The sequence below is a fragment of the Cytobacillus sp. ABV4_503 genome, from assembly GCF_056158445.1.
Genome location: NZ_JBSWTH010000001.1, coordinates 1,896,707 through 2,127,392 on the forward strand (window position 1 = coordinate 1,896,707; position 230,686 = coordinate 2,127,392).

Here is a 230,686-nt window from a genome sequence, read left to right on the forward strand (position 1 = left end):
ATTGCAGATCAATATGAGATTGATCCGCGTAAATCAGCAAGTATTCTTGATATATTTGCCTGTTTTGTACAAGGGACTATCCCATATGGGGCTCAGATGCTGGCTGCTTCCGGGCTCGCTGCCATATCTCCTGTGAGCATCATGACATATTCCATTTATCCAATATTAATTGGCATTTGCGGCATTATTGCCATTTTGATCAACTTTCCTAACCTAAAAAAGCAATAGAAGAAAGAGCCTAGGTTGGCTCTTTTTCTTTTTGAACAATGCTATGTTTTGGAAAAAATTCCTGATATAATTAGAACGAATGTTCTAATAAATTTTGCTGAGCCTCTGCCGTTTTTTGATTTGGTATAATGGTAACATTGCAGAAAGAATCTCAGGCAAGGAAAAGAGGGTGTAAGATATGAAATTTATCCATACCGCTGATTGGCATTTGGGCAAGCTGGTCCATGGTGTATATATGACCGAAGATCAGCGTCATTTTTTGCATCAATTTATTGATGTGGTAGAGGAAGAAAAGCCGGATGCAGTCGTCATTGCAGGAGACTTATATGACCGGTCCGTACCTCCGACTGATGCTGTAGAATTGCTGAATGAAATTCTATTTAAAATAAATGCAGAGCTCAATACACCTGTTGTTGCCATAGGCGGAAACCATGACAGCGCTGAAAGACTGTCCTTTGGAAGCTCCTGGTATAAACAAAGCAAGTTCTACCTGTCTGGAAAACTGGTAAATGATTTTAAGCCCATACATATTAATGGTGTGAATTTTTATCTGGTTCCATATGCTGAACCTGGAATGGTAAGACATTTGCTTGATGATGACCGTGTGTACTCCCATGATGATGCAATGAAAGCGATTGTGAGCAGAATTGAAGAGAACCTGAACCCAAATGAACCGAACGTTCTTGTCGGACATGCTTTTGTACTGGGCGGTGCTACCAGTGATTCGGAGAGGACACTCTCTGTCGGAGGATCAGGCTGTGTCCATTCAAGCAGCTTTGATCCTTTCTCATATACCGCACTTGGACATTTGCATAGTCCTGATGCCATAAAGCATGACAAGATCCGCTATTCAGGCTCCCTATTAAAATATTCTTTCTCAGAAGCTAAACAGGAAAAATCCATTTCTATTATAGAAATGAAGGAAAATGGGGAATTTGACTTGCGTACCCGTTCATTAAAGCCCAAAAAAGACTTGAGAGAGATCGAAGGGCATCTGGATGAACTGATGGATCCGGCTTTCTATGAAAAACAGAACCTTGATGACTATCTGAAAATCACCCTTTTTGATGAAGGTGCATTGCTTGATCCAATTAATAAGCTGAGACAGGTCTACCCGAATGTTCTTCACCTTGAAAGAAGAATAGCCGTTACAGATATGAAGAAAAAAAGCTCCTTCCTATCGATGAAGGAAGAAAAAAAGTCGGAGAATGATCTGTTTAAACAATTCTATGAACAAATGACCACTTCCGAATTTACAGAAGATAAACAGCAGGTTATGACCGATGTGATCGAAAGAGTGCTGAGAGAGGAAGCGCTGAAATGAAGCCATTAAAATTAACGATGCAGGCGTTCGGCCCTTACGCAGACAGTGAAAGCATTGATTTCACCGAGCTCGGAAACCGAACCATGTTTGTCATCTCCGGAAAGACAGGTTCAGGAAAAACCACTATTTTTGACGGCATAAGCTATGCGATTTACGGAAAGGCAAGCGGGGAGGATCGAAATGGTCCAGAACTTCGAAGCCAGTTTGCGAAAAATAATACACTAACCGAGATTTCCCTCGAATTTATTTTAAGAAATAAAAGGTATTACATTGCAAGGTCTCCTCAGCAGGAAAAGAAAAAAGAGCGCGGCGATGGCACGACAACAGTAAGCGCCAAAGCAGAACTGTATATGTATGATGAAAATGGAGAGCAAAAGCTCCTGGCTTCAAATGTGAGGGATGTTGATGAAAAGATAAAAGAAATTATGATCATTGACAGCAATCAGTTCAGGCAAATTTTGATGATTCCCCAGGGAGAGTTCCGAAAGCTCCTTACTTCTGAAAGCAAGGATAAGGAAATCATTCTTCAGCGGTTATTTCATACTCAAATATACAAACGCATTGAAGAAAAACTAAAAGAAGATGCAACTGAATTAAAAAGAACGGTAGAGGAACAGGTAAAACTGAGAGATCAGTATTTTAATCAGGTGCAGGCTGTATATAGCGAGGAGCTGAAATCTTACCTCGAAGCAGGAAGTGTCAATGACACCCTGCTCCTGCCGCTTCTTGCAGAAGAAATCAAGGAGATGGCAAGTGGTCTTGATGAACTGACAGAAGAAGGAAAGAAGAAGAAGGAACAGAGAGATCATCTTCAGCAAAAGATCTATGAAGCTGAAATGGTGCTCAAACAGTTGAAGACGAAAGAAGAGTTAAAGAAAAGGAAAGAAGAGCTGGAAGGGCTAAGAGACCAATATACTGCAAAAGAGAATGCCATTGTACTTGCTCATAAAGCAGCCCTGCTCAATCAGCAGGAGCAACTCTGTCATGAATTGAAGAAAGATCTGAATGCAGCAAATGCCGACCTTCATGAGCTTCAGAAAAATATTGGCACTCTTGAAACCTTCCTAAAAGAAAAGCAAGTTAAATGGGAATCTGAAAAGAACCGCGAGGAAGAAAGAAAACAGGCTGCCGAACAGGTTAATCACCTGCAAAGTATGAAAGAGGACATTCATTCTTATGCAAAAGTGGAAAAGCAGGTCCGCTCTCTTGAAAAAAATCTTGAAAACCTCCGGCTTCAAAAAAAACAGAAAGATGAAGCCTATCAAAAAGCTGATCTGCAAATAAAAATACTGGCTGAAGAAAAGCAGGACATTGAAAAGAGTAAGCTTGCACAGATTGAGAATGAACGAAACCTGGAGAAACTGACAGACGAAATAGAACGGCTTCATAAATATGAAGAGCTGCATAAAGAGCATCAATTATTATTGGATGCATGCAGCAATAAGAAAAATTATTTTGAACAGACTTCATACAGGCTGAATGATGCCAAACTGCTTGTGGAGGAACTGGAGGGCAAGTGGCTTCACGGACAGGCATCAATCTTAGCAGACAGGCTCCAAAACGGGGAAGCATGCCCAGTCTGCGGCTCAGACCACCATCCAAATCCGGCTGTATCGCCACATGATATTCCGGATGAAAAAGACCTGAAGGAAGCAAAGAAACAGGCAGCCCAAATTGAAGCTGAGAAAGCAAAAGCTGAGTCGGCATTTTATGAAGCCCAGTCCCGCATGAATTCCAGCGAGAGTGGATTGGCTGAAATAAAAGCCCAAATACAAAAACAGCGTACTGATTTTAAACAGGAAAGTTTGCTTGTGCTGAAAAATACACTTGCCGATCAAAAAAAGGATCTTCTTACACGTCATGCTGAACTGAAGAAGAAATCTTCAAGGCTGGAAAACTGTACTGCTGAGTTAGAAAAAACACAGCAGATGAAAGAAGCTCTGGCTGCAGAAATAGACCGGCTGCAAGACCAAATTAGTGACGCAGCCATTATGCATGCGGAAAAGAAAAGCAACTTGGTGAGGATGACGGATGCAATTCCTGAAAACCTGAGGTCTATTGAAGCTTATGAGTCAAATTTGAATAATGCGGCTGAAAAAATTGAAACTATGCAAAGACAGCTGGAAACAGCCCAGCAGAATTATCAAGATGCAAAGTCGGCCCATATCGCAGAACAGGCAAAGCACGAGACACTCCAAAAGCAGGCTGTTAAAATCGAGCAAAAGCTTGCAGACGAAAGGCAGAATTTTGTGCAGCGCATGAAGGACCAGGGCTTTGAAGTCTACGGAGAATACCGTGATGCCAAAAAATCAGAAGATCAAATCAGGCATCTTGAAGGTGAAGTAAGGAAATATCGGGAAGAAGTCCGTTCTGTACAGGATCGATACGATGAGCTGATGCAGGTTTTAGAGGGGATTGAAAAACCTGATCTGGAAAGCTTGCAGGTATCATTACAAGAAACAGATGATCAATTGAAACTGATGCAGGATCAATATACAAATCTGTTTATGAAGAAGAAGCAAAACGAAGATACAATGCAAAAAATTACAGAAATAAATGAAAATATGAAAGCCCTTGAGGAAAGGTACAAAGTAATCGGGCACTTGTATGAAATTTCAAAAGGGCAGAACACTTATCGAATTACTTTTGAACGATTTGTCCTTGCGGCCTTTTTAGATGATATACTGAGGGAAGCCAACGGACGTTTATCAAAGATGACCAGCGGAAGATATATGCTGCTTCGAAAAACAGACCGGTCAAAGGGTAACGCACAAAGCGGCCTGGAATTGCTTGTGTTCGATCAATACACTGGACAGGAGAGGCATGTGAAAACTTTATCTGGCGGAGAAAGCTTTAAAGCCGCGCTCGCACTTGCTCTTGGCCTGGCAGACGTGGTGCAGCAATACGCAGGAGGGGTATCCCTTGAGACAATGTTCATTGATGAAGGATTTGGGACACTTGATCCCGAATCATTAGATCAGGCAATAGAAGCATTGATCGAAGTCCAAAGCAGCGGAAGGCTTGTAGGCATCATCTCTCATGTTCCTGAGCTGAAGGAAAGAATTGATGCACGTCTGGAAGTAACTGCAAGCCAGACAGGAAGCCGAACACAGTTTCAATTTTTAAATTAGGAATAAGGGGAAAAAGGATAGACCATCTTTCCTTTTTCCCATACTATTAAAGTTGGTGATGACTGTTGAAGAAGAAAGTCGTTTTATCTTGGAGCGGAGGCAAAGACAGCTGCCTGGCTCTGGATGTGCTGATAAAAAAGGGGTTTGAGGTTGCATGCCTTCTTACAACGGTTCCGCAGGAGATTGGCAGAACCTTCGGGCATGGTGAAAAAAAGGAATTAATTCAGCTTCAGGCAAAAAGCTTATCCATACCTGCAGAGTTTATTTATTGTACTTTTGAAGATTACTCAGAACGTTTCGTGAGTGATTTAAGAAAAATAAAAAACACATATGGGGTTACAGGCATTGCATATGGGGATCTTTACTTGGATGGACACCGCGAATGGGGAGAAAAAACAGCAGCTGATGCAGGATTGGATGCAGTATATCCTCTATGGATGGAGGAGAAAGATAGTCTTAAGGCATTAAAGGCATTTGTGGAATCAGGCTATAAAGCGAAAGTCATACGTGTCCGGGAAGATGTATTGGACAGCTCCTGGCTGGGCAAGGAACTTAATCAAGACTTTGTAAGCAAAATTGAAGCTAAACCTGTATGTCCAATGGGTGAATCAGGTGAGTATCATACGTTTGTTTATGACGGTCCGCTATTTTCTAATAGCATTCAGCTGGACTCTCCTGAAGTGATTCAGCTTGAAACCACAAATAAATTGGAATTTGTCGAGTTTAGGCTCGCTGAAAAATAAAACGTCATTGACGAGAATGTGCAGGTAACGAAATGATTGAAATTAAGACATCAGCAGTAAGCGATGGCGAACATAATAGAGGAGTCTTTGCTACTCGCGATATTAAAAAGGGTGAACTGATTCATGAGGCCCCGGTCCTTCCTTATCCAAACAAAGAGCATCAGCATATTGAAAAAACGGCTCTAGCTGATTATGCGTTTGAATACGGGAAAAATCACAGTGCTATCTTATTAGGCTATGGGATGCTTTTTAACCATTCCTACAAGCCAAATGCAGTATATGATATCAATTTTGACAACCATACCTTTGACTTTTTCGCCTATAGAGATATTAAAGCAGGTGAAGAGGTTCTGATTAATTATAATGGGGAAGCAGATAATGATGATCCCCTTTGGTTTAATAAATAATTTAATTGGAGACTGATTCTTTCCCTGGCCCGGAGAGCAGTCTCCAGCCCGGAAGGGAGAGAATAGTTTGTCCAGATTATTTTCTCATGATTATAAAGCCTTCCCTTTTATGGTTTTTTCCGCATCCTCATATTGCCATGATTGTCTTATTTGCCGCAGCAGCCGTACTTTTATTCATATTCAGAAAAGTTTTATACCGGCTTGATCAAGAATTCAGGCTGTATATGTTTCTATTGCTTTTTACTTTGGAACTCCTTTACCATTTCTGGCTTTATCATGGCGGGAGATGGGATATTTCCTTCACTCTGCCGCTTCAGCTTTGCTCCATAAGCTTAGTTCTTTGCTTGTTATTATTAGCATCGAAATCTAAGACTGTCTTCCAGATTGTCTATTACATTGGCGTCACAGGGGCATTAATGGCCATTCTGACTCTGAGCTGTTTCTAGGCTTTCCTCATTTTCGCTATTTTCAATTTTTATTACTCATAATCTAATCGTTTGTACCTGCCTTTATTTCGTGTTTGTTCATCAATTCAGGCCAACAGGAAAGGGTTTGTTCCAATCATTTACCTTCCTGAATTTCTGTGCAGCGGCGGCATTTTTCGCAAACAAGCTAACAGGAGGAAATTATATGTTCCTTTCCCGTAAGCCGGAAAATCCATCATTAATAGATTACTTTGGACCTTACCCTTATTACATAATAACACTGGAAATTGCGGCAATATTCCTGTTTTCATTATTGCTGCTGCCATTCAAAATGATTGGAAAAGATAAAGCTGGAAAGGCGGAATCTGCTTGAAACCTGCTAAAATAGGAATTGATGCTGGAGGTTCTCTGCTGAAAATGGCTTTTGATGAACATGGTCAAATTCATTACAAAAGATATTCAATTGATGAACTGGATAGTTCTCTGAAATGGCTGAGGATGATTGCTGGTGATGCGCCAATTGCCCTGACAGGCGGGAAGGCTGAATACCTTAAAAATGAGTTTTTTCAAAATGCCCGGATTGTTCCTGAATTTGAGTCTAGCGGTATAGGTGCATCCTATTTGATGAAGCAAGATGGTTTATCTTATGAAAAATTTCTCTTAATAAGTATAGGCACAGGAACTTCGATTTGCCTGAACAGCGGCGGGAGAATCTCAAGGGTGTCCGGGAGCGGAATCGGCGGTGGCACATTGATGGGCCTGGGGAGATTGCTGACAGGTGAAAAAGATTTTTCCGCGTTTGTTTCGCTGGCAGGCAGCGGGAAAGCAGAGAATGCAGATTTAATGGTTAAAGATATATACGCACCATTCAATTCACCGATAGATGGCAGCCTGACTGCCAGCAATTTTGGGAAATTTAAAGATGATCATGTAAGCAAGGAAGACAAAGCTGCCAGTTTAACAAACATGATTGCAGAAACAATTGTGCTCCTAAGCACTCAGGCAGCAGTTCAGCACCGGATTGGCGATATTATTTATATAGGAAGCACGGTTCAGCATAATGAACCGTTAAAGCACCTTTTAAAGAAATATACCGCCATGCTTGGCAAGAATCCTGTCTTTATTCAAAATGGGGCGTATTGTGGAGCTATAGGTGCGATGCTGTCTTTATAAAACCAGATGATTGAAAGATTCTTTTTTTCAGGATACAGTGGAAAAAGAATGCAAAAAGAAGCAGGTGGCAGATTTGATGAAAAGATACTTTACAATCGGTATGGCCGGCCATATCGATCATGGAAAAACTACATTGACAAAAGCATTAACAAATGTGGATACAGATAGGCTTAAAGAAGAAAAAGAAAGGCAAATATCCATAGAACTGGGATTTGCCCCTTTACATGAAGATGAGGAAATTCAAATTTCAGTAGTGGATGTACCGGGTCATGAGCGTTTTATCAGGCAAATGATTGCAGGTGTTGCAGGAATAGACTTAGTCATTCTGGCTGTCGCAGCAGATGAGGGTGTTATGCCGCAAACAAGAGAACATTTGGAAATTCTCGATTTTCTGGGGATCCGAAATGGCATTGTCGCCATAACAAAAATTGACCGTGTGGACGAAGAGTTCGCCAGCCTTGTTAAAGAGGAAATTCTTGAGGAACTGAAAGGCACTGTTTTTGAAGGTGTTCCATTTATTTTAACAGATAGCCTGTCAGGCAAAGGGATTGAAGAGTTAAAGGGTTTGATTATTCATACGCTGAAAGAACAGGACACACGGGATGCAAAAGGTGCATTCCGCCTTCCAATCGATCAGGTCTTTACGGTGAAAGGCCAGGGAACTGTAATCAGAGGCACTGTTTATGAAGGAAAAGTCGAAGAAGGACAGCTTCTGAAAATCATGCCAACTGGTATCGAGACCAGGGCACGCCAGCTGCAGGTACATCATCAGCCTGCAAAATCGGCATTTGCAGGGCAAAGGGCAGCCATTAACCTTTCGGGTGTTTCGAAGGAGGATATTGAGCGGGGCGAGGTCCTTGTATCGTCTGAGCATTTCAGCGTCACGAAAACCATTGATGTAGCTGTAAGGATGGTGGTAGATTTAGAGCATATCGTCAAACAGAGAATGCCGATCAAATGCCATATTGGTACAGCTGAGGTCATGGGTAAAATCGTCTTTTTTGACCGTAATGAATTATCCAATTCAGAAGGAGAAATTCTCTGCCAGCTGCGTTTAGAAGAGGAAGTCGTCGCCAAAAGGGGAGACAGGTTCATTTTAAGACGGCCGAGTCCCAGGAGACCATTGGCGGGGGCTGGGTGATTGATCCGAACGGTGAAAAATACCGGTTCGGCCAAAAAACCATTGAGGAATTAAGCAGGAAAAAAGAAGGGACACCGAACGATCGCATAAAAGCTGCGTTGTCAGAAAATAAGGTGCTTTCGCTTTCGGAGGTTACAGCAAAAACCTCGCTGGATGAATTGACGGTTAAGGAAATACTTCAAGAAGAAGATTTCCTGAGAATTAACAGTAAGGAATTCACTTTATTAGCCATCAAAGAGGCAATAGAAGAAGAAATAGCTGACCGCCTGAATGAGTTCCACCTGGAAAATCCAATGAAGCAAGGGGCCAATAAAGCAGAATTGCTGCAGGCAATGCAGAATAAATATCCTAAAATGCTGGTTGAATTTGTCTTAAATTCAGGGATTGAAAAAAGTGCATTTCAAAGAAAAGGACAGTTTTTACAGAATAATGGTTTTTATCCTCATGTACCGAAAAGCTGGCAAAAACGAACTGACAATCTTCTTGCTGAATTAAAAAAAGATGGCTATAAAGTAAAGCCTTTTGACGAGTATTATGCTTCCGCCGGGATTCCTGAGAATCTCAAAGGCGATTTAAAACGATATTTAGAAGACCAGGAAATCGTCGTACCGTTGGATGCACAAAACTATTGGCATGGTGATCATTTTAGAGGAGCGGTAGAAGAACTGAAAAAGAGCACAGATGCTGAATTTGAAGTGGGCCACGCAAAGGAAGTATTGGGCCTTTCCAGAAAGTATATGATTCCATTTCTTGAAAAGCTTGATTCTTTGGGTATTACACGCAGAGCAGAAAATAAGAGAATATGGATTTAAAGAGTTTTCTTTAAATAGATCAGCTTAAGAATGCTGATCTATTTTTGTTTAGAAAGAAAAAAGTTTAATTAGAATAATCTGAAATATGATGAAAAACGACCCGGTTTCTTCTGATAGTTTGGAAATTACCACCAATAAATGCAGGATAAATTTACTACAATTTAACCATTCGAGGCAAAACTATGAAAATATGGTTGATTATGCCTATTAGCCCATTATTTTCAGATAGGATTTTACTAGAATTATTACTAATATTAGGTTGTCAAAGAAATTTAAGGAGTGTACAACTTGAAGAAACAACTACTTACAATGGCTGCGACAGCTGGTTTTTTGATTACACCGTTCAATGGAGAAGCAAGTGCTCATGAAAATAAATATATAGTTCAGTCTGGCGACACCTTATGGGGAATCTCCCGCTCTAACAATCTTTCAATTGAAGAGTTAAAGACATGGAATCATATATCAGGATCGATAATTTACAAAGGACAAGCCCTGACTCTGCTCGCACCGCACAGCCATGACGCCTCAACAGGCGGGTCTTCTAGCAGTACTGTCAGCTACACAGTGAAATCAGGCGATACTTTATGGGGAATTGCAAGAACACATGGCCTTTCCGTCAGTACACTAAAAAGTTTAAACGGAATCAGCAGTGACACGATATATCCAGGTCAAAAGCTAAAAGTAAAAGGTTCGGTTAACACTGCTGCACCTTCTGCTCCTGCAAGCACTGGATCTTATACCATCAAAAGAGGCGACACTCTTTCAGGTATTGCATCTCGCCATAACTTATCGGTTTCACAACTAAAGGCAATGAACAGCCTTTCTTCTGACTTGATTTATGCCGGCCAGACTCTAAAAGTAACTGGTTCGGCATCAAGCAAGCCGGCAGAATCACAGGTAGCAGGGCAAACGACATCAAAGGTGAATGAACTAATCGATGAAGCAAAGAAATACATTGGTTCACCTTATGAATGGGCAGGAAGCTCACCTGCCGGATTCGACTGCAGCGGCTACCTGAATTACGTATACGGTAAAGCAGGAATCTCTATTCCACGTACTGTAGCATCCATTTGGAGCGCGACAAAACATGTATCAGCACCAAAAGTGGGCGATTTGGTTTTCTTTGAAACATACAAGTCCGGCCCATCACATGCGGGAATTTATCTTGGCAATTACAAATTCATTCATGCCGGTTCATCACGCGGTGTAGAAATCAGCGATATGAATAATTCATATTGGAAGCCTCGTTATTTAGGGGCGAAAACGACTTTTTAATTAATTAATCTGCTCATGGAAAAGTACTCAACGCAATAAAGCTGCGTTGAGTACTTTTATTAATCTCTGCGATCATTGAAAGTCTTCGACAGTGCTTCTTTTGCATCTCCCCATTTTTCCTGTGCCTGTCCTTTTAATTTATCCATATTGCCTTCAGCTTCTTTGGATTCATTATTGGTCAGCTTCCCGTATTGCTTTTTAAATTCACCTTTTAATTGATCAGCATTGCCGTTTGTTTGATCTTTGTTCATAAGTATTTCCTCCTCTGTTGACTTTCTATTTTGTATACCCAAAACCTATATTCCAAAACAAATAAATAAATTTTTTCTTTCTGGCAAAGGGATTTATTTCGCTTATCCAGCTGTAAGGATTGACTTCCTATTGTAAATGATGGAATTCAATCTCTTAAAAGGTGAAGTTTCGATAAAGTCTTGTTAAAATAAGAAGGATCTATCTGCGGAACCCTCAAAGAAAGGAAAATAAACCTTGCTTTTAAGACAATTAAGAAGACTTTTTGTTTTATTATTATTCATATCAACTATCGGACTTTTGTTCTATCAATATATTCATTTTATAGAAGAACCTGACTTAACAGAAGTTCCACCGCCAGCTGCTCTGCACCCTGCCGTTGCAGAAAAGAAAGAGGAACTTATTGCTCAGGCTGCTGACAAAGGCATTAACGTAGTCATCACCCAGGATTTCAGAAGTATAGAAGAACAGGATGCCCTATACGAAAAAGGGCGCTCAGTTGAGGGGAATATTGTTACGCATGCTAAAGGGGGAGAGTCTTACCATAATTTCGGTCTGGCGATTGATTTCGCCCTGATGTCGGTAGATGGCCAGGTTATCTGGGATATGCAGTATGACGGCAACGGCAACAGTAAGTCGGATTGGATGGAGGTCGTTGATATGGCAAAGGATCTTGGTTTTGAATGGGGCGGGGATTGGACACAATTCAAGGACTATCCTCATCTTCAAATGGACTTTGGGCTCTCCATCTGGGAGCTGCAAAGAGGCAAGAGGCCGCCTGGAACTGAATGATAATACAAAGAACCTGCACTCATGGGTGCAGGTTCTTCTTTCTTTCTTAAAGTACCATTTCTGACTGTACATAGTGATATAGCAGCTTAGCTGTATTTTCAATTGAATCCTCATGTGTACGCTCGAATGCATGGGAGGAATCAATCCCCGGTCCGATTAAGCCATGAACGATATCATGTCCGGCACGGATGGCTGCCGATGCATCAGATCCATAAAAAGGATAGATATCAAGCTTATACCCAATTCCGTTATCCTTGGCAAGCTGAACCAGACTCTTTCTTAGTTCATAGTGATAAGGACCGCTTGCATCCTTAACACAGATGGAAACGGTATACTCATCAGTCGATTGGCCATCACCCATAGCACCCATATCAACAGCCAGGTATTCCACAGTCTCCGGTGTAATATTGGAATTGCCGCCATAGCCGATTTCTTCATTATTTGAGATAAGGAAATGGGTCGTGTACGGCAGTTCAATGTTCTCAGACTTCAGCTGTTTAATCAGCTGAAGAAGGATTGCGACGCTTGCCTTATCGTCCAGATGGCGTGATTTAATGAATCCTGCCGGTGTCGTCTGCACCCGCGGATCAAAGGAAACAAAGTCCCCAACTTCAATGCCCAGTGCACGGACATCCTCTGCATTATGTACTTTTTCATCAATGCGGACTTCCATGTTGTCCTGGTTTCTTTCAGCTTTCCCGGCATCTTTATATACATGAACAGAAGTTTGATGCATCAGGATGGTGCCGGTAAACTTATTGCCTGAAGATGTTTCGATTTCGCAATATTCGCCTTCAATCGAGTTATATTTGAATCCCCCAATCAGGTCAATCTTCAGGCGGCCGCTAGGCTTAATTTCTTTCACAATCGCTCCAAGGGTATCAACATGGGCAGTCAGCATCCGGTGACGAGTTTGGTCTTTACCGGGAAGGGAAGCAATAAGCCCTCCTTTGCGGTTGCGATTTGTTTCAACATTAAGCTCATTAAAAAACTTTTCCACATATGTAATCACTTCATTTGTATTACCGGATGGGCTTGGAATAGAAACGATTTCTTTTAGTAAGTTAATGGTTTCTTTTGTATTTGGGTATGCCATATAAAAATCTCCTCTCGAATTATTCACGCGCAATTCTTATTATACTGTTATTTCTTGGGATAAGCATTCCTTATAAATAAAAAACTGCCAGAACGGCAGTCGGTCACTTATATTTCTTCTGAGAGCAAGCTTTTCCTTGTTCTTAAACGGTAAAATCTTCTAAAGTCTTTTACAAGTACCTTAACGACGGAATAGAACGGTATGGCAATGAGGATTCCGATAAAACCATAAATTGATCCTGCAGCCATTAAGATAATGATGACTGTAAGCGGATGGAGGTTAAGCCTTTTGCCCATCACATGAGGGGAAACGAGATTGCTTTCAAGCAGCTGAACAGCGATAAGCACTAATACTATTTTTAATACCATTCCGGGACCTTGCAGTAAACCGATGAAGATTGCGGGTATAATGCCAAGTACCGGGCCAAGAAATGGCACGACAGTAAGGAACATCGCAAAAAATGCTAATATTAATGCATATTCCAAACCTATTATCTTATAACCCAAATACATTAACACACCATCTACGACTGCCACTATAAACTGGCCGCTAACATAGGAAAACAAGGTCTTATCAATATCTCCGAGAATTTTATTGCCTTCTTCCTCGTGTTTATCAGGCAGGTATTTTAACAGAAAAGGCCGTAGCTTGTGGTCATCCTTAAGGAAGTAGAAAAGAATAAAGGGCACCACAACCAAGACAGTGACAATGCTTGTAATGGTAGAGAAGACCTTCATCACGTTCTCGCCAGCGCCTGATAAAATAGTCTCTAAAAAGTTCAAGGCTTTGTTTTTGACTTGGTCATAAGAAAACATGCCCATATTGTTATTTTCAACCACTTTCTCCGTTTCATCCGATAAATCTTCCATCTTTGCCGGCAGGTTTTCGCTTAGTTCAGTAACCTGGCTGCCAATCAAATTGCCGATTGCGTTAAATCCTAAATACCCTGCACTCAGCACCAAAGCAAAAATGACGATTATACTGGCTGTTTTGGGTAAAGACCTGGAAACCAGTCTAACCAGGGGCCTCAATATGTAGTAAAGAATACCGGCGATCAATACCGGAAAGAAAATGGTGGCAACCAAAGCTTTAATTGGCCATAGGAAGTAATCAATCTTACCAAGCAGAAAAATGATGATTAATACGGTAATAGTGCCTGCTGCATATTTAAAAAATGGTTTATTGATCCACATTCATATACCCCAACCTTATTATATGTATTTAGTAATCACCTTTCCTTTTTTCAAACAGTATTAAACACAGCCGTTTAAGAATCGATGTAAGAGGAATAGGTAAAACATTAAAAACACAATGGTGAAGGAGTATAAATATGCTGTTTATAAAAAATGTAACCATTAAGGAAGCAATGCTGTTTTTATTGTTTGCAGGAGTGATATTGGCTGCCAAATGGGCACTTAACTTACTCGTGAATAAGAGAAAGGGCAAGTCAGTACAAAACGACCGGATCATGCAGGGAATTTCTTCACTCGTGAACTGGGCAGCTTTTTATGGAATTATCATTCTATTTTTGTTTTATTTTTCAAGGGAGAAATGGCTTTTTTATACCTTATTCACAGCAGGGGAGGTAGATGTGACACTATATTTAATAATTGTAGCGTTTTTGACAGTCTCTCTTGCAAATCGGATCGTAAAAGTATTCACCAAATATGTATTAACATCTGTTTATGAATTCTATGGTGTTGACAGGGGGCTCGGCTATTCATTCAACAGAATGATCTATTATACCGTCATGATTGCAGCGCTCGCCTTCAGCCTGACAACGGTTGGGCTTGATTTGACTGCAGCTGCTGCCATACTGGGTGTTCTCGGCATTGGTATAGGGTTTGGCATGCGCAATATTGCCGGTAACTTTATTTCAGGCATCATCATCCTTTTCGAACGGCCGATTGAAATTGGTGAAGTGATCGAGATCAATAATAAGATTGGTAAAATAGAAAGCATTCGTCTCAGATCCACTATCGTCCGCACAGCTAAAGAGGGAACCCTCATCGTCCCGAACCAATACTTCATCGAACAGATCATTAAGAACCGGACAGGCTCTGAAATGCTTGCACAGGTTCTAATCAGCGTTGCGTATGGCACTGATACAGATAAAGTTGAAAAGCTTCTTAGAGAAGCAGTAAACGTGGAAATGCCTAAAACAGAAGGGGTTTTAAATGCACCTGCACCAGATATCCGTTTTGTGGATTTCCGCAATAAGGCCATGGACTTTTTAATTGAAGTGCCTGTTGCAAACTTTGATGCCAAACAGAAATTTGAAAGCCGGCTAAGACATGTAATTGCAGAGCATTTTTTAAAAAATGGGATCGAACTTGCCTCAGCACAGCTGCTGTCTGGTGAATGACGGGTTCAGTTAAAAGGAGGCAAAACGAAAACACCAGCCGCTCAGGGCTGGTATTTCCTAGGTGTAAACTATTTCCCTAACAAAGCTTTCACGCCAAGATAAAGGATGGCAAGACCAAAGATGATCATAGCCAGACTTCCGACAATGGTGAAAAAGCTGGCAATGCCTGAAGTAATAACTGCAGTAACAGGTACCATTGTCATGCCGTAGCCAGCAAGCATACAAGCAAGATATAATAATGCCAATTGATACATTATATATCCCTCCCTTCCAATACTATGGTATGAAAAAGGAGGAATCTTGCTTGGTCTAATATCCCAAATCTTTCGAATAAGACAAAAACAGTTCTTTAGAATTATTTAGTGCTAATGATTCCTTTTTACTTCCTGAATAGCAATGAGTTTTAAAGCAGTTAATTCTTCCTCTGATAACCTTTCAGTTAAAAGGCTGTATATTTCATTCTGCTCTTCAGCAGTCAGTCCGCCTTTTAATTTAGAGACACTCTGCTGGATTTCCTTCATCGAAAAGCTCTCTGAAATCTTCTTCACAGCCTCTTCTTTTGTCTTGATCGGCAATGATGTCTCTTCAAAATCTATAGCTTTTAAATCATCCTGGCTGCTTCCAAGGAGGGCCTCGACATTTGGATCATTGGCAAGCATCTCCAGATCATTCTCAGTGATGCTGCCGGCAACTTCTGTCATTACTTTATTTGATATCAAATCCATTGAAGCAAAATAGATGAGGAATCCCAATAAAATAAAAGACCCTCCAGTTATTGTCCAAAAAATAATTTTTTTCAACTTTTTGGGCTGCTCAAAAAACGAACAGAACCGCTCACTCTCCTCCCATTTTTTATCTCTTTAAATTGTAAATGGTCTTTTCCTGATTTTGCAAATCTTTCTCACTAATAGAACGTATGTGCTATAATGAGGGAATAATAAAGCAAGGAGCCGTTTCAATGCCTAATAAGATAAAAATATCGGTTAGATCGTTAGTTGAATATGTTTATAAAAGCGGCAGCATTGAAACAGGCTTCCGTTCTGCAGTTGCGCTTTCAGAAGGAACCAGGATTCATCAGAGAATCCAAAAACTTTATGGGGAAGAAGATCAAAAAGAAGTGTACCTGCACGCAGCCTTAACTTTCAATCACATCGACTTTCAGCTTGAGGGCAGGTGTGACGGGCTTTTCATCAGAAATGAAGAATGCATGATCGATGAAATTAAGTCTGTTTCCCTCCCGCTAACTGAAATTGATGAATTTGCTTATCCAGTCCATTGGGCTCAGGCTAAATGCTATGCTTTCATGTATGCAAAAGATCATTATCTTTCAGAAATGACGGTTCAATTAACCTATGTACAGTCTAAAACAAATGAAGTCAAGAGATTTCAGCAAAGCTATTCTTTTCGTGAACTTGAAGAATTTATACTTTACCTTCTGGAATCCTATTTTCCTTACGCCGATTTGAGGATTCAGCATCAGCAGGAATTAATAAGGAGCGTAAAAGAACTGGCTTTTCCTTTTCCTGCATACCGAAATGGCCAGAGAAAATTTGCCGTGGCAGTATACAAAACCATTGCTGAAGGGAAAAACTTATTTGCCAACGCACCTACAGGCATTGGCAAAACTATTTCTACACTTTTTCCGGCATTAAAAGCTATTGGGGAAGGACATATAAATAGGATCATTTATGCTACAGCCAAAACCATTACCCGTCAGGCTGCTGAAGGGGCCATTGCCATGTTGGAGGAAGATGGATTGAATCTAAAATCGGTCACAATCACGGCCAAGGAAAAAATTTGCTTTAAGGAAGAAACCAATTGTCAAAAAGACATCTGTGAGTTTGCCAATGGATATTACGACCGAATAAACCATGCCGTTCTTGACCTCCTGAAGAATGAGAACATGATAACAAGAACGACCATTGAAAAATATGCTATGAGGCATAAAGTCTGTCCTTTTGAATTTTCATTGGATGCTGCATACTCCGCCGACGCCATTATTGGTGATTATAACTATATTTTCGATCCGAGGGTCTCACTTAAGAGATTCCTGGATGAGGATAAAAAGAAAACGGCGCTCCTCATCGATGAAGCGCATAATCTTGTGGACCGTGGAAGGGAAATGTATTCAAGTTCCCTGGAGAAATCATCCTTTCTTCAATTGAGCAGGAGCTTTAAGGGGAAGGATGAAGGGATCCAAAAAAGCGCAAAACAGGTTAATGGAATTTTTATTGCATTAAAAAAGAAATGTGGTGAAAATCAGGAGATCGCAGAAAAAGATCCCCCTGAAGAACTTTTTGAAGTTCTTGAGGGATTTGTTCAATATGCGGAAAACTATCTGGGGCAAAATCGAAATAATTCAGATGAAGAATTGCTGGAAGTATTCCTTGCTGCCCAGAACTTCATCAGAATTGGGAAACTGTATGATGAAAGGTTTGTAACGTATATTCAAAAGCAAAGAAATGACCTGATCATCAAGTTATTTTGCCTGGATCCATCGAATCTTCTGCACAAGGCCAGAAAAGGATACAAATCGGCTATCTTTTTTTCCGCTACCTTAATGCCTCTCAATTATTATTTGGACATGCTTGGCTTTCGAGAAGAAGATTTTATTGTATCCATTCCTTCACCATTCTCAAAAGATCAGGCAAAGGTATACATACAGCCGCTTTCCACAAGATATCGTGACCGTGAAGGATCAATAGGACCAATCGTCAGCACCATTAAGGACATGCTTAAGGATCAAAAGGGAAATTACCTGATTTTCTTTCCATCATATCAATATATGGAGAATGTTTATGGAAGGTTCCTCGATGAGGAAATGCCAATGCAAACAATCATTCAAAAGTCGGGAATGGATGAAGGAGAAAGGGAAAAGTTTCTGGAGGCATTCCAGCCAAATGCTTCTGGAACTCTGTTAGGATTTGCAGTCATGGGCGGGATTTTCTCAGAAGGGATTGATTTACAGGGGGATAAACTGAATGGTGTATTTGTGGTGGGTGTGGGTCTTCCCCAGATCTGCTTTGAACGCAATATTATGAAAGCTTATTTCCATCAGCAAGGAAAAAACGGCTATGATTATGCCTATACTTATCCTGGAATGAACAAAGTTCTTCAGGCAGGAGGCAGACTTATTCGTTCTGAAAACGATACAGGCATGATTGTCTTAATGGATGACAGGTATGTACAGGAAGAGTATCAGGCATTGCTGCCAGAAGAATGGAAGGATTCTATTTTGTTTAAAAGTTAAAAATATCCTGCTCAGAAAGAGCAGGATGAGGGTGATCATTTGGTAATAAGCGGGCCTTTGGGTGCCTGCATTTTTTCAAGCGTTTTTTCAAAAATAGGGTAAAAGAATTGTACCACCAAACCAAGTGTTAATGTTACTACAATCGTGCCTACACCGATTGCGCCTTTGAATAAAAACGCAAGAAGCAGGGCGAAGCTTTCGCTGATGATCCTTGAATTTCTTAAATTCAATCCAAATCTTGTGTGAATGGCTACCATCAATGTATCCATCGGACTTGCCGGAAATTTGGCCTGAAGATAGATGGCAACTCCCATTCCCATCGAAAGAATGCCAAAAAGTAAAATGAATGATTGACCTGCTAATGTTTGCGGCGAAAGGTCACCAAAAATAACGAGAAGCCAAAAGTCAATTAGTGCGCCAATTATTAATATGGAAATGGCTGCGAGGACTTCAGGCTTTTTTTTCATTAAAAAAGCATTTATAAAAATAAGAGCGATTCCATTAATAAAAACAAAGGTGCCAACTGTTAAGTTAAACATTTGAGATTCACCAACAGCCAGGGCATCCCAGGCAGAAGCTCCAAGGTTTGACCTGATAATTAAGGCTACACCCATTGTCAGGATAAGCATCCCAATAATAAAAAATACGAAACGTTCCTTCATGAAGACTCTCCAATCAACTATGTTTAATATTTAGCTTGACCCTATTTAAAATCAATACTCCCTCAGCACTGAAATTATGAAGGGAAAATCCATTTTATCATCAGATTGCGTGGGTTAACAGAAAATTATTATTAAAAGTTGTTGGATTTTGCAGGAAAAAGGCGAAAGATCAGTTTTCATTCATTTGAAACTGTGCTATATTATTTTACATTCATTCACCATTTATTAATGCTGGCTTTACATATTTTTTACATATAAAAACTTAGCCGCTGCTAAGTTTTTCGCATGTTTACAATTTAAGAGGTGAAACCACACTTATGGGAAAGTTATTTAAATCACCTAGGAATTTGGCGAAAACCAGCCTAGCTGTGTTCTTTCTGTCTGTTATCCTTTTATGGCTAAAAACGTATATAGCCTACCGAATCGAATTTAATTTAGGGATCAACAATGACATACAGCGATTTCTGCTGTTTTTGAATCCATTAAGCTCTACACTGGTATTTCTGGGATTTGCTTTGTTTTTCAAAGGAAAATGGCAATCAGGCATGCTTATTGGCTTGAATTTATTTTTATCCTTCCTGCTTTATGCAAATGTCGTTTATTATAGATTCTTTAACGACTTTATTACAGTTCCCGTACTAATGCAGGCAAAAGTAAATGGGGGGCAGCTGGGGGATAGTGCTCTTTCTTTAATGTCTCCATGGGATATTTTTTACTTTACAGATACTCTGCTGCTCCTTTTCCTGGCAGTAAGGAAATGGTACAAACCAGGAAAGAAAATTAGCAGAAAACCCGCATTGGCTGTTATCGCTGCAGGTATCATTGTATTCTTCATTAATCTTGAAATTGCTGAGAATGACCGGCCTGAACTGCTTACACGTTCCTTCGACCGCAATTATTTGGTGAAATACCTTGGAGCATACAATTTCACTGTATATGACATTGTGCAAAATGCGAAGTCTGCCAGCCAAAGGGCACTGGCGGATAGTAATGATGTAACTGAAGTGGAGAACTATGTGAAAGCCAAGTATGCACCTCCGAACCCTAAATACTTCGGAATAGCTAAGGGCATGAATGTTATTTACGTATCCATGGAATCTCTTCAGACTTTTATCATTGACTACAAGCTGAATGGAAAAGAAGTTACTCCATTCCTGAACTCACTTGCACATAGCGGCAAGACGTTTTATTTTGATAATATTGTGAATCAAACAGGACAGGGAAAGACTTCCGATGCCGAGTTCATTATGGATACATCGCTATATCCAATGTCACAGGGAGCGGTTTATGTAACAAAAGCGCAAAATACCTTCCATGGCACACCTGCTATTTTAAAGTCACTAGGCTATACTTCAGCAGCTTTCCATGGAAACTACAAGACATTCTGGAACCGTAACGAAATGTATAAAACCATGGGTTATGACAAGTTTTTTGATGCTGAGTATTACAATATGAGCAATGAAAATACTAAAAACTATGGGTTGAAGGATAAGCCGTTTTTCAAGGAATCCATGCCGATGCTGACCAGTCTGCCAGAGCCATTTTATACAAAATTCATCACTCTTTCTAATCACTTCCCCTTTAAAATGGATGAGTGGGATACTGATTTTCCTTCTGGCGAAACGGATAATGATGTGGTTAACCACTATTTCCAGTCGGCGAATTATATGGATCAGTCACTCCAGCAGTTCTTTAATGATTTAAAGGAGTCCGGGCTGTATGACCATACAGTCGTGGTTCTGTATGGCGATCACTATGGAATTTCGGAAAACCACAATGAAGCTATGGCGGAAGTGACCGGAAAAGAGGTTACGCCATTTGAATATGCCAAGCTTCAAAGAGTGCCAGTATTCATCCATGTACCAGGAGTGGATGGCGGCATTGTTCATCATGCTGGCGGACAGGTGGATGTGCGTCCGACTTTACTTCACCTGCTGGGCATTGATACAAGAAATCACCTCGAAATGGGGTCAGATCTATTATCAGATAAGCACCGTGAAGTAGTCCCGTTTCGAAACGGCAACTTCATTTCCCCGGAATATACACAGATTGAAGAGACCTGTTATTTTACTAAAACTGGCGAAATAGCTGAAGCTAATGCCTGTAAGCCGTTTTCCGATCAGGGGAAAAAAGAGCTTGAAATGTCAGACAGCATTGTTTACAAGGACCTTCTGCGCTTTTATAAGCCGGAAGGATTTATTCCGGTCAACCGGAATGATTACTCATATGTAAAAAAAGAGGTGCCATTTATAGAGGAAAGAAATGGGCCGGGTATGCAGAAGTAATATTTGGGAGCAGAGAGATAATTCTCTGCTCTCTTTTTTTGCATCCGCAATCTATGCAGAAAATATGCAGTTTACTAAAAAAATGCACGGGTAGAGTAACTTTGTAAAGAAATAAAAGGAAGGATGATAGAATGTATAGCCAATCTTTTGAAGAATGCATCCAGGCTTGTTTAGAATGCATGGAGGCATGTAATGTTTGCTTTGATGCATGCTTAGGTGAAGAGGATGTTAAAATGATGGCGGATTGTATCCGCCTGGACAGGGAGTGTGCTGATATCTGTGCATTTGCAGCTAAGGCGATGCAGTCAAACAGCCCTTTTGCCAGGCAAATTTGCGCCCTATGTGCAGAAATTTGTGAAGCATGTGGAAACGAGTGCAAAAAACACGATCATGGCCATTGTCAGCGCTGTGCTGAAGCATGCTTTAAGTGTGCGGAAGAATGCCGTAAAATGGCTGCTTAATTTAAGTTAATATACAGACATCCAGCAGGGTGTCTGTTTTCAATGCTTTTTATATTCAATACTTGGCTCAGAAATGTACATATTTTCTATTAGTAAAGGGAATTAATTAGACTTTTTATATACCTGTTCCATAATTTCTGCACAATTTATTGCCATACTAACTTCATGAAGAAAAGGAGGAATAGATATGCTGACAAGTAAAAAATTCGCCATCTGGTTTGTTTCTCTGGCTGCAGCTTTAACTTTAACTGCCTGCGGCGGAAATGATGAGAATGCCGGACAGGAAGGTACCAGCAATGAAGAGAGCACAACGAATAATGAAAGCAGCGGCCATTCTGGAGACCATTCAGGCATGGACCATTCAGGCTCCGGAGAAGTCCCTGAAGGAATAAAGGAAGCTGAAAACCCAAAATATGAAGTTGGAAGCAAGGTCTTTATAACAGAAGGACATATGGAAGGGATGGAGGGAGCTGAAGCCACAATTACAGGCGCCTATGATACAACCGTATATACGGTCTCTTATACACCAACCACTGGCGGTAAAAAAGTTGAAAATCATAAATGGGTAGTTCATGAAGAGATTGCTGAAGCAGGAGAGGAACCATTTAAAGAAGGAGACGAGGTAAAAATAAATGCAAGCCACATGGAGGGAATGGAAGGAGCAGCAGCTGTAATCGATTCAGTGCAGAAAACAACTGTCTATACAGTTGACTTTACTACAGCTGACGGGCAGGAAGTAAAAAACCACATGTGGGTAACAGAAAACGAGCTTTCTCCATCTGAATAATATAAAAAGTTAAGGAGTTTATCTGCCGAAGATAAGCTCCTTAACTTAATTTATAATTTTTGCATAAATAATAAACCAAAAAGGAAAAAGCAGCTAAAAGGAATATGGTAATTTGCAGCTCCAATTTTAATTTTAATGCATGTGAAACCGCAAAGGCTTCAATAAACAAAGCAGGTATTTTACCGATGGTGCTGGCAATGCCAAAGGGCAGAAGCCTCATCTTGCTGAATGCTGCTGCCAGCGTGACTGCACCTGATGGGACAAAAGGCAGGACTCTCAGCAAAACAACCATGAAATAGGCATCTGGTCCTTCTGTATTCTGGAGCTTAGTAAATAATTTGTTATTCTTAAGCTGAGGAAAAGAGGAGGTTAGCTTAGTGATTCCTTTACGATAAAGAATAAAACTTATAATTGCTCCGGCAGCTTCTCCGATGATCAATAGGACTAGGCCCATTTTTAAATCAAAAGCGGCAACTGTTCCAGCAGTAATAAAGGCACTTGGGAGGAATCCCGTTATAGATGCAGCAATGTTCATGGATATGCTAAATATGGCTGCCAATATCGGTTCATCTGAAAACCATTTGATGATATCAGAAAACATCCATTAATCCTTTCCGGCCCATTTATAGCCCATACCCCAGACAGTCGTCAGATACTCATCTGCAGGAAACCCGGCTTTTCTTAATTTTTCCCGTAAATTTCTTACATGCGAATCGATGGTTCGGTCTTCGATTGACACTCCATAGCCCCATACAGAGCCTATTAAATGCTCACGTGAAAAAACTCTGTTCAGGTTTGAGAGGAATAGGCTTAACATGGAAAACTCTTTGGGAGTCAAAAGGATTTCCTTATTTTTATAGGATAGCTCAAAAGAATCTTCTTTAAGTTCCAGCCCTTTGAAAGTTTTGGTTTTTCCATCTTTTTTGCTTCTTCTCAGAACTGCTTCAATCCTAGCAGATAATTCTTCTTCATCGAATGGCTTTAAAATATAATCATCTGCTCCGATGTTCAATCCTTTTACAATGTCCGGCTTTTCGCTTTTGGCAGTAAGCATGATGATGGGAATATCCCAATACTTTTTTACCTCCTCGCATACCTTCCATCCATCCATTTCAGGCATCATAACATCCAAAAGGATGAGATCTGCAGAATGGGTTTCCAAGTAAATCAACGCATCTGAACCTGAAGCCAATTTAATGCAATTGTAGCCGCGTGGTGTTAAGTATAAAGAAATTAGATCAAGCATTCTAGTCTCGTCGTCAACCAAAAGTATTGTTTTCACATTCCGTTTCTCCCTTAAAAACAATTTCGAATTCAGTTCCGTCACCTTTTCTGCTGCAGACCGATATAGTCCCTCCATGTGCATGGACAAGTTCCTTAACAATGGCGAGTCCGAGACCTGTCCCTCCAAGAGCTCTAGCACGTGATTTATCCACTCGGTAAAACCGATTAAAGATAAAGGGCAGTTCCTCTTCAGAGATCCCTCTTCCGGTATCATTTATTCTGATGGTGACATGTTTTTTGGTCCTGCTTATATTAATTGTTGTTTTATCTCCAGCTGAAGAATACTTAATGGCGTTATCCAGAAGATTAAATATGATCTGTTCCAGCCTTGATGCATCCGCTGATATAGTGATTGATTCACGGCAAATAACAGACAGCAGCATGCCTTTTTCGGTGAAAGCCGGTGAGAATTTTGTTTCAATTTTTTTCATGAAATCCTTCAGATCAATAGGGCTTTTTTTTATGTCAAAGGTATTTTTATCGATCTTAGCCAGATCGAAAAGATTTTTAACCATATCTGAAAGCCGGTTGGTTTCCTCCAGGATAATTGATAAATACTGATTTCTTTCTTCCGGGCTCAGGTTCCGCTTCTGAACGATATCCGCATACCCCTTTATATAAGTGAGAGGAGTGCGAAGTTCATGCGATATGCTGGACAAAAATTCATTGCGTTCTTCTCTAAGATAATTCAGGTCACCCGCCAATAACTGAATGGACCGTGCTAAATCCCCAAGTTCATCGTTACCGGTTTTAGGAAGGGAAACTGAAAAATCACCGCTGCTTATTTGTGAGGTGGCTTCCTTCATTTTAATCAGTGGTTTTGCCAGTGCCTTTGATAAAAAGATGATGATAGTAATGGTAAAAATGACGGCAATGAACCCGGCGATTAAAAATTGTTCATTTAAGCGTGAAATTAACGACTGAATCCAGGCTGTATCCTGAAACATATATACATGGCCTATCAGCACTCCATCCTTTTCAATAGTGCTGACTGTTGAAATATAATCTTCTTCTTTCCAATTGTCCTCGATGGTCTTGCCTTCCCTTATAGAAGATGTAAGCGGCCTTTCTATGTACCTTTGGATCAAACTCCTATCAACAGAAGCACCAAGGATCTCTTTATTCGAATTTGTAATGACTACATCTGTATTTGCTTCGGATTCCATCAGAGCCACATGGGAAATCGTATTTTCATCAAAATGCTTTTCGAGTATAGCACGGTGTGAATTGCCGCGTGTCTGCAGAGCTATAAGCTCTTCCTCCACACGTGATTCAACAAGGGTACTATGTAAAAAGAAGAACATAATTGTTTCTAGCCCAAAAAGGATCAGAAAGAACAGCAGGCCCAGCTTCATGGAAAGTTTATTCAAAGATCTCACTCATTTCAAATCAATTACTTCTATTATAGTCGAAATGTTTGAAGAAACTATGCAGAAGAGGTATATGTTTTAATAGGACTGTAGAAGGTAAAATAGAATAATGATTTATCATAATGAAAAAAGCAAGTAACAGTCATAAAGGAGGTTTTTTTTATGAGTGAATGCAAATTGGATCACCCACCGGAAGATGTGCAAAATAAGTTTGAACAGCAAAAAGAATTTCTGCCGGACGATATGAGTTCTTTGTTTCAATCTTTTTTTCAGGAGGAACATACACAGGATATTTTAAATGAGGTATTTCATTTGCTGAAAAAATTTGATCTTGCTTCCGAGGAGGAACAAACCGAGAGAGTCAACAGGCTTTATCTTGTATTAAAAAATGTATAATATTATAATATTGAGTTGCCGCATCTGAATAATTGTTGCGGCAATTTTTTATGTATCTTACAATTTTTTTGTAGCTATTAAAATTTTATTTTAACAATGTATGTATTTATGTTAATATGAAATTATAGAGAAATATAGAGTAGTATAATAATGAAAGCGATTACACAAAAGGGAGTGACAAAGTTGAAGGAATGCCATAGACCTGTTTTTGACTTGGCGATCCGGACCGCAGATATGCTAGTTCGAATGTTTGGTTCCCGCTGTGAAGTGGCAGTGCACGATTTCAGCGACTTAAAAAAATCGCTTATTCATATTGCAGGAGATATAACGGACAGGAAAATCGGCTCACCCATCACAGATCTTGTATTGAATGAATTAGCCAAACATAAAAACGAAGTTAATGATATAGCCAATTATAAAACACAATCCAAAAAAGGAAATGTCATGAAATCATCCACGATTTTTCTCCGTGATGATGAAAATAAAGTAATTGGTGCATTGTGCCTTAATTATGATATTAGCCTGCTCATGCAATTTGGAGGAGAAATTGAAGAGTTTATCAGCTTTGATGAACATTCCTCTAAATCGGAGACCTTTTTTAATTCCGTCCAGGATGTTATTCACGAGATGGTGGATCAAGTACTTCAAGGCTTTAGGAAGGCACCTTCATTGATGACGCTCGAAGAAAAAGTTGAATGTGTCCGCCAGCTTGAAGATAAAGGGACATTCCTCATTAAAGGGGCAACTGATTATGTTGCATCTGTGCTTGGGGTTTCCAAATTCACCATTTATAATTACCTGCAGAAAATCAGAACGATTAATGAGCTCCAGCCGGAAGCTGTGGAGCATAAATAAAGACACGTTTTTAATTTTGAGGAAGAGCTAGCTGCTGTAATTTTATTGCAGCTATCTGAATTTAAAGACCTTAAAAGTAAAGGGGCATAAAAAATGAAATACAGATCTGCATTTGATATTATTGGACCGGTTATGATCGGACCTTCAAGTTCACATACAGCCGGAGCTGCACGCATTGGGCGTGTTGCCCGGACTCTTTTTGGAAAACAGCCGTCCAAAGCCGAGATTTCTTTATATGGTTCTTTTGCAAAAACCTATAAAGGACATGGTACGGATGTTGCCATTGTTGGCGGAATCCTCGACTTTGATACTTTTGATGAGCGAATTCCTTCTGCCCTTCAATTAGCTGAAAAAGCAGGGATTGAAGTCATTTTTACAGTTGAAGATACCGTTACAGACCATCCTAATACTGTAAGAGTCAAGCTTACCGAAGGAGATCGTGACATTGAACTTGTAGGAATATCCATCGGCGGCGGCACGATTGAAATAACCGAGCTGAACTCATTTGAGCTTAAGTTATCTGGTGAACATCCTGCCATTTTAGTTGTTCATAACGATCAGTTTGGAGTTATCTCCGCTGTTACGAATATTTTATCAAAGCACCAGATAAATATTGGACATATGGAAGTTTCACGCAAGGAAAAAGGAAAAATGGCAATTATGGTCATTGAAGTAGATCAGAAGATCGGCCATGATGTGATGACAGAGCTTGAAGGGCTTCCGAATATCACGCAAATCATCAGAATGGTTGACTAACAGTTAGCTGGTCATCAGGAGGGAAAGTCTAATGTTGTTTAGAAATATTGCTGAGCTTGTTGAGCTCGCTGAAAATAAAGGTGTAAAAATTGCTGAAGTCATGATTCAGCAGGAGATAGAAGTAACTGGTCTAACTCGTGAAGAAATTATCGCTAAAATGGACCGCAATCTGACTGTCATGGAACAGGCTGTTGAGAGGGGACTTAAAGGTGTCACGTCTGTTACAGGTCTGACTGGCGGTGATGCAGTCCTTCTGCAAAAGTACATTCAGAGCGGAAAGGCGTTATCAGGAAATATCCTATTGGATGCTGTCAGCAAAGCAGTTGCAACCAATGAAGTGAATGCGGCAATGGGTATAATCTGTGCCACCCCTACAGCAGGTTCGGCTGGCGTGGTGCCAGGTACACTGTTCGCTGTAAAAGAAGTTCTAAATCCAACACGAATGGAAATGATAGAATTTCTGTTTACTTCAGCGGCATTTGGCTTTGTGGTGGCAAACAATGCCTCCATATCCGGTGCAGCAGGAGGATGTCAGGCTGAGGTAGGATCTGCAAGCGGCATGGCTGCAGCATCCATTGTAGAAATGGCAGGCGGGACACCAAAACAGGCTGCTGAAGCGATGGCGATTACTCTTAAAAACATGCTGGGCCTTGTGTGTGATCCAGTTGCCGGCCTAGTAGAAGTCCCATGCGTAAAGCGAAATGCCATGGGAGCTTCCAACGCCATGACAGCAGCAGACATGGCCCTCGCCGGAATTACAAGCAGAATTCCATGTGATGAAGTCATCAACGCCATGTTCCTTATCGGGCAATCCATGCCTTCAGCACTCAGGGAAACAGCTGAGGGAGGACTGGCTGCAACGCCAACCGGAAGAAGACTGCAGGAAGAGATTTTTGGGAAAAAACAGTAAATTTAAATTGGCTGTTTTGTAAGATTGTTCCTATCTAACTTTCAACTAAGTTTAACAATTTGAGTTGATTGGAGCGGAGGGTACTTGACTCCTGCGGGAGGAGAGGGAGTGAGAGACCCCACAGGCATAGCCGAGGAGGCTCTCATTCCTCCCCGCGGAAAGCAAGTGCCCGCAGCGGAAATCAACGGCCGGGTTCATAAGCAAACAAAATTTGAGAAAAGAGCTTATGTTTAACACCAGTTCTTTAGTGAATTGGTGTTTATATCTGTATAGAAAAAAGTTATGCTTATTTAGGATAAATGTAAAAAGAGGAGAGAAAAAAGAGTTTGAAAGTTATAAGAGGGACTATTATCACTATTGTTATTGTGTTTATGCTGTTAATGGGAATTGCAGTTCCTGCCGCACTTATTGGGTTAGCTGTCTTTTTAATTGGATTATATTTGAATAATCAGTACCGGAAATATAAGATAAATTTTAAAAAATCTGGCTGGATTATGGCTGCTGGCTTTGTTTTATCCATTTTTTTAGCAACTGCAGATTCTAATGCAACAGAAACAGGAAGTGAGCCTGAGAAAGAACAAATAATGACAGATCAGGATGAAGCAGATAAGAAGGCTGAAGAAGAGAAGCTTGCTGAAGAGAAGGCTAAAGAAGAGGAAGCCAAGAAGCAGGCAGAGGAACAGGAAAGGCTGGAAGAAGAACAGGAAGAAAAACAGAAACAAGAAGAGGCTGAAAAGCAAAAACAGGTACAGGATCAAAAACAGGCTGCAGAGAGCTTAGGCCTCGAACTAGTTACTGTCGGCAGAGTAGTAGATGGTGACACAATAGAAACATCAGACGGGAGGAAGGTCCGCCTGATTGGAGTGAACACTCCCGAATCAACAACAAGAGTAGAAGAATACGGAATAGAAGCAAGTCAATTTACCGCATATGAGCTGACTGGCAAGAAAATCTGGATGCAAAAGGATGTCTCAGACACAGACCGGTATGGCCGCCTGCTGAGAATCATTTGGGTAGACATCCCCACTGATGATATGGACGAAAATGAAATACGTGAAAAAATGTTCAATGCCCATTTGGTTCTGAATGGTTATGCCGAGCCATCCACCTACAATCCGGATGTGAAATACAGTGATTACTTCAGAAAATTCGGAAGGGAAGCAAGAGAAGCCACTAAAGGATTATGGGCTCTCGGGGATGAGGGAACAACTAAAGGAGACCTGGATTCTGCAGCAGCAAGCGGTTCCTCTTCAGGTTCAGGAAATGCCGGCGGCAGCGGGTCGAATGACAGCAGTGGCACAGCCGCCAATTCGTCATCCGCAGAAGGCAGCACTGAGTCCTACCAAAACTGTACAGAGTTAAGAAAGGTTTATCCAAATGGTGTGCCGTCTACACATCCTGCCTATGACTCAAAACATGATAGAGACAAGGACAACTTTGCTTGCGAACGATGACATAAGGGCCGGCTCCAGATACAGAGCCGGCTTCTACCTTGTAAAGACCATTTAATAAAATAAATGAACACTGGCTTACTCTGCCAGTGTTCTATGATGTTCTTTTATGATGGTCATTCAATTTAATAAGGGAACCTCTTTTAATCCAATAATGAAAATTATCGGCCGGGAAAACCCCGCGTCCATTTGATCTGTCCATCTGGATGACAACACTGTTTGGAGTCACCTCCAGAATTCTAAGAGTTTCGGAACGGTAAAGATTCGGCGCGAAAGTACTTTTGATTTCAAATTGCATATCCTTATCAAGGTTCAATGATGACACCTCCTAATTAGTTAATTATGTTTAATGTCCCCATTCTTTGTTTTTCTATCCAATTATTGGCCAGTATATTTTTGTTTATTAACTTAATAGAGAAATTGCATCTTTAGAATTTTTTTAATAAACTGTATAATTCAATGGGGAACTATGAATTTTAACAAGCAGGTGAAGTGTGTTGAAGGAAAAAATTAAAGTTGGATTAATAGGAATGGGTGCTGTAGGGGAAAGGATACTGCGTCAATTTCGGCAGCATGAGGAGTTTGAGATTGCAGCGCTTTGTGATCGAAATGCCGAACGCTTAGATAAATTTAAGGCTGTGCTGCCAGATGCAGCATTACATACCAATCATTTGGAACTGCTTCAGGATGAAACCATCAAAATCATCTATTTAGGTGTTCCGCCAAAATTTCATTATTCAATTAGCATGGATATTATAAAGAGCCGCAAGCATCTTCTTTGTGAAAAACCTCTGGCCAATTCCATTGAAGAGGCGAAGGATATGTATGAAGCTGCCGAAAATGCAGGAATCATCCATGCCATGAATTTTCCGATGGCATACAGCCCGTCCTTTAAAGTGTTTAGGGAAAAGATACAGAATGGTGAACTGGGTGAGATTAAGAAGGTAGAACTGCACCTGCAATTTACACACTGGCCGCGTGAATGGCAAAAGAACGATTGGATTTCCAGCAGGGAACAAGGGGGCATTATCCGGGAAGTATCTCCTCACTTTATTCATATGATTCAGGATACCTTCGGAGAGCTGCTCCATGTCCGATCTTTTGTGGAATATCCGGATGATGAACGTTTATGTGAAACCAGCTTTACCACATCATTAAAGCTTCCTGGCGGTATTCCTGTTCTATTTAACGGAATTGCGGGAATTGGGCAAAAAGAACATCTGTCTTTTAAAGTTTTTGGTGATAAGGGTACTTTAGATATGCAGAATTGGAGTGTTCTTGTACAGAGTACGTCAGAAAACAGCGGAGAAATTTTAACGCTTGATGAGCCGGTATACAGTCTGCCTTCAGAACTCTTCAAAGCAATAAGAGGAGAACGTGCATTATTGGTTTCCTTTAAAGAAGGGTATCAGGTGCAGAAGGTGCTGGAAAAAATCCTATTAAGCTAATTAGAGGCACATTTGTGTCTCTTTTTTAATTATCAATACCCAGGCCAATCCCATGCATCTTCTTATGAAACAATACTCGAAAAAATCAGGTGTTTTAATGTATAATAATCAGGTGAGAGTTCTTCCAAAGAAAGAAGACTCTATTTCTAATCATAAATTTCATAGATCCAAAGTTGAAAGAGAGTGGGACATATGGGCCGTAAATGGAACAATATTAAAGAAAAGAAAGCATCCAAAGATGCAAATACGAGCCGTGTATATTCCAAGTTTGCACTTGAAATATACGTGGTTGCTAAGCAAGGTGAGCCTGATCCTGAAGCAAATCAGGCTTTAAAATTTGTGCTCGAACGTGCAAAAACATATAATGTGCCAAGAAATATCATTGATCGTGCAATTGAAAAAGCAAAAGGCGGAGCGGAAGAAAACTATGATGAGCTTCGCTACGAAGGATTCGGGCCTAGCGGATCCATGATTATAGTCGATGCATTAACTAATAACGTAAATCGCACAGCTTCAAATGTACGTGCTGCATTCGGTAAAAATGGCGGGAATATGGGTGTGAGCGGATCTGTTTCCTATATGTTCGACTCAACCGCTGTGATCGGCATTGAAGGCAAATCGGAGGAAGAAGTGCTGGAAATCCTGATGGAAGCAGACGTAGATGCACGTGATATTCTGGAAGAAGATGATACGGTAATCGTATATGCAGAACCTGATCAGTTTCATGCAGTTCAGGAAGCATTCAAGTCAGCGGGCATCAATGAGTTTGCTGTTGCTGAATTAACAATGCTCCCACAAAATGAAGTCACCCTTGATGCTGATGCACAGGCGCAATTTGAAAAGCTGATTGACGCCCTTGAAGACCTGGAAGATGTCCAGCGTGTTTATCACAATGCAGACCTGGGTGAATAACTGAGAAAAGGAGTCCACTTAATTGATGGACTCTTTTTTTGTAAAATAATTTTATTATGTTAACTATTTATGTTACCAGATTTATCATTTGGAAGAAAAGGAATTTTAGATATTCAAATGAATTTACTCTCATTTGAAAAACCGCTGAAATAAATGTGGCTTTATGGTGATATCAGCCGATATCTGTCGAATAGCATTTTGCTATCAAGTGCTACCTCCTCGCAAAATGTAATCATTGGCCTTAACTTCCGTCTAAAGATATATTGACTAAATGGAAAATAACTGCAATATAAATTTCTGCGTTTAAACTTTGTATGCACGGGAACATGAATGGTGAAAGGAGAGCTTAGCACACATGAATACGTTTAAGGTTATTTATACTTTTGAAAAAGGTGTTACCGTAACAGAAGAAGTTGAAGCAGAGAATAAATCTGAAGTAATTGGAAGCATTAAAGACCTGGAAGGATTTGTAGAACTAACATGCTCTGAAGGTCACTATCATCGATTTGATTTTGCAGATGTAAAGGTAGTCACAATTACAGAATAAAAGGAAGGCCAAAAATGGCCTCCCTCTAAAACCCGCTGGTTAGCGGGTTTTTATTTTCTTACAAGATCTCCAACAAGGATATACCTCTGCGGTGCATCGCCAATAAAGTCAAAAGGATAGCAGGTTGTGACAGTAAGGGTTGCTCTTTGCTTAGGTACAATTACAGTTCTGTCGTCTGCATCGACGATTCTTATTTTACGAACTTTATAGGTGAATTCTCCAGCAGAAGTGTTCACGACAAGGAAATCGCCAATCTTTACTTCTCCAAGTTTGCGAAAGACCGTATCCCGGTGGCCGGAAAGGACTGAATTGTCTTCTTCTCCTGGAAGGACGCTGCCTGCATAATGGCCAACTCCCTTTTCTAACTCATCTTCATCCGTACCATGGAAGATTGGAAGATGGGCCGATATATTAGGTATTGATAGAACGCCCATTTCTTCTCCCTTTTTAGGACGGACAGTATATAGGCTATGCTGTTCCTTTTTTTGTTCAGTCTTCACATCTGTACTACCAGTGCTGGAGGGGTCTATATGGGCTGAAGTTTTTTGACTATGCAAATATGGCAAGAGATTTGAAGCTGCAATCCAAATTCCGCCCAAAATAAAAGTTAGTCCAATTGCTCCTTTTAATGTGAGTTTCCTTTTCACGCAGCTTTCACTTTCCGCCTGTGTAAAATGGCAAATCCTAAAAGGATCAGACCAATGCCTGCAAATACTCCTTCAATATAATTGCCTGCTGTGTTTGGCAGTTTTCCGCCTTTTACAGTTTTTACGTGTTTGGAATCTGGTTTCACTTTAGCAGGCTCCTGTTTTTTGATTACAGTTTCCGCCTGATTCAAATCTGTCACTGTGTCTTCAATGAGCTCTGAACTGAACATCTCTGCTGTAATAATCATATCTGCCAGGAAATTGCCATGAGTATTATAAAGTTCAATAAGCAGGTCATAGCCATTTGTCTCTTCCAAAGCCACCATTTCATCTGTTGTTAAAAGGATTTTTTCGCCATCTTTTACAAGATAAAACTCGGCATCAAGCTGGAACAGATCCATCATTTCCTGCATAATGCTGATAAGTTCAGCTATTTCTGCTTCTGTTAAATCCCCGGCACTGTCAAACTCACCAAAGGCCATTAAACGGCTTTCAAGGTCCATCATTTTATCAAGCAATTCGGGATTCTCGAAATCCAAAGTCATAAAATGTGCAAATAATGCTTCAAGTTCTTCATCTGTCAGATCTATATCTGCGAATATTTGGTTTATTTCGTCTTCACCAGGCAATTCATCTCCACCCAGATAAATGGAAACCATGATATCAAGGTCCTCAATATATTCATAGTTTTCAAGGGAGTCATCGTTTTCCTCAAGCAGGGAGATGAGCTCCTCTTTTGTAAGTCCGTAATCATTTAATAGCTGCTGAAGTGTTTCATCGTTAATTTCAGTGCCTGTATAGGTTAAAAAAGAAACGGTAGAATCTAAAGCATCAATATATCGGAAAACATCCCGAACATTGTCAGTCGTTTCCATTTCTCCATTCTCCGCAAGCAGTGCAATTAACTCTTCCTCATTTTCAAAATCATAGTCAGCTAATAGCTGCTGCAGGTTTTCTTCAGTAATAGGCTCACCCAGATATTCAATCAATTCCTCCATTGTATCGAAATCTTCGATATTCATATCCCAAAAATATTCCAGATGGTCATTTAATCCTTCTTCAGACCAATTTGTTTCCTTCAGGAATTCAGCCACTTCATCATCGCTTGGTGCTGCAAGGCTGACAGCCGGAAACAAGCTCAACAATAGGATGGATGCAATAACAATACTTAGTCTTCTCAATGATATTTCCTCCATATAAGATAATAAATTCTAGAATAATATAATGGAAAAAATATTTTTCGGATAGAATTGTTATTTGAAAATTTATTAGATATAATATTTGGATTTTTTTGCAGCAGAAAGAGAGTGGGGAAATGCTGATTTATCAAGGGATAAAATATTAAGCTGAGAAGATTCGGTTAAAAAGAGCAATGGATAATTCCTTATTAATCCATTTTTTCCTCTAATTAAATAATTATTATATACCATACATGTGAAGTAAAAAATGCCAAATCAGGTATTGATTAATTATTTCAAAATGTGTAAAATTACACTAATCGAACCAAGCGAATATATAAATGAGGTGAATCCCTTGAACCCCGAAACAGAAAAATATCATCAAAATATATTTCAATTTGAACTCACGAAGTTGAAAGAGAAAGACTATATTTCAGCAGAACATTATGAAATCACCTTGAGCGCCCACCAACTGTACTATCAGGACCTGGAAGAGCTGAAGCAAGTGCAGGTTATGGCAGCAAAAGCTGCAGAAGAAATCAGGCAAATGCCAGTTCAACAGGCAAAAAAAACTGCGAAAAAGAAAATATCTCTGGAAGAAGTCCGTGAAAGAAACATTTCCTGGCTGCTGAATGTTGGAGTCATCCTGCTCCTTATCGGCGGGTTATTTGTTGCCACAAGCAACTGGGATACCATGTCTAATTTTATGAAAAGTGCATCCATTGCAGTGGTTTCGCTTCTTTTCTATTGTTTTGCTTTTATTTCCGGAAAAGTATTAAAAATTGAAAGAACATCGTTTGCTTTCATAGTTCTTGGGAGTTTATTTTTGCCTATATTTATTTTGTCTATCGGCTGGTTTGAATTGCTCGGCCCTTATTTTTCCTTTTATGGGGAAGGACGCTATATACTCGGAGCGGCTGGCAGTTTACTGGTCGTTCCAGTATACAGTATATTTGCACAGAAGCTGGGTTCACGTCTTTTTGTATGGTTTGCTTATATTGCCCTGTCTGCCGGGGCTGGTTATACCCTGGCAGCATTGAAGCTTGAAAATGACAGTTTCTTTCTTGGATTGATGATTTTCAATGCTCTGCTGTCAGCAGCTTATCACCGCCTGAAAAAACAGGCTTCCCTTAAACTGTTTTCGGGAGAATTGATTTACTTTGCTCAAATCAATTTAGTGATCTCTACATTATTAATGCTTTTATTTTTTAATAGCCACGTTTTATATAGTGTGAATATTATGATAACGGCAGCCGTTTACTTATCAATGGTGTATGTAACAGGCAGGAAGGAGTTTCATTTCGTTTTCAGTTTACTGATTGTCTATGGTGCCTATCAGCTGATTGAAAATACAATTTTAAATTCGGCAGGACCTGTTTTATTTGCACTTGTAGGGATTGGTTTTCTGTTTGTTCCTAGAGTTATGGATAAGCACTATTCCTGGGATAAGGTATTTAGACTGACCAGTGCAGCGGTTTCCATACTTGCTTTTCTCTATATTTCAGTTGAAGGTATCCTGTTAATGGCCGGCGAACCCTCTGCAGCACTGCTGCTGGCTTACATTATTCTTGCCGTGCAGTTTATATATTTGGCAAATGTTATGGGAAACGGGCTATTTGCTTACCTGGCACCCGTGTTTTTAGCCTCTGCTCTATTTGAAACAGTATTAATGCTGGATAAAGCCGCCCCGTTCAATAATCTATCTTTCCCTGTTTTCTTTATTGGCTTTGTGCTTTTTATAAGTCTCGGGTATTTGCTAAAGTACCCGCTCTTAAAAGTGGTGGAATCAAGCTCACGGGATGTGGCTGTTAGTATTATGTTATTTTCAGTTGTGACTGCAGCAGGATTTCTTGATTGGCTTGCTGCTGGCTCCATGCTATTAATCTTTAGCTTTGTCATGTACCTCATGAATAAGGCTGAAAATAGGATATTTTATTTAGAAGCGATTCCCTGGGCCATCCCTTTGTCAATCGGGTTTGCCTTTATGTTTTATGGTGAACATCTGCGAAGCTGCTCAAGCTTTTATCAGAATCAGTTAGGTATGGCCATGAATACCATAATGGCAAGTATTGCCCTGCTTATACTTTATGGCGTTCTGTCTAAGAAAGGGCACAAAAATCAAGCCGGAAACGTGTTTTTAATCTCATTGGGATTTTATACAATCTCACTATTTACAGCAGCTGCTTTGTCAATCAATGAAGTCTGGATGAGACCGGCAGTATTTATTGGGGGCATTATTATGTATCTTGCCTTGTATCGATTCCATAAACAAAGCTGGATTCCGTTTGTATCTGGAGCGATTTCACTTTTTGCTTATTTTATGATCTTGATTGGTTTGCCATTTAACTTTACATTTTTTAATTGGGTGCAATTTCCGCTGGGGGCATGGATCCTGCTTTGTGCGGCTTTCTATATTTCTAATAAGGACCTTGTCCTAGCCAGAGGGTTCAGCTGGATTGGCCATATTTACATGCCGTTTGCCATGATCCTGACATTTTTTATCTATAGGGAAAATAGTATTTGGCCCTTCCTGGTCACCCTTGCGGTCTATTGGGTCAGTTTCAGGTTATCTGTTAAAGAGTGGAAGGTAAAGATATTCCTTTACAGCTCATTCTTAACTTTATTCATGGTAATCTTGACGGGAATGGATCATATATTGGAAGAGAACTTCAGTGAGTATGCCGTTCTTTTAGTCAGCTGTGCCGTATTCTTATTCTGGCTAACCGGAAAAACTCAAGATAAAATGAGAAGTGTTTACTTTCTCATACCCTGGTCTGTGATTGGGATCCTGGCATTTTTAACTTCATATCCCTTTGGTTATGTGCCGTTTTTCGTTTCTATTATCTATTCTGCAGGATTGATCGTATATTTGCATAGAACTAAACTTGATATATTGGCTGCTGTTCCATTGGTATTACTATATGCGGCAGTACTCAAATTCCTGTTCATAAACGGAATCGCTCCAGATATGAAAATTCTGGTTGTGGCTGGTTTCGGCCTGGCATCGGCAATAATCGGCAAAATGGTATATGCCAAAATTTTAATGAATAAAAAAGCTGATAGCTACACTATAATCTCGCTGTTATTTTTCCTTGCCGCCTATCTTTTTCCGGCAGTTTCCCTATGGGCGGAAGTTCTCCCTGGACTCCTGATCAGCACACTTTTATTTTTACAGAGGGGCAGAATGGCATCAAAATACTTATGGCTGCCTGGATTGCTGTCGGGAGCAGTATTGCTCGAGCCTTATTATAGTTTATTAAAGAATATTGAGCTGTCTGACCTTTTCATAAGGGAGGCATACGTGCTTCCATGGATCATCCTGATTATTTTTGTCCGAAAAGTGCTGAAAGGGCAATACGCAGCACAAACAAACAAAATTCAGTGGGCAGTCCTAATAACGGTTTCCCTGCTGCTTGTACAGGATGGCCTTGCAAGCAATACGGTTTATGATGCGCTCATAGTTGGCACGCTCTCCCTGATTTCGATGCTTTCTGGAACCTTCTGGAGAATAAAATCCTACTTCTTTGTTGGCTCCGGGGTACTGCTCCTGAATGTGCTGCTACAAACAAGACCTTATTGGGGAAATCTTCCTTGGTGGGCGTATCTTTTAATTGCAGGCTCTATTCTCATTTCTGCAGCAAGCTATCATGAATGGCAGAAGCAAAAAACAGCAAAAGGCGAGAAGCCTTTAATATCTAAATGGAAAAATAGCATTATGAATAAATTAAAAGAATGGTCCTAAGAAAGTTAACCTAGCCCTCGGGCTAGGTCTTTTTATTATTTTCCAAACAAATGAGTAAATTTTCAGAAAATAAGTTGACTTTTTCCTGTTTACACGGTATCTTTGTGTTAAACATATAACACTTATTTCATCTAACGATATTTTAACGTTATATAGAATTATTATCTCAATATGATGAAAATCTGGGAGGTCATGTCTTGATTCTGCATGATATTGAAACGGAAAGCCGTGATTTTATAGAAGAATTACAGTTGAACCGGCTCAAGCAGACAGTGGAAAGAGTATTTAATCATGTGCCTTTTTATCGGAAAAAGTTTTTGGAAAGTAATTTTGCACCTGAAGTTGTTAACAGCCTGGATGATATTCAAAAGCTGCCCTTTACTGTTAAAGCAGATTTGCGGGAACATTACCCATTCGGGCTTTTTGCTGTGGATAAAAAAGAAATTGTCCGTCTGCACGCTTCTTCCGGAACGAGCGGAAAACCGACTGTAGTGGGCTACACACGAAATGACATCAAAATGTGGAGCAATCTGATAGCCAGGGCAATCTCAATCGGAGGAGGCAAACCTGGCCAGACATTGCATAATGCTTACGGATATGGTCTCTTTACAGGTGGATTGGGACTGCATTATGGCAGTGAACAGCTTGGCATGGCTACAGTACCTGTTTCCGGAGGAAATACTGACAGACAAATTATGCTGATTCAAGACTTTAAGCCAGAAGTTATTTGCGGAACTCCTTCCTACATTCTCCATTTAGCAGAGAAGATGGAAGAGAGGGGAATAGACCCGGCGGATACATCATTAAAGTTTGGGATTTTGGGTGCAGAGCCCTGGTCTGAAGAAATGAGGAAAACACTGGAAGCTAAGCTTGGGATTAAAGCATGCGATATTTATGGACTGAGTGAAGTTCTGGGACCGGGAGTAGCTATGGAATGCCATGAATCTCAGGACGGGCTGCACATTGCTGAGGATCATTTTTATGCAGAGGTCATCGATCCGATAAAAATGATACCGCTTCCATACGGGGAGGAAGGTGAGCTTGTTTTTACAAGTTTAACGAAGGAAGCTTTTCCGGTGATCCGCTACCGGACGGGTGATATCGCCTCCCTTTCTAAAGAGAAGTGTATTTGCGGGAGAACTACGATTCGCATGAGCCGTGTGAAAGGCCGTTTAGACGATATGCTTAATGTAAATGGTGTAAACGTCTTTCCATCCGAAATCGAACGGTGCATTCTTCAGATGCCTGAGCTTTCTCCCCACTACTATATCCAAGTGTATAACAAGGGAAGTTTAAAAGTTTTAGAGCTTCATGCTGAATGGAGCGAGGAGTTTTATAGAGATATGGGAGAAGCAGAGCATGTACAAAAGAAGATCAAGGAAGCAGTGAAGCAAAATTGCTTTATTAACATTGGCCTTGTTCTCCATCCGCCGAAAACGCTGCCAAGATCGGAAGGGAAAGCTGTCAGGATTGTAAATACGGCAGTGAAAAAAGCAGTAACCTGAATGAATGATTTTTTAACTTGATAGGGGTGAATCACGTGTCAGAAGCTCTTTTCTTTGAAGAGATGACGGAAGAACAAAAATACGAGCAGTTCATGAAACGCATAAATACAGGAGAAAAAATTGAAGCGGATGATTGGATGCCGGAAGATTACAGAATAACATTAATCAAATTGATTTCGATGCATGGAATCAGTGAGATTATGGGAGCACTTCCTGAAAAGGAGTGGGTGCCAAAAGCCCCTACATTAAAACGAAAGCTGGGAATTATGGCAAAGGTGCAGGATGAGATGGGACATGGACAGCTGCTGCTTCGTGTTGCAGAGGATTTAATGAAGCCTCTCGGGAAAACCCGCGAAGATATTATGCAGGATTTATTCAGCGGAAAACTGAAATTCCACAATGTTTTTCATATGGAGGCTCCAACATGGGGGGATGCCGGGCTGATCGGCTGGCTGGTTGACGGTGCTGCTATCATTACCCAGACCAATATGCTAAATGCTTCATATGGACCCTATGCAAGAGCACTTAAAAGGATTTGCGCGGAAGAAGTTTTTCATGCCCAGCATGGTGAAGCAATCATCATGGCGCTGGCTGAAGGAACCGAGGAGCAGAAAGCGATGGTACAGGATGCGGTTAACCGCTGGTGGGAAGCGCTGTTAATGTTCTTTGGCCCCGGTGATGCCTCTACTACCGGCACTTCCAAACAGGATATAACGATAAAATACAGAATCCGGACAAAGACGAACGAAGACTTAAGGCAGGACTTTTTTACAAAGTATATTCCCCGCGTTCTCTCGCTTGGCCTCAAACTGCCGGATGAGACAATGCATTTTGACAAGGATCAGGAGCATTGGATTTATAGACAGCCTGACTGGAATAAGTTCAAGGACATTATTAAAAATAATGGTCCAAAATCTCAGGAGCGACTCGGACTCCGCCGTACAGCTTATGAGACTAACAAATGGGTGCGTGAAGCTCTCAATCCTGCAAACTAAACTGTTCAGATGGGGGGGATCCCTTTGGGAAACGAAGGATTTTATCAGGAATTCGAAGTCTTTAGTCAAAGAACCGATACCTCGCCTCTGCAATATCAATTTTCCCTGCTGGCGCCAAATCGAGAGCTTGCACTGGTCATGGCACAGGAAAATTTTATGAGGAGAGAACCGGTTGCTGATATCTGGGTCGTCAAACGCTCTGATATCCGGAAGCTGACACCGGAAGAAAAGCAATCACTTCAGCGTCTGGACAACAAAGATTACCGCACGACAAAAGGATACGGATATTTGAAGAAAAAGTGGCGCCAATACGAGCAGGAAATGCTTGATGAAAAGGAAATTCTGTCATGGGGAGGGATGAAGAAAGGTGACTGAGCCAGTTAGTAAAATGCCAATCGATGCCAGGATTAAGCCGGCACTGACATCATTATTATATCAGCTTGCTGACGATGACTTCATACTTGCCTACCGGGGTTCAGAGTGGCTTGGCCTGGCACCTCATATAGAGGAGGATGTCGCCTTTTCATCCATCAGCCAGGATACCATGGGCCATGCGGCCATGTTTTATCAGCTGCTGGAGGATCTCGGAGAAGGCAATGTAGACAGACTTGCACATGCAAGAGGAGCTTCTGAAAGGAAAAATGCTGTCCTTTTGGAGGTGGTCAATGGACCAGGTCATTACTTGTCTTCAGCACAATATGACTGGGCATTCGCTGTAGTAAGAAATTATTTTTATATCCAAGCGAAAAAAATCAGATTGGACTCACTTAAAAATTCTTCCTATCGGCCTTTAGCCGAGGGGGCATTAAAGGTTAATATGGAGCTGTATTATCATCTCCTTCACTGGAAAACATGGTTTATCCAGCTGATGCAGGCTGGCGGGGAAGCCAGAACGAGGATGGAAGCAGCCACTGGGAAGGTTTTAGCTGATTTTGAAGGAGTCCTAACATTGGGAGCGCTGGCAAAAGATATGGCGGAACATGGTCTCATTGATAAGGAAGAAATATTAAAGCAGCGCTGGCTGCTTAACATGAAGCCTGTTTTTGAATCTATCAATCTGGCAGTCTCAGAAGCAGACCTTGCAATGAAAAATGGAAATGGCCGCATAGGAGAGCATACTGCCGACCTTGAGGCGGCTTTAACCACTTTGAGCGAGGTGTATAACATAAATCCAGCTGCAAGCTGGTAAGTTTTTTTAAGGGTGATGTAAATGGAGCAGGATCAAATGTTGATAAAAACCGCGTTAGAAGCGCTTCATAATGTTAAAGACCCTGAAATAGATACCATTTCTATTGTTGATTTAGGAATGCTGGAGCAAATTGAGGTGGAGGGCAATTCAGTATTGGTTAAACTCCTGCCTACTTTTATGGGATGCCCGGCACTGGATATCATTCGAAAAAACGTTGAAACCGAGATAGGCAAGGCAGGGATTTTTGAAAAAATAGATGTCCAGTTTATCTATCATCCGCCCTGGACGTCTGACCGGGTAACAGAAACAGGAAGGATAAAGCTAAAAGAATTTGGGATTGCGCCGCCTCCAAAATTAATAAGTGAAACAGGCGAATGGCATGTGGATTGTCCTTTTTGCGGGTCCACATATACGACGATGGAAAACCTTTTTGGCCCTACAGCCTGCCGCAGTATTTTATACTGCAAATCCTGCAAAAACCCCTTTGAAGCTATGAAGCCTGTATCAACGATGATGTAGCTATAAGGACTGTTATGAAAGCAGGTCAAATTTTTGTCTAATGCTATTTTTAAGATGCTTGTAAACTGTTAATCCTTCAATGATAAATTCCTGGAGACAGCACAAATAACATATGAATCCGGCTCCAGGAATACTATTAAATGAATCAAATCCACTAAACATGAAAGGAAGATGGCAAATGGTAAAATTAATCGCTCTTTATAAGCACCCTGAAAATAAGGAGGCATTTGATGACCATTATTTTAATAGGCACGCGCCGCTTACAGCCAAAATTCCGGGTCTCCGCAAAATGGAGGTTACAAAAATTGTCGGCAGCCCTATGGGGGGCGAAGGGAAGTACTATTTGATGTGCGAAATGTACTACGACAGCCATGAAGCTTTACAGGAGGCTATGAGAACAGATGAAGGCAAGGCATCAGGAAAAGACGCCATGAAATTTGCAGGTGATATTATCAGTCTTATGATTGGTGAGGAAGCAAAATGAGTAAAAGCTATGAAGCTATTGAAGTTTCACAGCTTGGGAAGCTTGGTTTAATTGCATTAAACCGGCCAAAAGTCTTAAATGCAATCAACCGCCCTATGGTTTCAGAGATTCTGGATGCGATGGAAGGGTTTGAGGCTGACAGCAGCATAAAGGCTATCGTATTAAGCGGCAATGGCAGAGCCTTTGCAGCCGGAGCAGATATTGATGAGATGGCAAACGACCAGGCAATAGATTTTGAGCTTCGCAATCAATTTAAGGATTGGGATCGCCTTGCCATGATCAAGAAACCGATTATCGGGGCGGTTCATGGTTTTGCCCTTGGCGGGGGCTTTGAGCTTGCTTTATGCTGTGATTTGCTTTATGCCGCTGATAACGCGGAATTTGGCTTTCCTGAGGTAAACCTGGGAGTAATGCCAGGTGCAGGCGGAACGCAGAGGCTTACTAAGCTTGTCGGAAAAACGAAAGCAATGGAATGGCTTTTTACCGGTAAAAGAATCACCGCCAAAGAAGCGCTTCAACATGGCATCGTAAACCAGCTTATATCAGAGGAGCTTCTTTTGGAAGAAACGATGAAGGCGGCTGAACAAATTGCCAATCAGGCGCCAATTGCCATACGCCTCATAAAGGAAGCAGTTCTTAAAGCTGTAGATACTTCTTTAAATGAGGGAATGGAATTTGAACGGAAGAATTTTTATTTATTATTTTCGACAGAAGATCAAAAAGAAGGAATGAATTCCTTTATTGAAAAACGTAAGCCGCAATTCAAAGGAAAGTAGAGGAGGTGTACATAGCAAATGTTTGAAACGGTGAAATATGAGGTCGCAAACGGTGTTGCTTGGATTTCATTAAACCGGCCGGATAAACTGAATGCATTCACAGAACAGCTTAATAAAGAGGTTCAGCAGTCCATAAAACAGGCAAGCCGGGATAAAGAAGTCAGATGCCTTGTTATCACAGGCGAAGGACGTGCATTTTGCTCTGGCCAGGACCTTCAGGGTGTAAATGAGGATATGGATCATGGCGAGGTACTCCGCCGGTTCTATAATCCAATGATAATGGAGCTTCATAAATGTAAAAAACCGGTTATCGCTGCAGTCAATGGGGTGGCAGCAGGGGCAGGCATGAGTCTCGCATTAGCATGCGATTTCAGGCTTCTTTCTGATAAAGCCAGCTTTTTAGAAGCTTTTATCCATGTTGGGCTGGTGCCTGATGCCGGGAATCTCTACTTTCTGCCAAAACTGATCGGTCATGCGAAAGCCATGGAGCTTGCAGTGCTCGGTGAAAAGGTTAATGCACAGGAAGCCAAAGAGCTTGGCCTGGCTACCAGGGTAATTCCTATGGAGAAATGGAAGGATGAAATAACAGCTTTTGCAGAAAGGCTGGCCGGCATGCCGACAGCGGCCATTGCGATAATTAAGAAGAACCTGAAAGCGAACTGGGAATCCACTTTAGAAGAATGTTTGGAGAGAGATGCACAGGGTCAGCGGCTAGCCGGCCTTACTCTTGACCATAAAGAGGGTGTAGCCGCATTTATGCAAAAGCGAAAGCCTGTGTTTCAAGGGAAATAGACTTTACTGGATGAAAGGACTTAGAATCCATTAAATTCTTTGCCCGTTTTTATGTTCTTCTTGCGAGCATCTCGTTTTGGGTGCTCGTCTTTTTTAAACTGAAAGGAGGATTACACCATGAAAAATATTGTCGTAATCGGTTCAGGCGTAATGGGGCGGGGGATTGCGTATGTCAGTGCAGTAGGGGGATTTCACACCACCCTTGTAGACATCAGCCAAGAACAATTAATCCGTGCGGAAAAAGAGATTGATAGCATCTTTGAAAAAGGACTCATCAGGAATAAAATAACAGCAGTTGATATGGAAGCAGGCAAAAATCGTCTTACCTATTCTGTAAGTCTTGCTCAGCATGTAAGTGCAGCTGATCTTGTTATTGAGGCTGTCCCTGAAGTGATGGATATTAAGAAGAATATTTTTGAGGTGATTGATCAGCACGCACCTGAGCACTGCTGTTTTGCAACAAACACCTCTACCATGAGTCCAACCGAAATTGGATCATTTACAAAACGTCCGGACAAAGTGATTGCCATGCATTTCTTTAATCCCGTCCCCAAAATGCCGCTTGTTGAAATTATTAAAGGGCTTGAAACAAGCGAAGAAACATCACAGTCAATTAAACGTGCTGCTGAGTTAATGGGGAAAGAAACAGTAGTCATTAATGAATTTCCAGGCTTCGTAACAAGCAGGATCAGTGCGCTCGTTGGAAATGAGGCATTTTATATGCTTCAGGAAGGTCTTGGCTCACCTGAAGAAATTGATAAGGCAATTAAGCTTGGGCTAAATTATCCGATGGGGCCATTCGAACTTGGCGACCTTGTCGGCCTTGATACGCGCCTGAATAATTTAAAATACCTTCACAGCAAGCTGGGTGAAAAATATCGGCCGGCACCGCTCCTTGAACAATATGTTAAAGCAGGAAGGCTAGGGCGCAAAACGGGCAGGGGTGTTTATGATTACACTGCCAGAGAGGAAGTTAAGCAATGAGAAAAGCAGTAATTGTGGATGCTGTCAGGACACCGATAGGAAGATATAAAGGTGTGTTAAAGGATATTCGCCCGGATGATTTAGGAGCCATCGTCATAAAGGCTCTGCTTGATAGAAACCCGATCGTGAATCCAGCAGAAATAGAAGAGGTCATACTGGGAAATGCCAATCAGGCAGGAGAAGATAATCGCAATGTGGCCAGGATGGCAGCTTTGCTTGCCGGATTGCCTGTCGAAGTGTCTGCTTCAACTGTTAACCGGCTTTGCGGGTCTGGTTTAGATGCTGTTAATTATGCTGCACGGGCCATTTTAGCCGGAGAAGGAGATATTTTTATTGCAGGCGGAACGGAGAGCATGACACGTGCCCCATTTGTAATGGCAAAGCCAAGCAGCGAGTTTCCAAGAGGGAATATGGAGATGTATGACACAACCATTGGATGGAGATTTACAAACAGCAGGCTTGAGAAAATGTACGGTGCTGAAAGCATGCCCAAGACAGCAGAAAATGTTGCAGAAAAATATGGCATATCGCGTGAAGAACAGGATCTATTTGCTTTTGAAAGCCAGAAGAGAGCAAAAGCAGCTATTGAAAAAGGCAAATTCGACGATGAAATCATTCCAGTTACATACATGGATAAAAAAGGGGATGAAATAACCATTTCACGTGATGAGCATCCCCGTCCGGAAACTACTTTTGAAAAGCTCGCAAGCTTAAAACCGATTTTTCAAGGCGGAACTGTAACGGCGGGCAATGCTTCAGGGGTTAACGACGGTGCGTCTGTATTGCTGATGATGTCAGAGGAAAAAGCGAGTGAACTTGGATTACAGCCCCTTGGAACTTATATTGTATCGGCAACAGCAGGGCTTGAGCCTTCTATTATGGGGGCAGGTCCTGTTTATTCCACCCAGAAAGCTTTGAAGAGGGCTGGTCTTATGATGACTGATATAGACTTAATCGAGTTAAATGAAGCTTTTGCTTCACAATCCATTGCCTGCATAAAAGAACTTGGCGCCGATTCGGAGCGGGTAAATGTAAATGGCGGAGCGATAGCATTGGGCCATCCGCTTGGAGCGAGCGGTGCCCGTATTCTGACGACTTTATTGCATGAAATGAAGCGCAGGAATTCAAAATACGGCCTGGCAACGATGTGTGTGGGAGTTGGCCAGGGGATTTCTACAATTGTTGAGCGCTGACCATAGAGCTTTTTCACTCTATGGTTTTTAGGGTTTATAAGGACTTTGGCGTGTGTATGATGGCAGAGACAGTTAAATTATTTAGTATGCCGAAAAAGTATTGTTCAAAACTATCTACTTTTAGTACAATTGTATATAACGAATTTTTTCCGTTCAACCCACAAGATGAAATGAGGATGAAAGCAAGTTGAATACAAGGTCAATGATTTTCACACTTTATGGCGATTATATTTCACATTATGGAAGCAAAATTTGGATTGGAAGCCTTATAAAGCTTTTAAGCGAATTTGGTCATAATGATCAGTCTGTAAGAGCAGCGATTTCAAGAATGAATAAGCAGGGATGGGTGAGCGCAGAAAAGATCGGCAATAAAAGCTATTACTCCTTAACGCCTAGAGGGCAGAAAAGAATTGAGGAAGCGGCTAAGCGAATTTTTAAATTAAAACCTGAAGAGTGGGATGGCAAGTGGCGCATACTCATGTATACTATTCCGGAGGAAATCCGCAATGTGCGGGATGAATTGCGGAAGGAACTTGTTTGGAGCGGTTTTGGCTCCATGTCCAGCAGCTGCTGGATCTCTGCTAATAATCTTGAGAAACAAGTATTTGATTTGATTGAGAAATATGAAATTGCCGACTATGTTGATTTCTTTATTGCCAGGTATGCAGGACCGCATAAGAATATCGAAATAGTTGAAAAAAGCTGGAACCTGACAGAGATAAATGATAGATACCAGGAATTTATCTCAGAATACAGCCAGAAATATATCATCGATAAAAATAAAATCCAGAAGGGGAATATGACTGATGCAGAATGTTTTGTGGAAAGAACAAAGCTTGTGCATGAATACCGGAAATTCCTCTTTGTGGATCCGGGGCTCCCGGAAGAACTTCTTCCAGATAAATGGCTGGGCAGCCATGCTGCTGCTTTATTCAGTGAATATTATAAAGAACTGGCAGAACCGGCATCAAGATTTTTTGAAAGTGTTTTTAAGGAAGGAAATGAACTTAAAAACAGAGATGCCGATTATGACGCATTAAATCATCCCTATATGGTGGAATAAGAAAGAGCCATCTTGCAGACGAGCAGGATGGCTCAATTTCTATTTTTATCAGTATATCTATTAAATCCTGCCGCAGTATCAATATAAAGATCTAACGTAAAAGATCTATCGGCATCTCAAACGTTTTCCATAAAAATAAAATCCAAAGGAACCCGATTCCCAATGCTGCCAGCGGCCGTTTATGATGAATTCTAAGAATAATAAACATGAAAAGATTAAAAAAGAACGACCATTGGATTGACCAGCCATTTGAATGCTCAATGAGGTCCAAATAGTAAAGATTGATAAATTCAATGGTGGTATATAGAAACACCCATAGTAGAATCCATCCTGCCTGCTTAAAGAATCCAGACGGATAGCGGCCGATGAAGATTAGAATTGTTACCGGATATACGATGGCCATAATCATGAGATTAATGACAGGGTGCCCAATAAGAATATTCTCAGCAAATATAGTCTCTTTATATTGCCACATTGGGTAATTGCGAAGAAGAAAGTTTTTTAACAAATCTCCTCCAATTAAAAAAAGGATGGTTGGGTAGTATACACGCCAGTTTCTCCAATCCCCCCATTTCAATCCCGCCAATAAAAAGAGCAAATTATAAAATAAGTGCATCAAATCCCTCTTTCAATACGAATCACAAAAATAAAACATCGCATTAATGAATAAATATATCATTCCTTAACAATATTACTTTTATGATTCTTTTCTTCATGAGAGCTTATTAATCCCGATAATCCATCAAAATAAGGTGATTTTATGGTTCTGCCTGCAGCACTTGTAATTGCATTTTATACACTAAGTTTCTTTTTCTTTATAGAAAAAAAGCTTTCCTTTTTGCAAAATTCTCTGGTTCTTATGTTAATTTCAATTGCAGCCCGAAATTACACAACCATACTTGCTCTTCAATTAAATTGGATTCATATTACAGAAGATTCTATTTTATTTATTGTGTTCTTGATTCATCGTGAAATTATTGGACCCTTTCTAGTTCTTATGTTTATAAATATTTATTGGAAAACTCAATCTCGCATAAAAAGGATAACTTTATTCGCCATATTCTTAATCTGTCTTCTTGGTATGGATCTTTTCAGCTTCACATCCGGAGTAATTACCTTTTTAGACTGGAATTTAATTAAAGCAGGCATAGGAAATTCGGCTTTTTTGATTGCCGGGCTCGGATTGTCCAGGGGGATAATGTATCTAAAGCAGGAGCCTACTAATTATGGAAAAGATATATGAAAAAGCTTTTGACGCAAATGAATGGTTTGTATTAGCAAATTTACTGCTATCCCTAATTCTTATATGGAAACTGCCCAAAAAACTATCTGGCTTGGAAACGGCAGTTCATCTCACCATCGGCGTATTTATAGGGATGTTCTTCGATCATACCATTAGTATCAGGCCGTGGGATTTTTATGATGTAAATGATACATCGAATTATCAAATCATTGATCTTGTGAGCTATATTATGTACGGGCCATACAGTTACTTTTTTATATATTTATATGTGAAATTAAATCTAAAAGGATATATGAATATCCTGTATGTCACCATCTGGTCTATTGTTGCTGTATTGATTGAATGGTTCTCTGTTAAGCTCGGCATATTTCATTATGAAAAGGGCTATCAGATGGCCTGGTCATTTCCTATTTATGCATTTGTTCAAACACTGCAAATCATGTTTTATAAAATTTCACTAAAAATGGAAAAGGGGACTGAATAGAGGCCTGTCTGCAAAACGGCGATGTGAATGAAAGGGTATTCTACCTGATGCATTGATTGCATCCTTCGATGTTTAGTATATGTGTTCCTAATTGTCAAACTATTAAAATTAGTATAACATTATTTTAACGGAGGAGGAATTTGATTGAATATATTAACGGACATTTTAAATATCAAATATCCAATTATTCAGGGCGGCATGGGGAATATTAGCAATGCCATTTTAACAGCGGCAGTTTCGGAAGCTGGAGGGCTGGGCACCATCGGAGCAGGAACAATGCCTCCTGAGGAAGTTGAGAAGATAATTGAGGAAACAAGAAGTTTAACAAATAAGCCATTTGCTGTTAACGTTGCATTAAGTGTCTCACCTTATGTAAAGGAAATCCTGTCCCTGGTAATTAAACATAAGGTTCCAGCAGTTTCCCTTTCGGCCGGAAACCCGGCTCCCTTTATCCCTAAGCTGCATGAAAATGGTGTGAAGGTCATAACCGTAGCAGCTTCGGTCAGACAGGCGCTGAAAGCAGAGGCAGCCGGTGCGGATATTATTGCAGCTGAAGGGTATGAGGCAGCAGGAATCAATAGTTCACTTGAAACTACTACACTCGTATTGATCCCTCAGATTACAGGCGAGGTTTCAGTTCCAGTCGTGGCTGCCGGGGGAATCGGTGATGGCAAAGGGCTTGCTGCCATGCTTGCACTGGGGGCAAGCGGTGTGCAAATGGGCACTAGATTCATAGCTACCAAGGAGGCACCATTCCACCCGCAGTATAAACAGAAAATTATTCAAGCATCCGATTATGAAACCGTTATTGTAGGGCGTTCAGTTGGCAGAATACGAAGACTGCTTTCCACAGGTTATGCCAAAAAATTGCTGGACTATGAAAAACATGGCATCAGTCTTGATGAGTTTAATAAACTCACTTCAGAAGACTATCATAAAATTGGAGCGATAAATGGGAACGGTGATGAAGGGTTTATGAACAGCGGACAGATAGCTGGCCTGATTGCTGATCTTCCAAGCGTAAAGGAGCTTTTGGATAATATGATAGAAGATGCTAACCTTCAGCTTCATAAGGCTAAAAAACTTTTACACTAGCAAGCAGGCAGTTTTATTCCTGCTTGCTTTTTTATGGAAATATATTTAATTTTTAGAATATTATTGACACTTCAGCGTTCTGGGTGGTAATATAACGTTGTATTTACGATATTAAAAGTAAATATCATATAAATGGTGAAAAACCATTTTGTGTACTATTTCCACCTTAAGATGTAAGCGTATACATAATAGGTTTAAACTACCAGGAAGCTGATAGTTAATAAATTTGAATAGGGGGTCATATAATGAAAAAATCGTTTAAAGCTCTTTCCTTAATTATGGCTGCAGGGCTGCTTGTTTTGAGCGGCTGCGGACAGGAAAAATCCAGCGGGTCTTCTTCAGAAGGTGATGAGAAGAAACAGTACACAATTGGCATCACACAATTTGTTGAACATCCATCCTTAGATGCTGCGACAGAGGGTTTTAAAAAAGCATTGGAGGATGAAGGCTTTAAAGAAGGCGATAATGTAAAATTCGATTTCCAAAATGCTCAGGCTGATATGAATAATACCCAGTCGATTGCAAATAATTTTGTCGGCGATAAAGTGGATATGATTTTTGCAAATGCTACTCCGAGTGCCGTGAGTGCTCTAAATGCGACGAAGGACATTCCAATTCTATTCACATCTGTTACAGACCCTGTTGGAGCCGGCCTTGTCCAATCCTTTGATCAGCCCGGAGACAATATCACAGGTACTACTGATAATCACCCGGAAGGAACTTCAAAAACAATTGATTTTATGATTGATGAAGCTGGTGTTAAAAATATTGGCATCATTTACAATTCTGGAGAGCAAAATTCCGAGGTACAGGTTAAACAGGTAAAAGAGCTTGCTGAACCAAAAGGAGCAAAAATTGTTGAAGCATCTGTTTCAACCTCTGCTGAAGTTAAGCAGGCGGCCGACTCTCTTGTTGGAAGGGTAGATGCCATTTATATCCCTACAGATAACACAGTTGTGTCTGCGCTTGAATCGGTTATTTCTGTTGCTGACAGCAAAAAGATTCCTTTATTCGTGGGTGAACTGGATTCCATGAAACGCGGTGCTATAGCAGCCAGCGGATTCAGCTATTTTGATCTTGGCTATCAGACAGGCAAAATGGCAGCTGAGATCTTAAAAGGAAATAAAAAGCCATCTGAAATTCCGGTTGAGCTTCCTGGAAGCCTCAAACTGGTTATCAATAAAAAAGCAGCTGACGCACAAGGACTGGAAGTAAAAGAAGAATGGGCAGATTTCGCTGAGTTCCATGAAGAATAAATGAGAATATCCGCCGGCTGGAAGCACAATATCCTGCCGGCTGCTTTATCAACTTAGCTATAAAGAATTAAATAAAGGGTGTGATTCTTAGTGTTTACAGCCATATTCGGTGCGTTCGAGTCAGGGATTATTTACGCAATTATGGCACTTGGAGTTTATTTATCGTTCAGGGTCCTTGACTTTCCTGACTTAACGGTAGATGGAAGTTTTGTGACTGGAGCGGCGGTAGCCGCAACCATGATTGTCAGCGGTGCGAATCCTTTTCTGGCTACGATCACTGCCTTATTTGCAGGTTTTATTGCCGGCTGCCTTACTGGTATTATTCATACTTTCGGAAAAATCAATGCGCTGTTATCAGGAATCCTTATGATGATTGCTCTGTATTCAATAAACCTTCGTATAATGGGTAAATCGAATGTTCCGCTCTTGAACACAGAAACTGCTATTACACATGTCAGGGATTTTTGGGATAAAACAGGAATTGATTCTTTTTTCAATAGTATATTAACCATGGCGGGACTTGGCGGCAGCCTCCCGAGAACATGGGGCATTATCCTATTTATGTTAGTTGTAACACTGGCAATAAAGTTCTTGACAGATCGGTTTCTTCAGACGGAGATTGGTTTAGCTTTAAGGGCTACAGGTGACAACAAGAGGATGATCCGCAGTCTTTCTGCCAACACCAACATGATGGTGATTTTGGGGCTTGGCCTTTCCAATGCAATGGTCGCTTTCTCCGGAGCATTGATTGCCCAGCAAGGAGGATTCGCCGATGTTGGCATGGGTATCGGAATGATTATCATCGGTTTGGCTTCAGTCATCATCGGTGAAGCGTTATTTGGCACAAAATCCATTGCCAGAACTACTCTGGCGGTTATTGGCGGAGCGATTATCTACCGCATCGTAGTGACCATGGCGCTGAGAGTGGAGTTCCTGGAACCTGGTGATATGAAGCTGATTACAGCAACTATTGTCATCCTTGCTTTAATAATGCCGAAGATTATTGACCGTACAAAGGAGAAGAAACGGAAAGCCAAAAGACTGGCAGGAAGCATGAACATAAGTGAATTGCCATCAGGCGGAAAGGGTGAGACTGGTGCTGCAATTAAATCAGATTCATAAAGTCTTCAATGAAGGTACTCCAGATGAAAAGATTGCACTGGATACGATCAATCTCACATTGAATGAGGGGGACTTTGTCACCGTAATCGGAAGTAATGGGGCAGGGAAGTCCACTTTAATGAATATAATTTCCGGTGTCATGATCCCTGATGTTGGTTCCGTTTATATTGATGGCCAAAATGTCACGGGCATGTCTGAATATAAGCGGGCAAAACTCATAGGCCGGGTTTTTCAGGATCCAATGGCTGGTACGGCTCCATCTATGACAATTGAAGAAAATCTCGCGATGGCATATTCAAGGAATAAAACAAGAACATTAAAAAAAGGAGTTACGAAAAAGCGCAAAGACTATTTTCGTGAAGTTCTTGAAACTCTCCATCTTGGCCTTGAAAACCGCCTAAATGCAAAGGTTGGTTTATTATCAGGAGGAGAACGGCAGGCACTTTCATTATTAATGGCTACCTTCACGGAACCATCCATTCTTTTGCTCGATGAACATACCGCTGCTCTTGATCCGGCTCGCGCAGAGCTTATAACGAATCTGACAAAAGAAATTGTTAAAAAGTACAACTTAACTACTTTAATGGTCACTCATAATATGCAGCAGGCGCTGGATTTAGGAAATAGGCTGATTATGATGGATAAAGGCCAGATTATTCTTGAAGTAGATGATGGACAGAAACAGCATTTAACAATTGAGCAGCTTCTGAACGAATTTCAGCGGATTCGCGGAACAAAAATGGCAAGTGATCGTGCTCTGCTTTCTTAGAACAATAAAAAGGATTAGCCAAATTTGCTGGTTAATCCTTTTTTTATGGGTATGAATGAAAAGAATTTTTAAAGTTTTTACAATTTATTGACTATTTATTTAACGTAATGGTATCATATCGTTAAATAAACGTCATACATATTTTTATATATAACAGGGAGTGATGGAATGAAACCTGGGCTGCAAATTGGAAATCAGGCAGTTGTCCATGCAGTGGTATCTCCTGAGATGTTCGCACAGTTTGAAGGGGAGGTCATTCATCCTGTCTATTCAACCGTAACGATGATCTATCACATGGAGTGGGCATCCCGCCTGCTGATCATCCCTTACTTGGAAGAGGGAGAAGAAGGGATGGGGGGAGCTGTTTCTGCCAGGCATTTATCCCCATCACCTGAAGGCTCATCCATTATCATTACGGCTACCGTATCCAAGCTGGATGGAAATTCAGTTTACTCAACTGTAACCGTCCATAATGGAAAAATCCTGGCAGGCAAAGGTGAAGTCAAACAGGTGATTCTGAAGAAAAGCAAGATTGCAGAAATGTTAAAGAGAGTTTAAAAGATTAGAAGCATCTGAGCCTAAAAAAGGCATTTTAATTTAATCTTATTGTAAGCGCTATCATAAATAAAGGGGAGAATGAAATGACAGATATGTTTCAAAAAATTAAAGATCATGAACAAGTCGTTTTCTGCAACGATGAATCTACCGGTTTAAAGGCTATTATTGCAATCCACAGCACCAGATTGGGGCCGGCATTGGGAGGCTGCCGTATGTTTCCATACAACAGTGTCGATGATGCCCTTGAAGATGTCCTCCGATTATCAAAAGGCATGACCTATAAATGTGCAGCTGCCGATTGTGACTTCGGAGGCGGGAAGGCTGTAATTATCGGGGATCCATTAAAAGATAAAACACCCGAACTATTCCGTGCTTTTGGCCAATTTGTTGAATCATTGAACGGGAGATTCTATACAGGAACAGACATGGGTACTTCTACAGAAGATTTTGTTCATGCCCTAAAGGAAACGAATTGCATTGTAGGGGTTGATGAGGTTTATGGAGGAAGCGGCGATTCTTCGGTACCAACTGCACAAGGTGTTATTTATGGCCTGCAGGCAACCAGTAAAGCCCTGACAGGAGCAGAGGACCTTTCAGGCAAAAGTTATGCCATTCAGGGACTAGGCAAAGTTGGATATAAAGTGGCAGAAAGACTGCTGGAGGAAGGGGCAGATTTATATGTGACAGATATCAGCCGGCAGGCAATCGACCAGCTCCTATGCAAAGCGAAAGAAATTGGTGCCGGGGTGAAGGTACTATCCGGAAATGATATATATGAGGCACCTGCAGACTTTTTTGTTCCATGTGCAATGGGCGGGGTCATTAATGATGACACAATCGGCCTGCTTAAAGTAAAAGCGATCGTAGGTTCTGCCAATAACCAGCTTATAGATATGCGACATGGTCAGATCCTAAAAGATAAGGGCATATTATACGCTCCCGATTATATTGTGAATGCAGGGGGATTAATCCAGGTAGCAGACGAATTATACACACCTAATAAGGAAAGGGTACTCCGCAAAACAAAAGCTATTTATAACTCTCTTCTGAACATCTACGAACATGCTGAAGCAAATGGTATAACAACAGTGGAAGCAGCCAACCAATTCTGCGAGAGCCGCATTGAAGCGCGCACACGCAGAAATAGCTTTTTCTCCCATATGAAACGCCCGAAGTGGTCAGTAAGGACCTAATTTTTTTGCTTGGATAACAATGTATGTACCGTATAAAAGTGATAAAAATAATTCAATAGCCAAAGGGTGAGAAGATGGAAAATCACTTTCCGATCAGACGGATAATGGACGAAAATGGAAACATCATCAATTCCGATTATGAAGAAAAAATAACTGAAAAACTTGTAAAAGAGTTTTATAGACATATGGTAAGAATCCGTATTTTTGACCGCAAGGCTATTTCACTCCAGCGCCAGGGCAGGATAGGCACATATGCACCTTATGAAGGACAGGAGGCTTCCCAGGTCGGAACTGCAGCTGCCCTAAGGGAGAACGATTGGATGTTCCCTACCTATCGCGATCACGGAGCAGCTATGACCTTTGGCCACTCACTGCGAAATATCCTGTTGTTTTGGAACGGAAGAAATGAAGGGTGTGTGCCGCCTGATGGAAAGAAAATTTTTCCTCCGGCCATCCCGATTGCGACACAAATCCCTCATGCGGCAGGAGCTGCTTTCGCTGAAAGGAAAAAAGGTACATCAAATGCCGCTATTGCTTATTTTGGAGACGGTGCGACTTCAGAGGGGGATTTTCATGAAGGGTTGAATTTCGCCAGTATTTTTAAAGCTCCGGTTGTCTTTTTTAATCAAAACAATCAATACGCCATATCTGTTCCATTTAACAAGCAGATGAATACAAAAACAATCGCCCAGAAAGCCCTGGCTTACGATATTCCGGGAGTCAGAATCGATGGGAATGATGTTTTCATGGTTTATTTTGAAACCTTAAATGCATTAGAAAGGGCTCGTAAAGGTGAAGGGCCGACACTAATCGAAGCAGTTACGTGGAGATATGGGGCACATACCACTGCAGATGATCCATCTAAATACCGTGATCAATCGGAAAGCACCAATAGAAGACAGGAGACTGACCCTATTTTAAGACTGGAGCGCTGGTTGAAAAATGAGGGGAGATTCGATGAGCAATGGGTGCGGACAACTGAAGAGAAAGCTGCTGCTGAAATAGATAAGGCTATAGCTGAAATGGAGGATTTTCCTCCTGCCGATCCAGCAGTTATTTTTGACCATGTCTTTGCAGAGCCGACATGGCAAATCAGGCAGCAGAAAGAGGAGTACCTGAAGATGATGGGAGGTGACCGATAATGAAAACGGCAGTAGAAGCAAAAACCATGACATTGGTTCAAGCTATTACCGATGCACTGGATACCATGCTGAATGAAAAGGAAGAGGTTTTGCTGCTGGGCGAAGATATCGGAAAGAACGGTGGTGTTTTTCGCGCAACTGATGGTCTTCAGGCTAAGTATGGCGAAGGCCGTGTAATTGATACTCCTTTAAGTGAAGCGGGATTTGTCGGAGCGGGGATTGGCATGGCTGTAAATGGGTTTTTGCCGGTGATTGAAATTCAGTTTCTGGGTTTTATTTATCCTGCATATGAACAAATCATGACACATGCTTCGAGAATCCGAATGAGGACGATGGGACATTTTACTGTTCCGATGGTTATAAGGGCTCCATATGGTGCAGGTGTAAGGGCTCCGGAAATTCACTGTGATTCAACGGAAGCCATTTTTACACATATGCCAGGCATTAAAGTAGTCTGCCCTTCCAGTCCCTATGACGCGAAAGGACTGCTGATTGCTGCCATTGAAGACCCGGATCCAGTTCTGTTTCTTGAGCCGATGCGCTGCTATCGTTCGGCCAAGGAGGAAGTTCCTGAAGGGAAGTATAGCATTGATATTGGCAAAGGCAATAAGCTCATGGAGGGTGATGATGTGACGGTCATTACATGGGGAGCCATGGTGCCTGAGGCTATGAAAGCGGCAAAGCTGATGAAAGAAAAAAACACTCATTGTGATGTGATTGATTTAAGAACTCTTTTCCCTCTGGATAAAGATATGATCGCAGAATCTGTCCAAAAGACAGGGAGAACAGTCATTGTCCATGAAGCTCATGCTACCGGCGGAGTAGGAAATGACGTGCTTGCCATTATTAATGATACATCGTTTTTATATCAGAAAGCACCTGTTGAACGGGTTACTGGATTTGATGCACCAGTGCCATATTTCGGTTTTGAGGACCATTACCTGCCAACTCCGGCAAGGATCCAGCAAGCAATAGAAAAAGTTATGAAGTTTTAGGAGGAGAGACTGTGGAAGTGAAACTTCACGATATTGGAGAAGGCATGACAGAAGCAGATATCAATTGCTTTTTAGTCAAACCTGGTGATGCAGTCAAAGCCGATGAACCGCTAGTTGAAGTACAGACTGATAAAATGACTGCTGAAATACCTGCTCCCAGAGCGGGAATTATTAAGGAATTTAAAGTGGAGCCTGGCGATAGGATTACAGTGGGGACGACCATCTTAATTATAGAGACTTCGGGACATGATGGCATTGAGAAAGTGAAGGTCACTTCTCATCCTGCAAACACTCCTAAGCCGCAGGAGCCAGTGCAATCTTTTTCGGCATTCAAAGGAAAACGGGTGCTTGCTTCCCCATTTACGAGAAAAATAGCACGCGAAAATTCGATAGACATTGAGAATATTACAGGGACTGGTCCTGCCGGCCGTATTTTGGATGAAGATATCTATCAATACTTAGCATCTGCACAGAGTAAGCCTGACCCAGCTGAACAGGAGCTAACGGTTTCGATAGATACTATAAAAAGCCCGCCTGCTGAGAAAGGAATCATTCCGTTTAGGGGCAGAAGAAAACAGATTGCCAGGAAAATGGCACAATCCCTCAATACCATTCCGCATTGTACCCATTTTGAAGAAATCGATGTAACCGAGCTGATCACTTTCAGAAAAGAACTTAAAATTCTGAACGAAAATATATCTGCAACAGCCTTTTTCCTGAAGGCATTGTCAATTTGCCTGAAAGAATTTCCTGTGTTCAATGCAGTCCTGCATGAAGAAAAAGAAGAAATACATTTGGCAAGTGTACACCATATCGGTATTGCGGTTGATACGGATGAGGGGCTCATCGTTCCGGTCATTACCCATGTTGAGAATAAGACAATCAGAGAAATTCATACGGAGATGAAACTGCTCACGGAAAAAGCGGTGGAAAATAAGCTTTCTGTCAAAGAAATATCTGGAGGGACATTCACGATCAGCAATGTGGGACCCCTGGGCGGAAGCTTTGGAGCGACACCGATTATTCAGCATCCGCAAACCGCACTGGTATCTTTTCATAAAACAAAGAAGATGCCTGTTGTGACAGACGATGACCAGATTGTGATCCGGTCAATGATGAATATATCTATGTCTTTTGATCATAGAGTTGCAGACGGGGCGACAGCTGTACGCTTTACTAACCGGTTTGCTGAATTGATTAAAAATCCGAAAATGCTTGTTCTGGAGATGGTATAAATGGTAGTTGGAGAACTGGCACATGAGCGCGATGTCATCATTATCGGCGGCGGTCCCGGAGGGTATCATGCTGCGATCCGTGCTGCACAGCTTGGACGCAGTGTTACATTGGTTGAACAGGACCAGCTTGGCGGGATTTGCTTAAATAAAGGCTGCATACCTTCAAAGATCCTAACACAGTCTGCAGAAAAATTCACTTCATTTCAAGAGGGGGAAAACTGGGGGCTTGAAGGAGGAGATATATCGATTAATTTAAACAAGCTTAAGCAATACAAGCAGAAGAAAGTTGAACAGCTCCGGGCAGGAATTGAAGCACTCTGTAAAGCCAATAAAATTGAGATGCTTAATGGTTCAGCTTTTTTTCTGTCGGAGGATAAGGTTGGCATCGAAAAAGGAGACAAATTTGATGTTTTCAGATTCAGAAATGCAATCATTGCGACCGGAGGAACACCTGACAAACCACCTTGGATCAGAGAGTTAAGTGAAATGGTATTAGATCAGCATTCCATTTCAGAGTTGAGTGAATTACCCGATAAACTATTAATCTATGGCAGTGACTATATTGCGCTTGAAATAGGTATGGCTTTTCAGGCACTGGGATCTAAAGTGACTATGATCCTTAATGATGGGAAAGAGGATTTTGATTTTGATCAATCCATTTGCCGGGAACTGAAGAGGATTTTAAAAAAGAAAAAAATAGACATTGTAAGAAATTCGGATGTAATGGAATTACAGCAAAATGAAGGCATGTTTACAGTGTCCTTCGAATTAAAGGGAAAAAAAGAAACAATTTCAGGCTCACATTTTTTTGTTTCAACACCCATTAAACCAAACACTGATCAGCTGGGACTATCCCGAATAGGGGTTGAACAATGTGCAGCGGGGTTTATAAAGGTGGATGCCCAAAGCAGGACTACACAGAATCATATCTTCGCAGTGGGTGATGTAACAGAAGGTCCGGCCCTTGCTGTTAAAGCAATTAAACAAGGAAAAACAGCTGCAGAAGCTATTGCTGGGATTCAATCTCAATCAGATTTCCATTTCATTCCAATTGTAGCTCATACACAGCCTCCCATTGCAAGTGCAGGGTTAACGGAAAAGGAAGCAATTAACATGGGCAACGATATTGAAATTGGCCAATTTTCATTGTCCGCCAACGGATTTAGCGCTCTGACCGGAAAAAAAGAAGGATTTATAAAAGTCATCAGCTGCAAGGAAAAACAAGTTCTTCTGGGAATCCACATGGTAGGCACTGGGGCAATAGAGCTAATTTCCGCCGGCATTACTGCATTGGAAATGGCAGCCAGGGATGAAGATCTAATTTTCCCAAACTATCCCCATCCAAGTGTAAATGAAAGCTTGCTCGAAGCTGTAGAAGCTTTAAGGAATCAGGCTATTCACAACCCGCCCAAAAGTATAAATGAGCAAATATTAAAAGTGTAGCTTACTTTAATGCAGAAGTGCATTATAGCTTTAACTTGAACTCTTGAGAACGTTTGCAGGTTTCATATATGATAAATTCAAAATATTACTAATATTTGAAATGGAGGGGTTAGCATGAAAGATGAAAAAATGTTAAAGGAACAAAATAAAGCCGATTTCTTTCCTGTGAAGGAGGTAGATTATTTAGAAATCTACTCAGGGAATGCGAAACAGTCCTGCCATTTTTTCTGCACTGCTTTCGGCTTTAAGCCAGTTGCTTATTCTGGTCTGGAAACAGGCAATAGGGAAACGGTGTCTTATGTTCTTCAGCAAAGAAAGATCCGCCTCGTAATTACCGGAACTTTAAATGATAGTTCCAGAGTATCGAATTTCATTAAAAAGCATGGGGATGGCGTAAAAGATATTGCTTTAGCCGTCGATGATGTTGAAACTGCCTACAATGCTGCAGTCGAAAGAGGCGCAATTGAAATACAGCCGCCTTTTGAGATAAAGGATGAGCAAGGAACAGTAAAAAAAGCAGTTATTGGTACATATGGAGATACAATTCACACACTTGTCGAACGCAATAACTATAAAGGCGTATTCATGCCTGGCTTTGAGCCTTATCAAACGGAAGTTCCATTTGAAGATGCCGGTTTTATAGGAATCGACCATGTTGTTGGAAATGTAGAGAGAATGGAGGAATGGGTGAATTATTATGCAAATGTAATGGGCTTTAAGGAAATGAAGCACTTTACAGATAAAGACATTACAACAGAATATTCCGCACTGATGTCAAAGGTCATGCATAATGGCGGCAGGATAAAGTTCCCGATTAATGAGCCTGCAGAAGGGAAACGCAAATCCCAGATTGAGGAATACCTTGAATACTACAACGGCCCAGGTGTGCAGCATCTGGCCATCCTGACAGAGGATATCGTCAGCACTGTCAGCATCCTTCGCAAAAATGGGGTGGAGTTTTTAAGTACACCTGATTCTTACTACGAAATGCTTTCTGAACGCGTAGGAAAGATTGATGAAGAGATTGATAAACTGAAAGAATTGAATATACTCGTTGACCGTGACGACGAAGGGTATTTGCTGCAAATCTTCACGAAGCCAATAGTTGACCGCCCCACCCTTTTTATTGAAATCATTCAGCGTAAAGGTGCAAGAGGGTTTGGTGAAGGCAACTTTAAAGCACTCTTTGAATCAATTGAGAGGGAACAGGAAAGACGCGGGAACCTATAATTTTTCAGCCTAAAAGGGAGATGCTTTCTCCCTTTTTTAATAATTAAGTAAGGAGGCAGCGCAGATGTCCAGAATCCAGACCAAAAGCGCAGTGGAGAAGATTGTTTCTTATCCTCTTGGCAGCTCGCCGGAAGAGATCAAAGAAAAGTTCAATTTAATGGCTGTCCGGAAAATGTCTGATAATGAAAATGTGTATGGGTGTTCACCAGAAGTGAAGAACAGCATCAGCAGATCAATGAACAGTATTTATTTTTATCCGGACGGAACTGTTTCCGTGCTCAAGCGCAAACTGGCCGGGTTCTACAATATTGGTGAAGATAAATTTATAATAAGCAATGGTTCAGAAGAAATCATCCGCTTATTGACTAGAGCATACATAAGTCCTGGAGACGAAGCTATTATGGCACAGGTAACCTTTCCGAGATATGAAACAAATGTCCTGATTGAAGGCGGCAGTGCTATAACTGTCCCGCTGCATAATGGCACTCATAATCTAAATGCCATGTATGCGCAGATCAGCAAAAAAACAAAAATGGTATTTATCTGCAATCCTAACAATCCTACCGGAACCATAGTCGGTAAAACAGAACTTCTGCAATTCATCGAAAAAGTTCCTTCGAATGTCTTGATTATTCTAGATGAAGCTTACTATGAATATGTGCAATCTGCAGATTACCTTGACTCTATTTCACTTTTGGAAAAAAAGCCAAACTTGATCATTCTGAGGACTTTTTCAAAAATTTATGGTCTAGCCGGACTCCGTGTCGGCTATGGAATTATGGATTCCGAGATAGTGAATGAACTACAAAAGGTAAAAGATGTTTTTAATGTCAATCATCTGGCACAGGCAGCCGCTGCAGCAGCATTACATGATCAGGGCTTTATAAGGGAATGTGCTGACAAAAATGCCAATGAGATGGAATTTGTGAGCCAAAAGTTAAAAGATTTACACGTTGGCTTTTTTCCTTCCCAAACCAACTTTATTTATATTTTCAGTCAGTATCCTTTGGCGGAAAACTTGATTGCAAATGGCTTAGTTGTACGGCAAATGAAGCTTGAGGGATATCTTGATGCTTTTCGGATGACTTTAGGTACAAGAGAAGATAATGAAGCAGCCATGAATGTGATAAACAAACTTTTAAATGAAAAGGCGGTGTAAAGTGTATGGAATTAACTCCTGCCAGTCTGGAATGGAATGACGCTTATAAGCTGCTGGTTGGTTCTATCCTGCCGCGTCCCATTGCGTTTGTTACCACGATGGATGTGGATGGAAATGTAAATGCAGCTCCATTTAGCTTTTTTACTGCTATATGTGCAGATCCGATGCTGATTTGTTTTTCACCTATGCGAAAAGGGATGGATGGCTCTAAGAAAGATACGCTCGCCAATATCGAAGCGACAAAGGAATTCGTTATTAACATTGTCAGTGAGGACTTTACTGAAAAGATGAATATTTGTGCAGTGGATTATCCTGCTGGTACAGACGAACTAATCGCCGCCGGGCTAACTAAAGAAAAAAGTGCGACTGTGAATCCTCCTCGGGTGAAAGAATCAAAAGTCCACCTGGAATGCAGTCTCCATCAGGTGCTCCATTTTGGAGAACAACCTGGTTCAGGAAGCCTTGTGATTGGAAAAGTGGAGCATGTGCATGTTGCTGAAGGAATATACGAAAATGGAAGGATCAATTCAGAGAAATTGAAGCCAGTTGGCCGGATGGCAGGACATATATATACCAGGCCGATGACGGATATATTTGAATTAATCCGAAAAACAGACCCAAGGTGATGCTATGAAATTCATAACCTTCCAAAAATCAGATGGATCCATTAGAGCTGGCTGGCTGAAGAATGAGGAGCATGCCGTTGATATGCATGAAGCAACCAATGGTGTTCTTCCTAAAACAATGCTGGCATTCCTGGAGAATCATGAATTTTTTATGGAATACTTATCTTCCGGCAAAAAACTGAAGGACACTGATAGAGGGGTTTATCCTTTATCAGAAGTCACCTTAAAAGCTCCACTTCCAAATCCAAAAAGCTTCCGGGATTTTTATGCTTTCGAGGAACACGTGAAAACAGCAAGAGCCAACCGCGGTCTTGATATGATACCCGAATGGTATGACATACCAGTTTTTTATTTCTCAAATCATTTAAGCATCAAGGGGCCGAATGAAGAAATTTTACGACCAAGCCATTGCGAATGGCTTGATTATGAGCTTGAAATTGGCTGCATCATTGGAAAAGAAGGAAGGGATATCAAAGCTTCTGAAGCCGATGATTATATTTTCGGGTATTGCATCTTAAATGACTGGAGTGCAAGAGACATTCAGCGCAAAGAAATGAAGGTAGGCCTTGGCCCTGCAAAAGGGAAGGATTTTGCCACTTCTGCAGGGCCATATATCGTTACAAAAGATGAGCTTGAGGATTTCCGTGTTGAAAACGGCTATGATTTGCCGATGACAGCAAAAGTAAACGGGACTCTTCTATCTGAAGGGAATATGCAGGATATCTACTATTCTTTTTACGAAATGATTGAGCGGGCTTCTGACGGTGTAACCCTTTGCCCAGGTGAACTGATAGGCTCCGGGACTGTTGGCAGCGGCTGCATCCTTGAGCTCGGCACAGATGTTCACCGCTGGCTTGAATCAGGAGATGAAGTGGAGCTTGAGATTGCAAGTCTTGGAGTCTTAAAAAATCGAATTGCAAACGAGTGAGGTGGAAACATGTTTTATCGCCAAATGGGTAGAATCCCGCACAAAAGGCATACGACTTTCAAAAAATCGGATGGAACTCTTTTCAGGGAACAGGTTATGGGAACAAAAGGTTTTTCCGGTACCCAATCCATTCTTTATCATCACTATATGCCTACAGAGGTAGCACGAAGTGAGCTGATAGGAAAATATGTTCCCGAGTATGAAGAGCAGGAAAGCTTGAAGCACCGCCATTTGTTTACAGATCAAATCGAAAAGAAAGGGGATGCGCTTTCAGCCAGGGAATATCTGCTTGGGAATGATGATCTTTTAATAGGCACTATAAAAATTACAGAGCCGATGAAAAGCTTTTACCGGAATGGTGATGGCGATGAGATGCTCTATATTCACTATGGCACAGGAAAGATTGAGACCATGTTCGGAACATTAACCTATCGTCCGGGGGATTATGTCATTATTCCGATTGGCACAATTTACAGGGTGATTCCGGACAAAGAGCAATTGACTAAAGTGCTTCTGGTGGAGTCCTTCAGCCAAATTACAACCCCAAGAAGATACCGGAATGAATATGGACAGCTGCTCGAACATAGTCCATTCTGCGAAAGAGATATTCGGGGACCGGAGACCTTGGAAACATATGATCAAAAAGGGGAACATGAAGTTATTACGAAAACAAGGGGATATTTGCATTCTCATATCCTGAACCATCATCCGCTTGATGTGGAAGGCTGGGACGGCTATCTCTATCCGTGGGTATTTAATATTGAAGACTTCGAGCCGATTACTGGAAGGGTCCATCAGCCCCCGCCAGTTCATCAGACATTTGAAGGACATAACTTTGTTGTATGTTCTTTTGTTCCCAGGTTATATGACTACCATCCAGAGGCCATCCCTGCCCCTTACTATCACAGCAATGTCAACAGTGATGAACTGCTTTACTATGTGGAAGGCAGCTTTATGAGCAGAAAGGGTATCAGGGAAGGCTCTATCACCCTTCATCCAAGCGGGATTCCACATGGGCCTCATCCTGGGAAAACAGAAGCCAGCATCGGAAAAAAGGAAACACTCGAGCTTGCTGTAATGATTGATACATTCAGGCCATTAAAATTGGTAAAGAAAGCTAAGTCAATAGAAGATGAAAAGTACATGTATACGTGGGTTGAATAGTAAAAAGCACTTTCCCTTTTTCCTTAGGGAGAGTGCTTTTTTCTACTTTTCATTCTGCCAAATGATAGCGATGGTTCCTTCACCTGCATGGGCAGCAATAGTTGAGCTTATTTCACCAATGATAATATCGAGGCGGGGAAAGTGTGATTTTATTTCCTCCGCCATTTCCTCCGCTTTTCCGGGCACATTCCCGTGCATGATTTGAACCTGAGGAATGGTGTGGCTTTCGTATGCATCCCCGAGCAATTCTATCATTCTTTTAATTGCTTTTTTATCCGAACGGACTTTATCAAACAATTCAAACTCCCCGTCCCGGTTAATTCGGATTATTGGCTTTATTTTCAATATGCTTCCCAGCAAGTATTGTGTTCCTGACATTCTGCCGCCTTTATAAAATTGCTCAAGGCTTCCAAGCAAAATATAATTCTCAGATTTAGCTGCCTCACCTTGCAGGATATCAGCAATCTTATGTGCTGGCATATCATTCTCAGCAAGCTTTAATCCTTTGTACATTAAAGACGTAATGGCATAAGACATGCATTTTGAATCAACTGCCGATACAGGGAACCCTGCCAGCTCTGATCCAGCCAGGCAGCTGTTCATCGTGCCGCTTAATTTGCTGGAAACATGTACGGCAACCGCAGCATCATATTCATTCTTCAATGATTCAAATAGCTCAGCAAATCTCCCGGAAGATGGCTGTGAAGTTTTAGGAACTTCTTTTTCAGTCCGGATTCGGCTATATAGCTGCTCTGTGTTTAAATCAATGCCATCTTCAAACGACTCCTCACCGAATGTTATTGATAGAGGCACAACATAAACATCAGGATGTTCGAGCAGCTCCTCAGAAATATAAGCTGTGCTGTCTGTAATCCAGGCAATCTTCTTTTTTATCATGAATGTTCTAAGTCCTTTGCCAATTATTTTTCATCAATATTAACCGCTTCCATTATTGAAAACTTCCCTTATTATACACGAAGAAATCATTGCCTGTATTGCTTTTGAGTGATCCATTTATAGGAAATGACCAGAGTATGCTATTAGAATGTTTATATGGAGCTCCTGAAGGCAATTAAGTATCTTTTGTGAACAATGTTTGAACCTGATAAAGGGGCCTGAAATGAAAAATCCCCTGCTTGGCAGGGGAGTGTGATTGTGTTTACTTTATTGACCTGATACCGTTTAAACTTGTTTATTGAAATTAAAAAACTTTCGTAGTCCAATCCTCACAATTCCAAATATCGGTCGCAATTTCACGATAGAAATCAGGTTCGTGGGATACCATCAAGATACTTCCGCGATATGCCTTTAAAGCACGCTTTAATTCTTCTTTTGCATCCACATCCAAGTGATTGGTAGGTTCGTCCAGAATTAATAAATTCGTTTCTGTGTTTAAAATTTTACACAATCGAACTTTGGCTTTTTCGCCACCAGAAAGGACTTCGATTTTACTTTCAATATGTTTCGTCGTTAATCCGCATTTTGCAAGAGCAGCACGAACTTCAGCCTGATTCATACTTGGGAACTCGCTCCAAATCTCTTCAATACAAGTGTTGTAGTTGGACTGTTTAACTTCCTGCTCGAAGTAACCGATGTATTGATACTCACCGCGTTCCACTTTACCCGAAATGGGACTAATCAATCCAAGAATACTTTTTAAAAGAGTAGACTTACCAATACCGTTAGCACCCACGAATGCAATTTTTTGTCCGCGTTCCATTTTCAAATTCAGCGGGCGGGAAAGTGGTTCATTGTAACCAATAACAAGATCTTCAGTCGTGAAAATCCAACGACTGGCTGCACGAGCTTCTTTGAAAATAAACTCTGGTTTCGGCTTCTCTCTCCCCAATTCAATAATTTCCATTTTGTCGAGCTTCTTTTGACGAGACATCGCCATATTACGAGTCGCAACACTTGCCTTGTTGCGAGCAACGAAATCCTTTAAATCAGCAATCTCTTGTTGTTGACGCTTGTATGCAGACTCGAGCTGCTGCTTTTTCACTTCATATATTTTTAAGAAGTTATCATAGTCACCAACATAGCGATTCAACTCTTGGTTTTCCATGTGATAGATCAAGTTAACAACATTGTTCAAGAATGGAATATCATGTGAAATCAAGATAAATGCATTCTCATATTCCTGTAAATAGCGCTTCAGCCATTCGATATGCTGTTCATCCAAATAGTTTGTAGGCTCGTCCAGTAAAAGGATTTCAGGCTTTTCCAGCAAAAGCTTAGCTAGTAAAACTTTCGTACGCTGCCCACCGCTAAGATCATCTATATCACGATCAAGTCCAACATCGTCTAATCCCAGGCCACGAGCAACTTCCTCAACTTTTGAATTAATTTGATAGAAATCATTACTATCTAAAGTTTCTTGCAGCTCGCCAACTTCTGCAAGTAATGCATCGATATCAGCGCCTTCATCACCCATTTTTGCATAAAGTTCATTAATCTCTGATTCCGCATCAAAAAGATATTGAAAAGCAGTACTCAAAGCATCACGCATCGTAGTGCCTTTTTTAAGTACAGCATGCTGATCTAAGTAACCAACACGAACTTTCCGTGACCACTCAACTTTCCCCTCGTCGGGTTGCAGCTTCCCGGTAACAATATTCATGAAAGTAGACTTACCCTCACCATTTGCCCCAACTAGTCCAACGTGTTCACCTTTTAAAAGTCGAAAAGACACATCATTGAAAATCGCACGATCACCGAAACCGTGACTTAAATTTTTTACATTTAATACGCTCATTTTTTTACCCCTTCTCTAATATTCCATGTGGATATCTTACTAGATTTAGACTGTTTTTTCTATCTAAAGTTATTTCCTGTGAAAAATGTAATTCGATTATAGGGATAAATTGAAAGTAATGTTGGGGGGATTATCAAATAGGGGGTCATACTAACACTTTACCGGGAAAAAAGGTGCCAATTAGGTTATTGGCACCTTTCTCTGTTTCTAATGGTTCACTTAGCTCCCTGCGGAACTGCCAGGCCAAGACCTTTAGCAATACGTGTACCGTAATCAGGATCCGCTTTAAAGAAATGCTGAATCTGGCGATGCTTAATTTCTTCTTTTTCTACAGGCTTCATGGCAGCAACAATGTTTGCCACAAGACGGGAGCGTTCCTCTTCACTCATTAAGCGGTATAGATCACCGGCTTGTGTGTAGTGGTCATTATGATCATACGCAACGCTTTCGGCTAAACCGGAAACAGGGTATGCAGCCTGCTTGTGCTCCGGTGCCTCAGTAGGTCCTCCAAAGCTGTTCGGCTCGTAATAAACAGAACCTCCGCCATTGTTGTCAAAGCGCATCTGACCGTCACGCTGATAGTTTTGCACTTCGTTCTTAGGGCGGTTGATTGGCAGCATCTGATGGTTTGCACCTACGCGGTAGCGGTGTGCATCATGATAGGCGAACAGACGGCCCTGGAGCATCTTGTCAGGTGAAACATCAATACCTGGCACGAGCGTTCCAGGAGAGAAGGTAGCCTGCTCAACTTCAGCAAAGTAGTTTTCAGGATTTTTATTCAGTACCATGCGTCCTACTTCGATTAAAGGATAATCTTTCTGTGACCATACCTTTGTTACATCGAATGGATCGAAGCGGTAAGTATTTGCATCTTCTAGCGGCATGATTTGCACGCATAGTTTCCACGATGGGAAATCGCCATTCTCAATTGCATTAAATAAATCCTCTGTATGGTAATCAGGGTTATCTCCAGCCATTTTCGCTGCAGCGTCCACGCTAAGGTTTTTAACGCCCTGTTCAGTTTTAAAGTGATACTTAACCCAGACACCTTCTCCTTGTTCATTTACCCACTTAAATGTATGGCTGCCGAAACCGTGCATATGTCGAAGGGTTGCAGGTATGCCGCGGTCTGACATTAAGATGGTTACCTGGTGCAGAGACTCAGGGGATAAGGACCAGAAGTCCCAAACGGCTGTCGGATTTTTCAGATGTGTCTTTGGATCACGCTTTTGTGTATGAATGAAATCAGGGAATTTAATTGCATCCCGGATAAAGAATACAGGCGTATTATTTCCTACAAGGTCGTAGTTTCCTTCTTCTGTATAAAACTTAACGGCAAAGCCGCGCGGATCGCGTACAGTATCAGCAGAACCAAGTTCGCCTGCTACAGTTGAAAAGCGTACGAATAAAGGCGTTCTTTTGCCTACTTCAGACAGAAATGCGGCTTTTGTATATTTAGTGAGGTCATTTGTAACTTCAAAATAGCCATGTGCACCCGCACCTTTTGCATGAACAACACGCTCAGGCACACGTTCTCTATTAAAATGGGCGAGCTTCTCCAGTAAGTGAACATCCTGAATCAATGTTGGCCCTCTTGAGCCTGCAGTCATTGAATTTTGGTTATCGCCAACAGGGGCGCCCCAGCTTGTCGTGAGATTATTCTTTTTTGTCATTCGATAATCACCTCATAAAAGTTTTAATAACTTGCTTATATTTGTAATGATAACACTTCTCAAAGTAAAATCAATACTTTTTTATAATTATTATAAATAAAAACCAATTATTAAGAAGAAAATCCTATAAAAAGGTGAGGAGAATGCTTGTTTTAAATGGCATTAATATATTTATATTTGCGTTTTTTCTTAAAAGAACTGGTTTTTTCAGAAGGAGGAGAGGAGGATGATCATATAAATTTATTGGAGTACATAAAAAAATCGGGCGGTATAGGGAACCGCCCGATTTATTGGCTAATATTTTCTCTTATAATCGGCATGCTCATGCATCTTGGGCCACCCCGTCCTCTTGAGAGTTCTGAGCTGAGAATTTCAATGACCTCAACCCCATTTTGACGGAGGATGTCGTTTGAGACATAATTCCGGTCATAAGTTACAACTACACCTGGAGCAATTGCGAGTGTATTGGATCCATCATTCCATTGTTCACGTGCCGATGCAATCGGGCAGCCTCCTCCACAAGGGATTAACACTAATTCATCAAGATGAAGAACTTCTTTTAGAGTTTCCTTCAAAGAGTTTTTCTCTGTAATTTTAAGAAAGTCGGAATTCTCCTCCTGTTCCAGTATGTAAATCTTCATACTGCCATCTCTATCTTCAATAGCTGGATGGTAGGTGAACTTATCGTGGTCAATCATAGTAAATACAGTATCCAGGTGCATGAATGCCCGGATTTTGGGAATTTCAACTGCGACAACTTTTTTTATGGATTTCTGGCGGGCGAATAGTTCCATTGCAAGTTTTTCTATCCCTTGTGCAGAAGTTCTTGCGCTGACACCAATGGCTACCGCTTCATCGCTCAATATCAGTTCATCCCCGCCTTCCAGTGAATAGAGATCATCACGTTTAAAGTAAGCAGGGATTTCATGTTTATTGAAACGGGGATGATGATTCACTATGTAGTCCATAAAAATGGATTCCCGTCTCCTTGCAGGTTCATGCATTCGATTAATGGTAATCCCTTCACCTATAACCGCAGCAGGATCCCGGGTAAAATAGAGGTTTGGCATCGGGTCCAGATAAAAAGGATAATGATCCGGCATCAGTTCATGAAGATGAATTTTCTTATCCTGATCAATATCCGATTTTACGACACCTGACATCACTTTCCTTACCAGCTCATCTGGCGGAAGAGATAAGAGATAGTCTTTTACTGTTTCGTAGGAACCATTTATATTCGATTGACTTTCCCATAAGACCTTTTCAATAAAGGAAATTCTCGTCTCGTCCTGCTGAATGGCTTCTGTCATCAATTTATCAAGATATAAGACCTCAATTCCCCGATTGCTTAGTATATTGGCGAAATAATCATGTTCTTTTTGAATGGCAGGCAAAAAGGGAATGTCATCGAATAAAAGTCTTTTCAAATATTGAGGTGTAAGATTTTCAATTTCCTTGCCAGGCCTGTGCAGAAGGACCGTCTTTAATTCTCCAATTTCAGAAGTTACATTTAATGGATGTTTCATTATAAATACCTCCAAAGGCAAAATGCCTGACCTATTTTTCTATGTTTGATTGGTTCCCTTTGTTTTCATAGAGTAAACAGCTCATTTGTGTGCATATTTATTCAATGGGGCTAAAATGGGAAGGGTAAATTTTTTCAAACTAAAAGGGCAAACTATATAACAGGCAATCATAATGAAACTGAAAGAAAATCTGTCCTTCATAAGTGTACAAAATGAAAAAATGTGTTAAAGTATAAATTGAAAAAACCTTTACATAGCTTTATTTGTTTCATGAAATAATGTCCGTGCTGAAAATACAGTTGTGTATGAGTTGGCGACATTCAATAAAAATGAACTGGGGGATACTGAGATGACCAGCAAAATTTTAGATGCTTTTTTACAGGAAAACCTGGAGGATTTAAAGGATAGAGGACTTTACAACGTAATCGACCCTCTTGAAAGCCCAAATGGCCCTATAATCAAAATCAATGGAAGAGAACTGATTAATCTTTCATCCAATAACTATTTAGGTTTGGCCACTGATGAAAGACTTAAAAAATCAGCCATCGAAGCAATTGAGAAATATGGGGTTGGAGCAGGTGCTGTCCGTACTATAAATGGAACGCTTGAACTTCACACAAAACTTGAAGAAAAGCTTGCTGAGTTCAAACATACAGAAGCAGCCATCGCATACCAGTCTGGTTTTAATTGTAACATGGCAGCTATTTCAGCTGTAATGGATAAAAACGATGCTATTCTGTCTGATGAATTAAACCATGCATCCATTATCGATGGATGCCGTCTATCGAAAGCTAAGATTATTCGCGTAAATCATTCTGATATGGAAGATTTAAGGGCGAAAGCGAAGGAAGCAAAAGAATCTGGACAGTACAACAAAATCATGGTCATTACTGACGGTGTTTTCTCAATGGATGGGGATATCGCAAAGCTTCCTGAGATTGTGGAGATCGCGGAAGAATTCGATCTGATCACTTATGTTGATGATGCACACGGTTCAGGAGTGCTTGGAAAAGGAGCAGGGACTGTTAAACACTTTGGCCTTTCCGATAAAATCGACTTCCAGATCGGAACACTTTCTAAGGCAATAGGTGTTGTCGGCGGATATGTGGCCGGCAAAAAGGACCTGATTGATTGGCTGAAAGTCCGCAGCAGACCATTCCTATTCTCAACTTCTTTAACACCTGCTGATGTAGCAGCAAGCACGAAAGCCATTGAGCTGCTGATGGAAAGCACAGAGCTGAATGAAAAGTTATGGGAAAATGCCAACTATCTTAAGGATGGTCTGGAAAAATTAGGATTTGATATCGGGGACAGTGAAACACCAATCACTCCTTGTATTGTTGGAGATGAAGTAAAGACACAGGAATTCAGCAAAAAACTCAATGAAGAAGGCGTTTATGCGAAATCAATCGTCTTCCCGACTGTCCCAAGGGGAACGGGACGTGTCAGAAATATGCCTTCTGCGGCACATACGAAAGAAATGCTGGATCAGGCTATTGCCATTTATGAAAAAATCGGCAAAGAAATGGGAATTATTTAAGTTTGACTATAAAGCAAAATCTAGAAGGCAAAGAGGAAATGTTGGAGGAATAAGATGAAACGAATTATGATTACTGGAGCTTTAGGCCAGATCGGCTCTGAACTAACCTTGAAATTAAGAGAAATCTATGGAACAGACAATGTTATTGCAACAGACATCAGAAAAAATGAGTCTGAAGCTGCCCAATCAGGACCGTTTGAAATGGTTGATGTTACTGATGCAAAATCAATGCTGGATACGGCTAAAAAATATAATGTGGATACAGTCATCCATATGGCAGCCCTGTTATCAGCAACAGCTGAAGCCAACCCAGTATTTGCATGGAATTTAAATATGGGGGGGCTTATGAATGCACTTGAAACGGCTAGAGAGTGCAACGCACAATTCTTTACGCCAAGCTCCATTGGCGCATTTGGCCCTTCTACGCCAAAAGACAACACACCTCAGGATACAATTCACCGCCCAACTACTATGTATGGCGTGAACAAGGTAGCGGGCGAATTACTGTCTGATTACTACTATTACAAATTTGGTGTTGATACCAGAGGCTTGCGATTCCCTGGTTTAATTTCTTATGTTACTCCTCCAGGAGGCGGAACGACTGATTACGCTGTTGAGATCTACTACGAAGCGATTAAAAATGGCCGCTATACTTCTTATATCGACCAGGGCACATATATGGACATGATGTATATGCCGGATGCATTAAATGCCATCGTTGATTTAATGGAAGCCGATGCAGATAAACTCATTCACCGCAATTCCTTCAATGTAACTGCAATGAGTTTTGAACCTGAACAGATTGCGGCAGAGATCAGAAAGCATATTCCGGGGTTTGAAATTTCCTATGAAGTGGATCCAGTGCGTCAGGCGATTGCCGACAGCTGGCCAAATTCGATTGATGCAAGCGCAGCAAAAGAAGAGTGGGGCTTCAAAGCAGATTTCGATCTAGCCAAGATGACTGCTGATATGCTTGATAAACTAAGAACAAAGTTATGAAAAAGCAAAAGGGACGCCGTATGGCAGTCCCTTTTTACAATTTTATATTGAATTGCTCGCGGAGAAATTCCTTTTTTTCCTCCTCGGTTAGTTCATATTTTTCTTTTGTGCCTTCTCCAGACTTAGTGACAGTCAATCCTGAGAGTGTAACACGGCCATTCTTTGTCGCAATAGTGGCCAGGTCGCCATGTGTAAAATGGGATTCAGGAGAAGTCTGATTGAAAAAACATGCATCATGAAAGTCACTCAGCTGCTTTGGCTTATCAGAAAAACGGTAAAGAATCCTCCATTCACCATCCTCAAGTCTTTGAAGGTCATATTTACCTTCAACGGACTCTCTTATCCTGTAAGTTCCGCTTACATCTGTTTTTTCCTCACCCGTTAAAGGTAAAGGCTGCCTGACAGAATCGCCGAATCCTACATCCGCCAAATATGGAATTTGATTCAAATAAACCAGTATGGCTGCATGGGAATCTTCTCTAACCCATCCATCCGGCTTTTTGACGGTGCAGGAAATCAAGTGGGATTGAAATCCCAGTTCTGACAGCAGGTATTGAAAAAGGCCGTTTAATTCATAGCAAAAGCCTCCCCTGGTTCTTTCAAGAATTTTTTCATAAAACGCATCTCTGTCCAGCTGAATAGGAATTTTTCTTGTTACGTCCAAGTTCTCAAAAGGAATTTTGTGCATATGGCTGCTCTGAAGTTCTTTCAGATAATCAAGATCCAGATTACGTTCAGCCGATACTGCAATGCGTTTTAAATATTTTTGTGCATCCATTAAATCACTCCATAATCTTTTTTTAACCATTAAGAAGGAAAAGCAAATCAATTTGCAGTAATGAAATAATTATACTAAAATGTCATTATATTTACATTTTAGCAAATTACACACGGGGGTTTTAATATGGCATATGAAGTAACTGTTGAATTTTGCATGATGTGAAACTACGCACCAAAAGCCGCGAGTTTCGCGGAAGAACTTTTTACACATTTTCGCTCTGAGATTTCAAAAATGGAACTGGTTCCAAGTAAAGGTGGAGCTTTTGAAGTGATAGTTAATGGAAAAAAGCTATATTCCAAGCTCGAGACTGGCATTTTTCCTAAAACCAAAGAAATAATTGAAAAGATGCAGTTATAAACTGCCAAACCTTCTCCTCAGGGAGGAGGTTTTTTACTGATCCATAATAATATTATCGCAGTCTAACGGGCAGTAAGACTCCCGCTTCAAGACTCAGAAGAATCAATGGAGGATTATTAGGGGTCAAACTGCCCGTAAAGGCCCGATTGGTTCAACAAACAATCAGTGGGGGATAAAACCCCGCTGATTGAGGTTTCACTTTATGTAAACAAAGGGCAAAAAGGCTACCTCTATCTCAGTTTATCAATCGATGCTGATATCTCTATCGCATCCTGGACCAGCTTCATTTTTATTTATAAAAATCTCTAATATCTCATTTGAAAAATCTGCGCTTACCCTTTTATTAATAACTGAAAAAGGCAGCTTTACCTTACGCATACATGGCTGGCCGCAGCGAATTGGACCAGTTTCATCTATTTTAACCGCTTTAATGATCACGGTGTTTTCTTTTAAGGAAACGGTTACATCTTTTGAAACGCAACCTGTTAAAAGCGCCTCAACGATAATTTCCGCTTCCGTATCATATAAGTCGATGCGAAAAGTAATTTGATCCAAATACGATGAAAGCGGGTCCAAGTAATAATCCTCCATCCATTTTTCCAATTCATCCAAATTAAACGGATGGAAATCTTCCTTTTTGTTCAATTTCAAAACCCCCTTGTTTCAATCTATAGTATTCATTTAATGTAAAATAGTGAAAAATGATATAATAATCAGGCAAGTGCTGGAGGGATCTTTATGAAAAGTACAGTCAGAAATATTTTGCCGGTTCATGAACTGCAACAAGACCGGCGATTTACTCATTTAATGAAACAGTATGAACTTGACTTTATACATACAACTAACGTTTTTAAAGAGGTCATTGCTGAGATCAGGAATAACATTCTTGATGGGAATTGGGCCGGTGAGGAGCCTGGTACAGAAGAATTTACGGCCGCTATATTTAAAAAAGCAGAAGAGGTAATCACTGTTCGGTATGGTTATACACTTAAAAGGGTTATCAATGCCACTGGCACTATTCTTCACACTAATCTTGGCCGAGCGCGTTTAAGCAAATCAGCAGCCGAACATATGCTTGAAATTGCCAGGAACTATTCCAATTTGGAGTATAACTTGAATGAAGGAGCACGGGGATCCAGGCACAGTCACCTGGAAAGCCTGGTCAAAGAGCTGACAGGTGCAGAAGCTGCTATGGCAGTTAACAATAACGCTGCTGCCGTTTATATCATTCTAAAAGCGCTTGCTGAAGAAAAAGAAGTAATAGTTTCCCGCGGCCAGCTTGTTGAAATCGGGGGTTCCTTCAGGGTATCAAGCATAATGGAAGAAAGCGGTGCAAAGCTGGTTGAGGTAGGAACAACGAATAAAACCCACTTGGAAGATTATGAAAAAGTCATCAACGCAGATACAGCGATGATTATGAAGGTGCATACGAGCAATTTTAAAATTATTGGCTTCACCAAAGAAGTTGGAACTGACGAACTTGCCCGCCTGTCAAAAGAAAAAAGTATCATATTCTATGAAGACTTGGGCAGCGGTGCACTATTTGATTTTAAAAGCAAGGGAATCGGCAATGAGCCAGCTGTCAGCGATGTGGTAAAAATGGGAGCAGATATCGTTTCTTTTAGCGGGGACAAGCTTTTGGGCGGTCCGCAGGCAGGCATTATTGCCGGTAGAAAGGACTTAATCGAAAAGCTGAAAAAACACCAGCTTGCCCGGGTTCTTCGGGTTGATAAAATGACAATTGCTGCGCTTGAAGGCACGCTTATGGATTACTTAAAAGGGGAAGAGGGTCTGAAAAATATTCCGGTGGTCCATGATGTATTGACGACCAGTGATGAACTCGAAGCGAGAACAGCACAATTTCTTCACAGATTACAAGCAGCTGCGAAGGATTATGAATGCTCTATGAGAGAAAGTACAGGGCAAGTTGGGGGAGGCACAATGCCTGATGTTGAACTGCCGTCCTGGATTGCCGTTTTAAAGCACAGGCGCTACTCAGCGGAGCATATTGGCCGCAAGTTAAGAATAAATTGTACTCCTTCTGTAATAGTCAGGATATATAAGGAAGAAATACTGATTGATCTCCGGGCAGTAACTGCAAATGAGGAAGACATCATTATAAAAGCATTAACTGCCATTTAATTCTTGCAGCTGCCTGATCTTTAGGCAGCTGCTTTTGATTAAATTTTACATATCATGGTGGGAATTATGTTTTTGTCTGGTATGGTTACGGTTTTTCACTTTTTTCGAGCCGCTTAATGGTTCAGGCTGTCCATCGTTATTATGTCCTTTGGGTGCATTTTTTCGCATGTCTTTGCCATTGTTTTTGTTCATTTGATGCCCTCCTCATAATATAGGATGCTGACTTCCGCTCCAGGCAGCTATTGTACTGTGCTGCCGTCTTACTGGCTGATGGGCAATAAGATAGAAGGAGATATTCACCTTCATCTCATGTGTTAGTTTGGCTCTTTTACATGAAAAATTGCCTTGCAAATTGTGGTTGAATTTCAAGATTTCCGCCTGAGTGATTTGGCGGAATATTTTATGGGTCAATTGCGCAATTTAATGGTACAAATTTTGTTAGGAGTGAACTAAGCATGCCATATCATAAAGATAAACAGCAGGCATTTCAGGCAGCACAGCAGGGAATGGAAGATGCACAGGAGCTATATGCTGAAATTGTAAAAGATTCTGCCAGTTACGGCCATCAGCTTAAACATCTTAAGCAGGAGGTAAATGAAGCGTACGCTCAAATTGAAAATGCCTTAGAGGTTGCATCGGATCATCAACGGGCACAATTGGAGAGATTTCAGCAGGACTTGCGATCCATGGTTGATGATGTGAACCAATACTAGAAAGTTATGAATGAATAAAATCAACCAAACCCGGCTGAAGCCCAGCCGGGTAATTTAATAAGCAGATAAAGGATTGTGCATTTCGATATCTTTACGGCAAAAGCAGCCTGCCTCCTCGAAGTGTCCTGGGGCAGGCAAGGCGCTTCCGCTTTACTTATTTACTGATTCTTTTTCCTTTTTTTATTATTTTGCTTTTGCGCTTCTGTTAGGGGTTCATTGGCAAATTCCTCATTGTAGCCGGTGCCCATGCCCTGCCCTTTTGCAGCATTCATACCCTCAATAATATGATTAGCCTTTCTTTTAGCCATAGCGAATCACCTCCGTAGGACTATTTTTCCGTGGATGATGTCATTTTATGTTGTTTTTTAAAAGAGACATTCCTCTTTTTCGTTTTATCAGTATAATAACCAAGCAAGAACCGGTTTTATCTTCTAATTGAAAAACGCTATCAATTACGGCATTTAAAAGGCTAGAAGAAGTAAATAAGAAATTATGATAAGAAAAACTTATCAAAAACAATAACTTTCTTGTTATTTACTTATATAACAGGTTGTATTAATATAGGAATTGTGAGAAAAGTAAGGATGGATGAAAATTCAAACTTTTCGACAATTACCTAACACTTGGTATATGATGTTTATTGAAAGAGGGGGTAATACATTTGGCAAAGAATGATGTGTTCAATTCCCGCAAATCCTTTGATCTGGACGGGAAGCGCTATCACTACTATCATTTAGGCGCTCTGGAAGAAGCTGGAGTGGGTAATGTTTCCAAATTGCCTTATTCTATTAAGGTATTATTGGAATCAGTACTTCGTCAATATGACGGCCGTGTAATTACAAAAGAGCATGTTGAAAACCTGGCAAAATGGGGAACTTCTGAAGTAAAAGAAGTAGATGTTCCTTTCAAACCATCACGTGTAATTCTGCAGGACTTCACTGGAGTTCCGGCAGTAGTTGACCTGGCTTCATTGCGTAAGGCAATGGCTGACATGGGTGGGGACCCTGACAAAATCAATCCTGAGAAGCCGGTTGATCTGGTTATCGACCACTCTGTACAGGTAGATAAGTATGGTACGCCTGATTCTCTTGAAGCCAACATGGAGCTTGAATTCGAACGCAACGCTGAGCGTTACCAGTTCTTGAGCTGGGCACAAAAAGCATTTGACAACTATCGTGCAGTTCCTCCTGCAACGGGTATTGTTCACCAGGTGAACCTTGAGTTCCTTGCGAATGTTGTTCATGCACTGGAAACAACAGAAGGCGATTTTGAAACTTTCCCTGATACCCTTGTAGGTACTGACTCCCATACAACCATGATCAACGGTATCGGCGTTCTTGGATGGGGTGTAGGAGGTATTGAAGCTGAAGCTGGTATGCTTGGACAGCCTTCATATTTCCCTGTGCCTGAAGTTGTAGGGGTTAAGCTTACTGGCGAGCTTCCTAACGGAACAACTGCCACTGACCTTGCTTTAAAGGTAACCCAGGTACTGCGCAGCCAGGGAGTGGTTGGCAAGTTTGTAGAATTCTTCGGCCCTGGTGTTACACAGCTTCCATTGGCTGACCGAGCTACAATTGCTAACATGGCACCAGAATACGGAGCTACTTGCGGATTCTTCCCTGTTGATGCGGAAGCCCTGGATTACATGCGCCTGACTGGACGTCCAGAAGAGCAAATCAAAATTGTGGAAAAATACTGCAAAGAAAATGGAATGTTCTTTGATCCGGCTCTAGAGCCAGTATATACGAATGTAGTTGAAATCAATCTTGCCGAAATCGAAGCGAACCTTTCAGGTCCTAAGCGTCCACAGGACTTAATTCCGCTTTCAGCTATGAAAAAGGAATTCAATGACGCTATCACAGCTCCTCAAGGCAACCAGGGCTTTGGCTTGGATAAGAAAGAAATCGACAAAGAAATCACTGTTGAGTTTGCAAATGGCGATTCAACCAAGATGAAAACGGGTGCAGTTGCCATTGCGGCAATCACTAGCTGTACAAATACTTCAAACCCTTATGTTTTAGTTGGTGCAGGTTTAGTGGCGAAAAAGGCAGTTGAACTTGGAATGGAAGTTCCTAAGTTCGTAAAAACTTCCTTGGCTCCGGGATCTAAGGTTGTTACTGGATACCTGCGTGATTCAGGTCTTCTTCCATACATGGAACAGCTTGGATTCAACCTTGTAGGTTATGGCTGTACAACATGTATCGGTAACTCCGGCCCATTAAGAGAAGAAATCGAAAAGGCTGTAGCTGAAAGCGACCTTCTTGTAACATCTGTTCTTTCCGGTAACCGTAACTTCGAAGGGCGTATCCATCCGCTTGTAAAAGCTAACTACCTGGCTTCTCCGCCATTAGTAGTTGCTTATGCACTAGCTGGAACAGTCGATATCGATCTTCAAAACGAGCCAATCGGAAAAGACAAGAATGGCAACGATGTCTTCTTTAACGACATTTGGCCATCTACTGCTGAAGTTAATGAAGTGGTTAAACAGACTGTTACACCTGAATTGTTCCGTAAAGAATATGAGCATGTATTTGATGACAATGCCCGCTGGAACCAAATCCAGACAAGCAATGAGCCGTTATATTCATTTGATGATAATTCAACATATATCCAGAATCCTCCGTTCTTTGAAGGCTTAACTCCTAATGCTGATGAAGTTAAACCTTTATCAGGATTGCGTGTTGTCGGCAAGTTCGGTGATTCTGTCACAACTGACCATATTTCTCCGGCAGGTGCGATCGGCAAAGATACACCAGCAGGAAAATACCTTCGCGAGAACGGTGTTGAACCACGCGACTTTAACTCTTATGGATCCCGCCGCGGTAACCATGAAGTTATGATGCGCGGTACATTTGCAAACATTCGTATCCGCAACCAGATCGCACCTGGTACAGAAGGCGGCTTCACAACATACTGGCCAACAGGCGAAGTAACTTCCATCTATGATGCTTGCATGAAATACAAGGAAGATGGAACTGGCTTAGTAGTTCTTGCCGGCAAAGACTATGGAATGGGATCTTCCCGTGACTGGGCTGCAAAAGGTACGAACCTGCTTGGAATTAAAACAGTTATTGCTGAAAGCTATGAGCGTATCCACCGTTCTAACCTTGTTCTAATGGGTGTACTTCCGCTTCAGTTCAAGGCAGGCGAAAGTGCAGAAACTCTTGGTTTGTCAGGAAAAGAAACAATCGATGTTCAAATCGATGAAAATGTTAGACCACGTGATTTTGTTAAGGTTACAGCTACAGATGAAAACGGCAATCAGACTTCTTTTGAAGCTCTTGTTCGTTTTGACTCTGAAGTTGAAATTGATTACTACCGTCACGGCGGAATCCTGCAAATGGTTCTTCGTGATAAACTGGCTAACTAATTATGACTGCCGCTATGTGCTCGTTCACATAGCGGTTTTTTATTTTACAAAATATACGGGTTCAGGTATGTTAACTATATATTAACTTTGGGGGGCTGACTTTGGGTGCATTTTTAATTGGGCCTTTATTAGTGAAGTATGAATGGGCATTAGTCCTGCTCTCAGCTATCGTTGCTTATTTTACTATTGCAAATGCATTAAGAGATAACGGGGAATATAAAAAAATCTTTCTGAATGTCATAATAAATGCAGTTCTAATTGGCTTTTTTACTTATAAATTTAGTTCAATTCTCTTTCAGACAAAAACCATTCTAAGCAACCCTATGGGGATTTTATATTTCTCAGGAGGAAGTAAAGGAACCATGTTAGGGGCTTTTTTGGCTCTTTTCTATTTAGTAAAGGAAATGATGAAATACAAATATCCGCTCAAAAATTGGATTTATGGAATTGTTTACGGATCTGTCACATTTATGCTGTCTTATTGGCTGTTTAGAACCTTATTAATTTTGCTTTTCTAGGTTAAAATACAATCAAGGAAGCAAAAAGCCCTTAATAGCCGGGAGGGAATACAGCATGTTCAAAAAAATGTTTTCAGCTGCTGTGTTATTAATAATTACTACTGCAATTTTTGTGGTGCAGGCAGTTGAAAAAGATGAAGTCAAGAGTCATCCCGTTAATCAGACTGGTTTAGGAATTGGCTTGAAAGCCCCAGATTTTGAATTGAAAAACCTTCAGGGGGATAAAGTAAAGCTCTCAGATTATAGAGGAAAGAAAGTCATGCTCAACTTTTGGGCAACATGGTGTCCTCCATGTAAAGCTGAAATGCCTGATATCCAAAAATTCTATATTCAAAAGGGAAATGAAGTTGTTATTTTGGCAGTGAACATCGATCCTCAATCTGATGTTGCCGGCTTTGCAGAAGAAATGCGCGTGAATTTTCCAATTCTCCTTGATGTGAATGATAAAGCATCCAATGCCTATCAAATAATAACGATTCCTACCACTTTTTTTATTGATGAAGAAGGAATTATCCGGAATAAATATTTAAGTGCGATGTCCCTTGAAATTATGAATCAGTATATAGATGAAATGTAAAAAACATCTGCCGGGAGCAGATGTTTTTTTGTATAGGTTTACACCGCCATAAAAAAGGAAATTTAGATGAAATGATTTTTTTCTGAATATTTTACCAATAGCAGTGAACCTTATGTACTTTTTTCACGTATTCTGGGTATATGCGGATTAAATTTTCGAAAAGTTGTAATAATTTAAAGAGTTTCTGGAGATAATGACTGTTACAATGTTATTAAAGGAAGGTGAAAGATTTATGAGAAAGCCTAGAAAACGCTCCTTTGCAGAATTAGTTTCAGAAAATAAACGCCAGCTGCTTAAAGATCAAGATGCAATGGAAAAAATCGAAGAACGCCTCGAGCTTAAACGACTTAACAAGGCCGAATAGAATTACTTGCCATTCATGAAACCCTCTGAATTTGACCATACTTAAAATGAGGAGGGATATCCATGAGTAATCAAAAAAGACACCCTAATCATTTTGCCCCGAACCATATTGGTACACAATCACGCGGATTTGGCGGCAACAAAGGCAAGAAAATGCAGGACAAATCCGGGCAGCATGCTCAAGTGATTCAAACTAAAGGCGAATAACTGTAATTAACCTGCTGTTTCATTTACGGCAGGTTTTTTGTTTCAAAAGTCAGGCATACTTTCAGGCAAGCTGCCCACACATTTCCGCCAATATTTTTCTTGTTCTTTCACAAACTAATTTTGTACCAACACCTAAAAAAGGGAGGAACAAACCATGGCACATAACAGACCAAATCCAGATGACCGCAGCGATAACGTTGAAAAGCTTCAGTCCATGATCGTTCATACGATCGAGAATATGGACGAAGCTGAAGAATCAATGAAGTATGCAAATGCAGAGGACCTAGCCAGGATTGAAGCAAAAAATGAACGCCGCAGGGAAAGCCTTGCTTCATTCCGTTCTGAAATAAAGGACGAGTATCAGGCACAGCAGAACGGCAATACCAGCGAGAACAATAATTATTAACAACCAAAAAAGACCTAATCCAGTGTGATTAGGTCTTTTCCTATTGAAAGATCATGATAAGGAGCTCATTCTTTATAGATCATTACAGAAATATGGTAAGATAAGTTGTGGAAACTAAGAAGAAGAAGTGATAATCGATGACACAACAGAAAAGACAGGCAAAACCGGCGGAGGGCCAGGTTTATCATTGGAAAAATGAGCTTGATCAGTACGGATACATACAAAATGAAGCAGAATTGCTAAATGTTATTAAAAATATCAATGAAAAAGCAGATCCCCGGCTTCTTTCGGAATTACTGACCATCGCTGCTATATCCAGGTTAAGCAAGTATACCGATGATACTCTTGCCAGTGCGTGGCTTCAGAAGGCTGTTGAACTGGACACAGGCAATAGTTTGGCGGCTGCCCAATTAGGAAAATCCGAGTGGAAAAATAAAAGCAATCTTCTTGAAACGCTGACTTTCCCGCCGATTCGGGAAACCGATAACAGGGCAGCAAAAAAGAAGACAGCTGAGCAATTCATAGAAATTTGCAGAAGCTTTATCAACAAATCAGATGATGAGTTGGAAGATCTGCAAAAAAAGCAGCATGCCTATGAGGATGTGGAATACCGGAAGCTGACTGAAATACTTGAAAAAGCTATTGAAGAAACAGCTTTTCTTTTAAAAGCTGCTGAAGAATATGAGCAATCTATATCCGGTGTTTTCCATACTTCAACCTATTACACCGATATGAAAAAGCACTTGAATGCCATCAACAGACTTAAAAATGAATGGAAAGAGATATTTGAATCGGAGGATGAAGAGTCTGATTTACCAAAAGACCCTCTGATTGAACTCAATGAAATGGTTGGCCTGCACTCGGTCAAAAACAGAGTACATGACTTTTACCGTTTTTTAAAATATCAAAATGAACGCAAGTCACTTGGTTTTCAAACGAAAGATGAACTCAGCCTTAATATGATTCTTACTGGCAATCCAGGTACAGGCAAAACAACTATCGCCCGGCTTTTGGCAAAGATTTATCATAGCCTGGGTGTATTGCCGCGGGAAGAAGTAATAGAAGCAGATCGGTCACAGCTGGTTGGGGGATTTGTCGGTCAAACGGAGGAAAATGTCAGGGCGGCCGTGGAAAAGGCTATCGGTGGAGTGCTGTTCATTGATGAGGCGTACAGCTTAAAGCGTGAGGGACAGACCGGCAGTGACTATGGACAAACAGCCATTGATACTCTCGTATCACTGATGACCGGTACGGAATATGGAGGAAAGTTTGCGGTTATCATGGCCGGTTATCCAGAAGAGATGAGACAATTTCTGGACAGTAATCCTGGCCTTCGCAGCCGTTTCCCAGAGTCGAATTTTATTGCGCTGCCTGATTATTCTAATGAGGAGCTTCTCCAGATTGCAGAAAAGCTGTCTGCGGATAATGATTATGTCCTGACGGAAGGGGCAAAGCAGGAACTTGGAAAGCGAATTGAAAAAGAGCGGGTTGATGATACGTTCGGAAATGCCCGGACTGTCAGAAACATTGTTCTAGATGCTATTTTTAGAAAAGGCTCACAAGCTGAAAAGAACGAAAACATCATGGCATATACACTCTTGGAAAAAGAAGATTTTGAAAGTGAAGAAGAAGAAAAGCTAATGGATCCACAAGAGCAGCTTGCCCAATTAATCGGACTTGAAACAGTTAAAATAGAAGTTCATAACTTAGTGTCATTTGTTAAGATGCAGCAGCTGCGCCGTGAAAAAGGGCTGCCTGTTGTCCCTATCCAGCTGCATTCAGTATTTACCGGGAATCCGGGGACTGGGAAAACAACTGTAGCAAAGATTTATGCAGAATTGCTGAAGGAATGCGGATTTCTGAAACGCGGACATTTGATGGTTGCGAGCCGTGCTGATTTTGTAGCTGGCTATGTAGGCCAAACCGCCATTAAAACAAAGAAAAAGATAAGAGAAGCGTTAGGCGGGGTCCTTTTCATCGATGAGGCCTATTCACTTCTTTCCCAGACATCAGGAGATTTCGGAAAAGAAGTCATCGATACATTAGTGGATGAAATGACAAAACATAATGAAAATCTTGTCGTTGTTTTAGCGGGTTACCCAAATGAAATGGAAAAACTAATGTCAAGTAATCCGGGGCTAAAGTCCCGCTTTAAAAAGTTCTTTCATTTTAAGGATTATTCAACGGCAGAGCTATTGGAAATTATAATATCGTATGCTGGACAATATGAATATACGCTTACGGAAGAAGCAGGGGACTACCTTAACCGCACTTTAGCAAAGATCGAAATAAATGGGAATGGACGCTTTGCCGCCAACCTTGCAGATGAGGCTATTCAGGCACAGGCAATGAGAATCGTATCAGCAATTGATGAGGATATAGAACAGGTTAGCATTTTGGAAAAAGAAGATTTTGAAATCGCCTTAAAAAAGATCAGCAAAGGGGAATAGGTATGCTCATTTCAACAAAAGAAATAGAAGTAAGATATGCAGAAACAGATCAAATGGGAGTCGTGTATCACGCCAATTATCTGGTATGGATGGAGCTTGGCCGGACACAGATCATAAAAGATCTGGGGTTCAGCTATGCTGAAATGGAGAAGGATGGCATCATTTCGCCTGTTCTGGATATCCTGGCTTCCTACAAAAAACCACTGCGCTATGGTCAAACTGCGACGATAAAAACCTGGATTGAAGAGTATGACGGATTCCGCGTCAGCTATGGATATGAGATTTACAATGATGAAGGAGATCTTGCTGTAACAGGCTTGTCCAAGCATGTTTGCGTCAAAAAGGATAATTTCCGGCCGATCTCAATTAAAAAGAAATATCCTGATTGGCATGAAGCATATGAAGAAGCTAAAAAACAGCCGGAGAGTGCTCTCAGATAATTTTGCTTACTGCTCAAAGAATGGAGAAAATATATGGCATTCGGTCTTCGCAGAAAAGATCTTCAAGAATGGAAGATGAAAATAGATCGTGGAGAAATTGCTTTTTTAACCCATTATTGGATAGATGATCGCTTCCCAGGCTGTAAAACGGTCACAAAGGTCGGGTGTTCGGATCTGAAGAAGTTGATAGAATGGGGAGAAACACATGGCCTTAAGCCTGAGTGGATTGATTATCGGGATGATGGGTACTCGCATTATGACTTGATTGGTGACAGGCAGAAAGAAATACTTGAAAAGGAGAAGCTCTGGGAGCAGCTGGAACGGCTGCAGTAAGAAAAGCGGAAGGCGCCCTTGAGCTAGACCGTTATCTATCTTCGGAGTTTGCTATTATCTTTTATAGAAAAAAGAAGCAGGCCGGATCTGCTTCTTTTACCCATTGTTATATTTGAATTCAGGTTCCCGTGCTTTCTCATTAAATGTTACCAATAAATCATGATTATCAAAGTACCATAAGTCCTTTTCTTCAATAAAGTAAGTAATTCCGTTTTTTTCAGTCTGCACTCCTGCGTTATGCGGGTGTTCATTAGAGACTCCTAATGAAAATCCTTGCTGGACAGTACTGCAGCCGCCATATCTTGCAAAAAAGCGGACGAAGTCACCATTATTCAAGAGCATTTCCTCCTGATACCATTGGGCAGCCTGATCTTCAATATGTATGTTCATTTGAAATTCCTCCTCCTGGGTGATAGTCATATTATAGGCTAGTTTTTCCCTGTGCGCGAATAAAATGTCTGTTCCAATACCTTTAATGATGGATTGAATCAATATTTATTCATCCTGGGAAGGGGATTAAACCGCTTAAAATCATAAATACGTTCATGGCCATGTGCCATATGGCAGCAGGGAAAATACTTCTGGACCTAACAGTAATAGCCGCATAGAATATTCCCCCAGCAGCAAACAGCAGACATAGGCCAATAGAGTAGCCAAGCATGATATGAGAAAATCCAAACGCCAGCCCAGAAATAAGAACAGCTGCCTTATCGCCTGAAAGCTCCGACATTCTAGATAAGATGATTCCTCTCCATAAAAGCTCTTCCATTATTCCATTAATGATGGAGAAGCCAATCAGGAATATGATAAAGTCCATGGTAAAGGAGTTTTCAGCAGTAAAAATTGAATAGGCAAATGAAGCAAAATTAATCATGATGGCAATCACTAGAAAATGTTTTATTTTTAATGAATGGAAGCCGCTCCATATGAATGGGAAATATATTTGTGAATTCCAATCCGGTTTGCGCAATAAGGGGATGGCAGTTTTATTAAATTTTATAGAAATATAGACAAGCAGAAGAATAGGAATTAACAGAAGAACCCGATTGAATATCATTAAGATATAGTGTTGAAATGGCAGTGCATCAAGCATTTTATCGCCATAAAGAAACAGTAGACTGCCTGTTAAGTACCCTGCAATGATCCAGGCAAACACACGCTCCAGCTTTGAAGTGAATAGTAAAAAAAGGATAAGTCCAAAGGAAAGTATAAAAGCGAAAGCAAAAAGTTTGTATTGAAAAAGCACTATTGAAGCTGTGAATATACATAATTGCAAATAAGGAAAAGATTTAGTAACATAAGCGGTTTTCATGATCATAGCTCCTTTGCTACAATATATTTTACCATTTTTTACATAAAAAAAGCGCTAAAAAGCGCTTTACTGAACATGATCGAGCATATGTGCCATAATTTCATTGTATTTGGACTCTGCATTGGGAAGGCCATAGCCGCCAGCATCCTTCAACGGTACGACCCGATATTTTTCCTGCTGTTTATTGCTTACGTATGTCGGGATGAACCCCGGATTGGAAAGTTCAATATTGACACCGGTTTGATCAATATACTTCGTTATCTCTACAGTTGCAATACCGCCTATGTCCTTGTAATCATTAATCTGGCCGGATAAAAAATTGCCTAGAGAGTATACAACAAGAGATTTCCGTCCGTCTTTCCTGTCAATCCATTCCATTGGCTGCAGTACATGTGGATGGTGTCCAAAAATAATGTCCACACCATCATTTGCAAGGACCTCTGCCAGTTCCTTTTGTTCCTCTGTGGGCTGAAGCTGGTATTCATTTCCCCAATGCAAACTCATAACAACTACGTCAGCTTCATCTTTTGCCCGGTTAATTTCCTCTTTCATTGCTGTTCTATCAATAAGGTTAACGAGATAATCTTTTCCTGCCGGAACGGGCATTCCGTTTGTACCATATGTGTAAGAAAGATAAGCAACTTTAATTCCGTTTTTGTTTAGTATTTTTAAGGTTTGCTGTTCGCCGGGGGTTCTGCTCGTTCCTACATGCGGCAATCCTATCTGATCTAAATAATCCAGGGATGTTTTCAATCCTTTTTCTCCCTTATCAAGTGAATGGTTATTGGCTGTTGAAACAATGTCAACACCAGCCTCAATGAGGGCGTCTCCCACTTCCTGAGGGCTGTTGAACATGGGGTAACTGGAAATGCCTATTTCCGGACCTCCCAAAATAGTCTCTTGATTGGCAAGCAGGATGTCGGGAGTTTTTAATAGCGTTATTGCATGCTCAAACATCGGCTTGAAATCATAGCCTGTCTTTGTTTTTGCAACATTATATACCCTGTCATGAATCAGTATGTCGCCAATTGCTCCCAATGTCGCCTTCTCTATAAGCATTTTATTAACCGCGGTGGTTTCTCTGTTTTCCATATGCAATTGAGCTGGTTTGGCTTCAGCTGCCTCAGCCTTATTTTCAGTGTGCATTTTAAAGATGAGCAGGCCCGAGCAAATTAAAAATGTGGTAAAGAAAAATGCGGATAGCAGGAAGGCTTTGGTGAATTTCATAAAAATTATCCCCTTAATATAAAGCATCAGATATATTAATAGTCTAATTTTAATATGAATTTTTACATTTTTCATCATTTTTTTTCTATTTTGCAAATTCCATTATTTGATATATTGAGATAAATGCCTCAGCTCAAGATTGCAGGGAGTTCAATTTCAAAAATGGTGCCATGCGAATATTTGGAATGGACTTTAATTTTGCCATCATGTTCTTCTATTATCTTCCGGCTTATTGATAAACCGATTCCAGTTCCTTTTTCTTTTGTTGTATAAAATGGCACAAATAATTGGTTTATGGTTTCTTCTGTCATTCCAGGTCCATTATCCTCAATAATGATTTGCGTTTTCTGGTTAATTGTTTTGACAATAAGACATACCTTACCTTCCGTTGCATGAGCTTCTTCACATGCTTCAAGTGCATTTTTAATAATGTTAATCAGCACCTGCTTTATCTGCTTCAAATCACCATAGAAGAGGGGGTTTCTGGAGCTAAGGCTTACTGTAAGGTGTATATTTCTAATGTTAGCCTCGTTTTCAAATAAGATATTCATTTCCTGAATCAATTTGTTTATATCAATTTCCGTTTTTTTGTTTTGAGCAGGTTTGGATGCATTTAAAAATTCATAAATCATATCATTTGCCCGATTTATCTCTTCTATGGCAATTTCTGCATACTGTTCTTTGCCGATCTCAATTAAATAAGGCTTCAAGAGCTGAATAAATCCTTTTACTGTTGTAAGCGGATTTCTAATTTCATGTGCAATACCCGCAGCAAGTTGTCCAATATCTGCCGAGTAATCAGATGTCATTTCGGTTTCTTTAATTTCTTCCGCTGCTTTTTTTAGGTACTTCTCTTTTTCCTTTTCCATTCCATAATTCATCCTTACTTTAACGTTTTTGGCTAAAATTTTTTGCCTAAACTAATGTATGGCGAAAGATAGCAATTTATGTTTTTTTATGTATAAAAATTTGATTGTTATAAAATTTTATAATATTAAGCTTCTGGGTCTTTGTGATTAGTATAATATCACTTTAACACTTTATTCAAATAAACTATACTGAAATATCTGAAAATAATTCAAATTAAATAAAAAAAACAGCAGATGAAGTCTGCTGCTTTGCGCTGCTGGCTGTTTTTTCAGCCAAGCCATTTTATTTTGGGCTCAGTTTTGTCCTTTATTCGTTTAATGTTTGCTCTATGCCTGTAAATAACAAAGAATCCCAGAATTGATACAACTATAATGAGTGGTATGTCTCCCAGAATAAGTGCGTAAATAATGGAGGCAACTGCTGCCAGAATAGAGGACAAGGACACGTACTTTGTTATGTAAAGGCTTAGAAAGAAAACACCCAATATGATAAGAAACATTAGGGGTACATAGGCTAACAGCACTCCCCCAGATGTGGCAACTGCTTTACCGCCGCGAAAGCCGGCAAACAGCGGATACATGTGCCCTATAACTGCAAAAACACCTGCTGCAAGATGATGCATGTCCGAACCAAAGAATAAGGGGAGGGCTGCAGCAAGGGTGCCTTTTAAGATATCAGCTATGGTTACAATCATGCCTGCTTTAACCCCAAGGGTCCGGAATGTATTGGTACCGCCTAAATTTCCGCTGCCATGCTCCCGGATATCCACTCCATAAAAAACTTTCCCGACAATTAAACCAGAAGGAATGGAGCCAAGTAAGTAAGCTAAAATAATGATAATTCCATAAATCATAAAAACTCTCCTTCATACTTTCTATGTTAGTATATTGTACCATGTGAGCAAACCTGCATACCATGTACAAATAAAAAGTTGTCCAATTTATTTCAGTGAAGCGCCTCAAACTCTCTGCCCGGTGTTTGATATAAATTCCAGCAGGGTATTAGTAGACTGTCACAGCAATCAAATCCATATAAAGGAGAGATTCAGCATGGAACAGAATATGAATAATGTAAATGGACAAGCCGGCAATGTAGAGGAAAAGCTAAGCAATATGGGAAGCGAAAAGAAAGATGAAATTCTTTCAAGCTTTGACGGTTTTAAAGAATATTTAAGCGGTAAGGTCTCCCTGGGCCAGAAAATGGGCATGGATGAGGAACAGCTTGCAAACACAGCTCAAAAGGTAGGCGATTATCTGGCTTCCAAAGAAGATCCAAGAAACCGTGAAGAAAAGCTTCTGCAGGAATTGTGGAATGTAGGGACTGAAGAAGAAAAGCATAAACTATCTCATATGCTTGTAAAGCTTGTAGGCTAAAAAATATATATCATTCAAGGCAAAGGCGCAGCCCTTTGCCTTTTATTTTGCTTGCAAACGCATAGATGAGTTTACAATAGTCAAAAATGGTCTATATATAGTTATCGCAATCTAATGGGCAGGGGGAGTCCTGGTGAAAAAGGTTCGGGGAAAGTTAAATAGAAAAGCGGTATGGATACCCATTTTGAGCCTTGTGCTGGTATTGACAGCAACCATCATCTATCAATCCAATAAACCATTGCCAAAAGGCCTTTCTTTCGAAGGGGAAGTTCACACTGTAGAAGATATTAAGTTCTTATACGATTTAACTTTTGAAAAAGATAACGGCAGAAGAGAAAGTGATCAGCAGATTTTTAACCGGATATTAGAAGCAATTGGTGAGGCAGAGGATTTTATCGTGATGGATATGTTTTTATTCAATGGTTTTAATGATGGTGATAAAGAATATCCGGATATTAGCGGTAAAATAACTGAAGAGCTCATCGAACAAAAGCAAAGCCACCCCAATATGGATATTACGGTGATCACAGATCGGATTAACAGTACATATGGATCGCATGATGTACCAGAATTCAAGAAACTGAAAAAGAATGGTATAAATGTAGTTAATACCTCATTAGTTCCATTAAGAGATTCTAATCCTATCTATTCGGCATTTTGGCGTGTTTTTTTACAATGGTTTGGCCAGGGTGGCGAAGGCTGGCTTCCCAATCCGCTTGCAGAAAATGCTCCTGAAGTGACATTTCGGTCCTATCTCGATCTCATGAATATTAAAGCAAATCACCGGAAAGTTTTTGTAACGGAGAAAACAGGAATTGTCACATCTGGAAATCCCCATAATGCCAGCGGTTTTCATTCAAATATCGCGTTTGAAGTAAAAGGGTCAATTTTAGCTGACCTCGTGAAAACCGAGCAGGCGGTGGTCGATTATTCAGCATCAGGCAAACTGACAAATGCTAAGCCTGCAGACAGCAATAAAACAGGCACGGTTAAAGCCCAGGTGCTGACTGAAGGCAAGATTTATAAACACATTATTAAAGAAATCAATAAAGTCAGGAAAGGTGAAACCATCTGGCTTGGCATGTTTTATCTTGCTGACAGAAAAGTGGTTGATGCACTAAAAGAAGCAGCCGACAGGGGAGTAAAAGTAAAAATGATCCTGGATCCAAATCAGAACGCTTTCGGCTCTGAAAAAATTGGGCTGCCCAATATACCTGTGGCAGCTGAATTAGACAAATTAGGCCATGAAAACATAAAAATCAGATGGTACAATACGGGCTTTGAACAGTACCATGCGAAAATCATGTATGTAACCGGGAAAGAAAATAATATGATCATAGCTGGTTCAGCAAATTTTACAAAGAGAAATCTGGATGATTTAAACCTGGAGACAAATTTAAAAATTAGCGCTCCTGACCAATCGCAGGTTATGAAGGATGTCGACAGCTACTTTAATATGCTTTGGAATAATAACGGTGCAATCTATACGAATAACTATCCATCCAATGAAAAAATGCCAGTGGTAAAATATTTTACTTACAGACTGCAGAAGCTAACTCACTTTACAACATACTGATAAAAACTTGAAACCTTTCCTATATTAATTCCGTTAATATAGGAGGGGTGAAAATAAGTTAAAGACATTCTAAATTTTCTTCCCATTATCTGATTATTTCGATACGATGGTTTAAGGGAGGAAATGGAATGTATAAAATTGAAACAAATCCACAAAAGTCTCCCGCTAAAAAGCTTATTTTAGCGGGGCTTTTGCTTGCTCTTATACTGATAACGTCAAGCATATTCGCGTTTTTATATCCTTTTGCCTCTAAGGAAAAGGTATCCTACTTTAAAGAAGTTCATCCAATTTTGTTTAATGGCAAACAGACGGGCAATGCTTATATAGAAGGTGAATCGATCTACCTGCCTTTAACGTTTTTGCAGGAATTTGTCGATGAAGACATTATATTTGATGAACATTCACAATCCATCATAATCGCCACAAAAAATAATGTTGTACAGATGCCACTTGAATCTTTGAGCTATTATGTGAATGAGAAACCTATGAAACTGGATTTTACAGCTGCTAAACAGCTGGGAAAAGACAGATATTTGTCGATCGAGCCGCTATTGGCTTTCTATCCAATTACTTATTCAATTCTATCTGATACAGGTGCAATATGGGTTCAAAAGAATGGGGAGTCAATGGTTTCCGGTAAGGTGAAGGAAAAAGGTATTCATGAAGAACTGCTTCGGCTGCGGACGAAAGACAGCCTGAAATCCCCTTATACGGCTTCAGTTTCTCCAAACGAGAATGTTTTAATTGAACAAGAAAAGGGAGACTACTATTTTATTAGAAAAGAAGACGGTACAGCTGGATATTTGAAGAAACAATACATCAAAAAGGGTGAGAGCAAACAGATTGCTATTTCCCTTGAAGAATCAGTTAAAGCAGCGCCAGAAATGGAAGGACCTATACAGCTGACCTGGGAAGCTGTATATTCAAAAAATCCCAATACATCTAAAATTCCGAAGATGCCTGGCGTTAATGTCATTTCGCCAACATGGTTTGAGCTTGCGGATGGAAAAGGTTCCATCAAAAACCTGGGATCGAAGGATTATTCATTATGGGCAAGAAAACAGGGATACCAAATATGGGGCTTATTTTCAAATGCATTTGACCCTGTTTTAACACATGAAGCATTTGGTTCTTTTGAAACAAGGCAGAATATGATTCGGCAGCTTCTGCATTTCAGTCAATTGTATGAATTAAATGGGGTCAATCTTGACATTGAAAATGTTAACCCGGAGGATGGTCCATTAATAACGCAGTTTGTGAGGGAAGCCGCTCCGTACTTTCATGAAGCAGGTTTAGTCGTATCAATGGATATCACATTCATTTCATCCAGCGGTAATTGGTCAGCTTTTTATGAAAGAGATAAACTTGCCGTGATAGCAGATTATTTGGTTGTCATGGCTTATGATGAGCATTGGGGAAGCTCGCAGGTGGCAGGAAGCGTTGCGAGCCTGCCGTGGGTGGAAGAAAACCTGAAACATCTGCTGGAGTTTGTGCCCAATGAAAAATTAATATTGGGAGTGCCATTATATACTAGATTATGGGAACAAAAATCAAACGGGGATGTTTCTTCTAAAGCGCTTTCTATGAGCAAAGTGAAAGAATGGCTCAGTCAAAATAAAGTTACTCCAGCATATGATCCGGAAAGCGGGCAAAATTATGCTGAGCATTTTTCAGAAAAAGATAAAATCACATACAAAGTGTGGCTTGAAGATGAAATATCATTAACAAAACGGGCTGAATTGGCAAAGAAATATAATTTGGCCGGTGTGGCAAGCTGGAGCAGGTACTTTGCAGATGAAACAGCTTGGGCAGCATTATCATTAAATAAGAAGGAAGTTACTAAGAAATGAAATAAGGCCGGAGAAAATCCCGGCCTTATTTTTCTGCTTCTACGTTAATGTGACAAAAAGATCTGACTGAAAATAATCCTCTATCAGTTAACTTTAGCTCAGGTATTACTGGAAGCGCTAAAAATGAAAGCGTCAAAAACGGGTTGAATTCCATGCTGCATCCGACTGTTCTTAGCGCATGATTCAATTCAGACAAACGTCCGAAAATAAATGAAGAATCCTGATCACTCATGAGCCCCGCAATAGGCAGGGGCAGTTCCGCAAGGATTTCTCCATCCTGGACAACAGCCAGGCCGCCTTTCATCGATGCAGTATGCTTAATGGCCGCCAGTAAATCTTCATCAGAGGTGCCAGCTGCCACAATATTATGGGAATCGTGGGCAACCGTTGAGGCAATGCCACCTCTTGTAATCCCCAGTCCCTTAATTATGCCAAGCCCGATGCTTCCGGTGAGATGATGCCGCTCCACCACAGCCAATTTTAAATAATCTTTTTCAGGATTAGGCTGGAAATAGCCATTAAGTGAATCTGCCTTTTCCAACAGGTGTCTGGTCACAATGCTGTTCGGTATAATGCCGATAATATTGGCATCACCAGTTCCAATGTTGATGTTTAAATCTTCACCCTTTAAGCTGCCGATTTTGACGCTGTCCAAGATGGCAGGCGCAGGTTCGACGCTAGCCGGAGCTGGATCCTTAATGATCCCGTTTTCTGCAGCAAGTATTCCGCTCTTTATTACTTTTTCAATCTTAACCTTCCTAAGATCACTAATAAAAACCAGGTCGGCTTCATAACCCGGAGCAATAGCCCCTTTATTTTTCAGACCGAAGCATTCTGCTGCATTCAGTGTGGCGATTTGAACGGCAAGGACAGGATCCATCCCTTCCTTAATGGCCATTCTGACATTATAATCAATGCTGCCTTCTTTGATCAGGTCATCCAGATGCTTGTCATCCGTTACGAATAAACAGCGCCTTGCGTTATGTTCGCTGACAGATTTAAGAAGTGCTAATAAGTCCCTAGCCGCAGACCCTTCCCTCAGCATCACATACATCCCTTTTCGCATTCGGTTCAGCGCCTCTTCAGGGTTTATGCATTCATGGTCTGATTTAATGCCTGCTGCCATGTATATATTAATTTCATCTGCATTAAGTCCTGCTGCATGCCCATCGATGTTTTTTCCTTTGCTATGTGCGTCTTCCAGTTTTTTTAGCATTTCTTCATCATTGTTCATAACAGCAGGGTAATCCATTACTTCGCCAAGACCGAGTACTCTCGGGTGGCCGTAATATTGTTCAAGATCCTTATAACTGAGGGAAGCGCCGGCATTTTCAAATAGAGTTGCAGGCACACAGGATGGAAGCATAAAAAATACATCAAGCGGGATCGCATTTGAAGATTCCAGCATGAAATCAATGCCTTTTGTTCCACTGACATTGGCTATTTCATGAGGGTCTGCAATGACAGTCGTTACTCCATGCGGAAGGACAACATTGCTGAATTCTGCAGGGGTAACCATCGCTGATTCAATATGGACATGCCCATCAATGAACCCGGGGGCTATATAGCTGCCCCCAGCATCAATCATTTCCTTCCCTTCATAGCTTCCTAAGCCTGCTATGAATCCATCGGCAATGGCTATGTCTTCCTCGATGATTTCACGTGTAAAAACATTTATTATCTTCCCATTTTTAATAACCAGGTCGGCAGGAGTTCTTTTGGCTGCCACGTCAATTCTTTTTCGTAACGTTTCAATGGTAAGCTTCATATGGACTCCTCGCTTTTTAAATAATGACAGTCATCAGTTTAATGTCCGCCCATAATGAAATTAATAATAAAGGCAGCACTGACAAAATACATGATCCAGTGGATTTGATGATGCTTGCCTGTAAGAAGCTTAAGCAGTGTATAAGAGATAAAGCCGAATGCCAGTCCCTGGGCGATACTGAAAGTTAATGGCATGAGAACGATTGTTAAAAAAACAGGAATGACATCAGTGAAGTCATCGAAGCTTATATGTTTAATTTCACTGAGCATTAAGGCACCAACGAGTATAAGAATAGGTGCTGTGGCTACAGACGGTATGAAATAAATGAGAGGAGCAAAAATGAGTGACAGGAAAAATAGTACAGCTACAGTTAAAGCAGTTAAGCCAGTGCGTCCGCCTTCCGAGATCCCTGTGGCGTTTTCCACATAAGCGTTTAAGGCAGTGCTTCCGAAGGCTGCACTTGCCATCGTGCCGACTGCATCTGCCTGAAGGGCACGATCCAGATTTTCGATTTTCCCATTTTTATCAGTAAGGCCAGCTTTTCTTGATAATCCGATGAGGGTAGCTAAATTGTCAAATAATTCTACAATAGTAAAGGAGAAAATGACTGAGATGATGCCATATTTTATTGCTCCCATAATATCCATAGCTAAAAACGTCTCAGACATGCTTGGGAGACTGAGAGATACAATATCACTTACGCCCTTTGGGTAGGCAATGAAGCCAACAATCATGGCCAGCGTACTTGTACCCAATATACTAATAAGCAGGGCGCCTTTTACTTTCTTTGCCATCAGGAGGGCGGCAATAATTAATCCGAATAGGGCAAGAAGCGGCCCCTGGCTTGTGATGCTTCCCAGGCCGACAAATGTAGCTTCATTTGCGACCACAAGTTCTGCATTTTTTAAGCCAATAAAAGCAATAAACAAACCAATTCCAACACCAATAGCTGACTTTAAGACATCCGGGACACCATCTACGATTTTTTGGCGGACTCCCGTAACGGTCAAAATTAAAAACACAATACCCGATATAAATACAGCTCCAAGGGCTGTTTGCCAGGATAGACCTTGGCCAAGGACGACTGTGTAGGCAAAAAAGGCATTCAGCCCCATCCCCGGAGCAACCGCTACAGGGAAATTTGCCCACAGTGCCATTAGAAGAGTACAGAAGACACTTGCGTAAATAGTTGCAGCAAGTGCGGCTTCTTTTGGTATTCCTGCGTCAGCTAAGATAATCGGGTTGACAAAGATGATATAACTCATTGTCATAAACGAAGTAACACCTGCAAGAATTTCTGTCTTTACATTGGTTTTTCGTGCGGATAGCTTAAAGAGCCGTTCTAAAAGGTTCCCATCAGAGGCAGGCGGGAGGCCCGACCCAAGATCCTTTCCGATCATCGACATGAAAAGTCACTCCTTCTTCATGGTAAATGTCCATCCTGCAAAACAAACTGACTTGAACCATGGAATAGGCGGGAGTTATACATTATTTTGGTTAAATAGGTTCAATAAAGACATCCATAATTCCACCGCAGATTCCGCCATCTTCAAAAAATAGCCCTTTTGTTAAATCAACGCGCTTTTGACCTGGAGCATTCGATTGGATGACTTCGAAAGCCATCTCAATCACTTCGGCTTCACCGCAGCCCCCGCCAATTGTACCTTCGATTCTTCCGCAGGGAAACACAATCATTCGGCTTCCCGTTTTCCTCGGAGTGGACCCTTTGGTGCGAATAATGGTGGCGAGCGCTGCTTTCTCACCTCCTTTCCTGACTTCCATGGCACGCTTTATGAGCTGCATTTGGTCCATTCGCCAGCCCCCTCATGGAAACCCATCTTTGCATACTTCTTAATTTGTGTACTTAAAGAGTTTCCAGATTTTTGATTTTTTACTTTCAGAATTTCTGCCATGATACTGACTGCAATCTCTGCAGGTGTTTCTGCTCCGATATCAAGTCCCACAGGGGTGTATAGATTGGCAAAGGTTTCATCCGGAAAATCCTGCTGGAGTTCTTGAAATACACCAGAGATACGTCTTCTGCTGCCAATCATTCCTATATAGCCTGCCTGGCTGTTCCTTTTTAAAAGTTCATTCAAACTGAGAACGTCATATTTATGCCCCCTGGTAAGAAGGAGAATATAGGTTTTTTCCGATATTTCAACATGCCTGAAATAATGCAGGTAGGATTGGCAAACCACTTCTTGTGCAAATGGAAATCGTTCTCTGTTTGCGTACTCTTCCCGATCGTCTATTACTGTGACGAAAAATCCCAGCATCCGTCCCATTTCTGCCACGGGTTCACACACATGGCCCGCCCCGGCTAAAATCAAGTGGAGCGGAGCAGGGAAGTATTCTGCAAAACATTCAATTATCCTGTCCTTCCACACAAATTTCACAGTGCCGGAACGTTTTTTGCTCACTAGTTTACTGCATTGTGTTATTAAAAGATCTTTCACATCCTGTGGCAGCAGCAGTGAGTCTTCAGTGCAAAAGCTCCCATCTGGCCATAATAAAGCTTTGGCTCCGAGGACCTTTTTATCAGGATAATCTGTTATGGTAAGCAGAAATGTGTCTTTCCGGTTATTGGCTGACTCATTTAATTTGGCAAATAAATGGGGGCTCATCAATTGGATCACCTTGCAGATTGGATTTTTTGTTTTTTGAGATCTTTCAGTGCATTAAAAACTCTTTCGGGAGTAGCGGGCAGATAGCAGATTCTAGCTCCTGTTGCATCATATATGGCCGACATGATAGCTGCAATAATCGGAATCATCACAACTTCGCCAATTCCCTTTGCCCCAAAAGGACCAGATTGTTCGGGCTCTTCAACAGGGAAGGTCTCAATCAATGGAGTCTCGCGAATAGTGGGGATGATATAATCAGTAAAGTTTCGTGTCTTATGGTAACCATTTTCTATCAGCACATCTTCAAAAAGGGTATAGCCGATGCCCATTACTGCTCCGCCTTCAGCCTGGCCCTCTAACCCCTGGGGATTAATGACTTTTCCTGCATCAGGGATGGAAACAACCCGCAAAACATCCGTCTCGCCTGTTAAAGTATCTACTTCAACCATCACGACATGGGTCAAATATCCGTATAAATGATGGGGAGCACCCCCAGAACCTTTGATTTCTTCCTTTTCTTTTGGCAGGTAGAAGTGTCCTTCTACTCTGGCAGACTGATGATGGTCAAAAAGGTACTTATAGATAGACTTATAGGGTACGATTTGTCCATCGGCTGAAATATGGTTTGGTCTTAAGTCAATTCTTGATGCTTGCAGATTCAGCATTTCTGCAGCTGTTTGAATAAGAAGTTCAGTCATCTTGGGCGCTGCTGCCGCAACAGCTCTTCCGCCGGTATAGGTGGAGCGGGAGGCAGTTACAGTACCGCCATCAAGTGTTTTCAGAGTATCTCCTTGAACGATCATGATATTGCTGATATCACAGTTCAGCATCTCAGCCGCTATCTGGGCGTACACAGTGCTATTGCCTCCGCCGATTTCCTCGCATCCGACACCTACAAGAAATTTTCCGTCGGGCAGAAGTTCGATAGAGGCGGCTCCATAATCAGGCAGTCCAATTCCCATTCCAATGCCATGAAAGGAAGTTGCGAGGGACACACCCCGTTTTTTCCATGGCTCACTCACTTCGGATTTATACTTTTCACGGTTCTTCCACAGATCGCAATTTTCTGCGGTTTCAAGTGTTTTATAGGTGCCTACACTGGATTTGACAATGTGGCCGACACTTGAAACGTCGCCTTGATGATAGACATTTTTTTTGCGCAGTTCAATTGGATTCATTCCCAGTTTTTCTGCAATCATATCCATATGGGTTTCAATTCCCATACATACCTGGTTGACGCCAAAGCCTCTGAAGGCACCGGCAATGCCATTATTGGTATAAACACAGAAGCCTTCAAGATCCACATTTGGAATTTTATAAGGACCGCAGGAATGTTCGATTGCCAGAGCGATGACTGCCCCTCCGAGTGAAGCATAGGCACCGGTATCTCCAATAGCAGTTACCTGATTAGCGAGCAATGTGCCGTCTTTTTTGGCAGCTGTTTTCATTTTGACTTTAAAAGGATGCCTTTTTATGCCCGCAATAACAGATTCTTCTCGGCTTAAATGAATTTTTACCGGCCGCCCGTTTGTATGCATGGCAAGGAGGGCCAGATAAATTTGAACCGTAATCTCATCCTTCCCGCCGAATGCTCCGCCAATAGGACTTGAAATGACTCTTATTCTTTCAGGATTATAGGCAAGGGACCTTGCAATCTGCATTCGATCGCGGTACGCGTATTGGCCAGGGCAGCGAATTGTGATGAACCCTTCTTCATCCATAACTCCCCAGCCGCCTTCTGTTTCAATAAATGCATGCATTTGGCGGGGGGAAAAGAAGGTATTCTCCACAACGATGTCAGCTTCTTCGAAGGCTTTTTCAATGTTTCCGTTTTTTATTTTCACATGGCTGTGCAAATTGCCATCAGGATGAAGCTTTGGAGCAGAATCTGTTAAGGCATATTCTGCATCAGCAACAACTTCGAAAGGCTCATAATCCACTTTGATTAAAGTCAGTGCCTGTTCGGCAATTTCAGTGGTTTCAGCTGCAACCAAGGCTACAGCATCTCCGGTGCACCGTACGACATCTGAGCACAGAACAGGCTGATCGGGAACAACAATCCCAAATCCATTAAAGCCGGGTATATCTTTATGGGTGAGTACACAAATAACACCAGGGAGGCTTTTAGCTGCTTGAGTGTCAATGGATTTAATTTTGGCATGCGGATATACAGACCGCAGCACTTTGCCCCAAACCATATCGTCAAATTGGTAATCGGTCATATATTTTAATTCTCCGGTTACTTTTTCCGGACCATCAATTCTTTTTACTCTCTTTCCAACCCATTTGGTGCTCACTGGTTTTCCCACCTCCTGATTAGACGGTATAATCCTCTTTCCAGCAAAGCACTTGCCATATCTCTTCTATATGCAGCAGTTGCTCTTCCATCTGAAATGGGCATGACCTCTTTCCAGGCAATTTTGGCGATGTTCTGGATTAAATCATCGTTTAGCTGCCCCAGGGTAAGCATTGATTCACATTTGCGTGCACGGATAATAGTCGGTGCCACAGATCCAAAGGCGATTTTTCCTTCGATGCATTTGCGGTCCTGGTCCATTGTGAGTGAAATGGCAATATTCACAATGGAAATGGATTGTGCTTTACGGGGGCCAAGCTTTTGGAAAATGCCTATTTCATTTGGTTTTTGCGGTTTAATTAGGATTTTTGTAATCATTTCATTTTCTTTTAAAATGGTCCTGCCTGGACCAATGATAAACTCTTCGATTGGAATGATTCTCTTTTTCGTCAGCGAGGCGAGTTCAAGCATTGCACCGAGAGCATACAAAGCCGGAAGGGTATCGCCTGCAGGAGAAGCAGTACCAATATTGCCGCCGATTGTTCCCATATTCTGCATTTGAGTGGCCCCGACTTCTCGGGCTGCTTCTGCGAGAACATCCGCTTTTCTCTGCAGAAGCGGTGAATGAATCAAATCGGTATGTGTGGTCAAGGGGCCAATATGGATAAAATCTTCCCTTTCTTCGATATAGCGCAGCTCTTTTACGTTTTTAATATTAATCCATATTTCTGGCCGCCATTTGCCTTCCTTCATCCGGACTGCTGCATCTGTACCGCCGGCTATCAATCTATGTTTCCTGCCTTCCTTGGATAGCTGGGTCAGACACTCGGATAGAGAGGAAGGGGTAATCATGTCAATTTCAGAAACGAGCATTGATTTACCTCCAGGTTATTTTTTTAGTGCATTTATATAATCATCCTGATTATTCAGGTTAAGATGAATCTGATCATTTTCCACGGGCACCTCAAGAAGAAATTTTTCATGCTCTTGAATTACATCTCTCAAACCCATACTTTCTTCCTTGATAGATAAAAGATCGTTCCTCAATTGGGCGGAAAAGAGGATAGGGTGCCCTCTTTTTCCTTGATGGCTTGGAACTGCAATCAGGCTGCCTCTTTTTACAAGTGATTCTGCAAGCATGTTAATGGTGAGTGATTGAAGCGGCTGGTCAACGGATGTAATAAGAATCGTTTCTGCTGACTTTACAGCGGTTTTAACCCCAGAAATGATTGAGGAGCATTTTCCTTCATAGAATTGTTCATTAATGATGATTTTGATAGGGTATTTCTTTGCGATGGGAATGAATGCTTCGGCTTTGTAGCCCAAAACGACAACAATGTCAGAAAATACTGATTCCCTGAGGTTTTGCAGCTGATGCTCAAATAAGGTCGTTCCTTTCCACTGCAGCAGTCCTTTTAAAGTACCCATCCTGCTGGATCGGCCTGCAGCAAGAACAATAGCTGTATGTGTCATAGACTATCTGGCTGTTTCAGGTTTGGATATTTTTTTTGCAGCAGCGGTCTGAACTGCCTTGATAATTTTTGTATAGCCTGTACAGCGGCATAGGTTGCCCCCTAATGCTGTTTTAATTTCCTCAACAGATGGAATCGTGTCAATTCTATCTAAGAAAGCTTTAGCTGATACGATGATTCCCGGAGTACAGTAACCGCACTGTGTTGCTCCTTCAGCAATAAATGATTCCTGAATTACATCCAGATTTGGTGATAAGCCGACTCCTTCACAAGTCGTGATCACCTGGTTTTCCGCCTGGCCAGCGAGGACTAGACAGGAGCATACAACCTCTGTATTGATTAGTACAGAGCAAGATCCGCATTCTCCCTTTCCGCAGCATTCCTTGCTGGCAGTCAATCCTAAATCTTCCCTCAAGACATCCAGGAGCGTTTTTGCAGGCGGGCAAACGACCGTACGTTCCTTTCCATTAACAATAAATTTAATGCTTTTCAAATCTTCGCCTCCTCAAAGAACTTTGAAACTTTAAATGACGATGAGAAATTATGTGAGTATTTTGTAAGGGTTAATAGCCTGGCGAGCAAGAAGAGGTATTTAAGCTATGATATTATGCATATTCTTCTAAATAGACTAATAAGCACAAAAAAATTCCTGCACAAAAGGTTCCTGGCTGCTGTCCACAGGAAATATGCCTTTCGTAGATAGGAATTCCGGTTCCTAGTAGAAACCCTCAAACCGATTATTGAGGTTATACGAAAAATTCTATTTGATTTTTCAGTGTGCTGGAGGGAGGTATTATCAAGACAATTATAGAAATAGAGGGGGAGTTGATTTGTAGTGTAATAGTTAAGTTAATATTTTGTCAAGTGAGAATTTTCTGATAAATGGTATTGACTTATAAAACTGCCTTGTTTAATATAGTGAATAACAGGAGGACTACATGACTGTAATAACCTCAAAATTCCATCAATCATTAAAAAAAGATCTCGCTTTTCTTTATAATCGTGTCAATCAGGAGATCTATGGTACAGGCGTAAAAAAACAGCGTCTTGAAACTTTTGATGATAGAGTCATCATATTTGCACAGCATAAGCGTGTTCAGGCACTGCATATGCTAAGCCAGAACTTTCATCACCTGACAATATCGGTTGATTCAGCATTGATTGTTGAATTTAAATCGCTTTTAAAGGGGCTGATTGAAGATTCTCTCCATTTGAAAGTCAAAACGATTTTAAAAGATTACGATCCTGATACCGAAGAAGCATGCACAGTTATTTATTTTAAAGAATAGCAGTTTTACATTATGTTTGGGGAAGCTGTGCATGCCGCGGTTTTTCTTAAACCTTCATATCGGAGCGGTTCCTTTGCCTTTTGTTTAACGGAAGCTGAATGAAGCCGCAGTAATAGAACATCTATGTGTACTTTGATGTTATCTATTGCTGCGGTTTTTTTTATACACATTTTTCTTATGGGAGGTGATGTCTGTTTTTATCCGCTGGAGTCGGGCTGAGACATAACAAAGAATTAAACCTGGAGGGGAAGTCTTTGGAAAAGCTAAATCCTTGGAAAGTAGGGACTTTGGGATTTCAGCATGTGCTTGCCATGTATGCAGGTGCTGTTATTGTTCCGCTGATTGTTGGACCGGCAATAGGGCTCACTGCCCAGCAGCTTGCTTACTTAATTTCAATTGATTTATTTACTTGCGGGATTGCTACATTGCTTCAAGTTATAGGGGGGAGGCATTTTGGCATCCGGCTGCCGGTGATACTTGGATGTACTTTTACAGCAGTCGGACCCATGATTGCCATCGGGAATCTGCAGGGCATCACAGCCATCTATGGGGCGATTATTGCTTCAGGAATTATCGTCATGATCTTATCTCAATTTATGAGTAAAATAATGAGATTTTTCCCTCCGGTCGTAACCGGTTCAGTGGTAGCTATTATCGGGGTTTCCTTAATCCCTGTTGCCATGAATAATGCTGCAGGAGGACTTGGTTCCCCAGAATATGGAAGTGCCCAGAATCTATTTCTGGCTGCATTTACACTGGTTCTGATTATTTTAATGAACAGGTTCATTAAAGGCTATATGAGAGCTATATCTGTGCTGCTGTCATTGGTGGCTGGAACGATCACTGCTTCTTTTATGGGGCTTGTCAGCTTTGCCGAAGTAAGCCAGGCTTCCTGGTTTCATGTTGTTCAGCCATTTTATTTCGGATTCCCGACATTCAATGCCTCGGCCATACTTACAATGACTTTAGTAGCTATTGTGAGCATGATTGAATCTACTGGGGTTTTCCTGGCTCTAGGAGATGTCTGTGAGAGAAAGCTGGGCTCCAAAGACATTAAAAAAGGGCTGCGTGCAGAAGGGCTGGCTGTAGTGATAGGGGGAATTTTTAATGCGTTTCCTTATACATCCTTTTCACAGAATGTGGGACTTGTAGCGTTAACTAAAGTGAAAACGAGAAATGTAGTTATCGCAGCTGGCGTTATTTTGATGATTTTGGGGCTTCTGCCTAAAGTGGCAGCTCTGACAACGATTATCCCTATGGCTGTTCTAGGCGGAGCAATGATTCCAATGTTTGGAATGGTGATCTCATCCGGAATCAGAATGCTTTCTGTTGTTGATTTCAGCAAAAATGAAAACTTGCTTATCGTTGCCTGTTCCATAGGAATCGGACTTGGTTCGGCAGTTGTCCCGCAAATTTTTGAAAGTCTTCCAACAAGCGCACGCCTGCTGGTTGAAAATGGGATTGTACTGGGAAGCATCACAGCAATTTTATTAAATTTGGTATTTAATTATAAAGATTTAAATATAAGTGAAAGTGAAAGAATTGAACAGCTGAAAGGAGATCATTCAGCTGAAGCGATTTAAATGCAACTGCTGAAACCATCTGTCTCTTTTTTGCGAGACAGAAATCCAAATAATAGATAGGAGCAGGAGAAATGGATTTAATTCTGAAAAATGCCAACATTCCCCAGGGAGATCGTCAGGTTTTAACAAATATTCTGGTTAACGAGGGGAAAATTGTTGGCTACACCAATGACATTTCTTTTCTGAATGCAGCCAGGGTAATTGATATTAAAGGAAAATTAGTCGTTCCTGGCTGTATTGATCCGCATACTCATTTTATGGATCCAGGCTTTACTCATAGAGAAACCTTTGCAACTGGCAGCCGTTCTGCAGCCGCGGGAGGCTTAACAACCATTATAGATATGCCATGCTGCAGTAAGCCATCCGTTCGTGATGGGGAGAGTTTCAATAAAAAAATCGGACCAATCAGAGATCAGGCTTATATTGATTACTGTTTCTGGGGCGGCATGACAGGAGAAGATGCACGTGAAGGCTGGATCGATAATATTTATCCGCAGATCGACCAGGGAGTTGTTGCCTTTAAAGTTTACATGACTCCTTCTGTCCCTACCTTCCCTAAAGTATCGGACGCAGAAATGCTGGAAATTTTCAAAAACGTTGCAAAAACCGGACTCCCAATTGGAGTTCATGCTGAAAACTATGATATCTGCACATTCAATTCCAAGAAACTTGAAAAAGAAGGGCGCCTTGACGGTCCAGCATGGGCGGAAGCACGTTCAAGCCTCGCTGAGAAGGTAGCCATTGAACTGATTCTAAGCTTTGCAGAAGCTACAGACGCACGTGTACATGTGGTACATATGAGCACGAAAGAAGGCGTCGAGCTGGTTAAAGCAGCAAAGAAGCGTGGTGTTAAGGTTACAGCAGAAACCTGTCCTCACTACCTTGTTCTCAATGCAAAGGACTCCATGTCAGAGCGCGGTTCCTATGCAAAGATTGCTCCTCCTTTACGAGGAAAAGAGGATAACGAATCTCATTGGCAGGCTCTGGCTGACGGAACAATCGATTTTGTCGGTACAGACCATGCCCCATATGAAATTGCCACAGAAAAGGATTATCCCGGGGCAACGATCTGGAACACTTTCCCCGGCATACCTGGTGTAGAAACGATGGTACCGATCCTTGTCAGTGAAGGATTAAATAAAGGCCGTTTATCCCTATCAAGGTTTGTCGAGGTAACAAGCCGCAATGCTGCCATTCATTATGGCATTTACCCTAAAAAGGGATCAATGGAAATTGGCAGCGATGCTGATTTCACTGTGATTGATCTTGAGAAAGAGTATGTAATAGACGAGCAGAAAACAGAATCAATGGCTAAATATAACCCTCTGCATGGCATGAAGCTTAAAGGAAAGCCAGTCCAAACGATCATACGCGGAAAAGTGATTTACGAGGATGATGAAGGCATCGTTGGAGAAGCAGGCTATGGCGAGTATGTTCCCCGCCAAAATATCCAGAGACTTGAGAGAACTTTAAAATATGAAAAATACGAAGCGGTAAAAGCAAAAACAAAAGACCCAGTAGCACAGCAATAAATACTTATAAAGAGGGAGGCTGTCCGGATTGGAACTTAGGGGAAAAAAGCACTGTGTGGTCATTATTGATATGTTAAACGACTTTATCGGTGAAAAAGCAGCATTAAGGTGTGAGAATGGCGAAAAAATAGTTCCTAAAATACAAGAGCTTATTCAATTCGCTCATGAACACAATATCCAGGTTGTGCATGTTCAGGAAGCTCACAGAAAAAATGACCGTGATTTTCGCGTGAGGCCAGTCCATGCAGTTAAAGGAACCTGGGGTTCGGAATTCATTCCAGAGCTCCAGCCTGATGAGAGCAAAGGGGATTATGTGGTCCAAAAGAGGCGGCATAGTGCATTCAGCTACACCGATTTTGATCTCTTTCTGAGAGAGGAAGAAATAGATACTGTGGTACTAACTGGAGTCTGGACCAATGTATGTGTTCGCAGTACTGCTTCTGATGCTTTGTATCATGGCTACAACGTCATTTGCATTTCAGATGCCACCGCTTCCCAGGATAACGATATGCATGTATCAGGTTTAAGAGACATTGATATCTTCGGGGATATATTATCAACAGAAAATTACAAAAAGCTGGCTAAAAAGAAATTCTCCCAAGACGAATCTGTTGTCTAACTCCTCTTTAGGAATAAGAAGAAAGCGAATTTTAGTTGGCATTACCGGAGCAAGCGGATCATTGTACGCCTATACCTTGATCCGCGCTCTTCATCAATTAGAGATCGAAACGCATTTAATTGCTACGGAGATGGGAGAAAAAGTAATGCAATTTGAATGCGGGATCAAGATGGACGAGCTGAAGGAGTATGCCACTATCCACAGCAACCGGAATCTTTTCGCTGCGGTTGCCAGCGGATCCTTTAAGACAGACGGAATGGTTATCGTACCATGTTCGATGAATACATTGGGAGCTATTGCGAATGGGGTCGGCGATACGCTATTAAGCAGGGCTGCCAGTGTTGTATTAAAGGAAAATAGAAAGTTCATTATTGTTCCAAGGGAAGCACCTTTTAATTTGATTCATCTGCGCAATATGACTCTCCTTGCTGAGAGTGGAGCATGTATAATGCCTGCATCACCAGGCTTTTATCATAAGCCGACAGAAATATGGGAGCTGGCCAACTTTATGGTGGCGAGGATATTGGACATGCTGGATATTGACCATGAGCTGCTGGAGAGATGGGGGGAAAAGGCATGAACCCTGTAACAATGAGGGCATTGCTGGATAGATGGGAAAGCATGGGGTTTCTTCATCGGGTAAAAAAAGAGGTGGATCCTATGCACGAGCTGGGTGCAGTGATTAATGCCAAAAATGGAAAAGAGCCTTTTTTATTTGAAAAAATTAAAGGCTATCAATCTTCCATGGCTGCCGGTTTGGGTGGTGACAGAGAGCTGATGGCTGACAGCATGGGTATCCAATCTGAGGAACTTATCCCTAAAATCATCGACTCTATTGTTAATCCTATTCCAACCACATTAAGGCAAACGGGCCCTGTTCAGGAGAATCTGGTGACCGGGGAATTCGATCTTGCAGACTTGTTTCCTATCCCAACCTATCACGCGGAAGACTCTGGTGCTTATTATGTTTCAGGAATATTGGTGGTTAAAGATTTATCAGGGAGAAAAAGATATACCTCCATTCGCAGAATGCAATATCTTGGCGGAAATCGAACAAACATCCTCATAACCTCCCCAGAGCTGATGGAGCAATATGCCCATTATGAAAGTATTGGCGAACCGATGGAAGTGGCTGTTATGTTTGGCGTAGTTCCAGCAGTTGTATTAAGTTCTCAGATTAGTACACATTTGTATCATACCGACAAATTGGATGTAGCAGGTGCACTGCTCGGTCAGTCCCTTGATGTTGTTCAATGCAAAACAGTTGATCTGGAAGTACTGGCTGAGGCGGAAATTGTATTGGAAGGCAGAATGCTTCCATATGAAAGAGAACTGGAAGGACCTTTTGGCGAACTGGCAGGCTATTATGGCACCAGAACGCCTCAGCCGGTTGTAGAGTTTTCAGCCGTTACTTACCGCGATAATGCTATCTCACAGACTATTTTTCCATCAAGCTATGAAGAAAGGCTGCCAATGGCGCTTGTAAGGGAAGCCACTCTTTTAAGCACTGTCCGGCAGGTGGTTCCAAATATAAAAGCTGTACATATCCCGATGGGCGGGGTGGCTCGCTATCATGCAGTCATTCAGATTGAGAAGAAGCATGATGGTGACGGCAAACAGGCAGCACTTGCAGCTTTTGCAAGCGATAAGGATTTAAAGCATGTGATTGTTGTAAATGATGACGTCGATATTTTTGATTCAGATGATGTTGAATGGGCCATAGCTACAAGAGTCCAGGCAGGTGATGACATATTTATCGTACAAGGTGCAAAGGGATCGCCGCTCGAATCGTCCCATCATTTAAAAGGAGTCAGTGATAAGATGGGCATCGACGCAACCTATCCGCTTGGAAAAGAAGAGTTATTTAAAAGGACTTCGATCCCCATTGAAGTGAATCTCGAAGACTATCTTTAAGCTTCTGCAGTAGAGGAGGTCAAAAATGAAGGCAATTGGCTTGATTGAAACAAGGGGTTTGACAGCGGCTGTTGAAGCGCTGGACTCAATGGCAAAAGCGGCAAATGTCAGTTTAGTTGATTTAAAGAGAGTCGGATCCGGACTTGTCACCGTCATTATCGAAGGCGATGTCGCAGCAGTCACTGCAGCTGTTGAGGTTGGGAAGACTGCTCACACCATGACTGGAGGAGAACTGGTTTCTTCTAACGTTATACCCCGTCCTCATTCAGAACTTCGCAAAATTCTTTAATGGAGGTGCATAATGTGTGTCTGACTTTATTAAAAGTGTTGTAGAAGAAGTGATGAAGCCTTACAGCAAGACAAAAGTAAATCCTATTCCTGGAGTTTCCAATCAGTCCCCTCCAGGCAGGCACCAGGAACCAGAAAAGAATATACCGGGCATTAGCAGACCTAATTACCAGAGGGAAAAAATGAATAAAAGAATATCAATCCATCATGCAGAGCCGGTCATGAATGCTGATCCAAATCCTTACAATAGAAGGCAAACAGCTTCTCTTTCTTCACCCAAGCTTTCGGCTAAGGAGAAAATTGCACAGCTTCAAACCCTTTCCCTGGTACAGGGGAAACAGCCGGTTTCTTCTAAGGCTGACTTTGCTGATATAAGACCTGACCGAAATGCAAGAGAAAGCCAGCTTATCGGACAAACGCCGGAGGGAGTAAAAGTCTGGCTGTTCTCAGACCTTCATCCTGCTCTTGAAAGCTCTTTTCAGCGGGAATTAAAAACAGCCTCAGTCGGTGTAGTCACTTCAGAAAAATGCTCACCGGGCCAGCTATTTATGCTTAATGACCTTTTAAGGGAGTTTCCTTCTTTACGATATTGCCTGACATGGGACAAAAACAGCGGGCAATCCTTTTCGCTGGAGCTATATGAAGATGAACGTAGAACACTATTAAACGCTTTAAAGAGCTTCTTTAAAAAACTTTCCCAAAAATCCTTTAAAACTACTCAAATTTATCGAGAAAAATCCCCCAGTCCATGGCTTACAAAACAATTGGGGCTGAACTCTTCAATTGGCGGTGTCGCTGTCATTGAAGGAATCGACTATTATTCGGGTATTTTAATTCTTGACCGTTACATGAAAAAAAGCACTTCTGAACAACTCCATTTTTTAATAGAAAAGAAATATTTGCTGCTTCACGGACACTATGATGAGGTATCAAGCATCTCAGATCAGCTTCATAAGGAATTCGACAGAATTAAATAGGACTTAGCCAGCATAGCTGTCACAGTTCAGCGCTATTTTTATCCCGCAAACATCTTATAGGCACAGAGAGACGATTTTGTCTATTTCATAAGAGGAGGATTTTTCAGTTGCAAGCATTAGGTTTGATTGAAACCGTTGGTTATTCAACAGCAGTTTCTGCTGCAGATGCAGCCGTAAAAGCAGCAGATGTAGAAATTGTAGGAATTGAAAAAGTAATAGGAGTGGAGGGCTACCTGGGCGTTACCATCCATTTTAACGGGGATGTAGCGGCGGTGAAGTCTGCTGTCGATGCTGGTTTGAGTGCTGCAGAGAGAATTGGAAAAGTAATTTCTGCTCATGTCATCCCTCGTGCCCACAGTGAAGTAGCAGGGAAGCTGCTTCCGCATTTTAAACTGGAAGATTTGCATCCTGGAAATGATGCTGAGGGGGATAAAAAACTTGAAGCAGAGACGAAAAGAAAAAAGCAAACGATAGAAAAAAACAACCTTAATGATAATGATACAGACCAACCATCAGTTTAATAAATTAAAGGAGGAAACACACAATGGGTGAAGCATTGGGATTAATCGAGACAAAAGGTCTTGTAGGCGCAGTAGAGGCAGCGGATGCAATGGTTAAAGCAGCTAACGTGGAGATCTGCGGATATGAAAAAGTGGGATTTGGTCTTGTAACGGTTATGGTCAGAGGAGATGTAGGAGCGGTTAAAGCTGCTACAGATGCAGGGGCGGAAGCGGCCAGCAGAGTTGGAGAACTCATTTCGGTACATGTTATTCCAAGGCCGCACAGCGAAGTTGAAAGAGCTCTATTATCAAAAAACATCGGTGAATAAGCATGAGCAGCAAAAAGCAGAGTGTTATGGCAAAAAACACTCTGCAGGAGCTTTACCTCCGAAATGACAGCTTCAGAGACAGAAAACCTCACATCCTGGCTCTATTAACCTCTCATATGATAGGAATGGAACCAGGATTTTCTTACTTGAAAGAATTAACAAAGGAAGATATTACACTAAGGATGACTGCTGAGGAAGAAATGCTTAAACAAGTTCAGCTGCAGAAGTTAGTTCTTCTGACTGGAAATGACGATTGGATCTCTCCTTCAATGGTTCATGAGCAGCTTATTGATCATTTTGACGAAATCTTTTTGCCTATTCTATCCTTTTCTTTAATAACAGACATATTGTCCCTTAACGAAAAAAGACCAATGGTGAGGATCATTCTAAAGGGCTTATTAAGGGGAAAACGGGTAACAGCTTTAAAAGCTGGAGGTGATCCTTTCAGCCAATATTGGAAACTGAAAGGAATGGATAAAGGCCCGGACTTGTTAAAAAGAAAGCTTAATCAGCAGTTGGCAGAGCTGAAGATGCTTGGAATCAGATTATTAGACTTCAATGAACCAGCAGACTTTGCTGTTCAGCCTTTGAAGAAAACGGTTATTACCGATGAATCACTCCGGTTTGCCCACTTGAATAAGCTTGATCAAATAGCTGTTCCAAAAGGGGCTATCATTACCCCTCTTGCAAGAGATACAGCAAAGGAACTGAAGATCGAAATCATTTTACATTAAGGAGAAGATCTTTATGCAAATGGGAATAGTGGTTGGTCGTGTAACTGCCACAAGAAAAGATGATAATCTGGTGGGCACAAAATTATTAATTACCCAGCCTATAGGATTGGACGGCTCGCTGTTACCGAACCCCATTATAACCGTTGATACTGTTGGTGCCGGAATAGGCGAAAAGGTCATATATGTGACTGGAAGCATGGCATCAAGAGCCGTCCAAAATAAAGATGCTCCTATAGATGCAGCCATTATCGGAATTATTGACAGTGTAGAAGGAGAGACAGGGGGTTAATAAATGGATGCAAAAGACATAAAAAAAGCAGTGCAATACCGCAAGCTTATTGACGTGCTGCTTGATTCCAGCCAGTTTGCTGATGTAGTTCTAAAAGGCGGATACTTCATTAATGTCATCACCCGGGAGATCTATGAAGCAGACGTTGCGATGAAAGGCGAATATATTTTAATGGCTGGAGATGCAAAAGACTTAATCGGGCCAAAAACGAAAGTTGAAAACATTCAGGGGAAATTCGTATGTCCCGGGTTTATTGATTCTCATATGCATTTTGAAAGTGCAATGCTGACTTGCACGGAATTCTCCAAGCTTTCCATTCCGACTGGAACCACCACGCTGATCGGGGATCCGCATGAAATTGGCAATGTCCTGGGAGTTCACGGGATGCAGGCGATGATTGAAGAAGCAAAGACACTTCCAAACCGGATACTTTTCACGGTTCCCTGCGCGGTGCCTGATGCTCCCGGACTTGAAACCTCCGGATTTGATGTGACTTCCAAGGATATGAAAGAGCTATTGGCTGACCCAAATGTGCAGGGAATTGGGGAGATCCAAAGCTTCAGCAATATCAGGCCGGTATATGAGCATGCCCCGGAATTAATAGACGACCTTGTTGCCGCAGTTTCGTATGCAAACAGTATAGGAAAAACGGTTGAAGGGAACGCACCAGGATTGCTTGGCAAAGAGCTTGCCGCCCATATTATCAGTGGAGGCAACCATGTGTCCTGCCACGAGACTACAACGAAAGAAGAGACAGTCGAAAAGCTGCGCAATGGTGTAAGTGTGTTCATGCGTGAAGGCTCTTCCCAAAGAAATATGGCTGAATGTATCCGTGCCATAACAGAGGATGGTCTAGATTCCCGGCGTGCAATCCTCGTATCAGACGATATGGTGCCAGCTGATTTGTTAAATTACGGACATATGAATGATATTGTCCGCAGAACTATTGCTGTAGGAATTGATCCTGTGGAAGCCATCCAAATGGCGACCATAAATCCGGCTGCCCATTTCGGCTTTAAAGATGTTGGGATAATTGCACCAGGCAAACGGGCAGATGTCGTCGTGATCAGCGATCTGAACAATATGACCGTTGACCAGGTATATCTTGCAGGGAAAAAAGCAGCTGAAAAAGGCGAATTAACAATAGATATTGCTCCTTACATATATCCGGAAAGTGTGAAAAAGTCAGTGAAGAGAAAAACTGTAACACTTAATGAGCTGGCTATTGAAGCCCCAGGCACCCGTGCAAAAGTAAGGGCAATTGAAGCTATACCTTTTCAGAACTTAACCGGCGGAAGCGAGTTCACTCTGAATGTCAAAGACGGCATTGTGCAGCCTTGCCTTAAACAGGATGTTCTGCCGCTTCTGGTTGTAGAACGCCACGGCAGAACAGGAAAAATCGGCAAGACTTTCCTGCATGGCTTTGATTTGAAAAGCGGAGCCATTGCTGAAAGTGTTGCTCATGATACCCACAATATCATCGTAACAGGGACAAACTACGAAGATATGGTAACGGCGGTGAACCGTGTAATTGCCATGGATGGCGGAATAGCCATGATAAAGGATAGCAAAGTAGTCGGTGACCTGCCTTTGAGGATTGGCGGTTTAATGACAGATGAATTATCCGGAAAAGAAATGAGTGAAAAGGTAGACGAATTGTCGCAGCTTGCGAAAGAAGTTCTTGGCTGCGGCATGGAAGTTCCATTTATGCATTTATCATTCTGGTCACTGGTAACAAGCCCTAAGTGGAAAATTACAGATATGGGCCTAATCGATGTAGATAAGTTTGAGGTCATTCCGACCATTATTAATTGACCTTAAAAGCGGCGATCCCTGCCGCTTTTCATATATAAAAGAATTAGCGGGCAAGGAGGAATATCATGGGAGTTAAACTAGTCGATTTAACGCAGGAAATTTATCAGGGGATGCCTGTTTTTCCCCTCCATCAAAAAACAATGATCTTCCCAAATATCTCTCACGAAGAAAGTGAAAAGCAAGTTGGATTTATGTTTGCAACCAATAATCTATTAATCAATGAACATGGCCCTACCCATAGCGATGCAACCTATGAATATGATCCAAACGGAAAATACATCGATGAAATGCCGCTTGAATTTTTTTACGGGCCCGCCGTTTGCCTTGATGTGTCCCACGTCCAGCCTGATCGGTATATTACTGACCGTGTTCTCGAGGCAGCATTGCGGAAATCACAGCAGTTTATTGAAAAAGGAGATATCGTCCTCCTCTATACCGGCCACTACAATCGGTCTTATGGCACTGAAAAATGGCTCACAACATATACTGGCCTGGATTATCAGGCAGCAAAATGGCTGGCTGAACAAGGTGCAGTCAATATAGGCATTGATGCCCCGGCCATTGACCATCCGGATGATCCAATGTATTCCGGACATCTCATTTGCCGTGAATACGGAATAACTAATACGGAAAATCTCTGCAATCTCGACCAGATCGCAGGCATGCGATTTCTATATTTTGGACTTCCGCTCAGAATTCGGAATGGAACGGGATCTCCGATTCGTGCGGTTGCGGTATTCATTGAATAACAACAAAGGCTGGTGATCAAATGAAAGAGGTTTTTAACAGAGGCAAGATCCGGGACGAAATTATTATTCCACCGTATGAAGGAAGAAGCGCACTGATTCACAAAGGGGAAGAGCTGATTATTATTGATATGGAAGGAAAACAGGTCGGGGACTTTGTCTGCTTTAGCTATGAAGATCCCGGGGAACATGTTTCACCTGTCCATATGCGGGCTTCACTAAGCAGCATACGGCTTAAAACGGGAGACTGGCTTTACAGCAACCGCCGCCGTCCGCTAATGCAGCTTTTGGAAGATACTGTTGGAAAACATGATTTCTTCTTCCCGGCATGTGATTATTACCGCTACAAAGTTGATTTCGATAAAGAGGAACACCCTAATTGCCATGATAATATTGCAGATGCATTGAAAAAGTATAATATTCATCCTACAGTTATTCCAGATCCCATTAATATTTTTATGAATAATGTCCTTGATGATGCCGGGGATTATGTCATTGCAGAACCCCTTTCCAAGCCTGGCGATTACATAAGGCTGAAAGCACTGTGCGATGTTGTCATTGCCTGTACAACGTGTTCCCAGGACATGGCGCCTGTTAATGGGTTTAAGGTGACCCCTATTAAAATGCAAATTATGGAGGCGGATTAATGAATGATATTCAGTTTCTTCAGCATCTGCTCCAAATTGACAGCTCCAATCCGCCCGGAAACGAGCATTTAGTGACCGAAGCTTTTATTGACAGATGCAAGCAAAATGGTCTGCCGTTTAAAGTGACCATGCTTGATGAGACTCGAAGCAATTTTGAAGTTACGCTTCCAGGAAAAAGCGGTAAACAGCTATTCTTATGCGGTCATATGGATACAGTTTCACCTGGAAATGGAGAATGGGTTTACTCCCCTTTTTCAGGGGAAATCGCAAATGAGCGGATTTATGGCAGAGGAGCTTCTGATATGAAAAGCGGCCTTGCAGCAATGTTCCTGGCTTTAGAGGAGCTGTATCTAACCAATACTGTTCCACCTGCAGACGTTACCTTTCTGGCAACAGCCGGGGAAGAAGTCGACAGCTGCGGGGCCAGGACTTTTTTAAAAGAAAATGATGACCGAAAAATCGATGCACTTGTCATTGCCGAACCGACAAATGAAAAAATTGTGATTGGCCATAAGGGAGCTCTTTGGCTTGAGATCACAGCGTATGGAAAAACCTCTCACGGTTCGATGCCGGAACAGGGAATCAATGCAGTAGATCATATGCTGAAAATAATCCGGGTATTGGATGAAATGAAAATTGAATGGAAGACAGAAAAGAAGCCCCTCGGACAAAGCAGCCTGGCTGTTACCATGATTGAAGGCGGAGTGCAGACTAATGTCATTCCAGATAAATGCAGCATCAGAGCAGATATTAGAACGGTTCCCCCTCAATCCCATTCCCATTTTATAAATAAGCTAAAATCCAAACTTGATGTTCTATTGGATCAGGGAGAAATTTATAAATACAGTGTAGAAACCCTTCTTGACCGTCCGTCTATTTTAACGGATCCTGCTCGGGACATTATTCAAATTGCACAGATGGTAAAGGGCGAATCGGCAGCGGACCATTACGGGGTGTCCTACTATACAGATGGTGCTGTACTTAATCCAAGGAGTGAAATTCCTACCTTGATTTATGGCCCGGGGGATGAAAAGCTGGCCCATCAGCCAAATGAGTGGGTTAGTCTGGCGGCATATCAGCGCTCCATTCAATTTTACAGGCAGCTTATTATGTTATATGGAAAACTGGAGCCGTCAGTAGCAAGGCCAATGCGAGGGGGAGGAAGAAATTGAGCAGTATTCTGATAAAAAACGCTGAAATTATTACAATGAATACAGCTGAAGAAATCATTTTCGGAGATTTATATATTGTAGATGACCGCATTGCCGAAATTGGACAGAACTTAACACATAAAGCGGATAAAGTAATCGATGCCAGCGGAAAGACGATCATTCCGGGATTTATTCAGACTCATATCCATCTGTGCCAGACATTATTCCGCGGACAGGCTGATGATTTGGAGCTTCTTGATTGGCTGAAGCAGAAGATCTGGCCGCTTGAGGCTTCGCATGATGAAGAGTCCATCTATTATTCTGCTATGCTCGGAATTGGTGAATTGCTCCAGAGCGGAACAACAACTGTGGTGGACATGGAAACCGTTAATCATACCGAATATGCTTTTCAGGCCATTGCCGAAAGCGGCATACGGGCACTTGCAGGAAAGGTCATGATGGATAAAGGGGATGAGGTCCCTGTTCCGTTAAGAGAAAATACCTCCAAATCCATCCAGCAAAGCGTGGATCTCCTTGAAAGATGGCACAATCGTGATAACGGTCGCATACAATATGCCTTCTGTCCCCGATTTGTCGTTTCCTGCACAGAGGAATTGCTGACAAATGTCAGGGACCTTTCTGCACAATACAATGTCAGAGTTCATACGCATGCATCTGAAAATGCCAATGAAATTCTGCTTGTTGAAAGAGAGTTTGGGATGCGGAATGTAGTCTACCTGGACAGCATTGGGCTTGCCAATGAAAGGCTGATTCTGGCCCATTGTGTTTGGCTTGATGAAGAAGAGAGAAGGATAATCAAAGAGCGCGGCGTAAAGGTCAGCCATTGTCCGGGATCCAATTTAAAGCTGGCATCCGGTGTAGCAGAAATTCCTTCATTATTGGATCAGCAGGCTTTTGTCAGCCTGGGGGCTGATGGGGCTCCCTGTAATAACAATCTGGATATGTTCAATGAAATGAGATTGGCTGCCATCATTCAGAAGCCAGTACATGGACCAACAGCAATGAATGCGAGAACCGTCTTCAGAATGGCGACGATTGGCGGAGCTAAAGCAGTTGGAATGGAACAGGAAATCGGCAGTCTGGAGCCCGGCAAGAAAGCAGATCTTGCCATCCTGAATCTGAATGATTTTCATGTGTATCCATCCTTTGATATCGACACAATTAGCAGGATTGTCTATTCAGCGACTCGTGCAGATGTAGAATCTACCATTGTAAACGGGAAATTTGTGATGGAAAATCGGAAGCTGAACACCGTTGATAAAGAAATGGTTTTAAAAGAAGCGAACACGAGCATACAGAGGCTTCTCAAAAGATTAGAGACAGCCGTTTATTAATCTTCTAATTCGGCTGAAACAAATCAGCCGTTTTTTTTATGGTAAAATATAGTAAAGGGGTGGTGTTGTGAAAGCCGAAATTTTAGATCATGCAAATCTAATGCAGGCATCAGAGTTTATTGCAGAAATGAATGCCTTGCCAGAGTGTCATATAGGGTATTTGGGGACAAGCCAAAACGATATTTTTCAAAGTCTGGAAGAAATGAGTCGTGACGCTGAATCAGCTGCGTTTATTATCAGGGAGGGTGATGTTCTAGCTGGTTTTCTGGGTGTAGATGCCGATCTTTATAAAGGGACAGCGGAGTTATGGGGACCTTTTATCCAGGAAAATGAACTTATGAGACTATTATGGGAAGAAGCACTCCATTATTTTGAAGGAAAGCTGCATACATACTTTTTATTTTCTGATACCTCAAACCATGCTGCAGCCGAATTTGCATCAAAAAACGGATTCATGCTGCAATCGGCTCAAACATATATGGAACTGAAAGAAAATTCAAGCAATGGTTTTAGAAAGGTCAGTTTATTGCCGATTCACTTTCATAGTGAATTTATTCATTTGCATGATTCCTTGTTTCCCCATACCTATTATTCAGGAGAAGAGATAATCGATAGAATTAATGATGAACACAAAGTCTACACATTTGAAGATGTGGATGGATTAAATGGCTATTTATATGCAGAATACAATCGTGAAGGAAAAGAAGGAAGCATTGAATTCATTGGTGTGGATCCCGGTAAGCGCCAAAAAGGCATTGGACGGAATTTGCTTGAAATGGCAGTTCATGATCTTTTTATGAGTAGTGGAGCTAAAAGCATTAAGCTTTGTGCAGGGACAATAAACGGGAAAGCGCTGTCTATTTATAAAAAAGCAGGGTTTAAAGTTGAGAGATCATTGAATTTTTATAAGCTCGAAATTCGGGAATAAGAGCAATAAGTTAGTGTGCTTTTGGGTTTTTAGGTAATATATAATTAACCAGATAAAATTGGAGGGAACAAAATGGCTATTGAAAACCCAAGCAGGGACGAAATCGGAGTACTATTAAAAAAGTCAAAGCGGATTGCTGTTGTGGGGTTAAGCGGAAACCCTGAACGCACATCCTATATGGTGTCAGAGGCAATGCAAAAAGCCGGCTATGAAATCATCCCGGTTAATCCGGCTGTCGATGAGGTACTTGGTGTAAAGGCTGTCGCAAATTTAAAAGAGATTGAGGGGCATGTAGATATCGTCAATGTATTCAGGCGCTCAGAGTTTCTTCCGGAAATTGCTCGGGAGTTTGCTGAAATAGATGCTGATATCTTTTGGGCACAGCTTGGAGTGGCAAACCAGGAAGCATATGACTTTCTAAAAGAAAAAGGCTTCACTGTCATCATGGACCGCTGTATTAAAGTTGAACATGCACTTACGAAGTAAACTCTGCATGAGGTCTGCTTAAGATCTCATGTTTTTTATTTTTTTATTGAATCCCTATAAATAAAGGGTTTATGCAACGGAAATAATCAGGATAAATCTTTTAAATCCCAAGATCTTATTTGCCAAAACCAAATAAATAGATAAAATAAAGCATAGACCATCCTAAAATATATGGTAAAATATGAATACAGAACATCTGTTCCTGATTGGGTTTAGTAAAGGGAAAATGGCATTAACGCCGAATTCTCATACGGGTGTTCCAGTGCCGTGAATTGGACGGCAAGTGTTTTTGCAGGAAATGAAAGGGGTATGTTCGTGGCAAGAAATCAGGAAGCTTTTGACTACAATGATGATGCCATACAGGTACTCGAAGGGCTTGAAGCTGTTAGAAAACGCCCTGGGATGTACATTGGAAGTACGGATGCAAGGGGTTTGCACCATCTTGTATATGAGATTGTCGATAATGCTGTCGATGAAGCACTGGCAGGTTACGGGGATCATATCATTGTCAGAATACATAAAGATAATTCAATCAGTGTTCAAGATAAAGGACGCGGTATGCCTACAGGTATGCACAGAATGGGCAAGCCGACTCCAGAAGTCATATTGACTGTCCTTCATGCAGGAGGAAAGTTTGGCCAGGGAGGCTATAAGACAAGCGGCGGGCTGCATGGTGTTGGGGCATCCGTGGTCAACGCCCTCTCCGAGTGGCTTGTTGTTAAAATTAAACGTGACGGCTTTGTGTATGAACAGCGATTTGAGCTGGGCGGAAAGCCGGTGACCACACTGGAAAAGGTGGGCAAGACAAATCAAACAGGGACTACCATTCACTTTAAGCCAGATCCGTCAATTTTTTCGACTACCACGTATAATTACGAAACACTCTGTGAGCGTCTTCGCGAATCTGCTTTCCTTCTTAAAGGAATGAAAATAGAAATCATAGATGAACGAAATGACTTTCATGAGGTTTTTCACTATGAAAATGGCATAGAAGCATTTGTTGAATATTTAAATGAAGAAAAGGATGTTATTCACCCAGTAGTCAGCTTTGAAGGAGAGAGCAATGGTATTGAAGTGGACTTTGCTTTTCAATTCAATGATGGATACTCCGAAAATGTCCTTTCATTCGTCAACAACGTCCGCACAAAAGACGGCGGTACGCATGAGGCTGGATCCAAAACTGCGATGACAAGGGCTTTTAATGAATATGCCCGGAAAGTGAATCTTCTGAAAGAGAAAGATAAAAACCTGGATGGAGCAGATCTGCGGGAAGGATTCACGGCTATTGTATCTGTTCGTGTCCCGGAGGAGCTTTTGCAGTTTGAGGGCCAGACGAAAGGCAAGCTGGGGACCAGTGAAGCGCGTTCGTCTGTTGATTCTGTTGTTTCCGAGCATTTGTCTTATTTCCTTGAAGAAAACCCTGAGACAAGCTCCCTGTTAATTAAAAAGGCGATAAAAGCTTTTCAGGCAAGAGAAGCAGCCCGCAAAGCACGTGAGGAAGCAAGGAGCGGGAAGAAAAGAAAAAAATCTGAAGCCATGCTTTCTGGAAAACTTACCCCGGCACAATCAAGGAACCCCCAAAGAAACGAATTATATCTGGTTGAAGGCGATTCTGCCGGGGGATCTGCTAAACAGGGCAGGGACAGGCGCTTCCAGGCTGTACTCCCGCTTAGAGGTAAAGTAATTAACACAGAAAAAGCAAAGCTGCAGGATATCTTTAAAAATGAAGAAATCAATACCATTATCCATGCAGTTGGGGCAGGCGTTGGCACGGATTTTAATCTGGACGATGTCAACTATGATAAGGTGATCATCATGACAGATGCTGACACTGATGGAGCGCATATCCAGGTGCTCCTGCTCACGTTCTTTTACAGGTATATGAAACCGCTGCTTGAAGCGGGAAAGGTATTCATTGCGCTGCCTCCTTTATATAAAGTCAGCAGGGGGTCAGGCAAAAAAGAAGTGATTGAGTACGCATGGAGTGATGATGATCTTCAGGATACCATTAAAAAAGTGGGTAAAGGCTATATGCTCCAGCGCTACAAAGGGCTTGGGGAAATGAACGCCGACCAGCTATGGGAGACAACTATGGATCCAGAGTCGCGCACATTGATCCGCGTTAAAATTGATGATGCAGCCAGAGCTGAACGCCGTGTGACCACCTTGATGGGCGATAAGGTTGAACCCCGCCGCAAATGGATCGAATCGAATGTGGCATTCGGCCTTGAAGAAGATGGAAGCATACTTGAAAATGAAAATATTTCAGTACTAGAGGAGGAGGGTGTTGATTCATGAGTTCTGCAGAAAAATTCCGGGACCTTCCTCTTGAAGATGTATTAGGCGACCGCTTTGGGCGTTATAGTAAATATATTATTCAGGATCGTGCCCTTCCTGATGCACGTGATGGGTTAAAGCCTGTCCAAAGACGGATTCTTTATGCCATGCACGTAGAAGGCAACACACATGAAAAGGGCTTTAGAAAGTCCGCTAAAACAGTCGGGAATGTAATCGGCAATTATCATCCGCATGGCGATACTTCAGTTTATGATGCGATGGTGCGGATGAGCCAGGATTGGAAGGTCCGTAACCTTCTTGTGGAAATGCACGGCAATAATGGGAGCATCGATGGAGATCCTCCAGCAGCTATGCGTTATACAGAAGCCCGTTTATCCCCCCTTTCTTCCGAATTGCTAAGAGATATTGAGAAAAGAACCGTTGAATTCATCCCGAACTTTGATGACACGTCCAATGAGCCAACCGTTTTGCCGGCAGTTTATCCGAATTTGCTTGTCAATGGCTCGACAGGCATCTCTGCGGGATATGCAACTGATATTCCGCCCCATCATCTAAATGAGATTATTGATGGTGTTATTTTACGAATGGATAAGCCTGATTGTTCCATAGATGATCTGATGGAGCATATTAAAGGGCCGGACTTCCCTACTGGAGGCATTATCCAGGGAATCGATGGAATTAAAAAAGCTTACGAGACAGGAAGAGGCAAAATCATTGTCCGAGGAAAGGCTGAATTTGAGGATTTGCGCGGAGGGAAAAAGCAGATCGTCATCACTGAGATTCCTTATGAAGTGAATAAAGCCAATCTGGTTAAGAAGATTGATGAATTCCGCCTTGACCGGAAAGTGGAAGGCATTGCTGAAGTCCGTGATGAAACAGACCGGACCGGCCTCCGTATTGTGATCGAGTTAAAAAAGGATGCAGATCCTGAAGGCGTCCTTCATTACCTGTACAAAAACAGCGATCTGCAGATTCCATATAACTTCAATATGGTCGCCATCCACAATCGCCACCCGAAATTAATGGGGTTAAGAGAATTGCTGGATGCTTACATAGGCCATCGTAAAGAAGTTGTTACACGCAGATCCCAGTTTGAGCTGCAAAAGGCCGAGGCGCGCCAGCATATTGTTGAAGGCCTGATGAAGGCTCTTTCTATCCTGGATGAAGTGATTGCTGCGATCCGCGCTTCCAAAGATAAACGGGATGCGAAAGATAATCTGATTGCAAAGTTTGAGTTCACTGAACCTCAGGCAGAAGCAATTGTTTCCCTGCAGCTTTACCGCTTAACCAATACAGATATAACCGCTTTAAGAGCAGAGGCTGAGGAGCTTGCTAAGCTAATCGGCGAGCTTAAAGCTATTCTGGAAAGTGAGAAGAAGCTTCTCTCTGTTATTAAAAAAGAGCTAAGGGATGTCAAAAAGCGTTTCGCCGATGAACGCCGGACCAGAATCGAAGCGGAAATCGAGGAAATCAAGATCAATCTTGAAGTTCTGGTAGCGAGTGAAGACGTTATTGTAACGGTAACAAAGGAAGGCTATGTCAAGCGTACAAGCCAGAGATCGTTTGCCGCCTCTAACGGACAGGATTTCGGCATGAAGGATACAGACAGGCTGATTGCAAAGCTTGATATGAATACGACTGATGTTCTCCTTGTATTTACTAATAAAGGAAACTATCTATACTGTCCTGTACATCAGCTGCCTGATATCCGCTGGAAGGACCTTGGACAGCATATAGCCAATATCATACCGATCGACCGGAATGAATCAATAGTCCGGGCTATTCCGATTAAAGATTTTGAAACAGAAGAATACCTGCTCTTTATGACGAAAAATGGAATGGTCAAGAAAACCGAGCTGAAAGCTTATAAAGCCCAAAGATATTCTAAGCCGCTGGTTGCAGTTAATGTAAAAGGCAATGATGAAGTTCTCGACGTCTATTTAACAGATGGCACAAAGGAAATATTCCTTGCCACCCATCAAGGATTCGGCCTCTGGTTCCATGAAGAAGAAGTGAGCATCGTTGGTGCCCGGGCTGCCGGCGTAAAAGGCATTAACCTGAAAGACGGCGATTTTGTTGCAGGTGCTCAGCTTATTGAGGATCAGAAAGAGCAGGCTGTTGTGATTGTTACACAGCGGGGCTCCATTAAAAAAATGAAGCTGAGCGAGTTTGAACGGACTTCCCGTGCCAAGCGCGGTGTAGTGATGCTCCGTGAATTGAAATCGAACCCTCATCGTATTGTCGGGTGTGTGATTGTACGCAGCAAAGATGATATATACATTGAAACGGAAAAAGGGCATATAGAAGCAGTTAATGTTTCATCAATCCGTTTTAATGACAGATACTCTAATGGATCGTTCATTATTGATGAATCCGAGAACGGGAAGGCAAAATGCATCTGGAAGACTGAAGTCCAGGAAGATGATGCCGGCCTGCCGATTGAATAAGGTTTATTTTCCCCTGTGAAAGCAGGGGCTTTTTGTCGATGTTAGCTGCAGGGAATTTGGTTCATCCGGTTTTGATGTCAAAATTAAATCAATAAAGATTCATGAACATAAAAAGAATTTAGAATAATGTTATTCTTCTGTTAGTTGTTTTGTATAAAAAATTAATATAATCTCCTGTGAAAACGATTAAAAAATATTTGTTTTGAATTGGGAATAACGGATATTTTTCGCTTAATATCAGGGTTTTTGATAATTTTTAAACCATTGGAATGAATATTCGACTTGTCTATTAAAAATTCTTTTGATAGATTATAAGGAGTGTGTTGTTTTTGTGAAATAACAATAGAGTTGATTAGGGGGAATAGTATGGGTTTATTGGAATCAATCGTAGGCTTTCTAAATGATCTTTTATGGACTTACATTTTGATTGCCGCATTAATCATTTTAGGATTATATTTCAGCTTTAAAAGCCGGTTTGTTCAATTAAGATATTTTGGTGAAATGTTCAGAATATTGGGCGATAAAGCAATGGTATCTGCAGAAGGCAAGAGAGGGATATCATCATTTCAGGCTTTTACTATTAGTGCAGCCTCCCGTGTAGGTACTGGTAACATCGCCGGTGTAGCGACTGCAATTGCTGCAGGGGGACCAGGGGCTGTCTTTTGGATGTGGCTCATCGCTTTTATTGGGGGAGCTTCCAGTTTTATTGAAAGTACTTTGGCGCAGATTTATAAAGTGAAAGATAAGGATGGTTTTCGCGGCGGTCCAGCCTACTATATGGAAAAAGGTCTGAATAAGCGATGGATGGGAATAATCTTTGCTATCATCATTACATTCTGTTTTGGTCTGGTTTTTAACTCTGTTCAATCGAACACCATCTCTTTAGCTTTTAATGAAGCGTTTGGTGCGAGCCGTCTAACCATCGGACTTGTGCTTGCGGCTTTAACGGCGATCATCATTTTTGGCGGCGTTAAACGGATTGCCTATGTATCACAAGTCGTTGTGCCGATAATGGCAGTCATATATTTAGCTGTCGCTATTGTAATTGTCATGATGAACATTACTGAAATTCCTAATCTGGTTGGCGGCATTGTTAAAGGAGCTTTTGGGCTTGATCAGGCTGCTGGCGGCGCAATGGGTGCTGCAGTGATGATGGGTATTAAAAGGGGTCTCTTCTCAAACGAAGCAGGAATGGGCAGCGTGCCAAATGCAGCTGCTACAGCTTCAGTTTCCCACCCTGTAAAACAAGGATTGATTCAAACCCTTGGGGTATTTGTGGATACGATATTAATATGTTCCGCTACAGCCTTTATTATTCTGCTGTCAGGTGAATATGCTAATTCTGACCTAACAGGCATTGAATTGACACAGGCAGCCCTTAGCACACATGTCGGATCATGGGCACCTATGTTTATAGCTGTTGCTATTTTCTTATTTGCGTTCACATCTGTTATCGGAAATTATTATTATGGTGAAACAAATATTGAATTTATTAAAGAAAGCAGCTCTGCGTTATTTATATATCGCATTGCTGTACTAGGAATGGTAATTTTCGGATCTGTAGTTGATTTAGCAATTGTCTGGAGCCTGGCCGATTTATTCATGGGCATAATGGCCATCATTAACTTTATTGCAATTGTATTGCTTGCTAAAATTGCCTTTGCAGCTCTAAAGGACTATAAGGCACAGAGAAAAGAAGGAAAAGACCCTGTGTTTTATGCAGACTCCATCCCGGGTCTAAAAGGAATTGAATCATGGGAAACCAAAGAAAATGCTTCAAAGAAGAAGGCAGCTGAATAATTTATCTGCAAAACTGCAAAACCTCTTATCCTTTGGATGGGAGGTTTTTTATGTTTTTACATGTTATTTCCATAATTGGGCAGGATAATAAAAAAAATAGGGAGGATTCGTAAATGAAAAAGGAATTGCTTTTTGCGTTTGCGGCTTTCTTTTTTATGTCTCTATCCGCCATAACAGGCGTATATGCTGGTGAGAGAGAGCAAAAAGCTGTAACGGTGTCAAAAGATAAAGTGGATGTAACCGGTGATAATAAGGCGGATACCGTCTATATTAAGGGTGTTTATTATGAGGATGGCGCATCATTTTTAAAGGAGATATCACTCGAAATAAAGGCTTCTGACGGTAATACGTATAAAGCGGAGCTTGCTGGAGGGTATGAACCTCAAATACAGTTTGAGGATTTAAATCATGATTCCATTAAAGATATGTTTATAAGTATTCCAACAGGGGGAAGCGGCGGCCTGTCAAATTTTTATTTATATACGTTAAAGGACTTTACGTTGACTGACCTGTCGGTTCCAGATCCTTTAGTGATCAATAGCCAATTTGAAAATGGCTACAAAGCCAATATTAGCATTCAGGACACCAAACAATCATATACCTTTGATTTAAGGGACCGTAGTGAGGAATATGAACGGCTTGGTCTGTATGTAAACGGAAAACTAAGTGAACCAACCGAACTAATGGTAAATCCATATAGCACGCTAAAGATCATCCCTGTTGAAGGGCAGAATGGATTAATGGGAGTTCAGAGAATAAGCGGTGCTTATAATGCAGATACCATCGCATTTGTAGAATCTTTCTGGCTGTATGAAGAAGGGAAATGGATGTTAAAAGACACCAAAGTTATGAAAATGAATTCCCGCAAGCGTTAATGATATGGGCATTTGTCACGTTTCTTTCAGTGCCCCATATACTGGGCATAAGGAAAATTGTATATGGGGGCGCTTATTATGAGTAATTTTAATCCATCTAAGCTGTCGGTTAAATATTTGCCTCCTGCGACGGAATTCAGACCCGTAGACAGCAGGAAATATACACTTACACACTCAGATGCAACAGGAGAATTATTTTTGGCGATAGGCGGCTGCTATGACTTTAATGCAGTCAATCCTAAATTCCGTGATGAAGTATTTGCTGAATGGATTCCACAAATGGGGCAGTATGTGCTGAGCGGAAGGGTATATATCAGCGGCGGTGAATTCGATCAGCAATACGCTAAAATAAGGTTTCTTATCTTCCAGAAGGAATTGGATCTGGCGCTGAAAGCGATAGTTTATGGAGACAGATGTTTTTATACCAATTATCCCTGGCTGCTTGATTCGCCAATCTTTATATATTTTGAATCTGCATACCCGGAGTTCAGCAAACTACTTTATTACGGGACTCCGAGAAAATATTTAAGTGCAGCATTGCAGCCAGTATGAAAATGCGCGTTAGGGAACGCATGTTCTGTTTTATGAATAATGGCTCTAAACGCAGCAACAAATGTAAAAGAAGCTGTATTTTATCCTAAAGCAAAGGAGCGACTAGAATGAAGAAAGAACAGGAGAAAGCATTTGGATTAAGTTATGAATCGGATGGAGAGATGGGAGAAAAAACCAAAACCAAAAGCAAAAACAATATTAAGGATAATAAAGAACAAGATGATCTGTTTTTTAATACAACACAGGATAGTGAATAAATTAAATGGATTTGAACACATGGTTGTATATAAAAATATTATGTAAACTAGTCTTCAGCAAGAAAAACACGAATTAGTTCTTTAAAAATTAAACTGAAAACTATTCAAAACAAAATTTCTTCGTTTGCAGTTTAAACCATTTAAGTAATAATTGACTGTAAATTTTCATGTTGTCTCACTATCTTAAGTATACTTTGATAATGAGACAACAATTCTATTTCAATCCATTACTTCCTATAATATATATTATGTAAACTAGAATAAAAATGCTAGCCATAAGACGCTTTACTTCCTTCCTTCTTTTTTCGGATTGCAGATTTGAAAAATAGATATTGGATTTTGAATTATTGAACATACAAAACCTTCTCTCAGTATATACCTGAGCGAAGGTTTATGTTTTGTTATAAATCACCAGCTAAATTGGCCCAGGGTTTATCTAACAATTTTGCATGGTTTTAGGATTGCATTTTTGCTGATATTTTTAATAAAATGATTCATTAACCTCCCAGGATTCCACCGTTTTATAAGCTGTTTGCGGGTCATAGCCCTTTCCAAGCAAGTACGCAATTGCTGCAACTTCAGTCATAGCATGGGAAACTGAAGTGAATTTTGCTTCTGATAGGCCATAATTCACAAATGGTTTTACGTTCATTAAGGTCTCGTTTTTTAAATTTCTGTTTGGAATAAAGTAACCATAATTCATGTTTTGATAATAGTGCATTTGTTAAGCTGCCTCCCCATTTTTTTACTTGATGTTATTTTATGATTGGTTTCAAAAAATGTTTTTGTCCAGGTGAATACATTTCTTTACAAAAAATAAGCATACTGAAATTAAGGCAGCCGGGAATGGATAGATTTAGGGATATAATTAAGGAGCAAATTTGATGCGCAGATGGTGGATTGCAATAGCCTATGTCATTTTATTGATTGTTGGAATTACCAATAAAGAATATTTATTAGAATGGCTGCGAACCAGTGACCCATCATGGCTTCCTGCGATGTTTTTATTTTCTGTTCTGATTGCATCTATTCCATTCTTGCCATTTACTTTATTTGCAGGATTAATGGGAATGAAATTTGGTGCTTTAGTTGGTCTGCTGATAAATTGGTTTGGCATTCTTTTGACTTCGTTAATTTACTTTTTTTTATCAAGATACTATTTCAGAAGTTATTTCACTGCCTATTTGGGAAAGTATAAAGCAATTAATAAATTTCAGGACCTATTTGAAAAAAAAGCATTTATGGCTATTTTGTTTGGACGAATGATTGTTATTATCCCTCCTCAGGTGTTTAATATCTATTGTGGAATAGCAGATATTCCATTTAGGCATTTTTTTATAGCTACTGCCTTTGGACTGCTGCCTCCAATGTTTATGCTTGCATACAGCGGGGAGCAATTGTTTTTATCACTTCATAATTTTTTGCTGGGAGTAATTTCGTACCTTCTATTTCTTCTCTGCCTGCTCTTTTGTTATAAATTATGGTTCCATAACAAGCTGGATCAATCAAAAAGATGATTTGATTAAAATGAAAAAAAGCCCACAAAATACGTGGGCTGTTATTCGTTATTTGTTTATCGGGTTCTTATTCGATGTTAGCTCCTCCGCAAACTCAGTTAACCCCGCCATATTTGACTTCTGGAAATTTGTCGTTTGGGCTGTATTATTGAATTTGTTGTTTATCGGGTTCTTATTCGATGTTAATTCTTCTGCAAACTCAGTTAACCCCGCCATATTTGGCTTCTGGAAATTTGTCATTTGGGCTGTGTTATTCATTAACTTTTGAAACGGGCGAGCCATATTTCTGCCGCGATTTCTAGTAAATCCATATGCAGCTGCACTTAAGCCAAGGCTTAATAAAGATCCCCATAACATTCCTCTGTTTCTCCTTCTCTTTCTGCCAAACATATTTAAAAGTGGCTGCATTCTGCCAGTATTAAAAAGCGCACTTATCCAGTTATTCAAGTCATAGCACTCCCCTTTAAGTAATAAGAAGGAAACGTACTTCATATTCCCCTTCTCCATATATAATTTTTACTTTTAGGGTTTCGAATATGCTGGCAAAAAGTTTGAAGGCATTGTAAATAATATTTGCGAATATCCTTTAATTTTCTTGTGTTTAAAAAGAATGTGTTTCCATTCATAAATAGTCCTGTTTTAAACGCAAAAAACCTTGCTATGGCAAGGTTTCAAAGTTGCATTAGGATATTTCATGAAAAGTGATTTCAGGACGGCTGCCAATACGGATATTGACCCCTGTCTGGCCTAGTCCTTCACTTATATAAAACGGTTTCCCGCCATGATAATGAAGACCTTTAACCATTTTCATTCGGACAAGCTTCCCCATTTTTATCAGATGGTATGGCTTTGGCCAATGAATCTGGCCACCGTGAAAATGCCCCGATAATAAATAATCAAAAGGTACGTTTTCCATTTCTAAAACAACATTGGGATCATGTGTCAATACCAAATTGTAGCCTTCAGGAATTCCATTATAGGCCTTGTTAACATCACTGTGCTTGGTGCTGAAATTATCAATTCCAATGATGTTAAGGTTTTCCCCCTTAACATGAATAGTTACATGCTCATTTTGCAGTGTTTTACAGCCATTTTCTTCTAGTGTGTTTTTCAATGTTTCAAAGTTATGTCCTTTTAAAACATAATCATGATTACCAAAGACGGCATACATGCCATGCTTTGGATTTGTCTTGTGCAGGGCATGGAGATAGCCCGCGAGTTTAGGAATACTTCGTTTGCGGTCAAGAAAATCGCCAGTAAGAGCAATTAGGTCGACTGGCTGTTTTGAGACCATTGCAAATAATTCATCCGGACTGACAGATATATTTTCGAGGTGCATATCAGATATATGAAGAATTTTAATGTTATCTCCCGAAACTGAGATATTAGGACGGGAAACAGAAATTGAATTTATAGTTACGTTCTTTGTGTTTTTATTGGCTTTGAAAATAATAAAACAGAAAACGGCAGAAAAGATTAAAGTAATAAATAATGCCATATTCAAATCCCCTCCCTCCTTAAAAGTATAAGAGGATTGAGGAGATAGTCCTAGTGGGAGTTAGAGGAAACAGTCCGCATCATTTATTTATATTTTTTCATGAGGTTTTCTTTAGACATCATCAAGTAAACAGTGCGATGTTTTTTTATATTTACAGCAGAAATTTTTGAACACGATAAAAAAAATATAGGCAATTGAAATGTTTTTTTAAACCAGCAGTATAGTTTATTTTTTGGAAGAATACATTCAAATCCAAGCGTGCTGAATCCCTTGTTTATAAGGGTGATGCCAATAACCCCTTTTATTTTCGTTTCTTCCGGATGGTTGAGGATAAAAGCAGTCAAAAGAGGCATAGAATCCTTAACTCGTTTATAGATGGCTCTTCCTTTTAATAATTCATTTTTCATATAGTTAAATTCATTTAACAGCCTGACATTATGCAGATGGATTTTAAGTAAAAGATCATTTTTTCTTATGATAATACCGTCAGATAATTCAATGTCATTCCCTTTATATTTTGTTAGCCGTACACGAAAAACCCCTCCTTTTTCCGGATCTGCTGTAAGATGCTGTAACCGTGTAAAAGGATAATAAAGAGGATCCAGGAATACCCATATTGATAATAAAATATTGCGGAACATGATTTTTTTAGGTCTCCTTCCTTTCCTAACCTATAGTAAATAGGATGTTAATCTAATGGTAATTTTAATAATGGAAATGAAAGGATGTATTCCCTTTTTTAATAAGGGAGCTCGCAGGGAGGTCAAGCCAAGATGAGATCCGGACCGCCATGTATGTTAAGCTTTTTGAAATTGGCATGAAGTTTATTACATAAGCATTCAATAAAAAGTAATAATACATGGTGTAGTTTATATTCTTATTTGAAAGAAGGAATTAAAGATGACAGTTGGAACTCAAGTAAAGCAAGCGATTGTTGGATTGAAGAGCGCACAGGCCAGTCTTGAAACGTTTGCACTTGCTACGGACAACCAAAATGCTAAACAGCTGTATCAGAATGCTGCACAGCAAACACAATCGATTATAGACAGCCTTGAACCAAGACTGCAGGAGATTCAGCAGGAGGAGCCTCAATATAATCAGTAGACATTAAGGCTGGCAGATGCCAGCCCTATTACAATTTAAATTTTATCCTGAATGGTGTGATCCCAATGACAATTGCTTCGAATGTAAATCAATGTCTTGCAGCAATTCGTTCTATAGAAGCACAGTTATCAAATTTGGCCTTAACCTCAATGGATGAAGAAGCAAAGCGCCTTTTCCATGAATCCATGCTCGAGGTAAGCGAGATAAAAACCGATCTTGAAAACCGGAAAAAGGTTATAGAGTTTGAGGAACCCCAATATAAACCAAATTAAATGAACTTGGAGATGAAAATATGCCTGAATGGCTGCTTATCGGTGCTCGTTCTATTTTATTCGCAGGTGTTTTATTTGCTATAACCAAACTGATAGGAAAAAAACAAATATCAGAGCTTTCATTTTTTGAATATGTATCAGGTATTACAATCGGAAGTATAGCCGGTGAAATTATTATGGGGCTGGATAACCATTGGGCCAGCGGTATCCTTTCTATTTTCATCTTTGGTCTTGTAACATTATTTGCCGATATTCTTTCCCTTAAAAGTAAAAGCTTCCGTGATTTCTTTGAAGGAAAAGGTACTATCTTTATTAAGGATGGAAAAATATTGGAAGATAATCTAAAAAAAGAAAGATACTCGATAGATGACTTATCCTCCCTGCTTCGCCAAAAAAATGTCTTTAAAACAGCAGATGTGGAGTTTGCTGTTTTAGAGCCGCGCGGAGATCTTAGCATCATGCTGAAGAAAGAGAACCAGCCGCTTACCCCAAAGGATCTTCAATTGAATTTACCTCAGGAAAAAGAGCCGCAAACGGTTATTATGGATGGGAAAATTCTAAACGATCCCCTTGCTGAGTCAGGGAAAACAAGAAAATGGCTTAACATGGAGATAGAAAAACTGGGCTTGACCATTGATAATATCTTTTTTGGTCAAATTAATTCTTATGGAGAACTGACTGTAGATATTTTTGATGATTCACTTAAGGTTCCTGCACCACAACAGCGTCCTCTGCTTATGGCAATGATAAAAAAGTGTGCAGCTGACCTTGAAGTATTTTCCCTGCAGACTGATTCCAAAAAGGCACAGCAAATGTATGAAAAAAATACTCAAAAGCTGAATCAAATCATTCAAAAATTATCTCCATATTTAAAGTAAGACAAACACCAGAATGAAAACTGGTGTTTGTTTCTTTTTGTTAACAGCTGCTTCCGCCTTCTTTTTTCCATACTTTTTTTTGCAAAATTAAGGCCACGATCGCTATTAATGCAACAAATATTAAACTGACAAAAAATCCAAGCCTTATTGACTTTTCAAGTAATGTGCCGCTTACCGCAGCTAGGATCAGAAGTAATCCCGCCGCAGCACTTATCTTACCGAACACTTTATTTTCCAAAATCCGAAGAGCTGAAATGATGATGAAAGACCAATTGAATAAAATTAATATACCAGCAGCAGTAGTGATATACTCATATATTTTGCCTGGCAGCAATAGGGCGGTTACGATGGATGCAATTAAACCGGCTGTAGCCAGCCCCAGCGAAGGTAAAGGAAGGTCCTTCCATTTCTTTATCTTTTTTGAAAATACCGCTGGAGCATCACCATCATTAGCCAAAGTAACCAGCAATGCCGTTACTCCAAACAGCGAAGCGGTCATGGTAGAGAAGCCGGCAATAATGATTGCTGCATTAAAAACGTGCGGGAAGAAGTCCAGATTATACTTATCCATTGCAGTTACGAAAGGACTTTCTTTTTCGTTAAAAGCACCATGTGAAGCCATATACACGGCTAACCCTAGGGAAATGACATAGATGATGACAAGGACAATAAGCATGATGATGCCAGCCTTAGGTGCATCCTCCTTCTTTTTTAATCTTGTTGCCATTAACCCAATTACTTCAATACCTCCATACGCATAAAAAGCATAAATCAGCGATGACCAAAAGCCCTTAAAGCCTTCAGGAAACCATTCCCCTGAAGAACCGGGGAATCCTGGGTGCCTTGCATCTCCATCAATCACTCCGGACAAAGCAGCGGCTGCGAGAATGATAAACATAATAATGGCTGCTGTTTTAATTACCGCAAACAGGTCCTCCACCTTGTCAAAGCCTTTGTTCCCAGTTAACACTACAATAATTGAAAGAATGGCATAGCCCGCTGCAAAAATCCAAAGCGGTACATGGGGAAGCCAGAATCTTGTTAAGATGGAGAGTGCGGTTAACTGGCTGCCCATGATTAATATATTCGAGCACCAGTAATTCCACCCGCAGCTGAATCCTGCCCACTTTCCATACGCTTTATTGGCATAATAGCAAAAAGATCCTTCCTGAGGGTCTTCTGCGGTCATTTTAGCTAAAAGATTATAGACTATATAGGTTCCGACAGCAGCTAATATAAATGAAAATACGATCGCAGGTCCGGTAATCTTAATCCCAATGGCAGATCCAAGGAAGAATCCGGTCCCGATCGTGCAGCCGACTCCAATCAGTGATAATTGCCACCATTTTAAATCACCTGCTTCACTTTCCTTCGAGGAATTGCCGCTTGGAAGAAAAAAATCCATGATGTACCTCCCTTTCAGCTCGGTTGCTTATTGGCAAAAAAATAAGCCGATTCAGATGATGATCGGCCTCTGTTTTCATGTCGAAAGTAAACTTGCCATAATTTTTATTTCTTTTTTTCAGAACTGTCGCTCTTTAATCCTGTTACAGACCTGAACATCTGTGTATGCATGCTTCCCTGGACAATATCCTCAAGGAAGAATTGCTCGATCAGCTTTTTGTATTCCTCATCTTCAAACATCTTTTTGTTTTGCAGTTCCATCTCGGCCAGACCCTCATATGTGGAAAGAAAAGCATATGTATGATCATCTCCTGATATTGGTGATAATAGCTCAACCTTGTGCTGGTAATTTTCATTCCGATAGCTTTGGATCATCCTCATATTTTTTAAGGCCTCAACAAAATTATCCTGCTTCACTTCAAATGTTTGGTAAACGAAAACAGACATATTATTCTCCTTCTCAAAAATTTTAGAATGGATTATTTACCTTCACCGCTTTTGCCATTTGGGTTTAGGGGAGTTAGGTCCTCGGAATTTTCAGTAATATAACGAAGGTTCCCTTGGTTTATAGTGCCTTTTTCTACCTTTGTTTCAGTTAAATTACTTAAGAGATATAAATGGAATGCATACTCGAAAATGGCTGTTCCAAAAGCTGCAGCCAGTGACATGTTAATGAGCTCATTTTGAAGTGTTAAAATAGAGCTCAAAAACCATATGAGCACAAAAGCCCATCCGAAATCAGCAATGGATGCCAATGCGTTATTTGTCCGGCGAAGTATCAGCATATCACCCAATATGTATGAGGTGATCACAAGCAAGGCTGTAATGATAAAAATGTTTTCAAAGCTCATGCCGTACCTTTTACCAAGAATAATATAGAAAAGGACAAGACAGGCCATAAATTTCAGCGATATTGCCTTGCTATGCAGCATAACACTCCTCCTTTACTGCTTAGTGTGTTTATTAGCACATAAAATATTCCTTTGACAAAAAACAAAAAACAGCCCGATTGATTCGGGCTGTTAAAACGGGCTGTTAAACCATTACTTTGCAAATATCATTCGTAAACTCCACAGGATCACTGATAGGCAGGCCTTCAATCAGCAGCGCCTGGTTATACAGGAGGTTGGTATACAGATCTAATTTTTCTTTATCATTTTCCAATGCATTTTTTAAAGCTTGGAAAACTTCATGGTTTGAATTGATTTCCAAAACCTTATTTGCTTTTACGTTTTGATTATCCGGCATGCTGCTAAGGACTTTTTCCATTTCAATGGTAACTTCTCCATCAGCTGTCAGGCAAACCGGGTGGCTTTTAAGCCTTTTGGAAATTCGGACATCCGTTACTTTTCCTGACAGAATTTCCTTCATGCTGCTGAACAATTCCTTATGTTCCTTTGCTTCTGATTCGGATACCTTTTCATCCTCATTTTCTATGCCAAGATCTCCGCTTGAGACAGACTTAAATTCTTTTTCTTTATAGGACATAAGCATCTTAATGGCAAACTCGTCAATATCTTCTGTAAAGTACAGGATTTCATAGCCTTTTTCAGCCACAAGTTCAGTTTGTGGCAGCTTTTCTATTCTTCCATGTGACTCTCCAGCTGCGTAATAAATATATTTCTGGTCATCCTTCATCCTTGATACATATTCATCAAGTGATGCCAATTTCTTTTCTTTTGAAGAATGGAACATCAATAAATCCTGGAGCATTTCTTTATGGGTTCCGAAATCGCTGTATACACCATACTTTAATTGTCTGCCAAACGACTTATAAAATTGTTCATATTTTTCCCGCTCATTTTTCATCAGATTTTGAAGTTCGTTTCTAATCTTTTTGCTGATGTTTTTCGCAATGAGTTTCAGCTGCCGATCATGCTGAAGCATTTCCCTTGAGATGTTAAGCGATAAATCTTCAGAGTCCACCATCCCTTTTACAAAACTGAAATAATCAGGAAGCAGGTCTCCGCATTTATTCATAATTAATACGCCATTTGAATAAAGCTCGAGTCCTTTTTCATATTCCTTTGAATAATAATCAAATGGAATATTCTCAGGAATATATAAAATCGCATTATAGCGGATGGTGCCATCCACATTTATATGAATATGCTTTACCGGCTTGTCAAAGCCATAATGCTTCTCCTGATAAAATTTTTCATAATCTTCGTCTGTCAGTTCACTCTTATTTTTCCGCCAAATCGGAACCATACTATTGATGGTCTGCTCTTCAGTGATTTCTTCATACTCATTTTCAGCGTCTTCTTTTGGTTCTTTGATTGCGGTATCCATCTTAATTGGATAGCGGATGAAGTCTGAGTATTTCTTTATGATCGATTTTAAGCGGTAATCTTCGAGGTATTCATCAAAGCTTTCATCTTCCGTATTTTCTTTAATTTTAAGGATAATTTCTGTGCCGACTGTCTCTTTTTCACATGGCGTTATCGTATATCCCTCCGCCCCATGGGATTCCCATTTGTACGCCTGCTCACTGCCCAGGGCCTTGCTGATCACTGTTACAACATCAGCGACCATGAATGCCGCATAAAACCCTACTCCGAATTGGCCGATAATATCATGGCCATCTTTAATCACATTTTCTTTCTTAAAAGCCAGAGAACCGCTTTTAGCAATGATGCCAAGGTTGTTTTCAAGCTCTTCCTTTGTCATTCCAATGCCTGTATCTTTGATTGTTAATGTTCTGTTTCCTTTATCAGGAATGACCTTTATGTAGTAACTCTCTTTGTCAAACGTTAAGGAATCGTCTGTAAGTGCTTTATAGTAGATCTTATCGATCGCATCGCTGCTATTGGAAATAAGCTCCCTCAGGAACACCTCTCTTTGAGAGTAAATGGAGTTGATCATCATTTCCAATAATCTCTTGGATTCTGCCTGAAACTGTTTCGTTTCCATATTCGTCTCTCCCCTTAAAATTTTTAATACATTAGCACTTAAACCTTAAGAGTGCTAACCAATATTTAAATATCATATTAGCTATATTGTGTCAATCAACATGACCTGACTTTCGTTCTAAATGATTTCTTCAGCACATTCAACAAGATTGCGTACTGTCTCTTTTAATTGCCCCGATAGCTGTTCTGGAGTCCATTTCGCTCCCTGATTGTCCAGATCATATTGTATTAACATCATCATCCAAACCGAAAAGACAGCTGAAAACAAATAATATTCCTGTTTGAATTTTTCCCTGTCAGGCGCAGATATTTGGGATTCTTCACAATAACAATCCAGAATCATATTTCGCAAAGTATGGTTATTAGGCTTAGGGAAATCCGGATGTGAAATATCGATTAAATGATACAAATCCCAAAAAGGTGTGTTCAAATGGCAATGTTCCCAGTCCAGAACCACTGTCTTATCGCCCGCATACCCAAAATTCCCCTGGTGCAAATCCCCATGGCAAAGAACCTTCACAGCAGAAAAGGGTTTACTGGTAAATGCGCTGAAAATGATATTTCCTAAACGCTCTGAAACATTATGTAACCTAAAAATTGTAAAAACTTTCTCTTTGTTCTGCAGAATATGGTTTGCCATTTCCTCAATAGGCGGTTTAGGGCCTTTAAGCTGTTTATTGGAGAACCGCTCAGCGGGCAAAGAGTGCCATTTGGCCATTAATGCAGCCAGTTCCAGTGCAATATTTGAATCAAATGTATGTGTGATGGTGCCAAGGTCCTCTAAAATAATCCAATTATTGTTTAATTTGTTTTGAACGGAGTACGACAGGATTTTTGGATGCTTTAACGGGAGTTCTGCCAGTACATTTTCGAAAATCCACACTTCTTTTCCCAGCTGGGTATTGTTTGTCAGAGGTTTGAAAATATAGCTTTTTGAAGCATCAATAAAAAAGCGCTCGACAAACCGGCCGTTCGCTCCCTGATATATATTCTCTCTTCTTAAAATGTAACGGTCATTCAGAGTCCCGTTGGCAGTCACAATATTAGTAAACAAGCTAGGCGCTCCCCCTTAATAGGCATCCTATCTCCACAATATATCAATCTGATTTAAAAAATAATACTGCTTTTTTCACAGCACAAAAAAAAGTATCCTGCACAAGGATACTTTTTAGAGCAAACTGAATTCATAGCCTTTATTTCGAATCTCAGCAATTAAAGCAGGAAGAGCTTCAACAGTCTGGGCTAATTCATGCAAAAGAATGATCGCTCCCTCTTCCAGGTTCTCTATGACATTTGCGATAATTTGTTCAGGCTGTTCTTTGAGCTCCCAGTCCATTGACGAGATTCTCCACATGATGGTTGAGAGCCCAAGCTGTTTGGCTGCAGCTATCGTGTGTTCATTGTACTGCCCAAATGGGGGCCGGAAAAGTTTTACATCCTGGCCGATGATGGACTCAATCTTAGCTTTGCTGCTGCGGAGATCCTGGACTTGTTCATGTGGAGTCAATTTAACAAAGTTGGAATGCTTTGAAGAGTGAGTACCAATCTGATGACCTTCGTCAATGACTCTTCTCCACGGGCGCTGAGGGTATAAAAGCCTGGATTGCCAGAAGAATACAGCTGGAACATTCTCTTTCTTCAAGATATCCAATATTTCAGGAAGAACTCTTGCTGGTCCATCATCAAAGGTCAACACCACTGTTTTCTTCGATGTAAGGCCCTCATTAAATAATTTGATTTCAGGGTCATTCGAAACGTACACGACGTTCGAGCTATCCACTACTCACGGACAATTGGCCATTTACTTTGCCTCCTTTTTTAAGTTGAACGGATAAATGACTTTTCGCTATAACTTTCAGCATCATATGTAAATACATACATATCGTCTGTAAACTGCTCTGGTTTATCATCAAAAACGACTTCCCCATCTTTTAAAGCGATAATGCGGGTTGCATATCGTTTAGCTAACTGAACATCATGGACATTTATAATGGTTTGAAGCTTATGCCGCTCATGCATCTCCTGAAGCAGGCTGAATATCCGGTCTGAAGTTCCCGGATCCAGGCTCGCAACAGGCTCGTCGCCTAGAAGGAACCTTGGCTTTTGAAGGAGAGCCCTTGCAATGCCGACTCTCTGTTTCTGCCCTCCGCTAAGATGCTCGACCCTGCGGTCGGTGAAATCGGATAAGCCCACCTCTGCAATGACTTTTTTAGCCTGAGCCTTTTCTTCATCTGTGAACCATCCGATGAGATTTTTGAAGCTGCTCCTATAGCCGAACATCCCTGTCAGAACATTTTGCTGGACAGTCAATCGGGGAATTAAATTAAAATGCTGAAAGATCATTCCCATTTCCCTGCGGATTTTTCGAAGCTGTTCATCACTCAGTGCAGAAAAGGATAGGCCATCCCAGATGACTTCTCCTGATGATGGTGTCTGCAAGCCATTTAAACAGCGGATCAAAGTGGATTTACCAGCACCGCTTTTACCTAACACACAAACAAAATCCCCAGGATGGATCGTCAGGTTTATGGAATTCAGGGCATTATGCTTCATGCCGGGATAGCGGACTGTTATATTTCGAATCTCAAGCATTTCAGTTCAGGCCTCCTTTATATCACTCGGTTCCTAACATAGCTTCCGAAAAGATCCACTAGAATTACGATGATCATTATAACCAGTACATCGAGTGAAACTGAACTGTATTGGAAGGTTTTAAAATCATTAAAAAGTCTCTGGCCAATTCCTCCACCGCCAATAAACCCCAATATGAGAGAAGTTCGAATGGCAACCTCAAACCGGTAGAAATAATTCGACAATACATTTGGCCATATTTGTGGCAAAATGCTGAACAGGGAAGCAAACCAGCTTTTGGCACCAACTGCTTTCATGGCCTCCTGCGGGCCGGGATCGGATGCTTCAATGAGTTCTGAGATCAGTTTTCCCAGAACTCCAATGTTATGAAACATAATGGCCAGGACAGCAGGAAAAGGACCAAGTCCAAGAGCCGTCAGTAGAATCAGACCGAATACAATTTCAGGAATAGAGCGGACAAAGCTGAGGCCGACTCTGGTTAGATGGTAAATAAGTTTAGAGCCGGACGTGTTTTTAGCCGCCATAAAGCTTAAGGGAAGTCCAATAATAAGCCCGAAGAAGCTTCCCAGAAAAGCCATGGCCAATGTTTCCAGACTATCTTCAAGTATCTTTGGAAGAAGAGAGAAATCCATCGGAAACCAATGGGACAGAAAGTCAATCATATTGCGGAAGTCTTTGAATTTCGATAAATCGAATTCCGTTAGCTTCATGCTTAGATAAACAAATAAAGCCAACACCAAATATGTTAAAATGCTGCGTTTTTTAAACCACAATCTTATCAGCCCTATTCTTTAATGAGTCCCTCTTTTAGGGCAGCCTGGCGGATGCTTTCATAATCTTCATTGCTTGCCTCTGTAAATCCGCTTGCCCCGAAAGCATCCAGAATTTCCGGATCTTCAATCGCGAGAAATGCTTCTTTCAATGCTTTAATCGTTTCTTCATCGGTATTTTCATGTACAGCCCAAGGGTACTGAAAAAGCTTTTCTGATTTCCAGATCGTTTTAATCTGATCAGCTTCCACTTTTCCTGAATCCACTAATTGATTGTAAATAGCGCTGTCGATCGCACCTGCATCAACCTGCTTATTTTGGACTGCCAGTGCAGTAGCATCATGCGAGCCGGTAAATCTGACGGACTTAAAGCTGTGGTCATCCTCTGATTTGTAAACTTCGCGGTCCTTCAGTTCAATGGATGGGATAAGTGATCCTGAAGTTGAATTGATATCGCCGAAGGCAAAGTCAGCTTCACTGCTGTTTTTCAGTAAATCTTCAAGTGAATTCCATGGATTGTCTTTATGGGTGATGATATATGAATAATAGAATGGCTCTCCATCAATCAGCTGCGTAATGATGGCTTTTGCGCCACTCTTCTCATGTGCAACAACATATGTTAACGGGCCGAAATAAGCCATATCAATTTTATCGTAGTTCATGGCTTCTACAACTCCGTTATAATCCGGGTATACTTCGACAGCTACATCCCTATCGAGTTTTTTAGATAAAGTGGACTGCAGTTTATCCATTGCAGCTTCCATGGACCCCTCTGTTTGAACTGGGATAACCCCAATGGTAAAGGTTTCTTTCGATTGTTCTTTTTCGTTTCCGCCTGTGTTATCTGCTTCATTACCGCTGCATGCTGACAAAAGCAGCAGTGAAAAGATAGTCATGAGCATTAAGAATTTTTTCATGTTTGCACTTCCTTGTTTTTGAGTTTGGCTCTATTGCCATAATTGTAGTTTAGCTTGTGAATATTGCTCGTTGATCTCCGCTGCAGGAACGCAGCGAACCCGCGGGGAGAGATGAGAGCCTCCTCGGCTTAGCCTGCGGGGTCTCTCACTTCTCTCACTTCCCGAAGGACATTGAATAAACTTCATAGAATTAACACCGCACGAAGAAAATGCGGATGCATTTTCGAGGATCAAGTGCCCTCCGCTACAATCAACTCTATTGTTAGATTTAGTTGCAAGTAAAAACTCTAACTAAAACTGCCTTATTTTAGTAAAGGTAAAAAAGGACTCTTTTCGAGTCCTTTTTTCAGATAACCGTAATCTTTCCAGGATTCTGATCTGTGACAGTCCCAATGATGGAAGCCCATTCTACTCCTTTTTCCTTAAGGTCTTTCAGGAGCAATTCAGCTTCTGTTTCAGGAACGGTTATTAAAAGTCCCCCTGATGTAATGGCATCACAAAGGATCACTTGATCAACATCATCAATATTTTCGTATTGAATCCGGCCGGACAGCCATTTATGATTCTTTTTGGAGCCGCCAGGAATAATATTCTGTTCAGCAAGCTCTCGTGTTTTTGGAAGGATTGGCACGGCTTTGCTTTCAATGGTAATGCCTGTACCGCTTCCTTCCGCAATCTCCATGGCGTGGCCCAGAAGGCCAAAACCAGTAATGTCTGTGCAGGCATTGACCTGGTAGTTATCCATAGCTTCAGCAGCGTCTTTATTTAAGGCAGCCATAATTTGCATTACACGCTCGATGCCTTCCTGATCCAGCATATCCCTTTTAATCGCTTGAGTAAGGATGCCGACGCCGATCGGCTTGGTTAAAATCAGTTTGTCACCAGGTTTGGCTCCTGCATTTGTTCTTACTCGTTCAGGATGTACTGTACCAGTCACAGATAAGCCGAATTTTGGCTCCTGGTCGTCAATGGAGTGCCCTCCAACTAAAACAGCACCGGATTCTCTAACTTTATCGGATGCGCCAGCCAGAATGTCTGCAAGGATGTTTTTATCCAATTTGCTGATAGGAAAGCCTACAATATTCATAACAGTTATCGGCTTTCCGCCCATAGCGTAGATATCGCTCAGTGAATTGGCTGCGGCAATCTGCCCGAACATATACGGGTCATCCACGATAGGAGTAAAGAAATCAAGTGTCTGCACCAGGGCAGTTTCATCATTTATTTTATATACGCCTGCATCATCTGATGTATCCAGTCCTACTAATAGGTTGGGGTCAGGTACAGACTTTGGCAAATGACGCAGAACCTGCGCCAGGTCTTCAGGACCAATTTTGCATCCTCAGCCGCCTTTTGTAGATAAAGAAGTTAGTTTAACGATTTCTTCTCTCGACATATTTCTCTCTCCTTGCCTATTCATTATTTACTGGGGACTTTTCTAAAATTGTTTTGTAAATTTTTTGAAGTGTTTTCGCTTCATATTCTGAAGAATGGCAGCACTCAACATAGAACTTGGCAGCCCGCCCCAATTTTATCCTCAACTCGTAATTATTCACTAGTTTGTCTGCATAATCAAGAAATTCGACCGGATTAGTATAGATTAAACCTGTTTCCAGATGGTCAATGATATTTCGGTTGCCCAGGTTATTGGCTGCAAGTACTGGAAGGCAATATTCCATTGCTTCTAAAATAGCAGCAGGCTGGCCTTCAGAATGGGATGTATTCAATACGGCATCAGCTTGCCTGTATAGCTCCCCCATATGATGGTGGGGGATTTGCCCGAGATATTGAATCCACTCTTTATTCTCTTCTGCGAGGGCCTTTACAATATCCCCCTCTTCTACTTCAATAATAGGGCCCGCCAGCCAAAGTCGTACTTTGGGATTTTTTTCGTAAATCATTTTCAGCTTTTCAATGGCAAAAGGAATATTTTTCACCTTGCGGATCCCTGCAGGCAGCAAAAATAAAAAAGTGCCAGGCTCTTTCTTATAATCGCCTCCAGGTTCAGGAAATATTACAGTGCCCTGATGGATAACGCTGATTTTATCTCTTGCTTCGGGAATTTCTCTTGACAGTACAAGCTTGGCTTCTTCATCAAATACATGTATAGCCTCGGCATGGATTATCGTTTCGATAACATCGTTTTTTTTCGCCGGATCATAAAGATCGATATTCAAATCAGTGCCTGTCATGGTTACGACATATCTTTCAGGCCTTTTACCAAGCCCTTTGATAAATTCGCCAAACCTGTAAGCGTTAAAGCCATGCACAATATCAGCTTTTGGCAGGCAAGTGAATTCGTGATCGTCTGTGATATTAATGATTTTAGTCTCGATGCCCAGCTTATTAAGTCCATCAGAAATACGCTGAACGGTAACTGTATTTCCTCTTGCCTGGTGAAAATTCGGGCTTGCCAGTAGTACTTTCATCCTTTCATCCTTCACAATTATATTTGCACTAGCTTCTTATTAATTAAAGTTTGCATCAATTATTGCAGGAATATTTCATCCTGTCCATTAATTGTATTTCAGCAGGCTGTTCTTTTATCTATGACAGTAGAAAAGCCTGTTTCTAAGTTAAGAAACAGGCCGGATTCTTCTATTGGTTTCCGAATTCTTCTACAAGTTCTCTGAATTTCCGAAGTGAGTTTTCAATTGGGTATGGGGTAGTCAGATCCACTCCGGTTTTCTTAAGCAGCTCAAGAGGATAATCGGAACTTCCGCTTTTTAAGAATTCAAGATAGCTTTGCAGCGTTTCTATGTCCCCCTCAAGGATTTTTGCTCCCAAATGAATGGCAGACGCAAATCCTGTAGCGTACTTATAAACATAAAATGGACGGTAAAAATGAGGAATCCTTGCCCACCCGAATTTCACCTCTTCATCAAAGACTATTTCATCCCCATTATATTCGCGGAATAACCGTTCATAGATTCTGCTGAAAACTTCAGCGTTAAGCGGCTCTCCCTTTTCCGCTAATTCGTGCGTTTTCATTTCAAACTCAGCAAACATGACTTGCGTGAAGAAGGTTCCTTTAAACTGATCAATAAAATGATTAAGGAGGTGCCTGCGGACTTGTTTATCCTTTTCCCTGTTCAGCAAATAATGAATCAGCAGCACTTCGTTCACTGTTGATGCCACTTCCGCTACAAAGATGCTGTAACGGGCGGTAATCTGCGGCTGGTGCTGTGAGCTGAGCTTACTGTGGACGCCATGTCCGCATTCGTGTGCAAGTGTGAAAAGGCTGTCCAGATCATCACGGTGATTCAGGAGGATATAGGGATGAACGCCATAGATGCCCAGGTTATACGCCCCTGAGCGCTTCCCTGGAGTTTCCCGCACATCAATATAGCGCTCAGATTTAAACTCCTTGAGAATGTTAATATAATCCTCTCCAAGAGGCTCCAGTGCTTTACACATTGTGTCATAAGCTTCTTCATAGGTTATTTCGGGTTTGACTCCCTTTACTAAAGGAACACTTAAATCATATTGCCTCAGCTCGTCAAGTCCTAACTGTTTCTTGCGGATTGCAGTATACCGATGCATTGCCCCAATATTCTTTTTAGTCGTCTCAATAAGATTTACATATACTTCCTTTGGCACCTTATCTCCAAATAAGCCTTTTTCAAGGGCTGAAGGATAATTCCGGATTTTGGCCGTTGTCACATTGTTTTTAATTGCGGCAGAAAGAGTGGAAGCAATGGAATTCTTTAGCTGCACATAAGGCTGGTAATACGCCCTGTATGCTTCTTTCCTCTTTTCCCGGTCTTCCTCTTCCATAATTTTCGCATACATGCCGCGTGTCAGTTCAACCTTTTCGCCATCATCATTTGTTACATCGCCAAACTTTATATCTGCATTATTCATCATTCCAAATGTATGACTGGGAACTGAAAGTGCTTCGCCTAGGCGGGACAGAATTTCTTCCTTGTCTTTATTAAGGACATGCGCTTTATAGCGGAAGGATTCGAGCAGGTCTTCCTCAAAGTATTTCAAGCCTTTTTCCTCAGTAATAAAGTTTTTCAGTGTTTTTTCATCAAGGCTTAAAAGAAAAGGCATAAAAAAAGAAGTGGATGAACTGATTTTTACGCTTAATTGCTTTGCCCTGTCCACCAATGCCTGTGAGTCTGACACCCGTGTGTCTTCATCTGTTTTCAGCATCACATATGCATATAGCTTATTAAATATGTAAGAAAGTTTTTCTTTTTGTTCAAGATATTGATACAGAGAGCAGCCGTCATGAATCTGCCCATCATAGGTCTTCAGCTTATCAGCTAGTTGTTCAATCCTCTGGTAATCTTCCTCCCATTTTTCCATGCTTGAATAAATGTCTTCCAGATTCCATTTTTCATTAAGCGGAACGTCATTTCTGTTTTTGAATGTCTTCATCTTATAGACTCCTTTGCAGCAAAACTGTCGTTCATTTATTAACTATATTCAAAAGTTATCGGAAAAACCCTTCCTCATTTTTGATTTTATCACGAACGGCCATTAAAATAATCTTGAAAGGATGTGGACGGATTGGCAATAACTCTCCCTCATATTGAAGACTCAAACAATACGGCCTATTTTCCGCCAGTGGGGAATTTTGAAACTTTTCAGGACGATGCCCATTATGAAGAGAAAGTCAGGGAATGGGGCTTATCAACTACAAGGGAAGTGAAGAAGGAATTCTGGTATAAAGAAAAATCACAGCAGCGGCTTGTAACCGTGAAAGGTTATCAGGCATACGGTGAGTCTGGTGATTATTATACAATCATAATCGAATTTCAGGACGGAAATCTGAGCTGCATACACCCGGCTTATCTTAAAGAGATGCAGTCTCCAAGCTTTGGAAAGGCACTGGCTGCTGAATTTGCGGACAACTCCTCTGCTCCTTCTGAAAAGGATGCTCCTAAAAAAGACAGTGAGAAATCCGAAGACGTTTCTAAGAATTCGTCTGAAAACAGCAATAAGACTAAGCCTTCAGCAAAAAAAGCCAAAAAGGAAAAACAGCCTGCTTTGGAATTGCCTGCAGAAAAGGTCCGCTTTACTGCTAAAGTAAAACAAATTGCCTTGAGCTGGAACCATTTCAATGAAGATAATGATGAAGTCATCGTCTTAGAAGATGTTGTCATTCAAGAGAATGAACCGATTGAAGTGGGGCTAGGCTGGTGCTCCCACTCAAAAACTCTGAAGAAATACGAACTCCAGCCAGGGGAAAGCCTTGAATTTGACGGGAAAATTGTCAAGAAGAAGCTGCCTAAAGGCAAAGACTGTGACGAGGAATTCATAGTAGAAGAAACAGTGACATATAAGATTAATAATCCTTCAAAAATCAAAAAAAGCTAAGAGCCTGGACGCTCTTAGCTTTTATATAATTATGAAAGAATCCTTTTTTCTCCCTCGATTTCCTGGATTGGGCTGATATTTTGTGTGAATTCAAGGGTTCCTGCATAGCTTCCGTTTTCATCCCTTACGGCAAAATAACGAATATAAACATATTTATCTCTGAATTTTATCCAGAAATCTTCAGAGTCTTTTCGGCCAGCCTTGAAATCCTTCAGCAATTCTTCCACAGCATGCATACTGCGGGGGGGATGGCAATTCTGCACGGTTCGCCCAATCACTGCTTTGATTCTGCCGAAGATTCTTTCTTTTCCGTGAGAGAAATAGCGGACTACGTCTTCATGATCAATAAATGTGATATCAACAGGCAAGTGATTGAATAATAGTTCCAGCTGTTTTAGTGTTAAAATGCCAGTTTCCATTTTGATATAGCCTTCTGATATTCCATTCCCTTCAATCCCTCTTCGTTCAGGCTTCCACTCACCTTCAGGGCCGGTCAGACATAAGCCAATCGCGTCACTCTCAGAGGCAATCTTAACCCATTCATCTTCTGTAAGATTCTTTAAAGCCATGGGGAAAAGGATGTTTTCCTCCCTGTAAATCATGGCGCTTATTTCATTGAACATGAACCGCACGGCATTGATGACCTTTTGCCTGTCCCCATCGTAATCGCTGAGCAGGTTCCTGGCATCCTTGATTCCATCCCTGATAAAGTCATCGATGCTCCACATATTATTTGTTGGACCATAGATTCCGTACTTCTCCAAGTATGGGAAAAGCAGATTTTCCTTGCGGCTGTAATGCTTATCAAGATCAAGCAACAGGATGCAGTCTTCTAATAGTTTATATGCATTTTCCCCGTTATCCTCCTGGATGAACGACTCGAGATGGACTTTTACTTTTTCCCTCAGATGCTTATCAATAGCCCTATTCTCCCGGATAAATGTATGTATGGGGTGTCCAGGCTGTTCTTCCGGCTTCAGATGAGCAGTTTCACCTTCACTGTGCCGAACAGGACTGCTGTGATGGCCATGTTGTTCACGGTTATTAATCAGTTCACTCACTGTACATTTCCTCCCTTATCAATCTTTTACTAGGCTGTTTTTATTGCTTATAAGGAATGTACCATGGGGGAAAAGCTTGGGATGTGATGAGAATCATATTTATGTATTATTTTATGAATGGAATGCAAGCAATAAATTACCACCCCCTCCTTGTTCTCTTTTTTGATACACTTTTATAGGATTGAATGATGGAGGGTTACTATTTGTGAAGAGAATACACCGAGTGCTGATATTGATTGTTCTTATATTTTCCAGCGGTTTTGCTGCAGGCATTTACTATACAAACAACACGGATCAGATCCAGCCTTTAAAACAGCCTGTGCCGGTTTCTCAATCCAGCAAACTTCCGGTCAAAAAAGGAATTCCGGAGCTTTCTGGGATTCCCGAAAAAGTGCTGATGGGTTATGTCCAGGATTACCGTGATCCAAAATCGATCGATTATTCAAATCTGTCTCATATCCTATTTTCTTTCGCTCATCCCGAAAAGGACGGAAGCATTTCTTTAAATGGTGATTCAGCCCTGAAAAACCTGAGAAGTGTAGTGAAAAATGCACACCGGCAAGATGTAAAGGCCATACTTGCCGTTGGGGGATGGTTTCATATCAATGGCGGGGAATCTTATGATTATTTTAAACAAGCCATAACTGATGACTCTTCGAGAGATAGGCTGGTAAAAGAATTGGCGAAGCTGGCTCAAAACGAAAACCTTGATGGCATTGACATTGATTTTGAGCATCCGCGTTCCAAAGAGGATGCAAAATACCTGGCTGTCTTTATCACTAAGCTTAGCGAAGTGCTTCATGCAAACGGCAAAGTGCTGTCTGTTGCGGTCCATGCCAAAATTCATAGTGTAACTGGTACAGAGACGGGCTATGTCGTATATGAGCCTGATATGTTCATGAAGGTTGATTATGTAAATATTATGGCTTATGATGGCCAGTGGGATGGCGGATACAACGCTGCTAATCTTTCTCCGTACTCCTTTACAGAGAGTATTGCAAACTATTGGGGACAACTATTTGATTCAGAGGGTATTCCAAAAGATAAGCTGGTTCTGGGGGTTCCGCTTTATGCTCAGCCAGCAGATCCTGCCATTAAGCCTGTATCATATAAGGCAGTCATAAACGATAATCCCGAAAACGCAGCAAAGGATAGGATCAGCCTAAATGGCACCAACTACTACTATAATGGTGCCAATACGATGAAAAAGAAAACAGCACTGGCTCTCAATCACGGATTCGGAGGAATGATGATCTGGGAAGTTGGCCATGACGCCAAAGGGCCATACAGCCTTATGGGTACGATTGCTGAAGCTCTCCAAAATACAGAAGAACCCGTGAAGTATTATTCCTTGAAAAATACAAAATAAGAAAAAAGAGCATGGGCAATACCCTTGCTCTTTTTTACGGATTTCAAATCACGATAGTAAAAACTTTTTTATTTCCTTCCGTCGGTCCTGATAGACCTTCTCTCCAAGCATGACCAATTCCTCCACAAACTTTATGTCATCAAATGGCATTTCTTCTCCCAGTTCTTCATTTATGCGCAAGTAATTTTCTCCGAGCAGATGCTTGCAATGGTACGTAACAGATTCGGAAGATAAATGAAGGGCCAGGTCCAAAAGCTTCGGCGTAACTTTCATGGACGGGAGCTGGAAAGGCAGCCAATGCTTCACACCCCAGTATTTATTATTGTCAATTGTAAAGTCAATTTTTTGAAGACCGGTTCCAAGGGAAAGGATTTTAATATTTTGCAGTTCCTCCTTGAAGTGGTACATAGCCTCCGTAATACAGACGAGTGATGGATTATTCGCCCAAAGTCCTCCGTCTATCGATAAATAACTGTTGCTGATGTTATTCGGAGGGAAATATACAGGTGCTGAACAGGAGGAAAGGACTGCATCCCAAAGCTTCATTGATAGACTTTCATTTCCAGTACTGCCGTAATTGGAACGGTGGATAAATGGCTTGCCATGAGTCACATCGACAGCAGGAATTAAAAGGGGCTTTTTAATATCGGAAAGCTCCGTTTCGCCAAAAGCTTTTCGGATAAAACGCCGCAGGTACTTATCACTGTATACACTTTTAAAGAGGCCAACCTTTGCCTGTTTTACAAAAATTTTCTTCCCGAATGACTCGTATCCTTTCAAGACTCCGCTCATATCTTTCTTCAGGATCAGTGAAGAGGCAATGATCGATCCGGTGCTTGTGCCAGCAATCATATCAAAATAGTCGCCTGCTTTCAGTTTCAGTTCCTCTTCGAGAGCTTTTAAAATGCTGACAGCAAAGACACCGCGTATTCCACCGCCATCGATGCATAATATTTTCATTGGATCACCTGCTGTTTCATTCCTTTTGTGAGATTTGCGCATTAATTTTGAAGAAAATTACGTTTTCTGAAGATTAGGAGCTTAAGCATTTTCCTATGTAAAAAAAGAGAAGGAATCATTCCTTCTCTTCTATTCCTCGTTTATCATTTCCTCGAATACGGCAGAGACTTTGGAAAATTCTTCATCGCTTTCAATGGGTGTGAAGTCGCCGTCTTCATCCAGTTTTAAGAAGAACACGTCGATATCTTCTTCTGTGTCTTCTTCAAGATCTTCTACGAAGCTGACAGCAGCATATTGATGGCCATCTACCTCTGCAGAAGCGAGGACCTCCACTTCCATTTCCTGATCATTTTCATCACTGATTGTAAACACTTCTCCAACTTCTATCTTGTCCATTTTTTATCTCCCCTCGTAATAGGTTCTTTCTTTATTTTCCCATTTTAGCAGATTTTCATGCCTAAAATAAAAAAGGATCGGCTTTATGATGCCGATCCATGCCTGCATTGGGGATTACTTAATGCCTGCTGCCTCTTTTTTTTCCACTTTTACACTCCACCCAAACGGGTCTGGTGCGATTCCTTTTTGAATGCCTGTCAAAGTATCATAGATTTTCTTGGATAATTCCCCGGTGATGCCACCGCTGATTTCAATTTTCTTATTGTCCCAGAAAAATTCGCCAATTGGAGAGATAACAGCAGCAGTGCCTGTTCCAAATGCTTCTTCAAGCTGTCCATCCGCATGTGCCTGGTAAATTTCTTCAATGGAGATTCTGCGCTCTGCTACAGGGATATTCCAGTATTTCAGTAACTCGAGTACAGAGTTTCTGGTGATTCCTTCTAAAATGCTTCCATTCAGCTCAGGTGTTACAACTTCACCGTTAATTTTGAAGAAAATGTTCATGCTTCCCACTTCTTCAATATATTTATTTTCTTTTCCGTCCAGCCATAGAACCTGTGAATATCCAGTTAAGCTGGCAAGCTCCTGTGCTTTCAGACTCGCTGCATAGTTTCCTCCGGTTTTAGCAGTGCCTGTTCCCCCTTTTACAGCACGGACATATTCGTTTTGAACAGCAATTTTAACAGGGTTGATGCCTTCCTTATAGTAGGCGCCTACTGGAGAAAGGATAATGATGAATTTGTATCTCTTTGATGGTGCTACTCCAAGGTATGGCTCAGTTGAAATGACAAATGGACGGATGTACAGTGAGGTTCCTTCAACATTGGGAATCCAGTCACGATCGAGTGATATTAATTCTTTTAAGGCATAAAGAGCAAGCTCTTCATCAATTTCAGGAATGCATAACCTGGAGTTGGATTTATTCAATCTCTCCATATTCTTTTCAGGCCTGAACAGCAGTACTTCATTATCGATTGTAAGATATGCTTTTAACCCTTCGAAGACACTTTGACCATAATGGAAAATCATTGCAGCGGGATCAAGTGAAAGAGGCTGGTAAGGTACAATTCTTGGATCATGCCATCCCCGGCCGGCAGTATAATCCATTTCAAACATATGATCGGTAAAATTTTTGCCAAACTCCAGGTTATCAAATGCAGGTTTTTGTTTTTTCTCAGGTGTGCGATTGATTTCAATTTTAAATTCAGTCATTGTCAAAACTCCCTATCTGTAGATGATTTAAAAACCTCATGCCTGCTTTTCCTGCTGCTCTTAATAGAGGATAAATAAAAACGCCCAGTCATCCCCCGAGCGTGGACGAAAGGGCTTGCTTCCCGGCAACAACCATATGGATGTTCAACAGCTGCTTACAGTTATTGTAATAAGACTCATATGCTGTTTTTGAAAAGGTTCCCTTTCGCTCTTTTCTACTTCAAGGCAGTAGTGCAGTTATCTGTTAAAGTTTTTATAAGTTTTTCTAATATTATGATATTCTCCTATTTAATTGTCAATATGAATTAACAATAAATTTAGAATTAATTCGGATTACTGAAAATTCTATCTGCAAAAGAAATGGCAATTAAGATGAAAAATCATGGATTTATATCTATAATCAATATATAAATACATAAGGAGATTTATGAAAATGAACAGCAAAGAGCTTGAAGAAAGAATTATTCAAAACTATCAGGGCGAAGAAAAAATGATGATTCTCGTTTTTGCCCAGTGGTGCATTAATCACAATTTAGATCCCGAGGAAATCTATTTAAAGGCATACCCTGATCAAAGCAAAAATATTTCACTGCAGGAAGCGCTGGAGCTGACAGTTCCAAAAGAAGAAGCGGGCGATGTGCCTGATGAGACATTGCTTGGTGTTCTATCAATGTTTGGAAATGATGATTTGGCCTTCGTTGTTATGGAAGAATTAAAGAAAATGAAAAAGGACAGCTAAGCCTGGGTTGGCTGCTGCCTTTTTATGCAAGAAACACCTTTATTTAAACCAGCCCTTCTCTTTGGACTGGGTAATGGCTTCAATCCTATTCGTAACTTCGAGCTTGTCAAGAATAGCAGATATATAGTTACGGACGGTTCCTGTTTTAATGCTGAGCTGGTCGGCAATTTCCCTGGTGTTTTTGCCGTCGGCAATCAGCTCAAGCACCTCTTTTTCACGGTCGGTCAGCGGGTTTTCTTCTCCATATACATCATCCATTAATTCAGGTGCATAGATGCGCTTTCCTTCCACGACGTTTCTGATTGAACTGGCGAGCTCTTCACTCGGGCTGTCTTTTAATAAGTATCCCCTTACACCGGCCTTAAGGGCACGCTGAAAATAGCCTGACCTTGCAAAGGTTGTCAGAATAATAACTTTGCATCCCATGCCTTTCAATTCTTCCGCCGCTTCCAAGCCGCTCTTTTCCGGCATTTCAATATCCATGATGCATATATCCGGTTTGAGCGATTGGACAAGAGATATGGCTTCCTTGCCATTCGATGCTTTGCCAATGACCTCCATATCGTCTTCGAGATTTAACAGGGATCCTAAAGCACCAAGCACCATCCGCTGGTCTTCAGCTATGACGATTTTAATCATGCCTTTTCCTCCTTATTTGTTTCCTTTACGACTGTTGGCACCTTCATTGTAATCGTTGTTCCATTTTCAGATGCGATTTCAAGGCTTCCATTGACAAAGTCGAGCCGCTCTCCTAATCCAAGCAGTCCTGACCCCTTTCCGACATCTGTTGCAGGATTCATGCCGACCCCGTTATCCTGGACAGTAATGCTAACTTCATTCCAGGTTTGTTCAATGCTTATTCGGCATTCTGTTGCATTACTGTGTTTTACTACATTTGTCACAGCTTCTTTCATGCACATGCTTAGGATATTCTCAAGGAATAGTGACACATTCTTTAATTTGATTTCTTCTTCCCCGATAAATTCGATAGAGGCGGCCTTTAAAATTTGCTTAACAAGTATAATTTCTTCCTTCAGCCTGATTCCTCTCATCTGGGAAACCATTTTTCTTACTTCGTTTAATGCTGTTCTGGCCGTTTGCTGAACGTCTACAAGCTCTTCCTTTGCCTGGTCAGGATCCTTGCTGATGAGCTTCCTGGCCAGATCGCTTTTTAACCCGATCAGAGACAATTTTTGTCCAAGGGTATCATGAAGATCGCGGGCAATCCGCTGCCTTTCTTCCTGTTTGACAAGCTCCGCAATCCTTTTGTTGGCATCTTCGAGCTGTTCTTCAAGCATTTCCTGCTTTTTCTTATTGTGGATGTTAAAAGGAAGCAAAATTACACTGATCCAGATGATAATGATAAAAGGTATCTGCTCAAGAAATAATGGCTTTTGTGTGACAAAATTAATGTTAATTGAGATGGTAGTTGCGACCAGATGGATGACATATAACGTTAGAAATGCAATCCTGTTTTTGATATGGCCATTGTAATAAGCAATATAAAAAGCAAAATAAATAAACGAAAAAAGAATGGTCATTGTAATCGATATGCTGATTAAGATGCCAGTCCATAGATAGACAGGCCACTTCCGCGATATAAAGGCAAAACGCAATGATATAAAAAATAAAATGGTCAGGATAATCCCTACGGCTATGGCGATTTTTGAGGTGGATCTGAAGATGAAATAAAACGGCAAAATGCTGAATACACTCCATATATAGGGAGAAATGCCTGAACTTTTCAATGTGGTGAAATACTTTTTAAACATGTGAGGTACCCTCTTTTTATTCGTGAAATAATAAAACAGCTCCTTTGCTATCATATCACAAAGGAGCTGTTCTTCAGTAGACTATAGACTAAGTTATGGCTTCACAGATGCCGTTTTTGCTCTGCTTTGTTTTTTTCTGAGTGCAGACTGCCTGGCTGCTCCATAACCCGTGAAGTCCTGGGCTTCTTCATCCCATAAGCGGAATCGAAGGGACTTCAGGCTGGTCGAAAGCGTAATGGTCGGTACATTCTGGAGCTCAGCTGTATTATAATGTGCGCTTTCTAGATTATAGTTAGGCACGCGCGGGCTTAAGTGATGAATATGATGGAACCCGATGTTCCCGGTCAGCCACTGAAGCACTTTTGGAAGCTTGTAAAAGGAGCTTCCTTCTACTGCCGCTTTTACATACTCCCACTTATCATCTTCTTCAAAATAGGAGTCTTCAAATGTATGCTGTACATAGAAAAGCCAAATTCCCGCTGCTCCGGAAATTAGAAAGATTGGTCCTTGCACCATCAGGAATGCTTCCCATCCGATGGCCCAGCACATGAACGCATACAAACCAGCGATGGCTGCATTTGTAAGATAAGTATTGATGCGTTCATTCTTTCTTGCCCCTTTTCTGTTAAATCGGTTTTTCAACAAAAATACATAAATCGGGCCTAACCCTAACATGACGAACGGATTGCGGTAAATGCGATAAGCTGCACGTGTCGGCCATGACGCATCCTGGTATTCTTTCACAGTCAGTGTCCAGATATCTCCTGTACCACGCTTGTCCAGATTACCGCTGGTTGCATGGTGAACATTGTGGTCATGCTGCCATTGGTGATAAGGGAAAATGGTAAGGATCCCTGTGAATGTGCCAACGATTTTGTTTGCTTTGCGATTTTTGAAAAAGGAATGGTGGCAGCAATCATGGAAAATGATGAAGATCCTGACCAGAAAGCCTGCTGCAATGACAGATATGCCAAGCGTCAGCAGGTAAGAAATGCTCAGGCTCTTATAAGCAAGGAACCACAGCAGGAAAAAAGGTCCCAGTGTATTGACCAGCTGCATGGTGCTGCGTGTTAAATCTGATTTTTCATATGGTGCCATTTGTTTTTTTAAGTTGAGTTGTTTTTCTTTAGAAGTCATTTTTTAATTCCCTTCTTCATGACGTTAACCTTATGATAAAGGGTTTTCAGAAGGTTTTGTAGACATGAGTGTCATGTACAAACCATGATAAATGTCATGGTTGCCTGGAAAATTGTGATGAGATCCTATAAACAGGCTATAATTTTTATGTTTCATTAAAGTTTTTTTTATTTTATAGGATTATTTTGCCTCGCACATGACTTCTAATTCCGAAGGACATAATGAAATTGATATTAAATAAAAAGGAGAGTTTATGTATGTACAATCATAATCAACACGGCAAAACGAATATTGATTCACCCATACAAGCTTCTATTGAACAGATTTGGCAGAACATATGCGGAGGCTGGGATCAATTTAATCAATCAGCCGTACAGGATTTTTTAAGCCAATGTGAGGAAAAAGGCATTGATTCCCAATTCGCAATGAGCTGGATTGAAAAATTTAAGGATAAGATTCCAGATTGGCAGACAGTTTCCAAAGTATCTCTTGAATGGATGAATCAGCATACATCTGCTGGCTCTCCATTATCGAATGAAACCTTTAAATAACCACATATGCAAAAGAATGCAAGAGCCCCTGGCATTTTACCAAGGGGCTCTTTTTTTAATGAGGAATATTAGGATTAGGCATTTGCCCTTGAGCAGGAGCATATGCATTTAACATTTGCTGCATATCCTGCTGTGTAAACTGAGGTACCTGGTAAAAATGATGTTTGTTTTGATAAATCGAAAGTTCATAAGCCATCTCAATGCAATTTGGGATTGAATCAGCCAGTACTCTACGAACAACAGGATTTGTTGTTTCGAGTGCAGCCATTGTTTTCATGGAAGCGGCCGATTTTAATGCTCCCAGAAGGCAGCCGGAAACTGTTTCTTCATTCATTTCGGAGATAGATTGGATTGGCTTCTTTGGCTGAGCAGGCTTTAAACCATAAATAAAATCATTATCCTGGTTCATTTTATAGCTCTGGGTTGGTTTAGAAGGATCTTTACCTGTCTGGAAGCATTCCAGTGTAGTATTGTACTCCTCTTGAATAAATTGATATTGGCGGTCCATTAGACTTGCCAGTTCCTGATCTTGTACGTGCTGACGCAAAAGTGAGTATGTGTTTAAGGTGCCGACTGTACCTGATAAAACTTCATGAACATCTAGAACTTCATGTGCTCCATGGTTGAGCTGCTGAGGTATATTTCCCGTATGCATGTTTTGATGCATTTGGTTAGACTGATTTTCCATTTTGATTCCTCCTTTTTTATTAACAATCTATATCATGCAGAATTTCACAAAGAAATATCCATGGTATGGGAAATAAAATAAATAAAAAAAGCAGTTCGATTGAACCGCTTTTTTAGTTTGCTTCCTCAATTTTTTCTGCCAATAAGAATAGATATCTGTAAATTAGATTGTAAGCTTCGTTTATGGTCATATCTTCTTTAAAGCCCTCTAGGTCATCCAAAGCAAAATTGAGTTCCCATAACCCATCTTGCTGGTTAAACATTAAATCAAATGTTGCTGAATCACCTTGTAATGTCCTTTTTAAATATAACCTTATCGCTTCTGCTTTCTTCTTAGGCAATTTAAGTCCAAGCATGACATCATAGTTTCGGAACAGGTCATCGAATTCAAATGAGATGGCTTCTGCCCCAATAATCCCAAACCATTCAGACTCAAGGTACATAAACTCTTTAATGTTTTTTACAAAATAATCGATAGGCTGGTTTAGAAAATCGAAAGTCTCCTGTGAGAGGACTTCTTCTGTTTCCTTGTTTCCTCTCTCTATATAAGCATTTGCAAAGCGGGTTTCAGGATTTTTGCCTATTAAAGTTTCAGCATTTGATAATAGCTGATGCTTTTCAGCAAATTCCTTTTCTTCTTTGTATATTTCGTTTTCTGGTTTTTTAAGATGATTTTCAATCCGTTCTTTTAACATATTGTTCCTCCTTTAATTATGGTCACCTTCCGCGTCTTTTTGACATGTCACTCACAGTTTTAGGCGCTGAAGTCTTCTTTTTGGATTGTGATTTACTGCGGTTTACATTACCAGCTGAATTCAACGGTTTGGATTTTTTCCTTTGGCTTTTTCTGCTCTTTGTTGGGGAAGTTTTGCCTTCATTCTTTTTTCTGTCTGCATCGTCCCAATTATCCTTTTTCTTTCTTCCACGTGAAGATGGGCTTTTTTGCAGGTGAGAGTTTTTTTCTGGTGGCCTGGATGGCTTTTGCTTTTCCTGGCTTTTGCCAAGGTTCTGCCTTGATATTGAAATGTTCAGCCCTTTTTCAATTGCTTCGAGAAGCGGTTTGTCTGCGGATGAATAAAAAGTGATTGCAAGCCCCTTCATGCCAGCTCTTCCCGTTCTTCCGATGCGGTGAACATAGCTTTCCGGATCCAGTGGAATATCATAATTAAATACATGTGTGACACCTTCCACATCAAGTCCCCTTGCTGCTACATCAGTTGCTACTAATAGCTGTAATTCTGCGTCCCTGAATCGTTTCATCACTTGTTCCCGTTTGGACTGGGATAAATCCCCGTGCAGCTCATCACTTTGGAAGCCATTTGATTTTAGTACATCATTAAGCTTGCTGACCCTGCGTTTGGTCCGGCAAAAGATGACGGCTAAATAAGGTCTATGAGTTTGAATTAATTGCATGAGTGTAGCCTGCTTGGCACGGTCGATAGTATGTATGGCGATTTGCTTTACTGAATCTGCCGGTCCCTGTGTTTTTTCAACTTGAATATACTGTGGTTCTTTCAGATGTTTTCGTGCCAGTTTTTTTATTTCTGCTGGAATTGTGGCTGAAAAAAGCATGGTCTGCCTGCTTTCGGGAGTCTCATTAATTATATCTTCCACTTCTCCCAGAAAACCGATATGCAGCATTTGATCGGCTTCATCCAAGACTAAAAAATCTGTCTTTGATAAATCAATAGTTTTTCTATTAATATGGTCGAGCAGCCGTCCGGGAGTTCCGACAACAATATGGACATTTTTCTTTAGTTTGTTCAGCTGTTTGTCTACATCCTGGCCGCCATACACAGCTAAAACCTCTATATCATCAGCCGCAGTCAGTTTTTGAACTTCTCCCGTGATCTGCAGGGCTAATTCTCTTGTGGGTGTAACAATCAGTGCTTGTATATGGGATGCTGCCGGCTCCAGCTTTTCAAGAATCGGCAGGATAAAAGCAAATGTCTTTCCTGTTCCGGTCTGTGCCTGGGCAATGATATCCCTTCCCTCCATTAAAGCGGGAATGGCTTTCTCCTGGATGGGGGTAGGATTCCCGATGCCAGCCTTAAGCAAAAGCTCGGTTCGTTTTTTTGAAATGCCAAGTGTTAAAAAATCCTGCAAATAAGACCCTACTTTCTTTTCTTTGGATAAAATGCACCTTATTAATATTGGGTGTTTGATGACAAAATAGCAAGAGTATTCTTTTCTTATGAATGAATGAGAAAAACCCAAGCAGCCGTAATGTCCGCATTGGGTTTAGCTGCTTTATGATTTTCAATCCCAATCCCGTGTCGGCTCTTTCTCCTCCGCCATTTCCATTCCATAAGCAAGGCGGGGGTTCAAGACGGCTTCCTCCCGGTTATCCTGGTGATTGGAAGCTGCGGTTTTTAGCAAATAGCGGTGGATAAAGACTTCGGAAAAAGTGATAATTCCTGCCGCAATGATGCTTCCCCATGCGATTTGCAGGTAGCTGTTAAGCAGCACACTCCCAAACACCCATACAGATGCATAAACCAGGAAAAAGTCTGCAATAAGGGCATTCCGGTTTCCCAGCCTTGGAAGTATGATGCGGTCTCCGAGTAAATAAGACATGACTGTTACCAGAAGACTGAAAGAAACAATATCCGCCAATGAGGCATCGAAGAATAAATCAAGTGCTATGGCAAAAGCAATCAAGCTTGCTGCTGATTTAAGGATAAAAATGAGTGTTTTGTTCATAAGAGCTCCTCCTTTTACCATAGCTTTCATCAATCTTCAAATTCCCATTCATTTTCCGTTCATCCGCTGCAAAAACAATTTTTTCAAAAAAATAAACAACTTGTTCAGTGTCCCTCAATATAATGGCAGTAATAGGGATTACATTTTAAGTTAAAGGTTGTGGAAGAGTGATACTCCGAGACAAAATACTTAATGTGGTGATAATAGGTGAATGCTGAATATACATTTCAAAATCTTCAGGAGAGGAATATGACTTTTGAGCAGGTATTCAACCGTATCTTACTTTTTATAAAGCGAAATCCTGATGGGAACTTCAGGCTGATGATTGGAACAGATTCACAGGTGCATTGCAATCGCACTGTGTTTATAACCGGGATTGTGATTCAAAATGAGCGAAAAGGCGCCTGGGCATGTATTCGAAAAACCGTTATCTCCAGGAAAATGCTGCACCTTCATGAGAGAATCTCCTATGAAACCTCGCTGACTGAAGAAGTGGTCTCTTTGTTTACAGAGGAGTACAAAGACAAAATGTTTGATATCGTTCTTCCATTCCTTTACAAAGGCGGTTCGTTTTCTATGGAAGGACATATGGACATCGGATCAGGCAAAAGAAACAAAACGCGGGAATTTGTGAAGGAAATGGTCTCCAGGATCGAATCGATCGGCCTAGAGCCAAAAATAAAGCCGGAAGCTTTCGTAGCCTCCAGCTATGCTAACCGATATACGAAATAAAAGAACTCAAGTTAATGAGTTCTTTTCAATGAGAGACAAACTAAACGCCAGCATGCTCCCTGTATTCCTGTTCCGCTTTTAATGCAACAGTCTCTGTCAATTCTGCAGTAATTTCCGGAAGAGCTGTATTTAGCAATGAGTTAGCCACTTTGGCCATCATTCCCTCGGCTGATATTTCAAGTGACCCTGTCATGATGTTAATATTATTGCTGCCTTTTTCCGCAAGAAAATATCCATGTCCAGTAAACTTCTCATTAAGCCCTGTTAATTGAAAGGTCACCTTTGTGGGCTCCTGCCAGCTGGTTATAGCCACTTTTAATTCAATCTTTTTCTTAATAATCCCCATATCGCTTTTAAAGCTCCAGGTTGATTCTTTGTCACTTAGTATCTCATGTGCAATATAACCGGGTACTAAGGGTGCCCAGTTCCCAATATCACTGACAAAGTTCCAAATTGCCTCAACCGGTATGTTTACTTCAGCCTGATGTGCGCAGCTTGCCATTTTTACCGCCCCTTTAAGACTTTCTTAGTTGTTTTCCATGAATATCTATTCGTAATGGACGGGTAAAATTCATAAATTTAATGATTCGCCCAGTTGCCAAGCTAATATTAACCATCCTCATCTCTGAATGAGCCGAATAATAAGAAGAATTTAAGTGAAACTTATAATATTGTTAAAAGACACTTTCCATAAATTTAACAAAATTTATTCGCAATCGAGAACAAAATCTCAGAACAGGAGTGCTAAAAATGAAGGCAGTAACCTATCAGGGACCAAACCGGGTAGCTGTGACCAACGAAGATGACCCGAGGCTGGATAAAAAGGATGACATTATTGTCAGGATTACTTCCACAGCAATATGCGGTTCTGATTTGCATCTGTATCAGGGGAATATGCCGCTGCCGGAAGGATATATTATTGGTCATGAACCAATGGGGATTGTGGAGGAAGCCGGGCCTGAAGTAACCAAAGTAAAAAAAGGCGACAGAGTGGTCATTCCCTTCAATGTTTCCTGCGGAGAATGTGCATACTGCAAGCAGGACCAAACAAGTCAATGTGACAATTCAAACCCGCATTATGATTCAGGAGGCTATTTTGGGTATACTGAAAAATTTGGGAATCACCCAGGGGGCCAGGCGGAATATTTAAGAGTCCCCTTTGGCAATTTCACTCCATTTCTTGTACCCGAATCATGCGAGCTTGAAGATGAATCACTGCTGTTTTTATCTGATGTCCTCCCTACAGCTTATTGGAGTGTCGTGAACGCAGGAGTTAAAAAAGGAGATACAGTCATTGTACTGGGCTGTGGTCCTGTTGGATTAATGGCACAGAAGTTTGCCTGGATGGAAGGTGCAGAACGTGTCATTGCCGTGGATTATCTGGATTATCGGATGAATCATGCCAAGGAATCAAATAAGGTCGAGGTATTTGAATTCACAAAGTATCCTGATATGGGAGAGCATTTAAAGGAAATTACACACGGAGGCGCTGACGTTGTTATTGACTGTGTTGGAATGGATGGCAAAAAGTCACCTCTGGAATTCATTGAACAAAAGCTGAAGCTTCAAGGAGGTACGCTCGGGCCAATACAGATTGCAGCTAAAGCGGTAAGAAAAACAGGAACGGTTCAGCTTACAGGTGTTTATGGGGCTAACTATAACATGTTCCCGCTGGGTGCCTTCTTCGCCAGGAATATCAATTTGAAAATGGGACAGGCTCCTGTTATTCCATTCATGCCCATGCTGTATGAAAAAATTGTCAATGAAGAATTCGATCCGAAAGACATCATTACCCATAAAATTAATCTTGAAGACGCAAGTCATGGATATAGAATTTTCAATGGCCATGAAGACAATTGCATAAAAGTAGTTTTGAAGCCCTAATACTTAAAAGCCTGCTGTCTTGCCAGCAGGCTTCTTAAATGGAATGAGGGATATTACCTTCTATAGTAATGAAACCTTCTTCTTGAACGTGAAGAATGACATTCATCACAGATTTGATATTCGTGTTCCCAGGGCAATTTTTTGCCGCATTTTCTGCATTTTCTTGAGAGCTCTTTAATATCGGTTTTCAGTCTCTCGTGAACATGGTCGCTGATCTCTTCCCTTAATCTTTCCCAGTATAACGCTTCTGTTCTCTGTTCAAGACGATACAGGAACAGCAAATGCAGGCCAATTGCTTTATAAGTCAATTCCAGCTCTTCCAAATTCCGGTTCTTGATTCTGGGCTCAGGAAGCTCCTCCCCATCAATAATGGCATACATGGTTTCTTCCCATTGACGGACAAGATCATGTTCTTTTTTGGAGAATGGCAGATGGAGAAAACCATATAAGTCCATTAGGCCAAGCTTTGCTTCAATTTCTGTGCCGCGTATCCTTTCATACAGGTCTCTCTCCTCTGTTAATGCCGCTTTTTTGGTTCCTCTGGGGCTCTCAAACTTATCCCAAAGCTCAAAGAATGATCCGAGATCACGGTAATACCTTTGGAATCTTTCAAATACTGTATTTGTTGGGGCTATGGCAAAACTGTGGACTGGGGCATCCTCCATTTCAAGCAGGGCCTTCATTCTTTTAATATCTTTTGTAAAAGCAACTTTCCCTATGTTGTAAAGCCCTTTTCGCCCTGCCCTTCCAGCAATTTGCTTAACTTCCTGTGAAGTAAGGGTTCTCCTTTTCGTTCCGTCAAACTTATCATTTTCCAAAAAAACAATTCTCCGGATAGGCAGGTTGAGTCCCATCCCAATGGCATCAGTGGAGACGATGACGGAAGTTTCTCCATTTATAAAACGCTGGACTTGTTTTTTTCTGGTTTCAGGAGGCATCGCTCCATAAATCATACTTACTGAGTGCCCTTCCTGCTGCAGTCTGGAGGCAGTTTCAAGTACTCTCTTCCTTGAAAAACAGATGAGTGCATCGCCTTTTCGCACATGACTGAATTTGAATTCCTTTGCTTCGACCTCAAGAGGAATATCCCGGCTGTATTCATTCAGTTCAATATTTGCTTCGCCAAGAAGCTGGAGCATCATGCTTTTAGCGCTGCGGCTGCCAATGATATGGACTTCATTGGCATTTGCCTTGGTAATTGCTTTATACCAGGAAAAGCCTCTGTCTTTATCCGTGATCATTTGGGCTTCATCAATGACAATGACGTCATAATAGTCCTTTTCATAGAACATTTCTACGGTGCTTGAAAGATGCTCAGAACCGGCAACTGACTTCTCCTCTTCGCCGGTTTTCAAAGAACAGGGTATCCCTTCGCGGTTCAGTTTATCATATACTTCGAGTGCCAATAGCCTTAAAGGTGCCAAATACATGCCGCTTTGGGCCGATTTCATTCCTTCAAGGGCATGATGTGTCTTCCCTGTATTAGTTTCACCAATATGAAGTACATACCTTTTGGCCCGTTCTACAGAGGGGCTGTATTCCTGCCCGAATATGTATTCGAGCATGCGTTCCTCTTCTTCTTTCTTCCGCTGCTGCTCAGCCAGTTCTTCAGCAATTTTTCTGTCCCTGTCAGCAATATCCTTCTCGAGCAGAACTTTATGGACTTCAGGGTCAAACGGTATATCCGCAAGCCTCAGCAGATCTTCAATATATTCCTCCTGAATGCTTTCAAAAAAACTTTCATCAAGATCCTGAAGAGTATGGGCCATTAACTTCTTCACCGACTTACCGGTAAGAGGTTTCTGATAAGCGTCTTCATATTCCTCGAATAAATGATGCGGAAGGTTTTGAAGGACGAACGATTGCAGAGAATCGGACAGAAATCCCGATATATGGTTCTTATAGACATAGTAATAGGCTTCATATTCAAAATAGCCTTTGCCCCCATACAAGGCTTTATGAATATTTCCAGTCAGCTCCTCAAAGAATTCCCCCATTACTGTATAATCACCTGCATCAAAGCTGCCTGTCTCCTCAAGTTTTTCCTCTAGAGCAAAGGTATCCGCTTTTTGATATCGTATCTTGTTTCTAAAATCGGAGGCCAGCTGCTTTGAAGCCTTATGTCTGACATGAAGATATAGAAGGCTATAATCTCTTTCAATAATTTCATCCATTTTCTTTTCAATATCTTCGCGGATTCGATACTTCTTTCGCTGAAGAAGCTCCTCTTCTGCTTTCTGCAGATAATGAGCCCGTGCATTCTCATAGCGCTCAGCCCAAGCTTCATTATTGCTTTCAAATAGGTCATTAAGCCAGTCCAAACTGTTAAAAGGCTGATAATCCCTCATTTCAGTCCGGAAGAGGTGATTAATTATTTTCCTGTCTGCATTTTCTGTGTCATACCCTTTTTCACCTAGATATTTCTTTTTTTCATGCTTGGATATTTTGGCAGTGATTTTATTCAGCCACACATTTACCCAGATTTGATCGATATAATGAAATCTTTCAGAAAGATATTCCTTATAGGATGGCATCGGCTCTTTACTTCCCAGATAGCGGTCGGCATCCTCCAGGATTTTTATTTTTGTATGCTCTGCAGCATTATTGTAAATCTGTTCAAGCTGATTCATGGTCCGTTCCCCTTTAAACATCACCAAATCGTGATGAAATCATTATGACTTAGGTTATGTATGAAATCGAAAATTTAAGTAGTCTTCATTTTACCATCTTTTGAAAAAATATCATTGACATAAAACTTGAACCAGCATATAATTTATTTAGAATTAAAATATCTTGAATTCAAAACAAATGAATTCGAACTATTGGAGGAGAAAAATATGGCTAAAACAAAATGGGCAGTTGATCCTGCGCACAGCAGTGTGGATTTTTCTATCAAACATATGATGATCGCTAACGTGAAAGGCAGCTTTAATAGCTTTGATGCAGAAATAACTGCAGATCCTGCAGATTTAACAACTGCTGATATTTCTTTCAATGTTTCACTTTCAAGTGTTGATACACGCAATGAAGATCGTGACAATCACCTGCGTTCTGCTGACTTCTTTGATGTTGAGAACCATCCGAAAATGACCTTTAAATCAACAGTCATTGTAAACAAAGGTGATGATGAATATGATGTTACCGGCGATCTTACTATTCATGGTGCAACAAATACAGAAACCTTTACTGTGACATATGAAGGGTCAGGCAAAGATCCTTGGGGCAATGAAAAAGTCGGTTTTACTGCTGCTGGAGCAATCAAGCGAAGCGACTATGGCTTAACATGGAATTCAGCCCTTGAAACAGGCGGAGTACTTGTTGGAGATAAAGTGAAAATTGACCTGCAGATACAGGCAGCAAAAGCAGAGTAAGAGCGAAAAAGGGCAGGTTTACCGGCGAAACGGTATCCTGCCCTTTTCTAATGTTTTATTGATCGGCTAATAGCGTGGCTATTTTGTCCTCAATAACTTTACCTTCACTCCCATCAGTTAAGTTATTCAGAATAATAGAAAAGATAAGCTCTTCCCCGCTGGATGTCTTAACATATCCTGATAATGAACTGACTGTTGAGATGGAGCCAGTTTTTGCTCTCACGTTCCCTGCGGCATTGGAGTTTTTCATGCGATTTCTAAGAGTTCCTCCCGCCATCCGGTCTGTATTGCCCGCAATCGGCAATGAGTTCAAATAGGAGCTGAACCATTCTTCGTCCTGTACTTCGAAAAGAAGTTTTGAGATTTCATTTGCCGGAATTAAGTTCACATGTGAGATTCCAGAACCGTCCCTGAGTACGAGAGTTTCCTTATTCATCCCAAAGGCTTCTGCTTGTTCTTCTAATACCTCCAGCCCTTTTTCCCAGCTGCCTTCTCCTTTGGCAACTTTGCCCATTTCCTTGATTAATGTTTCCGCATGGCCATTATTGCTTAATTTCATAAATGGTATGAACAAATCTTTGATCGGCATGGATTTATGCTCAGCAAATAGTGTTGCGTCTTCTGGGGCAGTGCCAGCTTCTGTTTTCCCTTTGATTTTAATGCCTTGTTCAGCGAGAGAAAGCTTCAATAGATCCAATGCGTAGCCAGTAGGCTCCCATACAGCGATCCATTCCCTTGAACGGCTGCCTTCAACTGGAATTTCTCCTTCGATTGTAACGGTGTTCGTTCCGTGATCTCTTTCAATATGGATATCCTTCTTTTCATCTTTAGTGACGGTTTTAGCCTTATTGACGATTTTTATGTAATCTGTTTCCGGGACCATTTTTACAATCGGTTCCTGCCCGGCTTTTTCTCCGGGATAAACCTCTACAATTACTGTGCCAGCGTCATAGTCCTCGTTTGGGGAGGCAGTTAGTGCCGAGACTTGTCCGCCATAATACCATGATTCATCGCTCCATGACAGGTCGGTTGAATAGCGTACATTATCATACCACGTGTCATCACCGATCAGCCTGCCATGAATAACTTTGATGCCTGCTTCTTTTACTTTAACGGCAAATGAATCAAAATCCTTTTTTAAAAGGGTTGGATCCCCTTTTCCTTTTAAGATCAAGTCACCTTGAAGTGTATTTCCCTTTATTGAACCTGTGTGAAGAAGTTCTGTTGTGAACTGATAATTTTCTCCTAATGTTTCTAGAGCTGCAGCTGCTGTTAGAAGCTTCATATTAGAAGCCGGTCTTAAACGTATATCTCCGATATGGTCGTATACCAGCTCGCCTGTTTCCGCATTGCGGATACTCACTCCTGCAAGTCCTCCCTGAAGAATTGGATCATTATTAAGCATTTGGTTTAACTGCTGTACAAGTTCGCTGCCTTCTTCCGTTGCCTGGACTTGAGGCGATTCGGGCTGAGCAAAAGGAACAAGTGCCAGCATAAATACCAGCAATAAACTGATATTTATTTTTACACTCTTTTTCATATGTATTAAGCCACCTTCCATTTTGTTTCTTAACCTTTTCTTCTTAGAAAGGTGTGTTCCCTTTATTTCCATAATGAGGAAAAAGAATCAATTTTTGATTTACTTAACTATTTTATTCTCCACTGTAAAAGTTATGAGGACTGGCTATTATTTCCTATTTTTATTTAAAATAAATATTATGCTAATAAGAATATATTTACTCTTAAAATGCTATTAGAAAATGGTATGATAAAAACAGGTGAATTTTATAAGGGGTGGAAAGAATGAGTGTACATAAAGCAATATCAGAACATGTAGGAAAGCAGAATAAGATTATTACGAAATTTGCTGCCCTGGAGCAGCAGCGCGAATACTATATTGAGCAAGCATTGGATTTATGCAGGAGGGGACTTCCATTTTCTGCGGATAAGATAAATGAAGTAACTGCTGAAATCAATGAACTTTCTAAACAGGGAATTATACCTGCAAGAAAGTATGTAACCGTTGAGATGATTGAGGAATATGCATCAAAGACAAAATAGGTACTTATGATTATTAAGAAGCGTGACTTCCAATTGGATGGCACGCTTTTTTATATTTGCTGTGATGATTCATGGGCAAATTCCTGCAAATCAATTCTATTATTTATATTAAAGTAAATCCCCTCATTTTCTAATTGTTCTCTCTGAATGTCATGCAAATCTCCGTCTTTAAACCCAATTTCCCCTTTCCCATTGACAACCCGATGCCACGGAAGCTGATGCTTTTCACTTTGGGTATGAAGTATCCGGACCACCTGTCTAGCTCCCCTGGGGCTCCCGGCCAGCCTTGCTATTTGTCCGTATGTCATGACTTTTCCTCTTGGAATGTTTTTAATGATTTTTATAACGTTTTCTGTAAATGGCTGCACATGATTGCTCCTTTTTTATCTTATATTATAAAACAAACCCGCCTGAGTTTCAGGCGGGCACATTTATTATCCTATATTATCCTAACATTTTCTTTGCACGTTCCGGAAAATCAATAAATGGGTTGCGGTTTCCCTGGAGCTCTTGAATGGCAGCGTTCCTATGCTTCTCATATACAGTCACTGGATATTCTGCATGCCATCTCAGCAAAATCTGCATATCCATCTTTTCTTCGATTTTAATTACTTTTTTATATCTGACAGCAAAATAGAATACTGCTCTTGCGGCAATACCCTTTCCATATTCAGGCTCAAACTTTTCCTGTTCTGCCATTCCGCATCCGGTCCTGACACTCTCAGCCTCGAATTCCGGAGTATAGGCTTCAAAATCATAGTAGGGGAAGTTGCTTCTCATACTGTTGCATGCCGGTTCACATGCAAACAGGTGATGAAGATCCCCTCTCATTGGCTGACTTTCTTCAAACCAGGATTGCGGAATGACATGCTCAGTATTAAAAATTACTCTTTCTCTGCTGCTAAAGCCGCTTTCCTGAACCGACTGCAAAAGCTTGAGATCCTGGTCAATGGCTTTAAGCGGGTCCATCCCTTTCCCGGAATATAAACTTTTTAGCTTGAGATTTTCCTGCAGATCCACCCATGGATATACATATTGGTGAGGGGAGTAATCCAATTGCCGGTTATGGCTGCGAACCAACAGAGTATGGATTTGTTCCGGGATGTCTTCTTTTTCAAAATCAAGGCTGCTGTAGTAGTCCTCCAGATTGAGGATATCCTTCTGAGCGTCATAATACGGTTCATTCTGAACATTTTCAATATACTTTGACTGAGCCTCTGCCCATGCTGCAGAAATATTGTTCACTTTAATCATATAGCATTATGAACCATGGATTTGAATTTTTGGTCAAAGATCCCGGCTAAATGCTCAGGTACGGTTAAATAAACAAGTCCGTTTCCTTCCAGTTTAGGCGAATTGCCTAACGGAACTGTCCTTCTGATTAATTGTGCATATAATTCCGGTTCTGAAAGCTTTCTTTCAAATTGCTTGTTTGCTAAATCTTTGATTAGAGCCAGCGCACCTGAAACATGCGGGGCTGCCATTGAAGTGCCGCTAAGCGTTGCGTATTTCCCGTTCAAAAAGGTAGATAATATCTCTTCACCAGGTGCCACTAAATCTATTTCATTATGAGAGTTTGTAAATTCGGAAGAATCCCTTTCAAGGTTAATAGCCCCTACACTAATCACCTCATTATAGCAGCCGGGATAAGCAAACTCGTCGGTTGAGTCGTCCCCATCCCCTTCATTTCCTGCTGCGCAGACCACAAGGATATTCTTTTTAACAGCAGCTTTTATCGCATCATGCAGTTCAGGAACATCAGCTGGTCCGCCAAGTGACATGGAGATGATATCAGCATTTTGTTCGATGGCATAATAAATGCCATTGATGATCCATTCGTATTGGCCGGAACCATCCTTGTTTAAGACCTTCACAATAAGGAGATCAGCTTCAGGCGCTACCCCAATGACACCAGCATCATTTTCATACGCAGCGATAGTTCCTGCAACATGTGTGCCGTGGCCGTTATAGTCTTTGAAAACATTTGGATCGCTGTTATCGTCGTCTGTAAAATTCCGTCCTCCTGTTATTCGATCCTTCAGATCAGGATGGCTTAGGTCACATCCGGTGTCCAAAACAGCAATTTTAATTCCTTTTCCTTTTGTTGCGTTCCACATCTTTGGCGCCTGAATCAATTCCACGCCTTTTGGAACTTCCATAACTTCCTCTTCCTGACGAATCACCTTAAAAGGAATAACACGAACATATTGCTCCATTTCTTTCCCTCCTTAAGAGATTAAATTGAAGCTGGTTCTTGCTGTTGAATTCATTTTAACAATTCTGAATATTAATTAACAGTACCGTTGGTAGGGGAAAATACTAGAAAATTGTTTGTGAATAAGGAAGAGTTTGTGCTATTTGCCCTATGAAACAGCATGATGCTGACCAGGCGGCAACCATTCAAAAATTGGTTTTATCAGAGAGTTTTTAATAGCTTCGGAATCTCCGCATAGATTTGAATAATTTCATCCATTTTCATTCGGACCAGTCCAGAAGACGAAGGAGCAGCAAAATCAATCGTTCCGGGAACCACAGATTCCTCCTGCACTCCCCATGGCAGCCTCTTTTTGCGGCTGTATTCCTGATATACTCCTTTTCCAACAAAGCAAATGACCTTAGGATTAAATTCACTTACTTTTTTAATCAGCTCTTCTCTGCCTTCTTTATATTCTTCCTTTGTTATTTCGTCCGCTGCTTTAGTAGGACGGGGTACAATATTTGTCATGCCATATCCCAATTCCAATAACTTGTAATCTTCAAATGCATCAAATTTACGAGGAGTCAGCCCTGATTCATATAGGATCTTCCAAAATCGGTTGTTTGGATTTGCAAAATGATGACCTGTCTCTCCTGATCGAATACTTGGATTGAAGCCGACAAACAGCAAATCAAGATTTTGTTTCAAATGGTCTTTAATAGGCTTCATTTAACCATCCTCTCTTTATATCAAGGTATAGTTATTTTACATAAAATCCAATTGGGTTTAAAAGAAAAACTCTTAATAGGAAAATAGGGCAGGCGCCCTTCTTCATACCGAAGGACGCCAAACATAGAGGAATTTCTACAAGCCATGCCTAATGCAATACTGAGCAACCAACTCTTCTATTTGGTCGTTTTCGGGGAATTTTCCGGAAAATTCGAATTTAAGTTCTTCTACAAATTTTCCATTATGAAAAACATGTATGGCACCGTTCTGGCTGATGACGCTAAATTCAGGCTCAAACCGGTAGCCGTTTCTTTCAATGGCACCCAATCACATCAACTCCAATACAGTTAGTTTTTCTTAGTATAAGGAATTTCCAGCCAGGTATTTATGGCAAAACAAAAAAGAGCCATTTCGGCTCTTTTTGCTGAACTATTTATCCTTCAAGAATTTCAACTTTCTCCATAACATCGCCGTTTCTCATTGCCTTAACTGCTTCCATCCCGGAAGTAACTTTTCCAAAAACAGTGTGAACACCGTTCAGATGCGGCTGTGGCTCATGTACGATAAAGAACTGGCTTCCGCCTGTATCGCGGCCCGCGTGAGCCATTGAAAGAGATCCTTCTTCATGCTTATGAGGGTTTCCTTCTGTTTCACATTTGATTGTGTACCCTGGACCACCAGTTCCTGTTCCGTTCGGGCACCCTCCCTGACTTACAAACCCAGGAATTACACGATGGAAATTCAAGCCATTATAAAAGCCTTCATTAGCAAGCTTTTTGAAATTTTCAACTGTCCCTGGTGCTGCTTCAGGATATAGTTCAAATTCAACCTTTTCACCGTTTTTCATTAATATGTATCCTTTTTCTGCCATACTAATCATCTCCTTATGTAAAAATCAAATTAATAATACCATTAATCTCATCAGGAATAAAATCAAAAGACGTTTTTTCACTGATTGAACATAAAAAACAAAGGGTAAAGTTAAGATAGCATGATACCATAAAAAGCATAAATGTCTTATTGGAGGTTATAGAATGAAAAAGTGGGCTTTTGTCTCAGATTTTGATGGAACAATATCAAAAAGAGACTTTTATTTGATTATGATGGATAAATATTTTCCGGAGGGGCGAAGGCTGATGCCCCAATGGAAGGCTGGAGAGATAAAGGATATCGACTTTTTGAATAAAGTCTTCACTTCCATCAATCAGGATGAAGAACAAATTATCAGTGATATTTATTCAATAGAAATAGATGAATATGTACCTGACTTTATCAAAAAGATTCAGCAGAACGGCGGAGATTTTTATATTTTGAGTGCCGGCACAGACTATTATATTTATCACTTATTAAAAAAATATGGAGTGGAGCATGTGAAGGTTTTTTCGAATGAAGGTCATTATCATGAGAAGAATGTGCACATGAATATAGATAAGAATCATCAGCATTACTCTGAGAGATATGGCATTGATAAATCGAAGGTCATTCAGGACTTAAAGAAGGAATATGAAACTGTGTTTTTTATTGGGGACAGTGAACCGGATTCACACCCGGCGGAGTATGCTGACATTACTTTTGCCAAAAATGGGCTTCAGGATCTTCTTTGGAAAAAAGACATATCTTTTGTGCCGGTAGAAGAATTTAGAGAAGTGGAGGATTATTTAAAGGAACAAGGAATATTGCCAAAAGTATAACGTTTCACACCAGGGCAAAGCCGCTTTTTTGCCCTGGCATTTTTGTATGTATTTTAACCAAATAGCTCCAAGAATAAAATTAGGATAAAAATGATAAAGGCATAAAATGAGAGATGCAGAAATACTGTTGTTAATTTAAATTTGATTTCTTCCACATTAAATGACTGTTGTCTTCGAGTCCTTGCTCTCACTGCCGCAACACCATCCCTGCTTATAATAATATTAATAATCTGATTATTTTCCATGAATTATATTTCTTCATGAAACAGGCGCTTCCCTTTAAAAAGCAGCAGTTTATTTGTAGCGAATTTCCTGGGGAAGCGCATAACATGACAGAAATTTAGGTTATTCTGCTTTTTTCTTAAGATAAATATCAATCTTATTATCGAGATTATCGAGGCTTTTCATCGCCCGCTCAAAATCGAGTTCACGGTAATGATGCGCTCCTCCTGGCTCTTCATCCTTTTCATCTGCCAATTTGACTATGGATTGCAGAGGAGTTCTTACAACCTCACCGCCAGGCAGAAATGAATCCGTGTGAAAAAGGATGGCTAAGGCAATTTCTTTTGCTTTAATCGGGTTTTCTCCAAGTCTGATCAGGAGTTTATGTGCCCGTTCAGCACCTTTAATGGCATGAATGTCATTCTGACGGTAAAGGTCGTAATCCCACTTTCCATTTTTGTACCAGGTATAATGGCCGATGTCATGCATGAAACCTGCTTTAGCCGCTGAATCAACATCCTCACCGAATTCTTTTGCGAGCTGGAAAGAATGATAGGCAACTGCAATAGCATGAGCGATGCCTGAGCGTGTAATATATTTCTGTGCGATCCGATGCTGATAAATATCGGTTAGTTTTACATCTCTCATGTAATCCCCCTCTAAACAGGATTAAAATTTCTTATTGAGCTTTTTTTGTTTATTCATTACTTCATATGATTTTTCAATAATATCTGTTAAAACATCGCCTTTATAAATCCTGCCGAGTTTCGTGTTTTCCTGATAATAATCAACAATTTCATCAAGCATATTCGAAGTCTCTTTTGAAATGCGTACATTAAGCTGAATCCGTGTTTCTCCACTCATATGAATCCTCCTAGCTATTAATATCTGTAAGCTAGCAATTCGCTAGCGAATGCTGTCGTTTTGTTAGCAGGTACTATAACTACTTAGATTACACTGTTTTGCTGAATTATTCCAGTATAAAGATTGCACAGCAAAAAAAGAGAATGGCTACTTTGGCCATTCTCTCTTTCTTTTTAATTGTTAATTACTGAATTGATCCAATTTGTCTTTCAGGAACCTGCCGAATTCCTCAAGTTCCTGCTTTCCTTCTCTCAATTTTTCCTTCCAGATTGGAAGGTCTTCTCTTATTTTGCCTTCAAATTTTTCAGCCTGTTCTTTAATGGTCTGTCCAATTTCTTCTGTTAATTCCTTTTTTTCCAGCTTTTCGTTTACCGATTTAGTAGTAAATTCCCCTTCCTGCATATATGGCAGGCTAGATTCCATTATCGCCCTAAAAACAGGAACAGCTGTTTCAGAACTGCTTTTTGACAGATAATGTTCTCTGTCTGTCTGGTCATACCCCAGCCAAACTGCACCAACCAAATTCGGTGTATAGCCTACAAACCATTGGTCTTTCGTTCCGTTAATATCTTTATAAGGAAGCTGGGTTGATCCCGTTTTTCCGGCGATTTGAACTCCCTCAATCTTCGTTGCGCTGCCTGTGCCTGTTTCAACCACATTTAACAGCATGGAAGTCATTTGATTCGATACCGTTTTTGTCGTAACCTTAACTGTTTCTTTATCACGTTCGGCAATGATGCTGCCTGTTGGGCCAACTATTTTCGTAATTAAATGGGCATCCTGCCGCTTGCCGCCATTTGGAAATGCGGCATATGCTTCTGCCAGCTTTAAGGGTGAGACCCCTTTTCTCATTCCGCCTAATGCAATCCCTAAATATTCATCTTCCTTCTCAAGCGGTATGCCGAACCTGTCAAGTGCATCCAGTCCTTTATCAAGTCCAATTTCATTAAGGAGCCATACGGCTGGGACATTTATAGAATCTTCCACAGCTTTATACATGGACACTTCGCCCGCATATTGTCCGGAAGCATTAGCTGGAGTGTAATCTCCGTATGTTACTTGTTCATCTTTTAGCATGGATGTTGGTGAGTATCCTTCTTCAAGTGCAGGCGTGTAGACCGCTAATGGCTTGAGTGTAGATCCAGGCTGGGCTTTAATGTGTGTTGCCCTGTTGAATCCCCTGAAAACATGCTCACCCCTGCCCCCGACAAGCCCTCTGACACCTCCTGAAGCAGGATCAAGAAGGACAGCACCACTCTGTACGATTTCTCCATTCATGCCTGGAGGGAAGATTGAATCCTTTTCATAAACATTTTCCAGGCTTGATTGCAGGTTCTGATCCATTTCCGTATATATTTTGTACCCTCTTGTAAAAATCTCTTCCTGTGTTAATCCGTACTTATTTATAGCTTCATCCAGGACAGCATCAACATAGTAAGGGTATTTTCTTTCTTGCTTGCTTCGTGTCCCTTCCTTTAATTGGATCTTTTCATTTACAGCGTTCTCATACTCTTCAGCTGAAATCATCTTGTGCTCTTTCATCTTTCCGAGGACAACATTCCTTCTTTTCATTGCCCGTTCGTAATGATTATAAGGGTCGAGTGCTGAAGGCGATTGAAGCAATCCTGCAAGCAGTGCACTCTCGCTTATGTTCAGTTCCTTTGGTGTTTTGCTGAAATACTTATTGGATGCCTGTTCAATTCCCCAAGAACCGCTTCCGAAATATACCTGATTTAGATACATTTGCAGGATTTCATTTTTTTTATAATTTTTTTCGATTTCTACTGCAAGGAACAATTCTTCGGCTTTTCGGCGGTAAGTCTGTTCTGGTGACAGCAAAGCATTTTTAGCCAGCTGCTGAGTAATGGTGCTTCCCCCGCCCGTTATGCCGCCAGCAAATAAATTGCCAAAAAAGGCTCTTGCAATTCCTTTAATATCAAATCCATTATGCTTATAAAAGCGTTCATCCTCAATCGCAATAACGGCATTGCCTACATGATCCGGCAATTCTTCAATATTTGCACCCTCCGCCCTATTTTCCGCAAGTCCTGCAGCAGCATCTCCGTCTTTATCGTAAATAACAGTTGACTGCCTTAAACCTTCTTTTAAGGTCTCCACGTTTGCTGTAGCTGCCAGAAACGCAAAAAATAGAATGGTTAAAAGTATTATTGTTAGTGTTAAAAGAAGCAGAATTTGTGTCAGGTGCTTTTTGCGCCAAAACCCTGCAAAAGCTTCTTTGAAACGCTGAAATTTTTCCATGATGACTCCTTCTCTATTTCTCTAAGTTCCATTATTATTATCCCCTATTATATATTAAACGAATAAACTCTATAAAAAGTTTCAACTTCAAAAGTAAGGGGACGAACACTTCGGTTCATTCTCTTACACCATTTATTTAATTTTTCGTATTCAGCGGCTTTATGTTTGCCTCGATTTCTTCCCGCCTGTCTTCAATATAAGGAGGAAGTGCAAGCTTTTCTCCCAATTGCTCGAAAGGTTCATCTGCTTCGAATCCAGGTCCGTCTGTTGCCAGCTCAAAAAGAATCCCGTTCGGTTCCCGGAAATATAAAGATTTGAAATAATACCTGTCTACAAAACCAGAGCTGGCAATCCTCCATTTTTTCAGTTTTCGTACCCAGTTTCTTAATTCCTCTTCATTTTCCACCCGAAAAGCAACATGGTGGACACTCCCCCGGCCTGGACGCTGCTGCGGCAAGTCAACCTGTTCTTTAATATGGATTTCTGCCCCGTTTCCGCCTTCACCGGTTTCAAATACAGCTACAGTATCTTCATCCAAAGAATATTCTCCTGTTCTCCAATATTCCATTACTTCTGTAAGCAGATTTGTGGTGGGTTCAAGCTCAGAAACGGTGAGCATTACGGGTCCAAGCCCAATTATTCCGTGGCTGGGAGGAACGGCAGCTCGATCCCATGGCTTCCCGCCTTTTACTCCTTTATTATTTTGATCAGAAATCAGGGCCAAACGCTGGCCTTCGAAGTCTTCAAAGAACAGCATCTTCTTTCCGTTTGCTTCTCTTATTTCTTCATGTAAAACATCTTGTTCTGACAGTCTCTTTTTCCAATAAAGAAGCGATTCATCAGATGGCACACGCAGAAAAGTACAAGTTATACTGTCTGTCCCCCTGTAAGTGCGGCCAGCATTTTTGATTTCAAAGAAAGTTAAGTCAGTACCAGGGTTACCCCTTTCATCTGCGTAAAATAAATGATACATTGTGGTATCATCCTGGTTTACAGTCTTTTTTACAAGCCGCATTCCAAGGATTCTGGTGTAAAACTCATAGTTCTTCTGAGCATTGGCTGTTATGGCAGAGACATGATGCTGACCTTTTAATGGTTTCATATTCATATGATCACAACCCTAATCAATGTATTTTAGGTATATTTTGATTGAACAATGAAAGGAATGCAACGGAAGCGCACAATAAACACTTGTTTTCTTTATAGAATAATGCTATATTAGTAAAGCGATGAGCTAATTGCATAAGACGACAGACAAGCCTTATTGGCAATGCACTATGTGGAGTGCAGTCGGGTCGCCGCAATACGTATAAAAAGACGCCTCTCTGGGGCGTCTTTTTTATTGGATAAGAATGTAAAAATTCCGCAGTTAGATGACTGTCAAGCGCAAACAGCCCACCCTCCTCGAGGAGGCCCCAGGATGGGGATCATGCAGACCTTGCCACAGGACGTGGCGTTCTTAGTCTGCGATCCTTTAGTGGGCTGCTTGCGCTTTTCTTATTTTAATTGAGATGAAAGATACGACCCTGCAGCAGCTGACTGAAGCCTTGCAGCTACATAGGGGGGCCGTGCGTTTTTATGGGCCTCGGCCGGCATGCCAAGCCACAAAATATGTCCGTCAATTAATATGCAAGGGAATGGGAAGCCTTTTGGCAATATCTTATCAGGATCACCGGAAGGGATAGAATGCTCGGTAAGGATGGTAAGCTTTGTTTGCGGACCTCTTTTGGAAAAAGCCTGCCCCCACTCGTTCCCCAATTGTTTGCCATTAGGCAGGGAAATGATAATCTCCTTTCTGGCTTTGGAAATATCCTCAAACACTTTTTCCAGCTTTTTTGCATGCATCCATTGCAGGCGTGGATGCTGATTTTTGATCCACCTGCCAATCTGATCAGGATGAATGGCCTGTCCATTGTGCAGCTGATGGTCCGCAAGTTTCCGCCATGTTTTGTTTTTATATACCTTGTTCTGTATAAATTCTAAATCGCAAATATGAATAAATTTACCCTTGGTTCTCGTTATGGCAACATTCATAAGTCTTTCGCTTTCTTTCCCAACTAATAGCATTCCAGCTCTGTCATGGGGCGGAGCATCGACAGAGTCAAAAATCATGACATCCCGTTCACTTCCCTGAAAACGGTGAACCGTTGCAGCAATAATATCAGCAGCAGTTCTTTCTTCCCCATAAAGCTCAACCAGAAGCTGTTCCATTAATAATGCCTGTGCACGATAAGGAGTGACATAACCTATGGATCTGCTTCCTCCTGCATAAGCTTCATGTATCAGCTGAAATCCCAGCAAAAGATCCCATAAATTGATTCTTGAATTCGAGCTGCCATCTTTTATGCCATATTCACCTGATCCAGCTGTATTAAGCAGGATCGAGGCTTTGCCGGGAAAAGGCGTACAGGAAGCGATATCAGATCTTGCTGCAAGAACATCCGGATGGTCACCTACAAGTGAATGGTAGATATGTTTATTCGAAAAAGCTGAAATGTCCGGGTGCATACGTCGCTGCTCTTTTAATAGAAAAAGGTGCGGATGTAAGTGACCATCCTTGACTGCGTCAGACACACCAGAGTGATGAAAGATATCTTCTCTTAGCCATTTTTCCGACAATTTATGTTTTGAAGCAGCAATAGGAGGAAGCTGTTTAAAATCCCCGCAAATGATGACTCTTTTGCCAAGTGAAGCTGCAAAGGCAGCCTGTGGAACATAAGCCATGCTGGATTCATCGATGATGACTAAATCAAAATTTTTCTCGTATATTGCCGGATCGCTTGCTGTTTTTGCCAGTGTTGCTCCTATAATAGAAGCATTTTTTACAAACTCTATTTCCTTTTGCCTGATTTTTTCAAGTACTCCAGACAGCTTCTTTTCTATTTCAATAAGATGATCGGAATCTCTCTTGCTGAAGGATCGGGATAAATCCTGTTTAAGCAAGCGGCGTTCCTCAAATAGAGCAGCTTTTTGGTCCGAGAGATTAGAATGCTGCTTATTTAAAAGATATTCGGCTGTTAATGAAGAATGATCGAATAGTGCCGGACCGATTTGTGACCCGTAACGAAGCAGATCCCCATCAGGAATTTTTCGTTTGCATGATGCAAAGGATGAAATCTCTGCCATAAGGACATCTATTGCTTGATTTGAGTGGGCCAGAATGAGAACACTTTGACCTTTAAAGTATTTGTTGGCGGCCACACGTGCAAGTGTATAGGTTTTTCCTGTGCCCGGCGGACCCCAGACATATGTGACTGGATTATATTTAGAACGCAATATCAATTCATGGGCACCAGTCTTTACCTTTTCGGCAGGGTGTAGGGGAGGCATGGAAGGATCCATCAATTTTTTTATTCTATTTCTTTTTCTTTTGCTGTCTTTTATGTCCTCTAAGCGCTGAAAAAGCTGATCCAACAGCTCCCAGGGATCATGAAGCAAATATGCTTCCGATAGATCGATTCCAATATCCTCTTCTAAAGCCACTATGACATTATTTCCTTCCGCAGAAAGGATTCTTCCTTCCACCCTCTTTCTTCCCCATTCGATTTTTATGGAAGATCCAGTTGGAATTTTAATGGCAGAAGGTGTATCGAAAAAATAAGTATATGCATCTGATTTTGAAAGCAGCTGCCCATTTAACATTAAGTAGCGGGAGCTCCCATATTTTTTTAAATGTAAGATCTCAGCCTGGATGGCTTTTTGCCACTCTCTAATAAAGCCAAGTGTTGATGTCATTTTGTATCTTCCTTTGCTCACTATGGTATTCAATTAAACTAATATATCATTTACTTGCCGATATGCAAAAGAAATGATGGAACCTGCATGGTTCCACCAAAGTCAATAGGGTTAATTCCGCAGAAGTATGAGATAATGTGTTAATAACACTTTATATGTTAAAGAAAGAGGGATCAGTGTGAAGCGCAGAAATAAGTTTGAGCATAATGATATTGTGATTCTGATTGACACGGGAGAGAAAGTTACGATCAACAAAACCTGTTATGTGGCGAAAATGAAGAAATACACATATACAATTAAAGAAAAACCAAAAATGTTTTATTTTGAAGAGGAAATGAAGGAGCTTCTTTAGAAAAGCACTATAGAATAGTAAAATTTTTATCCGCAAATGCCCAGTTCTGCGGAAAACGCAAGCTTATTTGCCAGTATGTCATCCCTAAAAGATTATACTGGTCAATTAATTTATATTTTTCTGTAATGCTGCGGATATCTTCAAACCAGACCACATGTTCTTCTTCTCCGTTCCAATATCGGAACCATGGGGATGCTGCATAAGCATCGAATTGAATAATTGCTCCTCTGCTTATAGCTAAATTCTGAATGGCTTGCATGGAAAATGAGCGGGTTAGATTATCCTCTGTTCTCCAATCATATCCATATAATGGCAAAGCTATTTGCAGTTTTTTCGGGTCAATCTGGGTGATCGAATATTTAATGACTTCTTCCACCCACCATAGTGGAGCGACGGGATTAGGAGGACCGGTGGGATAACCATAGTCCATGGTCATGACTGCAACAATATCGGCACCCTCTCCAATTGCTTTATAATCATATGCCCCTATTATCCGGTTTGCCGGGATATCTTCAGTCTTAGCATGTACATTGACATGAAGAATTTTTGGCCCTAAGGCATTCTTTAATTCTTTAATGAATGAATTGAAATCCTGGCGCCTTAATGGCGGGATAAATTCAAAATCAAGACTGATGCCTCCATATCCTTTTTGAGTGACAAAATTTATCAGGCTTAAGATTAAGTTCCTCCTATTTGCCGGACTTTCAAGCACCCCGCCAATCAGTTCTGCATTAAATTCACCTTGTGCAAGATTTCTGATCATCAGCAGCGGAATGACATTCAGCCGGCGGCTTTCTGCCAATATAGCTGTATCGTCCAATTCAATATATGCGTAACCTTCCCTTGTTAAAGAATAGGCAGAAATGGCGATGTAGGTTAAGTACTTTGCTGTTTCCCTGAAAGCGGGTAAAAAAATATCAGGAGAATACGGGACTATGAACCCTAATGTTTCCATTACTAATCTGCTTGGTGATGGAATATTTATCCTCTGTCCGATATATAGCCCCTCCGGCCTTATCTCCGGGTTTGCTGATAGAATAGCATTAATTGTAGTTTGATAACGCTGGGAAATGCTCCATAATGTATCTCCCGGCTTTACAAGATAAGACCTGATAACTGGTCCGCTTACCGGAATGTATAGCGCTAAACCAGGGATGATACCTGGTCCATTCTCAAGGCCATTAGCCGTTATTATATCCTGGATAGGAACCTTATACCTTTGAGAAATGGTCCAAAGGCTATCGCCTGCCTGAACGATATGAATCCCCATAATGCACCTCTTTTCACTTGCTTTTAAACAGTTTATGGGGGAGGCAAGCCTGAATAGTACCAACTGAGAAATCCAGCCCAATATTAAAATGGTTTTTAAGTTTATCCGGGGACTGATCGCTGAATGAAGGAGGCATTTTAGTTAGCACAAAAAACAAGTGGCTTCAAGAATTCTTGATAGCCACTTTCTCATTTCGCATTAAATCATTACTGATAATCCGCTTCATGCCCGCTCAGGGAATCCATGTGGCTGGCAATCATTGCAATGATTGTGCTAGCCTCTTCTTTGCTGAAGATAAAGTGATCTTCATCTTTGATCATTTCTTCGTCATCTGTCCAAATGCGATTAACTCTGCGAAGGACTCCATCACCGGTTTCCTGCACCACTCCAAACTGATAGGATACCTCCACTTCGTCTTCCTTGAAAAAGGCAGTTACTTCAGGAGTTTCCCACTCTACATCAACTTCTTCAAAGACATCACCTTCGCCGTCAAAAGCATATTCGCCGGCAATGTCGAAATCTTCCTCTTTTGAAACATATATTTCTTCCTCATCTTCAAATTCAAAATGATCCTCATCTTCAACGTTCATATAATCGTGAAGGCTTTCGTGGACTGTATCGATGATGTCTTCAATATCAAAAAGCATCGTTTTCGAAGTATGTCCAAGTTCAAAATCAAAGTCTTCTACATAGAATTCTTCATTATGCGGATCAAAGAAAAGTGTGCAAAAATATTCTCTATCATTATCACTGGTTTCAATAAAAAACTCCATTCTGGGATGCTTGGCACCCCGGTCAATCGACATATGGCCAATCTGATCATATTTACTGCAAATCGATTCAAGATGGTCCTGCAACTCACCGCTTACTCTGTCAAACCATTCAAGTGACATGCTGCATCCCTTCCTCTCAAGGTTTTTCTCACACCTATTTTGCCCATTCGCTATTTATTAAGTATGGGATTATTACCCAATTGAATGGGCCGGGGGATTTCGCTTGATAAACAAAAAGGCACCCAAAACCATTTGGGTGCCAGAAAGAAAAAATTAAACCTGCAGTCCATAGTTGCGGCAAAGAGCTGCCAAACCGCCTGAGAAGCCGCTGCCAATGGCATTGAACTTCCAGTCATTCCCATGGCGGTATAATTCACAGAAAACCACTGCTGTTTCAATGGAAAAATCCTCTCCAAGATCAAAACGCAGCAGCTCCTGATTATTGGATTCATCCACTAATCTTACGAATGCATTGGAAACCTGGCCGAAATTTTGCTGCCTTGATTCTGCATCATGAATCGTAACAGTTATGCCAATACGATGAACATGTGAAGGTATTTTGGTAAAGTCGACAACAAGCTGCTCATCGTCGCCGTCTCCTTCACCTGTACGGTTGTCTCCTGTATGTATAACTGCTCCGCTTGGATGCTGCAGATTATTATAGAAAATAAAATCATGATCGTTTACACATTTACTGGTGTCATCAGCAAGAAATGCAGAGGCGTCAAGGTCGAAATCATGTCCGCCGCTATATCTGTTCGTATCCCAGCCCAGTCCGATAATGGCTTTAGTCAGGCCAGGATTTGTTTTAGTCAGATCAATTCTTTGACCTTTTGATAATTGAATACCCAAGATAATCACTCCTTCATAACACAAATCCTTTTTTCACGACAGATCATTGATAAGTGGGGAATTTACCCTAAAGAGGAAGCCAGGAAAAGCGGCTGCTCTGCCTGGCATAATGAAACTTAACCTATCTGCAGACCGAAGTCAGTCGCAATACGGGCAAGTCCTCCCTGATAGCCTGAACCAACGGCAGAAAATTTCCATTCTCCATTATGACGGTATAATTCGCCTACAACAATGGCCGTTTCAATGGAGAAGTCTTCTCCTAAATCATAACGGATTAATTCTTCATTTGTTTCTTCATTAATGATTCTTGCAAATGCATTGGAAACCTGTCCAAAATTTTGACCGCGGCCCTCGCCATCATGAATCGTAATGACAAAGGAAATCTTCTCAATGGAAGCAGGAACAGCGCTAAGGTTAACTTTGACTTGCTCGTCATCACCATCTCCCTCACCTGTTCTGTTATCTCCTGTATGCAGGACCGAGCCATTGCCGCCTTCAAGCTGGTTGTAGAAAATAAAATCTTTATCAGATGCACACTTGCCGTTTGCATCTAATAAAAATACACTGGCATCAAGGTCAAAGTCCAATCCTCCATCATATTTATTCGTATCCCAGCCGAGTCCAACTATTACATTAGACAACCCAGGATTAGTTTTTGTTAAATCAATTTTCTGCCCTTTCGATAAAGAAATACCCAACGTTCATCCATCCTTTCAAGTTCAATAATTTTACAAGAACTATCGCAATCATATTTGCGACTAAAACTATGTACCCTTTAAGTGTAAACGTTTCAATAGAAATCGTAAACCGATTTGCCATTGGGCTGGGAAAAAAGTTTCAATCCCTCCATACATATCTTAATGGATAATTCTGTTCCTTCCTTTTTTGCCGGTCATTCTTTATAATATCTTGTTGGATAGCTGGATATTAGAAAAGGGGTGAAGGCGTATGGCCGAGCTAAAGCAGCTGATTTTTTTTGATTTTGAAATGCTATGCAGCAAAAATGGTATGCTTTTTGAAGATATGGAGGCCATTCGCCTTGGTGCTGTAAAATTTGAACTTGAAACGGGTAAGGTTACTGGATTTGACAGCTTCATCCGTCCGCAGCAGGACTCACCGCTAAGCCCATTCTGCAAGGAATTGACGGGGATATCCGACTCTGATCTCAAAACAGCAGATGACTTTTCTGAGGTGTTTAAAGATTTTCTCTTTTGGGTCGGCGGAGTAAAAAAAACAAGATTTTATTCCTGGTCAACCAGTGACATCTTAAGATTGAAAGCCGATGCATTCAGGCATAATCTTCCGCAGGCAACTATTGATAAAATTACTAAAAGATATGTCGACTTTCAGGCTATTTTTACAAAAAGAGCTTCCCGGACTGCAGCTTCAGTTGAAAAAGCATTGTCATTCTATGAGCTTTCTTTTATCGGCGAACCGCATCATCCCATGTTTGACGCTTATAATACTTTAAGGATATATCAATCATTTGAAGAACAGGATGTAAAGACTGATTTAATTATGCTGCAGCAGTTTATATTTCAGGAAGATGAACTCCCTCCTATTGAAAGACTCAGCCAGGAACTTAAGAATATTTTCCAAAAAGACTTGATAGAATTCTACTCCCATTTAAATGATGCATTTCGTATGAAGGATGCCTGGAAATTGATAAAGAAAACTAAAAAACTTGTTGAAAAATATGAGAATATCCTTCTCAGCCGTTCAGGCATTTTTGATGAAGATATAACTTCTAACGTTGAGGAATTAATCACTTTTTATCAGGAACTTCAAACAGCCTACAAAGAGCATTGTTCCTACACATCAAAAATTATGATTCTGCATGAGCAAATGGTTGAACCGCTGCAGAAAATATGCGGATAAAATGAGGCGACAAATCAGTTGCCTCTTTTTTTTATGCTGAAAGATTAATTCGGTTCAGCACCCTTTGCGATGCTGAACTTTTAACTTGGTATTCTTTGAAATTTTAGAGATAATAACAATGCAAATAAAATTGGGAGCTGATACGTTTGGATAGAGTGCAGATGGCAGAGGATCTGTCGTTTTCAAGAATAGTACATGGTCTATGGAGACTGGCTGACTGGAAAGTTTCAGATGAAGAAATAATCACTTTAATAGAAAGGTGCTTTGAGCTGGGTATAACGACATTTGATCATGCCGATATTTATGGCAGCTATACATGTGAAAGCCTTTTTGGAATGGCTCTTGAGAAAAAGCCGGAGATCCGCGGAAAAATGGAAATTGTAACGAAATGCGGGATTGTACTCCAATCACCAAACCGCCCTGAGCATAAATCCCATCATTACAATACTGGAAAAAACCATATTATTGCTTCGGTTGAGAAGTCTTTGCAAAATCTGAAAACAGATTACATAGATACCTTGCTCATTCATCGTCCCGATCCTTTTATGGATCCGGAAGAAGTTGCTGAGGCATTTTCAGCTTTAAAGGCTGCCGGCAAGGTAAGGCATTTTGGAGTATCCAATTTTAAAAGCCATCAGTTTACAATGCTTCAGTCATACCTTGATATGAATCTGATTACAAATCAAATTGAACTTTCTGCTTATCATCTGGAGAATTATGAGGATGGCACATTAAATCTGTGCATGGAAAAAAGAATCGCTCCGATGGCCTGGTCCCCTTTGGCCGGCGGCAAAATTTTTAGCGGTACTGAAGAAAAATCGGCACGCCTTAGAGCAGCATTACATAAAGTCGCAGAGGAAATCGGGGCAAGTGATATTGATGAAGTTTTATTTGCCTGGCTATTAAATCATCCTGCCCGAATCATGCCAATTGTCGGATCCGGCAAGATTGAAAGAGTTGAACGTGCAGCCGGGTCATTATCTTACAAACTTAACAGGGACCAGTGGTTTGAGATTCTTCAAAGTTCAATGGGGCATGATGTGCCTTAATACATACAAACAGCCCTATTCCTTTGAGAATAGGGCTGTTTGCTGCATTTATTGGAAAACGCTGTTGAAAGCAGGAGCAGATAGTTCCACTTCTTTAAAAACTTTAGTAATTGAATTGATATACTCCTTTTTAAATGGCTCGGCTTCCGCCATGTCCTCAGATCCTGCTTTTACCAGCTCAGCTTTTTTAGCATAGTATTGAGATAAGCTATCAACTGCAGCTTCAATATCCTTAGTGTAGTCTGTTAATTCTTCTGGTACTGACACGGCTTTCGCTTCCTTTTCAAAAGCTGCAGCTGCTTCAGCCGGATCCTGACCTTCAGCGGTCAAGTTTGCATCGGTGTTTCGGATTACTTTTGTCACTTCTCCCTGATAGTTTAGCAGAGCCGAGCGCACTTCTTTCGCTTCATCAGCGGCCTCTGTCTCTGTCGCCTCTGCTGCCGGCTCTTCTTTTTCTTCCCCTTTAGAAGCTTCTTCGTTTGAGCATGCTCCAAGCATTAGTGTCAGTACAGCTGCTGAAAGCAAGAACGATAATTTCTTCATGTAATGATCCTCTCCTTCTTTTTGTTTTAGAGGTAGTTTTGGTTGATCCCCTATGTAGTCAGATCCATGACATTTACTGCCAATTTACTGACAATTAATAATTTACCTATTATTTGAATTTTTTGCAATACTTTTATTGCGATTTACGAAATTTTTTCCAGGGAGCGGGAGCATCCTGCTCATTTGTGTGTATCAATATCAAATTTCAAATGTTTAGGCTTTTATAGGATAGTGCCCATCCATCTCAAAAAGGGCTGGCATAGCCTATAAAAAAAGTGAAAATGAGGAGTGTTCCTATGGCCAAACAATCAAATGAGGCTGTATTCCCTAAGCTTTATCTAAGCCATCCAGATACTGTTTCCAATCAGGGTACTTATCGCCTCAACTATCTCCAGGAGGTTTTGAAAGAACAGCAAGCTGTTAATACCCGATTATCTGAAACATATGACAATATGAAAAATCAGCTCGATGATTCCTTTACTGACATGAGTAAACTCGTAAAAAGAGCAGCTGGTAAACAAAATAATCATATTGAGCATTTGGCAGCTAAGCTTAAAAAGCAGGATGCTTTTTTAATGAGTTTTCTGGAAATAATGAACCAGCGCGAAAAGGAAAATGATACTTTGAATAAAAGGCTGGCTGCATTGGAGGAAATAAATAAAGCAATACTGGAAACTCTTGAAAATGAAGAGCCGGTAAATCAGAAGATACTTGAACATGTATCATTCCAGGAAGCGGAAACTCAGGCACTTTCCCGAAAGTTTGATAAATTTGACGATTTTACTGAGGAAGCTGTTTCAAATTTTAAAGCACAGGAAGAAATGAATGCAGAATTATGCAAAAAGCTTGACGTACAGGAGGTATTTCATAATACCGTAATGGAACGTTTAGAGCAGCAGTTTACTGCATTTTCAGAGGAAGCTGAGAAAAAGTTTAAAACACAGGAGCAAATGAAAGAAGAATTAAACAAACAGCTTGGTGTACAGGAACAGGCAAGCAAGTCGATAATGGAACGCTTAGATCGACAGGAAGCAATCACAGAAAAAATCAGCAGGCAAGTAGACAATCTTAAATCGGCTGTCTACGAGAGGGCCTCCCACCTTTCTGAACGCTTTGAAAATAGTTTTAAGCTGCTGGCAAAACCAGTCCACAGTTTCTTTGTAAATCAAGAGGAAAAAGCAAAACAAAGGAATGATAAAGAGTAAAAGAAAGAAGGCACCCGGTAAAGTGCCTTCTTTTCTGGTATTAATCTAGAATCGTAACTTTAACTGTTTTTCTGCCGAAATTAATGGCGTCTTCCTGAGAAGGCATAAAGATATCGATCTTGTTGCCTTTAATGGCTCCGCCAGTATCACCTGCGACAGCATTACCATAACCTTCAACATGGACTTTAGTTCCAAGAGGTATCACATTTGGATCCACAGAGATTACTTTTTGATCCGGATTTTCTTTTAAATTGATTCCTGTAGCAGTAATTCCTGAGCAGCCTTCACAATTGGCCGTGTAGGCTGTTGCTTCCATATTCAGCACTTTTTGAGCTTTTTCTTCATTTGCAGTTTCCGCCGGCTTTTCTGCTTGAGGCTCAGCAGCAGACTGGGATTCCGCAGCAGGCTTGGCAGTCTCAGATGCAGGCTTTGATTCCGCAGCAGGTTTAGCTGGTTCTGGATTTGATGCTGCTGGCTTTGCTTCCGGAGCAGGCTGTGATTTTTCAACTGGCTGTGCAGCTTTCTCAGCTGACTGTGTTTGATTTGCTGCAGGCTGTTTAGTCTTTTGCACAGGAGCTGAAACTGTCTCTGCAGGTTTTTCTGATTTGGCTTCAGCTTCCTTAATTGGAGAAACTGCAGCATTAACTGCTTTAGCATTCGGATAAAGGATTAACTCATCGTCCGGCAGAATTAGATCAGAGCTTAAGCTGTTCCATTCTTTGATTGCCTCTGCTGTGACGTTATGTTCTCTTGCTATATCCCAAAGTGTATCGCCTTTTGATACTATGTATTTCTTTTCCGGATATACATTAAGTACATCATCTGGATGGATGATATGAGAAGACAGCCCATTCCATTCTTTTATCATGTCAACTGGTGTATTATATGTTTGGGAATAATCCCAAAGTGTATCGCCTTTTTTTACTGTCACTTCTTCTGCTTGTACATTAGCACCAGCTGTTCCGGTAATTGCCGCAGCAGCTACAAAAGATAAAATTGATTTTTTCATGTTGTTAAAACCTCCCGTATAGCTCGTTTTTAGCTAACGGGGTTAATAATAACATGGAATCTTTACTAAAAAAGAACAAACAGATAATAATCCGGTTACGCATATAACAGAACGATAACAAACACATTTCAGAGAAACGGGCTCTAAAAAACGAAATGAATGTTTTTCCTTGATATCATGGGAATCTCTCCAATGTTATGATGTTTTTCCTATAAATTGGAACATCAATTATTAAACAGCACAGGAATTAATTTCTAACAAAAAAGCCAATCCTTTTGGATTGACTATGCAGATTTCGCAGGCAGTACAATATTGAATGTTGTACCTTTATTTAATTCACTCTCGATAAATACTTTTCCGTTATGGCTTTCGATAATTTTAAAGCTGACCATCAGGCCTAAGCCGTTCCCATTTTTTTTGGTTGTAAAAAAAGGCTCTCCGATATTTTTCAGTTTTTCCTGCGGGATTCCTACACCTGTATCCTGAATTGCAATTTGAACCTGGTTATTGATGATTCCGGCTCTAACGGTGATGCATCCTCCATCAGGCATCGCTTCAATTCCATTTTTAATAAAATTAAGGAAGACTTGTTTTAGCCGATTTTCGTCACATTCAATCTGAATGATATCCTGTTTATATTCGAAACCAATTTTCACGTCTCTTTTTCGAGCTTCAAATTCCAAAAAAGAAACGACATTTTTAATAATTGGTATGATATCCCTTTCTTCCAGTTCTGCGGCTTTTGGCTTAGCGAGAACCATAAAATCTTCTACTATATTATTAACCCGGTCAATCTCATCTAAAATGATGCTTAAGTACTCCTGCCTCTCTTCATCTGTCTCATCCAGCTGCAGGAATTCTGTATATCCTTTCATGGTTGTGAGCGGATTGCGGATTTCATGGGCAACCCCCGCAGCAAGCTGGCCAACTGCTGCCAGTTTGTCCTGCCGATGCAAAACTTCTTCTGTTTTTTTTCTTTCTGATATATCGTTTCTTATTGCTAAATATTGATAAGGTTTTCCGCTTGCGTTCAGGAAAGGCACAATCGTAGTATGAACCCAGTAATAAGATCCGTCTTTTGCTTTATTGCGTATTTCCCCTTTCCATACTTCTCCCAGGCCAATTGTTTTCCATAGGTTCTTAAAGAATTCTTTTGAATGAAGTCCTGAATTTAAAATAGAGTGATTCTGTCCTATCAGTTCTTCCCTGCTGTACTGAGAGATTTCACAAAATTTCTCATTAACATTGGTTATGGTTCCTTTTTCATCTGTAAAGGCAATAATGGAAGACTGATCAAGCGCAAATTTAATATCGTTTACCTCTTTCAGAGATTTTTTAAGGCTGGCTTCAGCAGATTTCAAGGCTGATATATCTGTCCGGATGGAAACATACTGATAGGGTTTATTCTTTTTATTAAGAAAAGGGACAATTGTAGTTTCAACCCAATAAAAGCTTCCGTCTTTTGCTTTATTGCGTATTTCCCCTTTCCATATTTCCCCTGATCCAATTGTTTTCCATAAAGTTTGAAAAAATTCCGACGGATGAAAACCCGAATTTAAGATATTGTGATTTTTGCCAAGCAGTTCATGTTCTTCATATTTAGATATCTCAACAAATTTATCATTCACATAAGTGATGATGCCCTTTGGATCTGTAATTGCCACTATAGAGGATTCATCGAGCGCAGCCTGAATATCATGTAAACGGGTGTCGCTTGCTTCCAGCCGCTTGCTGATTAAAGTGCTTGAAGCAATGAGCCCGCTCAGGATAAGAATCCCTGCAAAAAATACAAGATAAATCAGAAAAGTTTCCGGTGAGCCTCCTCCCGTGCTAATTTCTCCATTTGAATAGAACGATGACGATCGGATCAGCAGAAAATAACCCTCCACAATGGCTCCGGTGAAAATGAGTGCACTTAAGGGCTTAATCCAGAAAGGTCTGGAGTTCGAAAGACTTTTCGAATAAAAGAGCATCCATAGTGAAAATAAAAAAGAAACAAAAATGACCAGTGCGGAAATGAAAAATATGATAGGGCCAAACTGCACATTCATCCCCACAGCAAACATTCCCGTTACATGGATAGATAGGACCGCCATTGTTAAAAAGAAGCTTCCCGCAAATAGATTGCCTGCTTTCAGCTGCCGGTCGATTACAGTATTAAAAGCCATACCGGTAAAGGAAATGCCAAAAGCCATGGACAATAAAGTTAGCGGAATATTATAACTTCCTGAAGCACTTATGTTGATGGCGACCATGCCAATAAAGTTCATAATCCATATCCCGATTCCAAGGGAAAAAGTTCCGCCTAAGAACAAAAATTTCTGGTTTCTCTCAGATGATTTAATCAGTGTAAATAAATCTAATGCTGTATAAGAAGCCATAATCGTAAGTATTACGGCCACGAATATTAATATCGGATTAAAAGAAACAATTATCTCAGTCATCGCAGGCTGTTAGCCCCCTCCATTTTACTTTATTAAATATGATTGTAATGGAATCATTCCAGCCTTGGAAGGGGCTGTGCGAAATAAAGTCAGAAGTTCATTGGAAGAGATTTTGCAGTTAAGCTAGAAATGATTAGATGATTTTACCCCATGTTTTCGGACTTGTTCCTATGGATTTCCCTTTCTGCCGTCCGAATGGTGACCAAGTTCGGACTCGTTCCTCCGGATTTCCGCTTTTCCTGTCCGAATGGTGACCAAGTTCGGACTGGCTCCTCCGGATTTCCGCTTTTCCTGTCCGAATGGTGACAAAGTTCGGACTCGTCCCTCCGGATTTCCGCTTTTGCTGTCCGAATGATGGCCAACTTCGGACACGTTCCACCAGAATTCGGCTTCTGCTGTCCGAATGTTGGCCAGCTTCGGACTTGTTCCACCAGAATTCCGCTTCTCTTGTCAGAATGGTGACCAAGTTCGGACTCGTCCCTCCGGATTTCGGCTTCTGCTGTCCGAATGATGGCCAAGTTCGGACTTGTTCCACCAGAATTCCGCTTCTCTTGTCCGAATGGTGACCAAGTTCGGACTTGTTCCACCAGAATTCCGCTTCTGCTGTCCGAATGCTAACCAAATTTTTTTACCCAAAAAAACATAATAAATAAAATTTTTAAAAAATTTAATCAAACCACTTCACATTTAATTTCGTTTGGTATATACTGTACTACAACAGATGAACACAAAATAAACTGTATTATAAAAAGGAGGAAAATTCATGATCAAAAGTCCAGTTGAATTTTTTAGAACTCTTCCCAAAAAGGTATGCCCGGAGTGCGGCCAAACAGTCAAGGAACAGGCAGAATCCTATTTAATGGAATGTGATCGGTGTCTTTCAAAAAAAATGGAGTAGCACAAAAAGCGGAGGGCTTCAGGCCCTCCGCTTTTTTATTTACTGTTATTATCCGCCATTTCCCCTTAAAAGCAAACTCAAGCTGTTACAGTACAGTTAATTTAAAATGTTTGAAAAGTCTATAAATTCACCAAACCTTCCTGTATAATTGTCCCATAATCTCTTTATTTAGAGAATCGAAATAGGAGGGATCGTTAATGGTTCAAACAGAAGTAACCCGATTAAAGCGTGTTGAGGTACCGGAAGATCGTACCTGGAAAGTGGAGGATTTATTTTCTCTAGAGGAAGATTGGCATAAAGAAATTAGAAATATAGATAAGGATCTTACTGTTTTTGAGCAGTTCAAGGGAAAGCTCCATGAAGGCCCGCAACTATTACTGGGCTGCCTTTCCGCTCAGGAAAAGCTCTCCATCCGATTGGTTCAAGCTGGAACGTATGCTAGTTTGCGTCAGTCGGAGGATGGAACAAATCCAAACAATCAGGCAAATTCATCCATACTTGCATCTTTAAGAGCAAAAGCAGCCTCCACTCTTTCGTTTATTGACTCTGAATTAATTTCCTTGCCTGAAGGCACGATTGAAAAATACATAGAAAATGAAAGCGGCCTGGAGCCTTTCAGGAAACAGCTGACAGATCTTCTTGAATCAAAGAAGCACAGGCTTTCTCCAGAGACGGAAGAAGCTCTGGCAGCATTGGGTGAAGTCCATGGAGCTCCGTATAATGTGTATCAGGCTGCAAAACTTGCTGACATGCCATTTTCCTCTTTTAAAGACAGTAAAGGAAACGATCTGCCAAACTCTTTTGCTCTTTACGAAGATCGTTACGAGTTTTCGTCAGATAAGGCTATCAGAAGGAATGCCTATGTCTCATTTACAGATTCACTGGAAAACTATAAGAATACAATTGCCTCCGCCTATTCTGCTGAGGTGAAAAAGCAGGTAACACTTTCTAAGCTGAGAAAATACAGTTCAGTCACCCAAATGCTCCTGGATTCCCAGCATGTTACAGAGGAAATGTACAATAATCAGCTGAATATTATCCAAAAAGAGCTTGCCCCCCATATGCGCAGATATGCACAGTTAAAAAGAAAAGTTCTGGGATTGGATAAGATGCTTTTTTGTGACCTAAAGGCACCTCTAGATCCTGAGTTCAATCCTGAAACAACATTTGAAGAAGCATCAAAAGTCATATTAGAGGCACTCAAAGTAATGGGACCAGAGTATACAGATATAATGAAGAAAGGCTTGACTGAACGCTGGGTTGATTTGGCTGACAATGTGGGCAAATCAACAGGTGCATTTTGTTCAAGTCCATATGGATCGCATCCCTTTATCCTGATTACATGGACAGACACGATGCGCGGTGCTTTCGTTCTCGCACATGAGCTCGGCCATGCGGGTCATTTCTATTTGGCCAATAAATATCAGCGTATAATGAATACCCGCCCTTCGACTTATTTTGTAGAAGCTCCCTCAACACTTAACGAATTGCTGCTTGGACAGCATTTATTGGCGGGCACTGAAGATAAGAGAATGAAGCGCTGGGTAATTCTTCAGCTGCTTGGAACTTATTATCACAACTTTGTCACACACCTTCTCGAGGGAGAATATCAGCGAAGAATTTATAGTCTTGCTGATCAAGGGGTTCCGTTAACGGCAAAAACACTTTCAGATCAAAAGATGGAAACACTTGCTGAATTCTGGGGTGATACGGTTGAACTGGATGGTAAGGCGGCTTTAACCTGGATGAGACAGCCTCATTACTACATGGGACTCTACCCATATACTTATTCAGCTGGTTTGACTGCTTCCACTGCTATGGCACAGAGCATTCAAGAGGAAGGGCAGCCTGCCATTGAACGCTGGCTTAATGTATTAAAAGCAGGCGGAACGAAAAAGCCGCTTGATCTGCTTAAGAGCGCAGGCATTGATATGTCCAAGCCAGATCCAATCCGCAAAGCTGTAAGCTATGTGGGAACATTGGTGGATGAATTGGAAAACAGCTATGTTTAACAAGAACCCCCTCCGTTTTTTGGAGGGGGTTAAGTTTAGAATTTATAGGTTTTATGTGAGATTTATTCAGTCAGAAATGCAGGTTATGACTTTCTCAAAGGCATATTAAGCGGGTTTAAACTATTGGTCTTCTCTATAAAAATGAAGCCGTCATACCTGAGTGAGATCTGAGTGGGCACATAATTTCCATCCTGTTCATATTCAGGATTATAGACAACTCCGATAGCCCGGTGTCCGATAGAACCTGTGAATAAATCCCGGTTCTCTTCGGTAAACAGCAAAGCCTTATCACCCGGGCCTGCCTTTTGAAGGGCATCTTCCCAGCTCCCTGCCTGTGCTGTGGGCACCTCCATAACCTGCATCTCCTCCCCCCATTGCTCTGCAGCTATAACGGTACCTGCGTGAGTGCCAAATCCTAGTGCGAAAACCTGATCTTCCCCATACTTTTCCCGGAGGATCTGCCCAACATTAACAAGCCCCTCTTCTTTCATATCTGTTGCCCTGGCATCTCCGATATGGGTATTGTGTTCCCAAACGATGACTTTGGCATCTTTTCCATAATACTCCGATACTTCCTCCAGTGCATTCACCATATGATGGTCCCTAATATTCCAGTCGTCAGGACCGCCTTTTACCATTGCTCGATAATAGTTTTCTGCATTCAGGGCAACAAGGCTATTTATTAAGAGGTTCAGTGATTCTTCTTCATAGTTCCTGGTATGTTCCCACTTATTTTTTATTTTTAGTAAAAGTTCGGCAACTTCCTTGTCGCAAGCTTCCCCATAAAATTCTGCAGCCACTGCATAATTTTCAGGCTTTCTGTGAAAGGGTTCAAAGCAGGCAAATGCTCTTTTAGCAGCTCCCAGCTCTGCTGCACCCTTTGTCTCCAGAAGTTTTATTATCTCATCCATCGATTCCCATAGGCTATATATATCAATGCCATAGAAACCTGCCTTTAGACTATGTTCGTTAATCAGCTGATTATGATTATAAAGCCAGGTTATTAGATCTTTAATTTCCTCATTTGCCCACATCCATGTCGGCCACCGGTTAAAATCTTTCAATGCATCAAGGGGGCTCAGTCGCGCATAGCCTTTAACATACTTGTTTACAGTAATGCAGGAAGGCCAGTCTCCTTCCACTGCGATACAATTGAACCCTTTTTGTTCAATTAGCCTTTTAGATATTTCCGCTCTAATTGTATAAAATTCTGATGTTCCGTGTGAAGCTTCTCCCAATAATACAAATTTCGCTTCCCCGGCTGCTTTAATAATCCGGTCAAGCCCATATGAATCGCTTAACAAGAATGCTTCTTTTTGAATAGCTGTAATCAAGCCCTTATTTTCTTCGATTTTTATCACCTCATTCAAAACCTATATGGTTACTTTGCCCATTTTAATTAGGATTAATATGGTTGAATATAAGAACAATGCGGAGAGAAAACTTTAAAGAAAGATGCTCGAATATCTATACCAGAAGGAGTTTTACTAATGAAAGAAAACGATGAGAAGTACCTGACATATGCACCAAAAGAGGAGATGGTAACCATTGAAACAGGTGGCATATTTCCAAATTTAAAACATGCAGCTGGGGATTCAGTTGATGAACATGAACAGCAGGAAATGGCAAATGCTATTATAGGTGCAAAAGAAATTGGACAGCAGAACGAAAACCTATAAATTAAAGGAGTGAGTGGATTGGAGACAATCGATCCTAAAAAGGTGAAATCTGGTGATGAGGTTTTTGTTATATATCATAACCCTCATACTCCAAGTGTAGCAAACGTCAGGCCGGCTGAAATTGTACAGCATCCTAAAGATCCTAATGCAGTGGCCCTCTTCCTTAATGAATCATTCCATTTAATAGAAGAAGATGATGCCTTATTTTCTTCTGAAAAAGACGCAGAACAGGCCTTTCAGGAATTATATGGAGATTATTGAAATTAATAAAGAAAGACTGTTATTTACCAGACAACAGTCTTTCTTTATATCTTGATTATAGAATTTGAGGCAATTCCCTCATTTCGGCAGTTGTTTCATCACCGCATAATGGGCATTTTAAATCTGAAGAGGCAAAATCTTTTCTCATCCAGCCATTGCAGCTATTACAGGAATACACCTCTGTGTCCAGCATTACAATTTCTGGCTTGTCATCTTGGCCTTTTTTATTGAAAAAAATTGGAAACGCCCCCTTTTTTTCTTAGTATGGCCAAAAAAAGAGAAAATTATTGAAAATGTTTTGAACAAAATTTTGAATAGGAGGTGATCCAATGGACCGCCGAGAGAAAAAGCGAAATCTTACTATAGCAGGAACTGATATTGATGAAGTGAAAAGGCTGAATAGCCAATCAGGGCTATCGTACAATGAAGCAAAAAAACTGCTTGCAGAACTTTACTTTAAGAAATGAGGTATTGAATGGGTTACACCATTAATACGATCAAATTTTTGTTATGGTGAAGAAACCTTTATCAAAGGCCAGAAATAAGCATGTTTTTCCGGAGAGTAGTGTACTATTGGTTCGCCTTCAAGGTACTTGCGGGGCAAAAATGCAGCTAAAGTGTTTTGATGTATCGTACAAGAAGCTTTCTGCAGCTGCCATTTTGTATGATGGATATCCCCGCGGAAAACTTTTTCACCTTTTGTTACCCATAAGCAATACCTTTCAGTGAGCCATTCATCAAGTGTTCCTGCTTTTGAATTAAAGGGGCTTGATATTGGCTTATAATTGGCTTTGAATTGGCTGCTCTCAGAATGGCTGTGTGTTCGCCTGCTTTCATAATTAATTAATCCTTCAGACTTACTAACTTGCATTTCAGCATTCATATACGGCAGGAAATACAACATTCTGGCCCCTGTTACGGCTAAAAAGTTGTCTGCATCCAGGCTAAAAAAATATACTCCTTTCATGCCCTCATACTCCACATAAGTCCTTACATTCAATTCATTCATCGATTTCATAATTGGCAATGGCGGCAAGCCGCGCACCCTCATTTTACTGATCCAGAAAGGTACGATTCCAACCCATGCTGTACCGTTGTATGTATCTAATGTTAACTGTGAAGGGATGTGTTCTTTCATTATTTCTGCAGGTACCGGCCAATGAGCAAATAATACATCATTCCATATTTGTTCCATAACCCAGGGTTTATCAGGCAGTGAAAAAGGCCTATGTCCTGTTATCCTCAATTCTTCTTTCAATTCCTTACCGCCCTTCATCATGTTATATAAATGATTATTCCTCATAATGCCGGCATTAAACTTAGCATAAATGAAGTGTTGATTGTCTATAGTTCTAACGCTGGGCATTGCATTGTATTTATGAATGGAGGTGATGGTTCATGAATAGACAGTTTTCAGCACCTTATCTGAAAACGCTAAGTCTGTCTCCTGAAAATCAGGAGTCTCCCATTCATTTTTTGGAGAGCTGGAAAACACCGCAGGATTATTTTTATTTAAGAAACCATTTTTCCTACCCGATAATTAGCCCTCATAATTTGTTTTTGTCCATTAGCGGGAACGTGAAACAAGCGATGGAAATATCTTTAAGTGAACTTTCCCGCTTTCCTACCAAAACCATTCTGGTCCCTCTGGAATGCGCTGGCAATAACAGAGCGAAATTTAAACCTAAGGTTTTTGGTGAGCAATGGGAAGAAGGAGCAGTCAGTCAGGGGAAATGGAAGGGAGTGCCATTGAAAGAACTGCTGGATAAAGCCGGACTTTTGGATGGAAGTAAAGAAGCCGTGTTTGCAGGAATGGATTTTGGTGAGCGAAAAGATTTGAAAGGATCCTTTTACTTTGCCAGAAGCCTGCCAATTGAGAAGGCACTCGGTGAAGATACGATTGTAGCTTATGAGTACAACGGCAAGCCCATCCCTTATAAGCATGGATATCCATTCAGGCTGATCGTGCCTCAATGGTATGCAATGGCCTCCGTCAAGTGGCTAAGAAATATTTTTATTATTCGTCATGAATTTAATGGTCCTTTTCAATCAAAAGATTATGTTTATTATCCCTATAAAGACAGCGATTTAGATAAAAAGCCTGTTACAGCCATGAACGTTAATAGCACAATCCAGCAGCCATTGAATTATTCCATTTTGAAAGAAGGATTTCATGCTATAAAAGGAATTGCCTGGACTGGCACTGGAACAATTAATGAGGTGGCAATAAGCATAGATCATGGTGTTACTTGGAGAAAGGCCACTCTTAAATACAGGGAAAACGAAAAATATTCCTGGGTAAAGTGGCATTTTGATTGGGAGGCATATAAGGGTGAGCATACCATTCTTATAAGGGCCAGCGATTCTACGGGCAATATGCAGCCATTAAAGCCTTACTGGAACAGAAAAGGATATGGATATAATGCTGTGCAAAAGATAAAAATTCAGGTAGAATAATTTTTCAGGTGCAAATTCCCGAATTTCTTATATAGTCATAAACAAAAGAGAAGATGTCCCAGCATCCTCTCTTTTGTTTATCAATTTTATCACCGCTGCAATCTAAATCAGCAATCCATGTTGAACAGATTTTAATTTTCCTGATCTGTTCTCTTACCTGCTTCAGGTTCACCAGGTGTCTGGTTGCCTGTTGTAGCCTGGTATCCCACCCGATAGGAGGAATTCCTCTTTTTTCTGAGAACTTCCGGCATTTTGTACTGGCCGAGATCATCTTGAGCATCTTTTGGTGCCATTGAATTGCCTCCTTACTTTGCGTTATTCATCATACCCTTTGCGCGGAATGGAAATATCCACCCCGACAACGTCTTCAATTACGGCATCAGCTTGTCCTTCCATATATGCGTCACTCACTTGTTCATGGGTTGTCGCCAGGCCTGATGAAAGCTGATCATTCCTGTTATAATCTTCAGTTTCATAATATCTGCCCGCAATGTTCGTGCCATCATTTTTGTCTCTTTTGTTCATGCTGAATACCTCCTTCTAAATTTTAAGAACTATCCTTATTTTGGACATTAAAACGATTATCATACTGATTCATTTTAAACAGGAAGGCTGAAAAAAAATCTGCCCAAGTACGGGCAGATTTTTTGCGCTGTAGATTTTTTAGATATTAATAGTAGCCTCCACCAACGAAAGCAGCACCAACAATGATTAGAAGTATAAACAGGACAACGATTAAAGCAAAACCGCCGCCATACCCTGCACCTGCGCCCATTCTAACACCTCCTGACATCTAGTGACAGTGTATGAAAATGATGTTTGTCCCGAATGGGCAATTATACCGGGGAAAGAAAATAAAATCGAAGGTATTTTATTTAAGCACTGAAAGATTTTAATGTTATTGGCAACTTTAGAGAGAATAAAATCTTTGAAAATGTGAACAAAATAGGAGATTAATCAACAAATTTAACTTGGCAAGAAAAAAACTCTTTACTGCAAGCGGATTCATGTTAAAATGGACATGTAATCAAGTTAGATGTCTGACGTCTATTCACAAACCTCTTTAATGAGAGGTCTATATTTTTGGCGTTTCGTAAAAACGTTTTCATAATTCTAAATTCAACAAATGAGGTGTCAACATGAATTTTTTCTGGGGTTTATTAGGGGTTGCTTCTGTATTGGGGATTGCTTTTCTCCTTTCTTCAAATCGGAAAGCGATCAATCTGCGTACAATACTTGGCGGACTTGCCATACAGTTTGCATTTGCATTTGCAGTCCTCAAATGGGATCTTGGCAAAAAAGCATTAGAAAAACTAACATTTGCAGTAAATGATATTGTCGGTTATGCAAATGAAGGCATTAATTTTCTATTCGGAGGATTATTCCAGGAAGGATCTGGAGTTGGGTTTGTCTTTGCTTTTCAGGTGCTGACTACTGTAATCTTCTTCTCTTCCCTAATATCTGTGCTTTATTATACCGGGGTCATGCAAGTGATTATTAAGGTCATTGGCGGAGGTTTGTCCAAACTGCTTGGAACAAGCAAGGCGGAGTCCATGTCCGCAGCAGCCAATATTTTTGTCGGACAAACGGAAGCTCCATTGATTGTCCGTCCATTTCTTAACAAAATGACGAAATCTGAACTGTTTGCTGTTATGACCGGAGGCCTTGCATCAGTTGCCGGTTCAGTTCTTATAGGATACTCCCTTCTTGGGGTACCATTGGAATACTTGCTTGCCGCAAGCTTCATGGCTGCACCTGCAGGTCTTGTCCTGGCTAAAATTATGATTCCTGAAACAGAAGTTTCAGAGACAACAGACGACATAACTATTGAAAAAGATACTGATTCAGTAAATGTGGTAGACGCTGCCGCACGCGGTGCAAGTGTAGGACTTCAGCTTGCATTAAACATCGGTGCAATGCTTCTTGCTTTTATCGCTCTTGTTGCTCTTATCAATGGTATTATCGGATTTGCAGGCGGGATTTTCGGATTTGAAAATCTTACACTGGAAACCATTCTTGGATTTATTTTTGCACCGCTCGCATTTGCAGTAGGAGTTCCATGGGCTGAAGCTGTACAGGCTGGCGGGTATATCGGCCAAAAACTTGTTTTAAATGAATTTGTTGCTTATTCAGCATTCGCTCCGGAAATCAGCAGCCTGTCTCCTAAGACGGTTGCAGTAGTGAGTTTCGCTCTTTGCGGATTTGCCAACATTTCCTCTATGGCCATTCTTCTGGGCGGACTGGGCAACCTTGCTCCTGACCGCAGGAACGATATAGCAAAGCTTGGAATACGTGCGGTAATAGCTGGAGCACTTGCTTCTCTATTAAGTGCAGCAATTGCAGGAATGCTAATTTAATAGTTTTATAGCATACCGGATGAATCCGGTATGCTTTTTTATTGCTGAAAATAGAAATAGGCGAGAATTGTCGAACATTATCTGAAAATTATTTTAATTCAGAGTTGATTTTATATTTTTATTAATGTTAAAGTATGGTTGTAAGCGTTACCATAGGTATTCTTCTAAATGTTTTGCACCATGGAAATACATAGATTACTATTTTAAGGAGGAATTATATGAGTCAGCTAACTGCAGGTTTAAAAGAAAAGGTAGAAAAGTTTTTAAGCGGAAAGAAGAAATTATATATTAATGGTGAATTTGTTGAAAGCAAATCACAGAAAACGTTTGATACGTATAACCCGGCTACAGGAGAAGTTCTTGCTTCTGTTTTCGAAGCCGGTGCAGAAGATATTGATCTGGCAGTAAAAGCAGCCCGTAAGGCATTTGATGAAGGCAAATGGTCAAAAATGAGCGCCTCAAAGCGCAGCCGCCTGATGTACAAGCTTGCTGATCTGATGGAAGAAAACAGTGAAGAATTAGCGCAGCTTGAGACATTGGATAATGGTAAGCCGATCCGTGAAACAACCAATGCCGATATTCCTCTGGCTGTTGAACATATGCGCTATTATGCTGGCTGGTCTACGAAGATTGTCGGTCAGACGATTCCTGTAAGCGGTCCATTCTTTAACTATACCCGCCATGAGGCAGTTGGTGTAGTGGGACAAATTATCCCTTGGAACTTCCCTCTTCTTATGGCTATGTGGAAACTGGGTGCTGCGCTTGCTACAGGATGTACGGTTGTTCTAAAACCAGCGGAGCAAACACCTCTTTCTGCTTTATACCTTGCCGAATTAATGGATGAAGCCGGCTTCCCTCCTGGGGTTGTCAATATTGTTCCAGGTTTCGGAGAAACAGCTGGCCAGCCGCTTGTCGATCACCCATTAGTAGATAAAATTGCGTTTACGGGTTCTACTGAAGTAGGCAAATTGATCATGTCCAATGCTTCAAAAACATTAAAGCGCGTTACGCTTGAACTGGGCGGTAAGTCTCCAAATATTATTCTTCCAGATGCTGATTTATCAAAGGCTATTCCAGGAGCTCTGAACGGTGTTATGTTCAACCAGGGTCAGGTGTGCTGTGCCGGCTCCCGTGTTTTCATACAAAAAAAGCAGTTTGATAATGTTGTAGCTGACATGGCTTCACATGCCAAAAAAATTAAACAAGGTGCAGGTATTCATGCTGACACAGAAATTGGCCCGCTTGTTTCTGCTGAGCAGCAAAACCGAGTTCTTGGGTACATTGAAAAAGGCCTAAGCGAAGGTGCTCAGCTTGTAGCGGGTGGCGACAAGCCGCAAGAGCAAGGTTACTTTGTCTCTCCTACTATTTTTGCAGATGTTCGTGACGAAATGACAATTGCAAAAGAAGAAATATTCGGACCAGTTATTTCGGCCATGCCTTATGATGACATAGACGAATTAATTAACCGGGCTAATAACAGCGAATATGGTCTAGCTGCAGGTGTTTGGACTCGTGATGTGGCAAATGCACATTATGTGGCCAACAAACTCCGCGCAGGTACAGTCTGGGTGAACTGCTACAACGCATTTGACGCTGCATCTCCATTTGGCGGGTATAAGCAATCCGGTATCGGCCGTGAAATGGGATCATATGCTCTGGATAACTATACAGAAGTTAAGAGTGTTTGGATTTCAATGAAGTAATAGACGAAACAAAAAAGGAGCCTTGCGAGGTTCCTTTTTTATTTACCAGAATTTCTGTCTTTGATTCCTGAGCACTGTCTAGCTCCAGCGCCTACCCCCCTCGAGGTCACAAGCTTGTCTAGTTGCGGGCTCCTATGGACTCGGGTTCATAAGCCGTTTCCTTCCAGAAGGAAAAAAAGCCTTCTTACAGGAACCGTCTTATGCCTATCGTCCCTGGGCAGTCGCCTCCACTTTTCAAGGAATCCTCTCAAAAAGGTTAAGAACGACCTTGTAATAAAAATGGTACTGTTTTTGAATTTGTTACTTAAATTATAATTATTTAAATACTATTTAAAGTGTAATGACGTCCTCTTGCCTCTTTTGACCATTTTATCTCTCATTCACCCATTTGAACATCTATCAAAGTCATTTCATCGGCCAGCTCCAAAGCTTCCTTTAAAGTCTGTTCAAATTCACCCAATTGATGAGGTCTTACACCTTTTACTCCAAAACTGTTGGCTAATTGCACAAAGTCAGGGTTGCCAAAAGCAGTTCCAAAACTGCTATTGAATTTTTCCTGCATCATTTGTTCCTCTAATTTTAATGCTGCATTATTTAAAACAATGATGATAAACGATAGGCCTAATCGTTGGGCCGTTTCTAATTCGGTTATATTCATTAATGCCCCTCCGTCTCCGGTTATGCAAATAACCGGAGCATCTGGACAGGCTATTTTGGCACCAATGGAACCTGGCAAGGCAATCCCCATTGAGGCTAAGCCATTTGATATAATGAGTTGTCCGGCTTGATTGGGTTGGTAGGTACGGGCAATAGATACCTTGTGGGCACCTACATCAGAAATGATGATGGTGTTTTCTGGTGTTATTGTTTCAATCACCTTTAAGACATTTTCTATCGTTAATGATTGATCTTTATTTGAATCTGAAACGATTTGGTATGCTAATTTAACCCTTTCTCTTAAATTCCCTATCGGAACCCATGGTCTAAATGGAATTTCCAGTTGATTAAGTGCCTGTAAGGTCTGTTTTAAATCACCTACCAATTCTACCTTTAAAGGATAGTGTTCATCCATTTCGGCTGGAATTGGATCAATATGTAAAATAGGACGCTGCTTTTTATTCCAATCCTTAGGAGGCTTTTCAACAAAATCATACCCTATGACGATTAACAAATCTGCTTCCTCTATGATTGGTAAAACTTCATCCTTTTCATTAAATCCAAATGTATAAAAATTAAGGGGATTGTCTTTAGGTAAAACCCCTTTCGCCATAAAACTATGAATAACAGGTGATTTTAGCTTCTCCACAAATGTGATGAATTCCGAAACAGCTTCTTGTCTTATTATCCCGTTGCCTGCTATGACAAGTGGTTTCTGGTATTGATCTAATATAGTACATGCACTCTCTAAAGCTTGTGAACTTGGTGTACTTCTTGGAATAGGTGTCACTGGTAATGTGTGATTAGAAATCATCTGTGCGGCAAGATTCTCTGGAAATTCAATTAAAACAGCACCAGGTTTTTCCATTTGAGCTAATCTAAAGGCCTTCCGAATGATCTTTGGAATGGTTTTTGAATCTTTTATCTGAACACTCCACTTTGTTACAGATTCAAATATTTTAACGATATCTAAATATTGATGGGATTCCTGGTGCTGCCTATTAAAGTCAGTTTGTCCTGTTATGGCTACAACTGGAGAATGGTCCAAATTTGCACTCGCAATTCCAGTCAAAAGGTTTGTCGCACCAGGTCCTAATGTCGCTGTGCACACACCAGCCTTTTTTGATAATCTACTGTAAACATCCGCCATAAAAGCTGCTCCTTGTTCATGACGAACATTTACAAACTGAATTTGTTTCGATTTTGACAATGAATCAATCAGATCAAGTGTTTCCTTCCCGACAATCCCAAAAATATACTCTACGCCCTCATTTTCTAAACATTGAACAAGTAAATCGGTTGCTTTCATACGACTCCCCTTTTCAAACAAGCTTTTTCCTATTTTTCCCCTTCATTTATTAAAATAACCTTTCGATCTTAGGAGGAAAGGTTGTAAGCATGACGTAAATCGGATATGTTGGAAGTAAAGTAAAGCAAGTTAAGGCAAGCAATTCTCAGCAGCTTATCTGCCTAATACAGATACTGCCGCTATAAAAGCATCCAATTATATTTACCTCATCTCATATATAACTAAGTCTCCTTTAGATATCTACTAATACGAACAGTTAAAAATTAAGTTCCGTTTAATAGTGTTTAAGGTTAACCAATACCTTTAGTTTAAATTAACAAGGCGCTTCCGCTTTTCTTATTGCTTCACATTCCCTTGTAATAAGAATAAGTTCACAGATTATCCATAGGATTTTTGATGGATATTATTTATCCTTATATTGGGAGGGGAAATAATGAAAAAAGTATATATGATATCCGCTATTATTGTAATATTAGGCATAGCCGCCGGCATTTCTTTTTTTATCATTCGTGATATGACAGCAAAGATACCTGATCATATTACACTTTTAACCGATGATGAGAAGGTCTACAACTTTGCAGAATCGGATAAAAAAATGAAGCTAGTTGAATTTATTTATACGCACTGTCCGGATATTTGTCCGACTACTACACAAAGAATGAATCTGCTGAAAGGCGATCTTAGCAAAGAGGGTGTCTTTGGGGAGAAGGTGCAATTCATAACTGTAACGATCGACCCCTATAGAGACACCACAGAGGTTCTTCGAACATATAGAAATACCTTTGAAATCGAAAATGATGGCAATTGGGTCTTTCTTACTGCAGAGCCGGATAAACTGAAAAAAGATCAGGCTGAAATTCAGGAGCTCGCTAACACTTTTCAATTTCAGTACCGTGATCCCGGTGATGGTTTCTACGTTCATAGCACATTTGTGTATTTGCTTGACGAGAATAATAAGTTTATTAAGAAGTTCCCAATGGGAGAAGATTTTGATAAGAATGATGTTTTCAATAAGATAATGAAGCAAATATAATAAAAAAGTGGCGGATACTGAATCCGCCACTTTTTTTAACCTAATTTGCTGAAGAAGATAAATTTTTGTTTTGGTTAATGAGTATTAAAGTTTTCGATCTTGGCTTTGAAAAGCTTACTTTAATACCGGATTTCTTTAATCTGTTTACCAAATCAACCAGCTGCTTTTTAGCCATTTGAAAAACTCCTTTTTCCCTGCCTGTATGTTTAATATTGTACATGAAAAATATGAAAAAACTATGAACAAAAAGAAACATTTTATGATTTTTGGGAAGCATTTTCAAGGTTTTAATAAGACTGTATGCCTGGTTTTCTCTTCAGTGAGAGCTGTCTTATGATAGTTCCCATCTGCCCAGCCGTTCATCTGGTCATGATACCAAGGGCTTAGAGGATGTCCTGATTGTCCTGGTCCCACAAGATGATAGGCAGTATTCATGTTTTGCGTATCAATCACAAATCTCCATGAGCCCCCGTGATTTACAGTGCCATCCTCTTTATTAGCTGCCGCCTGGACTGTGACTGAGCTTCCGCCAACAGGAATCCGCCCTTCTCTATTAAACAGGAAGTTTAAAGGTTTTACACTTGAAAGCGGGTGGGCAAATGCTAATTGGTGATAGTCTCCCCATTTCCACTCAGACAGGTTATTTCCTTGAAGATCTGCTGCTTTCTTTAAAGCTGAACTCAATGATTGTGAAAGGACCTCCTCAAGTCCGCCCTTTTCTTCAATCCAGCGGCTTTCCCTGCCTTTTGCTGCATTTCTCAATAATTCATCCACCGCCTGCTTTTGCCCTTTAAAGAGATTCCTCATCTCGGATGATATCTGATCCTCAAAAAGAACATCGGATATGCTTTTCATCCAAAGATTGAAAATGAGAGGGGCTGCTTCATCTTTGCTGTCGTTATAATCCCATTTCCTCAAGGCGGATAAAGCTGCCTTTTCAAGATTGGAAGATGGTTCTCTAATTTTCGACAGGAAAATGGGTATAAATTCCTTTGCCTGCAGGTTTTTCTGATCCATCTGCAGAGACATCATGTCTTCAGGTGTAAGTTTATCCCTGCTATCCAGGAATTCCTGAATGCGCATTTGCCTGTACGGCTGTGCCCAATCATGACTTATATGGTAAGGGTAGCTGTCGTCAATCACTTTATTGTTTGCAGTAGATATGAAGCCTTCCTTTGGATTGATGGTTTTTGGCAGTTCATCATAAGAAATATATCCTTCCCATCCATAATCTTCTGTCCAGCCTGGCACTGGCAATAGCCCGTCTCCTTTCTTTCTGATGGGGATTTTACCGTTTGCTTTATACGCTATTGTTCCATCTGGCGAGGCAAATACAAAGTTCTGTGCTGGTGTATGAAATAACTCCAATGCTTGTTCAAATTGATTCCAGTCCGATGATTTATTCATTTTTAGAATGGCTTCCAGTTCTTTTGAAGGTTCAAGGGCTGTCCATTGCAAAGAAAGAACGGTATCTTTGCCGCTGTCTGCAGCAAATTCCGAAATCACTGGTCCGTGGCGTGTAATCGTTACTTGATAACTGATCGGATCTTTGTCTTTAACCTTAATTGGTTCTTCAATTATTTCTGCCTTTTCCCATTTATCATTGAATAGAAACTCATTTTTATTGTCAGGATTCCTTTTTTCGATGTACAAATCCTGAACATCTGGTCCTGTATTGGTTACTCCCCATGCAATGTCTTCATTGTGACCGAGAATAATGCCCGGAATGCCGGCAAAAATGACCCCGCTGACATTCATTTCCGGGGACTTCAGATGCATCTGATACCAGATGGAAGGTGTGCTGAGTGATAAATGTGGATCATCTGCAAGAATCGGCTTCCCGGATGCTGTTTTGCTGCCTGCTGCTACCCAGTTATTGCTTCCGTTGAATTCAGGCGGTGTTACTGCATATGCTAAGCTTTCTTCAATATTCAAATTGTGTTTTCCTATTATGTAAGGGGCTTCCTTCGGATATGAGGGGAATAATTCATACGCTTTATCTTCCGGAAAATGCTGAAGGAGATAATAGCGGAATGCCTGGCTCTCCCAGTGTCCTCCAAGATCATATGCCATATATTTGCCTATAGTGAGTGAATCCACGGGAGTCCATTCTTCAGGCTTATAGCCGAGAATAGAAAATTCAGGCGGCCATTTTCCGTTTTCTTTCACCTCTTTCATATAAAGATTTACTCCTTCAGCAAACCAGCCTAAAATCTGTTTTGCTTCCGGGGAATATGCTTCATAGGATGCTTCTGCGGCCCTTCTCAGTCCAAGTGTCCTAAAATATTTATCATTGTCAATTGTCCCTTCCCCGATCACTTCACTTAATCTGCCGGATGCCTGCCGCCTGCTTAAATCCATTTGAAAAAGGCGATCCTGTGCCTGCACATATCCCTGTGCAATAAAAAGGTCTCGTTCATTATCCGCAAATATGTGGGGAACGCCATTGCCGTCGCGATTCACCCTGACTTCCGCAGCGATGGATCCAATTTTAATCTCTCCTTCTGTTTCAGGGAGTGAGCGCGATAAATAACCAAACATCACGAAAAATGCCGCAGCCAGTAACACTAATATGATTGCAAAGGTCCAAAGTGTGTATTTCCTCCACTTTGATTTTGGCTTGAGCTGGACCCCAATATGACCTCCCATAGAAATCCTTCCTTTATATTATATTTTTACTTCGAACTGTCCGGAGAGCTTTACTTCACCAGTTTCATTTTTAACTGAGACTTCTCCTGTCAGTCTCTTCTCATCTTCTTCCATTCTCTCCCCTGTCACTTTTCCTTCTATTGTCAGTTTCTCGCCAGGACGAGTCATTTTGCTGAAGCGCACTTTGAACTTTCTCAGGTTTCTTCTCGGAAACCAATCAGCCAGTGCTTCGCCTGCCATTCCCATAATGAGCATCCCATGGGCAATCACACCGTCCAATCCCGCTTTTTCCCCAATGGGTACTACAGTATGAATTGGATTAAAATCCCCGGATGCTCCTGCATATTTGACCAGCTGTGTATGTGTGATCTCGGGTTTATGAATCGCTGTTAATTCGCTCATTATATTGTTCCCCTTCTTTCGATAATGGTAGATTCCGAATATAAAACCTTGATTCCTTCACTGTTTTTGTAATGAATTCCTATTGTGATAAAACGGAGATTCCTCTTTTCAAATGCTGAGATTAACTGAGGAGCTGCAGTTATTGTATCGCCGGCGCATAATTCCCCCATATAGCGATATTCCTGTCCCCCGTGAAGAACTTTGAGCGGGTCAAGGCCGAATAGCTCGATTAGGGTTTCAAAATCCAAGCCTCCCCACATCTCTATGGCCGTCGGAAATGTAGGCGGAATGGGGATGTCCCGGTACCCTTCTTTTCTCGCGATGTCCGCATCATAATAAATAGGATTCCTGTCTCCAATGGCCATAGCAAATTCCCTGATTTTTCCCCTCTCAATTGTGAAGCGGAAAGGTTTTAATTTTACATCTTCTTTTAAAAGAGAATCCATTACAAAATGCACTTCCTCTCACTATGTTTATAATCTTTATTATTCGCCTTTTACCTGATGCTTCCTTTTAATTTTCTGAACTTTTATGAAGCCGGCAGATTACATTAAGAAGAATTCGCGATTACGCGCTGAAAGTGGTATACTTTTAGGGATTATGTATTTGGAGGAATAAAAATAATATGATAACTGTCAGTAATGTAGGTCTTCGATACGGCGACCGCAAACTATTCGAAGATGTTAATATTAAATTCACACCTGGCAATTGCTATGGATTAATTGGAGCAAATGGTGCAGGTAAATCAACTTTTCTTAAAATTTTATCAGGTGAAATCGAGGCACAGTCGGGAAGTGTTCATTTAGGTCCCGGCGAGCGCCTTGCTGTCCTGAAGCAGAATCATTTTGAATACGAAGAGTTTGAAGCATTAAAAGTAGTCATCATGGGACATGCACGCCTTTATGAAGTGATGCAGGAAAAAGATGCGATTTATATGAAGGCCGATTTCACTGATGAAGATGGCATGAAGGCTGCGGAACTTGAAGGTGAATTTGCAGAACTGAACGGATGGGAAGCAGAATCTGAAGCAGCTATTTTGCTGAAAGGGCTCGGCATCGAAGAAGAACTTCATGACAAAAAAATGGCAGACCTTTCCGGTTCGGAAAAAGTGAAAGTTCTTCTTGCGCAGGCCCTTTTCGGCAAGCCGGATGTTCTTTTGCTGGATGAGCCGACCAACCACTTGGATATTAAAGCAATTCAATGGCTTGAGGAATTTCTTATCAATTTTGAAAATACGGTTATTGTTGTATCCCATGACCGTCACTTCTTAAACAAAGTATGTACTCATATTGCCGACCTTGACTTTGGGAAAATTCAAATTTACGTTGGTAACTATGACTTCTGGTATGAGTCGAGCCAGCTTGCACAAAGGATGGCACAGGATGCCAATAAGAAAAAGGAAGAAAAAATCAAGGAACTGCAAAGCTTTATTGCGCGATTTAGTGCAAATGCATCAAAATCAAAGCAGGCAACTTCGCGTAAAAAGCTTCTTGATAAGATTTCTTTGGATGACATTAGACCGTCCTCAAGAAAATATCCGTATGTCGGATTTTCCCCTGACCGTGAAATCGGAAATGATTTGCTTCGGGTAGACGGCCTCAGCAAAACAATAGATGGTGTTAAGGTTCTGAACAATGTCAGCTTCATCATGAACAAAGATGATAAAATTGCGTTAGTTGGGACAAACGAATTGGCGAAAACTACCCTATTTAAGATACTGACTGGTGAAATGGAGCCGGATGAAGGAACGTATAAGTGGGGTGTTACTACATCTCAATCTTATTTCCCGAATGATAACTCGGAGTTCTTCGAAAACTCTGATTTGAATCTTGTAGACTGGCTGCGCCAATTCTCACCTGCTGACGACAGTGAAAGCTTCCTGAGAGGTTTCCTTGGAAGAATGCTGTTCTCTGGTGAGGAAGTTCTAAAGAAAGCAAGCGTTCTTTCAGGTGGAGAAAAAGTCCGCTGCATGCTTTCCAAAATGATGCTTAGCGGTGCAAATGTACTAATGCTGGATGAGCCGACTAACCACCTTGATTTGGAATCCATTACGGCATTGAATAATGGTCTAATTAATTTCAAAGGGTCTTTGATTTTTGCATCACATGACCATCAGTTTATTCAAACCATTGCCAACCGCATTATTGAAATTACACCGGCTGGCATTGTGGATAAGCAGATGACTTATGATGAGTATTTAGAAGATACATCCATTCAAAAACAAGTTGCTGAAATGTATCAGTAAAAAGTAAAAGCAGGAGGAATAACCTCCTGCTTTTCGTTTGGTTAAAAGTCTTGTTTTTTCTTTTTATGCCGTGCGGAAGAAGCCGTTCTGCTTCCCGTTTCCATATTAGTTGTACCTTGCCCTTCGATATTTGGAGAACTTAGTCCAGCCTTTGAAGGGTCTTTTTTGCGTTTGCTCATATTAAACACCTCCTTTCTTACTGTTTCGTGATTAGGCTTTTTTTATCCATGGAATAAAATTGGAGCACAAAAGCCAATCTAACAAACGGAGGAGGTGTTAACATTGACGAAAAGAGTAGCGGTTGAACAATCCTTAACAAATGTTTCGGAAGCGCTTCGCCAAAAAGGATATGAAGTGGTTGATATGAAGTCGGCGCATGATGCTGAGAACTGCTCCTGCTGTGTAGTGAGCGGTGTTGATTCAAATGTGATGGGTATGCAGGATGTTTCTACAAAGGCTTCTGTCATTGAAGCAAGCGGCCTATCGGCGGATGAAGTATGCCGTCAGGTGGAGCAAAGAATGCAATAAAAGAATGTCCAAAAATTAAAGAGAAATTCTTTAGTCTTTTTCTGAAGAACATGCAATAAAAAGACGGGCATTAAACCCGTCTTCTTCTTTTGGCTTTTGCTTTAAGATTTTTCCTTAATAATAGAATAAAGATCCCGAATAAAAATATCGTTAACCCGACTCTTCCATAGTACCCGGTTGTCTCTTTTTCAGGCTCCTTATCTGTTTTCAGCTGGCTTGAAACCACTTCATCCTGTTTGTCTTCAACGAGCTTTACGGATTGAATGATCGTTCCGTTTTCATTCTTTATCTGCAGTTTTCCTTTTGCTGTAATGTTTTCTTCGTAGTTTCCTTTTGGCAAAGTTATGGCTACATTTTCACCGCCAGTTGTATAGGTTTTTCCATCAGAAGGAAAAACATCAGTGCTGCTCAGTGTCGCAGTTTTAAAGTTGCTGAACCCATAGTTCAATAGGTTTTTTGTATCATTATAAATATCCCGCTTGAATTCAGCTTTTAAGACAATGGCCGTTAACTTTATTGAATCGTTTTCGGCAGAAGTGGCGAGGGTCTGCTTAGCTTCATCTACGAAACCGGTTTTTCCCCCTGTCACTCCTTCAAATGGAACCTCACCTTTAAGCATCCTGTGATGAGTAAAGATGGTGGTGTCCCATGATTTTCCTGACCACTTCATTTCCTTTGTTCCATAGATTTCTCGAAAGGTCTTATTTTTCAGGGCGTAATTAGTTAATTTTGCAAGGTCCCTTGCCGTTGTATAGTGGTTTTCATCATACAAGCCGTGAGGATTAACAAAGTGAGTATTTTTTAACCCTGCACTCTCTTCAAGATAGTGATTAAGATTCTCTGAGAATGTTTTCATATTGCCGTCAAGATGCTCAGCAATGCTCCAGGCAGCATCATTTCCTGAATTAATCAGCATGCCCTGAACGAGTTTTATTAAAGGCACTTTTTCTCCTTCCTCCAAATAAACTCGTGTTCCTTCAACCTCTGCAGCTTTCTTGCTGATAGTTACTATGTCCTTTAAATCTCCATTTTCTATGGCATATATGGCTGTGGCTATTTTCGTCAAGCTGGCAGGGTACATCTTATTATCCGCATTTTTCGCATACAGAACAGCACCTGATTCAGCATCTGTTACGATAGCGGCTTCACTGATAATTTCAGGGTCTTTTGTTTCCTCAGCTGCTGTATATGCAGTCGGAAAGCTGAATAATAGCAGGATGAAAGCAAGCAATTTCTTCATAAATACACATCCAATTCAAACCGATAATCAATACTGATTCTACCAGACAATTCATGCATACTTATATCATATTTATAAATTGTTACATAATTGAAAATTTAGTGCCGTAATTTGAGAAGATTGATAATGAAAGGAAATTACCTGCTCTTATCTTTTCCAAAACAGCAGGAACCTAAAATTTTGAAAACAAAAAAGCAATCCAATTGGACTGCTTTTTAGCTTGAACATCCCCCTCCACAGCTCGAACAGCTGGAGCCGCCAGAATCATGTCCTCCTCCAGAATCATGATCACCATGGCTGCTGCAAGAGAAGCCGGTGCAGTAAACCATTCCGGCAGCACTGTCTTTTGCGAGTTCCGGGGGAAGAAGTTCGTTCATATGGTCCTCGAACCCATCTGGTTCATAAACCGAAAAATAAACGGCCGGAAAGAGCAGATAGGAATACTGGCTGCCAGATGCGGGCTTCGTAAATTCCAGCGGCTTTTTCCCAAGCTTCAATGATTCTGATTCAGAAATTTCATGCTTCAGTTTTTCTATCATTTTCTTTTTCAGTTCCACCCAATCATTTCCTGTCCTGAAATACTTATTTAACAGTTCAGCCTCATTCATGCTTCTGAAATCCTCAAGTATTTCCTTTTTAATCGGATTTTGCAAAAAGTTTCCCCAAATTCTTCTGCTATTATGGCCTGCTTCAAAAAGACTTAAATACACCCAGTCAAAAAAAGCCCTTTCTCCTGGAATGGGGGTGCTGTCCATATTTGGTGAATGGTGCAGGTATTCACCGAAGAAGTTTTTTGAAAACTGATCATAATCACGGGTGAACATGAGCATTTCATGCCATATTTCATCCGCTTTACTGCTGAACATAGGCACTGTTTTCAGTATGGCATTCATCACAAAATATCTTTTCAGCTCAAAAAATGTCCAATCATATGCGTAGTCTTTCCATTTCGGATGCTCCCTCAGGACACGATTTTTTATATTCTCCCTGTACCCTTCAGGCAAAGATTTTTCTAATTTTTGTATCATTGGAAGATAGTCTTCGCACCACATTCCCAGATGTTCAGGAAATGGCTCGTTTTTAATAAAGGGATCTCTTTTCGAACCAGCAACTAGACCTTTAATGATTATGGCAGCGAAAATCACACCAAAAATTAACAGAAATATTTCCATAGAACCTCCCCCAATCTATATATATCTTAATTATATATGAAATTTACAATATTTAGCAGGGGTGGTTTTTAAAAAAATAAACCGCCCAATAAGGCGGCATTGCTAATTTTTTGTCTTTATATAAAAACGCTTTAAAAATTCTACATAAATATCATCATGAACAAGCCATGCCTGGTATTTTCTTTTAATGAAATTTTCTGCCTGCTGAAAGTTCTGATAGGATTCATGGACTGGCTTTCCGTTCATTTCCAGAATCCAATTGTCCTCGCCAGCAGCAAAAATAAAAAATTTGTCTCCTTTCTTATTTTCGTAAAGGGATCCCTGCATAGAACTTTTATTATTGTATTTGTTCCTGAATGCGTCCTGTCTCATGGGATCCAAAGGAAAAATATCCTGAACGAATAATTTATAAGCATCTTTTCCCATCGAACATCCTGATGCTTTTGCATGTCCTCCCCCTCCGAACTTTCCGGCGACAGCAGATACATCAACGTGGTCATGTATTGTCCTGAAACTGATTTTTTTGCCCCCCAGGTTTAAGATTGCGATATAATCCAAATGGGGAAAGTCTTTGCCAAGTTCGTTTCCCAGTTCAGAATGATAGGATTCAGCATGGACGATGCCGGCACAATATTCACCAATGAAAGTTTGGACAATTTCCCGCTTCTTCCGTCTAACATAACGCTCAATCTTTTCCTCTTCCATTTCCAGCAATTTTTGTTCAAAATCATCAAACTTGAAATGGTCTGAGTTTATGATTCTTTCCGTCATTTTTTCTTCGAATTCTTCAATGGAAACCATAAAGAATAGATCGTTCAGATTCTTTGCTTTAATATTCTCATTTTGATCCCATTCCCAGGTATCATACTGGCGGACAAGTTCAACGAATTCATCCAGAGCCTGGGATGATTTAATCAGTTCATGTTCCAGGAGATACTCATACAGCAAAGAGGTTGCAGCGGTGAGTCTGCCATCATCATATTGAACCTTCACTCTGCCCCAGCTGTAATCATTAAAGTGCAGGGCTGTTTTGTGATGGTCAATCAATCTGACCTTGCCTCCGCCTTTTTCCAGATCATCAAGCCTGATCAAATTTTCATCATTAACTGATAAATCCGTGATTATTAAAAAGTCATCCTTCAAGTTCTTTTCGTTTTCAAATAATTTTTCAATCTGATAATCAAGTCCCATTACAGAGTTATAGCGTACCTCGACGTCTTTTCCAAAAGCAATCTTGGCAACGATGCCGCATCCGACACCATCAAGGTCATTATGTGTATACAGTCTGTACAATATCAATCACCTGCTATTCTTAGACTCATTCCTCTGTTAGTTTGGTTGTGCAGGAAAATTCTATGCGGAAAATCCCCGCTGCAAGGAACGGGGATATGCCGGTTATAGCAATATATAGGCTAGAGGCGCAGCAATCAGTATTGTTAAAATTGTTCTTTCTGCCCAGATGACAAGCAGCTGCGGAATGGTTATAGGGATCTCTGTTGATAAAATACACGGGACAAGAGCAGAAAAGAAAATGATGGCTGATACTGAAACAACTCCGATTACAAATTTAGTAGCCAGTGCTGCCTCTGCTGCAAGCAATGCCGGCAAAAACATTTCAGCAATCCCCACTGCACTTGCTTTTGCTGCCAGTAATGGCTCAGGCAGCTGCACTAGAGCCGTAAACGGATAAAAGATATATCCAAGCCAGTCAAAAACAGGGGTGAATTCTGCAAGAACCAGGCCTAATAAGCCTACTGACATAATGGATGGCAAAATGGACATCGTCATGACAAACCCATCTTTTAAATTATCTCTGATGTTGTTCCATAATGCCGGGGACTGTTTGGCTGTATCCATTGCTTCCTTCCAGGCTGCCTGGAGACGACTCCCTGAAAAGGTTTCCATTGGAGGCTGCTGTCCATTGTAATATTCTTCGCTCATTGATCTAAGAGGCCAGATTCTTACTGTAATAGCCGTTACGATGAAAGTGACAGCGAACGTCGTCCAAAAATAGGTGTTCCAGATTTCCATCAATCCAAGTGTTTTGGCAACAACAATCATGAACGTTGCGGAGACGGTTGAGAATCCGGTAGCTATAATGGCGGCTTCCTTAATACTATATTTTCCTTCTTTGAATACCCGGTTTGTAATGAGCAGCCCGATTGAATAGCTTCCTACAAAAGATGCCACCGCATCGATAGCAGATTTCCCTGGTGTCTTCCAGATCGGCTTCATGATCGGCTGCATTATGACACCGAAAAATTCAAGGAGACCATAACCAACCAGCAGTGCCAGAAAAACGGAGCCGATTGGAACGAGCAGCCCGACAGGAACGACAAGTTTGTCAAACAAAAACGGTCCCATACTCGGGTCGAATAGCCAGGATGGGCCGAAACCGAATACAATCATGAGGGCGGTAAATAACCCGGCCACTTTAAAAATAGAAAATACAATATTTACTTTATTCTTGTTCCAGGATTTTGTATAGAACGGATAAATGGCGCCAAGCAGGATGACGAGTAAGGCATAATAAGGGACAGCTGAAGGTATGGAAGTCTGAATGGCTGTGACAATATGGTCAAGCATGATGGAGGATTTCTCATTAACGGTGACGGGAACAAAAAACATAAATAGGCCAATTGCGCTGAAAAGAAAAAATTTAACCTTATTTTTCAAAGCTGTATTTGGATTCTTGAGTTCAGGCTGGTGAGATTGATTCACTGCAGTGTCTTTTTCCATTCTCATTCCCCCTAGTAATTTAGCGGTAAGGAGCAAAGTCAGCCCCTTACCTTCTGTTCATTAATGCTGTCAAAAAGGTCAGAAAAGTGTACGTACCTGCTTTAACCGTTGGCTGTGCCTGGTGATCTCTTGTTGGATCGAGGCAAACTATATCCATGGCTGCGGTTTTGGAAGAAAGTCCTGCAGTATATACCGCACTGAATAATTCTTCGGTGCTCATGCCGCCTGGTGTGGAAGCAGGAACCCCGGGAGCAAAGCCGATATCAAGCACGTCCATGTCAATCGTGACATAAATTTTATCCACTTTTGACTCCAGCTGCAAAAGTGCTTCTTTAACCGTTTCTTCAATTCCCCGTCTTCTGGCTTCCTTCAGCGTTATATAATTGAGCTTGTGCTCTTTTGCATACCTGATAAGGGACTGGCTGTTAAAAAAGCCATGAAGGCCAATATTATAGACATTTTCCCCTTTAATCATGCTGTTCTGAATCAGGTTGCGGATGGGTGTCCCATTAGTCGGCCCGTGGTCTTCAAGGCTTCTGAGATCAAGGTGAGTATCCAGCTGGAGTATGCCGATTTCTTTTTCCGGCTCCAGTTCTTTCAGGCCGCTGACGAGCATGGCTGTAATGGAGTGGTCTCCTCCAATCGCAATTGGAAATGAATCAGGAAATTGTTTCCTTATATCTTTCATTGTCTGTTTGATATTGGAATGGCATTGCGGAATATCCGTGAAATGCATTTTTACATCGCCAAGATCTGCAACCTTCATCATTTGAAGATCACTTTCAAAATCCAGATTGTACGTGGAAAAGCCTTTCCAGGATCTCCTGAATGATTCAGGGAATTCAGAGGCTCCAGATGCGCTTATGGATGAGCGGGAAAGAGGGACACCGAAGAGCACGACATCCCATTTTTCTTTTTTCAACTCCTCTTCCCTCTGGATTTGGCGAATCCATTCACTCACCTTTACGTCAGTTCCTAATTCGGCTTGCGGCCAGAAGAACCCGGGAGGATTTATTGTTGGCAGCATAAGCTTCCTCCTTTAACGACCACTTTCCCATTTTTAATCACTGTGTCTGTATGGTTCATTCCGTAATGATATTGCATTTGCATGTAGTTCGGGACATTAAGCATAAGCAGATCAGCCTTTTTCCCGGCTTCAATACTTCCCACTTCTTTTGCCCTATTGATGGCATGTGCTGCATTAATTGTAGCGGCAGTAATGGCTTCTGCCGGAGTTAAACCCATGTGCATGCAAGCGAGATTCATCATAAATGGCATGGAGCAGGTTGGCGAAGAGCCAGGGTTGCAATCGGTTGATAATGCAACCGGCACACCTTTATCGATCATCCGGCGGCCCCTGGCGGCTTCAGCCATCAGGAAGAATGCTGTCCCTGGAAGAAGCACACCGATTACTCCCTTTTCAGCCATCATTTCCATGCCTTTATCAGATGCTCTAAGCAGATGATCTGCAGAAATGGCACCAACTTCTGCGGCAAGCTCCGCCCCCTCATAAGGTTCAATTTCATCGGCATGGATTTTCGGAGTCAGGCCAAACTTCTTCCCTGCTTCCAGCAGCTTTCTTGACTGTTCCGGGGTGAACACGCCTCTTTCGCAGAAAATATCGTTGAATTCTGCAAGCTTATCTTCCGCAACTTTCGGCAGCATTTCTTCAATGACCAAATCAATAAAGGCATCTGGATTCTCTTTGTATTCAGCAGGTACTGCGTGTGCACCCATAAAGGTGCGGACAACATCTACCGGATGCAGTTCATCCGCTTTCCTGGCTGCAATCAGCTGCTTGCGCTCTGTTTCCCAATCAAGGCCATATCCGCTTTTTGCCTCTATTGTGGTTACTCCGTGTTTAAGGAAGCGATCAAGACGGACAAGGCTCGCTTCTACTAATTCCTCTTCAGTTGCTTTTCTGGTCATCGAAGTGGTGGCGTGAATTCCGCCGCCATTGTTCATAATTTCCATATACGTCGCCCCGTTCAGGCGCATATTGAATTCCTCTTCCCTGCTGCCAGCATATACGAGGTGTGTATGCGGATCAACCAGTCCTGGAAGGAGGACTTTTCCTGTGGCATCAATGATTTCAGCTTCCTGAAGCCGGCTTTGATATTCAGCTTCGAGTTCCGCTGTTGTACCAGCCGATTTGATCCTTCCTTCTTCAATCCATACCGCCCCGTCTTCAATAATGTGAAGCTCGCTCATTTTTTCTTTTGTCAGCGGCTGTTTGGAGCTGCCCTTTAAGGTGATCATTTGATTTGCATGTTTGATAAAAATAGGTTTTGAGTGCATTTTGTGCTCCTCCTTAAAAAATGGAAGTTCCAATCCGCTAAAATCACGGATTGGAGGTCTTCCTCATTGAAGATATTAGTGGTTATTTGCAAGTTTAAGAGTTTTCTTTGCTGAATTGAGTGGCTTCTTTGCAGATTCGAAGTTTTCTTTGCTGATTTTTCGTTTTTATTTGCAAAGTTCATAAAATACTAGAGAAAACTTTTATTTCATCATTGGAATGTTTACGCCTTTTTCTTTTGCTGTTTTGATAGCAAGGTCATAGCCTGCATCTACATGGCGTACGATCCCCATTCCAGGATCAGATGTGAGGACACGTTCAAGGCGCTGTTCCGCTTCTTTCGTGCCATCTGCAACGATGACCATGCCAGCATGGAGGGAGTATCCCATTCCGACACCGCCTCCATGGTGGACGGAAACCCAGCTTGCTCCGCCCACCGCATTGATCAGTGCATTAAGGATTGGCCAGTCTGCCACTGCATCACTGCCGTCCTTCATAGCTTCTGTCTCGCGGTTTGGAGATGCAACGGAACCAGAATCGAGATGATCGCGGCCTATAACGACCGGTGCTTTCAATTCACCTTTTGCCACCATATCATTAATGATTTTTCCGAATTTGGCGCGCTCCCCATATCCAAGCCAGCAAATTCTTGAAGGCAGGCCCTGGAATTGGATTTTCTCCTGTGCCATCTTGATCCATTTGCAAAGGTGTTCATTATCTGCAAATTCACGCAGAATCACTTCATCTGTTTTATAAATATCTTCAGGATCTCCTGATAATGCTACCCAGCGGAAAGGCCCCTTCCCTTCACAGAATAACGGACGGATGTATGCAGGCACGAATCCAGGGAAATCAAAAGCATTCTCAACACCTTCGTCTTTTGCCACCTGACGGATATTGTTTCCGTAATCAAATGTGACTGCACCCTTCTTCTGCATGTCGAGCATAGCCTGAACATGGACGGCCATGCTTGCTTTTGATTTCTGAACATATTCAGCAGCATTTTCCTTTCGCAGAACAGCTGCTTTTTCTAAAGAATAGCCGATTGGAACATAGCCATTTAAAGGATCATGTGCAGAAGTCTGGTCAGTCAAGACGTCCGGGATGAAGTTCATTTCAAGCATGTTTGGCAGAATTTCAGCTGCATTACCTAATAGACCGATAGAAAGCGGACGGCCTTCCTGCTTTGCCTCTTGTGCTAATTTGATTGCCTCTTCAATTGAATAAACCTTTGTATCCAGATATTTCGTTTCAAGTCTGCGGTCAATGCGGTGTTCATCCACATCAATGGCAATGCAGACACCATCATTCATTGTTACTGCAAGCGGCTGGGCGCCACCCATTCCGCCAAGGCCTGCGGTTAAAGTAATAGTCTGTTTCAGTGAGCCGGAGAAGTGCTGTCTGCCTAGCTCTGCAAATGTTTCGTAGGTTCCTTGTACAATTCCCTGGCTACCGATGTAAATCCAGCTTCCGGCTGTCATTTGGCCATACATCATCAGGCCTTTCTTATCAAGCTCATGAAAGGTATCCCAATTTGCCCAGGCAGGCACAAGATTCGAGTTGGCGATTAATACCTTCGGTGCATCTTTATGTGATTTAAAAACGGCAACCGGCTTTCCGGATTGGACAAGAAGTGTTTCATCGTCTTCTAATTCATGCAATGTTTTGACAATCGCGTCATAACAATCCCAATTTCGCGCTGCCTTTCCGATCCCGCCGTATACAACCAGCTCTTCAGGGATCTCTGCAACCTCTTTGTCCAAGTTATTCATCAGCATGCGGAGTGCTGCTTCCTGAATCCAGCCCTTAGCATGAAGCTCACTGCCTTGATAGTTTTTTATTTCTCTTTTTGTTTCCGCTTTCATTGTTATCCCTCCAATGTTATCTCATATTTAGATTTTATAATGGGAACTATCTGAAAAGTATAATAATTAAGTTTGATTTTTTGTAATTTTGTTAGATTCTTATAATGTTTTTTTCGATTTTTATATAAATATTAGTATTTTTATAATTAGAACAAAAATAAACCCCCGGTTAAACGGAGGTTTTATGCATGCTCTTTCTATATTGATTTGGCGGCATTCCTTTAATTTTACTAAAAACTTTATTGAAATATTGCTGATTGCGAAAACCGCAGACAGACGCGATTTCCTTAATGCTTATTTCTGATTCCATCAAAAGCTTGGCAGATTGCCTGATCCGGGTTTCATTAAGCAGCTCCCGGAACGACTTGCCGCATTTTTTTGCGAGCGTGGAGCTGATATAATTCGGGTTTCGGTCTGCATATTCAGCTGCCCTTTCAAGAGTAACCTCAGGGTCCCAGTAATTCGTTTCTATATAGAATAAGACTCTGTCAGTAAGTTCCAGCTTCAGCTTTTTATCAGAGCGTATGGTTTCAAAAATAAGGGAAATAAAGCTAATCATTTCGTTAATCACCCGGTAGATCAGGGGGGAATAAAGGATAGTCTGGAATAAACGCAGATATTCTTTCTCCATATCCCCGTCTGCCAGCCGGAAAGTTTTCATATGCCTGCGAATTTGCGCAAGGATACTGGTCAGTCGAATTCTGATGAGACCTGGTTCCGGATAGGGGTCCTGCAAAATAAGGAATTCCTTGTAAAACCATGACTTCAGCGCTTCTAAATCAGATTGATTCAGGAAATCAATCCATTTGGTCTGTTCCTCGGGGGTCAGGAATGGATCAATTGATAGCCATTTAGGCAATGATTTCTCCTCAATTACCTGATTAAATCCCCTGTAAAAAGTTAACTCCATCAGTTTCCTGTTTGCAAGATAGTAGCTTCTGACGGTTCCGCTGTCCTCCTTGCCCGTATAAATGCTGATGGCGATTTGTTCTGCTGACGTCTCCTGCCAATCTCTCATAAATCTGAGGCCCTCCTCTTTCCAGGCCACATCAGATTTTTCAGCCAAAATCAAAATCATATCACTCAAAATAAATGAGTGAACTGTTTTTTGAAAAGTATAGCTTTCAAGAAATTTATATAGTTTTGGAAGCTCCAGCGGATTTTCAGTCTTTATTCCAATAGATACAAATGGTTCTGCCGAATCATGACCTTCTAAAAATAAGTCCTGATATTTGAAGTCTTTTTCAGCTTTCTGAATGGAGTTTTGTTCAGCAGTCCGATTATTCATCTGATTACGTCTATGAATCTTTCTCGCTGATTTTAATAAAGTATCTGCAGAAATTGGCTTAAGTATTAAATCGGATACACCCATGTCGATGGCTCTTTTTGCTTGTGAAAAGGTCGCTTCCATTGTTAAGGCAATCAAATCCGGCCCTATGATCTGAATGGTTTTAAGGAAAGAACTATAACTTTCTTCATTTATCAGATCAAGTTCAAAAATCAATAGGTCTGGCTGAAAAGTTTCAAGCTTATAAATAAGCCCTGATTCATTTTGGGCGGAATCTACTTGCCATGCGTTCATTGATGATTTAAGAAGCCACTCTATGCCTTTCGTATCGTACTCATCCCGATTGGCCACAAGTACTTTGTACATGCTGCCACATCCTTTTTTAATTCTATTATGAAATAGTATTTTGGCAAATGTAAAGAAATTATCGTGAAAATCTCAGAAATAGTAGACAAGTTATGATGCCCTTCCTGCATATCTATATAGGGACAACCAATTAGGAAGGAGTATGAGCATGCCTTTTCTTGTATTAAAGAAACGCAGCATTATTGCATTTGTCATCATATTTTCAGTAATCGTTTCTGCATCAGTATGGTTTTTTTCAAAATCTGATAATTTGACAGTATTCAACCAGACGGAGGGCGAAAAAGTCCGGGAAATTCATATGGTTACAGGAGAATTTAAAGCCAAGCTGCCTGATGGCAGAGAAATTGAAGCTTATCGCTGGGATCCTGGAACTATATTTCTTGAAAAAGGTGAAAAGGTAAATCTGAAGATTTGGGGAGTTAATGGAATGGAACATCCATACATCATTGAAGGAACTGATATTAAAGGTGTGGTAAAAAAAGCAGAAGAAACGGTGGTCCCTCTTCAATTTGATAAAGAAGGCGTTTACCGTCTGGTGTGTCTTACTCATCCGGATAAGGATAATAGCGGACCAATGATTGCTTATATTGTAGTAGACTAATGCGAAAAGCAAAAGCACCGGATAATCCGGTGCTTTTCTTAACTGTCTAGCTCCAGCGCCTACCCCCTCGAGGTCACAAGCTTGTCTAGTTCCGGCTCCTAGTGACTCGGGGTTATAAGCCGTTTCCTTCCAGAAGGAAGAACGCCTTCTTACAGGAACCGTCTTATGCCTGTCGTCCCTGGGCAGTCGCCTCCACATTTCGGGCAATCCTTTCAAGAAAGCAAAGGTCGCCTTTCCGGAAGGCTCGTCTTGTGCTTGAGGCCCGCAGGACAAGGAAGGCTTCGTCAGCATAATCATCGCACGACCAAAAGCGGCAGCTTTTGGGAGGATGCGGGTCATGCAGACGTTGCCACGGGACGTGGCGTTCTTAGTCTGCGTTCCTTCGTGGGTAAGGCGCTTCCCCTTTTCTTCTTACCTCCCAATAAACATCTGTGTCCAATAGTGGCCATAGTATCCGCCCTGTGCGTATCCCACTCCGATTTCTGTGAAATTGGCTGATAGGATGTTCTTGCGGTGACCCTCGCTGTTCATCCATGCTGTTACAACTTCCTGAGGTGTTTTTTGACCTGCAGCAATGTTTTCTCCAGCGGTTCTGTAAGTAATTCCAAAGCTCTTCATCATATCAAACGGGCTTCCGTATGTAGGAGAGTTGTGATCGAAATAATTCTTGCTGATCATATCCTGAGATTTGTATCTTGCCACTCTCGCAAGCTCCCAATTTGATTTTAATGGCTTTAACCCATACTTTGCCCTTTCCTGGTTTACAAGCTGAACTACCTGCTCTTCAACACCGGTAGTGGCTTTTGATAATGTAGGGATATTCACCTTTTGCCCAGGATAAATGAAGTTTGGATTTGAAATCTGCCCGTTGGCATTTATGATTTCAGGAACTCCCACCTGATACTTCAGGGCGATCTTCCACATTGTGTCCCCTGGCTGAACGGTATGTACTGTTGATGCTTTTGCATCGAAATTGAATCCAAAGACAAGTGCGACAGACAACATTAGAATGAATGAAAGTTTTGATAGTGTTTTCATATTTATATTTAATCAAAATCTCTTATTCTATTAAACAGGTAATTGTTGGCGCTGATTGTAAGAATTTCATGATTTCCTCTTTATTCTTCTTCTAGTGGGATTTTCAATATATATATAACAGTTCAAAAGTACGAGTGGTTTTATAGTACACATATGCATTATTAAATATAGATTTACTCTATTTCACAATACGTTCAAAAAGTTTGTGATTTATTTCACATTATCTCTGTTATATTGAATGTATAGTTAAGTTGTAATAACTGTTATACACATTGATTATATGAGGTGAAGGAATATGGAAAGTTGGAATGGCTTTAAAAAAGGAATCTGGACACATGAAATTGATGTTAGAGACTTTATTTTAAAGAATTACTCACCTTTTTTTGGGGATGAATCATTTTTGGAGAAGCCAACAGAAGCTACTACTTCATTATGGGAACAAGTGATGGATCTTACGAAAATGGAACGTGATAATGGCGGAGTGCTCGATATGGACACAGAGATCGTCTCAACCATCACCTCACATGGTCCTGGTTACCTGGACCAAAAAAAAGAAAAAATTGTGGGTGTGCAGACTGACCGTCCGTTTAAGCGCTCTCTTCAGCCATATGGCGGAGTCAGAATGGCTGTGGCAGCTTGTGAAGCATACGGCTATGAAGCCAGTAAAGTGATGGAAAAGATATTTACAGATTACCGCAAAACACATAACCAAGGCGTGTTTGATGCTTATACCGATGAAATGAAACTTGCCCGCAAAGCCGGCATTATTACAGGCCTGCCGGATGCATATGGCCGAGGCAGGATAATCGGTGATTACCGCAGGGTTGCTCTTTATGGAGTTGACCGCTTGGTTGAAGCCAAAAAAGCGGATTTGAAATCAACCTCAAGTGTGATGACGGAAGACAATATTCGCCTTAGAGAAGAGATTTCAGAACAGATAAGGTCTCTGAAAGAACTGAAGCAGCTGGCAAACAGCTATGGTTTTGATATTTCAAAGCCTGCAGAAAATGCTCTCGAGGCTTTCCAATGGCTGTACTTCGCCTATCTTGCAGCCATCAAAGAGCAAAATGGAGCAGCTATGAGCCTTGGCCGTGTCTCGACTTTCCTTGATATTTTTATAGAAAGAGACATTCAGAAAGGAATGCTTACCGAGAAGGAAGCCCAGGAACTGGTCGATCACTTTGTAATGAAGCTGCGCCTTGTCAAATTTGCGAGAACTCCTGACTATAATGAATTATTCAGCGGTGATCCTACATGGGTTACAGAGTCCATTGGCGGGAAGGCTCTTGATGGCCGTCCGCTTATAACGAAAAATTCTTACCGCTTCCTTCATACTTTGAATAATCTGGGGCCGGCACCTGAACCGAATTTAACAGTATTATGGTCCAGCAAGCTTCCCGAGAACTTCAAAAAATATTGTGCCGGGATGTCCATAGAAACAAGTTCAATCCAATATGAAAACGACGATATCATGCTTCCTGAATATGGCGATGATTATGGAATTGCCTGCTGTGTTTCTGCAATGGAGATCGGGAAACAAATGCAATTTTTCGGAGCAAGAGCAAACCTTGCAAAGGCCCTGTTATATAGCATTAATGGAGGCAAGGATGAGAAACTTAAGCGTCAGGTCGGCCCTTCCTATGCCCCAATTACCTCAGACATCCTTCAATATGAAGAAGTGATGGCGAAGTTTGATTTAATGATGGAATGGCTGGCAGATCTTTATATTAATACGCTGAATATCATTCATTACATGCATGATAAATATAGCTACGAACGGATCGAAATGGCTCTGCATGACTCCAAAATTCTTAGAACGATGGCCACTGGCATTGCGGGTCTGAGTGTAGCGGCCGACTCACTGAGTGCGATCAAATACGCAACTGTTAAGGCAATCCGTGATGAGAACGGGCTAGTGATTGATTTTATGACAGAAGGAGATTTTCCGAAATACGGGAATAATGATGATCGCGTTGACAGCATAGCTATAGACCTGGTTGAACGGTTTATGAAAAAGCTCCGCAAGCATCCGACATACAGAAACTCTATGCATACGATGTCTATATTAACCATTACATCCAATGTAGTGTATGGAAAGAAAACAGGTAATACGCCTGATGGACGGCGAGCCGTTCGCCCCGGGAGCAAATCCGATGCACGGGAGAGATACGAAAGGAACGCTTGCTTCCCTGTCTTCTGTTGCAAAACTGCCATACAAACATGCGCTGGATGGCATCAGCAACACTTTCTCCATTGTCCCTAAAGCACTCGGAAAGGATGCTGATAGCCGTATCCGCAATCTGGTATCTATACTGGATGGATATGCCATAAAGTCAGGACATCACCTAAATGTAAATGTATTCAATAAAGAAACGCTTCTGGACGCCATGGAACATCCGGAAGAATATCCACAGTTGACCATCAGGGTATCAGGCTATGCTGTGAACTTCATTAAGCTGACTAAAGAGCAGCGCTTGACGTTATCAATCGAACATTCCATGATTCAATGTAACAAATAGGATGGCGGGCCTTTATAAGAGGCCCTCTCTTCAAAAAAAGATTGAGCAATGGTGCTGCTGCTGCGCCGGCTGCATTTGGAAAGGAAGATGCTGATGTACGGCAATATTCATTCAATTGAAACATTTGGTACAGTAGATGGGCCTGGCATTCGATATGTCATTTTTACACAGGGGTGCCTCCTTCGCTGTCAATTTTGCCATAATGCGGACACTTGGGAAATTGGGTCAGGGAAACAAATATCTATTTCAGAAATCATGAATGATCTGCAATCCTATCTCCCTTTTTTGGCTGCTTCCGGAGGCGGCATTACAGTTAGCGGCGGTGAACCTTTGCTTCAGATTCCTTTTCTTATAGAACTTTTTAAAGAATGCAAGAAACATGGCATTCACACTGCAATAGATTCATCGGGAGGCAGCTACTCCACCTCCCCGTTTTTTCAAAAGCAGCTGAAAGAGCTTCTGGACTATACGGACCTGGTGCTGCTGGATTTAAAGCATATTAATAGGGATAAGCATAAAAAACTGACAGGTCTTACAAATGATCATATCCTCCAATTCGCCCAGTATCTGTCTGATCATCAGGTGCCAGTGTGGATCCGCCACGTGCTTGTGCCTTCAATCTCTGATGATGAACGTGATCTGGAACAGCTTGGGCGTTTCATTAAAAATTTAAATAATGTGAAAAAAATTGAGGTTCTTCCCTATCACAAGCTTGGTGTATATAAATGGGAAGCACTCGGATTGGAATATCCGCTGAAGGATACTGAGCCGCCAAGTGAGGAAATGGCAGAATGGGCTTATCACATACTTACAGGACAATGAAAAAAAATCAGTTCCGATTGCTGGAACTGATTTTTCTTTGTGATAAATGCTTATTTCCACCAATTATCGTGCATGGATGCAGGCAGCTGGCGCTTGTGTTCTGATACCAGGTAGCGTTTTTCGATTTTTTCTGCCGCTTCCGGACTTACTGGTTTTCCTTCAAGGTAATCATCCAATTCATCGTATGAGATACCTAATTCAGTTTCATCAGCCTGTCCGGGTTTCTGGTCAAGAAGATCTGCTGTAGGCACTTTTAAGTATAGTCTTTCCTCTGCCCCAAGCTCTTTAAGAAGTGCTTTTCCCTGTCTTTTTGTCAGTCCGGACAGCGGCAGGACATCTGCGCCGCCATCGCCATATTTTGTGAAGAATCCAGTCACTGCTTCTGCAGCATGATCCGTGCCGATGACCAGCAAGCCATACTGGCCGCCAATGGCATATTGGGCAATCATTCTCATGCGGGCTTTAACATTGCCTTTATGATAATCCTTCAGCGGTTCTTCCGGAATTATTCGATCATACTCGGTTTTCACTTCATCGACTGCATTTTTAATATTAAAGACCACTTCTTTGTCGGCCTGAATAAAGGAAAGGGCAAGCTGTGCATCCTTCTCATCCTGCTGAACGCCGTACGGAAGGCGGACTGCGATGAATGTTGCGTCCTTCCCTTCTTTTCGAAGCTCTTCAACCGCAAGCTGCGCAAGTCTTCCGGCAAGAGTGGAATCCTGGCCGCCGCTTATGCCTAATACATAACCTTTTGCATTTGTTTTAACAAGATAATCCTTTAGAAACTCAATTCTTTTCTTTATTTCTTCCTTTGGATTGATAGTCGGATTTACATTTAAACTTTCCATAATTTCTTTTTGCAGATTCATTGCAGGTTCCTCCCTCTTCTTAAAGCTTCAGCCATTTATATTTTCTTTCACCTGGCTGATCATTTTCATCTTATTATCCCAGCACTCTTGGCTAAGGTCGACTGGGTATTCCTCCGGATTCAGAGAACGGCGGTACTCATCCCATAATACATTGAGATTATCCTTTGCAAACTTCTGCATCTCTTTTAAAGATGGAATTTTATAGGTAAGCTTGCCTTCGTGAAATATCACTTTATGCAGCTCCCTGGCTTCGAAATTTGTAACGAACTTGCTTATAAACGTGTGAACAGGATGGAACATCTTAAGTTTTTGCTCAGCTTGAGGATTTTCATGATCCAGCGCAATATAGTCCCCTTCTGATTTATGGTTATCTCTGTTAATAATCCGATAAACCCTCTTTAATCCGGGAGTTGTCACTTTTTCCGGGTTGCCGCTTATTTTTATCGTGTCAGCCATTTTGCCATTTTCATCTTCTATTGAAACGAGTTTGTAAACAGCCCCTAATGCAGCCTGCTCGTACGCTGTAATGAGTTTTGTGCCTATGCCCCAAATATCGATTTTCGCCCCTTGAGCTTTCAGGTTTATGATGGTGTATTCATCCAGATCATTTGACGCAATAATCTTTGCTTCAGGAAAACCTGCATCATCCAGCATTTTTCTTGCTTTTTTAGAAAGGTAAGCCAAGTCCCCGCTATCAAGCCTTATACCTTTAAAGTTAATTTGACCCTGCATCTCCTTTGCCACTTTAATTGCGTTCGGTACTCCTGATTTAAGGGTATCATACGTATCGACGAGAAAAACGCAGTCCTTATGGGTCTGGGCATATTTCTTAAAAGCAGTATACTCGTCCCGGTAAGCCTGAACAAATGAATGGGCATGGGTTCCTGCAACCGGAATGCCAAACTTCTTGCCTGCTCTAACGTTAGATGTGGCATCAAAGCCGCCGATATAGGCTGCTCTTGTTCCCCAGATGGCTGCGTCCATTTCATGGGCTCTTCTTGAACCAAATTCCATGGCTGTTCCATCGCCAATTACTTCTCTGATTCGAGTTGCTTTTGTAGCAATCAATGTCTGATAGTTAATGATATTCAAAATAGCAGTTTCAATAATCTGGGCCTCAGCCAGGGGAGCTTCTACACGCAAAATTGGTTCATTGCCGAATACAAGCTCACCTTCTTCCATTGATTTGATGGTCCCTGAAAACCTCATGTTTTTCAAGTATTCGAGGAAACCTTCTTCATAGTTCAATTCGTTTTTTAAGTACTGCAGATCAGTGTCTGTAAATCTGAAGTTTTCTATATACTCAATAACTCTTTCCAGGCCGGCAAAAATTCCATAGCCGTTGCCAAAAGGCAGCTTCCTGAAGAACACTTCAAAGACCGCCTTTTTAGTATGTATGTTGTCTTCCCAGTAAGTCTGTGCCATATTTATTTGGTACAAATCAGTATGCAAGGCTATACTATCATCCGCAAATTCCCTCTGCATTATCTTAAACCTCCTGTGACAAATATAACAATTCCTATTAAAAATCTGTTATCTGCTATAATCCCCCATTCAATATTTTATCATCTTAAATAGATGAAAAATTTGGCTATTATTTTAATAGTAGTGAAGTTTATCACCTTAATCAAATTTTTCAGCCTCAAGTCATACAGTTATTTACCCATTAAGGATTTTTTTACACATTCTTCTTCAATTGTTCGTTATATTGAACAGTGATATTATCCTGTTATAACACTTTGGAATTATTTCCCGAGTGTCGCACGCTGAAATGTTATTTTGAAATATGAGCAGGAATATTCCCTCGGACTGTCGGACTGCATTTCCCGATTACGGCAATCACCAACTTTCTGCCCTCCGCATAGGATGTCATGAACTGACAAGGAGGGCTGTGAGCTATGGAAAGACGGGACCTTTTGCCTTTCGTTGTGACCGCATTTTTTGCCGTAATGATTTCGCTCTTTGCTTTCTCCCTGATGGATTCAAAGGATGACACGCCAATAACCAAGACCATTCCAGATGGCCAAAGCAAAAGCAATGACAGTGATATCAGCAATCAAGTAAAAAATAATATAAAAGGAAATAAAGCTAATGTTAATAACTCAATCGACAACGATTTGAATAATGGTGAAGATAGCCAAATTGATAATAATGTTACGAATGACATTGAGGTAAATGTAGACGTTAATGTAACAAATACAATCAAAAATAAAGCTGATAAAAATCAGGACTCCGGTCAAACAGGAAATGAAAATGAAAACAGCGGCAGCGATAAAGGTGCGAAAAATGAACAGGATGGCAAGTCTGAGGATGATGAAGTCGTTTGGGGTGTAGACTCTGCAAGTCTCACCACAAGCGACTTGCTTTCATGCGTACGGGAGAATTTCGGATCTCCTAAAGTCTGGGGACGCTATTTAGGTGAAAAGGAAGGTGTATCAGCGGGCATTACACCACAAGAGGCCAAACTGCTGCAAGATAATAATATTAAATTACTCGTGATTTGGAATCGATTTAATGATGCAACAGGCATTGAAAATGGACAGAGTGAGGCAAAAGCAGCTGTTCAATTGGCACAGGAGCTGGGAATACCGGAGGGAGTAGCG

Annotated in this window: 232 protein-coding genes, 1 pseudogene and 1 riboswitch (2 of these 234 cut by a window edge); of the genes and pseudogenes, 127 read left to right on the forward strand and 106 right to left on the reverse strand. The window is 41.0% G+C overall.

The window, feature by feature from the left end; translation table 11 throughout:
• The 10 genes and pseudogenes from ACXAD1_RS09510 to ACXAD1_RS09555 form a co-directional block, all read left to right on the forward strand.
• On the forward strand, positions 1 to 228 hold the final stretch of the coding sequence (locus ACXAD1_RS09510; protein ID WP_474909903.1) for a Na+/H+ antiporter NhaC family protein. 1,056 nt of this gene lie to the left of the window's left edge; only the last 228 of its 1,284 coding nucleotides appear in the window; its start codon lies off the left edge, out of view; it ends in the stop codon at positions 226 to 228.
• A 178-nt stretch (positions 229 to 406) separates the two neighbouring features.
• On the forward strand, positions 407 to 1,552 hold the full coding sequence (locus ACXAD1_RS09515) for an exonuclease SbcCD subunit D (protein WP_206837214.1): 1,146 nt from the start codon (positions 407 to 409) through the stop codon (positions 1,550 to 1,552).
• Positions 1,549 to 4,683, forward strand: coding sequence for an AAA family ATPase (locus ACXAD1_RS09520; RefSeq protein ID WP_474909904.1), 3,135 nt, complete (start codon positions 1,549 to 1,551; stop codon positions 4,681 to 4,683). Before ACXAD1_RS09515 ends, ACXAD1_RS09520 begins: the two co-directional genes overlap by 4 nt.
• Before the next feature lie 65 nt (positions 4,684 to 4,748).
• Entirely contained in the window at positions 4,749 to 5,426 is a 678-nt protein-coding gene (locus ACXAD1_RS09525; RefSeq protein WP_206837221.1) for a Dph6-related ATP pyrophosphatase, read from the forward strand.
• Between the two features lie 32 nt (positions 5,427 to 5,458).
• A complete protein-coding gene (locus ACXAD1_RS09530) occupies positions 5,459 to 5,833 on the forward strand; it encodes an SET domain-containing protein (RefSeq protein WP_061791647.1) in 375 nt (124 codons plus the stop codon).
• 86 nt (positions 5,834 to 5,919) lie between these two features.
• Positions 5,920 to 6,279: a TMEM164 family acyltransferase gene (locus ACXAD1_RS09535; RefSeq protein ID WP_474909905.1), complete on the forward strand. Its 360-nt coding sequence runs from the start codon at positions 5,920 to 5,922 to the stop codon at positions 6,277 to 6,279.
• Between the two features lie 46 nt (positions 6,280 to 6,325).
• On the forward strand, positions 6,326 to 6,631 hold the full coding sequence (locus tag ACXAD1_RS09540) for a TMEM164-related integral membrane acyltransferase (RefSeq protein ID WP_474911293.1): 306 nt from the start codon (positions 6,326 to 6,328) through the stop codon (positions 6,629 to 6,631).
• Positions 6,628 to 7,431 (forward strand): type II pantothenate kinase, encoded by an 804-nt coding sequence (coaW, locus tag ACXAD1_RS09545; protein ID WP_206837225.1) that lies wholly within the window; start codon positions 6,628 to 6,630, stop codon positions 7,429 to 7,431. Before ACXAD1_RS09540 ends, coaW begins: the two co-directional genes overlap by 4 nt.
• 100 nt (positions 7,432 to 7,531) lie before the next feature.
• Positions 7,532 to 9,384, forward strand: a pseudogene (gene selB / locus ACXAD1_RS09550) (selenocysteine-specific translation elongation factor).
• A gap of 288 nt (positions 9,385 to 9,672) precedes the next feature.
• A complete protein-coding gene (locus ACXAD1_RS09555; RefSeq protein ID WP_370224019.1) occupies positions 9,673 to 10,659 on the forward strand; it encodes a C40 family peptidase in 987 nt (328 codons plus the stop codon).
• A 59-nt stretch (positions 10,660 to 10,718) separates the two neighbouring features.
• On the opposite strand, the gene ACXAD1_RS09560 is transcribed toward ACXAD1_RS09555, so the two are convergent.
• Positions 10,719 to 10,910, reverse strand: a complete 192-nt coding sequence (locus ACXAD1_RS09560; RefSeq protein WP_206837235.1) for a CsbD family protein — start codon at positions 10,908 to 10,910, stop codon at positions 10,719 to 10,721.
• A 235-nt stretch (positions 10,911 to 11,145) separates the two neighbouring features.
• Here ACXAD1_RS09560 and ACXAD1_RS09565 point away from each other — a divergent pair, with 235 nt between their 5' ends.
• Positions 11,146 to 11,700: a M15 family metallopeptidase gene (locus ACXAD1_RS09565; RefSeq protein WP_370224021.1), complete on the forward strand. Its 555-nt coding sequence runs from the start codon at positions 11,146 to 11,148 to the stop codon at positions 11,698 to 11,700.
• 46 nt (positions 11,701 to 11,746) lie between these two features.
• On the opposite strand, the gene ACXAD1_RS09570 is transcribed toward ACXAD1_RS09565, so the two are convergent.
• Together ACXAD1_RS09570 and ACXAD1_RS09575 are read right to left on the reverse strand one after the other, a co-directional pair.
• On the reverse strand, positions 11,747 to 12,796 hold the full coding sequence (locus ACXAD1_RS09570) for a M42 family metallopeptidase (protein ID WP_370224022.1): 1,050 nt from the start codon (positions 12,794 to 12,796) through the stop codon (positions 11,747 to 11,749).
• A 107-nt stretch (positions 12,797 to 12,903) separates the two neighbouring features.
• A complete protein-coding gene (locus ACXAD1_RS09575; RefSeq protein WP_474909906.1) occupies positions 12,904 to 13,989 on the reverse strand; it encodes an AI-2E family transporter in 1,086 nt (361 codons plus the stop codon).
• Between the two features lie 137 nt (positions 13,990 to 14,126).
• Here ACXAD1_RS09575 and ACXAD1_RS09580 point away from each other — a divergent pair, with 137 nt between their 5' ends.
• Positions 14,127 to 15,161, forward strand: a complete 1,035-nt coding sequence (locus ACXAD1_RS09580; protein WP_474909907.1) for a mechanosensitive ion channel family protein — start codon at positions 14,127 to 14,129, stop codon at positions 15,159 to 15,161.
• Positions 15,162 to 15,229: 68 nt separating this feature from the next.
• Here the strand turns inward: ACXAD1_RS09580 and ACXAD1_RS09585 are convergent, their stop codons facing one another.
• Together ACXAD1_RS09585 and ACXAD1_RS09590 are read right to left on the reverse strand one after the other, a co-directional pair.
• On the reverse strand, positions 15,230 to 15,415 hold the full coding sequence (locus ACXAD1_RS09585; protein ID WP_061790877.1) for a hypothetical protein: 186 nt from the start codon (positions 15,413 to 15,415) through the stop codon (positions 15,230 to 15,232).
• Positions 15,416 to 15,526: 111 nt separating this feature from the next.
• Entirely contained in the window at positions 15,527 to 15,961 is a 435-nt protein-coding gene (locus ACXAD1_RS09590; protein WP_206837253.1) for a hypothetical protein, read from the reverse strand.
• Positions 15,962 to 16,119: 158 nt separating this feature from the next.
• On the opposite strand from ACXAD1_RS09590, the gene ACXAD1_RS09595 reads away from it, so the two are divergent.
• Positions 16,120 to 18,411, forward strand: a complete 2,292-nt coding sequence (locus ACXAD1_RS09595; protein WP_474909908.1) for an ATP-dependent DNA helicase — start codon at positions 16,120 to 16,122, stop codon at positions 18,409 to 18,411.
• 35 nt (positions 18,412 to 18,446) lie between these two features.
• Here the strand turns inward: ACXAD1_RS09595 and ACXAD1_RS09600 are convergent, their stop codons facing one another.
• The gene (locus ACXAD1_RS09600) at positions 18,447 to 19,103 is read right to left on the reverse strand and encodes a YczE/YyaS/YitT family protein (RefSeq protein WP_312886140.1); all 657 of its coding nucleotides are present in this window, start codon (positions 19,101 to 19,103) and stop codon (positions 18,447 to 18,449) included.
• A gap of 287 nt (positions 19,104 to 19,390) precedes the next feature.
• Here ACXAD1_RS09600 and ltaS point away from each other — a divergent pair, with 287 nt between their 5' ends.
• The 3 genes from ltaS (at position 19,391) to ACXAD1_RS09615 (ending at position 22,606) form a co-directional block, all read left to right on the forward strand.
• Positions 19,391 to 21,358, forward strand: a complete 1,968-nt coding sequence (gene ltaS / locus ACXAD1_RS09605; RefSeq protein ID WP_474909909.1) for a lipoteichoic acid synthase — start codon at positions 19,391 to 19,393, stop codon at positions 21,356 to 21,358.
• A gap of 131 nt (positions 21,359 to 21,489) precedes the next feature.
• Complete coding sequence (locus tag ACXAD1_RS09610) at positions 21,490 to 21,819, forward strand: four-helix bundle copper-binding protein (protein ID WP_370224028.1); 330 nt, start codon at positions 21,490 to 21,492, stop codon at positions 21,817 to 21,819.
• 187 nt (positions 21,820 to 22,006) lie between these two features.
• A complete protein-coding gene (locus ACXAD1_RS09615; RefSeq protein WP_206837270.1) occupies positions 22,007 to 22,606 on the forward strand; it encodes a YdhK family protein in 600 nt (199 codons plus the stop codon).
• A 40-nt stretch (positions 22,607 to 22,646) separates the two neighbouring features.
• Here the strand turns inward: ACXAD1_RS09615 and ACXAD1_RS09620 are convergent, their stop codons facing one another.
• The 3 genes from ACXAD1_RS09620 to ACXAD1_RS09630 are packed head-to-tail and all read right to left on the reverse strand — an operon-like array spanning position 22,647 to position 25,260.
• Positions 22,647 to 23,207, reverse strand: a complete 561-nt coding sequence (locus ACXAD1_RS09620) for a TVP38/TMEM64 family protein (protein WP_206837273.1) — start codon at positions 23,205 to 23,207, stop codon at positions 22,647 to 22,649.
• Between the two features lie 3 nt (positions 23,208 to 23,210).
• Entirely contained in the window at positions 23,211 to 23,888 is a 678-nt protein-coding gene (locus tag ACXAD1_RS09625) for a response regulator transcription factor (RefSeq protein WP_206837276.1), read from the reverse strand.
• Complete coding sequence (locus tag ACXAD1_RS09630; protein WP_474909910.1) at positions 23,866 to 25,260, reverse strand: HAMP domain-containing sensor histidine kinase; 1,395 nt, start codon at positions 25,258 to 25,260, stop codon at positions 23,866 to 23,868. The genes ACXAD1_RS09625 and ACXAD1_RS09630 overlap by 23 nt, the downstream gene beginning before the upstream one ends.
• 162 nt (positions 25,261 to 25,422) lie before the next feature.
• On the opposite strand from ACXAD1_RS09630, the gene ACXAD1_RS09635 reads away from it, so the two are divergent.
• From ACXAD1_RS09635 to ACXAD1_RS09655, 5 genes are all read left to right on the forward strand, one after another.
• Positions 25,423 to 25,656: a group-specific protein gene (locus tag ACXAD1_RS09635; RefSeq protein ID WP_206837282.1), complete on the forward strand. Its 234-nt coding sequence runs from the start codon at positions 25,423 to 25,425 to the stop codon at positions 25,654 to 25,656.
• Positions 25,657 to 25,830: 174 nt separating this feature from the next.
• A complete protein-coding gene (locus tag ACXAD1_RS09640; protein ID WP_226280769.1) occupies positions 25,831 to 26,511 on the forward strand; it encodes a helix-turn-helix transcriptional regulator in 681 nt (226 codons plus the stop codon).
• Positions 26,512 to 26,604: 93 nt separating this feature from the next.
• On the forward strand, positions 26,605 to 27,267 hold the full coding sequence (gene sdaAB / locus ACXAD1_RS09645) for an L-serine ammonia-lyase, iron-sulfur-dependent subunit beta (protein ID WP_474909911.1): 663 nt from the start codon (positions 26,605 to 26,607) through the stop codon (positions 27,265 to 27,267).
• 34 nt (positions 27,268 to 27,301) lie between these two features.
• Positions 27,302 to 28,177, forward strand: a complete 876-nt coding sequence (gene sdaAA, locus ACXAD1_RS09650; protein WP_474911294.1) for an L-serine ammonia-lyase, iron-sulfur-dependent, subunit alpha — start codon at positions 27,302 to 27,304, stop codon at positions 28,175 to 28,177.
• A gap of 326 nt (positions 28,178 to 28,503) precedes the next feature.
• Complete coding sequence (locus ACXAD1_RS09655; protein ID WP_474909912.1) at positions 28,504 to 29,631, forward strand: thermonuclease family protein; 1,128 nt, start codon at positions 28,504 to 28,506, stop codon at positions 29,629 to 29,631.
• A gap of 91 nt (positions 29,632 to 29,722) precedes the next feature.
• On the opposite strand, the gene ACXAD1_RS09660 is transcribed toward ACXAD1_RS09655, so the two are convergent.
• Complete coding sequence (locus tag ACXAD1_RS09660) at positions 29,723 to 29,953, reverse strand: hypothetical protein (protein WP_312886133.1); 231 nt, start codon at positions 29,951 to 29,953, stop codon at positions 29,723 to 29,725.
• 169 nt (positions 29,954 to 30,122) lie between these two features.
• On the opposite strand from ACXAD1_RS09660, the gene ACXAD1_RS09665 reads away from it, so the two are divergent.
• The 3 genes from ACXAD1_RS09665 (at position 30,123) to ACXAD1_RS09675 (ending at position 32,535) form a co-directional block, all read left to right on the forward strand.
• A complete protein-coding gene (locus tag ACXAD1_RS09665; RefSeq protein WP_474909913.1) occupies positions 30,123 to 31,076 on the forward strand; it encodes a Gfo/Idh/MocA family protein in 954 nt (317 codons plus the stop codon).
• Between the two features lie 192 nt (positions 31,077 to 31,268).
• Complete coding sequence (locus ACXAD1_RS09670; protein ID WP_206837303.1) at positions 31,269 to 31,988, forward strand: YebC/PmpR family DNA-binding transcriptional regulator; 720 nt, start codon at positions 31,269 to 31,271, stop codon at positions 31,986 to 31,988.
• A gap of 355 nt (positions 31,989 to 32,343) precedes the next feature.
• Positions 32,344 to 32,535 (forward strand): hypothetical protein, encoded by a 192-nt coding sequence (locus tag ACXAD1_RS09675; RefSeq protein ID WP_474909914.1) that lies wholly within the window; start codon positions 32,344 to 32,346, stop codon positions 32,533 to 32,535.
• Positions 32,536 to 32,585: 50 nt separating this feature from the next.
• On the opposite strand, the gene ACXAD1_RS09680 is transcribed toward ACXAD1_RS09675, so the two are convergent.
• Entirely contained in the window at positions 32,586 to 33,182 is a 597-nt protein-coding gene (locus ACXAD1_RS09680; protein ID WP_206837310.1) for a class D sortase, read from the reverse strand.
• A complete protein-coding gene (locus ACXAD1_RS09685) occupies positions 33,179 to 34,363 on the reverse strand; it encodes a processed acidic surface protein (protein ID WP_474909915.1) in 1,185 nt (394 codons plus the stop codon). Before ACXAD1_RS09685 ends, ACXAD1_RS09680 begins: the two co-directional genes overlap by 4 nt.
• A 343-nt stretch (positions 34,364 to 34,706) precedes the next feature.
• On the opposite strand from ACXAD1_RS09685, the gene ACXAD1_RS09690 reads away from it, so the two are divergent.
• The 12 genes from ACXAD1_RS09690 (at position 34,707) to paaX (ending at position 47,602) form a co-directional block, all read left to right on the forward strand.
• Positions 34,707 to 38,102, forward strand: coding sequence for a hypothetical protein (locus ACXAD1_RS09690; RefSeq protein WP_474911295.1), 3,396 nt, complete (start codon positions 34,707 to 34,709; stop codon positions 38,100 to 38,102).
• A 197-nt stretch (positions 38,103 to 38,299) separates the two neighbouring features.
• The gene (locus ACXAD1_RS09695) at positions 38,300 to 39,607 is read left to right on the forward strand and encodes a phenylacetate--CoA ligase family protein (RefSeq protein WP_206837316.1); all 1,308 of its coding nucleotides are present in this window, start codon (positions 38,300 to 38,302) and stop codon (positions 39,605 to 39,607) included.
• Positions 39,608 to 39,669: 62 nt separating this feature from the next.
• The gene (gene paaA, locus ACXAD1_RS09700) at positions 39,670 to 40,602 is read left to right on the forward strand and encodes a 1,2-phenylacetyl-CoA epoxidase subunit PaaA (protein WP_370222573.1); all 933 of its coding nucleotides are present in this window, start codon (positions 39,670 to 39,672) and stop codon (positions 40,600 to 40,602) included.
• Positions 40,603 to 40,611: 9 nt separating this feature from the next.
• Positions 40,612 to 40,977 (forward strand): 1,2-phenylacetyl-CoA epoxidase subunit PaaB, encoded by a 366-nt coding sequence (gene paaB, locus ACXAD1_RS09705; protein WP_370222444.1) that lies wholly within the window; start codon positions 40,612 to 40,614, stop codon positions 40,975 to 40,977.
• Positions 40,978 to 40,990: 13 nt separating this feature from the next.
• A complete protein-coding gene (gene paaC, locus ACXAD1_RS09710; protein WP_474911296.1) occupies positions 40,991 to 41,791 on the forward strand; it encodes a 1,2-phenylacetyl-CoA epoxidase subunit PaaC in 801 nt (266 codons plus the stop codon).
• A gap of 36 nt (positions 41,792 to 41,827) precedes the next feature.
• Positions 41,828 to 42,310, forward strand: coding sequence for a 1,2-phenylacetyl-CoA epoxidase subunit PaaD (paaD, locus tag ACXAD1_RS09715; protein ID WP_474909916.1), 483 nt, complete (start codon positions 41,828 to 41,830; stop codon positions 42,308 to 42,310).
• Positions 42,311 to 42,488: 178 nt separating this feature from the next.
• Complete coding sequence (locus ACXAD1_RS09720; RefSeq protein ID WP_474909917.1) at positions 42,489 to 42,794, forward strand: EthD family reductase; 306 nt, start codon at positions 42,489 to 42,491, stop codon at positions 42,792 to 42,794.
• Positions 42,791 to 43,570 (forward strand): enoyl-CoA hydratase-related protein, encoded by a 780-nt coding sequence (locus tag ACXAD1_RS09725; protein ID WP_206837332.1) that lies wholly within the window; start codon positions 42,791 to 42,793, stop codon positions 43,568 to 43,570. The genes ACXAD1_RS09720 and ACXAD1_RS09725 overlap by 4 nt, the downstream gene beginning before the upstream one ends.
• 18 nt (positions 43,571 to 43,588) lie before the next feature.
• The gene (locus ACXAD1_RS09730; protein ID WP_474909918.1) at positions 43,589 to 44,362 is read left to right on the forward strand and encodes an enoyl-CoA hydratase-related protein; all 774 of its coding nucleotides are present in this window, start codon (positions 43,589 to 43,591) and stop codon (positions 44,360 to 44,362) included.
• A 117-nt stretch (positions 44,363 to 44,479) separates the two neighbouring features.
• Positions 44,480 to 45,346 (forward strand): 3-hydroxyacyl-CoA dehydrogenase, encoded by an 867-nt coding sequence (locus tag ACXAD1_RS09735; protein ID WP_370222448.1) that lies wholly within the window; start codon positions 44,480 to 44,482, stop codon positions 45,344 to 45,346.
• Positions 45,343 to 46,539: an acetyl-CoA C-acyltransferase gene (locus ACXAD1_RS09740; RefSeq protein ID WP_206837341.1), complete on the forward strand. Its 1,197-nt coding sequence runs from the start codon at positions 45,343 to 45,345 to the stop codon at positions 46,537 to 46,539. Before ACXAD1_RS09735 ends, ACXAD1_RS09740 begins: the two co-directional genes overlap by 4 nt.
• A gap of 187 nt (positions 46,540 to 46,726) precedes the next feature.
• Positions 46,727 to 47,602, forward strand: coding sequence for a phenylacetic acid degradation operon negative regulatory protein PaaX (paaX, locus tag ACXAD1_RS09745; protein WP_206837344.1), 876 nt, complete (start codon positions 46,727 to 46,729; stop codon positions 47,600 to 47,602).
• A 91-nt stretch (positions 47,603 to 47,693) separates the two neighbouring features.
• Here paaX and ACXAD1_RS09750 read toward each other — a convergent pair whose 3' ends face one another.
• Complete coding sequence (locus ACXAD1_RS09750; protein ID WP_370222450.1) at positions 47,694 to 48,218, reverse strand: CBO0543 family protein; 525 nt, start codon at positions 48,216 to 48,218, stop codon at positions 47,694 to 47,696.
• A 610-nt stretch (positions 48,219 to 48,828) separates the two neighbouring features.
• Here ACXAD1_RS09750 and ACXAD1_RS09755 point away from each other — a divergent pair.
• The 16 genes from ACXAD1_RS09755 to ACXAD1_RS09830 all read left to right on the forward strand — a co-directional run bounded on the left by ACXAD1_RS09755 (position 48,829) and on the right by ACXAD1_RS09830 (position 65,244).
• On the forward strand, positions 48,829 to 49,329 hold the full coding sequence (locus ACXAD1_RS09755) for a hypothetical protein (RefSeq protein ID WP_474909919.1): 501 nt from the start codon (positions 48,829 to 48,831) through the stop codon (positions 49,327 to 49,329).
• A 144-nt stretch (positions 49,330 to 49,473) separates the two neighbouring features.
• A complete protein-coding gene (locus ACXAD1_RS09760) occupies positions 49,474 to 50,424 on the forward strand; it encodes an NAD(P)H-dependent flavin oxidoreductase (protein ID WP_206837357.1) in 951 nt (316 codons plus the stop codon).
• Between the two features lie 245 nt (positions 50,425 to 50,669).
• A complete protein-coding gene (locus ACXAD1_RS09765) occupies positions 50,670 to 51,680 on the forward strand; it encodes an ABC transporter substrate-binding protein (protein ID WP_474909920.1) in 1,011 nt (336 codons plus the stop codon).
• Between the two features lie 90 nt (positions 51,681 to 51,770).
• Complete coding sequence (locus tag ACXAD1_RS09770; RefSeq protein WP_474909921.1) at positions 51,771 to 52,802, forward strand: ABC transporter permease; 1,032 nt, start codon at positions 51,771 to 51,773, stop codon at positions 52,800 to 52,802.
• Positions 52,777 to 53,571 carry an ABC transporter ATP-binding protein gene (locus ACXAD1_RS09775; protein WP_474909922.1) on the forward strand — a complete coding sequence of 265 codons (795 nt, stop codon included), beginning with the start codon at positions 52,777 to 52,779 and terminating at the stop codon, positions 53,569 to 53,571. Before ACXAD1_RS09770 ends, ACXAD1_RS09775 begins: the two co-directional genes overlap by 26 nt.
• A gap of 168 nt (positions 53,572 to 53,739) precedes the next feature.
• Entirely contained in the window at positions 53,740 to 54,129 is a 390-nt protein-coding gene (locus ACXAD1_RS09780; RefSeq protein WP_206837369.1) for a thioesterase family protein, read from the forward strand.
• Between the two features lie 83 nt (positions 54,130 to 54,212).
• On the forward strand, positions 54,213 to 55,322 hold the full coding sequence (locus ACXAD1_RS09785) for a Leu/Phe/Val dehydrogenase (protein WP_206837372.1): 1,110 nt from the start codon (positions 54,213 to 54,215) through the stop codon (positions 55,320 to 55,322).
• 74 nt (positions 55,323 to 55,396) lie between these two features.
• A complete protein-coding gene (pdhA, locus tag ACXAD1_RS09790) occupies positions 55,397 to 56,464 on the forward strand; it encodes a pyruvate dehydrogenase (acetyl-transferring) E1 component subunit alpha (protein WP_370222454.1) in 1,068 nt (355 codons plus the stop codon).
• Positions 56,464 to 57,459: an alpha-ketoacid dehydrogenase subunit beta gene (locus ACXAD1_RS09795; protein WP_206837378.1), complete on the forward strand. Its 996-nt coding sequence runs from the start codon at positions 56,464 to 56,466 to the stop codon at positions 57,457 to 57,459. Before pdhA ends, ACXAD1_RS09795 begins: the two co-directional genes overlap by 1 nt.
• An 11-nt stretch (positions 57,460 to 57,470) precedes the next feature.
• On the forward strand, positions 57,471 to 58,694 hold the full coding sequence (locus tag ACXAD1_RS09800; RefSeq protein WP_474909923.1) for a dihydrolipoamide acetyltransferase family protein: 1,224 nt from the start codon (positions 57,471 to 57,473) through the stop codon (positions 58,692 to 58,694).
• A complete protein-coding gene (gene lpdA, locus ACXAD1_RS09805) occupies positions 58,695 to 60,137 on the forward strand; it encodes a dihydrolipoyl dehydrogenase (RefSeq protein WP_474909924.1) in 1,443 nt (480 codons plus the stop codon).
• 114 nt (positions 60,138 to 60,251) lie between these two features.
• The gene (hppD, locus tag ACXAD1_RS09810) at positions 60,252 to 61,367 is read left to right on the forward strand and encodes a 4-hydroxyphenylpyruvate dioxygenase (protein WP_474909925.1); all 1,116 of its coding nucleotides are present in this window, start codon (positions 60,252 to 60,254) and stop codon (positions 61,365 to 61,367) included.
• A 64-nt stretch (positions 61,368 to 61,431) separates the two neighbouring features.
• Entirely contained in the window at positions 61,432 to 62,526 is a 1,095-nt protein-coding gene (gene hisC / locus ACXAD1_RS09815; RefSeq protein ID WP_474909926.1) for a histidinol-phosphate transaminase, read from the forward strand.
• 5 nt (positions 62,527 to 62,531) lie between these two features.
• Positions 62,532 to 63,152, forward strand: a complete 621-nt coding sequence (locus ACXAD1_RS09820) for a flavin reductase family protein (protein WP_474909927.1) — start codon at positions 62,532 to 62,534, stop codon at positions 63,150 to 63,152.
• 4 nt (positions 63,153 to 63,156) lie between these two features.
• A complete protein-coding gene (locus ACXAD1_RS09825) occupies positions 63,157 to 64,080 on the forward strand; it encodes a fumarylacetoacetate hydrolase family protein (protein ID WP_370222462.1) in 924 nt (307 codons plus the stop codon).
• Between the two features lie 9 nt (positions 64,081 to 64,089).
• Positions 64,090 to 65,244: a homogentisate 1,2-dioxygenase gene (locus ACXAD1_RS09830; RefSeq protein WP_474909928.1), complete on the forward strand. Its 1,155-nt coding sequence runs from the start codon at positions 64,090 to 64,092 to the stop codon at positions 65,242 to 65,244.
• Between the two features lie 42 nt (positions 65,245 to 65,286).
• On the opposite strand, the gene ACXAD1_RS09835 is transcribed toward ACXAD1_RS09830, so the two are convergent.
• The 4 genes from ACXAD1_RS09835 to arcA all read right to left on the reverse strand — a co-directional run bounded on the left by ACXAD1_RS09835 (position 65,287) and on the right by arcA (position 71,198).
• Positions 65,287 to 66,141: a DegV family protein gene (locus tag ACXAD1_RS09835; RefSeq protein ID WP_474909929.1), complete on the reverse strand. Its 855-nt coding sequence runs from the start codon at positions 66,139 to 66,141 to the stop codon at positions 65,287 to 65,289.
• Between the two features lie 304 nt (positions 66,142 to 66,445).
• Complete coding sequence (locus tag ACXAD1_RS09840; RefSeq protein ID WP_474909930.1) at positions 66,446 to 67,999, reverse strand: ABC-F family ATP-binding cassette domain-containing protein; 1,554 nt, start codon at positions 67,997 to 67,999, stop codon at positions 66,446 to 66,448.
• 215 nt (positions 68,000 to 68,214) lie between these two features.
• Positions 68,215 to 69,672: a catalase KatA gene (katA, locus tag ACXAD1_RS09845; RefSeq protein ID WP_474909931.1), complete on the reverse strand. Its 1,458-nt coding sequence runs from the start codon at positions 69,670 to 69,672 to the stop codon at positions 68,215 to 68,217.
• A gap of 287 nt (positions 69,673 to 69,959) precedes the next feature.
• Positions 69,960 to 71,198, reverse strand: coding sequence for an arginine deiminase (gene arcA, locus ACXAD1_RS09850; protein WP_474909932.1), 1,239 nt, complete (start codon positions 71,196 to 71,198; stop codon positions 69,960 to 69,962).
• Between the two features lie 349 nt (positions 71,199 to 71,547).
• Here arcA and ACXAD1_RS09855 point away from each other — a divergent pair, with 349 nt between their 5' ends.
• Together ACXAD1_RS09855 and ACXAD1_RS09860 are read left to right on the forward strand one after the other, a co-directional pair.
• Entirely contained in the window at positions 71,548 to 72,738 is a 1,191-nt protein-coding gene (locus tag ACXAD1_RS09855) for a glycine C-acetyltransferase (protein WP_474909933.1), read from the forward strand.
• A 54-nt stretch (positions 72,739 to 72,792) separates the two neighbouring features.
• Entirely contained in the window at positions 72,793 to 73,737 is a 945-nt protein-coding gene (locus ACXAD1_RS09860; RefSeq protein ID WP_206837410.1) for an L-threonine 3-dehydrogenase, read from the forward strand.
• Between the two features lie 34 nt (positions 73,738 to 73,771).
• Here ACXAD1_RS09860 and ACXAD1_RS09865 read toward each other — a convergent pair whose 3' ends face one another.
• Positions 73,772 to 74,515, reverse strand: coding sequence for an arylamine N-acetyltransferase family protein (locus tag ACXAD1_RS09865; protein WP_206837412.1), 744 nt, complete (start codon positions 74,513 to 74,515; stop codon positions 73,772 to 73,774).
• A 126-nt stretch (positions 74,516 to 74,641) separates the two neighbouring features.
• Between ACXAD1_RS09865 and ACXAD1_RS09870 the strand changes: the two genes are divergently transcribed.
• On the forward strand, positions 74,642 to 74,875 hold the full coding sequence (locus tag ACXAD1_RS09870) for an Rdx family protein (protein ID WP_474909934.1): 234 nt from the start codon (positions 74,642 to 74,644) through the stop codon (positions 74,873 to 74,875).
• Between the two features lie 243 nt (positions 74,876 to 75,118).
• Here the strand turns inward: ACXAD1_RS09870 and ACXAD1_RS09875 are convergent, their stop codons facing one another.
• Positions 75,119 to 75,520: an Hsp20/alpha crystallin family protein gene (locus ACXAD1_RS09875; RefSeq protein WP_206837415.1), complete on the reverse strand. Its 402-nt coding sequence runs from the start codon at positions 75,518 to 75,520 to the stop codon at positions 75,119 to 75,121.
• 93 nt (positions 75,521 to 75,613) lie between these two features.
• On the opposite strand from ACXAD1_RS09875, the gene selA reads away from it, so the two are divergent.
• Positions 75,614 to 77,017, forward strand: coding sequence for an L-seryl-tRNA(Sec) selenium transferase (gene selA / locus ACXAD1_RS09880; protein ID WP_370222470.1), 1,404 nt, complete (start codon positions 75,614 to 75,616; stop codon positions 77,015 to 77,017).
• 45 nt (positions 77,018 to 77,062) lie between these two features.
• Here selA and ACXAD1_RS09885 read toward each other — a convergent pair whose 3' ends face one another.
• Entirely contained in the window at positions 77,063 to 77,209 is a 147-nt protein-coding gene (locus tag ACXAD1_RS09885; protein ID WP_009334725.1) for a small acid-soluble spore protein P, read from the reverse strand.
• Positions 77,210 to 77,472: 263 nt separating this feature from the next.
• Here ACXAD1_RS09885 and ACXAD1_RS09890 point away from each other — a divergent pair, with 263 nt between their 5' ends.
• Entirely contained in the window at positions 77,473 to 77,730 is a 258-nt protein-coding gene (locus ACXAD1_RS09890) for a hypothetical protein (protein ID WP_009334724.1), read from the forward strand.
• A 158-nt stretch (positions 77,731 to 77,888) separates the two neighbouring features.
• On the opposite strand, the gene sspO is transcribed toward ACXAD1_RS09890, so the two are convergent.
• Complete coding sequence (gene sspO / locus ACXAD1_RS09895) at positions 77,889 to 78,038, reverse strand: small acid-soluble spore protein O (RefSeq protein WP_206837421.1); 150 nt, start codon at positions 78,036 to 78,038, stop codon at positions 77,889 to 77,891.
• A gap of 353 nt (positions 78,039 to 78,391) precedes the next feature.
• Between sspO and acnA the strand changes: the two genes are divergently transcribed.
• The 9 genes from acnA to ACXAD1_RS09940 all read left to right on the forward strand — a co-directional run bounded on the left by acnA (position 78,392) and on the right by ACXAD1_RS09940 (position 86,394).
• Positions 78,392 to 81,100: an aconitate hydratase AcnA gene (gene acnA / locus ACXAD1_RS09900; RefSeq protein ID WP_474909935.1), complete on the forward strand. Its 2,709-nt coding sequence runs from the start codon at positions 78,392 to 78,394 to the stop codon at positions 81,098 to 81,100.
• A 101-nt stretch (positions 81,101 to 81,201) separates the two neighbouring features.
• Positions 81,202 to 81,618 carry a hypothetical protein gene (locus ACXAD1_RS09905; RefSeq protein WP_370222474.1) on the forward strand — a complete coding sequence of 139 codons (417 nt, stop codon included), beginning with the start codon at positions 81,202 to 81,204 and terminating at the stop codon, positions 81,616 to 81,618.
• 55 nt (positions 81,619 to 81,673) lie between these two features.
• On the forward strand, positions 81,674 to 82,195 hold the full coding sequence (locus ACXAD1_RS09910; RefSeq protein WP_370222475.1) for a peroxiredoxin family protein: 522 nt from the start codon (positions 81,674 to 81,676) through the stop codon (positions 82,193 to 82,195).
• A 232-nt stretch (positions 82,196 to 82,427) separates the two neighbouring features.
• Positions 82,428 to 82,559, forward strand: a complete 132-nt coding sequence (locus ACXAD1_RS09915) for an FbpB family small basic protein (protein WP_026041570.1) — start codon at positions 82,428 to 82,430, stop codon at positions 82,557 to 82,559.
• Positions 82,560 to 82,621: 62 nt separating this feature from the next.
• On the forward strand, positions 82,622 to 82,765 hold the full coding sequence (locus tag ACXAD1_RS09920; protein WP_009334718.1) for an acid-soluble spore protein N: 144 nt from the start codon (positions 82,622 to 82,624) through the stop codon (positions 82,763 to 82,765).
• A 154-nt stretch (positions 82,766 to 82,919) separates the two neighbouring features.
• A complete protein-coding gene (gene tlp, locus ACXAD1_RS09925) occupies positions 82,920 to 83,171 on the forward strand; it encodes a small acid-soluble spore protein Tlp (protein WP_370222476.1) in 252 nt (83 codons plus the stop codon).
• 137 nt (positions 83,172 to 83,308) lie between these two features.
• Positions 83,309 to 85,621 (forward strand): AAA family ATPase, encoded by a 2,313-nt coding sequence (locus ACXAD1_RS09930; protein ID WP_474909936.1) that lies wholly within the window; start codon positions 83,309 to 83,311, stop codon positions 85,619 to 85,621.
• Positions 85,622 to 85,623: 2 nt separating this feature from the next.
• On the forward strand, positions 85,624 to 86,061 hold the full coding sequence (locus tag ACXAD1_RS09935; protein ID WP_370222477.1) for an acyl-CoA thioesterase: 438 nt from the start codon (positions 85,624 to 85,626) through the stop codon (positions 86,059 to 86,061).
• Between the two features lie 33 nt (positions 86,062 to 86,094).
• Positions 86,095 to 86,394 carry a hypothetical protein gene (locus tag ACXAD1_RS09940; RefSeq protein WP_370222478.1) on the forward strand — a complete coding sequence of 100 codons (300 nt, stop codon included), beginning with the start codon at positions 86,095 to 86,097 and terminating at the stop codon, positions 86,392 to 86,394.
• Between the two features lie 96 nt (positions 86,395 to 86,490).
• Here ACXAD1_RS09940 and ACXAD1_RS09945 read toward each other — a convergent pair whose 3' ends face one another.
• The 5 genes from ACXAD1_RS09945 to plsY form a co-directional block, all read right to left on the reverse strand.
• Complete coding sequence (locus tag ACXAD1_RS09945; protein WP_370222479.1) at positions 86,491 to 86,784, reverse strand: HesB/YadR/YfhF family protein; 294 nt, start codon at positions 86,782 to 86,784, stop codon at positions 86,491 to 86,493.
• 109 nt (positions 86,785 to 86,893) lie between these two features.
• Entirely contained in the window at positions 86,894 to 87,706 is an 813-nt protein-coding gene (locus tag ACXAD1_RS09950; protein WP_474909937.1) for a lysostaphin resistance A-like protein, read from the reverse strand.
• Positions 87,707 to 87,772: 66 nt separating this feature from the next.
• Positions 87,773 to 88,933: a CapA family protein gene (locus ACXAD1_RS09955; protein ID WP_474909938.1), complete on the reverse strand. Its 1,161-nt coding sequence runs from the start codon at positions 88,931 to 88,933 to the stop codon at positions 87,773 to 87,775.
• A 128-nt stretch (positions 88,934 to 89,061) separates the two neighbouring features.
• Positions 89,062 to 89,802, reverse strand: coding sequence for a sensor histidine kinase (locus tag ACXAD1_RS09960; RefSeq protein ID WP_370222482.1), 741 nt, complete (start codon positions 89,800 to 89,802; stop codon positions 89,062 to 89,064).
• A gap of 269 nt (positions 89,803 to 90,071) precedes the next feature.
• Positions 90,072 to 90,656, reverse strand: coding sequence for a glycerol-3-phosphate 1-O-acyltransferase PlsY (plsY, locus tag ACXAD1_RS09965; RefSeq protein WP_206837456.1), 585 nt, complete (start codon positions 90,654 to 90,656; stop codon positions 90,072 to 90,074).
• Between the two features lie 196 nt (positions 90,657 to 90,852).
• Here plsY and ACXAD1_RS09970 point away from each other — a divergent pair, with 196 nt between their 5' ends.
• From ACXAD1_RS09970 to ACXAD1_RS09980, 3 genes are all read left to right on the forward strand, one after another.
• The gene (locus ACXAD1_RS09970; protein ID WP_206837459.1) at positions 90,853 to 91,176 is read left to right on the forward strand and encodes a DUF3243 domain-containing protein; all 324 of its coding nucleotides are present in this window, start codon (positions 90,853 to 90,855) and stop codon (positions 91,174 to 91,176) included.
• Positions 91,177 to 91,309: 133 nt separating this feature from the next.
• Positions 91,310 to 92,752 (forward strand): phospholipase D family protein, encoded by a 1,443-nt coding sequence (locus tag ACXAD1_RS09975; RefSeq protein WP_474909939.1) that lies wholly within the window; start codon positions 91,310 to 91,312, stop codon positions 92,750 to 92,752.
• A 128-nt stretch (positions 92,753 to 92,880) separates the two neighbouring features.
• Positions 92,881 to 94,602 (forward strand): glycosyl hydrolase family 18 protein, encoded by a 1,722-nt coding sequence (locus ACXAD1_RS09980; protein ID WP_474909940.1) that lies wholly within the window; start codon positions 92,881 to 92,883, stop codon positions 94,600 to 94,602.
• A gap of 25 nt (positions 94,603 to 94,627) precedes the next feature.
• On the opposite strand, the gene ade (ACXAD1_RS09985) is transcribed toward ACXAD1_RS09980, so the two are convergent.
• The 8 genes from ade (ACXAD1_RS09985) to ACXAD1_RS10020 form a co-directional block, all read right to left on the reverse strand.
• Positions 94,628 to 96,370, reverse strand: a complete 1,743-nt coding sequence (ade, locus tag ACXAD1_RS09985) for an adenine deaminase (RefSeq protein WP_474909941.1) — start codon at positions 96,368 to 96,370, stop codon at positions 94,628 to 94,630.
• A 38-nt stretch (positions 96,371 to 96,408) separates the two neighbouring features.
• Positions 96,409 to 97,776, reverse strand: coding sequence for an NCS2 family permease (locus ACXAD1_RS09990; protein ID WP_474909942.1), 1,368 nt, complete (start codon positions 97,774 to 97,776; stop codon positions 96,409 to 96,411).
• A gap of 91 nt (positions 97,777 to 97,867) precedes the next feature.
• On the reverse strand, positions 97,868 to 98,182 hold the full coding sequence (locus ACXAD1_RS09995; RefSeq protein WP_206837474.1) for an XdhC family protein: 315 nt from the start codon (positions 98,180 to 98,182) through the stop codon (positions 97,868 to 97,870).
• Complete coding sequence (locus ACXAD1_RS10000; RefSeq protein WP_370222488.1) at positions 98,161 to 98,997, reverse strand: XdhC family protein; 837 nt, start codon at positions 98,995 to 98,997, stop codon at positions 98,161 to 98,163. The genes ACXAD1_RS09995 and ACXAD1_RS10000 overlap by 22 nt, the downstream gene beginning before the upstream one ends.
• 8 nt (positions 98,998 to 99,005) lie before the next feature.
• Complete coding sequence (locus tag ACXAD1_RS10005) at positions 99,006 to 101,294, reverse strand: xanthine dehydrogenase family protein molybdopterin-binding subunit (protein ID WP_474909943.1); 2,289 nt, start codon at positions 101,292 to 101,294, stop codon at positions 99,006 to 99,008.
• Positions 101,291 to 102,166, reverse strand: a complete 876-nt coding sequence (locus ACXAD1_RS10010) for an FAD binding domain-containing protein (RefSeq protein WP_206837484.1) — start codon at positions 102,164 to 102,166, stop codon at positions 101,291 to 101,293. Before ACXAD1_RS10010 ends, ACXAD1_RS10005 begins: the two co-directional genes overlap by 4 nt.
• A 15-nt stretch (positions 102,167 to 102,181) precedes the next feature.
• Positions 102,182 to 102,766, reverse strand: coding sequence for a nucleotidyltransferase family protein (locus tag ACXAD1_RS10015; protein WP_474909944.1), 585 nt, complete (start codon positions 102,764 to 102,766; stop codon positions 102,182 to 102,184).
• Positions 102,767 to 102,769: 3 nt separating this feature from the next.
• A complete protein-coding gene (locus ACXAD1_RS10020; RefSeq protein ID WP_474909945.1) occupies positions 102,770 to 103,258 on the reverse strand; it encodes a (2Fe-2S)-binding protein in 489 nt (162 codons plus the stop codon).
• Between the two features lie 183 nt (positions 103,259 to 103,441).
• Positions 103,442 to 103,539, reverse strand: a riboswitch (purine riboswitch).
• Positions 103,540 to 103,703: 164 nt separating this feature from the next.
• On the opposite strand from ACXAD1_RS10020, the gene ACXAD1_RS10025 reads away from it, so the two are divergent.
• The 25 genes from ACXAD1_RS10025 to ACXAD1_RS10145 all read left to right on the forward strand — a co-directional run bounded on the left by ACXAD1_RS10025 (position 103,704) and on the right by ACXAD1_RS10145 (position 128,176).
• Positions 103,704 to 104,054 carry a Na-translocating system protein MpsC family protein gene (locus ACXAD1_RS10025; RefSeq protein ID WP_206837492.1) on the forward strand — a complete coding sequence of 117 codons (351 nt, stop codon included), beginning with the start codon at positions 103,704 to 103,706 and terminating at the stop codon, positions 104,052 to 104,054.
• A gap of 254 nt (positions 104,055 to 104,308) precedes the next feature.
• The gene (locus ACXAD1_RS10030; RefSeq protein WP_474909946.1) at positions 104,309 to 105,637 is read left to right on the forward strand and encodes a nucleobase:cation symporter-2 family protein; all 1,329 of its coding nucleotides are present in this window, start codon (positions 104,309 to 104,311) and stop codon (positions 105,635 to 105,637) included.
• A gap of 71 nt (positions 105,638 to 105,708) precedes the next feature.
• Positions 105,709 to 107,169: an allantoinase AllB gene (gene allB, locus ACXAD1_RS10035; protein WP_370222495.1), complete on the forward strand. Its 1,461-nt coding sequence runs from the start codon at positions 105,709 to 105,711 to the stop codon at positions 107,167 to 107,169.
• A gap of 28 nt (positions 107,170 to 107,197) precedes the next feature.
• Entirely contained in the window at positions 107,198 to 107,788 is a 591-nt protein-coding gene (locus tag ACXAD1_RS10040; RefSeq protein WP_474909947.1) for a cysteine hydrolase family protein, read from the forward strand.
• Positions 107,781 to 108,368, forward strand: coding sequence for a UbiX family flavin prenyltransferase (locus tag ACXAD1_RS10045; RefSeq protein WP_211202430.1), 588 nt, complete (start codon positions 107,781 to 107,783; stop codon positions 108,366 to 108,368). Before ACXAD1_RS10040 ends, ACXAD1_RS10045 begins: the two co-directional genes overlap by 8 nt.
• Entirely contained in the window at positions 108,365 to 109,702 is a 1,338-nt protein-coding gene (locus ACXAD1_RS10050) for a UbiD family decarboxylase (protein ID WP_474909948.1), read from the forward strand. The genes ACXAD1_RS10045 and ACXAD1_RS10050 overlap by 4 nt, the downstream gene beginning before the upstream one ends.
• Positions 109,703 to 109,727: 25 nt before the next feature.
• Positions 109,728 to 109,991 (forward strand): BMC domain-containing protein, encoded by a 264-nt coding sequence (locus tag ACXAD1_RS10055; protein WP_206837504.1) that lies wholly within the window; start codon positions 109,728 to 109,730, stop codon positions 109,989 to 109,991.
• 16 nt (positions 109,992 to 110,007) lie between these two features.
• The gene (locus ACXAD1_RS10060) at positions 110,008 to 110,967 is read left to right on the forward strand and encodes a hypothetical protein (protein WP_474909949.1); all 960 of its coding nucleotides are present in this window, start codon (positions 110,008 to 110,010) and stop codon (positions 110,965 to 110,967) included.
• A 107-nt stretch (positions 110,968 to 111,074) separates the two neighbouring features.
• A complete protein-coding gene (locus ACXAD1_RS10065) occupies positions 111,075 to 111,488 on the forward strand; it encodes a BMC domain-containing protein (RefSeq protein ID WP_474909950.1) in 414 nt (137 codons plus the stop codon).
• A 23-nt stretch (positions 111,489 to 111,511) separates the two neighbouring features.
• Complete coding sequence (locus tag ACXAD1_RS10070) at positions 111,512 to 111,796, forward strand: BMC domain-containing protein (protein ID WP_009334686.1); 285 nt, start codon at positions 111,512 to 111,514, stop codon at positions 111,794 to 111,796.
• 2 nt (positions 111,797 to 111,798) lie between these two features.
• A complete protein-coding gene (locus ACXAD1_RS10075; protein WP_474909951.1) occupies positions 111,799 to 112,530 on the forward strand; it encodes a hypothetical protein in 732 nt (243 codons plus the stop codon).
• A gap of 13 nt (positions 112,531 to 112,543) precedes the next feature.
• Positions 112,544 to 112,819 (forward strand): EutN/CcmL family microcompartment protein, encoded by a 276-nt coding sequence (locus ACXAD1_RS10080; protein ID WP_206837515.1) that lies wholly within the window; start codon positions 112,544 to 112,546, stop codon positions 112,817 to 112,819.
• Positions 112,820 to 112,822: 3 nt separating this feature from the next.
• Positions 112,823 to 114,634, forward strand: a complete 1,812-nt coding sequence (ade, locus tag ACXAD1_RS10085; RefSeq protein WP_474909952.1) for an adenine deaminase — start codon at positions 112,823 to 112,825, stop codon at positions 114,632 to 114,634.
• Positions 114,635 to 114,699: 65 nt separating this feature from the next.
• Positions 114,700 to 115,383, forward strand: a complete 684-nt coding sequence (locus tag ACXAD1_RS10090; RefSeq protein WP_474909953.1) for a cyclase family protein — start codon at positions 114,700 to 114,702, stop codon at positions 115,381 to 115,383.
• Between the two features lie 20 nt (positions 115,384 to 115,403).
• Positions 115,404 to 116,027: a DUF1989 domain-containing protein gene (locus ACXAD1_RS10095; protein ID WP_370222507.1), complete on the forward strand. Its 624-nt coding sequence runs from the start codon at positions 115,404 to 115,406 to the stop codon at positions 116,025 to 116,027.
• The gene (locus ACXAD1_RS10100; protein WP_474909954.1) at positions 116,027 to 117,199 is read left to right on the forward strand and encodes a M20 family metallopeptidase; all 1,173 of its coding nucleotides are present in this window, start codon (positions 116,027 to 116,029) and stop codon (positions 117,197 to 117,199) included. The genes ACXAD1_RS10095 and ACXAD1_RS10100 overlap by 1 nt, the downstream gene beginning before the upstream one ends.
• Entirely contained in the window at positions 117,196 to 118,533 is a 1,338-nt protein-coding gene (locus tag ACXAD1_RS10105) for a 5'-deoxyadenosine deaminase (protein WP_474909955.1), read from the forward strand. Before ACXAD1_RS10100 ends, ACXAD1_RS10105 begins: the two co-directional genes overlap by 4 nt.
• 67 nt (positions 118,534 to 118,600) lie before the next feature.
• On the forward strand, positions 118,601 to 119,461 hold the full coding sequence (locus ACXAD1_RS10110) for a GNAT family N-acetyltransferase (protein ID WP_474909956.1): 861 nt from the start codon (positions 118,601 to 118,603) through the stop codon (positions 119,459 to 119,461).
• 72 nt (positions 119,462 to 119,533) lie between these two features.
• Positions 119,534 to 119,947, forward strand: coding sequence for a CoA-binding protein (locus tag ACXAD1_RS10115; RefSeq protein WP_370222514.1), 414 nt, complete (start codon positions 119,534 to 119,536; stop codon positions 119,945 to 119,947).
• 315 nt (positions 119,948 to 120,262) lie between these two features.
• The gene (parE, locus tag ACXAD1_RS10120) at positions 120,263 to 122,245 is read left to right on the forward strand and encodes a DNA topoisomerase IV subunit B (protein ID WP_474909957.1); all 1,983 of its coding nucleotides are present in this window, start codon (positions 120,263 to 120,265) and stop codon (positions 122,243 to 122,245) included.
• Positions 122,242 to 124,692 (forward strand): DNA topoisomerase IV subunit A, encoded by a 2,451-nt coding sequence (gene parC, locus ACXAD1_RS10125; protein WP_370222515.1) that lies wholly within the window; start codon positions 122,242 to 122,244, stop codon positions 124,690 to 124,692. The genes parE and parC overlap by 4 nt, the downstream gene beginning before the upstream one ends.
• A gap of 366 nt (positions 124,693 to 125,058) precedes the next feature.
• Positions 125,059 to 126,492 (forward strand): alanine/glycine:cation symporter family protein, encoded by a 1,434-nt coding sequence (locus ACXAD1_RS10130; RefSeq protein ID WP_206837541.1) that lies wholly within the window; start codon positions 125,059 to 125,061, stop codon positions 126,490 to 126,492.
• A gap of 113 nt (positions 126,493 to 126,605) precedes the next feature.
• Positions 126,606 to 127,367 (forward strand): hypothetical protein, encoded by a 762-nt coding sequence (locus ACXAD1_RS10135; RefSeq protein WP_474909958.1) that lies wholly within the window; start codon positions 126,606 to 126,608, stop codon positions 127,365 to 127,367.
• Between the two features lie 78 nt (positions 127,368 to 127,445).
• Positions 127,446 to 127,919 (forward strand): staygreen family protein, encoded by a 474-nt coding sequence (locus ACXAD1_RS10140; RefSeq protein WP_206837548.1) that lies wholly within the window; start codon positions 127,446 to 127,448, stop codon positions 127,917 to 127,919.
• A 107-nt stretch (positions 127,920 to 128,026) separates the two neighbouring features.
• Complete coding sequence (locus ACXAD1_RS10145; protein ID WP_474909959.1) at positions 128,027 to 128,176, forward strand: hypothetical protein; 150 nt, start codon at positions 128,027 to 128,029, stop codon at positions 128,174 to 128,176.
• A gap of 481 nt (positions 128,177 to 128,657) precedes the next feature.
• On the opposite strand, the gene ACXAD1_RS10150 is transcribed toward ACXAD1_RS10145, so the two are convergent.
• On the reverse strand, positions 128,658 to 128,897 hold the full coding sequence (locus tag ACXAD1_RS10150; RefSeq protein ID WP_206839888.1) for a hypothetical protein: 240 nt from the start codon (positions 128,895 to 128,897) through the stop codon (positions 128,658 to 128,660).
• Between the two features lie 163 nt (positions 128,898 to 129,060).
• Here ACXAD1_RS10150 and ACXAD1_RS10155 point away from each other — a divergent pair, with 163 nt between their 5' ends.
• Positions 129,061 to 129,693, forward strand: coding sequence for a TVP38/TMEM64 family protein (locus ACXAD1_RS10155; protein ID WP_370222522.1), 633 nt, complete (start codon positions 129,061 to 129,063; stop codon positions 129,691 to 129,693).
• A 48-nt stretch (positions 129,694 to 129,741) separates the two neighbouring features.
• On the opposite strand, the gene ACXAD1_RS10160 is transcribed toward ACXAD1_RS10155, so the two are convergent.
• The 3 genes from ACXAD1_RS10160 to ACXAD1_RS10170 form a co-directional block, all read right to left on the reverse strand.
• Positions 129,742 to 130,050, reverse strand: coding sequence for a hypothetical protein (locus tag ACXAD1_RS10160; protein ID WP_244671167.1), 309 nt, complete (start codon positions 130,048 to 130,050; stop codon positions 129,742 to 129,744).
• 325 nt (positions 130,051 to 130,375) lie between these two features.
• Positions 130,376 to 131,191, reverse strand: coding sequence for a metallophosphoesterase (locus ACXAD1_RS10165; protein ID WP_474911297.1), 816 nt, complete (start codon positions 131,189 to 131,191; stop codon positions 130,376 to 130,378).
• A gap of 83 nt (positions 131,192 to 131,274) precedes the next feature.
• Positions 131,275 to 131,832: a YkoP family protein gene (locus ACXAD1_RS10170; RefSeq protein WP_474909960.1), complete on the reverse strand. Its 558-nt coding sequence runs from the start codon at positions 131,830 to 131,832 to the stop codon at positions 131,275 to 131,277.
• Positions 131,833 to 132,091: 259 nt separating this feature from the next.
• Between ACXAD1_RS10170 and ACXAD1_RS10175 the strand changes: the two genes are divergently transcribed.
• From ACXAD1_RS10175 to ACXAD1_RS10185, 3 genes are all read left to right on the forward strand, one after another.
• A complete protein-coding gene (locus tag ACXAD1_RS10175) occupies positions 132,092 to 132,295 on the forward strand; it encodes a DUF1657 domain-containing protein (RefSeq protein WP_206839881.1) in 204 nt (67 codons plus the stop codon).
• A 65-nt stretch (positions 132,296 to 132,360) separates the two neighbouring features.
• Positions 132,361 to 132,567 carry a DUF1657 domain-containing protein gene (locus tag ACXAD1_RS10180; RefSeq protein WP_206839880.1) on the forward strand — a complete coding sequence of 69 codons (207 nt, stop codon included), beginning with the start codon at positions 132,361 to 132,363 and terminating at the stop codon, positions 132,565 to 132,567.
• 20 nt (positions 132,568 to 132,587) lie between these two features.
• Positions 132,588 to 133,445, forward strand: a complete 858-nt coding sequence (locus ACXAD1_RS10185; RefSeq protein ID WP_206839879.1) for a DUF421 domain-containing protein — start codon at positions 132,588 to 132,590, stop codon at positions 133,443 to 133,445.
• Between the two features lie 40 nt (positions 133,446 to 133,485).
• On the opposite strand, the gene ACXAD1_RS10190 is transcribed toward ACXAD1_RS10185, so the two are convergent.
• From ACXAD1_RS10190 to pepF (ACXAD1_RS10245), 12 genes are all read right to left on the reverse strand, one after another.
• Positions 133,486 to 134,850: an amino acid permease gene (locus tag ACXAD1_RS10190; RefSeq protein WP_474909961.1), complete on the reverse strand. Its 1,365-nt coding sequence runs from the start codon at positions 134,848 to 134,850 to the stop codon at positions 133,486 to 133,488.
• A 104-nt stretch (positions 134,851 to 134,954) separates the two neighbouring features.
• Positions 134,955 to 135,296 carry a hypothetical protein gene (locus ACXAD1_RS10195; protein ID WP_206839877.1) on the reverse strand — a complete coding sequence of 114 codons (342 nt, stop codon included), beginning with the start codon at positions 135,294 to 135,296 and terminating at the stop codon, positions 134,955 to 134,957.
• A 32-nt stretch (positions 135,297 to 135,328) separates the two neighbouring features.
• The gene (locus tag ACXAD1_RS10200) at positions 135,329 to 135,781 is read right to left on the reverse strand and encodes a YndM family protein (protein WP_474909962.1); all 453 of its coding nucleotides are present in this window, start codon (positions 135,779 to 135,781) and stop codon (positions 135,329 to 135,331) included.
• Positions 135,782 to 135,884: 103 nt separating this feature from the next.
• Positions 135,885 to 137,762 (reverse strand): molecular chaperone HtpG, encoded by a 1,878-nt coding sequence (gene htpG, locus ACXAD1_RS10205; RefSeq protein WP_474909963.1) that lies wholly within the window; start codon positions 137,760 to 137,762, stop codon positions 135,885 to 135,887.
• Between the two features lie 117 nt (positions 137,763 to 137,879).
• On the reverse strand, positions 137,880 to 138,815 hold the full coding sequence (locus ACXAD1_RS10210; RefSeq protein WP_474909964.1) for a phosphotransferase: 936 nt from the start codon (positions 138,813 to 138,815) through the stop codon (positions 137,880 to 137,882).
• A gap of 114 nt (positions 138,816 to 138,929) precedes the next feature.
• Positions 138,930 to 139,523 (reverse strand): polysaccharide deacetylase family protein, encoded by a 594-nt coding sequence (locus ACXAD1_RS10215; protein WP_474909965.1) that lies wholly within the window; start codon positions 139,521 to 139,523, stop codon positions 138,930 to 138,932.
• A 56-nt stretch (positions 139,524 to 139,579) separates the two neighbouring features.
• A complete protein-coding gene (gene phnC, locus ACXAD1_RS10220) occupies positions 139,580 to 140,353 on the reverse strand; it encodes a phosphonate ABC transporter ATP-binding protein (protein ID WP_474909966.1) in 774 nt (257 codons plus the stop codon).
• A 17-nt stretch (positions 140,354 to 140,370) separates the two neighbouring features.
• Positions 140,371 to 141,126 (reverse strand): phosphonate ABC transporter, permease protein PhnE, encoded by a 756-nt coding sequence (gene phnE / locus ACXAD1_RS10225; protein WP_206839866.1) that lies wholly within the window; start codon positions 141,124 to 141,126, stop codon positions 140,371 to 140,373.
• Between the two features lie 11 nt (positions 141,127 to 141,137).
• A complete protein-coding gene (phnD, locus tag ACXAD1_RS10230; RefSeq protein ID WP_474909967.1) occupies positions 141,138 to 142,040 on the reverse strand; it encodes a phosphate/phosphite/phosphonate ABC transporter substrate-binding protein in 903 nt (300 codons plus the stop codon).
• Positions 142,041 to 142,386: 346 nt separating this feature from the next.
• On the reverse strand, positions 142,387 to 143,436 hold the full coding sequence (selD, locus tag ACXAD1_RS10235) for a selenide, water dikinase SelD (protein ID WP_474909968.1): 1,050 nt from the start codon (positions 143,434 to 143,436) through the stop codon (positions 142,387 to 142,389).
• Positions 143,437 to 143,452: 16 nt separating this feature from the next.
• Positions 143,453 to 144,469: a glycosyltransferase gene (locus ACXAD1_RS10240; protein WP_474909969.1), complete on the reverse strand. Its 1,017-nt coding sequence runs from the start codon at positions 144,467 to 144,469 to the stop codon at positions 143,453 to 143,455.
• Positions 144,470 to 144,638: 169 nt separating this feature from the next.
• A complete protein-coding gene (pepF, locus tag ACXAD1_RS10245) occupies positions 144,639 to 146,426 on the reverse strand; it encodes an oligoendopeptidase F (protein ID WP_474909970.1) in 1,788 nt (595 codons plus the stop codon).
• A gap of 123 nt (positions 146,427 to 146,549) precedes the next feature.
• Between pepF (ACXAD1_RS10245) and ACXAD1_RS10250 the strand changes: the two genes are divergently transcribed.
• Positions 146,550 to 147,368 (forward strand): hypothetical protein, encoded by an 819-nt coding sequence (locus ACXAD1_RS10250; protein ID WP_474909971.1) that lies wholly within the window; start codon positions 146,550 to 146,552, stop codon positions 147,366 to 147,368.
• Positions 147,369 to 147,397: 29 nt separating this feature from the next.
• Here the strand turns inward: ACXAD1_RS10250 and ACXAD1_RS10255 are convergent, their stop codons facing one another.
• Entirely contained in the window at positions 147,398 to 148,429 is a 1,032-nt protein-coding gene (locus tag ACXAD1_RS10255) for a DUF438 domain-containing protein (RefSeq protein ID WP_474909972.1), read from the reverse strand.
• A 205-nt stretch (positions 148,430 to 148,634) separates the two neighbouring features.
• Between ACXAD1_RS10255 and ACXAD1_RS10260 the strand changes: the two genes are divergently transcribed.
• Entirely contained in the window at positions 148,635 to 149,798 is a 1,164-nt protein-coding gene (locus ACXAD1_RS10260; RefSeq protein ID WP_474909973.1) for a glycosyl hydrolase family 18 protein, read from the forward strand.
• Between the two features lie 48 nt (positions 149,799 to 149,846).
• On the opposite strand, the gene ACXAD1_RS10265 is transcribed toward ACXAD1_RS10260, so the two are convergent.
• From ACXAD1_RS10265 to ACXAD1_RS10275, 3 genes are all read right to left on the reverse strand, one after another.
• The gene (locus ACXAD1_RS10265) at positions 149,847 to 150,758 is read right to left on the reverse strand and encodes a CBASS cGAMP-activated phospholipase (protein WP_474909974.1); all 912 of its coding nucleotides are present in this window, start codon (positions 150,756 to 150,758) and stop codon (positions 149,847 to 149,849) included.
• A 129-nt stretch (positions 150,759 to 150,887) separates the two neighbouring features.
• Complete coding sequence (locus ACXAD1_RS10270) at positions 150,888 to 151,154, reverse strand: DUF1292 domain-containing protein (protein WP_206839853.1); 267 nt, start codon at positions 151,152 to 151,154, stop codon at positions 150,888 to 150,890.
• 114 nt (positions 151,155 to 151,268) lie between these two features.
• Positions 151,269 to 152,366, reverse strand: a complete 1,098-nt coding sequence (locus tag ACXAD1_RS10275) for a branched-chain amino acid aminotransferase (protein WP_474909975.1) — start codon at positions 152,364 to 152,366, stop codon at positions 151,269 to 151,271.
• A gap of 433 nt (positions 152,367 to 152,799) precedes the next feature.
• Between ACXAD1_RS10275 and ACXAD1_RS10280 the strand changes: the two genes are divergently transcribed.
• Positions 152,800 to 153,105: a hypothetical protein gene (locus ACXAD1_RS10280; protein ID WP_019379946.1), complete on the forward strand. Its 306-nt coding sequence runs from the start codon at positions 152,800 to 152,802 to the stop codon at positions 153,103 to 153,105.
• 39 nt (positions 153,106 to 153,144) lie between these two features.
• Here the strand turns inward: ACXAD1_RS10280 and ACXAD1_RS10285 are convergent, their stop codons facing one another.
• The 3 genes from ACXAD1_RS10285 to desA all read right to left on the reverse strand — a co-directional run bounded on the left by ACXAD1_RS10285 (position 153,145) and on the right by desA (position 156,014).
• Positions 153,145 to 153,744, reverse strand: coding sequence for a response regulator transcription factor (locus ACXAD1_RS10285; RefSeq protein WP_206839850.1), 600 nt, complete (start codon positions 153,742 to 153,744; stop codon positions 153,145 to 153,147).
• On the reverse strand, positions 153,741 to 154,877 hold the full coding sequence (locus tag ACXAD1_RS10290; protein WP_206839849.1) for a sensor histidine kinase: 1,137 nt from the start codon (positions 154,875 to 154,877) through the stop codon (positions 153,741 to 153,743). The genes ACXAD1_RS10285 and ACXAD1_RS10290 overlap by 4 nt, the downstream gene beginning before the upstream one ends.
• Positions 154,878 to 154,970: 93 nt before the next feature.
• Positions 154,971 to 156,014, reverse strand: coding sequence for a Delta(5) desaturase DesA (desA, locus tag ACXAD1_RS10295; RefSeq protein ID WP_474909976.1), 1,044 nt, complete (start codon positions 156,012 to 156,014; stop codon positions 154,971 to 154,973).
• Between the two features lie 257 nt (positions 156,015 to 156,271).
• Between desA and ACXAD1_RS10300 the strand changes: the two genes are divergently transcribed.
• A complete protein-coding gene (locus ACXAD1_RS10300; RefSeq protein ID WP_474909977.1) occupies positions 156,272 to 156,565 on the forward strand; it encodes a hypothetical protein in 294 nt (97 codons plus the stop codon).
• Between the two features lie 55 nt (positions 156,566 to 156,620).
• On the opposite strand, the gene ACXAD1_RS10305 is transcribed toward ACXAD1_RS10300, so the two are convergent.
• The 4 genes from ACXAD1_RS10305 to ACXAD1_RS10320 form a co-directional block, all read right to left on the reverse strand.
• Positions 156,621 to 157,253 (reverse strand): spore coat protein, encoded by a 633-nt coding sequence (locus ACXAD1_RS10305; RefSeq protein ID WP_474909978.1) that lies wholly within the window; start codon positions 157,251 to 157,253, stop codon positions 156,621 to 156,623.
• A 112-nt stretch (positions 157,254 to 157,365) separates the two neighbouring features.
• Positions 157,366 to 157,947 carry a branched-chain amino acid aminotransferase gene (locus ACXAD1_RS10310; RefSeq protein ID WP_474909979.1) on the reverse strand — a complete coding sequence of 194 codons (582 nt, stop codon included), beginning with the start codon at positions 157,945 to 157,947 and terminating at the stop codon, positions 157,366 to 157,368.
• Positions 157,948 to 157,969: 22 nt separating this feature from the next.
• Entirely contained in the window at positions 157,970 to 159,358 is a 1,389-nt protein-coding gene (locus ACXAD1_RS10315) for a DEAD/DEAH box helicase (RefSeq protein ID WP_474909980.1), read from the reverse strand.
• Between the two features lie 153 nt (positions 159,359 to 159,511).
• Positions 159,512 to 159,955: a YndM family protein gene (locus ACXAD1_RS10320; protein WP_206839843.1), complete on the reverse strand. Its 444-nt coding sequence runs from the start codon at positions 159,953 to 159,955 to the stop codon at positions 159,512 to 159,514.
• Positions 159,956 to 160,204: 249 nt separating this feature from the next.
• Between ACXAD1_RS10320 and ACXAD1_RS10325 the strand changes: the two genes are divergently transcribed.
• Complete coding sequence (locus ACXAD1_RS10325; RefSeq protein WP_474909981.1) at positions 160,205 to 160,687, forward strand: ribonuclease H-like YkuK family protein; 483 nt, start codon at positions 160,205 to 160,207, stop codon at positions 160,685 to 160,687.
• A gap of 40 nt (positions 160,688 to 160,727) precedes the next feature.
• On the opposite strand, the gene ACXAD1_RS10330 is transcribed toward ACXAD1_RS10325, so the two are convergent.
• Positions 160,728 to 161,189, reverse strand: a complete 462-nt coding sequence (locus tag ACXAD1_RS10330) for a CoxG family protein (RefSeq protein WP_370222563.1) — start codon at positions 161,187 to 161,189, stop codon at positions 160,728 to 160,730.
• A gap of 248 nt (positions 161,190 to 161,437) precedes the next feature.
• On the opposite strand from ACXAD1_RS10330, the gene ACXAD1_RS10335 reads away from it, so the two are divergent.
• On the forward strand, positions 161,438 to 162,571 hold the full coding sequence (locus ACXAD1_RS10335) for a zinc-dependent alcohol dehydrogenase (RefSeq protein WP_474909982.1): 1,134 nt from the start codon (positions 161,438 to 161,440) through the stop codon (positions 162,569 to 162,571).
• Positions 162,572 to 162,624: 53 nt separating this feature from the next.
• On the opposite strand, the gene ACXAD1_RS10340 is transcribed toward ACXAD1_RS10335, so the two are convergent.
• Positions 162,625 to 165,201, reverse strand: coding sequence for a helicase-related protein (locus ACXAD1_RS10340; RefSeq protein WP_474909983.1), 2,577 nt, complete (start codon positions 165,199 to 165,201; stop codon positions 162,625 to 162,627).
• Positions 165,202 to 165,408: 207 nt separating this feature from the next.
• Here ACXAD1_RS10340 and ACXAD1_RS10345 point away from each other — a divergent pair, with 207 nt between their 5' ends.
• Entirely contained in the window at positions 165,409 to 165,942 is a 534-nt protein-coding gene (locus tag ACXAD1_RS10345) for a YceI family protein (RefSeq protein WP_370222569.1), read from the forward strand.
• Between the two features lie 55 nt (positions 165,943 to 165,997).
• On the opposite strand, the gene dacB is transcribed toward ACXAD1_RS10345, so the two are convergent.
• Complete coding sequence (gene dacB / locus ACXAD1_RS10350; RefSeq protein ID WP_474909984.1) at positions 165,998 to 167,482, reverse strand: D-alanyl-D-alanine carboxypeptidase/D-alanyl-D-alanine endopeptidase; 1,485 nt, start codon at positions 167,480 to 167,482, stop codon at positions 165,998 to 166,000.
• 263 nt (positions 167,483 to 167,745) lie between these two features.
• On the opposite strand from dacB, the gene ACXAD1_RS10355 reads away from it, so the two are divergent.
• The gene (locus ACXAD1_RS10355; RefSeq protein WP_370221480.1) at positions 167,746 to 168,003 is read left to right on the forward strand and encodes a YpbS family protein; all 258 of its coding nucleotides are present in this window, start codon (positions 167,746 to 167,748) and stop codon (positions 168,001 to 168,003) included.
• Positions 168,004 to 168,053: 50 nt separating this feature from the next.
• Here ACXAD1_RS10355 and ACXAD1_RS10360 read toward each other — a convergent pair whose 3' ends face one another.
• The 6 genes from ACXAD1_RS10360 to ACXAD1_RS10385 all read right to left on the reverse strand — a co-directional run bounded on the left by ACXAD1_RS10360 (position 168,054) and on the right by ACXAD1_RS10385 (position 171,800).
• Positions 168,054 to 168,371, reverse strand: coding sequence for an MGMT family protein (locus ACXAD1_RS10360; RefSeq protein ID WP_370221481.1), 318 nt, complete (start codon positions 168,369 to 168,371; stop codon positions 168,054 to 168,056).
• Positions 168,372 to 168,447: 76 nt separating this feature from the next.
• The gene (locus ACXAD1_RS10365; protein ID WP_474909985.1) at positions 168,448 to 169,257 is read right to left on the reverse strand and encodes an endonuclease I family protein; all 810 of its coding nucleotides are present in this window, start codon (positions 169,255 to 169,257) and stop codon (positions 168,448 to 168,450) included.
• On the reverse strand, positions 169,254 to 170,219 hold the full coding sequence (locus ACXAD1_RS10370) for a S8 family peptidase (RefSeq protein ID WP_206839826.1): 966 nt from the start codon (positions 170,217 to 170,219) through the stop codon (positions 169,254 to 169,256). Before ACXAD1_RS10370 ends, ACXAD1_RS10365 begins: the two co-directional genes overlap by 4 nt.
• Positions 170,220 to 170,419: 200 nt before the next feature.
• Positions 170,420 to 170,929 (reverse strand): mismatch-specific DNA-glycosylase, encoded by a 510-nt coding sequence (locus tag ACXAD1_RS10375; RefSeq protein WP_370221485.1) that lies wholly within the window; start codon positions 170,927 to 170,929, stop codon positions 170,420 to 170,422.
• Positions 170,930 to 171,064: 135 nt separating this feature from the next.
• A complete protein-coding gene (locus ACXAD1_RS10380) occupies positions 171,065 to 171,256 on the reverse strand; it encodes a YbxH family protein (protein WP_474909986.1) in 192 nt (63 codons plus the stop codon).
• Positions 171,257 to 171,362: 106 nt separating this feature from the next.
• Positions 171,363 to 171,800 (reverse strand): peptidylprolyl isomerase, encoded by a 438-nt coding sequence (locus ACXAD1_RS10385; RefSeq protein ID WP_206839820.1) that lies wholly within the window; start codon positions 171,798 to 171,800, stop codon positions 171,363 to 171,365.
• A 163-nt stretch (positions 171,801 to 171,963) separates the two neighbouring features.
• Here ACXAD1_RS10385 and ACXAD1_RS10390 point away from each other — a divergent pair, with 163 nt between their 5' ends.
• Complete coding sequence (locus tag ACXAD1_RS10390) at positions 171,964 to 172,620, forward strand: MtnX-like HAD-IB family phosphatase (protein ID WP_474909987.1); 657 nt, start codon at positions 171,964 to 171,966, stop codon at positions 172,618 to 172,620.
• A 345-nt stretch (positions 172,621 to 172,965) separates the two neighbouring features.
• Here the strand turns inward: ACXAD1_RS10390 and ACXAD1_RS10395 are convergent, their stop codons facing one another.
• From ACXAD1_RS10395 to ACXAD1_RS10415, 5 genes are all read right to left on the reverse strand, one after another.
• A complete protein-coding gene (locus ACXAD1_RS10395) occupies positions 172,966 to 173,490 on the reverse strand; it encodes an HD domain-containing protein (RefSeq protein ID WP_206839817.1) in 525 nt (174 codons plus the stop codon).
• 21 nt (positions 173,491 to 173,511) lie between these two features.
• Positions 173,512 to 173,706 carry a hypothetical protein gene (locus ACXAD1_RS10400; RefSeq protein WP_206839815.1) on the reverse strand — a complete coding sequence of 65 codons (195 nt, stop codon included), beginning with the start codon at positions 173,704 to 173,706 and terminating at the stop codon, positions 173,512 to 173,514.
• A gap of 180 nt (positions 173,707 to 173,886) precedes the next feature.
• Positions 173,887 to 175,965, reverse strand: coding sequence for a transglycosylase domain-containing protein (locus tag ACXAD1_RS10405; RefSeq protein ID WP_206839813.1), 2,079 nt, complete (start codon positions 175,963 to 175,965; stop codon positions 173,887 to 173,889).
• 136 nt (positions 175,966 to 176,101) lie between these two features.
• On the reverse strand, positions 176,102 to 177,073 hold the full coding sequence (locus ACXAD1_RS10410; RefSeq protein ID WP_474909988.1) for a ring-cleaving dioxygenase: 972 nt from the start codon (positions 177,071 to 177,073) through the stop codon (positions 176,102 to 176,104).
• A gap of 389 nt (positions 177,074 to 177,462) precedes the next feature.
• Positions 177,463 to 179,700 carry a DEAD/DEAH box helicase gene (locus ACXAD1_RS10415; protein WP_474909989.1) on the reverse strand — a complete coding sequence of 746 codons (2,238 nt, stop codon included), beginning with the start codon at positions 179,698 to 179,700 and terminating at the stop codon, positions 177,463 to 177,465.
• A 178-nt stretch (positions 179,701 to 179,878) separates the two neighbouring features.
• Between ACXAD1_RS10415 and ACXAD1_RS10420 the strand changes: the two genes are divergently transcribed.
• Positions 179,879 to 180,052, forward strand: coding sequence for a hypothetical protein (locus tag ACXAD1_RS10420; protein ID WP_019379882.1), 174 nt, complete (start codon positions 179,879 to 179,881; stop codon positions 180,050 to 180,052).
• Positions 180,053 to 180,059: 7 nt separating this feature from the next.
• Here ACXAD1_RS10420 and ACXAD1_RS10425 read toward each other — a convergent pair whose 3' ends face one another.
• The 4 genes from ACXAD1_RS10425 to ACXAD1_RS10440 form a co-directional block, all read right to left on the reverse strand.
• Positions 180,060 to 181,322, reverse strand: a complete 1,263-nt coding sequence (locus ACXAD1_RS10425; RefSeq protein WP_474909990.1) for a glycoside hydrolase family 18 protein — start codon at positions 181,320 to 181,322, stop codon at positions 180,060 to 180,062.
• A 206-nt stretch (positions 181,323 to 181,528) separates the two neighbouring features.
• The gene (locus tag ACXAD1_RS10430) at positions 181,529 to 182,215 is read right to left on the reverse strand and encodes a hypothetical protein (protein ID WP_474909991.1); all 687 of its coding nucleotides are present in this window, start codon (positions 182,213 to 182,215) and stop codon (positions 181,529 to 181,531) included.
• A 153-nt stretch (positions 182,216 to 182,368) separates the two neighbouring features.
• Positions 182,369 to 182,947, reverse strand: a complete 579-nt coding sequence (locus tag ACXAD1_RS10435) for a TerD family protein (RefSeq protein WP_206839808.1) — start codon at positions 182,945 to 182,947, stop codon at positions 182,369 to 182,371.
• Positions 182,948 to 183,063: 116 nt separating this feature from the next.
• Positions 183,064 to 183,645 carry a TerD family protein gene (locus ACXAD1_RS10440; RefSeq protein ID WP_206839807.1) on the reverse strand — a complete coding sequence of 194 codons (582 nt, stop codon included), beginning with the start codon at positions 183,643 to 183,645 and terminating at the stop codon, positions 183,064 to 183,066.
• Between the two features lie 250 nt (positions 183,646 to 183,895).
• Between ACXAD1_RS10440 and ACXAD1_RS10445 the strand changes: the two genes are divergently transcribed.
• Positions 183,896 to 184,825, forward strand: a complete 930-nt coding sequence (locus tag ACXAD1_RS10445) for a 3'-5' exonuclease (RefSeq protein WP_206839806.1) — start codon at positions 183,896 to 183,898, stop codon at positions 184,823 to 184,825.
• 146 nt (positions 184,826 to 184,971) lie between these two features.
• Positions 184,972 to 185,874, forward strand: a complete 903-nt coding sequence (locus ACXAD1_RS10450) for an aldo/keto reductase (RefSeq protein ID WP_474909992.1) — start codon at positions 184,972 to 184,974, stop codon at positions 185,872 to 185,874.
• A gap of 48 nt (positions 185,875 to 185,922) precedes the next feature.
• Here the strand turns inward: ACXAD1_RS10450 and ACXAD1_RS10455 are convergent, their stop codons facing one another.
• On the reverse strand, positions 185,923 to 186,417 hold the full coding sequence (locus ACXAD1_RS10455; RefSeq protein ID WP_474909993.1) for a hypothetical protein: 495 nt from the start codon (positions 186,415 to 186,417) through the stop codon (positions 185,923 to 185,925).
• Between the two features lie 296 nt (positions 186,418 to 186,713).
• Here ACXAD1_RS10455 and ACXAD1_RS10460 point away from each other — a divergent pair, with 296 nt between their 5' ends.
• Positions 186,714 to 187,622 carry a hypothetical protein gene (locus ACXAD1_RS10460; RefSeq protein ID WP_474909994.1) on the forward strand — a complete coding sequence of 303 codons (909 nt, stop codon included), beginning with the start codon at positions 186,714 to 186,716 and terminating at the stop codon, positions 187,620 to 187,622.
• Positions 187,623 to 187,662: 40 nt separating this feature from the next.
• Here the strand turns inward: ACXAD1_RS10460 and ACXAD1_RS10465 are convergent, their stop codons facing one another.
• The 3 genes from ACXAD1_RS10465 to ACXAD1_RS10475 all read right to left on the reverse strand — a co-directional run bounded on the left by ACXAD1_RS10465 (position 187,663) and on the right by ACXAD1_RS10475 (position 191,697).
• Positions 187,663 to 188,631: a LysM peptidoglycan-binding domain-containing protein gene (locus ACXAD1_RS10465; RefSeq protein WP_474909995.1), complete on the reverse strand. Its 969-nt coding sequence runs from the start codon at positions 188,629 to 188,631 to the stop codon at positions 187,663 to 187,665.
• A gap of 284 nt (positions 188,632 to 188,915) precedes the next feature.
• Positions 188,916 to 191,075 (reverse strand): PAS domain S-box protein, encoded by a 2,160-nt coding sequence (locus ACXAD1_RS10470; RefSeq protein ID WP_474909996.1) that lies wholly within the window; start codon positions 191,073 to 191,075, stop codon positions 188,916 to 188,918.
• Positions 191,076 to 191,208: 133 nt separating this feature from the next.
• Complete coding sequence (locus tag ACXAD1_RS10475; protein WP_474909997.1) at positions 191,209 to 191,697, reverse strand: hypothetical protein; 489 nt, start codon at positions 191,695 to 191,697, stop codon at positions 191,209 to 191,211.
• A 141-nt stretch (positions 191,698 to 191,838) separates the two neighbouring features.
• Here ACXAD1_RS10475 and yhfH point away from each other — a divergent pair, with 141 nt between their 5' ends.
• The gene (yhfH, locus tag ACXAD1_RS10480) at positions 191,839 to 191,973 is read left to right on the forward strand and encodes a protein YhfH (RefSeq protein ID WP_009334590.1); all 135 of its coding nucleotides are present in this window, start codon (positions 191,839 to 191,841) and stop codon (positions 191,971 to 191,973) included.
• 197 nt (positions 191,974 to 192,170) lie between these two features.
• Complete coding sequence (gene pepF / locus ACXAD1_RS10485) at positions 192,171 to 193,985, forward strand: oligoendopeptidase F (RefSeq protein ID WP_474909998.1); 1,815 nt, start codon at positions 192,171 to 192,173, stop codon at positions 193,983 to 193,985.
• A gap of 83 nt (positions 193,986 to 194,068) precedes the next feature.
• Here pepF (ACXAD1_RS10485) and ACXAD1_RS10490 read toward each other — a convergent pair whose 3' ends face one another.
• Entirely contained in the window at positions 194,069 to 195,346 is a 1,278-nt protein-coding gene (locus tag ACXAD1_RS10490) for an erythromycin esterase family protein (RefSeq protein ID WP_474909999.1), read from the reverse strand.
• 129 nt (positions 195,347 to 195,475) lie between these two features.
• On the opposite strand from ACXAD1_RS10490, the gene ACXAD1_RS10495 reads away from it, so the two are divergent.
• Positions 195,476 to 195,664, forward strand: a complete 189-nt coding sequence (locus tag ACXAD1_RS10495; RefSeq protein WP_370221861.1) for a hypothetical protein — start codon at positions 195,476 to 195,478, stop codon at positions 195,662 to 195,664.
• 9 nt (positions 195,665 to 195,673) lie between these two features.
• Positions 195,674 to 195,925 (forward strand): transcriptional regulator SplA domain-containing protein, encoded by a 252-nt coding sequence (locus ACXAD1_RS10500; RefSeq protein ID WP_370221860.1) that lies wholly within the window; start codon positions 195,674 to 195,676, stop codon positions 195,923 to 195,925.
• 55 nt (positions 195,926 to 195,980) lie between these two features.
• Here the strand turns inward: ACXAD1_RS10500 and ACXAD1_RS10505 are convergent, their stop codons facing one another.
• Positions 195,981 to 196,163 (reverse strand): cold-inducible protein YdjO-related protein, encoded by a 183-nt coding sequence (locus ACXAD1_RS10505; protein ID WP_197217094.1) that lies wholly within the window; start codon positions 196,161 to 196,163, stop codon positions 195,981 to 195,983.
• Positions 196,164 to 196,254: 91 nt separating this feature from the next.
• On the opposite strand from ACXAD1_RS10505, the gene ACXAD1_RS10510 reads away from it, so the two are divergent.
• Complete coding sequence (locus ACXAD1_RS10510; RefSeq protein ID WP_206839793.1) at positions 196,255 to 196,392, forward strand: hypothetical protein; 138 nt, start codon at positions 196,255 to 196,257, stop codon at positions 196,390 to 196,392.
• Between the two features lie 41 nt (positions 196,393 to 196,433).
• On the opposite strand, the gene ACXAD1_RS10515 is transcribed toward ACXAD1_RS10510, so the two are convergent.
• The gene (locus tag ACXAD1_RS10515) at positions 196,434 to 197,183 is read right to left on the reverse strand and encodes a YqjF family protein (protein ID WP_370221859.1); all 750 of its coding nucleotides are present in this window, start codon (positions 197,181 to 197,183) and stop codon (positions 196,434 to 196,436) included.
• 140 nt (positions 197,184 to 197,323) lie between these two features.
• Between ACXAD1_RS10515 and ACXAD1_RS10520 the strand changes: the two genes are divergently transcribed.
• Entirely contained in the window at positions 197,324 to 198,382 is a 1,059-nt protein-coding gene (locus ACXAD1_RS10520) for a sulfite oxidase (RefSeq protein WP_370221858.1), read from the forward strand.
• 131 nt (positions 198,383 to 198,513) lie between these two features.
• Here ACXAD1_RS10520 and ACXAD1_RS10525 read toward each other — a convergent pair whose 3' ends face one another.
• The 3 genes from ACXAD1_RS10525 to ACXAD1_RS10535 form a co-directional block, all read right to left on the reverse strand.
• Positions 198,514 to 198,675, reverse strand: coding sequence for a hypothetical protein (locus ACXAD1_RS10525; protein ID WP_206839788.1), 162 nt, complete (start codon positions 198,673 to 198,675; stop codon positions 198,514 to 198,516).
• A gap of 22 nt (positions 198,676 to 198,697) precedes the next feature.
• Positions 198,698 to 198,907, reverse strand: a complete 210-nt coding sequence (locus ACXAD1_RS10530) for a YozQ family protein (RefSeq protein WP_206839787.1) — start codon at positions 198,905 to 198,907, stop codon at positions 198,698 to 198,700.
• Positions 198,908 to 199,052: 145 nt separating this feature from the next.
• Complete coding sequence (locus ACXAD1_RS10535; RefSeq protein WP_206839786.1) at positions 199,053 to 199,157, reverse strand: YjcZ family sporulation protein; 105 nt, start codon at positions 199,155 to 199,157, stop codon at positions 199,053 to 199,055.
• 364 nt (positions 199,158 to 199,521) lie between these two features.
• On the opposite strand from ACXAD1_RS10535, the gene ACXAD1_RS10540 reads away from it, so the two are divergent.
• Positions 199,522 to 200,739 (forward strand): NupC/NupG family nucleoside CNT transporter, encoded by a 1,218-nt coding sequence (locus ACXAD1_RS10540; protein WP_370221857.1) that lies wholly within the window; start codon positions 199,522 to 199,524, stop codon positions 200,737 to 200,739.
• Between the two features lie 218 nt (positions 200,740 to 200,957).
• Positions 200,958 to 202,442, forward strand: a complete 1,485-nt coding sequence (locus ACXAD1_RS10545) for an aldehyde dehydrogenase family protein (protein ID WP_206839784.1) — start codon at positions 200,958 to 200,960, stop codon at positions 202,440 to 202,442.
• Positions 202,443 to 202,818: 376 nt separating this feature from the next.
• On the opposite strand, the gene ACXAD1_RS10550 is transcribed toward ACXAD1_RS10545, so the two are convergent.
• Entirely contained in the window at positions 202,819 to 204,408 is a 1,590-nt protein-coding gene (locus ACXAD1_RS10550) for an acetolactate synthase large subunit (protein WP_474910000.1), read from the reverse strand.
• Between the two features lie 433 nt (positions 204,409 to 204,841).
• On the opposite strand from ACXAD1_RS10550, the gene ACXAD1_RS10555 reads away from it, so the two are divergent.
• Positions 204,842 to 205,441 carry an SCO family protein gene (locus ACXAD1_RS10555; RefSeq protein WP_474910001.1) on the forward strand — a complete coding sequence of 200 codons (600 nt, stop codon included), beginning with the start codon at positions 204,842 to 204,844 and terminating at the stop codon, positions 205,439 to 205,441.
• Between the two features lie 40 nt (positions 205,442 to 205,481).
• Here ACXAD1_RS10555 and ACXAD1_RS10560 read toward each other — a convergent pair whose 3' ends face one another.
• The 4 genes from ACXAD1_RS10560 to ACXAD1_RS10575 form a co-directional block, all read right to left on the reverse strand.
• Entirely contained in the window at positions 205,482 to 205,616 is a 135-nt protein-coding gene (locus ACXAD1_RS10560) for a hypothetical protein (protein ID WP_256816508.1), read from the reverse strand.
• Between the two features lie 104 nt (positions 205,617 to 205,720).
• Positions 205,721 to 208,090: a penicillin acylase family protein gene (locus tag ACXAD1_RS10565; protein WP_474910002.1), complete on the reverse strand. Its 2,370-nt coding sequence runs from the start codon at positions 208,088 to 208,090 to the stop codon at positions 205,721 to 205,723.
• Positions 208,091 to 208,108: 18 nt separating this feature from the next.
• Positions 208,109 to 208,492, reverse strand: a complete 384-nt coding sequence (locus tag ACXAD1_RS10570) for a MaoC/PaaZ C-terminal domain-containing protein (RefSeq protein WP_474910003.1) — start codon at positions 208,490 to 208,492, stop codon at positions 208,109 to 208,111.
• Positions 208,492 to 208,938 carry an FAS1-like dehydratase domain-containing protein gene (locus ACXAD1_RS10575; RefSeq protein WP_370221851.1) on the reverse strand — a complete coding sequence of 149 codons (447 nt, stop codon included), beginning with the start codon at positions 208,936 to 208,938 and terminating at the stop codon, positions 208,492 to 208,494. Before ACXAD1_RS10575 ends, ACXAD1_RS10570 begins: the two co-directional genes overlap by 1 nt.
• Positions 208,939 to 209,117: 179 nt before the next feature.
• Here ACXAD1_RS10575 and ACXAD1_RS10580 point away from each other — a divergent pair, with 179 nt between their 5' ends.
• The gene (locus ACXAD1_RS10580; RefSeq protein ID WP_206839780.1) at positions 209,118 to 210,737 is read left to right on the forward strand and encodes an ABC-F family ATP-binding cassette domain-containing protein; all 1,620 of its coding nucleotides are present in this window, start codon (positions 209,118 to 209,120) and stop codon (positions 210,735 to 210,737) included.
• A gap of 41 nt (positions 210,738 to 210,778) precedes the next feature.
• Here ACXAD1_RS10580 and ACXAD1_RS10585 read toward each other — a convergent pair whose 3' ends face one another.
• On the reverse strand, positions 210,779 to 210,916 hold the full coding sequence (locus ACXAD1_RS10585) for a YuzL family protein (protein WP_019379858.1): 138 nt from the start codon (positions 210,914 to 210,916) through the stop codon (positions 210,779 to 210,781).
• Between the two features lie 103 nt (positions 210,917 to 211,019).
• Between ACXAD1_RS10585 and ACXAD1_RS10590 the strand changes: the two genes are divergently transcribed.
• Complete coding sequence (locus tag ACXAD1_RS10590) at positions 211,020 to 211,265, forward strand: YkuS family protein (RefSeq protein ID WP_048011629.1); 246 nt, start codon at positions 211,020 to 211,022, stop codon at positions 211,263 to 211,265.
• A 70-nt stretch (positions 211,266 to 211,335) separates the two neighbouring features.
• Here ACXAD1_RS10590 and ACXAD1_RS10595 read toward each other — a convergent pair whose 3' ends face one another.
• The 8 genes from ACXAD1_RS10595 to ACXAD1_RS10630 all read right to left on the reverse strand — a co-directional run bounded on the left by ACXAD1_RS10595 (position 211,336) and on the right by ACXAD1_RS10630 (position 222,231).
• On the reverse strand, positions 211,336 to 212,505 hold the full coding sequence (locus ACXAD1_RS10595; protein ID WP_474910004.1) for a D-alanyl-D-alanine carboxypeptidase family protein: 1,170 nt from the start codon (positions 212,503 to 212,505) through the stop codon (positions 211,336 to 211,338).
• A 215-nt stretch (positions 212,506 to 212,720) separates the two neighbouring features.
• Positions 212,721 to 213,677, reverse strand: coding sequence for a glycine-rich domain-containing protein (locus ACXAD1_RS10600; RefSeq protein WP_474910005.1), 957 nt, complete (start codon positions 213,675 to 213,677; stop codon positions 212,721 to 212,723).
• Between the two features lie 102 nt (positions 213,678 to 213,779).
• Positions 213,780 to 214,970: a DHH family phosphoesterase gene (locus ACXAD1_RS10605; RefSeq protein WP_474910006.1), complete on the reverse strand. Its 1,191-nt coding sequence runs from the start codon at positions 214,968 to 214,970 to the stop codon at positions 213,780 to 213,782.
• Positions 214,971 to 215,072: 102 nt separating this feature from the next.
• Positions 215,073 to 216,416, reverse strand: a complete 1,344-nt coding sequence (locus ACXAD1_RS10610; protein ID WP_474910007.1) for a YjiH family protein — start codon at positions 216,414 to 216,416, stop codon at positions 215,073 to 215,075.
• 46 nt (positions 216,417 to 216,462) lie between these two features.
• Positions 216,463 to 217,443 carry an agmatinase family protein gene (locus ACXAD1_RS10615; protein WP_370221846.1) on the reverse strand — a complete coding sequence of 327 codons (981 nt, stop codon included), beginning with the start codon at positions 217,441 to 217,443 and terminating at the stop codon, positions 216,463 to 216,465.
• Entirely contained in the window at positions 217,428 to 218,714 is a 1,287-nt protein-coding gene (gene hutI, locus ACXAD1_RS10620; RefSeq protein ID WP_474910008.1) for an imidazolonepropionase, read from the reverse strand. Before hutI ends, ACXAD1_RS10615 begins: the two co-directional genes overlap by 16 nt.
• Before the next feature lie 201 nt (positions 218,715 to 218,915).
• Entirely contained in the window at positions 218,916 to 220,577 is a 1,662-nt protein-coding gene (gene hutU, locus ACXAD1_RS10625; protein ID WP_474910009.1) for a urocanate hydratase, read from the reverse strand.
• Between the two features lie 169 nt (positions 220,578 to 220,746).
• Complete coding sequence (locus ACXAD1_RS10630) at positions 220,747 to 222,231, reverse strand: helix-turn-helix domain-containing protein (protein ID WP_474910010.1); 1,485 nt, start codon at positions 222,229 to 222,231, stop codon at positions 220,747 to 220,749.
• Between the two features lie 148 nt (positions 222,232 to 222,379).
• On the opposite strand from ACXAD1_RS10630, the gene ACXAD1_RS10635 reads away from it, so the two are divergent.
• Positions 222,380 to 222,832: a cupredoxin domain-containing protein gene (locus ACXAD1_RS10635; RefSeq protein WP_206839767.1), complete on the forward strand. Its 453-nt coding sequence runs from the start codon at positions 222,380 to 222,382 to the stop codon at positions 222,830 to 222,832.
• A gap of 411 nt (positions 222,833 to 223,243) precedes the next feature.
• On the opposite strand, the gene safA is transcribed toward ACXAD1_RS10635, so the two are convergent.
• Entirely contained in the window at positions 223,244 to 223,870 is a 627-nt protein-coding gene (gene safA, locus ACXAD1_RS10640; protein ID WP_474910011.1) for a SafA/ExsA family spore coat assembly protein, read from the reverse strand.
• 295 nt (positions 223,871 to 224,165) lie between these two features.
• Between safA and pflB the strand changes: the two genes are divergently transcribed.
• From pflB to pflA, 3 genes are all read left to right on the forward strand, one after another.
• Complete coding sequence (gene pflB / locus ACXAD1_RS10645) at positions 224,166 to 226,133, forward strand: formate C-acetyltransferase (RefSeq protein WP_474910012.1); 1,968 nt, start codon at positions 224,166 to 224,168, stop codon at positions 226,131 to 226,133.
• Positions 226,024 to 226,389 carry a glycine radical domain-containing protein gene (locus tag ACXAD1_RS10650; protein ID WP_474910013.1) on the forward strand — a complete coding sequence of 122 codons (366 nt, stop codon included), beginning with the start codon at positions 226,024 to 226,026 and terminating at the stop codon, positions 226,387 to 226,389. Before pflB ends, ACXAD1_RS10650 begins: the two co-directional genes overlap by 110 nt.
• 93 nt (positions 226,390 to 226,482) lie before the next feature.
• A complete protein-coding gene (gene pflA, locus ACXAD1_RS10655) occupies positions 226,483 to 227,211 on the forward strand; it encodes a pyruvate formate-lyase-activating protein (protein ID WP_206839760.1) in 729 nt (242 codons plus the stop codon).
• 50 nt (positions 227,212 to 227,261) lie between these two features.
• On the opposite strand, the gene nadE is transcribed toward pflA, so the two are convergent.
• Positions 227,262 to 228,083, reverse strand: coding sequence for an ammonia-dependent NAD(+) synthetase (nadE, locus tag ACXAD1_RS10660; RefSeq protein WP_206839759.1), 822 nt, complete (start codon positions 228,081 to 228,083; stop codon positions 227,262 to 227,264).
• A gap of 27 nt (positions 228,084 to 228,110) precedes the next feature.
• A complete protein-coding gene (locus ACXAD1_RS10665) occupies positions 228,111 to 229,568 on the reverse strand; it encodes a nicotinate phosphoribosyltransferase (protein WP_474910014.1) in 1,458 nt (485 codons plus the stop codon).
• A 413-nt stretch (positions 229,569 to 229,981) separates the two neighbouring features.
• On the opposite strand from ACXAD1_RS10665, the gene ACXAD1_RS10670 reads away from it, so the two are divergent.
• Positions 229,982 to 230,686: the 5' portion of a glycoside hydrolase domain-containing protein gene (locus ACXAD1_RS10670; protein ID WP_474910015.1), read on the forward strand. It continues 156 nt past the right edge of the window; the window shows 705 of its 861 coding nt (coding positions 1-705); the start codon lies at positions 229,982 to 229,984; its stop codon lies off the right edge, out of view.

Excerpts from the sequence above, each read along its gene's own strand:
- ACXAD1_RS10415 (WP_474909989.1), bottom strand. The coding sequence starts at position 179,700 with ATGACATCAACACTTGGCTTTATTAGAGAGTGGCAAAAAGCCATCCAG.
- ACXAD1_RS10535 (WP_206839786.1), bottom strand. The coding sequence starts at position 199,157 with ATGGGCGCAGGTGCAGGGTATGGCGGCGGTTTTGCTTTAATCGTTGTC.
- ACXAD1_RS10430 (WP_474909991.1), bottom strand. The coding sequence starts at position 182,215 with ATGTCACTTGAATGGTTTGACAGAGTAAGCGGTGAGTTGCAGGACCAT.
- ACXAD1_RS09575 (WP_474909906.1), bottom strand. The coding sequence starts at position 13,989 with ATGTGGATCAATAAACCATTTTTTAAATATGCAGCAGGCACTATTACC.
- pflB (WP_474910012.1), top strand. The coding sequence starts at position 224,166 with ATGGAAAGTTGGAATGGCTTTAAAAAAGGAATCTGGACACATGAAATT.
- desA (WP_474909976.1), bottom strand. The coding sequence starts at position 156,014 with ATGACTTCTAAAGAAAAACAACTCAACTTAAAAAAACAAATGGCACCA.
- ACXAD1_RS10510 (WP_206839793.1), top strand. The coding sequence starts at position 196,255 with ATGGACCGCCGAGAGAAAAAGCGAAATCTTACTATAGCAGGAACTGAT.
- ACXAD1_RS10580 (WP_206839780.1), top strand. The coding sequence starts at position 209,118 with ATGATAACTGTCAGTAATGTAGGTCTTCGATACGGCGACCGCAAACTA.
- ade (WP_474909941.1), bottom strand. The coding sequence starts at position 96,370 with ATGAAGCTTACCATTGAAACGTTACGAAAAAGAATTGACGTGGCAGCC.
- ACXAD1_RS09520 (WP_474909904.1), top strand. The coding sequence starts at position 1,549 with ATGAAGCCATTAAAATTAACGATGCAGGCGTTCGGCCCTTACGCAGAC.
- parC (WP_370222515.1), top strand. The coding sequence starts at position 122,242 with ATGAGTTCTGCAGAAAAATTCCGGGACCTTCCTCTTGAAGATGTATTA.
- ACXAD1_RS10595 (WP_474910004.1), bottom strand. The coding sequence starts at position 212,505 with ATGAAGAAATTGCTTGCTTTCATCCTGCTATTATTCAGCTTTCCGACT.
- ACXAD1_RS10190 (WP_474909961.1), bottom strand. The coding sequence starts at position 134,850 with ATGGATTTTTTTCTTCCAAGCGGCAATTCCTCGAAGGAAAGTGAAGCA.
- ACXAD1_RS10610 (WP_474910007.1), bottom strand. The coding sequence starts at position 216,416 with ATGGAAAAAGACACTGCAGTGAATCAATCTCACCAGCCTGAACTCAAG.
- ACXAD1_RS09620 (WP_206837273.1), bottom strand. The coding sequence starts at position 23,207 with ATGTTTTCTGATATCATCAAATGGTTTTCAGATGAACCGATATTGGCA.
- ACXAD1_RS10355 (WP_370221480.1), top strand. The coding sequence starts at position 167,746 with ATGAGTGTACATAAAGCAATATCAGAACATGTAGGAAAGCAGAATAAG.
- katA (WP_474909931.1), bottom strand. The coding sequence starts at position 69,672 with ATGACAAAAAAGAATAATCTCACGACAAGCTGGGGCGCCCCTGTTGGC.
- ACXAD1_RS09615 (WP_206837270.1), top strand. The coding sequence starts at position 22,007 with ATGCTGACAAGTAAAAAATTCGCCATCTGGTTTGTTTCTCTGGCTGCA.
- ACXAD1_RS09785 (WP_206837372.1), top strand. The coding sequence starts at position 54,213 with ATGACAGATATGTTTCAAAAAATTAAAGATCATGAACAAGTCGTTTTC.
- hisC (WP_474909926.1), top strand. The coding sequence starts at position 61,432 with ATGTCCAGAATCCAGACCAAAAGCGCAGTGGAGAAGATTGTTTCTTAT.
- pdhA (WP_370222454.1), top strand. The coding sequence starts at position 55,397 with ATGGAAAATCACTTTCCGATCAGACGGATAATGGACGAAAATGGAAAC.
- ACXAD1_RS09930 (WP_474909936.1), top strand. The coding sequence starts at position 83,309 with ATGACACAACAGAAAAGACAGGCAAAACCGGCGGAGGGCCAGGTTTAT.
- ACXAD1_RS10140 (WP_206837548.1), top strand. The coding sequence starts at position 127,446 with ATGAGTAATTTTAATCCATCTAAGCTGTCGGTTAAATATTTGCCTCCT.
- paaA (WP_370222573.1), top strand. The coding sequence starts at position 39,670 with ATGACGGAAGAACAAAAATACGAGCAGTTCATGAAACGCATAAATACA.
- ACXAD1_RS10540 (WP_370221857.1), top strand. The coding sequence starts at position 199,522 with ATGAATTTTTTCTGGGGTTTATTAGGGGTTGCTTCTGTATTGGGGATT.
- ACXAD1_RS09735 (WP_370222448.1), top strand. The coding sequence starts at position 44,480 with ATGAAAAATATTGTCGTAATCGGTTCAGGCGTAATGGGGCGGGGGATT.
- ACXAD1_RS10410 (WP_474909988.1), bottom strand. The coding sequence starts at position 177,073 with ATGAATATGAAACCATTAAAAGGTCAGCATCATGTCTCTGCCATAACA.
- ACXAD1_RS10100 (WP_474909954.1), top strand. The coding sequence starts at position 116,027 with ATGAATGATATTCAGTTTCTTCAGCATCTGCTCCAAATTGACAGCTCC.
- ACXAD1_RS10320 (WP_206839843.1), bottom strand. The coding sequence starts at position 159,955 with ATGAACAAAACACTCATTTTTATCCTTAAATCAGCAGCAAGCTTGATT.
- tlp (WP_370222476.1), top strand. The coding sequence starts at position 82,920 with ATGGCACATAACAGACCAAATCCAGATGACCGCAGCGATAACGTTGAA.
- plsY (WP_206837456.1), bottom strand. The coding sequence starts at position 90,656 with ATGATTTATGGAATTATCATTATTTTAGCTTACTTACTTGGCTCCATT.
- ACXAD1_RS10015 (WP_474909944.1), bottom strand. The coding sequence starts at position 102,766 with ATGACACATACAGCTATTGTTCTTGCTGCAGGCCGATCCAGCAGGATG.
- pflA (WP_206839760.1), top strand. The coding sequence starts at position 226,483 with ATGTACGGCAATATTCATTCAATTGAAACATTTGGTACAGTAGATGGG.
- ACXAD1_RS09635 (WP_206837282.1), top strand. The coding sequence starts at position 25,423 with ATGAGTGAATGCAAATTGGATCACCCACCGGAAGATGTGCAAAATAAG.
- ACXAD1_RS10650 (WP_474910013.1), top strand. The coding sequence starts at position 226,024 with ATGCACGGGAGAGATACGAAAGGAACGCTTGCTTCCCTGTCTTCTGTT.
- ACXAD1_RS10080 (WP_206837515.1), top strand. The coding sequence starts at position 112,544 with ATGCAAATGGGAATAGTGGTTGGTCGTGTAACTGCCACAAGAAAAGAT.
- ACXAD1_RS10155 (WP_370222522.1), top strand. The coding sequence starts at position 129,061 with ATGCGCAGATGGTGGATTGCAATAGCCTATGTCATTTTATTGATTGTT.
- ACXAD1_RS10275 (WP_474909975.1), bottom strand. The coding sequence starts at position 152,366 with ATGACTGAATTTAAAATTGAAATCAATCGCACACCTGAGAAAAAACAA.
- ACXAD1_RS10180 (WP_206839880.1), top strand. The coding sequence starts at position 132,361 with ATGACAATTGCTTCGAATGTAAATCAATGTCTTGCAGCAATTCGTTCT.
- ACXAD1_RS09960 (WP_370222482.1), bottom strand. The coding sequence starts at position 89,802 with ATGGAAAAGGAAAAAGAGAAGTACCTAAAAAAAGCAGCGGAAGAAATT.
- ACXAD1_RS09860 (WP_206837410.1), top strand. The coding sequence starts at position 72,793 with ATGAAACGAATTATGATTACTGGAGCTTTAGGCCAGATCGGCTCTGAA.
- ACXAD1_RS09675 (WP_474909914.1), top strand. The coding sequence starts at position 32,344 with ATGAATACGTTTAAGGTTATTTATACTTTTGAAAAAGGTGTTACCGTA.
- nadE (WP_206839759.1), bottom strand. The coding sequence starts at position 228,083 with ATGAATCTGCAAAAAGAAATTATGGAAAGTTTAAATGTAAATCCGACT.
- ACXAD1_RS10495 (WP_370221861.1), top strand. The coding sequence starts at position 195,476 with ATGAAAGAAAACGATGAGAAGTACCTGACATATGCACCAAAAGAGGAG.
- phnD (WP_474909967.1), bottom strand. The coding sequence starts at position 142,040 with ATGAAAAAATTCTTAATGCTCATGACTATCTTTTCACTGCTGCTTTTG.
- hppD (WP_474909925.1), top strand. The coding sequence starts at position 60,252 with ATGAAAGATGAAAAAATGTTAAAGGAACAAAATAAAGCCGATTTCTTT.
- ACXAD1_RS10560 (WP_256816508.1), bottom strand. The coding sequence starts at position 205,616 with ATGGCTAAAAAGCAGCTGGTTGATTTGGTAAACAGATTAAAGAAATCC.
- ACXAD1_RS10075 (WP_474909951.1), top strand. The coding sequence starts at position 111,799 with ATGAGCAGCAAAAAGCAGAGTGTTATGGCAAAAAACACTCTGCAGGAG.
- ACXAD1_RS10265 (WP_474909974.1), bottom strand. The coding sequence starts at position 150,758 with ATGAAAATATTATGCATCGATGGCGGTGGAATACGCGGTGTCTTTGCT.
- ACXAD1_RS10525 (WP_206839788.1), bottom strand. The coding sequence starts at position 198,675 with ATGGCACCAAAAGATGCTCAAGATGATCTCGGCCAGTACAAAATGCCG.
- ACXAD1_RS09795 (WP_206837378.1), top strand. The coding sequence starts at position 56,464 with ATGAAAACGGCAGTAGAAGCAAAAACCATGACATTGGTTCAAGCTATT.
- ACXAD1_RS10375 (WP_370221485.1), bottom strand. The coding sequence starts at position 170,929 with ATGAAGCCTATTAAAGACCATTTGAAACAAAATCTTGATTTGCTGTTT.
- dacB (WP_474909984.1), bottom strand. The coding sequence starts at position 167,482 with ATGAAAAAGAGTGTAAAAATAAATATCAGTTTATTGCTGGTATTTATG.
- ACXAD1_RS10470 (WP_474909996.1), bottom strand. The coding sequence starts at position 191,075 with ATGACTGAGATAATTGTTTCTTTTAATCCGATATTAATATTCGTGGCC.
- ACXAD1_RS10130 (WP_206837541.1), top strand. The coding sequence starts at position 125,059 with ATGGGTTTATTGGAATCAATCGTAGGCTTTCTAAATGATCTTTTATGG.
- paaB (WP_370222444.1), top strand. The coding sequence starts at position 40,612 with ATGGGGGGGATCCCTTTGGGAAACGAAGGATTTTATCAGGAATTCGAA.
- ACXAD1_RS09950 (WP_474909937.1), bottom strand. The coding sequence starts at position 87,706 with ATGAAAACCGCTTATGTTACTAAATCTTTTCCTTATTTGCAATTATGT.
- paaD (WP_474909916.1), top strand. The coding sequence starts at position 41,828 with ATGTTGATAAAAACCGCGTTAGAAGCGCTTCATAATGTTAAAGACCCT.
- ACXAD1_RS10555 (WP_474910001.1), top strand. The coding sequence starts at position 204,842 with ATGAAAAAAGTATATATGATATCCGCTATTATTGTAATATTAGGCATA.
- ACXAD1_RS10115 (WP_370222514.1), top strand. The coding sequence starts at position 119,534 with ATGGCTATTGAAAACCCAAGCAGGGACGAAATCGGAGTACTATTAAAA.
- ACXAD1_RS09725 (WP_206837332.1), top strand. The coding sequence starts at position 42,791 with ATGAGTAAAAGCTATGAAGCTATTGAAGTTTCACAGCTTGGGAAGCTT.
- pepF (WP_474909970.1), bottom strand. The coding sequence starts at position 146,426 with ATGAAGACATTCAAAAACAGAAATGACGTTCCGCTTAATGAAAAATGG.
- ACXAD1_RS10370 (WP_206839826.1), bottom strand. The coding sequence starts at position 170,219 with ATGGAGCAATATGTTCGTGTTATTCCTTTTAAGGTGATTCGTCAGGAA.
- ACXAD1_RS10090 (WP_474909953.1), top strand. The coding sequence starts at position 114,700 with ATGGGAGTTAAACTAGTCGATTTAACGCAGGAAATTTATCAGGGGATG.
- ACXAD1_RS09515 (WP_206837214.1), top strand. The coding sequence starts at position 407 with ATGAAATTTATCCATACCGCTGATTGGCATTTGGGCAAGCTGGTCCAT.
- ACXAD1_RS09935 (WP_370222477.1), top strand. The coding sequence starts at position 85,624 with ATGCTCATTTCAACAAAAGAAATAGAAGTAAGATATGCAGAAACAGAT.
- ACXAD1_RS10405 (WP_206839813.1), bottom strand. The coding sequence starts at position 175,965 with ATGGAAAAATTTCAGCGTTTCAAAGAAGCTTTTGCAGGGTTTTGGCGC.
- pepF (WP_474909998.1), top strand. The coding sequence starts at position 192,171 with ATGGTTCAAACAGAAGTAACCCGATTAAAGCGTGTTGAGGTACCGGAA.
- ACXAD1_RS09945 (WP_370222479.1), bottom strand. The coding sequence starts at position 86,784 with ATGAACATACATATTGAAGATCAGGCTGCCCAATGGTATCAGGAGGAA.
- ACXAD1_RS09990 (WP_474909942.1), bottom strand. The coding sequence starts at position 97,776 with ATGTCGATGATCGGAAAGGATCTTGGGTCGGGCCTCCCGCCTGCCTCT.
- ACXAD1_RS10160 (WP_244671167.1), bottom strand. The coding sequence starts at position 130,050 with ATGTTATGGGGATCTTTATTAAGCCTTGGCTTAAGTGCAGCTGCATAT.
- ACXAD1_RS10095 (WP_370222507.1), top strand. The coding sequence starts at position 115,404 with ATGAAAGAGGTTTTTAACAGAGGCAAGATCCGGGACGAAATTATTATT.
- ACXAD1_RS10575 (WP_370221851.1), bottom strand. The coding sequence starts at position 208,938 with ATGGATTCTCTTTTAAAAGAAGATGTAAAATTAAAACCTTTCCGCTTC.
- ACXAD1_RS10300 (WP_474909977.1), top strand. The coding sequence starts at position 156,272 with ATGTACAATCATAATCAACACGGCAAAACGAATATTGATTCACCCATA.
- ACXAD1_RS09740 (WP_206837341.1), top strand. The coding sequence starts at position 45,343 with ATGAGAAAAGCAGTAATTGTGGATGCTGTCAGGACACCGATAGGAAGA.
- ACXAD1_RS09530 (WP_061791647.1), top strand. The coding sequence starts at position 5,459 with ATGATTGAAATTAAGACATCAGCAGTAAGCGATGGCGAACATAATAGA.
- ACXAD1_RS10570 (WP_474910003.1), bottom strand. The coding sequence starts at position 208,492 with ATGAGCGAATTAACAGCGATTCATAAACCCGAGATCACACATACACAG.
- ACXAD1_RS10150 (WP_206839888.1), bottom strand. The coding sequence starts at position 128,897 with ATGCACTATTATCAAAACATGAATTATGGTTACTTTATTCCAAACAGA.
- ACXAD1_RS10310 (WP_474909979.1), bottom strand. The coding sequence starts at position 157,947 with ATGTTAAAAGAACGGATTGAAAATCATCTTAAAAAACCAGAAAACGAA.
- ACXAD1_RS10070 (WP_009334686.1), top strand. The coding sequence starts at position 111,512 with ATGGGTGAAGCATTGGGATTAATCGAGACAAAAGGTCTTGTAGGCGCA.
- ACXAD1_RS10055 (WP_206837504.1), top strand. The coding sequence starts at position 109,728 with ATGAAGGCAATTGGCTTGATTGAAACAAGGGGTTTGACAGCGGCTGTT.
- arcA (WP_474909932.1), bottom strand. The coding sequence starts at position 71,198 with ATGAAACATCCATTAAATGTAACTTCTGAAATTGGAGAATTAAAGACG.
- ACXAD1_RS10290 (WP_206839849.1), bottom strand. The coding sequence starts at position 154,877 with ATGTTTAAAAAGTATTTCACCACATTGAAAAGTTCAGGCATTTCTCCC.
- ACXAD1_RS10145 (WP_474909959.1), top strand. The coding sequence starts at position 128,027 with ATGAAGAAAGAACAGGAGAAAGCATTTGGATTAAGTTATGAATCGGAT.
- ACXAD1_RS10565 (WP_474910002.1), bottom strand. The coding sequence starts at position 208,090 with ATGGGAGGTCATATTGGGGTCCAGCTCAAGCCAAAATCAAAGTGGAGG.
- ltaS (WP_474909909.1), top strand. The coding sequence starts at position 19,391 with ATGGGAAAGTTATTTAAATCACCTAGGAATTTGGCGAAAACCAGCCTA.
- paaC (WP_474911296.1), top strand. The coding sequence starts at position 40,991 with ATGCCAATCGATGCCAGGATTAAGCCGGCACTGACATCATTATTATAT.
- ACXAD1_RS09595 (WP_474909908.1), top strand. The coding sequence starts at position 16,120 with ATGCCTAATAAGATAAAAATATCGGTTAGATCGTTAGTTGAATATGTT.
- ACXAD1_RS09765 (WP_474909920.1), top strand. The coding sequence starts at position 50,670 with ATGAAAAAATCGTTTAAAGCTCTTTCCTTAATTATGGCTGCAGGGCTG.
- ACXAD1_RS10345 (WP_370222569.1), top strand. The coding sequence starts at position 165,409 with ATGGCTAAAACAAAATGGGCAGTTGATCCTGCGCACAGCAGTGTGGAT.
- ACXAD1_RS10285 (WP_206839850.1), bottom strand. The coding sequence starts at position 153,744 with ATGATTAAAATCGTCATAGCTGAAGACCAGCGGATGGTGCTTGGTGCT.
- ACXAD1_RS09560 (WP_206837235.1), bottom strand. The coding sequence starts at position 10,910 with ATGAACAAAGATCAAACAAACGGCAATGCTGATCAATTAAAAGGTGAA.
- ACXAD1_RS10135 (WP_474909958.1), top strand. The coding sequence starts at position 126,606 with ATGAAAAAGGAATTGCTTTTTGCGTTTGCGGCTTTCTTTTTTATGTCT.
- ACXAD1_RS09995 (WP_206837474.1), bottom strand. The coding sequence starts at position 98,182 with ATGGACCAAATGCAGCTCATAAAGCGTGCCATGGAAGTCAGGAAAGGA.
- ACXAD1_RS10630 (WP_474910010.1), bottom strand. The coding sequence starts at position 222,231 with ATGTACAAAGTACTTGTGGCCAATCGGGATGAGTACGATACGAAAGGC.
- ACXAD1_RS10280 (WP_019379946.1), top strand. The coding sequence starts at position 152,800 with ATGAACAGCAAAGAGCTTGAAGAAAGAATTATTCAAAACTATCAGGGC.
- ade (WP_474909952.1), top strand. The coding sequence starts at position 112,823 with ATGGATGCAAAAGACATAAAAAAAGCAGTGCAATACCGCAAGCTTATT.
- ACXAD1_RS09915 (WP_026041570.1), top strand. The coding sequence starts at position 82,428 with ATGAGAAAGCCTAGAAAACGCTCCTTTGCAGAATTAGTTTCAGAAAAT.
- ACXAD1_RS10615 (WP_370221846.1), bottom strand. The coding sequence starts at position 217,443 with ATGCTGCCAACAATAAATCCTCCCGGGTTCTTCTGGCCGCAAGCCGAA.
- ACXAD1_RS10330 (WP_370222563.1), bottom strand. The coding sequence starts at position 161,189 with ATGGCAAGCTGCGCACATCAGGCTGAAGTAAACATACCGGTTGAGGCA.
- lpdA (WP_474909924.1), top strand. The coding sequence starts at position 58,695 with ATGGTAGTTGGAGAACTGGCACATGAGCGCGATGTCATCATTATCGGC.
- ACXAD1_RS10305 (WP_474909978.1), bottom strand. The coding sequence starts at position 157,253 with ATGGAAAATCAGTCTAACCAAATGCATCAAAACATGCATACGGGAAAT.
- ACXAD1_RS10460 (WP_474909994.1), top strand. The coding sequence starts at position 186,714 with ATGGCCAAACAATCAAATGAGGCTGTATTCCCTAAGCTTTATCTAAGC.
- hutI (WP_474910008.1), bottom strand. The coding sequence starts at position 218,714 with ATGCACTCAAAACCTATTTTTATCAAACATGCAAATCAAATGATCACC.
- ACXAD1_RS09865 (WP_206837412.1), bottom strand. The coding sequence starts at position 74,515 with ATGGATGCACAAAAATATTTAAAACGCATTGCAGTATCGGCTGAACGT.
- ACXAD1_RS09720 (WP_474909917.1), top strand. The coding sequence starts at position 42,489 with ATGGTAAAATTAATCGCTCTTTATAAGCACCCTGAAAATAAGGAGGCA.
- ACXAD1_RS09840 (WP_474909930.1), bottom strand. The coding sequence starts at position 67,999 with ATGAGCGTATTAAATGTAAAAAATTTAAGTCACGGTTTCGGTGATCGT.
- ACXAD1_RS09980 (WP_474909940.1), top strand. The coding sequence starts at position 92,881 with ATGTATAAAATTGAAACAAATCCACAAAAGTCTCCCGCTAAAAAGCTT.
- ACXAD1_RS10185 (WP_206839879.1), top strand. The coding sequence starts at position 132,588 with ATGCCTGAATGGCTGCTTATCGGTGCTCGTTCTATTTTATTCGCAGGT.
- ACXAD1_RS10455 (WP_474909993.1), bottom strand. The coding sequence starts at position 186,417 with ATGAAGAAATTATCGTTCTTGCTTTCAGCAGCTGTACTGACACTAATG.
- ACXAD1_RS10635 (WP_206839767.1), top strand. The coding sequence starts at position 222,380 with ATGCCTTTTCTTGTATTAAAGAAACGCAGCATTATTGCATTTGTCATC.
- yhfH (WP_009334590.1), top strand. The coding sequence starts at position 191,839 with ATGATCAAAAGTCCAGTTGAATTTTTTAGAACTCTTCCCAAAAAGGTA.
- ACXAD1_RS10195 (WP_206839877.1), bottom strand. The coding sequence starts at position 135,296 with ATGTCTGTTTTCGTTTACCAAACATTTGAAGTGAAGCAGGATAATTTT.
- sspO (WP_206837421.1), bottom strand. The coding sequence starts at position 78,038 with ATGGCTAAAAGAAAGGCTAATCATATTATTGAGGGTATGAATGCTGCA.
- ACXAD1_RS10425 (WP_474909990.1), bottom strand. The coding sequence starts at position 181,322 with ATGGGGATTCATATCGTTCAGGCAGGCGATAGCCTTTGGACCATTTCT.
- ACXAD1_RS10545 (WP_206839784.1), top strand. The coding sequence starts at position 200,958 with ATGAGTCAGCTAACTGCAGGTTTAAAAGAAAAGGTAGAAAAGTTTTTA.
- ACXAD1_RS09890 (WP_009334724.1), top strand. The coding sequence starts at position 77,473 with ATGCCATATCATAAAGATAAACAGCAGGCATTTCAGGCAGCACAGCAG.
- ACXAD1_RS09825 (WP_370222462.1), top strand. The coding sequence starts at position 63,157 with ATGAAATTCATAACCTTCCAAAAATCAGATGGATCCATTAGAGCTGGC.
- ACXAD1_RS10390 (WP_474909987.1), top strand. The coding sequence starts at position 171,964 with ATGAAAAAGTGGGCTTTTGTCTCAGATTTTGATGGAACAATATCAAAA.
- ACXAD1_RS09730 (WP_474909918.1), top strand. The coding sequence starts at position 43,589 with ATGTTTGAAACGGTGAAATATGAGGTCGCAAACGGTGTTGCTTGGATT.
- ACXAD1_RS10665 (WP_474910014.1), bottom strand. The coding sequence starts at position 229,568 with ATGCAGAGGGAATTTGCGGATGATAGTATAGCCTTGCATACTGATTTG.
- htpG (WP_474909963.1), bottom strand. The coding sequence starts at position 137,762 with ATGGAAACGAAACAGTTTCAGGCAGAATCCAAGAGATTATTGGAAATG.
- ACXAD1_RS09855 (WP_474909933.1), top strand. The coding sequence starts at position 71,548 with ATGACCAGCAAAATTTTAGATGCTTTTTTACAGGAAAACCTGGAGGAT.
- ACXAD1_RS09970 (WP_206837459.1), top strand. The coding sequence starts at position 90,853 with ATGGAACAGAATATGAATAATGTAAATGGACAAGCCGGCAATGTAGAG.
- ACXAD1_RS10165 (WP_474911297.1), bottom strand. The coding sequence starts at position 131,191 with ATGGCATTATTTATTACTTTAATCTTTTCTGCCGTTTTCTGTTTTATT.
- ACXAD1_RS09910 (WP_370222475.1), top strand. The coding sequence starts at position 81,674 with ATGTTCAAAAAAATGTTTTCAGCTGCTGTGTTATTAATAATTACTACT.
- ACXAD1_RS09535 (WP_474909905.1), top strand. The coding sequence starts at position 5,920 with ATGATTATAAAGCCTTCCCTTTTATGGTTTTTTCCGCATCCTCATATT.
- ACXAD1_RS10240 (WP_474909969.1), bottom strand. The coding sequence starts at position 144,469 with ATGAAAGTACTACTGGCAAGCCCGAATTTTCACCAGGCAAGAGGAAAT.
- ACXAD1_RS09820 (WP_474909927.1), top strand. The coding sequence starts at position 62,532 with ATGGAATTAACTCCTGCCAGTCTGGAATGGAATGACGCTTATAAGCTG.
- ACXAD1_RS10050 (WP_474909948.1), top strand. The coding sequence starts at position 108,365 with ATGAACCCTGTAACAATGAGGGCATTGCTGGATAGATGGGAAAGCATG.
- ACXAD1_RS10025 (WP_206837492.1), top strand. The coding sequence starts at position 103,704 with ATGACTGTAATAACCTCAAAATTCCATCAATCATTAAAAAAAGATCTC.
- sdaAB (WP_474909911.1), top strand. The coding sequence starts at position 26,605 with ATGAAATACAGATCTGCATTTGATATTATTGGACCGGTTATGATCGGA.
- ACXAD1_RS09750 (WP_370222450.1), bottom strand. The coding sequence starts at position 48,218 with ATGCACTTATTTTATAATTTGCTCTTTTTATTGGCGGGATTGAAATGG.
- ACXAD1_RS10325 (WP_474909981.1), top strand. The coding sequence starts at position 160,205 with ATGACTTTTGAGCAGGTATTCAACCGTATCTTACTTTTTATAAAGCGA.
- ACXAD1_RS10170 (WP_474909960.1), bottom strand. The coding sequence starts at position 131,832 with ATGTTCCGCAATATTTTATTATCAATATGGGTATTCCTGGATCCTCTT.
- ACXAD1_RS09830 (WP_474909928.1), top strand. The coding sequence starts at position 64,090 with ATGTTTTATCGCCAAATGGGTAGAATCCCGCACAAAAGGCATACGACT.
- ACXAD1_RS09585 (WP_061790877.1), bottom strand. The coding sequence starts at position 15,415 with ATGTATCAATTGGCATTATTATATCTTGCTTGTATGCTTGCTGGCTAC.
- ACXAD1_RS09610 (WP_370224028.1), top strand. The coding sequence starts at position 21,490 with ATGTATAGCCAATCTTTTGAAGAATGCATCCAGGCTTGTTTAGAATGC.
- ACXAD1_RS10175 (WP_206839881.1), top strand. The coding sequence starts at position 132,092 with ATGACAGTTGGAACTCAAGTAAAGCAAGCGATTGTTGGATTGAAGAGC.
- phnC (WP_474909966.1), bottom strand. The coding sequence starts at position 140,353 with ATGCTTGAGATTCGAAATATAACAGTCCGCTATCCCGGCATGAAGCAT.
- ACXAD1_RS10520 (WP_370221858.1), top strand. The coding sequence starts at position 197,324 with ATGAATAGACAGTTTTCAGCACCTTATCTGAAAACGCTAAGTCTGTCT.
- ACXAD1_RS09920 (WP_009334718.1), top strand. The coding sequence starts at position 82,622 with ATGAGTAATCAAAAAAGACACCCTAATCATTTTGCCCCGAACCATATT.
- ACXAD1_RS10335 (WP_474909982.1), top strand. The coding sequence starts at position 161,438 with ATGAAGGCAGTAACCTATCAGGGACCAAACCGGGTAGCTGTGACCAAC.
- ACXAD1_RS10465 (WP_474909995.1), bottom strand. The coding sequence starts at position 188,631 with ATGAAAAAATCAATTTTATCTTTTGTAGCTGCTGCGGCAATTACCGGA.
- ACXAD1_RS10550 (WP_474910000.1), bottom strand. The coding sequence starts at position 204,408 with ATGAAAGCAACCGATTTACTTGTTCAATGTTTAGAAAATGAGGGCGTA.
- ACXAD1_RS09780 (WP_206837369.1), top strand. The coding sequence starts at position 53,740 with ATGAAACCTGGGCTGCAAATTGGAAATCAGGCAGTTGTCCATGCAGTG.
- selA (WP_370222470.1), top strand. The coding sequence starts at position 75,614 with ATGAAAAGTACAGTCAGAAATATTTTGCCGGTTCATGAACTGCAACAA.
- ACXAD1_RS10000 (WP_370222488.1), bottom strand. The coding sequence starts at position 98,997 with ATGAGCCCCCATTTATTTGCCAAATTAAATGAGTCAGCCAATAACCGG.
- hutU (WP_474910009.1), bottom strand. The coding sequence starts at position 220,577 with ATGAAAGCGGAAACAAAAAGAGAAATAAAAAACTATCAAGGCAGTGAG.
- safA (WP_474910011.1), bottom strand. The coding sequence starts at position 223,870 with ATGAAAACACTATCAAAACTTTCATTCATTCTAATGTTGTCTGTCGCA.
- ACXAD1_RS10585 (WP_019379858.1), bottom strand. The coding sequence starts at position 210,916 with ATGAGCAAACGCAAAAAAGACCCTTCAAAGGCTGGACTAAGTTCTCCA.
- ACXAD1_RS09955 (WP_474909938.1), bottom strand. The coding sequence starts at position 88,933 with ATGAAATTCACCAAAGCCTTCCTGCTATCCGCATTTTTCTTTACCACA.
- ACXAD1_RS10340 (WP_474909983.1), bottom strand. The coding sequence starts at position 165,201 with ATGAATCAGCTTGAACAGATTTACAATAATGCTGCAGAGCATACAAAA.
- ACXAD1_RS10385 (WP_206839820.1), bottom strand. The coding sequence starts at position 171,800 with ATGGCAGAAAAAGGATACATATTAATGAAAAACGGTGAAAAGGTTGAA.
- ACXAD1_RS10270 (WP_206839853.1), bottom strand. The coding sequence starts at position 151,154 with ATGGACAAGATAGAAGTTGGAGAAGTGTTTACAATCAGTGATGAAAAT.
- ACXAD1_RS09580 (WP_474909907.1), top strand. The coding sequence starts at position 14,127 with ATGCTGTTTATAAAAAATGTAACCATTAAGGAAGCAATGCTGTTTTTA.
- ACXAD1_RS09670 (WP_206837303.1), top strand. The coding sequence starts at position 31,269 with ATGGGCCGTAAATGGAACAATATTAAAGAAAAGAAAGCATCCAAAGAT.
- ACXAD1_RS09835 (WP_474909929.1), bottom strand. The coding sequence starts at position 66,141 with ATGATAAAAAAGAAGATTGCCTGGATTACAGACAGCACAGCTTATATT.
- ACXAD1_RS09885 (WP_009334725.1), bottom strand. The coding sequence starts at position 77,209 with ATGAACAAAAACAATGGCAAAGACATGCGAAAAAATGCACCCAAAGGA.
- ACXAD1_RS10400 (WP_206839815.1), bottom strand. The coding sequence starts at position 173,706 with ATGAGTGGAGAAACACGGATTCAGCTTAATGTACGCATTTCAAAAGAG.
- ACXAD1_RS09570 (WP_370224022.1), bottom strand. The coding sequence starts at position 12,796 with ATGGCATACCCAAATACAAAAGAAACCATTAACTTACTAAAAGAAATC.
- ACXAD1_RS10010 (WP_206837484.1), bottom strand. The coding sequence starts at position 102,166 with ATGCTCGTTTCTGAAATTGACATGATTACCCCTTCCTCTCTATCCGAG.
- ACXAD1_RS10395 (WP_206839817.1), bottom strand. The coding sequence starts at position 173,490 with ATGAGAGATGTAAAACTAACCGATATTTATCAGCATCGGATCGCACAG.
- ACXAD1_RS10365 (WP_474909985.1), bottom strand. The coding sequence starts at position 169,257 with ATGATTAAAGTGAACAATATTTCTGCAGCATGGGCAGAGGCTCAGTCA.
- ACXAD1_RS10445 (WP_206839806.1), top strand. The coding sequence starts at position 183,896 with ATGGCCGAGCTAAAGCAGCTGATTTTTTTTGATTTTGAAATGCTATGC.
- ACXAD1_RS10530 (WP_206839787.1), bottom strand. The coding sequence starts at position 198,907 with ATGAACAAAAGAGACAAAAATGATGGCACGAACATTGCGGGCAGATAT.
- ACXAD1_RS09940 (WP_370222478.1), top strand. The coding sequence starts at position 86,095 with ATGGCATTCGGTCTTCGCAGAAAAGATCTTCAAGAATGGAAGATGAAA.
- ACXAD1_RS10200 (WP_474909962.1), bottom strand. The coding sequence starts at position 135,781 with ATGCTGCATAGCAAGGCAATATCGCTGAAATTTATGGCCTGTCTTGTC.
- ACXAD1_RS09755 (WP_474909919.1), top strand. The coding sequence starts at position 48,829 with ATGGAAAAGATATATGAAAAAGCTTTTGACGCAAATGAATGGTTTGTA.
- ACXAD1_RS10600 (WP_474910005.1), bottom strand. The coding sequence starts at position 213,677 with ATGGAAATATTTCTGTTAATTTTTGGTGTGATTTTCGCTGCCATAATC.
- allB (WP_370222495.1), top strand. The coding sequence starts at position 105,709 with ATGGATTTAATTCTGAAAAATGCCAACATTCCCCAGGGAGATCGTCAG.